This is a genomic window from Pseudomonas sp. NA-150, assembly GCF_044336365.1.
Classification (GTDB): domain Bacteria; phylum Pseudomonadota; class Gammaproteobacteria; order Pseudomonadales; family Pseudomonadaceae; genus Aquipseudomonas.
Genome location: NZ_CP172305.1, coordinates 5,702,501 through 5,933,186, shown reverse-complemented (window position 1 = coordinate 5,933,186; position 230,686 = coordinate 5,702,501). Strand labels below are relative to the sequence as shown.

The window sequence follows — 230,686 nt, the reverse complement described above, 5'->3', positions numbered from 1 at the left end:
CCTTTTAGACCGTGGAGACGTCCACTGCCCTGTTACGGCTAGCGTAAGGGGCTGATAAATCAGCATGTTAGCTTGACGAAGCTGCGCTCATGGCTTGTGTTTTCGCCGTTATTTTTTATTGCCGGCGATCCATCTGCTGCTCTTCGCGAACGTCTCGCCGGTTACCCGCAAGGGTCAGCCAACGGCCTGCGTTCGCCGACTGAAAAAGGAGTCCGCCCGTGGCGAATCGCTATGGCAAGGGGCTATTGGGAGGTGCGGTGATCATCGCGCTTCTGGCCCTGCTGATCCAGTGGATCGGCGTTGGTACTGTCCGGCAGTACCAGGATGATCTGTTGTTCTACCTGCAAGCGCACCTGATCCTGGTGTTGGTTTCAATGATGGCGGCCTTGGTGGTCGGGATTCCGGCGGGCATTGTGCTTAGCCGACCGAATCGTGTACATCGCGCCGAACGCTTCATGCAGTTGTTCAATATCGGTAACACCGTTCCTCCTCTCGCCGTGCTGGCCATTGCCCTGGGTGTTCTCGGGATTGGCAGCGGACCGGCTATCTTCGCGCTGTTCCTCGCCTCGTTGTTGCCCATCGTGCGCAACACCTACGAAGGCCTGAAAAACGTTCAAGGCTCACTCAAGGAAGCCGCCGTCGGCATCGGCATGACCCCGCGTCAGGTACTGTTGCGCGTCGAATTGCCCAACGCCGTGCCGATCATCATCGGTGGTGTACGGGTGGCGCTGGCGATCAACGTCGGCACCGCGCCACTGGCCTTCCTGATCGGCGCCAACAGCCTGGGCAGCCTGATTTTTCCCGGCATCGCCTTGAACAATCAGCCGCAACTATTGCTCGGCGCGGCCTGTACCGCTTTGCTCGCGCTGATCCTCGATGGCGTGGTGACACTCTCTAGTCGGATTTGGCTGGAACGCGGCCTGACTCGCTGAGTAAAGGAATTCCAATGAAAAAATTATGCTTATTTATAGGCTTTGCCTTGCTGTTCCCGCTATTTGCCCAGGCGGCTGAAAAGCCGGTCATTCGCATCGGCGCGCGAGTGTTTACCGAGCAGACAATCCTCGCCGAAATCACTGCTCAGTACCTCAAAACCAAGGGTTATGAGGTTCGGGTGACAGGTGGTCTGGGCAGCAACCTGGCCCGCAGTGCGCAGGAAAGCGGGCAGCTGGATTTGGTCTGGGAATACACCGGCGTGTCGCTGGTGGCCTACAACCATGTCGACGAAAAACTCGACAGTGCGCAGAGCTACCTACGGGTCAAAGCGCTGGATTTGAAGAAAGGTCTGGTGTGGCTGGCGCCGTCGAAGTTCAGCAACACCTACGCGCTGGCGCTGCCGAAAAACGTCGCTGACACTTACCCGCAGATCAATTCCATCAGCGACTTGAACAAAGTCCTGCAGGCTGAAGCGAAAGACAAACACCTCGTGGCGCTGGACACCGAATTCGCCAACCGCTCCGACGGTCTGGTGGGCATGGTCAAGGACTACGGCATGAACCTCAGCCGCGAAACCATACGCCAGATGGACGCCGGGCTGGTGTACACCGCGCTGCGCAATGGCCAGGTGTTTGCTGGCCTGGTCTACACCACCGACGGCCGGCTGAACGCGTTTCAGCTCAAGTTGCTGGCCGATGACAAACATTACTTCCCCGACTACACCGCCGCGCCGGTGATCCGCAAGGACTACCTCGACGCTCATCCCGAGTTGGCCGCCGATCTCAAGCCGCTGGCCGAGTTGCTGGATGACAAGACCATGCGTGCGCTGAATGCGCGGGTCGATGTCGATCACGACAGTCCTTCGGTGGTGGCCGCCGACTTTCTGCGTGAGCATCCACTCACAGCCCTCGAGGCAAGCCTATGACTATCCTCAGTGCTTTTTCCCACCTGGACTGGGCGCAAGTCCTGCACCTGACCTGGCAGCACATCACCCTGGTCGGCATCGCTGTGACCTTGGCGATTCTGATCGGCGTGCCGCTGGGCATCTTGATGACCCGCTTCCCGTCACTGGCCGGCCCGCTGCAAGCCAGCGCCACGGTGTTGTTGACCGTGCCGTCGATTGCGTTGTTCGGGTTGTTGCTGCCGTTTTACTCGAAGTTCGGCCAAGGGCTGGGACCGATGCCGGCGATCACCGCCGTGTTTCTGTACTCGCTGCTGCCGATCATGCGTAACACCTACCTCGCGTTGACTGGCGTCGAACCCGGTATTCGTGAGGCTGCAAGAGGCATCGGCATGACCTTCGGTCAGCGCCTGCGCATGGTCGAGCTGCCGATTGCAGTGCCGGTGATCCTCGCCGGCGTGCGAACTGCGGTGGTGATGAACATTGGTGTGATGACCATCGCCGCCACCATCGGTGCCGGTGGTCTGGGTGTACTTATTCTGGCTTCAATCAGCCGCAGCGATATGTCGATGCTGATCGTTGGTGCCGTGCTGGTCAGTCTTCTGGCCATCTTCGCCGACCTGCTTCTGCAATGGCTGCAACGCACGCTGACTCCAAAAGGGCTTTTGAAATGACTTCCAAGCAAATGATCGAACTGCAAGACCTGACCAAGACGTTCCAGAGCAATGGCAAGCAAGTGCGTGCCGTGGACTCGGTGAACCTGACCGTCAACGAAGGCGAGATCTGTGTGTTCCTCGGCCCTTCGGGTTGCGGCAAGAGCACCACGCTGAAGATGATCAATCGCCTGATTGTGCCGACCTCCGGCAAGGTGCTGATCAACGGCGAAGACACCACCGATCTCGATGAGGTGACCCTGCGTCGTAACATCGGCTACGTGATCCAGCAGATCGGTTTGTTCCCGAACATGACCATCGAAGAGAACATCACCGTGGTGCCGCGCTTGCTGGGCTGGGACAAACAGAAATGCCACGACCGCGCTCGCGAGTTGATGAGCATGATCAAGCTGGAACCCAAGCAGTATTTGCATCGTTACCCGCGCGAGCTTTCCGGTGGTCAGCAACAGCGTATTGGCGTCATCCGCGCGCTGGCGGCCGACGCGCCATTGCTGCTGATGGACGAACCTTTCGGCGCGGTCGACCCGATCAACCGCGAGATGATTCAGAACGAGTTCTTCGAGATGCAACGCGCGCTGAACAAGACCGTGATCATGGTCAGCCACGACATTGACGAAGCCATCAAGCTGGGCGACAAGATCGCGATCTTCCGCGCCGGCAAGCTGGTTCAAATCGACCATCCGGACACCTTGCTGGCGCACCCGGCGGACGATTTCGTCAGCAGCTTCGTCGGCCAGGACAGCACCCTCAAGCGCCTGTTGTTGGTCAAGGCCGAAGATGCGGCAGACAACGCCCCGTCGGTCAGCCCGCAGACCCCGGTCGCCGAAGCGTTGGAGTTGATGGACGAACATGACCGCCGTTCTGTGGTGGTCACCGATGGCGAGAACAGAGCGCTGGGCTATGTACGACGTCGCGACCTGCATCGTCAGCAGGGCAGTTGTTCCCAATACCTGCGCGAATTCAATGCCACGGCGGCGTATGACGAGCATCTGCGCATCCTGTTGTCGCGGATGTACGAGTTCAATAGCTCGTGGCTGCCGGTGATGGATGCCGAGCGGGTGTTTCTGGGCGAGGTGACGCAGGAGTCGATTGCGGCTTATTTGAGTTCCGGGCGTTCGCGTGGGATGAAGACCAATATTGTTTCGCCAGCGGAATTGGTGGCGGAGGTCTGATCCGGTGCCGCAATCGTCTGTAGGAGCCAACTTGTTGGCGAGGAAAATCATGTGGTATGTCTGGTACACCGCCTCGCGAACAAGTTCGCTCCTACAGGGGGCGGGCGACACGGAGAAATCACTGCGTAGGGAACATCACCCTGTCATGTAGGTCCGTTACTACAGGGTATGTAGGTCAATTCAGATGCCCGTTGGGCAAAAACGGGCAAAAACGCGACATTTTTTGTTGATCTCAAGCTCCTCAGGTCCTAAAGTTCGCGCCGAACGTCCATGCTGGAAACGATCCATCCGGCTCAAGTACTGACGACGAGACAGCAAGGCCACAGATTTCGGCCCCTACGGGCTGATTGTGGTCTTTTTGCTTTCGGCTGTTGGCCTTGGGAAGTAGGCGAACCAAAGTGGGGATACGGAGGACGTTCATTTGCACCCATTGATCATATTAGTTTGCCAGTAGGAGTTCCCAGCATGTCGATTCAGGTCGAAGACTATTTTGCGCGCGAAACTTTCGACAAAATGAAAGCGTTCGCCGACAAGAAAGAAACCCCGTTCGTGGTCATCGATACCGCGATGATCAGCAAGGCCTACGATGACCTGCGTGCAGGTTTCGAATTCGCCAAGGTCTACTACGCCGTCAAAGCCAACCCGGCGGTGGAAATCATCGACTTGCTCAAGGAAAAGGGCTCGAACTTCGACATCGCCTCGATCTATGAGCTGGACAAGGTGATGAACCAGGGCGTTGGCCCGGACCGTATCAGCTACGGTAACACCATCAAGAAATCCAAAGACATTCGCTACTTCTACGAGAAGGGCGTGCGTCTGTATGCCACCGACTCCGAAGCTGACCTGCGCAACATTGCCAAGGCTGCGCCGGGCTCGAAGGTCTACGTGCGTATCCTCACCGAAGGCTCGACCACTGCTGACTGGCCTCTGTCGCGCAAATTCGGCTGCCAGACCGACATGGCGATGGACCTGCTGATCCTTGCGCGTGAACTGGGTCTGGTGCCTTACGGCCTGTCGTTCCACGTCGGTTCGCAACAACGCGACATCAGCGTTTGGGACGCGGCGATCGCCAAGGTCAAAGTGATTTTCGAACGTCTGAAAGAAGAAGACGGTATTACCCTCAAGCTGATCAACATGGGTGGCGGCTTCCCGGCCAACTACATCACCCGTACCAACAGCCTGGAAACCTACGCTGAAGAAATCATTCGCTTCCTGAAAGAAGACTTCGGTGACGACCTGCCGGAAATCATTCTGGAGCCGGGCCGTTCGTTGATCGCCAACGCCGGTATTCTGGTCAGCGAAGTGGTGCTGGTCGCGCGTAAATCGCGTACCGCCGTCGAGCGTTGGGTGTACACCGATGTGGGCAAATTCTCCGGCCTGATCGAAACCATGGACGAAGCCATCAAGTTTCCGATCTGGACTGAAAAGACCGGTGAGATGGAAGAAGTGGTGATCGCCGGTCCTACTTGCGACAGCGCCGACATCATGTACGAAAACTACAAGTACGGCCTGCCACTGAACCTGGCCATCGGTGACCGCCTGTACTGGCTGTCCACCGGTGCCTACACCACCAGCTACAGCGCTGTTGAGTTCAACGGCTTCCCACCGCTGAAGTCTTACTACGTGTAAGCCCGGTGCCGTAACGCCAAAAGCCCGCGAGTGATTGCGGGCTTTTTATTGGCAGCGCTTTGTCGGTAACGTAGTTACTGCCTCGTTCTCAATGCCACTATTTCTTTACAGAAGCGTTGCGCCTGATTCAATCCGATCATCATCAGGCTTATGTGGGTGCGGAGTTTGGCCAGGGTCGCCAGCTCGTGCATTTGACCTATCTGATGGTTTTCGTCGCTGACGAGCGCACGTATTCGCTGATACTGGGTCAGGAAGTTGGCGAGCGCGCCCATGCCTGATCTATAACGATGGCGGGCGTTTGCTTCCAGCTGTTGCGCGGCAGCTAATTGTGCGGGGCGCGGGTTTTGCGCGCGGACGGTTTGCAGGTGAAATGACATGAAGTCATAAACCCTTGGCAACGCTTGAGAGACGGCTATGCGAAGGTTGTCGTATCCGGGCGCGGCGATGTCCAGCATCATCGACATGAACGTTAATCGCTGCTGATAATGTTTCAGCAGCTTGTAACAATCAGTGGGTGGCGACGTAGGGTAAGCAGGTATTAGATCGGGCGGCGGCGCCAAGCCGCTCAAGCGGGAGACAGGGTTTTTTTTCTCTATCGGTGATAACGCTGATAGGTAAGCAGTCAGGTAGTCGGTGAATATTGTCAGCTCATCGATGAGTTCAGACACTGATTGGTAAAAGGACGCGGCGCTTTTCAGTCTCCAGATTTTGATCTGGCTCTGCGCCATGCTCATCATGGCGTACGGAGAGCCTGGTCATGCCGTACCCCTTGCCACGGGGGGACAGTAATTCGGTGAAATGGGTGAACTGTACGACGTCGGTTTTGGGACTTTCCATAGAGGCCATACAGGCATCGATATCATCGAATTGACGTTGATCAATGAATGTTCCAGTCATGTTTTTTCCTGAAATGTTGTGTCGTGACGAGGACAACGGTTTAACCGTTGTCCTCGAAAGCGCCGACGCTGGAGCAAACGGATTGCCACGGCGTCGGAATGACCATTAAAAACTCAGCCGACAACTTTCAGATGATTGGCCAGCTCGCTGGCATCGATCACAAACTGGGAGACAGCCTCTTGGTCTTCGGCGTCAACAGAGCGATGGACGCTGAGGAACGAAAGGTTCGTTTCGATTATTTTTTCAAATTCGCTGATGTACAGATTTCGGTGATCATCAAAATCATGTGAGGCGGTAATCAGATTGCTTTTCATATCAACCAGACGCAACTCTGCGGTTTTGTCATGCGCCTTGGCCAGCAGGTCATCCATCTGTTTGCGAACAGTGTTGCGCGCGTCCATCAATCCAAAATAGTTGACCAGTTGTTCTAGCTTTTCCATGAGCTGTTGAGCCAGTTCGATGGCTGTTTCTACCACCGCCACTTCGGGGCCGGCCATTCCCAGTTTCGCCATCTCCTGAGCATTGAGCAGGGTCTCCTTACCCACCTCGGCAAAACCTTTTGCTTCAATCAGCGCCATTGCCTGTGTCAGAATTTTACGTTTCTCTGCCAAGTCGTCCATCCGGCTGTCTATTTCCAGCATTTCGGTGGGCAATCGGACCTTATCGGCGGCCAGTTGGTTCAGGTATTGGCTGGTGGCTATACGATCCACCGCTGCGGTCATCGGTGCGTGCAGTTTCTTGAGTGTGTTGTGTTCTTTGTTCACGACGTTAGAGACTTTGAGAATTTGCGCGGCAATATCCTCTAGGATTTCTTGCCTGTCCGAGTCTGGTGCACTGCTCAGTTCGGCCTGATAGGCCCTGAGTGTTTTTGTATTAATCGCCAGCTTGATGCCGATTGATTGCACAACTTCCCGAAGTTTGAAACTGGTCGCGCGTATAGCGTTGTCGACATCAGTCACGCGTGAGTGCAGGGTCGGCAGATACTCTGTTTGACTAAACAGCCTTTTGACTTCAATACCTGCGGTGCCTGCGCCGCGGCTGGCGTCGTGAAGTGCTTTGGCGTCCAGCTCTGGGTAATCAACAACCGAGGGAAATTGAGTGACATTATTCATTTTTGATCTCCATATTCTGCTCTGAATTCGCTATCTGCTTGAGCAAACACGTGCAGCAGCGCGTAAGCGTTTTTTTCAATGTTTTGCCATGGATTCACCACAGCCTCGAATTGAATCTTGAACCTGCGCAGGGTCAGGCCATCGTGAATGGCATCTACCTCACCGCTGGACGTCGCGATGAAATTACTCAGGCTGCCCCACATGTAGATGAGGTTTTTGGTGGCAATGTCGGCATCAAGGACCACCAGATCGAGGTCCTGAAAGTCCATCCGTACTCGGCTCAGAGAGGCCAGAATCCGGTTTTTTTTCTCCATGAGTGCGATATCAACTTCTTGTTGTTTACGCAACTTGTCACGTTCCTTGCGGATTTTTTCAGCCTGCACGCTCAAGTAAATGATCATGATCAAACCGCTAGTGATGCTTCCAACCGCCTCCTTTACCAGCTGTTTGTATTCTTTGTTTTTTTCGTCGATATCCTTGTCCCGTGTATCGATTTTTTCCTGCAATGCCTTGATTTCGGCGCCCAGGGAGTTGTTATCGATGGTGGCAAGTTTTAGCTTGATGGCGGGGCCGATTTTGGTCTCAAGCAGAAAGCCGAACGCATCGAGCCGAAACTTGATGGTATTCACGTCGGCTTCTTGTTGTTTGACATGCTTCAGGATCTGGTCCAGAAAATAACCGATGTCCTTTCGATTTGTTTCATCCTGTTTTGAAAACTCTATACCGGGAAACTCGTCTCCCAGTTCCCTCTCTACCCTGCGCAGATCTTCCAGCGTGGTGATATTGTATTTTTCGACGATCCCCAGGGCTTTGATATCATCAAATACCTCAGTTATGCCTTTGCCATATATTTGTATTTTTTGGGCGAACATGACGAGTTTGTCGCCTACGCTCAACAAGTCCGTGCGCAACGGACTCCACAGCCTGGCGTGGCCATTAATCAGTGTAAAGGTGCTTTGAAAATCAGTCGCCTCCAGCCCCTTGCCCGCGCCATTTTCGTAGCCCAGGTAAGCAATGACATCGGCTAATGCTGTCGGCAGCGCAAGACCGGCAAGTTCATACCGTTTGATATGTTTTATTTGTTCTTTGGTTAAAACAAGGCCTGTGGCCCGGGTGTCGTCATCCGAGTCTGCGACGGAGGCAGCCAGCAACTGCTCCGGAGCCCGTGCAGCCCCTTCGGCAAGGCTGAAAATTTGTTGGGTCATGATTATTAATCCTTTAATAATTCTGAGGGTGGTTCTCGGAAAATGTATGCAGTGTTTGTCATGTGCGATTAAACAATCCACTGCATGGAGAAAATAGTAAATTGCAGGGTTAGGGTCGTCAAAGGGGAATAGTGGTCTGTTGTTGTAGGATATTTCTAGCGCGAATTACCAAGTTTCGCCGAGGGTCAGTGATTGCGGGGGTTGGTCAGTCTAATGAAATATCAGGATATGTAATCCTGTCGTAAGATGTGCAGGTCTCTCTTCCAAAGAAGAGTCGCTAGTTTTAACTCAAGCACATTGCAACATTTAATCGTATTGAGTGACGTCATGCCCATCGCTCGGTTCTCCGGCTCACTCATGTAAATACATCGCTGGGTGGATCGGCAGCGGGTCACCGTCATTGTGAATCGACAAATAAGAATCAGACACAGATGAGAATTTATTCTGTTTATGCGGCATAATGCGCTGCAGCGGATTATTGAGGTCGTCAAGGTGTTCAAGAAAGTCCTGTTTCAGGTGCATTGGTTCTTCGGGATCAGTGCGGGTCTGGTCCTGGCGCTGATGGGCGTGACTGGAGCGATGACATCGTTTCAGGACGAACTGCTGGAACTGTTCAACCCTGAGGTGGTTCGGGTCGAGCCACGCGCTACCGGGATTTTGCCGCCCATTGAGTTGGCACACAGGCTGGAAGCGAATAGCGGCAAGACCGTTTCCATGCTGTGGGCCGACACCCAAGGCGACAGAGCCGCACGGGTGCTGTTCACGCCCAAACCCGGCGAACGCCGTGGCGAGTTGGTGTATTTCGATCCTTATACCGCGCAGTTGCAGGGCGATGTCAGCGGACAGGATTTCTTTGCGCTGAACCTGCAACTGCACCGTTATCTGGTCATGGGTGATGTCGGCAAGCAAATCACCAGCGCCTGTACCCTGATCCTGTTGTTCTTCTGCCTGTCGGGTCTTTATCTGCGCTGGCCTCGTCAGGCGTTGAACTGGCGTGCCTGGTTGACGCTGGATTGGGCGAAGAAAGGCCGAGCCTTCAAGTGGGACCTGCACTCGGTGTTCGGTACCTGGTGCCTGGTGGTTTATCTGGTATCGGCGCTGACCGGGTTGATGTGGTCCTACGATTGGTACAGCAACGGCATGACCAAGCTGCTCGGCGATTCGCCCTCGGGTGAGTTGCGCAAAGGCCCGCGTCCCGGCGCAAAAGGCATGGCGCCTGAGGGGCCACCGCCGACCGTGGATTATGGGGCGGTGTGGGACAGCATCCAGCGTGTCGCCGGGCCCGAGCTGGCCAGCTGGAACCTGCGTCTACCGGCGGTGGCGGGGCAGCCCGCGATGGTTTTTTATCTGTTGCGCAATGCCGAGCATCCACGCGCACTGAATCAGATCAGCCTCGATCCTGCCACCGGCAAGGTCAGTGCCCAGTCGCGTTATGCCGACAAGAGCCTCGGCGCCAAACTGCTGATCAGTAACTATGCGCTGCATGTGGGCAGTTATTTCGGTATCGCCGGGCGCTTGGTGATGACGTCTGCGGCGCTGATGATGCCATTGTTCTTTATCACCGGCTGGTTGCTGTACCTGGACCGTCGTCGCAAGAAGCGCCAGATCAAAGCGGCGCGGGTGGGTGTGTCGGACCTTGTCGACAGTGGTACTCCGTCGTGGTTGATTGGTTTTGCCAGTCAAAGCGGCTTCGCTGAACAACTGGCGTGGCAGACTGCCGGTCAATTGCAGGCAGCCGGCTTGCCGGTGCGGGTGCAGCGACTGGCCGACGTCACCGAACAGGATCTGCATCGAAGCCAGAATGCGTTGTTTGTGGTCAGCACCTTTGGTGATGGCGAGGCGCCGGACAGTGCGCGCGGTTTCGAGCGCAGCGTGCTGGGTCGACCGCTGTCCCTGAGTGGGCTGAATTATGCGGTGTTGGCGCTGGGTGATCGGCAGTATCAGCACTTCTGCGGTTTCGCCAAACGTCTGCATGACTGGCTCGCCGAACGCGGCGGCAGCACGCTGTTCGCACCGATTGAGGTCGACAGCGGAGATCAAACGGCGCTGCAGAATTGGCAGCGGCAACTGAGTCAGGTCACGGGTAACGAGTCGTTTGAAGCATTCCAGGCGCCGGAGTTTGTTGGCTGGACGCTGAGCCAGCGCGAGTGGCTGAACCCCGGCAGCAGCGGTTCAAAGGTCTATCTGCTGGGGCTGACCCCGCCTGAAGCGCAGAACTGGAGCGCGGGGGATCTGGTGGAAGTGCTGGCACCCGGCAGCGACACTCCACGGGAATACTCCATTGCCTCGATTCCGGCCGATGGCAGCCTGCAACTGATTGTGCGTCAGGAAGTACATGACGATGGTGGCGTAGGCCTGTGTTCGGGCTGGCTGACTGAGCAGGCGGTGCTGGGCGGGACGATTGGCATGCGGCTGCGGCGCAACAGCGGTTTCCACCTGCCCCATGAACCGGTACCGATGATTCTGCTGGGCAACGGCACAGGGCTGGCCGGGTTGCGCAGTCTGCTCAAGGCACGAATCGCCCGAGGGCAGCAGCGCAACTGGTTGCTGTTTGGTGAGCGCAACAGTGCTCACGACTTCCACTGCCGAGAAGAGCTGCAAGGTTGGTTGGCTGCGGGGGAATTGAAGCGGCTGGACCTGGCGTTTTCTCGTGATCAGGTTGAGAAGGTTTATGTGCAGGACCTGTTGCGTGAATCGGTTGATGAGTTGAAGGCATGGCTCAATCAAGGTGCGGCGATTTATATCTGCGGCAGCTTGCAAGGCATGGCAGCGGGGGTGGATGAGGTGTTGAGCGAGGTGCTGGGCGCTGAAGAAGTCGAGCACTTGATCGAGCAGGGGCGTTATCGGCGGGATGTGTATTGATTGAATACATTTCCCCTGTAGGAGCGAACTTGTTCGCGAGGCGTCCTACCTGACATACCGCGTCAAACAGCTCGCTAACAAGTTAGCTCCTACAGAGGTGTTGTATGCAGGACAGGCGGTGTGTCAGACACACCGCCTGTCCATTACTCGATGAACTGCTCGGCGTGGTGGCAGGCAACCTGGCGGTTGTCCAGTACACGCAGTGCAGGCTCTTCGGTGGTGCAGCGCTCGGTCGCATATGGGCAGCGCTTGTGGAAGGCGCAGCCGCTTGGCGGGTTGAGCGGGTTGGGCAGTTCGCCGACGATCTTGATCTTCGGCTTGGTTGGATCCGGGTGGATAGTCGGGGTCGCCGACAGCAGCGCACGGGTGTACGGGTGCAGAGGGCGGTTGTAGATTTCTTCCTTTGGCCCCATTTCCGCCGGACGACCCAGGTACATCACCAACACCGTGTCAGCGACGTGACGCACCACCGACAGGTTGTGCGAGATGAACACGTACGCGGTGTTGAACTCTTGCTGCAGGTCCATGAACAGGTTCAGCACCTGCGCCTGAATCGACACGTCCAGCGCCGAGGTCGGTTCGTCCGCCACCAGCACTTTCGGTTGCAGCATCATGGCGCGTGCCAGGGCGATACGCTGACGCTGACCACCGGAGAACATGTGCGGGTAGCGCTGATAGTGCTCAGGACGCAGACCGACCTGTTGCATCATCGCCTGCACTTTCTCACGGCGCTCGGCACGCGACAGGTTGGTGTTGATCAGCAGGGGTTCGCCCAGTTGATCACCGATTTTCTGCCGTGGGTTGAGCGAGGCGTACGGGCTTTGAAACACCATCTGCACGTCGCGACGCAATTGCTTGAGCTCGGACTTGCTGGCACCGGTGACTTCCTGGCCAGCGATTTTCAGCGAGCCTGAGGACGGTTCTTCGATCAGGGTCAGGGCGCGGGCCAGGGTGGACTTGCCACAACCCGACTCACCCACCACTGCCAGGGTCTTGCCGGCTTCCAGTTCGAAAGACACACCGTTGAGGGCGCGAACCAGCGCGTGGCCCTTGAACATGCCGCGGGATACTTCGTAGTGACGGGTAAGGTCGCGGGCGGTAAGTACGACGCTCATTACGCCACCTCCTGATTCAAGGGGTAGAAACAGCGCACAAGGCTGTGGGCTTTAGGGTCCAGGGTCGGACGCTGTTGCCGGCATTTGTCTTGTACGTACGGGCAGCGCGGTGACAGCAGGCAACCTTGCGGACGGTCATAGCGACCGGGAACGATGCCCGGCAGCGTGGCCAGACGCGCAGCGCCCATGCTGTGTTCCGGAATCGCCGCCAGCAGTGCTTCGCTGTACGGGTGTGCAGGAACGTCGAACAACCCCGGAACCTGACCGACTTCAACCGCCTGACCGGCGTACATGACGCACACGCGCTGGGCGGTTTCGGCAACGACCGCGAGGTCGTGGGTGATCAGGATCAGTGCCATGTCCTGCTCTTTCTGCAGGGCCAGCAACAGCTCCATGATCTGTGCCTGGATGGTCACGTCCAGTGCGGTGGTCGGTTCATCGGCGATCAGCAGCTTCGGCTCGCCGGCAATCGCCATAGCGATCGCGACACGCTGGCTCATGCCGCCCGACAGTTGGTGCGGGTAGGCATTCAGACGCGATTCGGCGCCTGGGATTTCTACCTTTTTCAGCAGTTCCAGCGCACGTTGGCGAGCCGCTTTACCGGACATGCCGAGGTGCTGACGCAGGACTTCTTCGATCTGAAAACCGACGGTGTAGCTCGGGTTCAGCGCGGTCATCGGGTCCTGAAACACCATGGACATGTCTTTGCCGATGATTTTGCGGCGTTGGCGCGCGTTGAGCTTGAGCAGTTCTTTGCCGTCGAAGTTCAGCGAGTCGGCGGTGATGATGCCGGGGGCGTCGATCAAACCCATCAGCGCCATCATGGTCACCGATTTACCGGAACCCGATTCGCCAACGATGGCCAGGACTTCGCCTCTTTCCACGCTGAGGGACAGACCGTCGACAACCGGCACGGCCTTGGCATCGCCGAAGCGGACGTTGAGATTCTTGATATCTAAAAGTGCCATGCGAATCTCCTCAGGCGGCGTTCTTGAGTTTCGGGTCCAGCGCATCGCGCAGACCGTCGCCCATCAAGTTGATTGCCAGCACGCTGAGCAAAATGGTCAGGCCCGGCAGGCTCACGACCCACCAGGCACGTTCGATGTAGTCACGGGCCGAGGCCAGCATGGTGCCCCACTCAGGCGTAGGCGGCTGTACACCCAGACCGAGGAAGCCCAATGCCGCAGCATCGAGAATCGCCGAGGAGAAACTCAGAGTCGCTTGTACGATCAACGGTGCCATGCAGTTCGGCAGCACGGTGATGAACATCAGGCGCGGCAAGGTAGCGCCGGCCAGACGGGCAGCGGTGACGTAGTCGCGGTTCAGTTCGACCATCACCGCAGCACGGGTCAGACGCACGTAGGACGGCAGCGAGACGATGGCGATAGCGATAATGGTGTTGATCAGGCCAGGGCCAAGGATCGCGACGATAGCCACTGCCAGCAGCAGCGATGGCAGGGCCAGCATGATGTCCATCAGACGCATGATGGTCGGACCCAGAACGCGCGGGAAAAACCCGGCGAGCAGGCCCATCAGGATCCCTGGAATCAACGACATGACCACCGAGGACAAGCCGATCAGCAGCGACAGGCGTGAGCCATTGATCAGGCGCGATAACAGGTCGCGCCCCAGTTCATCGGTACCGAGCAGGAACTGGATCTGACCACCTTCCAGCCAGGACGGCGGCGTCAACAGGAAGTCGCGGTATTGCTCGCTCGGGTCATGGGGGGAAACCCACGGGGCGAAGATCGCGCAGAAAATCACCAGCAGCATGAATGCCAGGCCGGCGACGGCGCCTTTGTTCTTGGCGAATGCTTGCCAGAACTCTTTATATACGGACGGATACAGCAGGCTTTGATCGACTGCTGCCGAAGGAGTAGGTGTGCTCATTAGGATGATCTCAGCGCTGGTGACGAATGCGTGGGTTGGCAAAACCGTAGAGGATGTCCACTACGAAGTTGACCAGAATCACCAGGCAGGCGATTAACAGGATGCCGTTCTGCACCACAGGGTAGTCCCGGGCGCCGATGGCTTCGATCAGCCACTTGCCGATACCCGGCCAGGAGAAGATCGTTTCGGTCAGAACTGCACCGGCCAGCAATGTGCCGACTTGCAGACCGAACACAGTCAGTACCGGGATCAGGGCGTTGCGCAGGCCGTGGACGAATACCACGCGAGCGGGCGACAGGCCTTTGGCCCGTGCGGTACGCACGTAGTCTTCACGCAGCACTTCGAGCATCGAGGAGCGGGTCATCCGGGCGATCACCGCCAGCGGGATGGTGCCCAGCACGATGGCCGGCAGAATCAGGTGGTGCAGGGCGTCGAGGAACGAACCCGCTTCATCGCTGAGCAGGGTGTCGATCAGCATGAAGCCGGTCTTGGGCGGAATGTCGTACAGCAAGTCGATACGTCCGGAGACGGGTGTCCAGCCGAGCGATACCGAGAAGAACATGATCAGAATCAGGCCCCACCAGAAGATCGGCATCGAATACCCCGCGAGGGAGATGCCCATCACCCCATGGTCGAACAGGGATCCTCGCTTGAGTGCCGCGATCACCCCGGCCAACAGGCCCAGGATGCCAGCGAAGATCAGAGCCGCCGTTGCCAGTTCCAGAGTGGCTGGAAACAGTGACGTGAACTCGGTCCAGACGCTTTCACGCGTACGTAACGATTCGCCGAGATCGCCATGGGCGAGCTTGCCGACGTAGTCGAGGTATTGCGCGTAAAGGGGTTTGTTCAGACCAAGGCGTTCCATGGCTTGGGCATGCATTTCCGGGTCGACCCGGCGCTCCCCCATCATCACTTCCACGGGGTCGCCCGGAATCAAACGAATCAGGGCGAAGGTCAGCAGGGTGATGCCGAAGAAGGTGGGTATCAATAACCCCACGCGGCGGGCAATAAAACTAAACATCTTCTCGTGTACCTCATCAGCCGGTTAGGCGTGCACCGGCGTCACTCGGGTTACGAGGGACGCCGGTATTTTTCTCTACTTCACCTGTGTGGTGGCGAAGTTATTAGTGGTCAGCGGGCTGATGTGATAGCCCTCGACATTGCTACGCATGGCAGTGAACAGCTTGGGGTGAGCCAGGCTGATCCACGGGTGCTCTTGGTGGAACACTTGCTGGGCTTGCTCGTAGAGTGCGGCACGTTTGGCCGGATCAGTCTCCTTGCGCGCCTCGGAAATCGCATCTTCAAATGGCTTGTTACACCAGCGGGCGTAATTCTCACCATTTTTAGCGGCATCGCAACTTAGATTTGGCGTAAGGAAGTTATCGGGGTCACCGTTATCACCTGCCCAACCTGCAAATACCATGTCATGTTCGCCGCTCTTGGCGCGTTTCAACATCTCGCCCCATTCCAGAACGCGGATATCGACCTTGATCCCCACTTTGGCCAAATCAGACTGCAACATCTGTGCCCCGACCAGTGGGTTCGGGTTGGTCACCGCGCCGCCGTTACGGCTGAACAGGGTAAACACCGTACCTTCAGGAACACCGGCTTCCTTGAGCAAGGCACGCGCCTTGTTCGGGTCGTGGGGTTCGTTCTGAATATCCTTGGCGAAGCCTAGCAGCGTTGGCGGATACGGGTTGATGCCTTCAGTTGCCTTGCCTTCGCCAAACAATGCCTTGAGGTAGGACTTTTTATCGAACGCCAGATTGATCGCTTCACGTACGCGCGGGTCGCTCAAGTACTTGTGCGAGGTGTTGATCGCGACGTAGCTGGTCATCATCGCTTCCATCTCGGTAATCTTGAGCTTGGGGTCGGCTTTGATGGCGGCGATGTCGTCCGGTTTCGGGTAAAGCGCGATCTGGCACTCGTTGGCTTTTAACTTCTGCAGACGCGTATTGTTATCGAGCGTGATGGCAAAAATCAGCGCCTCGCTCGGCGGTTTTCCCTTCCAGTAATCAGGGTTGGCTTTATAGCGGACTTGGGCGTCTTTGGCATAGCGGTCGAAGATGAACGGCCCCGTACCGATAGGTTTGCTGTTCAATTCGGCGGTTTTGCCCTCTTTGAGCAGTTTGTCGCCATATTCCGCGGAGTAGATCGAAGTAAAGGCCATTGCCAGGTCGCTCAGGAACGGCGACTCCGGCCGCGAGAGAGTGAACTTGACGGTGTAGTCGTCGAGTTTTTCCACGCCTTTAAGCAGGTCTTTGAAGCCCATGTCTTCGAAGTAAGGGAAGCCGATCAGCGATTTGTCGTGCCAAGGGTGCTTCGGGTCCAGCTGACGCTGGAAGCTCCACAGCACGTCGTCGGCGTTCATCGCGCGGGTCGGTTTGAAATAGTCGGTGGTCTGGAACTTCACGCCGTGGCGCAAATGGAAGGTGTAGGTCAGGCCGTCTGGACTGATGTCCCAGCTTTCCGCCAGGCTTGGCGCCAGGTCGGTAGTGCCGGGGGTGAATTCAATCAGGCGGTTGAAGATCGTTTCCGACGAGGCGTCGGCGGTCACGGCGGTGGTGTATTGCACGATGTCGAAGCCTTCAGGGCTCGCCTCGGTGCACACCACCAACGGTTTGGCGGAAACGCTGACGGCAACGCTGAACAAGGCCAACGCAATCGAATTACGTAGAGAAAGCAACTTCATATAAACCCTCCGCGGACACGTGAATAGTAGTGGTCTGTGCGACCCGGATTGGCCGCACAGACGTTATTGCCGGTATCAGAAGAACTTGAACGGAATCGTAGTCACGATGCGCAACTCACGCAGGCTGCCGTCAATCTGGTTGGTGGAAGCGCGGTGGGTGGTGTAGGTCGCTTTCATGCTGCTCGCTTTCAGCGGGCCGCTTTGCAGGGTGTAACTGGTGCCGAAGCCGTATTCCTGATGCTTCTCACCGTCCATAGTCAGCACGCTGTCATACGCGCCACCCTTGTAGTGGGTACCGTCGATGCCGAAGCCGCGCGCGGAGTAGAGGCTGAATTTCAGGCCTGGTACGCCGTACTCGGCCATGTTCAGGGCGTAAGCGATCTGGATCGACTTCTCGTTCGGGCCGTTGAAGTCCGAGAGCAAGGAGTTGGACAGGAAAATCGCGTTGGTTTCGTGGACGTAGTCGAAGTACTCGTCACCGTCGACTTTCTGGTACGCCAGGGTCAGGCTGTGAGCCTGGTGACTCAGGGTGAATGCCAGGCTGTAAGTATCGTTGTCGATACCACCGAGCTTGCTCTGACCTGTGTCTTTGGTTTTGTAGTAGTTGAAGTCGGTGTTCAACGCCAGGACCGAGCTATCACCCAAGTCGTGGGCGACGCGGAAGTAGTACTGATTCCAGAAGTCTTCAACCTTCGAAGCGTAGGCAGAAATGGTCAGCGCTTTGGACGGTGTCCAGTCGGCGCCAGCCATGCTGACGCGGTCAGAAGTTTCGTGGCGAGTGTCGCTGTACTCGGAAACGAACTTGGTCAGGCTTTGCTCGGTACGCGGCGAAACGCGATCGAAGGTGCCGGCCTGCAGCGACAGGTTGTCGAACTCATCACTCTTCAGGCCGAAACCCTGGAAGCTCGAAGGCAATGCACGGTTACCAATGTAGGCGATAACCGGAGTGTTCACGGATTGACGGCCAGCAGTCAAAACGGTGTTCGAAACACGTGCCTTGATATTCCCCAGACCCATTTTGCTCCACTGATCTACGGCGTCGCCGTCGCTGTCAGTGAGGGTGCGGTTGCCGCCGCCAGCGATAGCGCCATGGCCACGTTCCAGTGCAACTTCATTGTACAGCGCTGCTTCTGCCGCAAAACCGATGATGCCTTGGGTGTAACCCGAGGTGTAATCGACGATGGTGCCTTGGGTCCAGGTATCACGACGTGGAGTCGGTTCCTTTGTTCCGTCCTTTTGGTAGCTGAAAAGGTCCTGACGAGTGCTTTCTTCCTTGGCGAAGAAGTTCTTGGTGGATCCCCCCAGGGTCGACCCTTCAACGAGGCCTGTGGCTGCGCTTTGGGCGTTGGTAGTGCTCAAGCTTGTCGGGGTGAAATCCTGACTGACGCTTTCCGCGTGAGCCATGGCTGCTGCCGTGGAAATCGACAAGGCGAGTAATGCGGTACTAGCTTTTTTCACGTTTTGAAGCTCCCATACTGCTTTTTTTAAAGGCCAGACTCATGGTTGGTCTGGCTTGGTGGTGCTCTTGTTTTCCGCTCCGACGGGATGCCGTGTTGTACGCAAACATCAAATCGTCGGAACAGCTTTGCCGGGAAGCGAGGTGCTCCCCCCGGCGTTAAACGGGGTTATTCGGCGATACTGACGCCGGAAAAGCTGTTGCGCCCGAGTGGGCTGACCTGAAAGCCTTTGACGTCAGCGCGAAGTGGCTGATTGACCGTCGAGTGGGCAATCGGGGTGATCGGTACTTGTTGTTTGAGGTAGTGCTGCGCCTGTTTGTACAAATCGATGCGCTGTTCGCGATCCGAGGTGGCCACGGCGGCCTTGACCAAAGCGTCGTATTTCTCGTCGCACCACATGGAGTAATTGTTGCCGCCAATCGAGGCGCAGCTGTACAGCGTGCCGAGCCAGTTGTCCGGGTCACCGTTGTCACCGGTCCAGCCGATCAGCGAGATATCGTGTTCGCCGTTCTTGCTGCGCTTGAGGTATTCGCCCCACTCGTAGCTGACGATCCGCACCTTGATGCCGACCTTGGCCCAATCCGACTGCAGCATCTCGGCCATCAGCTTGGCGTTGGGGTTATACGGACGCTGGACCGGCATCGCCCACAGGGTCAGCTCGGTGCCTTCTTTGACGCCCGCGGCGCGCAGCAGCTCTTTGGCTTTTTCCGGGTTGTAAGGGGCGTCCTTGACGGTGTCGTCATAGCCCCACTGGGTCGGCGGCATGGCGTTCTGGGCCAATTGGCCGGCGCCCTGGTACACCGCTTTGATGATGGCCTGTTTGTTCACGGCCATGTCCAGCGCCTGGCGGACTTGCAGGTTGCCCAGCGGTGCATGACGAACGTTATAGGAGATGTAGCCCAGGTTATAACCGGGCTGTTCGATCACTTGCAGCTTGGGGTCTTTCTTCAAGGCCTCGATATCGGCCGGCCGCGGATTGAGCGTGACCTGACATTCGTTCTTCTTGAGTTTTTGTATGCGTGCCGAGGCGTCGGTATTAATCGCGAAAATCAGCTGATCCAGCTTGACCTTACTTGGGTCCCAATAGTCTTTGTTGCCCTTGAAACGAATCTGCGCGTCTTTCTGATAACGCTGGAAGATGAACGGGCCGGTGCCGATAGGCTGCATGTTGATATCGCGCATTTTGCCGGCGGCCAGTAACTGATCGGCGTATTCGGCCGACAAAACGGAAGCGAAGTTCATGGCCACGTTTTGGACAAATGCTGCATCAACTTTGTTAAGGGTGAAGACCACGGTCATCGCATCGGTTTTCTCGATCGACTTGATGTTTTTGTCCAGGCCCATGCTGCTGAAATAGGGGAACTCGGTCGGGTAAGCGACGCGGAACGGGTGATCCGGTTTGAGCATGCGATTGAACGTGAACAACACGTCGTCGGCATTGAAATCGCGGGTCGGGGTGAAGGCTTTGTTGCTATGGAATTTGACCCCGGGGCGCAGATGGAAGGTGTAGACCAGGCCATCTTCGGAGATATCCCAGCGGGTCGCCAGGGCAGGAACCACTGCGGTTCCGCCGGATTCGAATTCGGTAAGACGGTTATAGATCGGCTCGGAAGCGTCGTTATCGGTGCCTGAGGTGTACTGGGCAATGTCAAAACCCGCGGGGCTGCCTTCCGAGCAGAACACCAGGTTATTGGCATGAGCCGCAGACGCACCGGCCAACAGGCCGATACTCAGCATTGAGGTGATGACGAACGTCTTCTGCATGATCCATTTCCTTCAAGCGTGATTTTTGAGCAAACGATTGCGCAGAGCGCAGAAACCCCTGATCCAGACGTTTTCTCGGTTGCTCATTTATTTTGCGAATAGCAATACCGCAACGTCTCGAAGGTATGACCCTCGAGACGCACAGTAAATAGGTCGGGATGCTTCAGAGTTTGTAGGAAACGTCTACGCGTAACGTAGGCAGTTGCATAACAAGCAACTGCCGAGTGACGCTGAGAGGTTCTTTTGGACTCGGAATTAATGCAACTACGCTGACTATGCCAGCGCAGTTACACCGTCCTTACTTGCTGACGCTCACGCCGTAGAAAGAGTTCAAACCAAACGGGCTGATTTTGAAATCTTGCACGGTGGTACGCATAGGTTGATAGACGGTAGAGTGCGCGATTGGAGTAATCGGCACGGCGTCTTTGAGAAGGTGTTGCGCCTGTTTGTACAGTTCGATGCGCTTGGCTTGATCAGGTGTAGCTTTGGCCTGTTTGATGATGTCGTCGTACGGCTTGTCGCACCACTTCGAGAAGTTATTGCCGTTCATCGCATCGCAACCGAACAGGGTGCCCAACCAGTTGTCCGGGTCACCGTTGTCGCCGCTCCAGCCAATCAGCATCGCGCCGTTTTCACCCGCTTTGGCGCGCTTGATGTACTCGCCCCACTCGTAGGAAACGATCTTGGCGTTGATACCGATTTTCTTCCAGTCAGCCTGAAGCATCTCAGCCATCAACTTGGCGTTCGGGTTGTAAGGACGCTGAACCGGCATCGCCCACAGGGTGATTTCGGTGCCTTCCTTGATCCCGGCTTCCTTGAGCAGCGCTTTGGCTTTCTCAGGGTTGTAGCCTGCATCCTTGATGGTGGTGTCATACGACCATTGGGTCGGCGGCATGGCGTTGACGGCCAATTGGCCTGCGCCCTGGTAAACCGAGTCGATGATCTGCTGCTTGTTGACAGCCATGTCCAGTGCTTGACGCACTTTCAGCTGAGCCATCGGGTTCGGCTTGTCGTCGCCCTTGATTTGCGGCATGACGTTGTAAGCGATGTAGCCGAGGTTAAAGCCAGCCTGGTCAGGCATCTTCAGGTCTTTGTCGGCTTTGAGCACGGCAAGGTCTGCTGGACGCGGGTACAGGGTGATCTGGCATTCACCTTTCTTCAGCTTCTGCATACGCACCGACGGGTCGGTGGTGATAGCGAAGATCAGGTTGTCGACTTTGACGTCTTCAGGCTTCCAGTAATCCTTGTTGCCGGTGTAGCGGATGTTGGAGTCTTTCTGGTAGCTCTTGAATACAAACGGCCCCGTGCCGATTGGCTTCTGGTTGATGTCCTGAGCTTTGCCTTCGGCGAGCAATTTCGCAGCGTATTCAGCGGACTCAATCGAAGCGAAGCTCATCGCCAAGTCCTGGATGAACGCGGCGTCGACCGTTTTCAAGGTGAACTTGACGGTGTGGTCGTCGACTTTCTCAACCTTGGTGATGTTCTCGTCCATACCCATGTCGGTGAAGTACGGGAACTCGGTTGGGTAGGCTTTGCGGAACGGATCGTCTTTGTTCAGCATGCGATTGAACGTGAACAGCACGTCATCGGCATTGAAGGTGCGCGTCGGCTTGAAGTAGTCGGTGGTGTGGAACTTCACACCGTCACGCAGGTGGAATACGTAGGTCAGGCCGTCCGGGGAAATGTCCCAGGTGGTTGCCAGGCCTGGAACCACGGCGGTGCCGCCGCGCTCGAACTGGGTGAGACGGTTGAACATGGTCTCGGCCGCAGCGTCAAAGTCGGTTCCGGTTGTGTACTGGCCTGGATCGAAACCAGCCGGGCTGCCTTCGGAGCAAAACACCAGCGAAGACGCTGCTTGGGCGAACGGCGCACAGGCGATCAAACCTGCACTGAGTAAAAACGGAATGACCGCTTGTTTGAGCATGGTGGCCTCAGTTGTTGTCATTTTTTAGTAGAGGAGGAGGACCTTGTGGGTCGACCCCGCGGATACTTATGCAGGCGCCATACCCAAAGCAAGATGCTGGCGCCAACGAAGTGTCAAACAGTGGTACGAACGTACAAGAATGTCGCATAAGTGTAATTTCTGACGCATTTGACCGTTTGCGCGTCGCATTTTGAAACATATTACGCACCAGCGTCGCGCAGCCGAGCGTGTGGAATGCACCCGGTTAGAGCAAGAGTGTTACTGCTTGTTGGCGTCAAGGCTGACTCCATAGAGCGGAGTAAGACCAAACGGGCTGTTTAATCCGCACTTCCTTGCGTGCTGGCTGGAAGACCCTGGAGTTGGCAATCGGGGAGATCGGCACCTGCTCCTTAAGGATGCGCTGGGCCTGCTGGTAAAGCGTGATCCGTGTTTCCCGGTCGCTGGGCACCTTGGCTTGCTGGACTAACTTATCGTAGTCGGGATCGCACTATTTGGCGAAGTTGCTGCGGGTCACCGCCGCGCAGCTGCAGGGCAGCAGTGAGGCGCAGCGGTTTGAAGGCTGTGGTGTTGCCATAGGTCCCTCGACGGTGTGTGGTACACGCGCTGTCTTGATGCACGACAAACGATAGACCACACAGCACGGCGCACTGGCTGTTATTTCCCTATAAGAACGTAGAGTCGTTCAACTGTGAAAGTCTGAAATTTCTTCAGCGTCGGAAAGGAGATTTTGACTTAAGAAATGCTCGTTTTTTTCGTAGAAGTTAACGTAGTCACGAACGCTATTTTCAAACAGATCGATGGGTATCTCGATACCTTCAAGTTCTCTTTTCCCGGCCTCCAACTCGGTGAGATGTAACGTACTCATCCCGATGGCTCGGCTGATGCCCCTGGCTACCTGCTGCGGATCGTCCTGCGCCCACTGTCTGACAATCTCGTCCTGCCACGTACTGTCCTGGGGATGGACCAGCAGCGCGGTAGCAACCTCCACCGGGTTTTCGCTCAACGGATATCGACCTTGAGAATCTGGACGTAGAGGTCCGCTCCATGCATTTTTCATCGCCATCGCGACTTTCTTCACCGCTTCCTCCGCCAGCCTGGCGGCCAAGTCGTGGAATGGATGATCGTGGTGGTCTTTGGACAGTTGGGAGTGGGTTGGGTCGGTGGAGCCACTGGTGTTGGGATCGTCGATGAGGGTTTGCAGGACGACAACAATGCCAGCGAACCATTTTGCCAGGTGCTGAACCAGTGACCCCAAAGCGATGCTGAGGGCGCGCAAGGGTATATCAACCAGCCATTTTTGCAGTTGCAGGAAGGTGAAAACCGGGTTGTCGGCCAAATCGTCTCGCAACTGGAGGAGTGCGTTAAGAGCCTTGAGCGGTGTTGGGTCGCTCAATTCACCCAGCAAAACTACCAACATCAACTCGGTCTGCGAGCGCTCGCCGCGCCTTGTCGGGGTGAATGTCCAGTTTTTGATGGGGGCAAGCAATTGTGCGATGGGCAGCGCCAAACTGGCGATAGCATCGCTGGCGCTAAACCGACCCGTCACCAATGGCAAGTCCCACCGGCATAACGTTTTCGACGTCCATGGCCGTACGTCGTTGTAACCGAGCTTGATCAGGTTCAATTCGACGAAGTTCGAGTGGGCGTAGAAGTCCTCGAGAATGTGCAGGCCCGCGCCGAAATATCGAAAACCGTCCGCCGAAGGCCCCGCTTCCATGGCTGCACCCAGTTCTTCCTGCATGACGCCGATTGAGCGAAAGAGGTAGCGCTTCATGGCACTGGCGTATTCGACTTGCAGCCAAGGATGGCCTGGTTCTATCCAGGCTTCGAAGTCTTCATCGATTTTGCTCAGATCCTTCGGCGTTGGATTCTCGGTTTTCGGGTTGTCGATGTGTTGACTGGGGCGGTAGACCCCCAGCCGTTCACGCGTGACCTTGAACGCATCAGGGTAAACGACGCGGTCTTCGCTGAATGCGCGCGCGGCCAGGATGTCGACGACTGACGTTAGTGCCTCACGGGAAAATTTCTTGAAAAACGTTTTAGGCTCGTTGGCTGCGCGGACAATCTTCGGGTCGATCAATTGCGAGTGGTCGCGCAGCCAGTTGCCAAAGTAAATGGCATTGACTTCGGACTGTCGGAGGTTCATCAGGCTCAATGCTTTCGACAGTGAGCGATGTGTGGTTCCTTTTGCCTGATTGCCTCCTGCTTCGAAGCTCTCGGTATTACCTCCGATTTTTGGCGATGTTTGTCCGCTGCCGTCTTGTGACAGTCGAATGATATTCATGGCGTCACGAAGGTTAACGCTGAAGCGGGTTTGTGTTCCGTCGCTGGCAAAAAGGCAGGCGATCTCTTGAGGGGGCTGAGGTGGCTGGTCGGCGACACTCATGAAATAAGCGAATCGAGAGCCCTCCTCGGCAGGTGCATCGGTAGCAATGCTTGGTGAACCGTCAGGGTTTTTTTCCGTTAAGTCCTGACGCAGCACGTTGTCCAGGTGGTGTCCGAACTCGTGCAGGAGAACCGCCAACAATTTCCACGAGCTGTGGTGGTCGAGGCTGCAATGTTCCAACTTTGCAGCAGAGATACGTACTGTGCGATCGCGGTTGTCATATTCGGCGTCAGCGACACCTGCTGAAAACACCAGGTATTTCGGGGGCTTCAGTGTTCCGCCCAGCAAGGCCTCATGAAGTTTATAGTAGGCACTCGGTGGGGTATCAAGCCCGAAGATCGTCGCCATTTGCATGATGAAGTGTGGTGGCGCGGTGCTTTTGGCCATTGCTGTCAGTTGGTCGAGGACGAATGTGCTTCGTAGCTCACCTGTTACCGGCAGCGCTTCGCCTGGAAACTGCTGTTGCTGATTATAGGGGTTCATCCGTGATTCCAGTGATCAAGTCATAGCGTGCAAGGCACATCGGCCGGGCTGGATGGCCCGACTGATATGCCTTAAAGGAAAGGGGGGTGGTGTATTACGCCCAAGGTTTTATTTTGAAGGGGCCTTTGGCGAAATCGATCCACTTCTTGGGCACCTTGTCGATAAGCACGCCGAGGAACGAATCGCTGGTAATGAAGTTCAGGTAGTCCCTGCCTTCCTTTTCCAAGCGTTGTACCGAGGTTTTGGCTTCATCATGTAAGTGCGCTCGTATCTGATCCAGTTCGCTTTTGATCGTGCTGCGACGAACCTGATCACTATGGGTAATGGCCCAGTGCCTGACGGTGGAGTCTTGCCACGAGCTGTCCATGGGGTGGACAAAATAAGACGTTGCGACCGCAATCGGATCGGCCCCCGGTTTACCGTCCCAGTAGTCGAGCATCGTCTGTGTGACGTTTTTGACCGCCTCGGTTGCCAGCACACCAGCAAGCGCATGCAAGGGATGCTCTGCGTGGTCCTTGGCCAGTTGCGAGTGGGAGGGATCGGTGGAGCCACTGGTGTTGGGGTCTTCACCGATCGATGTCTGGACGTCGTCGATACTGTTACCGATCAAGCGCAGCACGCCCTGCATCATGGTGTTGTAGGCGTTACGCACGACTACCGTAGGCGCACTGGCAGTCCAGAACAGCTTTTCGACCTGCTCGGCAATCGGCAACTTGGCCCATGTGTCACGCGCGAGCAGATAGGCTTCGAAGCCCGTGAGCAGGTGTTGATCCTGATGCTCCGCCAACAGGATTAACATGAGCTGATCCCTCTCCGAGCGATGCCCGGCCTGGGTAGGTTGAAAGTCCGCAGGCTCGGTGGAAAAGAGTATTTTCCCAATAGGATCAGCCAGGCTGGCGAACACATCAGTGGCGCCGAACATGCCCGTGACCAATGGCAAGTGGTGCTTGCACGGGGCTATGGAGGTCCATGGCAATACGTCGAGATGACCTTCCTTGATCAAACTCAGTTCGACGAAATTCGAGTGGGCGAAAAAATCTTCGAGAATATGCAGCGCGGCGCCAAACATACGCAATCCGGCAGGTGTGCGCCGATCACGCATGACCGCACGGAGTTCGTCTTGCATGACGGCGACCGAGCGTTGGATATGGCGCTTCATCGACGTTGCCGGGTCGACTTCCAGTACGGGGTCGCCGGGCATTACCCAAGGTTCGAAGTCCGGGTCGCGGCTGGTGGGGTCGGCCGGTTGTGGGTCCACAACCTTTGGGTTATCGATATGTTGGCTGGGACGATAAACGCCGAGTTTGTCTTGGGTTACCTTGAAGTAGTCGGGCCGGACCTGATTCTGGTTCCAGAACTTTTTCACCGCCAACACGTCGACGATTTTAGTCAGCGCCTCGCGGGAAAAAACGTCCGGGAAGTTTTTGGGCATGGTGGTTGCGCGAACGATCTTGGGGTCAAGCAGTTGCGAGTAATCCCGCAGCCAGTTACCAAAGTAAATGCCGTTAACCTCTGCCTGATGAAAGCCCATCGAGCGTAATATCGCCTCGATGGACTCGTGGGTGAATTTGCCCGGGCCGCCACTTCCGGCCTCAAAGGCTTCAACGAAATCGTCGGCTGCATGTTGGTGTAGCGTCCCGCCTGCCTGGGTCTGGCGGATCAGGTGCATGGCCTTGGCATAGTCAGTGCGAATGACGATGGTGGGGGTGCCGGATGGCGTATAGCGGGCAATCTCCACTTCACGGACATCCAGTGAGTCGAACAGCGCCATGCGATAGGCATGTCTGGAGCCTTCTTCCAGGTGTGCGTCGCTCGCCAGGCTGGACGTGCCATCAGGATTTTTATCCGCCAGATCCTGCCGCAGTACGTTGTCCAGGTGATGGCCGAATTCATGCAGCAGAATAGCCATCAGTTCCCAAGTGGTTTCCGGGCTTTCAATGATGCACTCAAGTGCGATGGGGAAAATGCGCAGGGTGCGGGTTTGATTGTTGTAGTCGGCCGGAAAGACCCCCGTCGATTCCACCCGGTATTCCGGGTTCTTCACGTTCCCGTCGAGCAACGCTTCGTAGAGCTTGAGGTAGGTGTGTGCCGGAATGTCGAAGCCAAAGGTGGGTGCCATGAGCAACAAAAAATCTTTTTGGCTGTTGCGCTTGGCCAGTTCGGTCAGTTGATCCAGTGCGAAGTTGCTATGCAACTGGCCATCGGCATTGCCGAGATGCCTGAAGTTTGATTGACCTTGAACGGCTGGCGAGTGGTGTGGCTGTCGGGCGTTGAAAGCGTTGATGTGGGCGTAGTAACGGGGGTTCATCCGTGATTCCTTCTTGGCATTGGCGCGCGGTCGTGGAGTCTGATGTTCAGAACTGTCAGCGATGCGCAATAGCGGTATGGGCCTAGCAAGGGGAGTTTACGGATGGCGCGGCGGGGGGAAATCAGACAGCGTAGCGGGGCGTGTAGGGCGATGGTAACGCGGTAAAGCGGTATGTCAGCGAGTGGTAACAGAAACGGCGGTAACCCTTGATTACCGCCGTGTGCAGGTTATTGCATCGAGACTTCGATGGTGCCGTCTGCCGTGACGTTGACCTGGCTGGTGCCCGCTTCTACGTCTGGCGCAGGCGCGGCGTCGGCACGAGCGGCTTTCATCATCATCACAGGCCCACGCATGTAGGGTGGCGGGAAACCGGAGCTGTTGAGGTTCAGGTTGACCAGTTTGTAGCTTTTGCCGCCCAAGGCATCGGTGACCAGTTGGGCGCGGGTTTTGAAGGCGGCCACTGCATCTTTGAGCAAGGCGTCTTCGCTGTTTTTACGCGCGGGCGGGGAAATGGCGAAGTCCATACCGGCCATCTTCAAGTCCCCCAGCAACTCTGCGGTCAATTTTGACAGGGCGGCAAAATCCGCGCTTTCCAGGCGCAATTCGGCGTGTTCGCGCCAGCCGGTGATCTTTTGGCCTTTATCGTCGTAGATCGGCGAGCTGTTGCGCGCGCCCTGGCGGATGGTCACTTCCTTGACCTCGCGGGCCTGAGCGACGGCCTTGTTCAGCGACTCGGTGATCTGCGCGGCCAGTTTGGCCGGGTCGTTGTTCTGCGCTTCGCTATATAAAGTCACCATCATCAGATCGCGTGGGACTTCCTGGCTGACTTCGGCGCGCACGGAAACCTGGTTGTAGCGAGGTTCATCGGCCAAGGCGGGGAGGCTGACCAGCGTGGCTATTCCAAGGGCGAGGAGGGTGGCGCTGGGGCGAAAGTTGAACATGAAAACTCCTTGTTATCGAACCATCCGGGGCAAGAGGCCGCCAGGCGGAAAACCATCAGACTGTAGATGATCCTGTCCGGTTCCGTGTAGGCGCGGGCTTGCCCGCGATAAGGCCGGAACGACCTTCCTGCGAGTGTGGATGATTATGGCGCGAGGGCTTCACTCTCGATCGCGGGCAAGCCCGCTCCTACAAAGAATTTTCAGGCGTAGCTGCTGTGGCGTGTTGACGCAGTTTCGCTGTTTTCGCCCCGGCTTGGTTATACTCGCTGCGATTCGCCTGGAGCGCTCATCAGGAGAGCTCATGCTCGCCCCCGTACAACTGCTTTCAGCTACCCGCCAGAACCTCTGGCGCCTGACCCTCATTCGCACGCTGGTACTGGCCGCTCAAGCGGGTTCGGTGGGCGCTGCCTATCTGTTCGACCTGCTGCCCCTGCCGTGGATGCAGTTGGCGATCACCCTCGGTTTTTCCTTTGTATTGTGCGTGCTCACGGCTGTTCGCCTGCGCGCCTCGTGGCCAGTGACCGAGCTGGAGTACGCCGTGCAATTGGCGTTCGACATGCTGATCCACAGCGTGTTGCTGTATTACTCCGGGGGGTCGAGCAACCCGTTCGTCTCTTATTACCTGGTGCCGCTGACCATCGCTGCGGTGACGTTGCCGTGGTTGTACGCGCTGTCGCTTTCGGGGCTGGCGCTGGTCAGCTACACCTTGCTGCTGGTGCAGTTCTATCCCATGGGCACCTTCCCCATCGCTCGTGAAAACCTGCAGATCTACGGCATGTGGCTGAGTTTCGCCCTGTCGGCCTCGGTGATCACCTTCTTTGCCGCGCGGATGGCTGAAGAGTTGCGTCGACAGGAACAACTGCGTTCAGAGCGTCGGGAAGAAGGCTTGCGTGATCAGCAATTGCTGGCCGTCGCGACCCAGGCCGCGGGCGCCGCCCACGAGTTGGGTACACCCTTGGCCACCATGAGCGTGCTGATCAAGGAAATTCGCCAGGACCACAAGGATCCGCTGTTGCAAGAGGATCTGGCCGTGCTGCAAGAGCAGGTTCAGCAGTGCAAGCTGACCCTGCAACAATTGGTGCGTGCGTCTGAGGCCAATCGGCGACTGGCCGTGGAGGAGCGCGACGTGACCGACTGGCTGCACGAAGCGCTGAACCGTTGGCACCTGATGCGCCCCGAAGCCAGTTATCGTTTTCAACTGCTGGGACAGGACGTGGTGCCACGTCTGGCGCCGCCGCAGGATCTGACCCAGGCATTGCTCAACCTATTGAACAACGCGGCCGATGCCTGCCCGGAAGACCTGGCCGTGCAGCTGACTTGGGATGCCGAAGACGTGTGCATCAGCATCCGTGACCACGGCGCTGGCGTACCATTGGCCATCGCCGAACAGATCGGCAAACCGTTTTTTACCACCAAAGGCAAAGGCTTCGGCCTGGGTCTGTTTTTGAGCAAGGCCAGCGTTACCCGCGCCGGTGGCTCGGTAAAGCTCTACCCTCATGAAGAGGGCGGAACGTTGACCGAGCTGCGCCTGCCACGTGATGCCCGAGGAGACAAACATGAGTGATGAGATTCAAGTTGAAGGCGAAGACCTGCCGCATTTACTGCTGGTAGACGATGACGCCACCTTCACCCGCGTGATGGCGCGGGCCATGAGCCGTCGCGGTTTCCGCGTCAGCACCGCCAGCTCTGCCGAGGAAGGACTGGTGTTGGCGCAGCAGGACGTGCCCGAATACGCCGCGCTGGACCTGAAAATGAACGGCGATTCCGGTCTGGTGCTGTTGCCCAAACTGCTGGAAATCGATCCGGAAATGCGCGTGGTGATTCTCACCGGTTATTCGAGCATTGCTACCGCGGTCGAAGCGATCAAGCGCGGCGCCTGCAACTACCTGTGCAAACCGGCCGACGCCGACGACGTGCTGGCCGCCTTGCTCTCCGAGCACGCGGACCTCGACTCCCTGGTGCCAGACAACCCGATGTCGGTGGACCGTTTACAGTGGGAGCATATCCAGCGCGTGCTGACTGAACACGAAGGCAACATCTCGGCGACCGCCCGTGCGCTGGGCATGCATCGCCGGACCTTACAGCGTAAATTGCAGAAGCGTCCCGTACGGCGCTGAACAAGTGCTGAACGAATGTCTTTGGACTTCGCGACGAGTCGAGTCGATCCACTATGATCGGCTCGACGTGTTCTCTATCCCAAACGAGTCTGAACAATGAATCGCAACGCCGAGTATTCCGCGGTCAACGACGCCGTTCGTGGAGAGTTCTTCCGCCGGGTCTGGAAACTGGTCACGCCGTACTGGCGCAGTGAAGAAAAACGCATGGCGTGGGGGTTACTGCTGGCCGTGGTCGCATTGACGCTGTTTAGCGTCGGTGTCTCGGTGGTGATGAACACCTGGTACAAATATTTCTACAACGCGTTGCAGGAGAAAGACCTGGCAGCGTTTACCCAGCAGATTATGTATTTCTGCGGGATTGCCGTGATCGCGATCCTTGCCGGGGTTTACCGACTGTACCTGACGCAGATGCTGACCATTCGCTGGCGTCGTTGGTTGACCGAGCAGCACTTTGCCAAATGGCTCGCGCACAAGAATTACTATCAGCTCGAACAACAGGGTTACACCGATAACCCCGACCAACGGCTGACCGAAGACCTCGATAATTTCACCTCCAACACCTTGGGCCTGTCGCTGGGGTTGTTGCGCACCGTGGTCAGCATGGTGTCGTTCTCGATCATTCTGTGGGGCGTATCGGGCAGTATCGAGGTCATGGGAATCACCATTCCCGGCTATATGTTCTGGGCAGCTTTAATCTACGCGGCAGTTGGCAGCTGGTTGACGCACAAGGTCGGGCAACGCCTGATCGGCTTGAACAACCAACAGCAACGTTACGAAGCCGACCTGCGTTTCGCGCTGATTCGGGTGCGTGAAAACGCTGAAAGCATCGCGTTCTCTAACGGTGAGACCAACGAGAAACAGCGTCTAAGCAGCCGCTTCGGGATGATCTGGAGCAACTACTGGAACATCATGAAGGTCTCGAAACGCCTGACCTTCTTCACCAGTGGCTATTCCCAGATCGCTTCCATTTTCGGCATCGTGGTTGCTGCACCGCGCTACTTCTCCGGTGCCATTGAATTGGGCGGGCTGATGCAAATCAACTCGGCATTCGGCAGCGTGCAGGAGAACTTCAGCTGGTTCATCGATGCCTATACCTCGTTAGCCTCATGGCGTGCTACCAGTGATCGTCTGCTGAGCTTCCGTCAAGGCATGACCGAAAACGAAACCCATACCTCGACCATTAATGTAAGTCGCGAAGGCAAGGGCCTCAGCTTTGAAAATCTCGCGCTGAAGCTGGCAGATGGCCGCGACCTGTTGGTCAATGCCAATCTGGACATCGACCAAGGTGACCGAATCATGCTCAGTGGTCGGTCTGGCAGCGGTAAAAGCACCTTGCTGCGCGCATTGGGTGGCTTGTGGCAGAACGGCGATGGTCGCGTAAGGTTGCCTTCCGAGCGCTATTTGTTCCTGCCGCAACGGCCGTATTTGCCCATCGGCACGCTGCGCGAAGCGTTAAGTTATCCACAGGCGCCGGACGCTTATCCTGCCGAGCGCTTCGCTCAAGTGCTGGAAATCTGCCGTTTGGGTCACCTGGTTCCACGCCTGGATGAAAGCAATCACTGGCAACGCATGTTGTCGCCGGGTGAGCAGCAACGCGTCGCTTTCGCCCGTGCCTTGCTCTATGCGCCAAGCTGGCTGTACATGGACGAAGCGACTTCGGCCATGGACGAAGAAGACGAAGCGGTGCTTTATCAGGCGCTGATCGACGAATTGCCGGACGTAACCCTGATCAGCGTCGGCCATCGCAGCAGCCTCAAACGCTTCCATCGCCGGCATTTGCGCATCGACGGTGGGCATTTGCGTGAGCAACCGCACCCCGAGCCTGTGGTGTAAAGTGACGGCCTGAAAACGACCGGGTTTTTACGAATGTTATCGTACAACCCGGTTGCGCTATGATGTGTGCTTATTACCGCCTTGAGATAGATGTTCGATATGGATAACCAGAGCCCTGCGCCCCGTGTTCGCAGAAAGCACCGCAGCCTCGCCCAGGAGTTGGTCACCGAACTTTCCGAGCGGATTCGCGACGGGCAATTGAAACGCGGAGACAAGCTGCCAACCGAGTCGGCGATCATGCAAGAGCAGGGCGTCAGCCGTACTGTGGTGCGTGAAGCGATCTCGCGCCTGCAAGCTTCCGGCCTGGTGGAAACCCGCCATGGCATAGGTACTTTCGTGCTGGATACGCCGAGCCCGAGTGGTTTCCGTATCGATCCGGCGACCATCGTCACGTTGCGTGACGTACTGGCAATTCTCGAATTGCGCATCAGCCTGGAAGTGGAGTCCGCAGGACTGGCGGCGCAACGTCGTACGCCGGAACAACTGGCGGCGATGCGCTCGGCACTGGATGCGTTGGTTGAAAGCGCGTCCCGCTCGGGCGATGCCGTGGCGTCGGACTTCCAGTTCCACTTGCAGATTGCCCTGTCCACCGGCAACCGCTACTTCGTCGACATCATGACCCACCTGGGCACCAGCATCATTCCGCGTACCCGGCTGAACTCGGCGCGTCTGGCCCATGATGACCAGCAGCACTATATGAATCGCCTGAGCCGCGAGCACGAAGAAATTTTCGACGCCATCGCTCGCCAGGACTCCGACGCCGCCCGGGCGGCCATGCGCCTTCACCTGACCAACAGCCGCGAACGGTTGCGCCATGCGCATGAAGAGGCGGAGCAGCAGCAAGCCTGAGTTCCTGCCCAAACCTATCTTCTGTAGGAGCGGGCTTGCCCGCGATCAGCTTGACGCGGCGTGTCAGGCACGCCGCCATCGCGGCGGTGCGGCGATCCGACAAGCCCACTCCTACATTTTATGACCGCTGATCGCCGTTCACCCCCCACCGATAAAATTTCCTGCTCGTACCTATTGAGTCATCTTATTTTCAGTTGTACGATGACATACAACATCAGTTCAGCACTGGTGTGCTTCCTCCACATTTGGCTATCCAGGGTGTTCGAATAATGAATCCACAAGAACTGAAGTCCATCCTCTCTGAAGGTCTGCTGTCTTTCCCTGTCACCGACTTCAATGCCCAGGGCGACTTCCATCGCGCTGGTTACATCAAGCGTCTCGAGTGGTTGGCCCCGTACGGCGCCAGCGCTCTGTTTGCCGCAGGCGGCACCGGTGAGTTCTTCTCCCTGGCAGCCAGCGAATATTCCGAAGTCATCAAGACTGCCGTCGACACCTGCGCCACTAGCGTGCCAATCCTCGCCGGTGTCGGTGGTTCGACCCGCCAGGCGATCGAATACGCTCAAGAAGCCGAGCGTCTGGGCGCCAAAGGCCTGCTGTTGCTGCCGCACTACCTGACTGAAGCGAGCCAGGACGGTGTTGCCGCTCACGTAGAAGCAGTCTGCAAATCGGTCAAAATCGGCGTGATCGTCTACAACCGTAACGTGAGCCGCCTGACTGCTCCGCTGCTGGAAAAACTGGCTGATCGCTGCCCGAACCTGATCGGTTACAAAGACGGCCTGGGCGATATCGAATTGATGGTTTCGATCCGCCGCCGTCTGGGCGACCGTTTCAGCTACCTGGGTGGTTTGCCGACCGCTGAAGTCTACGCCGCGGCCTATAAGGCGTTGGGCGTTCCGGTCTACTCCTCGGCGGTGTTCAACTTCCTGCCGAAAATGGCCATGGACTTCTACCACGCCATCGCGCGTGACGATCACGCTACCGTTGGCAAGCTGATCGACGATTTCTTCCTGCCGTACCTGGACATCCGTAACCGTAAATCGGGCTACGCGGTGAGCATCGTTAAAGCCGGCGCGAAAATCGCTGGTTACGACGCCGGTCCAGTACGTACCCCGCTGACCGACCTGACGCCAGAAGAGATTGAAATGCTCGCAGCGCTGATGGACAAGCAGGGCGCGCAATAACAGATCAAGCAATTCAAGACCGCTGAGCAATCAGCGGTTTTTTGCCTTTAGATTCCCTGCCTTCAGGAGCGTATTCGTGTCTGATTCAAAGCGTTTTGATAACTACATCGGTGGCGAGTGGGTTGCCGGTGCGACCTATTCCGACAACATCAACCCGTCTGATCTGTCTGACGTTATCGGTCAGTACGCTCAAGCTGACGTGGCGCAAGTCAACGCTGCCATCGACGCTGCCCGTGCTGCATTCCCGGCCTGGTCGACCTCCGGCATTCAGTCGCGCAGCGACTCGCTGGACAAAGTCGGCAGCGAAATCCTCGCGCGTCGCGAAGAACTCGGCACCTTGCTGGCTCGTGAAGAAGGCAAAACCTTGCCGGAAGCGATTGGCGAAGTGACCCGCGCCGGTAACATCTTCAAATTCTTCGCTGGCGAATGCCTGCGTCTGGCGGGCGAATACATCCCGTCGGTACGTCCGGGTGTCAACGTTGAAGTGACTCGCGAAGCGCTGGGCGTGGTCGGTCTGATCACTCCATGGAACTTCCCGATTGCCATTCCGGCGTGGAAAATCGCGCCAGCGCTGGCTTACGGCAACTGCGTCGTGATCAAGCCGGCTGACCTGGTTCCGGGTTGCGCCTGGGCCATCGCCGAAATCATCTCCCGCGCGGGCTTCCCGGCTGGCGTGTTCAACCTGGTGATGGGCAGCGGCCGTGTGGTTGGCGACGTGATCGTCAAGAGCCGTAAGGTCGATGGCATCAGCTTCACCGGTTCGGTCGGTGTCGGTCGTCAGATCGCTTCCGATTGCATCGCGCGTCAAGCCAAAGTGCAGCTGGAAATGGGCGGCAAAAACCCACAGGTCATCCTCGACGACGCTGATCTCAAGCAAGCGGTCGAGCTGTCGGTACAGAGCGCGTTCTACTCCACGGGTCAGCGTTGCACGGCTTCCAGCCGCTTCATCGTTACTGCCGGTATCCACGACAAGTTCGTTGAAGCCATGGCCGAGCGCATGCGTTCGATCAAGGTCGGTCACGCCCTGCAGTCGGGTATCGACATTGGTCCAGTAGTGTCCAAGGCTCAGTTGCAGCAGGATCTGGACTACGTTGCGATCGCACAGAACGAAGGCGCACGCCTGGTGACTGGCGGTGACTTGGTTACGTGCGACACTGAAGGTTACTTCCTGGCGCCGACCCTGTTCTCGGACAGCACCGCCGAGATGCGCATCAGCAAAGAAGAAGTCTTCGGCCCGGTGGCGAACATCGTCCGCGTTGCTGATTACGAAGCTGCGCTGGCCATGGCCAACGACACCGAATTCGGTCTGTCGGCCGGTATCGCTACCACCTCGTTGAAGTATGCCAACCATTTCAAGCGTCACTCCCAGGCCGGGATGGTGATGGTCAACCTGCCAACCGCAGGTGTCGATTACCACGTGCCGTTTGGTGGTCGTAAAGGTTCGTCCTACGGTTCGCGCGAGCAGGGTCGCTATGCGCAAGAGTTCTACACCGTAGTGAAAACCAGCTACATCGGTTCGTAACAGCCAAAGCCGGGCTCTATGTAGGAGCTGCCGCAGGCTGCGATAAGGTCGGAACGACCTTCAGAAATTGCCATTTCAGCGACCGCTTCGCGGTCGATCGCAGCCTTCGGCAGCTCCTACTTGGCTACACGTAAAAATGCTTACCCGCGTAAAAAAATAAATAGTGGGAGTACATCTACATGCAACAAACCAAGCCGACCCACGTCCGCTATTTGATATTGCTCATGCTTTTCCTGGTGACCACGATCAACTATGCCGACCGTGCCACCATCGCTATCGCGGGCTCCAGCCTGCAAAAAAGTCTTGGCATTGACGCCGTCACCCTCGGTTTTATCTTCTCCGCTTTTGGCTGGGCCTATGTGGCCGGTCAGATTCCCGGCGGCTGGCTGCTCGACCGTTTCGGTTCGAAGAAAGTCTACGCCCTGAGCATTTTCACCTGGTCGCTGTTCACCGTGCTGCAAGGCTATGTCGGTGAGTTTGGCGTCTCGACCGCTATCGTCGCGCTGTTCATGTTGCGCTTCCTGGTGGGCCTGGCCGAAGCGCCGTCCTTCCCGGGCAACGCGCGCATCGTCGCCGCCTGGTTCCCCACCGCAGAACGCGGCACCGCCTCGGCAATTTTCAACTCTGCGCAATATTTCGCCACCGTGCTGTTCGCACCGCTGATGGGCTGGATCGTGTTTAGCTTCGGCTGGCAGCACGTGTTCGTGGTCATGGGCGGTGTCGGCCTGGTGTTCTCGGCGATCTGGCTGAAAGTTATCCACAGCCCGCGCAATCACCCCATGATCAACGATGCCGAGTTCCAGCACATCGCCAGCAACGGCGGCATGGTCGACATGGATCAGGACAAAGGCAAAGGCGCCAGCGGCGGTCCGAAATGGGACTACGTGCGTCAGTTGCTGACCAATCGCATGATGCTCGGCGTGTACCTGGGCCAATATTGCATCAACGGCATCACCTACTTCTTCCTCACCTGGTTCCCGGTGTACCTGGTGCAAGAACGTGGCATGACCATCCTCAAGGCTGGTTTCATTGCTTCGTTGCCGGCGATCTGCGGTTTCATCGGTGGTGTGCTGGGTGGGATCATATCCGACTACCTGCTGCGCAAAGGCCACTCGCTGACGTTCGCACGCAAGCTGCCGATCATCGGCGGTTTACTGCTCTCTACGACTATCGTGGCCTGTAACTACGTGGACATCGAATGGATAGTTGTCGGCGTAATGGCCCTCGCATTCTTCGGTAAAGGCGTGGGCGCGCTGGGTTGGGCCGTGGTCTCCGACACCTCGCCAAAGCAGATCGCCGGTTTGAGCGGTGGCCTGTTCAACATGTTCGGCAACATCGCGTCGATCACCACTCCGATCGTGATTGGCTACATCATCAGCTCCACCGGCTCGTTCAAATGGGCCCTGGTGTTCGTCGGCGCCAACGCGCTGGTGGCGGTGATCAGCTATGTGTTCATCGTGGGCGAGATCAAACGTGTGGAATTGAAAGAGCCTCCAATGAAGGGGCCAGCGCTCGGCGGCAATGCCGACAAGCTTTCTCAAGCAAAATCCTGAGGAAACCGTGATGAACCTGATTCAACATGCCGATTCGCCGCGTTACATCCAGCTCAATGAACTGGATAACGTGGTCGTCGTGGTCAACGACCAGGGCGTGCCTGCCGGCACCCGGTTCGACAACGGCCTGGTCACCCGCGATAACGTGCCGCAAAGCCACAAGGTCAGCCTGGTGGACATCGCTGAAGGCGCGCCAATCATTCGTTACGGGCAAACCATTGGTTACGCCTTGCAGGCCATCCCGGCCGGCAGTTGGGTCAGGGAAGATCAATTGCGCATGCCGACCGCGCCGCCGCTGGACAGCCTGCCGCTGTCCACCGACGTGCCGGAGCGCGGCGCGCCGCTGGAAGGCTTCACCTTCGAGGGCTATCGCAACGCTGACGGCACCGTCGGCACGCGCAACATCCTCGGCATCACCACCACCGTGCAGTGTGTGACCGGCGTGCTCGACCATGCGGTCAAGCGCATCCGCGATGAACTGCTGCCCAACTACCCGAACGTCGATGACGTGGTCGCCCTCACGCACAGCTACGGCTGCGGCGTGGCCATCACCGCCACCGACGCGTACATCCCGATCCGCACCGTGCGCAACCTGGCGCGCAACCCGAACCTGGGTGGCGAAGCGTTGGTGATCAGCCTGGGCTGCGAGAAATTGCAGGCCGGGCAAGTCATGCACGAAGACGATGCCTCGGTGGACCTCAGCGAGCCGTGGTTGTATCGCCTTCAGGATTCGAGCCACGGCTTCAACGAAATGATCGAACAGATCATGGAATTGGCCGAAACCCGCCTGAAAAAACTCGATCAGCGCCGTCGCGAAACGGTGCCGGCGTCCGAGCTGATTCTCGGCATGCAATGCGGCGGCAGCGACGCCTTCTCTGGCATCACCGCCAACCCGGCATTGGGCTTCGCCTCGGACCTGCTATTGCGCGCTGGCGCGACGGTGATGTTCTCCGAAGTGACCGAAGTGCGCGACGCGATCTATCTGCTGACCTCACGTGCGGAAACCAAGGAAGTCGCGCAAGAACTGGTCCGCGAAATGGACTGGTACGACCGCTACCTGGCCAAGGGCGAAGCCGACCGCAGCGCCAACACCACGCCGGGCAACAAGAAAGGCGGGTTGTCGAACATCGTCGAGAAGTCCCTGGGCTCTATCGTCAAATCCGGCCGCAGCGCGATCAACGGCGTGCTTGGCCCTGGCGAACGCGTGACGCGCAAAGGCCTGATCTTCTGCGCCACGCCAGCCAGCGACTTCGTCTGCGGCACCTTGCAGTTGGCGGCGGGCATGAACCTGCACGTGTTCACCACCGGTCGCGGCACACCGTACGGCTTGGCCATGGCACCTGTGGTCAAAGTCTCGACCCGTACAGAACTGGCGCAACGCTGGCCAGACCTGATCGACATCGACGCCGGCCGCATCGCGACAGGGCGTGCCAGCATTGAAGACCTGGGTTGGGAGTTGTTCCACTTCTACTTGGACGTCGCCAGCGGCAAGAAAAAAACCTGGACCGAACACTACCGCCTGCACAACGACATCACCCTGTTCAACCCGGCGCCGATTACCTGATAGTCCTGTGGCGCCTGACACCCCTGTGTCAGGCGCCAGCACTGTAGGAGTCGGGCTTGCCCGCGATAGCGGCCTGCCAGGCACTGAAGATTCTCTACCCAATCCAGAATCCTCCAGCGATTCACGTTCACATCCCGACACACCTCCCCGACATCTGTCGGATTGACTCATTTCCCCGCCTGCCCGATAGTGCCGCCCGAGCCTAAGAACTCATTAAACCCCGTTCTCCCGCCACGACAGACAGCGGTTTTTTTGCGCCCACCCTAAGCTCGCTTATCGGTAAAAGGGCCAACAAGGACAGACCGCATGGAACAGCGCTTCGAACCCCACGTCTTCACCCGCCACACACTCAAACTCCACGCCCTGATCATCGAACGCCAAGCCTGGTTCTGCGCTCGCGACATCGGGCGATTGATGGGGATGTTCTTCCACGACCGCATCACCCTAAAACTCGCCCCCGACCAACGCCGCAGCGTGATGTTGCGTTACTACGACGAGTACAAGGAAGTGCAGGTGATCAGCGAATCTGGCGTCTACGCGATGCTGATCTACCACCACCACCCGGAAAACCAGCCACTGGGGCAATGGCTGACCTATCACGTCCTGCCACTGCTACACGACGCCCGCACGCCTGAACGCCTGAACGCCTGAACGCAACAACGCACCCACGGCAGGTTTGCTGGAATGGCAAGGGGCAGAGATGAGCGTGCTGCATTGGCAGAATGAGCCATGGATTCGGTTACGGGATATGCCGAGTTTGTTGCCGGGGCGGGACATGGCACGTGCTAGTGGGTGGTGGGGGAGGGTTTGGCGGGGGAATTGGCTGAGGACTTAATAGTGTTCCGACAATGATAGGTTCGCCGGGATAGGAGCGTAGCGGGAGCATAGGTATGGGCCGTGCCTACACATTTGCATAGGCACGAACTTCATTGGGCAAAGAGCGCTGGAATCATGCGATTCTGAATATCCTATGCTCCAGAGCTCCCACTGGTTGCTTTACTGTGGAACCGGACAACTTTTGATCGCTGCATTCAAGGCTTTGTTGTGGTTGACATGGGTAACAGGATTATAGGGTTGGATGAGGAGACTTAAACTAGAGGTGCCTCTCTCAAAAAACTGCGTGACAATTATTATCCATTGGCGTTGCTCATGCGTGGAAATCATTTCGAAGATGTGGGCCATCAATTTGCTGTCTTCGCCAAGGGCTGAGACCCGATACTTTAGATTTTTGTACCAATCAGAAACACCAGTAGTAGTCTCCAAAGCTTTGGCGGCGGGTAACACATCGTCCTCATCCAATAATGGATTGATAATGGCCAGTTTCTCCGAACTCGTCAGGGCATTGATTGGAACTGGAATCGGCTCGCGACTGATCAATAATGAAGAGCTGCAGTCGAAGACCCATTTTCCGGTCTGTACATAGTGATCTGCATCAATAGTAACGCCATTACCAATATCCATTTTGAATGCACTTGAGGTGTCCCCAAAGCCATAACAGTTGGCCAACAGAAACAGCGAGGCAATAATTGAAATTGGTTTCATCAGCCGTTTACTTAGATAAAAATTCAACAAAACCTCCAAACCCCACTGGCATTTATCCGATATGAAAAAAACTGATCGATCCAATGATTAAACAGTTAAAACCACAACGAGGAAAGTATTTGCAAATGCCCTGCGCAGCCACCGGCCCAGGGCATTGAACGGTGAAGATCAACGCGCTAACCAGGCTATCCCACCGATTAAGGGCAGTTGCGCGTGTTGTAAAACCGGGCAAGTGGTGAGGGCGCTCATTAGAGCTTTGGGGTAATCCACATAGGTTTCGCGATCATAGGGTATAGCTCTTGCTTTGAAGTGGGACCCGTCATAGTGAATTGATTGATCAATTTCCACAGCCCACATTCGACCATTATGACGAGTAATCAAGTAAAAAGTATGCACACTCAATTCGCTGTTTTCACCCAAAGCCGAATAAAGATAGCTTAATTCCTGATACCAGTTTGACACTTCCGTCACTTTCCGAACGACTTCCTTGGCTAACACCTCATCACGTTCATCTAGAACATAGATATTGTGCACGGGTAGCTTTTCGGAATTTGCCAGCTCCGCTATCGGCACGGGCAGCGGCTTACGGCTGATCAATCGAGAATACTCACAGTCAAACACCCATAGCCCGGTTTTTACATAGTCATCCGCATAGATCACTAAGCCGTTACCAAAATCTGTTTTGTATACACTGGTCATTACTTTGACTCCATAGTTGACCCCAGCCAGCAGCAACGGGGCAAAAATTACACTAGCAATCCAGAATCCTTTACTTCGGTAGAAACTCATGATGACCTTCAGGTATCCCCATTGACGAACCACCTCAAATAACCGGACTGGTTACTCCCCATGATTAGATAGTTAACATCGCGACAACCTGTGCGCTCACAATGCCCTGCGCAGCCACCGGCCCAGGGCATTGAACGGTGAAGATCAACGCGCTAACCAGGCTATCCCACCGATTAAGGGCAGTTGCGCGTGTTGTAAAACAGGGCAAGTGGTGAGGGCGCTCATTAGAGCTTTGGGGTAGTCCACGTAGGTGTAGGGGTCATAGGGTCTAGCACTTGCACTGAAGTGGGATCTGCCATAGCGGATTTCTTGATCAATCTCAACAGCCCATAACCGGCCCTCATGGCGGGTAATCAAGTAGAAAGTATGCGAACTCAATTCACTGTTCTCGCCCAAAACCGAATAAAGATAGCTTAATTCCTGATACCAGTTGGACACTTCCGTCACTTTCCGAACGACTTCCTTGGCTAACACCTCATCACGTTTATCTAGAATATAGATACTTTGCACGGGTAGCTTTTCGGAATTTACCAGCTCCGCTATTGGCACGGGCAGCGGCTTACGGCTGATCAAGCGGCGATACTTGCAGTCAAACACCCATAGCCCGCTTTTTACATAATCATCCGCATAGATGACTACGCCGTTCCCCAAATCTTTTTTGAATACACTGGTCATCACTTTAACTCCATAGTTGACCCCGAGCAGCAGTAACGGGGCAAAAATTACACTAGCAATCCAGAATTCTTTACTTCGGTAGAAACTCATGATGACCTTCAGGCACAACGCGTGGAGAATTTCCGGAAACCACCGGATTCATGGCGCCCATTACCTGGTACGTGAAATCGAAAGCCCTGTCGGTTTCCCTTCGCTCTTTTGCCAGCTTTACCCACCTCTTGCACCATCCATCTCCGTGTGCGGTGTCATCACTGTCCCCACAAACAATCGCTAATTTGCGTTGTTCAAACGAACCCCAAGTATTTTTGTAATCCGAGCGCCGGATATAAGCACGCACCGTGATCCGCAAATGATTGGCCAGCAATTGTGCGAGGCTTTCATTGGTCTGCGGATAGAACTGAACGCCTTCTTCGACAGGCCAATCCGGGCGGTTGCCCATGCCGGTTCGGCAGGCGTAGCTGTCAAGCTGTGCCGTGGCGAGGAATGCCGAAGGCGATAGCTGGGTGTGATTGAGCACATTGAGGGACATCGCCTCATCTGCGGGCAACTCGTAGCCGAAGGCCACACGGTGCGGTACGCCATGGCTGTATAACGACAGGTGTTCAATCGGTAACTGTCGTCGGTCGTGTCCTGTGTTCAGGTAAGCAATCAACTCCTGAAAATTTGCCACGGTGACAAACGCCGCGCCGTAGCCTTCGGCGGATTTAAGGGCTTTTTCAAGCATCAGAGGGGTATAGGCGGGCGTAAATATCACCAGCGTACGCATCCGGTCCGGGCGGTAGCGCTTGAACATCGCCAACTCAAACACCGCCTGCCCTACGAACATCATCTTGTTGCCTGAGCCGTTGTCATGCTGGCTACCCGCGACCGCAATCAGCTCGGCGGTGAACGGCGTTTGGCTCGCCACGACAGGCGACGTGGACCTTTCTGGCGCTGATGGCTTCCTGGTCCCGACAGCGTTGGCGGCAGCGTTGGTGTAGTCATAATTGGCCCGTTGCTTTTGCACCAACCTGGCGAAATCGTCCCAGTTGAACGCTCGGGATCCACGTTTGAGCAGCACCCATTTACCCTGTCTGATCTGTTCCAGCACTTCGCTGTCCCGGTTTAGGGGCAACCACTGGCGCAGGTCTTTCAGGCCATTGATGTCCTGGCCGGTGGCAATGGCTCGCCCGACCAGCACCACGGCTTCTTCGGGTGGGTAGGCGAACGCGCGTTGATGGTCGGTCAGGTAGCGGTGACTGAGTAACAACATATCGATCTCCCAGTCAGCCCTGGTTCCACTCTTCCATGCCCAGCGTCCGGGCAGTTTCATGGGCCCAACTGATTTTTCGATAAGCGATATGGATGCGTTCCAGGTGAGTCAGCTGGGCACTGGCCGCATCTTGAGAGTGAGGCATCAGCACCTCGATGCCGACGATCACCGCACCCTCCAGTTCGGTGGTGAAGTAGTGCTCCATTCCCCCTTCGCCCACAGTGCGGTACCACTCGAGTCGGCATTGAATGAGTGCTTCGCTGTTACACATGGCGATATTGAGCAGAGGCGTGGATTTGTCGATGACTTTGGTAATGATCAGCGGCTCATGCCGGCGAGCGGCGTATTCACCGCGGCCTTGGACAAAAATGCTGTGGTTGATGGCTTGCACCAGAATTTTATCCTGGTGGTCTTCCTGATAGGCATTGCCCACCGATGCCTTGGAAGATGCACCGGCAGTGATCAAATCTTGGCGAGTACCTTTAATGGTCATGTACGCGGGATATGACATTTGATTGCTCCATCATGTAGGCTGGTCCTTGAGTCAGCGCAATATAATGAAGCGGGATACGGAAATGAGCGTCCTACATAGTAAATAGGAAATCCCTACATATTCGTAGGAGTTTTCATACGAGTCACGATGTCTATCTCCCCAACAACTCCTCAATCAAACTCAAACACTGCGTCACCCCCGGCGTCACATCACCAATCCTGCGGCTCAAAATAATCGGCGACGTCGCATTCGCTTCCAGCAAAGTCGTGTAGCCAATATCCACTCGATGCAGCAACTGCACCGAGGCTGGCACCAGCGTTACGCCAATTCCCGCCCCCACCAAACCTATCGCGGTCTGCATTTCGTTGGTCCATTGCGCGACTTTGATGCTCAGGCCGTGGGCGTCGAACAGGGCGAGGATGTGGTCGGCGTAGCTGGGGCGTGGATTACCGGGGTACAACACAAAAGGCTCGCGAGCCAGTTGCGCGAGGCTGGCGGGGCCGGCGAGCAGTGGGTGGCCGGCGGGGAGGGCGGCTACCAGGCGGTCTTCGATCAGAACGCGTTGGTGTATCGCTGGATCGTCGATGTGAATCCGGCCGAAGCCGATGTCGATGCGTCCGGCTTTCAGCGCCTGAACCTGTTGCAGGGTGGTCATCTCTGACAGGCCTAACTCAAGTTCCAGGTAGTCGTCGCTGCGCAGGCGGCGGATTAACTCCGGTAATACGCCGTACAAGGTCGATGGCGCAAAGCCGATGCCCATCCAGGTTTTTTCCCCGGCTCCGATGCGACGGGTGTTGTCGCAAAGGGTGCCCAACTGATCAAGCAGGGTATGGGAGTGCTCGTAGAAATATCGCCCGGCTTCGGTCAGGCGCAGCGGCCGTCCGCGCTCAAGCAACACCACTCCAAGCTCGTCTTCCAACTGCTGGATCTGTCGGCTCAATGGCGGCTGGGCGATGTGCAGGCGTTCAGCGGCGCGGGTGAAGTTCAGGGTCTCGGCGAGCACCTGGAAGTAGCGCAGATGACGAAGCTCCATGATGTCTCCCTCGGCAACCCCGCGAAATCGGAGTTGCATACCTTTTGAGTATCAAACCAGACCCATTCAATATTGGAAAGCGCGAAATGCTGGGTTCACTATCGAGTCCTGAAAACAAAAGAACCTGATGGGTATTGAAATGACTTCCACCGTGATTGAGTCGCTGCAGACGATCATCGTCGACTTGCCGACCATCCGCCCGCACAAGCTGGCGATGCATACCATGCAGAATCAGACGCTGGTGGTGATCCGCATCCGCTGTTCCGACGGCATTGAAGGTATCGGCGAATCGACCACCATCGGCGGTCTGAGCTACGGCTACGAAAGCCCTGACAGCATCAAGACCAATATCGACGCACATTTGGCGCCGCTGCTGATCGGTCAGGACGCAACCAACATCAATGCCGCAATGTTAAGTCTGGACCGAATCGCCAAGGGCAACACCTTCGCCAAGTCCGGGATCGAAAGCGCGTTGCTCGATGCCCAGGGCAAACGCCTGGGCTTGCCGGTCAGTGAGCTATTGGGCGGTCGAGTTCGTGATGCGCTGCCGGTGGCCTGGACCCTGGCCAGTGGTGATACCGCTCGGGACATCGCCGAGGCAGAAAAAATGCTCGATATCCGCCGCCATCGCATCTTCAAATTGAAGATCGGTGCCGGTGAAGTGAACTCGGATCTAGCCCACGTGATCGCGATCAAACGCGCCTTGGGCGATCGCGCCAGTGTGCGGGTCGACGTTAATCAGGCGTGGGACGAAGCGGTGGCGATTCGTGCCTGCCAGGTGTTGGGTGATAACGGCATCGACCTGATCGAACAACCGATTTCCCGCAACAACCGTTCCGGAATGGCGCGTCTGAATGCGCGCAGCCCGGCGCCGATCATGGCCGACGAGTCCATCGAGTGCGTTGAAGATGCGTTCAACCTGGCCCGCGAGGGCGCGGCGTCGGTATTCGCCCTGAAGATCGCCAAGAACGGCGGCCCCCGTGCTGTGTTGCGCACTGCCGCCATCGCCGAAGCAGCAGGCATTGGCCTGTACGGCGGCACTATGCTCGAAGGCAGCATCGGTACGCTGGCCTCGGCCCATGCGTTCCTGACCCTGGCCAAACTGACCTGGGACACCGAACTGTTCGGCCCGCTACTCCTGACCGAAGATGTGATCAGCGTGCCGTTGGTCTACCGCGATTTCCAGTTGCACATACCGCGCACCCCGGGCCTGGGTTTGAGCCTGGACGAAGAACGCCTGGCGTTCTTCCGCCGCGACAAAACGTCCACTGCCGTCAGTTTTGCCTGAGGAGGCCATCCGTATGTTGTTCCACGTAAAAATGACCGTGAATATTCCGCATGGCGAAGACCCGGAAAAGGTCGCGCGCCTCAAGGCCGAAGAAAAAGCCTTTTCGCAGAGCTTGCAGGACTCCGGCAAGTGGCGGCACCTGTGGCGCATCGCCGGGTTGTACGCCAACTACAGCGTGTTCGATGTCGACAGTGTTGAGGAATTACACGACCTGCTTATGCAGCTGCCGTTGTATCCGTACCTGTCCCTCGAAATAGCTCCGATGTGCCGTCACCCGTCATCGATCCGTGATAACGACCGCTAATTTGGCACCCTGTGCCCACTAATAACTACAAAAGATGAGGAATTAATCATGACTGTCAAAATCTCCCAGACTGAAAGTGTTCAACAGTTTCTCAAGGAAGCCAGCGGCCAACTGAACGACGCCGGCAGCCCACGGGTTAAAACCCTGATACATCGCATTCTGAAAGACACCGTCAAAATCATCGACGACCTGAACGTGACGCCGGAAGAGTTCTGGAAAGCGGTCAACTACTTCAACGAACTGGGCGCGCGCCAAGAAGCGGGCTTGCTGGTCGCCGGTGTGGGCCTGGAACATTACCTCGACCTGGTGATGGACGCGGAAGACGAAGAAGCCGGCAAGACCGGTGGCACCCCGCGCACCATCGAAGGCCCACTGTACGTGGCCGGCGCTCCGCTGAGCAAAAACGAAGCACGCCTGGATGACGGCGCCGATGCTGGCACCGTGTTGTTCATGAAGGGGCAGGTCAAGGACCTCGACGGCAAGCCCGTGGCCAATGCGATTGTCGATGTGTGGCATGCCAACACCGGCGGTACCTATTCGTACTTCGACCCGGCGCAATCCGAATTCAACCTGCGTCGTCGTATCGAAACCGACGCAGAAGGCAACTACCGTTTCCGCAGCATCGTGCCGTCGGGCTACGGCTGCCCACCGGATGGTCCAACCCAGAAGCTGCTCGACCAACTGGGTCGCCACGGCCAGCGTCCGGCGCACATCCACTTCTTTATCTCGGCGCCTGGCCATCGTCACCTGACGACCCAGATCAACCTGTCCGGCGAGCAGTACCTGTACGACGATTTTGCCTACGCCACCCGTGATGAGTTGGTCGCTGAAATTCGCTTCAGTGAAGACCAAGTGGTGGCTCGTTCTTACGGCGTGGAAGGGCGTTTCGCTGAGATCGACTTTGATTTCGCCGTCCAGTCGACTGCGCAGGCTGCAGAGCAAAGCCGTATGGAACGGGTGCGGGCGTTAGAAGATTGATGGTACACGCATCCCTGTAGGAGCTGCCGCAGGCTGCGATCGACTGCGCAGCAGTCGTGTTTTTAGAATGGCTGAAGGTCCTTCGGTCCTTATCGCAGCCTTCGGCAGCGCCTACAGAATCGGGGCCAGCCGCAGATTTTTAATCTGCGCATATCTCTAATGTGAGCCAACTTGTTGGCGAATTGCTTGATGCAGTCGTCAGGAATACGTGGACGAGTGATGCGGATAATCCTCAAGCCGTGCGCCGATCACCATCTCGCTGATCCAGTTGCTCAGCATCGTGCTGTAGGCATGCTGACTGGCGTCCTGGGTTAGCGCATGGTCGGCCCCGTCGACGATGCGGTAGGTCAGTGAATGTGCGGCATAGAACGCAGCGCGGTAACTCATCAATGTCGCGTGGGGCACGTAGTCGTCCTGCTCGGATTCGATCAGCAACACATCCCCCATAAACTCCTTGCAGGCCGCCAGCGCACGGTTATCCGCGGCGGTTACCGCCGAGCGGCGATAGTGCGCAAGTTTGTCGCGATCGAGTTCCTGTTTCGGCATGGTCCAGTCCGCATCCCAGTACAACGCCGGGACGCGTAACGCCAGCCACTTCACTGGACGCATACCGCTCAAGATGGTTGCCAGGTAACCGCCATAGCTGCTGCCGATCACTGCAATCGCGGCGGGGTCGACGGCCGGGTGGGTGACCAGTTGATCGTAGGCGGCGAGTAAGTCTTCGAGGTTATCTTCGCGGGAGGTCACGGCACGTAATTCATGGGTGCGCTCGTGCCCGCGCAGGTCGAAGGTCAGACACACGCAGCCCAGACCGGTAATGTTCTTCGCGCGCGCCAAGTCTCGCTGCTGGCTGCCGCCCCAACCGTGCACAAATAAAATCCCCGGCATTTTGGCGCTGGGTGTCAGCAACGTGCCGGAAATAAATTGGCCATCAACGGGGATTTCGATGTCGTCACTGCTGATGCTCATAGGGCTGGACTCTGGTGTATTTGGTAATGAAACCGACCTCGGGGTCGTTACCCGAATACAACACGCGGGCATCGGCCGGAACGCTGGTTTCGCCATAGACTTCGTGAGTGGAGCAGCGGATGCGCTGTAGCGCGGGATCGGCGGCGAAGGCCATCAGCGCCTCGATCTCTGCTGCACTGGCGCCACCAATCCGCCAGGATTGTTCCAGCACGCCGGAGCACGTCTGGCCCCCGGCGTTTTTGCCTTGGGCGATGTCGTAGTTGCGCCGCGAGGCAAGAAAACCGGGGAAGCAGGCGACGGTGGCCTTTTCGTAGGTGATGGCTTGATCAATCGCGCGTCGGATGGGGGCTTCGATTTCAAGCTTGAGCAACTCGGCGTAGCCACCACGTACCATCCATAACGCTGACCCGGCGTAGACCGTTTCATCGTGATTATCCAGCGTCAGGCGTTGAGTGCCGTAATAGCTGGCGGTGATTCCGGCGAGCTGCACCTGTCCGACACTGTAAGTCACGACATCCTGCAGGTCTTCCTCCAGCACCAGACCCCAGGTGGCGATTTCTCCGAGGTCTTGCCCGGAAATCGCCTCGTTCAGTTGCACCTCGGTGTTGACCACAATCTGCCCGCGTCCAGCGGTGGCCAACACCGGTTTGATCCGCACCGGCCCCTGTTCCAACAACAGGCAGCCCGCGCGCAGGGCATCGACCTGATTGAAGACGGTAAAGCCTTCCAGCACCGCATCGCCAGCCTGTTGGCTAAACGCCACACACCAGGTCTCGGGCCGGGCCGTGGCGTGCTTGAGCAACGGGTGGGAAATAGCCTTGGTGGCCATGAACGGCTGGTCGATCATCCCACCGAAAAAGTCGTTGATTGACTGAATGCCCAAGGCGTCGTTTTGCGCCTGACGGAACAGCGTGTCCGAGGGGATGAAATACAGGCCCGGACCGTGATGCAGCGCAGGGTCATACAGCCCGGCAAACTGTGCGCCCAGCAGATCGGCAATGTTCTTTGCCAGCGCCTGATGCACCGCGACTTCATGAACGGCGAGTTTTTTGTGGGTCGCCAGAAGAACGACTTGGGCCTTTTGGATACTCGTTTGCGCACTGCTCATCGGCACGCGTCCTGTCATGAACATTAGTCGTTTTCAAGCCGGCATTTGCGGTGCCCGGCACTCGCTTATTCATCTAGACGTCTCAGTAAGAGAAGGACGATATCGAAGAGTTCATCGGCATCAGATGAATGGTTTCAGTTAATACCCTTAGTTAGCTAACGGCTTCTTAATATGCAGGGCAGCTCGGGAGAATTCATGCACTTTGCACGGCAATCTATTGAGTAAATATTTTTATATCTTTGTTTTTAAACGAATTTTATTTGTTATTGGTTTAGGCATGGAAGATGCTGAGTCCCATTCGAAGGCTTCGTATGCCTTGCAGTTCACTCAATCCAGCCAAGGCAACGACCCTGGTGACCAGATCTTGTGGAGAACCGTGATGAATGCAATCGATATGCTTGAACAAGACCATGTACGCGTAAAAGACATACTGTCCCAACTCAGTGACTCTACGGAGCGGGCGTTGAAAAAACGCGTTGAGTTAGTGTCGAAGCTGGAAATGGAATTGGTCATCCATACCCGGCTTGAAGAGGAAATTCTCTATCCGGCCTTCAAGGAAGCGGGCAGCAAAGAGCAGGACATTATGTATTTCGAAGCCAAGGAAGAGCACCGCACGGTGGACTCGTTGGTGTTGCCGGATTTGAAGGTCACCGATCCGGGCACTCCTGAATTTGCCGGGCGGGTGAAGGTCGTCAAGGAGCTGCTTGAGCACCACATCGAGGAAGAAGAAACCGAGATGTTTCCACAGTGCAAAAAACTGCTGGGCAAGGAAAAACTCGATGAGTTGGGCAAGCAGATGGAAGCCTTAAAAGCGCAGATGAAAAAATCGCTGACGTCTGAGAATAAAGCGGCTTGACGAAAGGGGAGCCGGGCGCTCAATGAGCGCCCGGTTGTTTTATGCGGACGGTTCTTTCGGCACCGGCTCGTTGAGCGTTAGCGTCTCGCAATCGCCGAGTGCCTCGTATTCCTTGCGTAAGGCCTTGAGCTCTTTCTGGTCCATTTTGTCCAGGCTCAGCATGGCATTGCGGGCATCCTTGGTGGCCCTCAGCAGCTCGTCGATCTTGATGTGCAGCACATCGTTATCACGGTTCTGCGTATTTTGAATCACGAACACCATGAGGAAGGTAATGATGGTGGTCGAGGTGTTGATGATCAGCTGCCACGTGTCGTTGTAGTGAAAGAACGGCCCTGTGCAAGCCCAAACCAGGATCAGTAGCAAGGCGATAAAGAACGTCTTGGCGCTACCTGCCCACTTGGACAGCGCGTGAGAGAATTTTGAAAATTTCATGGCCGACGTCCTTCTTATTTGAATGGATGAAGTAATGACATCGGTCGGTGGCTGAAATTTCTTTTTACAAATCTTTTTATGCGCGTCGCGAGACGCATCGTTTGGCGGCAGTGCGACGCAAGATGTCGCGCCCTTGCGGACAATCCCAGTCAGACGCCTGAGGTGCTGGGCATATGAATACAAAGGAAACAGCCATGAGAGCAATGATGGGGTGTAAGACACAGGAGATCAGACATGGAGTGGAGCGCAGGCGGTCAATGCGCACCGACGTGTAAGGGAAATCGCCCATGCCCTTGCCACCTCGTGCTTCCAATTTCAACTGCCCGGCGTGTGGCTGGAAGAAGACAGTTGTGCCGTCGAGCGCTGCATCAAGCCCCACTGAAGGGTTCAGCCAGTGCCCGGAGTGCCCCAACGAACGCCTGCAAGTCACTCCGGCATCCGCTGCCGAAGTCTGGCGGATCAAGCTGGCGCGCCTGCTGGGGTTGCGTGGGTAGTCGGCGGGTGTGCGCTCAATGGGCGATTCGATTGAGCGCACCCGGCATCAGTTACTTTGCGCTTTCTGTAGCGCCTGATTGGTCAACGAGATGCACTCACGTGCGCCGTCATCACTATGCCGTTCAAGGGCTGCCTGGGCCCTGTTGATGAAGGAATCGAGTTCGCTCTTCACCTGCGCGGTCATGTTGGGGTTAGTCGCTTGGGCGTCTCTGATTTTCTGCAGGTTCATCTGGCACAAGTTGTCTTCGTTGTTAGCGAAGGCCGGGGAGGCTAACAGGGCGGCGGTCAGGAGCAAGCCAATACGGACGGCGTGATTCAACGGGTGACTCCTTGAGAGTATTTGACTCGGCGCCTATTGGATTTATTCAATGCCGAGACAGATGAAGGCCCTGATTCATAAGGGCTGTGGTTTGGATTATAGGGGATTGGGTTCAGTTCCCGATGGGGGAGTGGAAAATTCTGGAGGCCCTACACTGACCCAACCACCTGAGTCAGTGTTTCTCCGCATGCGTCATGCAATCTGCGCGAGCTGCTTTGCCGTCTCAGGAAACGCACTCAACAGCCGTATCAATACAGTCGCTTGAGGATTGGGTTTGGCGCGGTTTTGTTCCCAGTTCTTGATAGTGGCCGGTGTCGCGTGTAAGTGCTTGGCGAAAACTGGCTGAGACATGTTTAATTTCTTACGAACGGCAACGACTTCCTCTGCTGTGGCTGGCTCAAGTGGTTTGATGTCCACCTGGTGCGAGCGCAGGGTGACTTTTCCTTGGCGCTCGTCTGCCAGTGCGTCGAAACCTTCGATCAGTTCTGCAAAAATATCGCGTTTCTTGGTCATGGTTTCTCTCTCGCTTTAAGTTCTTCTTCGAGGCGATTTTTCAGGGTCTTACGCTGATCATTGCTGAGGTCATCCAATTCGTCCTTGTCATAAAGGGTGAGTAACCAGAATTGGGCACCACCGAGCCACCAGTAGTAAATAACCCGTAATCCTCCCCGCTTGCCTTTGCCTCGCGCTACGTCCCCAAATCGGACTTTGCGCAATCCGCCTGTATCCCTGATTACATCGCCGGCATCAGGGGTCTGCAGCAGCATCTGCTGAAAATCCTTGAATGCCTCATCGTCGAGATAGTCGCTTCGATTGCGCGCGAAAGCAGGTAGCTCTACGAATATGCCTTTCATATGATATGTGTGTAAGCTGCGTATAGTTTGTGGTCGGCTATCCTGCCTGTCAAGCGCATCGAACTCCAGTTACGCCTGGGTCATATTTGTTGGAAAACGTTACAGAATCCCCTCCTGATGGGAGCTTGACTATGCCTATCCCCTTGCTGGTCGTGATCGAATATCCACCTGCTAGCCTCGCTCGCATCGAAGCGGCGGGCTTCGAACTGCACATCGCCCTTACGCCGTCTGAACAGAAAAAGGTCATGGAAACTGTCGGCGCAGATATCCGCGCGGTGCTGACCAACGGTTCCACTGGCTTTACTGCCGATGACATCGCCGCGCTGCCCAAGCTGGGAATCATCTGCGCCCAGGGCGCTGGCTATGAGAAGGTGGATGTTGCCGCTGCTCGGGCGCGGGGGATTGTCGTCACCTATGGCCCTGGCACCAACGACGCTTCGGTTGCCGATCATGCGATGGCTTTACTGCTGGCCATCGCGCGGGGCATCCCGCAAGTCGACGCTGCTGTGCGTCGGGGGGAGTGGACGAAATCTCGTACGCCACGCCCGATGATTTCCGGCAAAAAGCTGGGCATTCTTGGGCTTGGCAACATTGGCCAGCAGATCGCCCAACGCGGTGCTCTGGGGTTCGGCATGCAGGTCGGGTATCACAATCGCCGACCGCGCGACGACTTGCCTTATCTCTATTGCCCGACGCCAGCCGCTTTGGCGCAATGGGCAGACTTCATGGTGATTGCCACACCGGGTGGCGCCGAGAGCCGATCGCTGGTCGACGCCGAGGTCCTCGATGCGCTTGGTACGGATGGTTTTCTGATCAATATTTCCCGAGGCAGTGTGGTGGATACCACCGCGTTGATCGAGGTGTTGCAGAACCAACGAATCGCTGGCGCTGCCTTGGACGTGCTCGATGGCGAACCCAATGTGCCGACCGACCTCGCAGCGCTCAGCAACGTGATTCTCACGCCACATATCGCCGGGCGCTCCCCGGAGGCTGTGGCAGCGACATTGCAGTTGGTGATTGATAATTTGCTGGCACATTTTGCCGGGCGTGGGGTGTTGACGGCGGTGCCTGCAGATTGATGTGAAAGCGGGTAAGCAGTGCTCCCGCGGAGGAATGCGATCTCTGTAGGAGCTGCCGAAGGCTGCGACCAATCTAAATCGCGAAGGCCGTGCCGGCCTTATCGCAGCCTTTGGCAGCTCCAAGATTCGGGCTCAACACAAATACAGTCAGGCCGCTTGCTCCCGCCCCCGCGTAGCCACCCAACACATCAACGATCCCACCGTCACCATCAGCGCCCCCTGCCAGAACTGCAGCGACAGTGCGGTCCCGAGCCAGACTGCGGCAAACGCCGACGACAGTACCGGCGCAAAGTACGAAACCGTGGCCAGCAACGTCATGTTGCCTTTGAGTATGCCGATATTCCACAGCGCGTAACCGCACGCCATGGCAGCGCCTGCGGCCAGCAACTCCAGCGAGTTGCCCAGCGTGAAGTGCGCTGGCGGTTCGCTGCTGAAGGCGTATCTGATCCACAGCATCAACGCCGTCAGGACGAAAAACAGGGTGACGCCGCTCTTGCCGGCCGCGTACTTGCGCGTGACGTTGCAATAAAACGCCCAGATAAATGCACCACTGACCGCCAGGGAATAACTAAGCGGGTTGGAGGACAGGTTATCCAGAATGTGCGACACCGACAGCCCATTGCCGCTGACAACCCAGCTGATGCCAAACAACGCGATGGCAGTGCCGGGCACAATGATCAGACGTGCGCGCTGGCCGTTCATCACCATGGCCAGCAACACGGTCAGGCACGGCCACAGGTAATTGACCACGCTGATCTCGATGGCCTGGGTACGATCATTGGCAAAGCCCAGTGAGATCACCATGCAGATTTCGTAGGAAACGAACAGCACACTGCCGACGATCAGGTAAACAGGGGGGAAAGATCTCAACCGAGGTCGCCCCAGAAAAGCGATCAACAGGCAGGCCCCGACGGTATAAATCAACGCCGCGCCACCCAGCGGGCCGAGGTTTTCCGTCACGCTGCGGATCAGCCCCGTCGCGGTACTCCACAGCAAAATCGCGCCAATGCCGCAGAGTGTCGCGGTGCGCGTTGTTATTGCACTCATTAGTAGCTCCAACCCTGAGACGACCTCGATTCGTCGCCCTCGAAAACGGTTCGCGAGTCTAGCGCAGTGGCCTTTAGCGGGTGAGCAAGACTTTCAGCGCTGCGAGCCTGAACGGCCATCCGTTAGAATTAATTAACGATGTCGTTTGATAATTTGCACGGTTATTGCAGAATAATTTACATTCAGCCTGATCTGTCACTCATCTACCCGGAGTTGTTGAACATGTCCTTACGCCTGAAGTTGGCCGTCAGCTACCTGCTGATCGGCTTGATCCCGGTTTTGGGCATGGCCTTTACCGCCTATCAGCAAGCCAGTAGCGCGTTGCGTGAGCAAACACTTAACGCTCTTGAGGCTGTTGCACATATTAAACAGCAGCAGTTGCTGGATAACTGGCAGGAGCGGCGTAATCAGATCAGTACGCTGGCCAGTAACCTTGCCAACAGCTATCAGGGCCTGGACGACAACGCGCTGATCAGTTCCGCCAACTACGACAGTCCGATGTTGCAAAATTTCATCAGTACGTTCGGCTACCGTGAGCTGAAACTGGTGATGCCCGACGGCACCATCATGCTCAGTCTGCTGCGTGGCAGCGACTATCAGCACAAGCTCGACGAAGACAGCCTGCGCGATACGCCACTGGCGCGCCTGGTCAAGCACAGCGTCGACAGCGGCAAACTGCTGATCAGCGACCTGCAATACAACCCGCAGAGCGGGGAACCCACGCAATACCTGGCCGCGCCGGTGATGTCGAACGGTACGCTGCGAATGACGCTGGTGCTGGAATTACCCATTGCGCCGCTCAACAGCGTGATGCAAACCCGCCAGGGGCTGGGTGAGAAAGGTGAGACCTATCTGGTCGGCAGCGATGCCAATTTGCGTTCGGACTCGGCGCGCTTTCCGCAGCGGCAGGTCAACCGTAGTGTCGGTGCGCAGAACGGCCTCAGCGGCAGCGCCGTCAGCGAGGCGCTGGCAGGTCGGCAGGGGCGAGTCGTCGAGCCGGGGCTGGACGGCAATAGCGCACTGAAAGTGTTTCTTCCGGTAGCCTTCAATGACAACCCTTGGGCGTTGGTCGCCGAAATGGACCAGTCCCAGGCACTGGCGCCGGTCAAGCAACTGATGTGGCAAATGTTGATGCTGGGCGTGTTGACCATCGTTGCCGTAGTCGTCGCTACGTGGCTGGTCAGTCGTAGCGTGATGCGCCCGCTGGGGGGTGAACCGAAAAACATGACGGTGCTGGCCCGTCAGTTGGCGGCCGGTGAGTTGGGGTTGCCATCGGATCAGCAGCAACAGGCTGGCTTGATGCTGGCTCTGCATGACATGGCCCGGGCCTGGCGCGATGTGGTGGAGCGTCTGCACCAATCGAGTCAAGACGTCGGCCACGCGAGTAGCGAAATTCTCAACGCCGCCGGGCAAACCAGCTCACTGCTCGACTTGCAGCAGGAGTCACTGGAAATGGTGGTCAGTGCGGTGGAGCAGATGTCGAGCACGGTGCAGGAGATTGCCCGCAATGCCGCGGCCAGTTCCACCAGCAGCACCGCTGCACGCGGTGTTTTTGGCGAAATGCATGGCACCCTGCAACAGATGATCGGCCAGCAGGGTCGCCTGCTCGACGACATCCGTCGCGGCGGCAGAGTGGTCGACACGCTGGCCACCGATGCCTTGCAAATCGGCACCGTGCTCGCGGTGATTCGCGGGATCGCCGAGCAGACCAACTTGCTGGCGCTCAACGCCGCAATCGAAGCCGCGCGTGCTGGCGAACAGGGCCGTGGGTTTGCCGTGGTCGCGGATGAAGTGCGCAACCTGGCGCAACGTACCAGCAGTGCCACCGAAGAAATCGTCGCCATCACTCAGGCCCTGCAAGGTTCATCCACCGAGGCGCTGCAAGCGATGCAGTCTTCGGCCGAGCAAGCGCGGGCGTTGGAGGGTGAAACTCAGATAGTGCTGACCTCACTCGGCCAACTGGATAACTCGCTGCAAGGCGTCCATGCGCTCGCGGTGCAGATTTCCGCCGCCGCGGATGAACAGGCCGGCACCACGCAAGAGGTGAATCAACACATGCACCGCCTGCACGACATGACCCGCGATAACCGGCAAGCCGCCGCACATACCCGCAGCAGTGGCGAGCATTTGCAACAGGTTGCCAGCAATCAACAGGATCTGGTGTTGCGCTTCAAGCTCTAGCGGCACGGTTCACCGCCCGGACATGCGCAAGGAGCGAGCAGGCGACGCTATGAGCCTTCTGACTACCCTTCGAAAACAGGCTCTGGCAGACCGTTGACTCCGGGCTGAATGGCGAACACACCGCCTGCCAGAGGTTGGTCACTCAGGTCCCCGGCTGGGCGGATCGAGGTGACATACAGGGTGTCCAGATTGCGCCCGCCGAACGCACACATGGTCGGTTTTTTCACCGGCACACGAAGGGAGCGATCGAGCCTGCCATCGGGGGTAAAGCGGTGAATCAAACCGGCATCATTTCCGCATATCCAATAGCAGCCTTCAGCGTCGATAGCGGCACCGTCGGGTCGGCCAGGGTGTTGCTTCATATCGACGAATACGCGGCGGTTATGCGGGGTGCCGCTTTCAATGTCGTAGTCGAAGGCCCAGATCATTTGTACTGACGGATGCGAATCGGACAGGTACATCGTCTTGCCGTCGGGGCTGAATGCCAGGCCGTTCGGGACAGTAAACCCGGTGAGTTGAGGGGCGAGTACCGCGCGCTGCCCGGCCACATAGCGATACAGCGCACCCACCGTCGAACCGGTCGCCATATCGAGCGACATGGTGCCTGCCCAGAAACGCCCCTGACGATCACAGCGACCGTCGTTGAAACGCATGCCTGGCTGTGCGTGGTTCACGTCTATCAGGCGGGTACTTTGCAGCGTTCCGTCAAGGCTGGCGGCCAGCCGGAACACACCGCTCTCCATTCCCGCGATCCAGTCGCCGCCGGGAGTGGCGGCGATGCACGCGAGCATCTCGACCGTTTCCCACTGGTGGGTCTGACCGGTCGCCGGGTCCCAGCGATGCAACTGCCGGGCTGGAATATCGACCCAATACAGGGCCTGTTCCCGAGTGTTCCACACCGGGCTTTCACCCGTAGCATTGCGTGCATCGAGAATCAGTTCAGCGTCCATGACGGTTCCAGTGGCGTGTTCGATGGGAGGGTTTGTTGGTGCGGGATTTCAGTCGTCGCCAAAGGGACCGGCAGCGACGAAGGCGCCGCCCTGGAACAGCATAAGCGGGTCGTCGGCAGCGGGCATGGGTTGAGCTTCGACCTGGCTGCGGAACCCTTCGGAAGTGTCCTGAGGGTTGAAACCCAGATGCGCAGCGTAACGGTTATCCCACCAAGCGTTTTGATTGTCGGAGACACCATAGACCACCGTGTGGCCAACATCGGCTGTGAACAGCGCGCGCTCCAGCAATTGAGTCAGATCGTTATAGCTCAACCACGTGCACAGCATTCTGCGGTTTTGCGGTTCTACGAACGAAGAGCCAATACGGATGCTGACGGTTTCTATGCCGTAGCGATCGAAGTAAAAGCTGGCCATGTCCTCACCATAAGACTTGGACAGGCCGTAGTAGCTGTCTGGGCGGCGCACGCTATGCGCGTCCAGGCGCTGCCCCTGTGGATAGAAGCCGATGACGTGATTGGAACTGGCAAAGATGACGCGTTTCACGCCATGCCGACGGGCCGCTTCGTAGATATGGAACACACCGCAAATATTGGCACCCAGGATGTCTTCGAACGAGCGCTCGGTCGACACGCCGCCAAAATGCAGAATCGCATCGACCCCTTGGACCAATTCGTCGACGGCTTTTTTATCAGCGAGATCGCAGTAATAAATTTCTTCGCTTTCATCCAGCGCTGGCGCGATGTCGGCAATGTCGGAGAGACGCAAAACACGGGTGAAGGGTTTCAGACGCTTGCGAAGCATTTTGCCGAGCTCACCGGCGGCACCTGTTAGCAGAAGTCGATTGAAAGGTGGGTGCGCGCGAGTTGTTGAGGTCGTCATGCAGGTCTGCTCTGATTTGTTTTTATGATATAGGTTGTCGTACAACTGATTAATTATCCGCATCCGCTCTTATGCTTGTCAACGCGTTACGACTGGCGGGTGCTCTAGCCCGCAGTTTAGTTCTGAATTTACCATTATCCATCTTGTGAATATCAGTGCATGGAAGGTGTTTGCGCAAAAAGTCGATTGACACGCGAACAGGGGAATGGCTATAAATTATATAGATGTACGACGACCTACAACATGTTGGTCGTCATTATAAAAATAAGACAGTGAGAGTTTTCCCAATATGGACGTTTCCCGCGTAGCCATTTTTCTAATCGCTTCCCCCTTTGTTGTCGATCTGATCGGCTCGCATCAGCGCATTGTCTTGTCCGCTGTTTGAGATCCTCTTGGGCGAAGACCTGATCCTGTTCGTCATACCTACGACGTACTGGGTGCACAGAAAGATGTCACACACTTGAAAACCAATAATAAACAAGGTGAAGGGATGAAAATCAAAGGCATCCGCTGGTGGATGGTCGGGCTGGTGACGGCTGGTTTGATTGTGAATTATCTGGCCCGAAACACCCTGTCAGTCGCTGCTCCCACGCTGATGAAAGACCTGAGCATTTCGACCGAGCAGTACTCTCACATCGTTGTCGCCTGGCAATTGGCTTACGCATTTATGCAGCCAGTGGCGGGTTACGTGATTGATGCCATCGGCACCAAAATGGGTTTTGCGGTTTTTGCCATTGCCTGGTCGGCGGCGTGTGCAGCGGCCGCGCTGGCGACTGGCTGGCAAAGCCTGGCATTTGTTCGCGCCTTGCTTGGGCTTACCGAGGCGGCGGGCTTGCCGGCAGGGGTCAAGACCACCACCGAATGGTTTCCGGCCAAGGAGCGCTCAGTCGCCATTGGTTGGTTCAATATCGGTTCGTCGTTTGGTGCACTGCTCGCGCCGCCATTGGTCGTCTGGGCCATTCTGCAAAGCGGCTGGCAACTGGCGTTTCTTATCGTTGGCGGGCTGGGGCTCGTCTGGAGTGTCATCTGGCTTGTGTTGTACAAACACCCGCGTGATCAACGGCTCCTGGGCGATACCGAACGCGATTACATCCTGTCTGGGCAGGAGTCTCACTTCAAGGATGCCACCACTAAAAAAGGCAACTGGAAGAAGATCATTGGCAGCCGTAACTTTTATGCAATTGCCTCGGCACGGATCCTCTCCGAGCCGGCCTGGCAGACGTTCAACGCCTGGATTCCGCTGTACCTGATGACCGAGCGGCACATGAACATCAAGGAAGTTGCCATGTTTGCCTGGCTGCCGTTTCTGGCGGCGGACATTGGCTGCGTACTGGGTGGTTACTTGAGCCCGCTGTTTCATCGTTACTGCAAGGTATCGCTGTTTACCTCACGCAAGATGGTTTTACTGTTCGGCTGTTCCTGCATGATCGGACCGGCTTGTATCGGTCTGGTGGACAGTGCCTACACCGCGATCGCTCTTCTGTGTGTTGGCGGTTTTGCCCATCAGACACTGTCGGGCGCGCTGTACTCGATCACCTCGGACTCATTCGGCAAAAACGAAGTGGCCACCGCTACCGGTATGGGCGGTATGTTCGGCTACCTGGGGGCTGCAGCATTCACAGCGGTGTTCGGCGTGCTGGTGACACAAATTGGCTACAGCCCGTTGTTCGTGGTGTTGGCGATTTTTGACATCGTCGCTGCGATTATCGTGTGGACAGTTGCCCGGGAAATAACTTCCGGATCCGGGCCTGAGGCACACAATGTAACGGGCTCCAATCAAGGCACGGCTTTACCGTCGGCTTGAGTTATTTGCTCGAGCCAACGTTGTTGGTTGGAGCATCTCATCGCTCTGTCCGATGGACAGTTGTTTAGGACAGGTTTGACTCACTTCAGTCAAATACCCGTTCAGGGATTCTACGAACACGTTCTCAACTGTTTCCCGTTAGCGGCAACGCACCGTGTTGCCAGCGGGGAAATAGTGTCAAACGTTTCAACCGCTTATGCACAGCTGATCCGTACATAGATACGGAAAGCAAAACTTTATAAAAAGAAATCAAAGGAGCGTTACATTGAAAAAGCAAACTCTCGCGGCAGCCATCGCGCTGGCCGCTGTGTCACTTCACGCTCAAGCGGATGATGTTGCGAAGTCACAAGGATTCCTGGCGGACAGCAAGCTCGCCCTCAGTTCCCGTACTTATTACTATGAAAACGACAACCACAACGCCAACGCTGCCAACCAGCAAGAAAGTGCTGAAGTTCTGAAACTTGACTACAGATCCGGCTTTACCCAAGGCATGATCGGGGTGGGTATCGATGCTCAGATGATCTACGGCCTGCACCTCGATGGCGGCCGAGGTCATCACCCAGCCACAGGCAACTCATTCTGGCCAAGCGACAGCGACGGCTCGGCAGTGGACGACTTTGCCCGTGGGGACGCCAACGTTAAATTCCGCCTGTCCAAAACTGAATTACACGTGGGGGGCGCGCTCTTTCCTCAGTTGCCGATCAATACGGCGAGCGACAGCCGCACAATGCCGCAAAACTTTGACGGTGGCATGATCACCTCCAAGGAAATCGACAACCTGACGCTGAGCGCGGGTCAATTGGAACACTCCACTGGACGTGCATCGACCAACAGCACTGCGCTGTCGGTTTCAGGCGCCACCAAAGGCAGCAATCAATTCCGTTACGCGGGTGGCGACTACAAGGTTACTAAAGACCTGACCGTGCAGTATTACTTCGCCAACCTGGATGATTTTTACAAGCAGCACTTCCTGGGATTGGTCCACGTTTTGCCATTGGGTGACGACCAGTCCTTCAAGACGGATCTGCGCTACTTCAACAGCAGCTCTGACGGCAAAAACGGTAGCGATGCTGCGGGCTATGCGTTCGATAACAACGGTGGCTACGCCAAGCACGCGGGTGAAGTTGATAACGTTACCTGGAGCAGCATGTTTACCTACCAGTTGGGCGGTAGCAAACTCCTCGTCGGCTATCAGAGCGTCAGTGATGACGGCGGCTTCGTCTCGCTGAACCAAGGTAACGTCACCAAAGACGGCAAGCCTCTGGCAAAAGATGGCTCCAACAGCGAAGACAACGGCGGTAACGGCTTCTACCTGTTCACTAACGCCGTGGTCGGCAGCTTCATTCGCGCAGGTGAAAACACAGCGTTCGCTCAATACAGCTACGACTTCACACGGGTTGGCGTGCCTGGCTTGAGCGCCTTCGTCAACTACCTGCGTGGCGATGACATCAAAGACAAGACACTCATTGGCGTGAAGCACTCGGAGTGGGAGCGTGACGCAGGCGTTGACTACGTGATTCAGAGCGGCTACCTGAAGGGCTTCGGTACCACTCTGCGCACGGGTAGCCTCCACACCGACGGCACCGGGGTCGCTAACCAGGACCAGACCCGTCTGATTTTCAACTACACCTACAACTTCCTGTAAGTGCGTTGATCGCAAAAAGAAAAACCCGCTCGGCGGGTTTTTTTATTTAAGACACGTGTTGAGATTAGTGCGGGAGACTCTATGTTCCCAGGCAACCCACAATCTCTGTAGGAGCTGCCGCAGGCTGCGAACAATAGCCATCGCGAAGGTCGTTCCGACCTTATCGCAGCCTGCAGCAGCTCCTACAAAATGGGGGCCTGCCGTAGACTTTTGTCCAACTTGTTGGCGAAGGCGACGTGTATGACACACCGCCCTTAGTTCGCCTCAATAAACCTGCGGCACGATCAGATCCGGCGGCGTCGGGCTGCGGCGATAGTCGTCCTGGCGCAACCGTTGCGGCAGTTCGATCGACGGATGCTCGACTTCCTCGTAAGGCATCTGCCCCAGCAGGTGACTGATGCAGTTGAGCCGCGCTTTTTTCTTGTCGTCCGCCTGCACCACCCACCATGGCGCTTCGGCGATGTGTGTGCGTTCGAGCATGATTTCCTTGGCCTTGGTGTAGGCCTCCCAGCGACGGCGGGACTCCAGGTCCATCGGGCTCAACTTCCATTGTTTGAGCGGGTCATGGATACGGGTCAGAAAGCGCAAATGCTGTTCTTCGTCAGAGATGGAGAACCAGTACTTGATCAACTGAATACCCGAGCGCGCGAGCATGCGCTCGAACTCCGGAACCGTGCGGAAGAACTCTTCGTACTGCTCGTCGTTGCAAAACCCCATGACCTTTTCCACGCCCGCGCGGTTATACCAACTGCGGTCAAACAGGACGATTTCGCCCGCGGCCGGCAGGTGCGAGACATAACGCTGGAAATACCACTGGGTGCGCTCGCGATCATTCGGCGCAGGCAAGGCGGCGACGCGACAGACGCGCGGGTTGAGGCGCTGGGTAATGCGTTTGATCACACCCCCTTTACCGGCGGCGTCGCGGCCTTCGAACAGAATGACCACTTTATGCCCGGTCTTGACCACCCAACTCTGCAATTTCACCAATTCACCCTGCAGACGAAACAGCTCGCGAAAATACAAGCGTCGCGCTTCTTTTTCCGGGCTGTCGGCGACCTGGTTGTCGAACAACTCGTCGATGCCGTAATCGTCATCCATCAGTTCGAGTTCAAGTTCTTCGTCGTTCTGGTCGAGCAGCTCGCTATGAATGCGGCGGATCAGGGGATTCTGCGCAGGCATGATGAAAACTCGTAGGGAATAGGCCGAATAACGACCGTAATCTTTCAGTATTACGAGTTGGTGACGATTGGTAACAAATTCAGCCGGGCGCAAAAAAAGAGGGATGTCACCGTAGTGTCATCGGTGGGATGGCAACATCTTGTGGCCAATGCCTCTTATTGGCTTTGCGGGCGCTTAGGCCCACGACGGATGAACTGCCACAGGGAACATCGCATGAAAGGTGACACTTCGTTATTTGCAGCCGTTGACCTCGGGTCTAATGCGTTTCGAATGATGATTGGCCAGCAGGTCAGAAGTGATCAGCAATGGCTGATCCATGAAGTGAAAACCATGCGTGAACCTGTTCGCTTGGCCGAAGGGTTTGAAGGCCGCTCGCTGGACGCGCTGGCGCTCAAACGTGGATGGCAAGCCCTGGAGCGCTTCGGTAAACGGCTACGCGGTTTTGAGGCCTGTCGTGTGCGTGCTGTCGCCACCAGCGCCGTGCGCGAGGCCGACAATGCTGCTGAATTCCTCGCCGGTGCCGAGCGGCGCCTGGGTTTCCAGATCGACGTTATTTCGGGTCACGAAGAGGCTCATCTGGTCTACGCGGGCATCGCGCATACCATGCCCAGCGCTCGCTCCAATCGGTTGGTGGTGGACATCGGCGGTGGCTCCACCGAACTGATCATTGGCCAGGGCGACCGCCCCTTGCTGACCGAAAGCCTTGCCATCGGCAGCGGTGTGTTCGGCACACGCTACTTCGCCGGCGGCCACGTCAGCGTTCAAGCCTTTCAACAAGCCGAACGGGCTGCTTGCCTGCCATTTGAAAAAATTGCCTATCGCTATCGAACCATGGGCTGGCAACAAGCCATTGGCTCTTCCGGCACCGCGCGGATGCTCGCGAGAATAATCAAGGCCAATCGCCTCAACGGCAATGGCCAGGCGGGTATTACCTATGCGGGCTTGCTGCGGTTGTCGATTCACCTGATGGACGCCGGTCACGTTAATCGACTGAAACTCGCCGGTATCCAAAGCCACCGCCTAAGTACGTTACCCGGTGGGCTGGCCGTGATGCTGGCGGCATTCAAGGTGCTGGGGATCGAGCGAATGATTCCGTCGGAACCGGGTTTGCGGGTGGGGTTGTTGCATGGGTTGATGAGGGAGGAAGCGTAGGAAACCCGATCGCTGCAGTACCTCTGGGGCCCAAATGGGAGCCATGAGTTTTCCACTCAATGCTTCCCTCTGACGCCTCGGTGTTTAGCCGGTTAATCGACCTCCGGCGGCTGGATGTCGTAGGAAATGCGTCCAGACGGCAAGAAGAAAAACGCGATCAGCGCGCCGCCCCTGGCCTCGGGATAATGGTGGCTATCAGGCGCCGGCGCCGTCCAGCCTGAATGCCTCTACCCGAGAGGCCCCATCAGTTGAACGTCGGGCTCTAGCGGCACCACAAGATTGAACGCCTCGCTCCACGGTTTCTAAAGCTTTGTTAGAGGCCACTACGCAGAGCCATTTGGCGCCAGAAACAAGAAAGCCCGCACTTGGCGGGCTTCTTGAAGTCAGTGGGTTTCGCCAATCAGGAAGTCTTTTCCAGGGTTTGCTTAGGCAACGACCGGATAACAAGCATCGCCCCACAGCGTGTCCGGGTTGTCCAGCATCAGCAGGATAATCACCGGCACTAGTTTGCGAAGGAGGTTTGAGCAATCACGCAGCTGATCCCGATTCACGCTGCTGTTCCACGTCGCGCCGCCGTGCATCACTTGGTTACGCAACGTATAGATCCGGTTGAACAGAACGCCAAGCACTGCCGGGGTATTACGGGCGGCCAAGGCTTGGTGTGCTGAGCGCCTCCCGCTGGCGAAACGCTCGGTCCACTGCTGCTCGCTGATCTTGCCATTTTGGTTATCCCAGAAGCTTTGGAATACGAATGGGTTGTCCAGCAACGCCCGAATGCTGCCAGAGAACTCAGACCAGACAAGGTTCTCGATCAGGTTGGAGGTGTCGAGCGCGCACAGCTTGTCGAGGAACGCCTTGAAAGTGGATTGCTCGGAAAGACGGTATTGATCGTCGATATCGGTAGCGTATGCAGAGTTGAAAGCGATCCACAGGAAGACAAATCGACCGTCGGTATCCTCAGCTTGCTCAGCACGATTTAGCCAGCTCAATGCGCGATGGACGCGCAAGGTGAGGTTGGGGTGGTGGCCGTCACGCTCCTGACGATGGCGTGTTTTGAGTGCTTGATAGTCCATGGGCTGCCGATCCTTGAGGTCTTAGGCGATGCGTAAACGTGTAACGTCTGTCTGAAAACTTTACATATCAGAAAGCTAAACGCTGGTTTGATAACAAAGCGTCTACCTCTGCCGACAGAACCTGCGCCATTTGTTTACCTGTATGGGCAATCACCGTGGACGTGGCCTGATCTTTTGCTTAGGGTATGGCCATTCGACACCACCCGCAAGGTTATCTGCATGAAGCGCAACCAGTTCCTGGCACAACCTGAAGTCGAGTCTTTTGTCGTTTGGCTGGTTGAGCATTTGCCGAAGCTGACTTTCTCGCTGAACTTCAAGCCCAGTAAATTCGTGCCTGGCGGTTTGAAGCGACAAGTGCAGGGTTTCGAGCATGTCATTGAGCACTATCGCTGGAAGGCCAGTTGGCAGGACAGCAATCACAGCTCGGTGGACTCGCAAACATGGGGTGAGACTCAACGCTCACTCGGGCAGTTGCGCGAATGGCTGACGAGTGCGGTCCGGGCCGGTGATGAGCAACAAGCCCTTCAAGCCTGTCTGCAGGTTCTTCGCTGGGGTGGGGTGCGAGGTGCCGTTGTGTTTTTGCGTCGGCTCGCGGAAAACGGCCGATTGACGGCCTACCTGCAAAAGATGGCGCTGCATATGTCGCTCGATGGCGACAACGACTTGAGCGATCTCGACGCCAACAGCGTCGAGCGTTTCGATGCTGGCCTGACCAAGATTCATGCGTTGCTTGATACCTCGGGATCGCCTATCTATGACAGCCGCGTTGGCGCTGCGATCGGCATGCTGTACTCGCGGTTCCGACAGCAATGGACGGGAACCCGCAAACCGTTGCTGGCGTTTCCATCCGGAGCGGCACGCGGTACGCAGATCCGTAACCCCGGAAAGATGCTGGGCGGTCTGGCGGCGCCGCAGTTCTCTGCAATCGCTTATGCCGAATGGGCGCGTTGGCAGGTTCGCCTTGGATGGATAATCCGGGCTGTTCTGGAGCGTACCGAGTGGTTCGCTGATCAAGGTGCGTTGCCTGCGCGTTGCCATGCGTTCGAGGCCAGTCTGTTTATGCTCGGCTACGATCTGCGTTGCTTTGACGTGACGCAGGCGCTTGATCCGTACAAGGCCCCGGCAGACATTGAGGCGCTGGCGCCAGAAATCAAAAGTACTGGATGGGTGCCTACAGGGCATCCCTTCAGTCGGGTTCTCAATGATTATCTGGCGTTTCGTAAAAGCGATTCTCTCGACAATAAAGCGAACTTCGTCGCATGGTTGTTGGCCAATCCGCGTAACGAGGAACCGGTCTCGCTCAATACCGCACGTGGCTACTGCTTCCCCTTTTCCATCCAGGAATTCGACCTGTTCGAACGACCATTTGTTGAGCTGGAGCGAATCGTGGCTGGCGGCAAAGACGGTCTTTGTGCGGCAATGATGACCGATGTTTTGGAGCCGTTCACGGTAAGCGATGAGCGCGAAAACGTCTGTCTGATGGATGTGTTGATAACGGGTAATGCCTACGCGCAGGCTGCGACTGAAAAAGAGCGTATCGACTATGTGTTGAGCGCTGGATATGCCGGTACCGAGAACTCGGCAAAAACGCTTATGGCGCTGGGGCGCAATGTGGGCAGGCACTTCGGCTTGCTCGATGCACAACATTTGCCGACGGCATTGTTCGAGCAGTTTTTTCGCGATTGTTCGCTCGACGTCTGATAACACCCAACTTTAAAGCAACGTGAATCGTCCCAGGACGTTCACTGGATTGGAAGTGAGCATGCAAGCCCGAAACGGAATTCAGTTGTACTCTGCCTCTGACATTTGCAACTTTCTTGAGTGCCAGCACCTCACGGCGCTGGACCTGCAGAACCTTGTTGTGCCGATGGAAAAATCGGTGGAGAGCGATCAGAACCGTCTGATCCAGGAAAAAGGCCTGGCCCATGAAGCGGCCTTTTTCGAACGACTGTCTCGTCCTGAATAAGGTTTACACCTTCTGACCTATCTTCAGGAGGATGTAATGGAATCAGGCAAAAGGCGGAGCCAGCGTGACTACACGCTAGCCTTTAAATTATCGGTCGTAGACCAAGTCGAAAAAGGCGAGTTGGGTTATAAAGAAGCCCAACGGCGCTATGGCATCCAAGGCCGGTCCACGGTGCTGGTCTGGTTACGCAAGCACGGTCGGCAGGACTGGAGCCTAGGCGCATCAATTCGAGAGCCGAGGAGCAGGTCCATGACCGAACCAAACCTCCCGTTGACGCCCGAGCAACGGATCAAAGAGCTTGAAGAACAGTTGGCGCTAAGCAACCAGAAAGCGCAGTTCTTTGAAGCTGTCGTGAACGTTCTGAAAAACGACTACGGTGTTTGCGTCGTAAAAAAGCGATCCGGCAAGTCCTCACCCAAGGGCAAATCAAAGACCTGAGCATTTCCAGGGCTTGCCAGTTCATGGGCATTTCCCGACAGGCATATTACAAACGTAACCGAGCGTTTGACGCGCGCGCGAAGAGCGCCCAAACCGTAATGGGCTTCGTTCTTGAGACGCGCCTTCAGTTGCCTCGGTTAGGTACTCGCAAGCTGCATAGTCTGATGCACTCAGAGCCCGACGAGGCCCTGAAGGTCGGTCGAGACCGGCTGTTTGATATCTTGCGTGACCGCCGTCAGCTGGTTCAGCGCAAGCGTGCCTATCACAAGACAACTGACAGCCATCATCGCTTTCGCCGACACCCCAACCTGCTCAAACCTGGCCCTAATCAGGCTGTGGCTACAGGTCCCGAGCAGGTTTGGGTCGCAGATATCACCTACTTGCCTACGCAGCAAAGTGTCGTTTATCTGAGCTTGGTGACGGACGCTTACTCTCGCAAGATTGTCGGCTATCACGTGCATGAAAGCCTGCACACGGCATCAGTCATCCAGGCAATGAGTAAAGCGCTGCGACAAAGGAAAACCGATCAGCTACTGGTTCATCACTCGGATAGAGGTGCCCAGTATTGCTCTGATCTTTACCAAAGGCTGCACGCCAAGCATGGCGTCAGGTGTTCGATGACCGATGGCTATGACTGCTATCAGAACGCGCTCGCAGAGCGTGTGAACGGCATTTTGAAAACAGAATTCTTGCTGCACCGCCCCAAGGACTTGGCTGATGCGACCCACATGGTTGGAGAGTCTGTAAGGATCTACAACGAGAAGCGGCCCCACCTAGCCTTGAAATACAAAACGCCCGATGCGGTGCATCGGGCGTTTTTGAAGTGAAACAGGTGTAAACCTATTTCAGGACTAGACAGACTCAAAAGCCAGTACGCCAACGTTGTCGACATCGCAGAGGGCAATCCAGGCTTTGCACGCAGGGTCGAACTTACCATCCAGGCCATGAAGGCTGGCGCCGATATCATCTTCCAGGCATCGTTGCAGGAAGGTGCCTTTATTGGCCATGCCGACTTCTTGCGTAAAGTCTCTCGCCCGTCGGTACTGGGCGACCACAGCTATGAAGTTATCGACACAAAGTTGGCGAAAGTCGCCAAGGCCAAATTCCTCGTGCAGGTTGCGCTTTACTCGCGAATGCTGATTTCGATCCAGGGGATACAGCCGCAATGCATGTACGTGGTGCTCGGTGATGCTGCACGTACCGAGCAGGCATTCCGGGTAGCTGACCATGCAGACTATCTGGAGCATGTACTGCAGCGGTTTGACGTGTTCGTGAACAATTCCAAGCAACCCGCTACCTACCCGGAGCCGTGTGGGCATTGCGGGTTTTGTGCTTGGCGTGATCGCTGCGGCGAACAGCGTCTGCAAGATGACCATCTCTCGCAAGTAGCCGGTATCAGCCGCTCGCAAACCAAAAAATTGCAGAGCGCCGGTGTGTTCACGTTGCGCCAGTTGGCGGACAGCACAGACGCATTGCGTATCCCCAAACTACACCCTGAATCATTGGGCAAGTTGCGGCATCAGGCGCGTTTGCAGTTTCAGGGACGCTCCAGCGATGAACCGCTGTTCGAGCTTTTGCCGGTATCGGGTGAGCGACGTGGTTTTCACCGGATGCCCAAAGCTGTCGAGGGTGATCTGTTCTTCGACATGGAAGGCAACCCGCTGGAGGAAGGCGGCTTGGAGTACCTCTTCGGCCTCTATATAGACGAGGGTGGCAAGCAAACCTTCAAGCCCTTCTGGGCGCATAGCCGGGATGAGGAAAAGATCGCCTTCGAGCAGTTTATTGACTGGGTCATTGCCCATCTCAAGCGTTACCCCGACGCCAATGTTTATCACTACGCCAGCTACGAAGAGACGGCGATCAAGCGTCTGATGAGCCAGCACGGGACACGTGAGGCGCAAGTGGACTGGCTGTTGCGCAACGGCAAACTGATCGATCTGTACAAGGTCGTGCGCGAAGCCATCCGGGTGTCCGAGCCCGGCTACTCGATCAAGAATATCGAGCACTTTTACATGGAGCAGCGCGTCGGCGATGTGACCAATGCCGGTGCGAGCATCGTTTTTTATGAGCGATGGAAGGAGACCCACGAGTGGGCGTTGCTTGAGCAGATCGAGCGTTACAACGAAGACGACGTGCTATCGACCTATCTGCTGCGCAACTGGCTGCTGAAAATAAGACCGTCAGAAACGGGGACTTTTCTCAAGCCTGAACCTATCAGCGAGAAAGCCGTAACTGAGCAAACGGAGCTCGAAGTTCGTCTGGAAAACTACCGTGCTCGTTTGCTGGGTGGTCTTCCATCGGATGAAAGTGTCATGAGCGGTGAAAATCAGGTCACCTTGTTGACCTTCCAATTACTCGACTTCCACCGCCGCGCAGAGAAGCCGGTGTGGTGGCAGTTGTTCAGCCGCCAAGACATGACGACCGAGGAGCTGCTGGAGGACATTGAGAGCCTGGCCGGTTTGCGACGCACTAAAACGCCCCCTGAGCGTGAAAGGCAGTCCTTCTTGTATGAGTACAGTTTCGAGCCCCAAGAAACCAAAATGCGCACAGATTCTCAGGGTGTCATCACCGAGTCCCTGAGTAACGTGAAGCTGTTTCACCTGGACAATGAAAAGCGTCTGGCAACCTTCAAGGCCACTGAAAATAAGGCGCCACCCCAATACTTCGACATGATTCCCGGCAGGCCGATTCCGTCTGCTTTGCTGAGCAAGGCACTGTTCCGTTATGCCGACAGTGTGTTGGCGGGCGAGCAGCGTTTCCAGGCTGTTACCGATTTCCTGCATCGACGCGCACCACGGGTGAAGGATATCGAGCCAGGAGCGTCACTGCTTGATTCGAGCCTGCCGGCGATTGATGCCATCAAGCAAGTGGTCAGCAATCTCGAGAGTAGCGTGCTGTTCATTCAGGGGCCGCCGGGTGCGGGCAAGACCTACACCGGCTCGCACGTCATCGTTGATCTGCTCAAAGCGGGCAAGCGCATCGGCGTGACATCCAACTCGCACCACGCGATTAATAACCTGCTGTCGGCTGTTGAGTCTCGTGCGCAAGAAGAGGGATTCACGTTCGCGGGTCTGAAAAAGTCCTCAGAGGGGGAAGGCACCGAGTTCACCGGCCGCTGCATTCGATCCATCGAGGGCAAAACCGAATTCCTCGATACCTGGGGGCCAGGTATTGCCTTGGTAGCCGGTACTGCCTGGCTGTTCGCCGATCCCGCCTTTACCGAGCAACTGGATTATTTGTTCATCGACGAAGCGGGCCAGGTCAGTGTGGCGAATCTGGTCACGATGGGCATGGCTGCGCGCAACATCGTCCTGATGGGCGACCAGATGCAGTTGTCGCAACCGATACAAGGCGTGCATCCGGGGCGCTCCGGGGATTCTATCCTCGACTACCTGCTGGACGGCACACCCACCATCGCAGCTGATCGTGGTGTGTTCCTGGCTCAAAGCTGGCGGATGCATCCGGATGTCTGCTCGTTCATTTCGCAAGCTGTGTACGAAGGGCAACTTTCTTCAGCGCCGGGGACTGAGCGGCAGGTGTTGTTGCTGGATGGCGAGAGACCGGAAATACCGAACACCGGACTGATGTTTTGTCCGGTAGAACATGATGGAAACAGCCAGAGTTCGGACGAAGAGGCGGCGAAAGTCAAAGAGCTTTATGAGTACTTTCTGCGTCAACGTTGCGTGGATAACAAAGGCGCAGAGCACTCCATCGGTATCGAAAATATTCTGGTGGTGGCGCCCTACAACGTGCAGGTGCAACTGTTGAAACAGGTGCTGCCATCGGGGGCTCGTGTCGGTACCGTCGACAAATTCCAGGGACAGGAGGCAGAAATTGTCATCGTCTCGATGGCGACCTCGAATGAAGATTACTTGCCCCGGGACATTGGATTCCTTTACTCAAAAAACCGGTTGAATGTGGCGGTCAGTCGCGCGAAGTCAATGGCCTGTATTGTCGCCAGCCCTGGTCTGACTGCCATTCGCTGCCGGACTCCACAAGACATGAGTCTGGTTAACGGTCTATGTATGGCGGTCAGGTACGGGACGGCTGCCGATACTATCGCCCGGTGTGTGTAGGCACGAAGGGGGGTGTCACACATCCCAAACAGGGGAAAAAGTAATGCCATTCGCACCCGCTCTGGTTCCTTTGCTGCAGAGGGTATTGGCTCCAACGAGCTACTGCGTTGACGATATGCTGGCTCTCGAAATGGGGGACTGGCAGGCGTCAGTGCTTCTCGACAACACGGAACATCTGTCGTCGTTTGATTTGCTAGCGTTGAGTGACCTCGATCTTGCGGGAAACACGCCACTGGACATTGCCTACCGGTTGAACCGAGTTGCCCTGATTGAGAAGCTAGAGGCGCTTGGTGCCGTGGGGAACAAAAAAATCCTGGAGTGGAGTGGCCTCGGCAGCTTCATTGCACATGATAAATACGTCCATCTACCCGGCAAGCAGGGAAAGGTCAGAACGCTTGAGCTGCGGTACAGGCAAGGCGGGAGTCTCAACGATCGTGATGTGGATGGGAATACGCCCATCCATTTGCTCGCATTGAATGGCCATGCCAAGGCAATCAAGTATTTTGCCGACAATTACTTGATGTTCAGTCTGGACCTGAATGCAAAGAACAACGAAGGGCATACCGCTCGTAACGTGGCTATGCTCGCAGGCCATCAAGACATAGCCGATCTGCTTTTGATTCGGGAGATTGATAACTGCATAGGCGCCGCTCGTATCTGGCACCAAATGTTCCCCAGGCGGAAGTAAATGTTGTCGAGATGAAAGGGCTGATAGTCAGCAAACGATTCGGGACAACACACCTCCAGCCAGGGGCTTGATCGTCAGTCATGCATAAGCCAAGGCCTCAATTCTTTGAGGTTGGTCACCACGATTTGCTGCGCCTCAGGACTTGTAGCCAGATTTTTGGGATCAATCTGATAACGCTGCAATACGTACTTCACCAGCGCCTTGCGGCTAGTTACGACCAACTGGCCGGCAACCATGCCGAAGTCAGCTTCGATGATCGCCTTCTGCGCCGCGTTCAATCGCCCATCGGGCGCAATGATGACCGGAATTTCTGAATTCCAGTCTTCATCCAGTTCACGGGTGTTATCCGACGCGTCGAGCAAATCCGGCTGGCCTCGTAGGCGGCTGAGCACAAAGTCGCGGTACTGGCCGTTCTTCTCGCAGTAAGCCCGCACATGCCAGCGCATTCCGGTGTAGACCAGCGTATGAGGGGCTATGAGGCGAATTTCCACGTTTGGGGTGTTGAGCGACACGTACTCGGTTTCCAGGCGCAGGCCGTCGCGGCAGGCCTTGAGCAACGGGCGCAGAATCTCGGGGTGAATCGGCCGGTCCGGTACTTCCAGAACCTTGGTATGGGCATAGGCCAGAGCGAGCCCGTCGATGTGCGGGGCGCGCTCGTTGTTCTGATAAAGCAGGTGCAGATAGGCACTGGCACTGTCGTCAATGAACCTGGGTTTGAAATGCTTGGTGGGCACATAGCCCTTTATTTGCTTGTCATATGTAAGGTTTTTGGGCGCATGTTCGTTGATGTAGGTGTTGATGTCCTTGGACGCCTGCTGGCGGCTAATGCCGAAGCTCTGGATCAGGTGCCCCGTGGTCAGCCGGCCTTCCCACCAGGCAACGGTCTCGATCAAACGATAGCGAAGTGCCAGGTCCCAGCGGACTTGCGTGATGTCTTGTTGGCGTTTCATGTCCCCTCCATGTGCGTGAATACTTTACCTGTATAAGTCTACATTATAGACCTGTCGCCTAACACTACATATCGTGTTCCTGTCTTCGAGATTACTCGAACTCACTAAGGAAGTAGATATGAGTGCGTTGGACGTCGTTTCTGCGGGTGCTCTGGTGCTGATGGGCGCGATTCTGTTGATGCTGCTGATGCAGGCGCAGCGGCTACGCGAGATCTGGCAAGTGATGCTCGACTGCCAAAAAAATGCACGCTGGGCGAGCATCTGGGAAATGGAGAATAAGGAGCTGCGTTCGGCGTTGCGGGCGGAGAAGGCGCATGTCGAACAGCTGAGAGGGAAGGTGGTGATTTTGCAGGCACTGGTACCTGTTGCGAGTGGGGAATGACATGACCCGACTTGAGCGAATCAGAGGTTGCTTGCTGGGTGGTGCGGTTGGCGATGCGTTGGGTGCTCCGGTGGAGTTCCTCGAGTGGTCGGACATCGAAGCAAAGTTCGGTGCCCGTGGCATTGTCGACTTCGCCCCCGCCTATGGCGTCACCGGCGCAATTACCGACGACACGCAGATGATGCTGTTCACTGCCGAGGGCCTGTTGCGGGCTTATGTCCGCGGCAGCCTGGGGCATAGTTGTCACGTACCCAGCGTTATTCATCACGCCTTGCTACGTTGGTTGATGACCCAGGATTACCCGCTCGCCATGCCCATCAGCGATGACGGTTGGCTGATCGCTGAGGCCGCCCTCTGGTCCCGTCGCGCCCCCGGTGCTACTTGTTTGAGCGCTCTCAAAGCCAGCACCCAATTGGGTGTGCCGGCAAAAAATGACAGTAAAGGTTGTGGCGCGGTCATGCGCGTCGCGCCATGCGCCTTCTTTGGCAATGCCTTCGAGTTTGCCGCCGACTCTGGCCGCCTGACCCACGGACATCCCACGGGGCATCTGGCAGCAGGCCTGTTCGCCGACATCCTGCAGCGCATGGCTGATCACCACGGCAGCCTCGAGCATGCACTCACCGAAAGCCTGGCCAAACATGGTCAGAAACCCGGCATGGGTGAAACCCTGCGACTACTGGAACGGGTGCTGTTTTTTTACTACGAAGGCTACCGCCCGACCCCCCAACGCATTGCCGATTTCGGTGGCGGATGGGTAGCAGAAGAAGCCCTGGCCATCGGGCTGTGGTGCGCACTCAGCGCCGAGTCCTTCGAACAAGGCGTGATCACCGCCGTAAACCACAGCGGCGACAGCGACAGTACCGGCCTGATCGCCGGACACCTGCTGGGCATCCAATATGGTCCGGCCGCCATCCCGGCGCGCTGGTATGAACGGCTGGAAATGCGCGACGTCATCGACCGCGTCGCCAAGGATATCGAGCGCGTCCCCCGGGAGTTTTGCGGTTGTGGTGGGGAGTTCGATCAGCAGATTGAACGAGAGTATCCCGGTTGTTAACAGGGATAATTTTAATGAGCGTGAACCCGTACTTCGGAGAGCCGAGATGCCAGTGAGACCCAGACCGTTTACGTTTGTGTGCAATGACTGTGGCTGGAAGAAAACTGTTGCTCCGCCGAGTGATTGCCTGGGGCCAGGGGAGTGGTTTGACCGGTGTCCGAAATGCGCTGGCAAGTCGCTCAAGGTGCGGTCGGCGGGGTGGTGGGAGAGGGTGTTGGTGGGGGAGTTTTTTCGACGTTAGGTGCATTGTTCAGCGCGCGAGATTCGGGAATGATGTCCTATTGATATTATCTCGGTCGACGTCTTCGGCCGGAGAGGCTTCTCTCGGAAGGGGGGAGCAAACAGGGAGAAAACAGGATGTTGATGTTTATTGGCCTAATTGCCGCACTGGGTGGATTCGCGGTGATGTCCAGGCCCTTCAAAATTGGCTTCGGCCTCTACGTTGGCTACCTCATCTACTACATCTATCTCTACGGTGGTCGGGCAGACCTGGCCCAGGCGTCCACAGGGTTGTCTCTGATATTCGGAGCAGTTGGTCTGCTGATCCTTGGTGCGGTACTGGGAACAATGCGTGCGGGTGCTGGTAGCGAGGCGGACTATCTGGTCAAGCGCAAACGCGTTCTGATGTTTCTTTTGAAGTTCGGTGGCGCTTACGTGCTGATGACTCAGGTTTTGACCGTGGGGTTGTTCCTTATAGGTGGTGGTCGCTCATGGGATGACTGGACGGGTGCAGGGCTCATGGTGAAATTGCTGCCTTATAAGTGGGTGGGTTATTTGCTAATGCTGGGTGGTTATTACTGGTTGAGGGGCAAGGTTGAGGCGCGTCGGAGTGTGGCGGATTCGTAGCGTTCGGGATTTTTTCCACGAAACGGCTGTGGCTCAAAGGTTATTTCAATGATTAGGAAGTACAACTCTTGAACGTAATGAACGTAATGCCTCAGCTATTTCTTTCCCCCCACTGGTCCAGTGACAGAGAGGGGAGATCATGTGCACTTTCGTCAAGGTGATCTTGATGGTGCCTGTGGTCCCTATAGCCTGGTTATGGCTCTAGTAGCCAATGGGATTATTGACCTCGCTGAGGCTTCTTACATGAGCCTCAGCGACGGTAGAACGCGCTTTGGTAAATTCAATAGCAGGTTGCTGAGCTTTGGTGGCCTCATCGGTGATGGCACTGATAGGTATGACTTGAGCTGGTTAAGTGCATGCTTCGGAAACGAAATCAGTGTTGAACCACTCAACGGAAATACTCGGACCATGGTCGAGAAATTGGTCTGCGCCGTTAAGGTTGGGCGCGCCAGTATTGTGGGTGTCGATTGGGTGGGAGGTGAGGGGCACTGGTTGCTTGTGGTGGGTTACCAAGGCAAATTGGTACGAGCAGGCACCCCTGAAGAAACTATTGAATGTACCCATCTCTTGTGTCTTGACCCGATGGTAGAGGCGCCGAAAGTCTCGCTGTGGAACTCAGTGATCGAGGTTCAGGACGAAGTCGGCTCGCTGGTGAATCAAGGGCCATTACCTTCTAATCACTGGTGTGTTGGAGAACCGACCAAGTGCAAAATCACCAATGCGTTATCGATTATCAAACGTAAGTAACTTTATGCCTTGTATTGGCGCTAGTGGGACGAAACGGGGATGTAGGCTCTGGCGACTGAAATTACGGACAGGCGCTTTGTGCTTCGCATTTTTCGATGTTGGTGCTTGACCCCGACACATTCTGTCGTGCCCGAACCGTACTCTGTCACCCACTAGTCGACGAGAAAAGGGGGGAGGAGATTAATAATCTTCAAGTTCGACGGCGCTTGTCCGATAGCTTCCTTATTGCGTCAAAGGGTCGTCCATCAGCTCAAGCACGCCACTGCCGTCAGACCCCGTCAAATACGCACCTTCTAGCAAGGTTGCATGGTGGAAAAACTTAACCCAATGGACTGGTGACAACAGTGTCCTCGAGAGACTATCTCTATCAAAAGTTACGGCCTGAATTGCTGGCGGCCGCCGAAGAACCCCCTGCCAAGGCTCTGGCCGTGCAGCGAAGCACATTGCCTCGCTTCACGCTGGAGCGGGATGTGGTGCTTTCTCCGGGGGTGAAGCAACAGCTCGATGAAGCTTTGGTGAAGATCCATCACCACCACACCATTTACGTCACTTGGGGGTTCGCTGAAGTCGACCCCTGCGGCAGCGGAACGATCTTGAACTTTCATGGTGCGCCGGGCACGGGAAAGACGCTCACGGCCGAGGCGTTTGCCGGCAGTATTGGCAAGCGCATTATCAGCGCCAGCATTGCCGATCTTGAAAGTAAGTTCATGGGCGACACGTCAAAGAATATCGCGCAGCTGTTCGATACGGCGCGTGCTGAAGAAGCCGTATTGTTCCTGGACGAGGCCGATACCCTGCTGGGTAAACGCTTGTCCTCGGTCACCCAGGGCATTGATAACGAGGTCAATGCCATGCGCTCCACGCTGCTGATCGAGTTGGAGAAGCACACAGGTGTGGTTATTTTTGCCACCAACTTTGCGCGCAACTACGACAGTGCCTTTGTCAGCCGCATTTCTCAGCACATCCGTTTCGAACTACCTGGCGAAAGTGAGCGGCGTGCGCTCTGGGCACGCATGCTGGTGCCGAGAATCCCTCTGGCAGAGGAGCGAGAAGGGGTGCTCGACGTCCTCGCCGCAGCTTCTGAAGGGCTGTCTGGTCGTGAAATTCGCACATGTTTGCGATTGGCTTTGCCCAAGCCCTTGCTGGCCGATGGAGCCGGGGTGTTGCGGCAGGCTCACCTTCAAGAAGCACTCGCTCAGCTGTTGGCTGCGCGTCAAGACATTCACGCTTCGCGACCCGAGGTTGACCTCGGCACCGTCGCGTCGACACGTAAAGCGTTGGGCATTCATCAAAGGAGCGATATCTAATGGGCTGGTTTGATTCTCTCGTAAGCACTGTTTCAAGCGCAGTGTCTTCGGCGTTCCGCGCCGTCAAACAAACTGTCGGCAAGGCCGTCAAATGGCTTGCCGACGAAGCTGAAACCTTCGTCGGAGAAGTCAAACGGCTCTACAAAGCAGCCAAGCCATACATTTCCAGCATGCGAGTAGGGCTTCGAGCCATGGCGAGTTATGTGCCGTGGCCATGGGTCAAGGCAGTGAGTCTAGGTCTGGAACGTGCTTTGGCCGTGCTGGAGCATCTGGATAGCCACCCGCTGGCCGCAAAGGTGCAGCAGGCCATCGATTGGGTGATCTCACGTGCCCGTGAATGGCAGAAAAAATTGCTGGATGAGCAGGAAATCGCCGACGCGCAGGCGCGGGAGCGAGATCTGAAGGCTGCCATGGCCAAAACCCAAGGAGCAGAGCGCGAAGCGCTCCAGGCGATCGCACTGACTAACCGTTATCACTTGGTCAAGGCATTGACCAATCGATTGATTGAGACAGAAGCGTTTGTAGATTTTGACCACTACCTGCGTGTTCGGGCCGTGCAGAAGCTGCTGCAGGTTTACGAAGAGCAAATGACCCAGCTTGAAGACGTTGTAGCGTTGGGCCAGGAGCCGCTTTTCATTATCGACGTTGCGGCTCAACTGATCGAAGCGCGGGCAGAGCTGAGCGATGCAAACGTACAGCGTCTGGACGATCTGACCGTCAAGCACTTTGGCAAGGCAGTGATTCCGTTTGTGTTCGAGGAAATGATCCTGGTGTGGGGCGTGGCTTTGCAAAACGCCCAGCAAGCGTGGGACGAGCTTAACAAACGAGTGGTCAAGGACCGAGTACTCAAAGGCCGCCTGGAACTGGAGGCGGCGTTGGAGCCATTGGTGCCGGAAGAGGCGTTGGTACTGGATGATCTTCGCAAGCTGTTGCCGCGTGACGAAGCTCAACTTGAAGCGCTGGGCAAAGAGAAGCGCGCCAAGCGAAACTATGTGTTCGCTGCGGAAGGGTTTCTGCAACTGCTTGAGAAAAGCGAGGAGCAGCTCGTTGCTGATGATCAGGAGTATTTGATCGACCACGGTGGCAAGGTCGGCGAGATTTTGGTGCGTTGTGCTCAAAACGGCGAAAAATGGGAAAGCCTGAGCCCAGAGGAACAGTCGCTGATTGTCAGCTTCGCCAATATTTTCGAGGCCGACTGCAAGAAGCGCACTGATGCCTTCATGGTGGTTGAGGTTGCGGCATGATTGGCGAGATCCTTCAGTTCTTGACGCCTTCGCTGAGCAACCCGCTGGAGGTGTTTTTTTTCAGCATCATCCTGTTTGGTCTGCTGTTGTCGCTGATTACGTCGCAGGTTTTCGGCCAATCGGCGAAGTGGGAAAAAAACTGGCGCGGCGGGGCTCGTATCAACGCGCTGGACATTGAACACGGTTCAATCGGCGAGTTGAGCCACGCTGTTGCGTCAGGGTGGGAGCGTTTTGCTTCCAACACGCCGGGGTTGTTGTTGATCGTTGGGTTGCTGGGCACTTTCCTGGGGCTGGGTCTGGCGTTGGACAAGGCATCGACCATCCTTCAGGGGCATGACGACTCGCTCAACGCCATGAGCGGCTCGCTTACCCAGCTCACCGGCATGATGAAAGACTTGGGCACCAAGTTCAAAACCTCCACATGGGGCATCATCGCGTTCATCGTGATCAAGTTGTGGGAAGCCGCGCCGTGGTCGGCGGAAAGCAAGCGCACCGACTGGTGCCTTGAGCACATGAAGGCAGAGATCGATCTGAGTCGAAAGTCCGCGCTGGCGCTGCAGGTCGAACGTGATCAAGTGAATCTGACGGCACTCGATACCGTCGGTACCCGACTGGTTGAAGCGTTCAACGCCCAAGGCCAGTTGCTGGCTACCGAGCTCAAGCAGCTAAAGGAAGTCGAACTCCTGAGCGGTAAACAATCCGAGAGGCAACTCACTGCACTGAATGAAAGGCTTGCCAGCCTGGCAGACGACATTGATCTGGGCCGTAAAGCCGCGCTCGAGTTGCACACTGAAACTGAGCGGGCAAACCAGGCAGCACTCGATACTGTCGGTACCCGATTGGTTGAAGCATCCAACGCCCAAGGCCTGCTGCTGGCTACCGAGCTCAAGCAGATGAAGGCAGTCGAGTTCCAGAACGGTAAACAATCCGAGAGGCAACTTACTGCACTGAATGAAAGGCTTGCCAGCCTGGCAGACGAGATTGATCTGGGCCGTAAAGCCACGATCGAGTTGCACACTGAAACCGAGCAGGCTAACCAGGCAGCGCTCGATACTGTCGGTACCCGGCTAGTTGAGGCGTTCAATGCGCAAGGGCTGCTGCTGTCTGCCGAGCTTGAACAGCTCAAGGCCGTTGAGTTGCAGAACAGCAAGCAGTCCGAGAGCCATTTCAACTCGCTGGATACCCGTCTCGCCGAGCACAACCATCAGCTTGGTCTGATCGTCGGGTTCAGTGAGAACCTGCCTCAGATCGCTGAGATGAGCGCACAGCTCACTCGCTTGGCCAGTGTCGAAGAAAGCCTCAAGGGTATCCAGACGCTGGAGACCCGATTGGTTGAAGTGGCGGATACCACCAAAGCCTCGACAGAGTGCCTCCAGAATTATGTGGAGGCAAAAACCAATAACCTGCAACGTCAGGAAGCCGCCGTACAGTCGATGGGTGAGTCCGCAACGTTACTGGCTGATTCCGCAGGGCTGCTTAAAGGCAGCGTGCAGATCATGCAGGAAAAACTCAGTGGAGCGATTCACTCGCTGAATGAGGATTTTGCTGGGCATCTGGTTGAGATGAAGGCGAGCATGGATGGCAACATTACCAGGCTGGGTACTGTCATGGAGAGTATCGAGGAGGGGCTGACCGGCACCATTACCACGATGAGCCAAGACTTCACGCAGAACACCCAGGACATGGCGGCCAACCTCAAAGGCGCGACTGACAATATTTCTAATGCGGTTCAGAACCTGTCTGAGCACGTAGGCACGGTGGTCAAGGAAGTGCAGGTCACCACTGAAAGCGCCAAGGACATGCAGAAGAAAACCAGCATCCAGTTCTCGCAGACCAGTTCCACGCTTAACGAAGCGATCATAAGCATGAGTTCAAACATGACTGAACTCGGTCAGAGCATTTCAGAAGGCCTGAAAGAGGCTTCCAAGGCAGGGCAGAAGATGGACGCAGTGGCCATCAAACTGATGAACTTCCCGCAACTCGCCGAGCAGTTCACAACCTTCAATGCTGAGTTCAAAACCATGACGGATCAAGGCGCTAAAACTCAGGCGTCGCTGGAATCCTTGCCGGACAGACTGGCGCCTCTGGGTGCGAGCGTCAAACTGCTCGAGCAGCTGTGTGAGTCAGCGCGACAGCTGCCTCCGGTTGTCCAAGAGGTGAAGGCACTGGCGGACTCGCATCGCCAGGGGCAACAAACCATGAGTGCTCTGCCTGAGCTACTGGCGGCCAATATCGACAAGCAGTTTGCCAATCGCCTGCAAGTACTCAGCCAGGCTGCAGAGTCGACAGTGACATTGCTTGGCCGACTCACGGCTGGCTATGAACCTGCGTCTGCGAGTGACTTGCAGGCCGACGAAGCGCAGCTGGCGTAACCGACCATGAGAGAAAAACCCAGCGAATGGATTTCCATCTCGGACCTCATGGCAGGTGTCATGGCGGTGGTGATGCTCATGCTTGTCGTTTCGGTGCTGCAGAACAAAGCGGCCGAGGCGGCAATGCGAGTCGAGAAGGAGCAGATGGAGGCAGCGCGTCAGGCTGAAAAAGCCCAAGGCGCGGTAACCCAACAAACGCGCCTGAGTGCTCTACTTGAAGCTATGCGCTCAGACCTTGCGCACAGCGGTGAAGGTGGTCTGATCGACGTCGATATCAAGAATCGTCGACTGACATTACCGGACAACGCCTTTGGTCGTGGCAGTGCTTGTATTACTGATGAGGCCAAGCGGGCGCTCACGCAATTGAGCGTTCGCGTCGCCACTTTTATTCAGGATTATGGGCAGGGCCAAGTGCTAGTTGAGGGGCATACAGACAACGTGCCGGTGAGTCGGCCGGTGACTGATTTCGCACGGTATTGCACGGTCTATGACGATAACTACACGCTCTCCGCTGCTCGGGCACGAGAGGCGCGCAAGTTGTTGGTGTTGGCACTGAACGGGCAACAAGCCCTGCGGGTGATCGTGGCCGGTTATGGTGATTCCAAGCCTAAGCCGGGTGTTGACCCAGCGAGTGCCGAGAACCGCCGGGTTGAAGTGCAGTTGGTTGTGTCCCAGGAGGATCGCTCGCTCGGGCGTTGATCATTATTAAAGGGCACGGCGTTGTACGGCGTGCCCTTGGACAGACAATTTAACGGCCCGCGCTGCTTGGGATCCGGTAATTGAAGCCTCAAAGGTCAGCCGTGCAACCTGGCGACACCAACACACTCATTTCCCTGCATCTTCAGTTCGAGGACGACATTGCGCGTGTCTAGTATTGCCTGGCCAATTTCACGCAGACGTCCGGTACTATCTGTCGTGAGTTTGAGTAGCCTTTTTTCTTGGGCCTTCAGCAAGGATTGCCGTCGCACATCAAGCTCTGCGTTGGATTCGGTAAGAGCTGACATCTTGTTCGCTTTTTCCTTGTAGGCACTGCGAAACTGCTCAACGATGCCCTGTTTACCCTCGAACGTGTCAGCAACCCTGCTGAGGTCGTCAAAGCGGACTTGCACCAGTTGCGCCTGCCCTGGAAAGGTATCGAGCAACCGGCAGGCGACCATTCGAGCAGCCAGGCAGAGATGAGACTGCTCGAGCGAATGACTAAACCTTTCTAGCGTGATCTCCAATGCCGCTTTCAACTTTTTAGTACCAAAGGTGGTTGAAATATTCAGCTTGTGGATACTCTGTGTTATGTCTTCAAGTTCGAGTTTCAGATGCTTCTGGATTTGCCCAAGCTGCACTTCTTGGGCTTCAAGCTGAATATGTACTGACTGGTTATGCTGTCCGTTCAAAAGAGTGGGTGCGATTTGACGCAGGTATTCAATGCTGCCGGTGATCTGGCCTTCTCGCTTGTTTTGCTGAAACTGCTCGAGGCGTTCTACACCGGCGAGGATGTCACTCAACTTGGCACTGATGTCTGCCAAATGCTGTTGAGCTACAACGGCGGACGCAATCTGAAACAGCGCAGCTGAACTGACAAGATTCGCCAGGTTGTTGTCCTGAAACAATCTTGCGTGTTCGGTAAACTTCCCGTCGGTAGATCTGGAGAAAGCACGCAGGCCGTTGCCATCCTTTGCTGCTGACAGAGGACCATTAATCTCGACTCGAAAATACTGATTTGTTTGCACAACGCCAGTCGTGATGAGGTTGGGAATTGTCTGCAGCAGGGGCAATAGGCGGCTCAACCCCAGCTTTGTTACGTCGTTGCTGTCACCGTGATCTGTAGCAGTTGGCAGTGACATTGCCTTTACCGCAAGCACAGGCTTGTTTTCGTCTGAGCCAACCAGCCATTGCTCTCCATCGTTTGGTTTGGTGAGCCCTTTGATACGGGTAATTTCTCCAGTCATGGTTTAGCTCCTGGTAAACGAGGCAGCATGCCTTTCTGTCGGATGTAAGCGATCTGAACGACGCAGGGCAAAGTGATTCGATAGGCCGGCGAGGCCAGAGAATAACCCGCTAGTGCTGCTCCGACAGCGATACCGATTGGACCAAATACTGCGCCAGCCATACGGCCCATAATCATCTCAGCACCCAATACCGCACCTGCTCCGAGCAGGTTGGCCCCGAGTGAAGCTGAAATAAACGACGTCACACTCAGCGTTGCCGCCTCTCCGAAGCCCAAGCGATTCAAGAAGTGGGCGAAAGAAAAAGGGCTGGCGGCGTCGGACTCACCAAACTTGTCTGCAAACTGCGCGCGTTCTTCTTCAGACATTTTGTCCCATGCTTTGCCCAGCAATCGACGCAAGACATCGAGCTCCCGGGCGGCGAGATCGTCAGTGTCGGTAGCCTTGCCGCCAACATGCGACAGCACGTCCGAGACGATCTCCTTGTAGGTGACACCGCCACGCCGGAACAGATTGGCAACACTGTTTCCGCCGAACATGCGCAATTCATGGATCAGCAACTTCAGCAGTTCTTCGTCGAAGACTTTTTCTTTACGGGCCTCGTGCAGGAAGTCCTTGACCGTGCTGGCAAGCGAGACCCGGCCTTTACCCGCGTCTGTTAAGTAATCCACCAATAAACAAACATCATCAGGCTCAGCTGCCAGCAACAATGCAAGCAACGGCTCGTCGCCGGCAATATCTATATCTGACATCTATTCATCCCTCAGTAAAACGAAACCCGTTAATAATATTTTATCGTCGCAGGTGTCCAGCTCAACGTGATCTTGGTTTTATCCCACCAAAACCTGCGTCCCCACATGTATTACCACCCCTACCAACCCGCCCACCAACGTCCCGTTGATCCGAATGAACTGCAGGTCCTTGCCCACATGCGCCTCTAGTTGCTCCACCAACTCCTCCTCATTCCACGCCTCGATCCGCTCGGCGATGTAGCTACCGATCTGCGCCCGGTAGCGCTCGACCATTGGCCCGGCGAGGGCGAGGATTTGTTCATTGATCCAACTTTGCATGGCTGTATCTTCGTTCAAGGCTTCGCCAAGTTTGAGCGCGCCAGCGTTCAAGTGCTGGCGCAGGGTGGAGGTGTCGCTGTTGATATCGGCTTCGAACCAGTCGACCACATCGTCGACCAGGCCGGTGAGGTAGCTGTGCAGCGCTGGGTGTTGGATTAGTTGGGCGCGGAGCTGGTTGGCGCGTAAGCGGAATGCCGGGTCGTCCTTGAGTTTGGCGACCAGAGCGAGCAGTTGCTCGTCGAATTCTTTCCGCAGTTCGTGCTCGGGGTCTTTGTTTATTTCACTGATCAGGTCGCAGATACGCTTGACCAGCCTTTCTGCTGTCCAGGTACCTGCTATTCCGGCGAAGGATATTTCCTTACCAAACAGGTTAACCGGCGAGTAACCCAGCTCGGCAGCGATCAGGTCGGCAATGCGTTTTTGCGTGGCTTCGCTTTGCATCATGAGGTCGACCTGGTCGAGTACGCCGTCGAGCACTTCTTGTGCCCTGTCATCGTCGGTAAGCACTTCAAGCAGTTGGCCGCTCATGCGCGCGAGGTTGATTTGTTCCAGTCGGGCGAAGGCGGTGCTCCGAACGAATTGGCGTACGCGTTCGTCGCGCAGGGCGCCGACGCCATGGCTGGCCAGGCGCACGGCGAGACCTGAGAGTGCGCTCGCGTTGGCGGGGTCCGAGAGCCATTGCGCGATGCGTTTGGCGGCATCGAATTCGCTAACTTTGGCGAGGACTTGTTCGCGAGAGAGGAAGTGCGTGCAGATGAAGTCGCCGAGATTGGCGCCGATGCGCGACTTGTTGCGCGGGATGATCGCGGTGTGCGGGATCGGCAGACCGAGTGGGCGGCGGAACAATGCGGTGACGGCGAACCAGTCGGCGATGGCGCCAACCATGGCGGCTTCGGAAAACGCCTTGAGGTAGCCGGCGAACACCGGTTGTGTGTGAGCCAGTTCAAGCGCCGTCACGTAGAGCGCAGCCGCCATCAACAACAGCCCGGAAGCAACTGCCTTCATCCGGGCCAGCGGCGTGTGAAGTCTCAACATCAACGAATCCTTGTACGGGTAGTGCGTCGGGGTGTGAGGTGTTCAGTCCTGGCCGCGCTGCGAGCACTGGACGATAGGGCGGTAACCCCCAATGGGCTCGCCTGAAAGTTCTAGAGCGCTTAGGGTTTTCTGCAAGGCAGTCAGTACGGGTTTATCGGCGGCACCGTTGAGCAGGCCGGGTAACGCTTCGAGCGGCGAGAGACTCACGGCCTGACTTTCCCAGCCCATAGTGGCCGGTGTGCCGCCGACGCGTTCGGCCAGGTAGAGGCGGGTCATTGTGGCGGTGCGTTTGAAGTCGCCTAGCACGCTATGGATTCGGATGCGCAGCCCGGCCTCTTCCCAGCATTCCTTGATGGCGGTGGCTTGCATCGACAGGCCAGGGTCTTGTCGGCCTTTTGGAAACGTCGCTTGATAGCCGCCGAACTGGTTGCTGGGGTGCACCACCCAGACGCGGCCATCGGGTTCGATGATGACGGCGCCAGCCGCTATATTTTTGTCCAGCGCGACCATGCTGGCTTCGGGGAAGTGTAGGTTGATGCCTGTATCCTGGTTCCAGTCTTCGCGGGTGTGCGGCGGGTTTAGCCAAGGCTGCAAGGCGATGCCGTTGAGGATGGGCGGCAGTTCACCGTCCGGCAGGCAGGTGGCAATGGCTTCATCATCGTGCCAAGTGCCCATCGCCGTGACAGTGCTGGGGTTGTGGAGGTGGACCGGTTTGCCGTGATCATCCTTGCGGGGGTGCAGGGGCATTTCGCGCTCCTTGGTGGGCGTCGACGAAGCTGCAACAAAATCTCATAGTTATCCACCTATGGATCCAAATCTTTAATGAGTGGTAGCTTATCGCCATGCGGTGGCAACGTGTGTCGTGTTCACCTGCTATTTCTTACAAATTTCGCTCCGGCACTGCTCCTCGCCGCCAGCCTCAAGGAACATTTTGGAATGGATTACCCGCTCAAGGCCCGCCATCGTCTCGAGCGCGATGCCCACCACCCGAACCTGGCTTTGCGTGTGCGCCGGGCTTTTAGGTGGCTGAACCGAGCCGAGCAGGTCGAAGATGTGGACGGGCGTTTTATCTTTTTATAGATTGCCTTTAACGCGGCCTATGACACGGACATTGATGAGTAGCATCGGTTGTCCGAGCATGAGTCGTTCAAGGATTTTTTTGCTCAAGCTATGCAGGTAGGACACCGGGTACCTAAGCGAGAAACTGGTGTGGTCAGAGTTCGCTAGCAGTATCCGTGCGCTGTTGGATAACGCCCTAGGCGTCCATGACCTTCTGGCGAAAGTTAGCCTAGCCGTAACTCGCTATCGCATAGAAACAACTTTCAGGCCTTTGGTTCCTTGAATTGCTGAAACTGACGGCTGCCAGTAGCGGCATTCTGAATGTGTTCGCTCCACCAGATCATCATGGGGCGTCTTCGTTCGATGTAATCCGCGCGATTATAGGCGCTGCGCACCTCATCTTTGTCCACGTGTGCAAGCGCGACCTCGATTAGCTGGGGTTCCATCTCTGCTCGTTCAGGAGGGTACTGGCCATAGAACGCATGCCGTGGCTCACCAACCGACCTTCAAAGCCCATACGTTTCAAGGCCATGTTTGCTGTCTGGCTATTGCAATGATCCCGTGGGTCTCTGTCCGCCGGAAACACGTACTCTCTGTGGCCGTTGTAGGGCTTGATCGTCTCTAGCAGAGCAGTGCGTGTTCGGTCAGCGGTATGACGTGAGCGCGTCGCTTCTTCATACGCTCCGCTGGGATTGTCCAGATTTTTTGTCGAGATCGATGTCAGTCCAGGAAGTCGTCGCGGCTTCCGCAGGGCGGGTCATGGTGTGGAGTTGCCATTCGATCAGGCAGGGGTTTGTTCTTTTTATGCTCGCATTGGCGATGGCGACCATCAGTTCTGGCAGTTCTTCAGGGCGTAGTCCTTGTCTTTCGGCGTTACCGCTTTGAGCTGACGGTCAGAGAGGTGGGTGGTATGGGCGCACATGAGGTGTTCCATGACATCAATTGGTATTCCAAAAATTACGACTGAAGGCCTTGGAATACCAGGTTACGTGGATTGTGCCGGACGTCCGTGGACGCTAATAGACCCTAAGGGTTTGATTTTTCTGAATTTGAGGCATAAAAAAAGACGTCCGGGGGACGTCTTTTTTTATGGATTTGGTGGGCCGGGGTAATCTGAATTGATTCTATAACATGTTGATTATTATAGATTATTTTCGGTTAAATTTTTTATTGGAATACCTTTTGGAATACCATTCGCGAATCTTCTTAAATTCCTACCTTTACGTCGATCAATGCTCAATTCCACAGCTGTTCGTCGGATCTCACTTTTGAGCGGAGCCAACGGCTTCTGATAGCCATTGCTGGCGATTGTGCATTCCTTCACTCGCTCTGGCGAGTCAGCACATGCCATATTGCCTTCGAGTACAGCAAATGGGCGGTCTCTATTACTTCCTGCTCCAACGCCCGGCGAATACCGCGTCGGCGGCTACTACAGTACTACCAAGGCTGACGATTTCTATCTTGCTGCGGACAGGGCACAGGAGCCGCTGAGCGATATAGGCTTCAAATCCCACAACAACAAACACGGCGCCTGGTGGGTGGTGCAGCATCAGGTCTACAAGGATGCGACCAACCCGGCCCGGGCGCTGACCTTGTTCAGCGACGCCACTGTGCATGACAAGGCCACCAACAAGATCGATCGCTACATCCAGGCCGGGATGTTCTACATCAGCCCATTCGATTCACGGCCCAATGACAAGATCGGTTTCGGTGTCGCCACCATCCACGTCAATAACCGCTTCAAGGATCTCGAACAGCTGGAAAACACCGTTTCCGGCGCTGACGACTACAACGCCCCGCTGTTCATCCCGCCTCAGCACTCGGAAACCAAAGTGGAGCTTTACTACGGCTTCCTGGTCAGCAAATGGCTGACTGCGCGGCCAAACATTCAATACGTGGTGAGTCCTGGCGGCGTCAACGATGTCGACAATGCGTGGATTGCCGGTTAGAAGTTTGAAACCACGTTGTAGTGCAAGAAGTGCCAGGTTTGGCGCGGGGCCCAGTTTCTTTACCTGCGTGAGTTATGAGAGCCCATAGTAGTTCAGTCGGGGAGGGCGGACCCAGGCCGTACAATATGCTCTGCATAACAGCTGCGTCACAGCGTGGCTTGGCACAATGTAAAGCAGGTAAATAGAGAGCAGCCATTGTATCGCTCTCTTGAGCTAGATCCTGCCGGGGCGGAAAATAATCCGAGAGTGAGGTCGGGTCTTGACCGGAGATCTATCAGGTATCTATTTCTGCAAAGTCCACTAATCTTGATTGAGTAGTTTGGAGTTTTTCAGTTTTTCAGCAATGTACGTAGCGTTTATCTCTTCTTGCGCTATGAGGATTTCTATTGCTCGAGCACGACTGATTTCATGTTGGTCGCATATTTTGTCTAAACTTCGTATGGCCTTGTCGGAAAGTATAAAGTTGTACTGAGACTTTCCTAATAGGTTGCTTCTGTATTTTTGCTGGCTCCATCGTGCTTTAATTTTAGTGAGGTAGAGCTCTCTTTGTTCGTTGATGATAAAGCTTTCGTCAAAATATATTAAAAGGTCTTCATAGTCTTCAAATGGGGGGCATGGGAGAGTGAGTTGAGTGTTCTTTGTAAGCCATTCCCACGCGAGCAAGATTTTTTGGTTGTCGTCTTTAAACCATCTGAAAGGTTTGTCAGTGTTTTTTTGTGATCTCCACAGTTCCTGTATGTTCTTCAGTTCAATACGCTTGTAGGTGATGTCGGCTTCCCAGCAGTCTGCGATGTAATACAGCCTGTCCATTCCATGTAGGTTTGTTGGGGTCATGAATGGAATAAGTCCTGAAGCGGTAAGTAATCGATTACTTACCCATGAGATTTGGCGTTTGCCCTCATCTATCCACTTGAAGTGATCCTGATGAAGTAGTTTTGCCGCTTCCTGTTGTTTCAAAGTCTCAGCGATGTGTGGGTTTAAGCTCAAGCACTCTGCGATTATGTTGCGCATCTCTCGCGGCGCTCTGTCGAGGGGGCCAATATTGAGCCCGTATTCTTGGAGGCGTTTCCATAGCCAAATATCCCTGCGGTCATTGACTAAATTGTCTCCCCAGAGCTGAGAAAGATGATCATTGATTCTGATGGACATTTTATAAGCCTTCTAGAAAAAATTCAGTAGCTTTATAGCACAAAAATAGAAAATTTGTATGAGCTTTATAGATTTTAACTAGAGCATTTATAGTAGATGAATTTTATTATAAGGCCGAAATTATGCGGTGTTTAAGACATCACGCTGCCGCCCATGGCAAGGGAGGGTGGCTTCTTACCATGCCCATTCTCTAGCCTCTGAGTGGTTCATTGACTCGTCGGTAGACAGGAGTTTCGTGGCCCTCAGTAAAGTTCTACTGACCTTGCCAATCCTCTGGACGAATACAGGAGATGCGTTCATGAGGATAATTCGATTGAAAGAGGTCATGGATCTCACTGGTCTTGCTAGATCCACTATCTACAAGTTTATTTCGGGAGACTCATTTCCTAAGCCTATTTCATTGGGTGACCGTTGCGTAGGTTGGCTGGAAAGTGAAGTCCACGAATGGATACTGGATAAAGTTAAAGAGCGGGATAAAGTTGTGAGCTAGAGTGCCTGAGATTTTGCTGTGGCTGGCTTTGGAAGTTTAATTGGATGGGTTCAATTAACACCACTAGGGATATGTTTCTTGGTGGTGATTTTCCGGAGCGGCTTTGACCTGTATGAAGTTGTATTTTAGCAAGGTTTGTGGGTAGTTTGTTTAGCGTTCTGCCGCCTGAGTGCTTCGGTATTGGTACTATGTTTATACAGTATCTCTATTGCGAGTTTGGTCTGTCTTTGCTGGTTAGGTATAGGGGAGTATCGGAGAGGCGGTAGGCCATCTAAGCAGAATGGTATTATGCTCTGCATTCTTGGTTGTAAGGTAAAAATGTACTAGGGAGCCTGACTATATGAAACTCAATACTCGGAGCTCCATTATGGCTAGACACTCAGGCAACACGAATTTAACCCTTCATTACGAAGGCTCCTATCAAGGCTTGACCGTGCAAGTGGATAAGGGGCCTTTCATTCAAGAGTACCTAAGTCGTCTTCATCAGACAGTGTCTCGAGCGCTTAATCAATACCCTCGTGTATTTGCACTCAGGTTTGATCTGCGGCTACCAGCTAACATTCAGCTACCCGATTACGCTTTCACGAACGAAGTTGTTGACCGCTTCATCGAATCCTTTAAAGCTAAGATCAAACACAATCGCCAAATGGCGAAACTTGTGAATAAGTACGCACACGACACCAGGGTTCGTTACGTCTGGGCCAGGGAGCAAGGGCAGCACGGGCGGCCACATCATCACTTTGCGATCTTGCTGAACTACGATGCCTTCAATGCGCTGGGTAAGCTCGAATCAGGCAGAGACAACATGTTTAATCGCTTGGAAGGAGCGTGGGCAAGCGCTTTAGGGTTATCAGTAGAGGCTGTCAGGGGATTGGTCGAGATTCCACAAAATCCTTACTATCACTTGTATCGCGACGAGATAGCCGGACAGGCAGCCTTCTTCCATCGTGCGAGCTACCTGTGTAAGTCGAGCACGAAGGTTTTTGGGGATGGTTCCCATGGTTTCGGGTGCAGCAGAACCTGAGCACAACGCTGAATCACGACAAAAAAAATAGAAGGACACCGTGCCGACGACCACCCTGGCAGTGCCAAAGGCGGTCCATCGGACGGTGTGTACATTGGAGTTAAAGGTAACCTCGTTCAGCCAGCGATACGCAGCCTTCATGACCTACAACGATGTGATCCAACGTCTGGGTGCCAATCATGCTAAGGGCGTTCTTGAGCGCCTGGGTTAGCGTGCGATCAGCTTGGCTGGGTTCAGGGTCGCCGGATGGATGGTTATGTACCAAAATCACCGCTGCCGCATTGTGCTCCAACGCAATCTTGACCACTTCTCGCGGGTAGACGCTGGCGCCATCCAGTGTGCCTCTGAATAGCTCCCTGAAGGCAATCACTCGATGTTTGCTGTCGAGCAGTAGTAGCGCAAAGACCTCGTGCTCGTGGTACTGCAGCAGTGTTTGCAGGTGGCTAAAAACCTGCTTTGGCTCCGTTAATGCCCGGCCTTTAGACAGACGGCTCATTGCCAATTGTTGTGCCATCTGCAGGATGTCAGCCTCGGTAACCGGGGATTCCATGACATAGGTACCGATTGTTTCACCGGCTATCAGCTTGTGATATTTCATTCGGGTATTCCTGAGCGAATAGGGAAGAACACAGAAGAGTTGATGGCTACTGAACCGAAGACCTGCTTTTGTGCTGCGAGGCTCGCGATTCCAGCTTCTGGGCAAGTGAGGGTTTGGCAGGCGCTGCCGGTGGAGGGGGGTTGAGTTCTATACGGCTGGGCTGATCTTCAATGACAGGGAAGAACTCCTCGACGATGGCACCGGTGTCCTCCACGGTGTCCTCAAAGGCCCCATTGTTAAAACCCTGCCGTGCCGCTTGATCCAAGGCGCTCTGGTCAAAGCCTGCGGCTTGACGGGTCTCCTCCAATTGCTTGGCTGCAAGTAAGGCATCCTCCATGCCCAGACCGCTGCGTACCGTGATGTCTACGTAGAAAATCGGTACACCGTGGCTTTGGCGAGTGGACTTACCGCGAAGACGCAACTCCAGCGGCAGGCAGGCCAGTCGATCGCCGGAGATGGCTTGCAGATAGTGCAGTCGCGCTGCCAGGGTGCGGATGCTGTTGTAGCCTGTGGTGCGAAAGACAAAACTACCCAGTGGATCGTCATCGCCAATCACCACGTTGAGCCGGCCGTAAGGTTTGCAGGCATTGCCTTGAGCCAGTGAACAGCCATCCGGTGAAGGGCAGGGCAACGACTGAATACCATCCTTGGTCAGACGCTTGCAGGTCTCACCATTGCCGACGCACAGCGGCCGGCCAGTATTACGGTCGAACAGGCTGTAGTCAGCCCGAAAGTTGAGGTCCGGCTCGTTGAACAGCAGCCGGATCGGAATGCTGCGCAGCTTGCCATCCTTACCATTGCGCAGTTCTTCGTTAAGGGGATGCAGCAACCAGCCGTCACGTACTTGGGAGGTGAGGGTAAATTGATCGTCCTTTTCTGGCAGACGCTTACCGTTCTTTTCGACGACTTTGCCGATGGAAATTCGGCCTAAAACCGGCGGTGTGATGGATAAACCTTTGAGCATGGGAGTTCTCCTGTCACTGAAATAAAAACGCCACCGAGACCGCACGAGCGACCAGGGTGGCATTGAAGGGAAAGGGCACGGGGATAAGGGAGGAGCGAACGATCGTTTAAGCCAGCAGAAAACGTCGACTACCGGCTTTGGTGGTCGAGTAGCGAACTTGCAGATGAGGCTTTTCTTTTAGCAGGCGGGGGATATCCAGAGCCAAGCTGTCTTTGGCTTTCTTCCACGTGATGCTGCCGGTCGCGAAGGTCGCCCGACTGGCATCGCCTATGGCCTGTTGCAGTGTTTGCTTAAGTTGAGCTTCCTGCGCCTCCTGCAGAGCAATCGACTTGCGCACGTTCTGCAGCTCGGTAAAGGCCGTGCAGAGCAGTGTGTTCTGGCTAAAGTCTAGGGTTTGTCCATTGTCTTGTGGATACAGACAGCGCAAAGCTTGCTCCGCTGAGGCCGAACTGTCTGCCGGCGGTGGGGTGTCACTGACAACGTAATCCCAGAAGAGCCGTTCCAGGTCGATCAGCCGAGCTATCAGTGACTCATCGCGCTCAATGCGATGGATTTCCAGGTGCTGACCTCCGAGCAGTACCGCCACATCCGCCGCCTGCTTGCCAGTCACGGCCAACTGGTGAATGACCTGCAACTGCACATACTCGGGCACGCCTTCTTTCCAGAGACGTGCGCCGTTTATGCCGGCGGTTTTGCATTCGAGAATCTGCACTTCTGACGCACCGATAACCTCACGGTCGATATTGGCCAGCATCCAGGCCAGTTTGGGATCAGGATGCTGCAGAACCGCATTGACCCGGCGGACCCGATGACCGCTGCGCCGGGTGTAATGGGATGCGACAATCGGCTCCAGGATGTTGCCCCAGTACGCGGGGCTTTCCTCATCCTGCGGATCGAGCATGGTTAGTAAGGTGTCACGCCCGGTTTTTTCCATCCACAGTTCCAGCTGTGATTTATAAGGGTTCAGGCCCACAGCGGCGGCGGCATCCGAACTGCCGATGCCTTGCTTGCGCACGGTCAACCAGTCCTCACGCGGCAGTTGTTTGGTGCCGACCAAGCGTAAGGCAGGACGGGGTTTAGTTCTGAGATGTAGTGGGGATTGAGTGCTCATAATCATTTCCTTGAGGCATAAAAAACGCCCAAGCAGCACGAAGCTGATCGATCAGGCGTTTAGGGAGTGGAAGAACAGAATGGGGAAGGGGTTGATGAGGACAGTGAAAACTAGGCCTAAGCTGCAAGTTGTAGCGCCGCCTCCAGCGCCCGTTGCTTGAGCTGTGCTCCTTGCCCGAACCAGGCAGAGTCCATGCGGTACTCGATGCTTCTCGCACGGCGTTCGTGGTCGACGTACTCCGTCACGGCGTTGAGCAGGCCCCAGGCGGTTCCTTGAGCTGACTCCAGGGTTGACCCGCGGCCCTGACCTTCATACAGGCATTGCACCTTGCGTAGCGCCCGCTCGTTGGGAAGTACTGCCGGTAGTGGCATGTTCGGATTGGCATCACACAGCACGTTCATGAAGAATCCCATGGCTTCATGCCGCTGAACTTTGCGTTCAGATAGCATTCGCATCCGGTGCATGAAGTTGTCCCATTGCGAGACGGCGATACCGAGTTGCTTTTTAACCGCCTGTGGATCGAAGCGCGTGCTATGCGGCACCTTGATCGCTTTGGCCGAACCGTCCAGCGCAATAGTCAACGTGTTATTGCAAACTACCCGCACAGTTGTAGGTGTGGCCGTGGTAGCCAAGGTACCGTCACAGGAGGTGGCCAGCAGGAGATAACCATTGACCTGATCGTTCTTTCAAGGTCGTATCTTGACCAGTGCGGGCCAGCGCCCAAAACTTGCGACCGCCTTTGAGTACGCCGGCCGTTTCCAGCTCGTAGCCCGATACTTCAGTGAGGTCCCGATAGAACTCCAAGACCTCGCGCGGCTGCACGACCTGGTAGCGCTGAGAAACCACGGACAACGGGGCCTTAGTATCGGAGCGGTAGAGAACCTTCTGGTCAGGGAAGGTGTGAATTGAGCCAAGTGCACCGATGCTATCGGATTTGAAATGCACCGGGCTGTCCTGGATCTTCCAGTCCATACCCGCTTCGCGCTGCCAGATTTCGATGGGTTGTTTTGGAGAAAGGCGACTACCCAGACCGTGCCAGGGAGTTGCGCCAACATAAGCCATTTGTTCAATGAGATGAGCCATGGGAATAGGTCCTTTGACAAAGGGGGAGCCCCTGTTTGCATGAGAAACAGGGGCTGACTCGATGAGTTAGCGATTAGCGCTGAAGCTGTAACCGCACTCTAGGCATTGATAGTTATTGAGTACCTTGTCATCGATCTGTTCACCGAGCGTGGCCCCGGCGATACCGCCAGCGACCCCTCCAAACAACCCCCCTAAAATCGCCCCAGCGACGCTCCCGATTGCGATACCTATTGGGCCTCCGGCGACACCTAAAACAGCTCCAGCTTCGGCGCCGGACAGAGCGCCAGCTGTACCACTGGCGGCGCCGCCTGCGGCACCGATCAAACCGCCTGCTTGTTTCCCAATATTTTTCGTGACGATGCGTCCAGAGTTACAACTTGGGCAAGGGCTATACATGCGCAGATCCTCTCAAATGATGAGCGTGCTAAGCGAAGTGCAGGCACGCCAAAATCCCAACTGCAGTCGATACAGGTGGGCGTTCATAGAGGTGATATAGGTCTGAAATATTTTTGATTATCCACGGGCGCATAGCCAATGGTCATGACACTCGAGCCGGAGGGAGTATGAGGCAAACCCGCCCTACAACTGACCGCCTATCGGGTCTCTCGGACCAGAAATCCATTGATAGCGCCCAGCTTTACGACAGTAAAGACTCAGGCTAAGGTGCTGGCATAAGGGCATGATTTTCTAGCATTTGTCCATGGGAAGTTCTTGGCTTCGCCGTAGTGAAACTACAGCGCTCCCATCCCGAATTTGTTGTGCCCCGAAAAATGCGCCGAGCGAGGTACTGTCATTGATCGCCAGCGGGATTGGCGATTGACGCATCAATGTGAGCGTGTCGGTCGTCCTGAAAATCCAAACCCATGGTTTGCGGGTATTTGGATTTTAGTTTACTGAGCTGAAACGACGACGGTACTCCGTCGGCGTCAGGCCAACGACCCTTCGGAACCGCGACCGGAAGGTCACCGCAGACCCGAATCCGGAAAGAAGTGCCGTTTGATCAATCGATGTATCGCTCTCCTCAAGCAATGCACGCGCTCGATCAATACGAGCGGTGAGAAGCCACTGTAAAGTTGTAGTACCGGTCTGTTCTTGAAATCGCCGAGCAAAGGTGCGAGAGCTCATGTTGGCACGAGCCGCAAGACTATCGACCGTATGCGAACTGTTCAAATTGTCTCGCATCCATTCGATCAAGGGCATTAAGCTCGTTGGAGAGCCTGGAAGCTCCTGACGAATAAACTGGGCCTGACCACCATCACGGTACAGTGGCGCGACCGCTAGACGGGCAGTGTTTGCCGCAACAGACTGGCCGTAATCGCGTCGCACGAGATGCAAACACATATCTAATCCTGCTGACGCGCCGGCCGAAGTCACGATGCTTCCTTCATCGACGAACAGAACATTAGGTTCTACTTGTATCTCTGGGTGAAGCTTGGCCAAGTCCTCGGCGAAACGCCAATGCGTAGTAGCGCGTTTTCCGTCAAGAAGACCGCTCGCGGCAAGGATAAAAGCCCCAGTGCAGATTGACGCCAATCGTGCACCACGAACATATGCCTCGCGGAGAGCGATTCTTACCGTCTCTGGAACCTCTCCAAACGGGTCTTCACACCCTGGAATGACAATAGTGTGGGCTAGCTCAAGACGGTCGAGGCCGTACCGCACATGCATATCAAAGCTAGCGGCCCGAATTGTCCGCTCGGGTGCGCACACCTCCACCTCGTATGCGTTCTTGTCATCGACCTGAGAAGCCAAGGCGAAAACCTGATAGGCGATACCAAAGTCCAACGGCACCACGTCATTCAATACCAGAACCGCAATCTTATGCACGGCGTTGACCCCCGCTCTCAAAATCAAATAACTGGCAGAAAACGATCGCTTGATGTCATTTAAGCCACTCACGTGTAGCGTCTAGCAGGAATACTCTTTAGTCAACTACGACGAGAGGAGACGGTAATGTCTGATGAGCTGAGCAATAAGATTCAAGACCGACAACTGCAGATTGGCATGGTAATTTTTCCTGGTTTCACTCTGCAGGACTTGGCTGGCCCACAGACGGCGTTCGGCCTTCATGCAAAAACTCACATAATCTGGAAGACCATGGAGCCCGTTCCCACGGATATGGGCGTCACCATGAACCCTACGATCACGATTGATGACGTTCCAGATAACCTAGACGTGCTGTTTGTCGCAGGTGGCGGAGGAACCCCTGAAATCATGAAGGACCGGGAGTTGCTCGATTTTATTGCTCGCGCAGGACAGACTGCCACCTATGTAACCGCCGTATGCACAGGCTCTGTACTTCTTGCCATGGCGGGACTATTGGAGGGCTACCGTGCAGCAACCTACTGGCCTTTCTACGAACCCCTCATAGCACTGGGTATCGAACCGAGCTACGAACGGGTATGCGTCGACAGGAACCGAATCACAGGTGGCGGTGTAACGGCAGGTATCGACTTTGCGCTGAAGGTCATCGCCGAGCTTAAAGGCCAGGATGCGGCAGAGTTTACGCAGCTCGTGCTCGAGTACGACCCGCAGCCGACAATGAACTCGGGGAATCCACGTACCGCGCGGCCGGAGATCGTCGCACAGATAAAGGGTCTGTGGGGGAGAACTGACGAGGCTGTGAGAGTCGCGAATGAGCATATGAAGCGTCGAGCGCAGTTATCAAAACTAGCTCCCGCGTGATCGTTGCTCTGTAACGTTGTTCTCGGCGGACCTTGGTCAGTCATTTCTGCGCCATGCCGCGGGGTCGCTCTAGGGGCAGTTCCTGAGCTGTAGTCATCGCCAAACAAAAAGCCCCTGCACTCCTACACGCAGGGGACTTGCCGTGGGAGTACCTGAAAATTGGGGGCTCGCGCAGCTAGGTCTGAATGCATCGATCCTACGCCAGGGAGCGAGCACTCGTTTTAATAACCATTGTGGTGATCGCAGTACGTGGTGCTGAGCGGCTCTAAAACTTGCACATTTCACTAAGTAGCTCTCGAGGATTCAACATGACTTCGCATATAAAACCAGTCGCCACGACTGAGTACGACGATGTAATTCAGGCAGCTCAAGCTTATATTGACGGTTATCGTTCTGGGGACATCGCTGGAATTGAGAAAGCCTTCCACGAAGACGCGATAATGTGGGGCTACACCGGCGATGAGCTGCTTCAAGGTCCAGCTGTTCCGGTATTTGCGAGTTTCTTCAAAGCACTGGGCGCTTCACCGAACACCCGCAGTCGCCTGGACATCTTGGCTATCGCACCCACAGCTGCAGTTGTCCGAGTGGACATGGAGAATGACGTTTTGGGCGCGAGCTTCCACGACTTTCTTTCGCTGCTCAAGATCGACGGTCAGTGGAAAATAATCTCGAAGATATTCCAACGATACGCCTAAGCAAGCGACGGAGCCGCATCGGATAAATTTAGCCCGTCAGATGCAAGATCCTCTTCCTCTAAGCCGATGCTAAAAGGCTTGAGCGCGCTAACCTGAGGTGCATCGCAACCAGACAAGGGTCGCGCGCGAGGTCACCTGAGATAAGCCAACAATTTTTTTGTGTTACACGCACGAAGGTAGCTAAGGCAAAAAAACTCTTTGCCTTAGCTTCATGCCGAATCTACTCGATAAACGCGGCCAGCGAATCCGACAACGTGGCTGGCGGCGTCGCCCAGTTTAAACGCTCGTCACGGTCAGCCACTTTCTTCTACTGGCGCTCATCGTTGAAACTATCGATTCATTTTGCGTCATCAGCCATATTTAAAGCTCGCGCGGTGGCCTCAACCTTGATCGATTCCTTCTCGCCCTTGGCGTTCTCTACCGTAAGATTCACAAGCACCTGGTCACCTTCTTTTACCTGTTTCATCAGGTCAATAAGCATAATGTGATAGCTGTGGGGATCCAGGATGACTGCTTTGCCAGCAGGCAAGGCGACGAACTCTACTGGTTGCATGCGCATCACGTCGTTCTTGATTGTCGACTGGTGAACTTGCACGAGTTTCGCCACCGGTGACTGGGCACTGAGCAGCTTGCTGTCGCTGCTTGCAGTTATCGTCATGAACGCACCAGTCGCTTGTTGTCCTGGCACTGTCGCGCGAACCCATGCGCCCTCTATCTGCGTTTGGGCTGAAACCTGGAAAGCCAGCCCTAGTAGAGAAAACCCAAGTACGATCTGTTTAACGTGTTGATTTATATTGGTCAAATTTGGACCTGAATACATTAGCAAATCTCCATGAGTGCAATCAGATCTTCTGCACATTGTTGTGCCGAAAGTGCTTGAGAAAATCCAAGGCGTAGCGTTCCTTGGTAGTCATACACATAGCTCGTCGATGAATGAGTAAGTGTATATGTTGACCCACTCGGTACTTTCTCGTAAAACACGCCAAACTCCTTGGCTGTAGCCGCCGTTTCTTCTAGCGTTCCGTAAAGCGCGATAAATGACGGATCAAAAGTTTTTACATAGGCGTCGAGGACGGCTGGTGAATCCCGTTCGGGATCAAGCGTAATAAAGATAACCTGAAGGAGGTAGCCATCCTTATCCATTATTTTTTTGATTTTAACTGCACGAGCCAAGGCGGTGGGGCAGACTGCCGGACATTGAGTGAATCCAAAAAAAATCATGGGCATCACGCCTCGATAACTTGAAAGCGTTCTTACCTCGCCGTCGGTGTCTTTTAGCCGGAATGTGCGCCCAAGAATTTTATTGCTTAAGTCTTTGCCGTATTTGTACGATAGCTCACCTCGGGTATCGCAGCCTGCCAGCATGCCGATACCTAGAAGTCCCATACCTGAAATCACCTTGCGGCGAGTCAACAAAACGCTCATTGATTCAAGCCTCTTTATACGAAAAAACCATAAATTGGATTAGCGTATCTTCTTTAAATTATTACTTCATGCATTGATCATGTGCTTGTCGATAGAAAAATACATCGGTTCAAGGTCGAGCTGATCACTAGTGCGATTGAGTTGAGGGTTTTGTCTCTAATACTTTTAACGGCGCCTCAACAACCGTAAAACGTGGGTCGCCTAACTAAGTATTCGCGCAAAGAAGATGTAAGTTCCCCAATCACCCTACTAGAATGACTGCTGGAAATCAGCCAGAACTACCAAGGTCTGTAGCCCCGGAATGGCGTTCAGTCTTACTATCAAGGTGCTTGGGGTAACTCGTCAGAGAGTCTGTAGGTAGATAAATCAGGACTACGCGTTTACGCCCCCGTCCACGCTCAACCCGGTACCGGTGATGTGTTTAGCGCCTGGGCTTGCGATGAACGCGACCGCCACTGCGACATCCTTCCCAGTACCGTATCGGCCTAATGCTGAATGAGCCCTCATCGCATCGGCGCCATCACCATCGGCAGGGTTCATATCAGTGTCCGTAGGTCCAGGATGCACCGTATTAACCGTGATACCGCGCGGTCCCAGCTCACGAGCAAGTCCTCGTGTAAAGGAAAGTAGGGAGGACTTGGACATGGAATAGACTGTGACCGATTCAAAGGCCACACGCTCCGCCAGACAGGAACCGATATTGATGATTCTTCCGCCCTCTCCAAGATAGGTAATAGCTGCTTGAGACGCCAAGATCACTGCTCTAATGTTTACGGCGATGATCTGGTCTATCTGATCCAGCGGCATTGTCTCTAGTTGGCAAATAAAAGCGACGCCCGCATTGTTTACTAGTATGTCCAACCCTCCTAAAAGCCTAGCTGCCTCATGTACAGAACGCGTAGCTGCTTGGGGATCCGCACTATCGGCCTGGATAGGGAAGGCTCTAACACCCAATCCCTCAATTTCTCTGGCCAGCTCCTCCGCCGCATCCCCAGAGCGAACATAGCTGGAAGCAATATCAGCTCCTTTTTCTGCCAACTCGATAGCGATAGCTGCGCCAATACCACGTGCAGCGCCAGTGATGAATGCACGTTTGCCTGAAAGTTCTTTCATGACTGTCCCATTAGTAGATTAGAGATTTACCGCGACCATTCGGGGTCACTAAGACCCAGAGGCTGAAGCTTAAGCGTCACTAGCGCTTTGCAAAACGACTTAGTCCCCTCGATTTACGCCACACGGTTTAGTCGGACTTGTTTCTCCTTCCGAAATTAGAATCTACTGATGAGGCGGCTTTACGAGGAATAGACTTTCGGTACAGCGCTGAAATACGCCGTTGCAACGAGGATTGCGCCGAGGGCAATAAACCCTGAGGGGGTAGTTAAGACACTTCAGCCTCAACCTTAACCTCATAAGCGCTAACACCCTGATGTGCGGCCAGCCGTCTGATGCTTTGAGGAGGGTGTCCAATAACTCTGATGAAGGCTCTGCGCATCCGCTCCGGATCCTTGAAACCGACCGAGTGTGCTATCAGTTCGATCGGTTCCGCCCCACGTTCAACGCGCAGCCTCGCGACCTCGACACGCAAACGCTCCACTGCTTTAGCCGGTGTTTCCCCCGTTTCCAGCAGAAAAGCTCGACCGAATTGACGCAAGCTGAGGCAAGCAATTGATGCCAAATGCTCTGTTGATAGCTGTTCGTTTAGATGCTCTCGCATGTAGGAAAGCACCTCCCTCATGCGATCCGTCGTCGGCTCCATATCGGCCATGGCCGAAAATTGTGATTGCCCTCCTGGCCGACGGTGATACACGACCATGGCGCGGGCGACCTCATGGGAAACAGCATTTCCCAGATCCTCCTCAATCATGGCCAGCGCCAGATCAATGCCCGCCGAGATGCCAGCAGACGTCCAGATGCCACCATCCTTGGTAAAGATATGATTGGGCTGGACCCGCACCTTCGGATAGTTGCGTTGCAGTCGTGCGGTTTGCCTCCAATGAGTAGTAGCTCGCCGACCATCTAACAGTCCCGCTGCAGCCAATAGAAAAGCCCCGGTGCAAACACTCGCAACTCGCCTAGTACCTTTCGCGGCCGCATTAGCGAGGTGGTCCGACACCATAGGAAGGTCATAGGGCTTGGAAAAAGCCTTACCGCCGACCACTATCAACGTGTCGTACGGGCTTGATCTGATCTTCTGACTCCTTACTTCTAGACCAGACGAACTCATCACAGGACCGCCCGACAATGAAACCACCGAACAGCAGTAAGGGTCTGGTACCCCAATCTCTTTAGCGATCTCAAAGGCGGCCAGCGGACCGCTAAGATCCAGAATCTGAAACTCGGGAAAGACCAGGAAAGCGATGTCACGCATGGAATTACCTTCTTAAAAAATCATAGATCCTGCTCGGAATTACTGTTCCCTGCCAGCGTCCTATTGGCCGATTTTCATACTGCTGGCCTCAAATCATCCTCCAAAAACTTTATGGCGAAAAGAGCAAAAAACCCTCAAAAAACGTCATCGTTCTTTCTCGCTTCTCAGTCCCGCTTCGCTATCACTCTTCCTGTTTGTGACACCTGCTCGCAATGCAGCTTGACGACCCAAAAGGAGGGAACTAAGTCCTTTCTCCCGCCATAAGTGACGTAGAGAATGCTCCAGTTTCTCAACAGGAGAGTCGTCATGGTTGTAAGGGCAGACAGCTCAAACCTTCTTGATTGGAGGCGGGCACAATGAGCACATCAAAATTATCGGAAGACATTTCAGCGCTAGAAAAGTCGTCAAGCCGATCGAATGTGGCGATACTGGCAATAGCTCAGGGTTTGTTCACGGCAGCCATCGCTATCGATCTCACATTGACCGGTTTGACGGGATATCAGCTCGCACCCGATAAATCGCTTGCGACTCTGCCCTTTGCACTGATCACCGTAGCAGGCGCGATTGCGACATATTTCGCATCCGCCCTCATGCAGAAGATAGGTAGACGGCGTGGATTTGTACTAGGTGCCCTCACTGGCGCGATAGGCGGATTGGTTTCCGTATGGGCAGTCTTCCTAAACTCTTTCTGGCTGTTTTGCATCGGGACAGCCGCCGTAGGTGTGTTCCAAGCATTCGCCCAGTATTACCGATTGGCGGCAACAGATTCGGAACCTGACAACCGCAAAGCACGCGCGATCTCGTTGGTGCTTGCGGGCGGAGTGATCGCCGCTTTTCTTGGGCCTTTGTTGGCGAGTTGGAGCGCGGATTTGTTCCCAGTCCTATTCGCCGGCTCGTACTTGATGGTATGCCTGCTGGGCCTTGCTTCTGCGGCATTACTTTGGCTGGGTTACCAAGATGCACTTCCAGAACCATTGGAATTGCACGACCACGAACAGCCGCCACGCAAATTACTCACTATATTCAGGCAACCTATTTCACTAGCGGCACTCTCGAATAATGTTATTGGCGGCGTGGTGATGATGTTCATCATGACCGCAACACCGCTGGCTGCTGTCGCCAGCAATCACTCCATAAATGATGGCGCCAGCATTATTCAATGGCATTTAGTGGGTATGTACGCGCCGTCACTATTCGCTGGGCGCCTGATTGCCCTATTCGGATTGCCGCCGATTTTATTCCTGGGAATGGCACTAAGTGCAGCTTGCGGATTGATTGCACAGTTTTCGGACAGCTTGATCGCGTTCTATATCGCGCTTCTTTTTTTAGGCGTCGGGTGGAATTTTATGTTTGTTGGTGGCACAACCTTATTGACTTCCTCCTACCATCCCTCCGAAAAGGCTAGGGTGCAGGGAGTGGCAGAGTTTATCCAATATACGTTCACTGCATTCGCCACTTTGGCCGCCGGCCCCATATTGCAATTACTTGGCTGGAAGGGCATGAATAATATTGTTTTTCCGCTAATCGCGGTATCCGCGGTTATTACCTTCAGGTGGATACGTGCCGACCGCAGAACAAAAATCGCCAATGGCGAACGCGTTCTAGACAATGAAAAGAGGTCGATGATGTGATTTTTCACGCATGCCGTGCACTGTAAAAAAACCGCGGTGTTGCTGGAGAAGCAAAAAACTTGGCTCCCAAGAAGCGCCATTTCATATTTCATGCGAATTAGCCATCGGAAGTTGGCATTCACACAACAGTCAAGCTAGAACAGGATTAACTTCGGAGTAACCATGAGCGCTAATTCCAAACCCCGCACCAGGCTGGCACTTTATTCGGCAGGCATACTTTTTATTTCGGGAGTCATTGCCTTTGGGGTGGTCGATAACTCAGAGAAAGCTGTAGCACAGGAAGGCCCGCTCCCAATCCAAGAGGTAGATGTCGCGGTCGTTAAAAGAGAAACCGTTACCGACTGGCAAATCTATTCTGGCCGATTAGCAGCGGTGGAAAAAGTTGAGATTAGGCCGCTGGTGGCAGGAACCATAACGGACGTCAACATACATGACGGCCAATTGGTTAAAAAAGGGGACACTCTGTTCATCATCGATCCACGTCCTTACCAAGCACAAGTCGAACGAGCTAAAGGGCAGGTTGCGGCAGCTCAGGCTCGCGCCGCGTACACGAAAAGCGACTGGGAGAGGGCACAGCGCCTAATTACCGAAAATGCGATCGCAAAACGTGACTACGATGAAAAAAACAACGCAGCATTGGAGGCCAGTGCCAATCTTAAAACTGCTGAAGCGGCGCTGGATGCAGCTAAAATTGATCTCGGCCATACCCAGATTACAGCTCCAATTTCTGGTCGCGTATCGCGGGCAGAAATAACGCGTGGAAACATTGTAAACGCCGGGGCAGGCGCCGCGCCTTTAACGATGCTTGTCTCTGTGAACCCCATTTATGCAGAGTTCAACGCTGATGAGCAGACTTATCTTAAGTACATCAACAGACTCGGCAATAAAGGGAATGTCCCGGTTGATCTAGGACTTGCAGATGAGACAGGGTATTCGCGCCGGGGAGTCATCCAATCCGTAGACAATGAACTCGACACTACCTCAGGCACTATCCGCATGCGTGCACGGTTTGACAACTCTGATGGCACCATGGTTCCGGGGCTTTATGCGCGTGTGAAAGTGGGCGGCAGTGAACCATACGCGGCCCTTCTTATTGATGATGCGGCAATTGGCACCGATCAAGATAAGCGATTTGTCTTGGTCGTGGGAAAGGATGACCATATTGTTTATCGCCCGGTAGCGCTGGGGAATCTACAAGGCAATGATCGAATTATCACGTCCGGACTCGAAGAGGGCGAGCGGGTGGTGGTAGGCGGTATTCAGCGAGTCCGTCCAGGGGAGCAGGTTCTAGGGAAGATAATTCCCCAAAGTGACGCTCAGGCTAGAAACGCTCACTGACCCACGACAGCACTAACTAGAATTCACTAATAAACAACGAATGCCCCTCAGGTACGTACGATTTATTGGTCCGCGCATTGATTATAAAACAGAGTGCATCCTTAAGCGTCCTGTTGTCTTTTTAACCTTCAAGCAGCGCTGAGAGTAAGTAGCCGCCTCACTTAAAGAGTCATTAATGAACATATCAAAGTTCTTCATTGATCGTCCGATCTTTGCGGGCGTACTATCCGTGGTGATCCTGCTTGCAGGGTTGATAGCAATATTTAAATTGCCGATTTCTGAGTATCCAGAGGTCGTTCCACCCTCGGTCACAATCAGCGCACAGTACCCTGGAGCGAACCCCAAAGTCATTGCCGAGACAGTTGCTGCGCCGCTTGAGGAAAAAATCAACGGCGTTGAGAATATGCTGTACATGCAGTCTCAAGCGAACAGTGACGGTAACCTGACCATCACTGTAACTTTCGCATTAGGAACTGACCCGGACTTGGCTACCCAGTTGGTACAGAACCGAGTCAATCAAGCATTGCCACGACTGCCCGAAGATGTACAACGATTGGGTGTTACTACGCTCAAAAGCTCTTCTTCATTAGTTCTTTTTCTGCACCTCGTTTCACCGAATGATCGGTACGACACAACGTATTTGAGAAACTACGGCCTACGGAACGTCAAAACGCGCTTTGAGCGGATACCTGGCGTTGGCCGTGTGGATATGTGGGGGGCAGGTGACTACGCAATGCGTGTGTGGCTCGATCCGCAGAAGGTGGCACAGCGTAATCTCACCGCCTCGGAGATTGTCACTTCCATCCAAGAACAGAACATCCAGGTTGCTGCGGGCGCCGTTGGTGCTGCGCCTTCTTCGCCGGGTACTGCAGTACAGCTGACAATCAATGCCCAGGGTCGCTTGAAGACCGTCGACGAGTTCCGCGACATCGTTCTCAAATCTAGCCCGAATGGCGCAGTTACTCATCTGCGGGATGTCGCCCGAGTCGAACTCTCTGCGGCTGAATACGGATTGCGTGCGCTGCTGGACAACAAACCCGCCGTCTCCCTCGCCATCTACCAATTGCCTGGCGCTAACGCGCTGGAGATCTCTGATCAAATCCGCGCTGCACTCAAAGATCTCAGCGCTGATTTCCCTCCAGGCCTGGATTACAGGCTTATCTACGACCCCACTCGCTTCGTGAAGTCGAGCATTCAGGCGGTTATAGAAACACTGCTCGAAGCCATCGCACTGGTGGTCGTGGTCGTCATTGTGTTCCTCCAATCATGGCGTACAGCAATCATCCCTTTGATCGCTGTACCGGTATCCATCATCGGTACCTTTGCGCTATTGCTGGCCTTCGGCTTCTCGATCAATGCCCTGTCGCTTTTCGGAATGGTGTTAGCCATTGGTATCGTCGTTGACGATGCCATCGTTGTGGTTGAAAACGTGGAGAGGAACATAGCCAGCGGTCTGACCCCGAGGGACGCCACGTATAAAGCCATGCGAGAGGTCAGCGGCCCCATCATTGCCATCGCACTCACGTTGGTTGCTGTGTTTGTACCGTTGGCATTTATGAGCGGTCTCACGGGCCAGTTCTACAAGCAGTTTGCGATGACAATTGCGATCTCTACAGTGATCTCTGCTTTCAACTCACTCACGCTCTCTCCAGCCCTCAGCGCACTACTTTTGCGTAGCCACGACGCTAAGCAAGACGCCTTAACACGGGTGATGAATAAGCTACTGGGCGGTTTTTTTCGAGCATTCAACAAGGTTTTTAATCGTGGCTCGGAGCAATACTCGAAAGGCGTAACAGGCATCCTTAAGCGCAAGGGCAGCATGCTGGTTGTTTATGTGGTTCTTCTGGGTCTCACGGCGGTTATGGGGAACGTTGTGCCTGCTGGGTTTATTCCCATGCAGGACAAGGAGTACTTGGTCACCATCGCCCAGCTTCCCAATGGCGCCTCTCTTGACCGTACGGAAGAAGTGATTCGCCAGATGAGCGAAATAGTCATGAAGCAGCCGGGCGCAGCTCACGCAGTCGGCTTCCCTGGCATGTCCGTTAACGGATTCATGAACAGTTCTAGCGCAGGGATTGTCTTTGTCCCCCTCAAGCCTCTCAGCGAGCGTACATCGAAAGATGAGTCCGCCGCGGCCATCGTCGCATCCCTTAACCAAAAGTTCGCCAGTATCAAAGGAGCCTATGTCGCAGCCTTTCCACCGCCTCCAATACTCGGGCTTGGCACACTGGGTGGCTTCAAAATGCAGCTGGAAGACCAAGGTAGCCTCGGGTATGAGGAGCTTAACAAGGCCGCTCAAGCATTCATGGCCAAGGCTGCAGTGACCCCGGAGCTTGGTGGGTCACTGACTAACTATCAGATCAACTTCCCGCAGCTAAACGTCGAGCTAGACCGTGTGAAAGCCAAACAGCTGGGCGTGTCTGTTACGGATGTATTCAAGACCATGCAGGTATACCTTGGCTCTTTGTATGTGAATGACTTCAACAGTTTTGGCCGTGTATACCAGGTACGAGTGCAGGCCGACGCACCGTTTCGTCAGCGAGCAGATGACATCCTTCAGCTGAAAACCAGAAACGACCGTGGAGAAATGGTGCCCCTATCGTCTCTGGTTCGTATCACCCCAACCTACGGTCCGGACATGGTGGTTCGGTATAACGGCTACACCGCAGCGGATATTAACGGCGGCCCAGCGCCGGGCTATTCGTCTGGCCAGGCCCAAGCAGCAGCAGAGCGCATTGCAGCCGAGGTGTTGCCTCAAGGCGTAAAATTCGAGTGGACTGAGCTGACTTACCAAAAGGTTTTGGCAGGTAATGCCGGTATGTGGGTCTTCCCTGTCAGCGTCCTGCTCGTATTCCTCGTACTGGCTGCACTGTACGAAAGCTTGACCCTCCCTTTAGCGGTAATCCTGATCGTTCCCATGAGCATCTTGTGCGCACTCACGGGGGTGTGGCTCACGCAGGGAGACAACAACATCTTTACCCAGATCGGGTTGATGGTATTGGTCGCATTGGCTTCCAAAAACGCCATCTTGATAGTCGAGTTCGCCAGAGAACTAGAGCACGACGGGTACACGCCGCTGACGGCAGCCATTGAAGCGAGCCGCTTGCGTCTCCGACCAATTCTCATGACTTCGATCGCCTTCATCATGGGCGTTGTTCCACTGGTGTTTTCCACTGGTGCGGGCTCAGAAATGCGCCAAGCCATGGGGATCTCGGTGTTTTTCGGCATGTTGGGCGTGACCCTGTTCGGTCTCGCACTGACACCTGTCTTCTACGTGGTCCTGCGTACGCTGGCAGGTGGCAAAGTACACGTGGCTCAAAAAGACGCGCCTCACCTGACAACGGAAGCATTGGACGCATGATCGGAGCCAAACGAATGATCCAATTACCCAAAAAGTCTATTTTTGGACTGCTAACTTCCTCAGCGCTGCTATCGCTTCTATCAGCATGCTCTGTGGAGCCGACATACAACCGCCCCGACGTCCCGACTCCGCAGGCGTTCAAGGAAGCTTCGGCTGAACAGAAGCAAGCATCATTGCCCAAAGATAGCGCCTGGAAAAACGCTGAACCGGCCGATGCCGAGCATCGTGGGGAATGGTGGCTAGTCTTTGGCGATCCGGTGCTAAACGACCTGGAGCGGCAAGCCGCAGAGGCTAATCAGAATCTGAAGGCGGCTGCCGCACGAGTCCAGCAATCGAGAGCCTTGACCCAATCAGCCCGAGCGGGATGGTTCCCGTCCCTAGATGCGGGATTTGGTCCTACGCGTGAACGCCTGTCTCCTGCCTCACAATTGTTGTCTGACGATGCGAGTGGGTCCACGCAGACTCTTTGGCGGGCGCAGGCGACGGCCTCTTACGAGGTAGACCTGTTCGGGAAGGTGGATTCACAAGTGAACACTGCGCTCGCTAATCAAGCACAGAACGAGGCGCTGTATCGTTCTGTGCTGTTAGCCCTCCAAGCTGATGTGGCTAAAAATTATTTCGAGCTGCGTGAGTACGACAACCAACTTCGACTATTTCGTCGCACGGTCACCCTGCGTGAAAACACCCTGAAATTAGTAGAGGGGCGATTCAAAGAAGGTGACATAAGCGAACTTGACCTCTCGCGAGCGCGCAACGAACTATCGACCGCGAGGGCGGACTCGGTAGGGATCGCACGGCTGCGTGCGACGTCAGAACATAGTCTTGCAGTGTTGTTGGGTAAGTCTCCTGCCGACTTCGACTTCCCTGACTCACCTATAGAGCCCATCGCGACCCAAGTGCCTATCGGGTTACCATCGGCCCTACTGGAGCGCCGTCCAGATATTGCTGCCGCCGAGAGAGCTATGGCCGCGGCTAATGCACAAATCGGATTGGCGAAATCAGCATTTTTCCCGCGGCTTAACATAAATGCCTCCGCCGGCTTCGAGTCGTCATCGCTGGGGAATCTGTTCGACTGGTCGACTCGGTCTTTTCTACTAGGCCCCCTTGCGGGAACGGCGCTGACGTTACCGATATTTGATGGTGGTCGGAGGAAAGCAGATCTCGCCTCTGCAAGGGCTCGATACGACGAGCAGGTTGCGAAGTATCGGGAGCAAGTATTGGTGGCCTTTAGAGAGGTAGAAGACAACCTTGCAGATCTGAGGTTGCTCGATGATCAGAAAGGTAATCAAAGCGAAGCTGTTGCAGCATCAATACGGACAGAGCGACTTTCTAAAACTCAGTATGAAGAGGGGCAAATTAGCTATTTGGAAGTTATCGATGCTCAGCGCCAGGTCTTACAAACCGAACTGCAACTGAGCCGTCTGACGGGCACTCAGGCCATTGCAACGGTGAGCCTGATTAGAGCCTTAGGTGGGGGATGGGACCGAGCCGACGCTAACATTGCCTCCAATGGGCGTAAGCGGTGATCACGCAGCCTGAACGGCTTTGAATTGCTCATAAAAAGCGGGTCAAGTTGACCCGCTTTTTATGCTTCAAACCCAACGGAAATTTCCCGGCCAGAGCCAAACCGTAGTAAGCGTCCGCTCAACACTTGCCTAATTAGACGGGTGCCTACCTGTCGCAAGGTTGCACTCCAGTTGACTACGCGTTTGCATTCGATTTGACCTTCATTGTGAGCGTCCGGCGACCTGACCTAGGTACTTGGCACCGATCGCCAGAATGCAGGAGTCTCGCAATCTGTTTTCCCGGAACGCTTACGCAAAAATCGCAACCCTACAGTTTACGTACCATCACCAAGTCTCGGTGGACATCATCGCCGCATTGAAAACTGGTTTCTCCTACTGTCAAAAATCCATTACGTTGGTAGAAGCTTATTGCGCGGGCATTCTGATCATTCACCGTGAGCCGGATACGATCTGAAATACCAACAAGCGTTGCAGTTAAGAGGAACTGTGCGGCACCGGTTCCATGGTGTTTTGAATCGACATAGCATCGCTTCAACTCAGGGATGCCATCCGCCAGTGGGATGTTTAATCGATCTGGTTTGTAGTCGACCAAACTGAAACCCACAATATCTCCGGCTTTCTCCAACACTCGCACCTCCTGGCTTGACGTATCCAGCGCGATCTGAAAACAACGCGCGGTCAGATTTTCGCTGATGTAGCGCTCCAATTCTTCTGCTGGAGTATCTGCTGGGCACGCCAGTGAAAAGGTAGCCTTTGCGATTCTACTCATGCCCTCAGAGTCACCCATTATCGCTGGACGCACACGCATTCATCGCTCCTTGGATTGGTAGATATTAGCGCGTACCGACGACTGAGGAGGCAGCTACGCAAATCAAGTGTTACGAAATGAGCCTATGGAATGCAAGCCTGTCGAGAGCCCATGAGCGCGAATAATGACCAAACAAGGAGCCTCGGCGGGACTACAACAGAGCTGTGAGGTCAGTTCGTATGCGTCCGCCGAAGTCACGTTGCATGACTAAGCAGATATGCGCCGCCGATCCTCATCGCTCATATCCCGGGCGAGTAGCTCAACTTCGTACAACCCGCCAATCGACTGCAGTGCCTAACAAACCGCAGCCAGCCGGGACCGGTCTTGGACCCTTCGCGAACTTACGATTCTGGGCTAAGGCCCCAGCTCCCCGAAGCAGCGATTCTTGACGGAAGAAACCTGCAGTTTGGTCCCGCCGTAAGTGGGCCATCCCGTGACCGGTAATGAGGGAAAAATGTCGTTTCCGCCTCCTGTAGTCAGACGTAGAGTCGAACGTTCGAACGGTAAGATTGACTCATCCTCATCCGGGAGAAGGACGCTCATCACCGTTCAGGCGCTTCAACGCAAGGAAACGAGAAATGGCCAAAAAGTGCTTGGGATCCCAGCGGACCACCCGACGTTTGCAGCGAACAAAAGCGGCTATCAGAGTCATGGCCACTCATGACGCCTGCCAAAAAGCAGCACATTGAAGCTCGCGATTTTTTGACCTAGACCGCTTAAAAACAAAGCGAAACTTTCTAATAGGTAAGTGCATGTATGAGCGAGAAGACATTGTTATTGACCGGTGCCAGTCGTGGCATAGGCCATGCCACCGTCAAACACTTTCAAGCCGCTGGATGGAGGATTTTCACTGCCTCTCGCCAGGACTGGGTCGCTGAATGCCCATGGGCCGAGGGTTTACTCAACCACATTCATCTTGATCTCGAAGATATTGATAGCGTCAGTGACAGCCTGGCGGCCATCAGGGAAAAATTGGGCGGACGCTTGGATGCATTGGTAAACAATGCAGGAGTTTCGCCTAAGGGGCCTGAGGGGACACGCCTTGGTGTTCTGGAGTCCGACTATGCAACCTGGATCAAGGTCTTCAATGTCAATCTGTTTTCTACGGCCCTCCTTGCGCGGGGGCTGTTTGATGAATTGAAAGCTGCAAAAGGCAGCATCATCAACGTTACCTCTATTGCAGGATCCAAGGTGCACCCGTTCGCAGGTGTCGCTTATTCCACATCCAAAGCCGCGCTCTCCGCCTTGACTCGGGAAATGGCCTTTGATTTTGGCCGACATGGCGTAAGGGTCAACGCTATCGCCCCCGGAGAAATCGAAACCTCAATACTATCCGCAGGCACTGCGGAGATCGTTGAACGGCTAGTGCCGATGAACCGGCTGGGCAAACCTGAAGAAGTTGCCTCGCTCGTCTACTTCCTTTGCACCGGTGGCGCTTCTTATGTAAACGGCGCAGAGATTCACGTTAACGGTGGCCAGCATGTCTAACGTTAATGGCCGGATTTGAGAATGTTAAGCCATAGTGAGAAAAAGTCCTGTAGCAGCAGTTTTCAATGTGGTGATTCGGCTTAGTGCATGGGCAGATGATAGTGCTCGAACTTATTGGTGGCGGTCAGTTTGCTCTGCATGCGTCAGCCATAATCCGGCACAGAACATGGACTTCACTGACCGTTCAACCCGTGGTTGGGCCGGTAGTCTTTGCTGCCTAAACTGCCCTACGGCGATGTTGAACATCGCCTTAACTTTTGCCTGACCTCGCTACTGCGAATCGGACAAAAGCCGCGCTCTAGTCTTGAGATGCACTGCAAGGCCCCCTGGATACTCCTGGCCCTCAGCCCATCCTCGAGCTTCCCTTCAGTTGACGCTTACAAGGGGGCCGGCTTGATTTGTCTGCCACCGCTCGTTTTTTGTCGTCCGTTTACGCTAGGTCGTCGCTGCAGCGACTGCCGGTGAGCGCCGTCCAATCGTCTTGTAGAGAAGGCAGTATGTCTCGCGTTATTAATCATTCCGGTTGCAGATCCAGTGCTTCCGAAGGTCTGACTTTCAGTTTTACTGCATTCAATATATCGAAAGCGGCGATGGCATGGAGGCTGGTATGCGCTCTGTAGTCATTCCTTCAGGCGTTTCGCGGCTGGTTAGCAAAACGTCGCGCATAAACAGTCGTGGCGACTTCCTATTGCCGTTTCCAGACTATCCCTGCAACGCACGCAGCTTTGTTCAACTGGATGCCAGATTGCTGCCTTACTGGCATACGTTGTTCGATGTGTGTCCGGGGCTGCTCAAGCTAGATCCACCAGACGGCTTGAACATATTTCGCAGTTTTATGACCTGGGCGTACCGGAATCATCCGTCGCTGAATTGGACTTACTACCTGAGTGTCTGCCGTTGGTTACTCACGTCGACCTATCAGGCGCACATCCACGAAGAACACATTGATGCCTTCATGACTGCGGCAGCGGCCCGGTGGATAAATACTGACGATAGCCAAGCACGAGGACTGGTATTGGCTTGGCAAGGCTCGCCGATGAGGGTGTTTGACTGGAAAGTAGCGCCTCGTTCTATCGCTGGCGTTGACCCTGAAAAAGAGGATTTCCCACCTGCACCCTGGGATTTTTCCTGGTGTCCTCTGACGGGGAAAGGGGGCGCCGGGTTTCGACGCTGGTTGCCTATCCCCGGATACGAGCGGCAGACACAGGTATCGAAGGCTGCGCGTGATGAGCAGAAGTCCTGCTAATGCGTAAGCGTCACATTATCGGAGCATGGCTGAGCCTGTTCGCCATGCTAATGATTTTTGCCGGCCCCCTGATCAGTCAGGGGATCAGCCTTGCCCATGGCAAAAGTCAAACAATGAGCATGGCTGGCATGGAGTGCCACGACATGCTTGGCACGAGCCAGATGTCACACCATGCATCTGCCGGTAAGAGCCATGATCTAGTCGTGTGGGAGAAATGCGGGTACTGCTCTTTGCTGTTCCAGCATCCTGCTCTCGCCGAGTCAAACCTGCCTAGCTTTCGGCTTAATGTTTCACCGTTACAGCTTTTTTCTACTCACTTAATTCCCCAGCAAGCAGCGCCACCGATATTTCTCGGTGCACGAAGCCGGGCACCACCGATTCGACCGTTGAACGTCACATCGACTTTTGGCTGAACGCGCATTGCCGACTCTGCATCGACCGGCTTTTGAGTCCGGTGATGCCGAATTCACCTGCGTATTCAGCTTCACATGACTTTCATCGGAATATCCCATGTCCTTGGACAAGAACGAGCCGCAGTTTTACATTGATCCGTCGCGTCTGCGTTGGCGCCATGCCTTTTGCATGTTTTTGGGGCTAGCATTACCAGTCATTGCCCACCCACAAGCCGGTGCCGTGGATGCACCCCCAACATCCGATCAATCACAGATTTGGACGTTGGAAACCATAAACGTTTCTGGGTCGCGTGAAGGCTACAGCGCACCATCTTCTGCGTCGGCCACGCGCACCGACACGCCCCTGGTCGAAGTCCCGCAATCCGTGCAAATTGTGACGCAAACGATGCTCAAGGAGCAGGAAAGTCATTCGCTTGCTGACGCGCTGGTTAACGTTTCGGGGGTAAGAGCAACCAAGCAGCAAGAGGTACTATTCGCTCAGCCAATCGTGCGCGGTTTTCCGGCGGAGATTTACATAAACGGCTTGCCTGCATTTGGCGGCACGGCAGCGAGCATCGACCCGACCAGTCTCATCGGCACCGAGCGCATCGAGGTACTCAAAGGCCCAACTTCAGCGCTATACGGCGGCGGTATCGGCGCACCACTGGGTGGCTTGATCAACGTGGTTTCCAAACGGCCCGAGGCCGAGCCAAGTGCATTGCTGTCGATGCGCACCGGTAGCTTCGGCACAGAGAATCCTTCGCTGGATCTCAACACACCCATCGGCGACAAGGTCGCCGCACGGATTACCGCCGACTATCAAGAAAACGACAGTTGGATTGATCATGTCAACGGCCATCAGTGGTCGATACAACCAAGCATCGCTTTCCAGCTATCGCCAGAGACTGAGTTGTTACTGCGCGGCCAATACGAGAATCGCAGCCAGGTCGAATATTCCGGCCTGCCAGCCGCTCCAGCATTGAGCGGGCACATTGATCGCAACGCCTTCCCAGGAGCGACCAACGGACAGCCTCACACCACCATCGAGAATCGAACAACCACCGCCGAGTTCACGCATGAGCTTAACGACGACACACTACTGACCGTTGCCGCTCAGTATTACGAGGGCAAAGTTCGTGACTATGGCAGCCTTGTATTTCCGGACCTTCTGGGACCGAATCCTACGACACCCACGGTTTACCCGATATTTAAGCTTTACCTGCCCACGAACATCCGGGAAAGCACGCTGGATACCAACCTAGGCTCCCGAGTCGAATCGCTGGGCGGAGATCATGAGTTGCTGGTTGGTATCAGTTACGACAATACTCACTTCAGCTCGGGGATGTCCGGCATTGAACTCATCGGCGAGCTTGACCTTGCCAATCCGGGATATGGGATTTCCTACGGCGCGACGCCCGAAACAATTGTGTCCCAGACTAACCGTTACGAGACGAAGGCTTTATACGTTCAGGATCAAGCGACCTATGGCCGTTTGCACTTGTTGGGGTCGTTGCGATTGACCCAGCTCGACATCAACCAACAAGAGCAAGGTGTAGATACTTCATATCATCGTGTGACACCACGTTTTGGCATCACTTATGACCTGACCGAAAGTCTTGCGCTCTACGCGGCGTATTCCACCGGTTTCAGGGGGGCGTTCAACTTTACTGGTAACGAGGCGCCCAAGCCTGAGCTGTCTCGCAATTATGAGGCGGGCGTCAAACTGGCGTTCAACGATCTGGGCATTTCTGGCACTCTCGCCATGTTCGAGCAGACGCGTCGTAATGTGTCTACCCCTGATCCTGACCCTACCTACGCGATTCTGGGTTATTCGGTGCAGAGCGGCGAACAACGCGCTCGCGGAGTAGAAGCTGATCTGGTTTGGGAACCGACCCCCGCTCTTTCATTGCTGGGCAACTACGCCTACACCCAGGCAGAAATCACAGAGGACAACTCGATTCCGGTCGGTGACGGACTGCCTCGCGTACCGCGGCACAGCGGTCGCCTCGCAGCCCGCTATCGGATACTTGACGGCGCCGCCAAGGGACTGGGCTTCGGTGCTGGTATTACAGCACTCAGCGCGCGTGAGTTAACCCTACCTAATACGGTATCCGTCCCAGGCTACGCACTGCTGGATGCGCAGACTTCCTACGATTTCGACCGCTACACGATCTCGGTTTCGGCGGTAAACCTGACAGGTCGCAAAGTCTTTGAGACCTATCAATATATGGGCTCTCCAGTGGTACTACCCACTCAACCACGTTCAGCTTACCTGACGCTAACGGCCCGCTTCTAAAGACACCATCATGATCGATATGCCGTCGTTCCGCGGCCGTAGATAAGAGCGGGTGGATGGCAGCAAGCTGCCATCCCTGCCGCAACCTTACTTAGACATCCAAGCAATCACGGCTTTGTAATCTTCTTCGCTACAGTCCATGCACAATCCCCGTGGCGGCATGGCCTTGAAGCCCTCGGTCACGTGCTTGACCAATGCGTCGGTGCCTTGCTCCAAGCGGGGTTTCCAAGCCACTTGATCACCTTTTTTTGGAGCCATGGGTGACTGGCCGTTATGGCACATAGTGCAGGAGCGGTTGAACACCGCTTCAGGCTCTTGGGCGGCATAAGCATTTGAGAGTACGAGTAAACAAACAGCTGCCAACACTTTTTTCACGGTGGACCTCGTTGGGCATTTTTATAATCACGCGATGCCTTTGCAAGGGCGGAGTCAGTCCGTTGCGGATGAGCATTGCCAGTGCATTCACCGCTTGGGAGAAAGCACATCATGAAGGCGTATTGAGTTTAATAAGAGTGTTTTGACACCCCAAGTGCGACAGGCCGCCGCACCAGACAGCCTAATCGTTGAATTGAGGTGCGCCTGAGAGCCAGGCGCGCTATCTGTGGCAGGTTGTCGCAGGTGAGCGCGGCTACGCTTGTGGCTGCGAGGGCACTGCAATGACATGGGGCGAACCTCTCCGGTGGTACGTCATTGCGATTAAGTAGGTCTGAGATTCTCTTAAATCGATCTCAGAATGTAAAATAAGGCGGAAAATCGATATCTTTTAGGCGTTACCAGTCGGCGCCGCATAGATGGCACCCGTTTGACCACGCAAGGTATGTAGGACGGCTACTCCGGCATTTGGCAGGTAGTCACTCCACCGAAAATCGCGCATAAAAATGTCAGATCTGCTATGGGGAATGGTCTGCATCTGTTGGCATAACGGTAGCTTCGAGTCCAGCCGTATGTACTGTATTGCATGGCTCTGCGTGTTGGGATGAGTACGTCTGTCATAACTCATTCGCCCAGTTCGGGGTTAAAAAGCTGGTAAAGTGCCACCCGCCGCATCGCTGTGGTGAAAATCTTAAAGCCGATTGCTCGGGGGCAATATGCGTTGTGTCCTATACCTCGTTATGCCCCTTTGGGTGACATAACTACCCACGCGACAGACGATTAATTCAATATCGATGGCAGTGCCGATCCGGGTAGGCCCATGTGGTGATTGCCTTCCGTTTTCCAGCGCTCGCTGCGCACCTAAAGCCCTGACAAGGATTGCACCATGCAACTGACCCAAGCCCCGGCCCCCGGTGCCCGTGCACTAATCCGCGATGAAGAGTGGATTATCCAGAATGCAGATCAATGTAATCTTGGCGGGTGGCAGCTTTCGTGTATTGGCGTTTCGGAAACCGTACGCAATCGTCATGCTCTTTTCCTCACTCAGCTCGAAGACGTTACCCTGATTGATCCAGCAAAAACTGAGCTGGTGTACGACGACTCGCCCACATTTATCGCTTCGCGCCTGTTTATCGAGGCGCGTCTGCGTCAATCGGCTCTGCAAAACGAATCTGTAGTCATTGGACAGCATGGAGTAATGGATGCGCTGCCGTTTCAGTTGCAGCCTGCTCATCAGGTCTTGCAGCAACTACGCCCGCGCTTGCTCATTGCGGACACAGTAGGCTTGGGTAAAACCCTTGAGGCCGGCATCCTTACCGCCGAGTTGATGCGCAGAGGTAAAGCTCGCCGCATTTTGGTGGTCACTACCAAAAGTATGATGCGCCAGTTTCAGCAGGAGTTCTGGAACCGATTTACTATCCCGCTCACCCGCCTGGACTCAGCAGGTATTCAGCACATTCGTCGTGATATTCCAGCCAATCACAATCCCTTTAACTACTACGACCGCACCATCATCTCGGTCGATACCTTGAAGCGCGACAGCGAGTACCGGCACTACCTGGAAAGCGCCTGGTGGGATCTGATCATCATCGACGAAGCCCACAACGTTTCCTACAAGGGCAATCGCACCCAGAGTAATCGCTTGGCCGAGTTACTCTCGCAACGCTCCGATGCACTGATCTTGCTCACCGCCACACCACACAACGGCAAAAAGGACAGCTTCGCCAGCCTCGTGCGCATGCTCGACCCCACTGTGCTTCCAGTAGGGGCCGATTACACCCGCGAGGATGTCGATCACCTTTTTGTTCGCCGTTTCAAGAAAGACGTGCGCGAGCAGATGAAGCAGGAGTTCCCAGAGCGAGAAGTGTTTCGTTTGGCCTGCGCCGCAACCCCGGCGGAAAACCTCGCCTTCGATGCCCTAGCCGAGCTCAAACTTAATAGCGACGGGACCGGTGCGCGCGACGGTGCCATGTTGTTCCGCACCGTGCTGGAAAAGGCGCTTTTCTCTTCCCCGGCAGCCTGCCTACAAACGCTGAAAGAGCGCATCCGAAAGCTCGAGGTAAAAGACGCACGTCATCCTGATCTTGAGGGGCTGCGTAATCTTCAAGTTTTGGTACAGGCCATCAGTGTCGACAAATTCAGCAAATTCCAGCACCTCATCAGCCAGCTCAAACAAGGTCAGCACTGGCGTTGGGATGGCAAAAATCCAAGTGACCGCCTGGTGATTTTCACCGAGCGGGTGGAAACACTGAAATTCCTCCAGCTAGAGCTACCCAAGGCCCTTGGTTTAAAAGATAACGCCGTAGCCATTCTGCACGGCCAATTGCCTGACCTGGACATCCAGCAAACAGTCGAAGATTTCGGCAAAACCCATTCGCCCCTGCGCCTGCTGATTGCTTCGGATGTAGCCTCCGAAGGTCTTAACTTGCACTACCAAGCTCATCGGCTGATCCACTTCGATATTTCCTGGTCGCTGATGGTGTTCCAGCAGCGCAATGGTCGTGTGGATCGCTATGGTCAACTGCATGCCCCGAAAATCGGCTACCTGCTGACCGAACCTCGCCACGAGAGAGTTCGCGGTGACTTGCGCTACCTGGAAATCCTGATCGACAAGGACGAGCAGGCGGCAAAGAATATCGGCGACCCATCAGCCTTTATGGGGCTATATGACGAGGAGCTGGAAATCGTCGAAGTGGCCAAGGCCATTGAAGGCAACCGCACTGTCGATGAATTCGCCGCGCTACTGGCTGGGGATGATATCGACCCTTTCGAAGCCCTGTGGGGCGCGAACGTGCCCAGCAATGATAGCGTTGCACCCGCCAGCACAGCAGCACTCATGGCGCCGACTGCTGAACTCACCAGTCTGTTTAACGACAGCTACATTTACCTTCGCGATGCCTTGCGTTGGCTGGCACAACAGTCGCCACGCGAACATGCTGCAATCAAAACGGATGATGCCAGCCGCACGCTAAGCTTCCAGCCCAGTCGCGACCTTGCCCAGGTGCTCAAGCGTGATCTGGCCAGCGAAATGTGGCCGACCGATAACACCTTTGCCTTGAGCGCCGATAAGGCTGTGGTTGAAGAGGCCATCAAGCAGGCACGCGACACCAATGCCTGGCCGCAGCTGCACTACCTCTGGGCGCTCAACCCCATTGCCCAGTGGCTCGACTACAAACTTATGGCTCTGTTCCGTCGCCAGCGCGCGCCGCTGCTGCGCGTCGCACAGGGGTTGACCGTAGGCGAAGCCATCGTGCTGGTGCTCGCCCAGGTGCCTAACCGTCGCGGCCAAGCCGTACTGGCCGAGTGGCTCGGTGTGCAGCTCAATGCTGCTGGGCAGGTAGAAGGCGTACTGAGCCTGGCGGAAACACTGCAGCGCACAGGGCTCACCAGCACCGCAAAAGCCCAGGCCAACAATGGCCAGGCGCCCGACAGCCGTGCCCTGCAAAGTGCGCTACCTGCGGTTATTCAGGCTGCTGAGAAACACATCAAACCGATCAAGCAGGCCTTCGATGCCAGCTGTCGCCAGCGTCTTGAGCGCGAGTTGGCTAAGCTGCAAACCTTGCAGCACAAACACAACGAACAGCTGGAAATCGATTTCGCCAAAGGTATCGAACAGGTCATCGCAGCCAAACGTAAACAGAAAGAAAGCGCCACCGCAGACCTGTTCAGCAACTACCAACAATGGATACGCGACACCCTGCAACTGGATGACCGCGCTCAGTTCACAGTTGTCGCCGCACTGATGGCTTAAGGAAGAATACAGCATGAGTTTTGCCATCACCGGCCTCACCAATGCCAACGAGTTTTACAGCCAGCACTACCTGGATGAGATCCTCGAAAAAGACCTCAAGACGCTGTTTGACCAGTGGAAAGAGCAGGGCGCGCAAAGCCCCGTCGCTCGTCTGCGCACTGCTGCGGGGGCTAATGGTTACTTCCGTGCCCGCGAGCGCTTTCTGAGTGAGCGCAAAACCAGCGAGCGCGCCAGCCTGTTTATTGACCTAGTGCAGCCACTTCTCGCCGCTCTGGGTTACGAGCTAGCGCCGCAGAGCCTGACGTTGGCCGAAGGCGAATTGCCGGTGTTCGCGGTGTATCGCGATGCCAAACATCAGCCGCTTTTGGTCATTGCGGCAGCTATTGCCAATGCGGAAGACGACGACAGCAGCCCGTTGCAATTGCTTGCGCCAGCGGCCAGTGAGCAAGGCAAAGGTAAATATGCCCACAGCGACTGGGAAGAAACCCTCAGCAAGCGCCTGTTTGCTGATGACCACCCGCCACGCTGGGTGTTGCTGCTGCACCATGAAGAGTGGCTGCTAATCGAGCGCAGCAAATGGGGGCGCAAGGCACTGCTGCGCTTCAACCTGCCGGACCTGTTCGGCCCGCGTGATGACAAGCAGTTCCGCGCTATGGCCGCTCTGCTGGGCAGCCAGTCGGTGCTGCCGGTGGAAGGCGGAGTGGCGCTGCTCGACAGCCTGGACGACAGCTCGCACAAGCATGCCTTTGAGGTATCCACTGATCTCAAATACGCCCTGCGTGAATGCATTGAGCTGATTGCCAACGAGGCCATCTGGTACAAACGCACTGTGGCCAAAGAGAAGGTGTTCGAGCGTAACGATACTGACTTGGCCGACCAGCTCAGCCGTGAAAGCCTGCGCTACATGTACCGCCTGCTGTTTATGTTCTATATCGAAGCACGGCCCGAGCTGGGCTATGCGCCCATCGATGCCGAGGCCTACCTCAAGGGCTACAGCATCGAGCACCTGCGCGAGCTGGAACAAACCCCGCTGACCACCAGCGAAGCCCAGGAAGGTTTCTATTTTCACGACAGCCTCAAGCAGCTCTTTGGCCTGATCTGGCAAGGCTATCCGCGCCGGGATGCCACAGCGAGTCAGCTCGACCTGAGTGGCAGCAATGATGGCTTGCTCGATAACGGCTTCACCATTGCGCCGCTGCAGGGCCACCTGTTTGACCCGACTCGCACGCCGCTGCTGGGTAGCGTCAAACTGCGTAACTCGGTGCTGCAGCAAGTCATTGAGCTAATGTCACTGTCCCGTGGTGGTGGCAAGAGTCGTCGTGGACGTATCAGTTATGGCACCCTCGGAATTAACCAGCTAGGTGCAGTGTACGAATCGTTGCTGTCCTTCCGTGGCTTTTTCGCCGAAGAAGATCTCTACGAAGTACGCCCTGACCCCAAGGGTAAGAAGGCAACTACGGGAGACGAGAGCGAAGAGGACGATTCGAGCGAGAGCGATACGGGCAGCGAGGATGGCCTCGATACCCCTAGCGCTGCCGAGAAGAAAAAAGAAGCCGAGGTCAACCCGCTGGATGCGGCCTACTTTGTACCTGCCAACAGCATCAGCCAGTACACCGACGCTGAACGCCTGTTTGGCGGCAATACCAAGATCCACCCCAAAGGCAGTTTTATCTATCGTCTGGCCGGTCGTGCCCGCGAGAAGTCAGCCAGCTATTACACCCCGGAAGTGTTGACCAAATGCCTGGTGGAACATGCGCTAAAGGAAATCTTGCCCGGTAAAGCAGCAGATGAAATTCTGAAACTCACCGTATGCGAGCCGGCTATGGGCAGCGCGGCGTTCTTGAACGAGGCAGTCAGCCAATTGGCCGAAGCCTATCTGCAAGCCAAACAGAAAGAGCTGGGCCGCACCATCCCGCACGAGCAGTACACCGAAGAAAAGCAGCGGGTGAAGATGTACATCGCCGACAGCAATGTCTTCGGTGTGGACCTTAACCCCATCGCGGTGGAGCTGGCCGAAGTCTCCTTGTGGCTTAACGCCATTTTCAAAGGCAGTCATGTGCCATGGTTTGGCTTGCAACTGTACAACGGTAACTCCCTGGTGGGGGCGCGGCGCGAGTTGTTTAGCACGGCCCAGCTCAGCCCAGGCAAAGGTGAAAACGGTCAGCCCGAACGCGACTGGCGCGCTGCCTCACCACGTGCTTTGCCACTCACACAAGTTCCAGCCGCTACCGATGTGTTCCACTTTTTGCTGCCTGCTGAAGGCATGGGCATGGTCAGCGATAAGGTGGTCAAGGCGCTTGAGCCAGCCGCCTTCGAGCAGTTCAAACAATGGCGCAAAGGTTTTACTGCGCCGCTGAGTCGCGATGAAATCAGACGGGTGCAGGCGCTGAGTGCCGCCACCGAGCAGCTCTGGCAGCAACACGCTCAGGAGCTGGCCCGTGTGCGCGCCGCTACCTGCGATGAACTGCATGTATGGCCCGACTTGGCCGCCAACCGCGCTCCGACTAGCACCGCGCAAAAAGACGCCGCCTATCAACGTGAAATGCTTAGCGAAGCACAGAAAAACGCCAGCCCCTACCGCCGTCTCAAACTGGTGATGGATGCCTGGTGTGCCCTGTGGTTCTGGCCGCTGGATAAAGGCAGCGAGTTGCCCAACCGTGAACACTGGTGGTTTGTGCTGGAAACGGTGCTGCTAGGCAACGCCAGTTTGAGCGGCGCGTCGGCCGATGATCTATTCCCTGAAACCCAGGCGCAGCATGGGCTGGACTTTGCTCCCGAGCGCGACCGTTACGGCCATGTCGATATCGCCGCGCTGATCAATGCTTTGCCGCAATTACAGGTGGCGCAGCAGGTGGCCGGCCAGCAGCACTTTATGCACTGGGCGCTGGAGTTCGCCGATGTGTTCAAGGCCCGTGGTGGCTTTGATGTGATCCTTGGTAATCCACCGTGGATCAAGATCGAGTGGAACGAACAGTCGCTGCTATCGGACTTCGATCCTCGCTTTGCAATCCGCAAGCTCAGTGCTTCAGATGCAGCCAAGCAGCGTGAGGTGGTGTTTACAGCGCTGCAGCAGGCGCGGGCGGATTATCTGGGCGAGTGCGCGGCGACTGAGGGTATGGGGGCATTTCTGAATGCCACGCAGAACTACCCTCTGCTCAAGGGCCAGCAGAGCAACCTGTTCAAGTGCTTTCTGCCGCTGGTATGGCAGATTGGCTGCGGTGTACAAGCGCTAGTGCATCCCGAGGGTGTGTACGACGACCCGAAAGCAGGTGCGCTGCGGGAGGCTATTTACCCAAGGCTACGGCAGCATTATCAATTTCAAAATGAATTTGCGTTATTTGAGGGTACTAACGATCACGGACGAATGCGTTTTGGCCTGCATATCTATGCAGCCCCCCAGCAGGCAGTGCATTTCAAATCGATGGCTAACCTTTTCTGGCCTGCAACGATTGGTGCCAGCCTTGTCCATGCAGGAGGCGGTGCAATTCCTGGAATCAAGCGCGACGAAGGTGGCTGGAGCACTGAAGGCCATGCCAGTCGCGTGATCGAAGTAGATGAAGCTCTGCTGGCAACCTTTGCGCAACTTTACGACGCACCCGGTACTCCAGCATTGCAAGCGCGCCTACCAGCGGTGCATAGCCGCGAGCTCGTAGCAGTGCTTGAGAAATTTGCGCAGACACCACAACGCCTTGGAAACCTGCAGAAAGACTACCTTCCCACAGAGATGTGGCATGAAAGTGGCCGACAAAGAGATGGTACCATTCGCCGCAGCACGGGTTTTGTCGAATCCCACGTCGACTTCGTACTGTCAGGCCCACATTTCTTCGTAGGCAATCCGCTTAACAAAACCCCACGTGCAGTATGCACCCAGAATAGCCATTACGATGTGCTCGACCTTGAAAACCTGCCAGACGATTATCTCCCTCGCAGCAACTATTTACCCGCCTGCGCCCCCGCAGATTACGCTCGCCGCGTGCCGCGAGTTAGCTGGGTGGAAGATGGTGAGCAGGATGCGAGGCCAGTAACGGCATACTGGAGAGTTGCATCGCGTCGAGGTGCGCATCCCGCTGACGAGCGATCAGTCAGGCCGATTCTTATGCCTCCTAAGGTGGCACATATCGACGGAGTGTTTTCTATTACCTTTCGCGATTCAAAGCATACCGTCTCTGCTGCAGGTTACTGGGCATCGCTACCATTCGATTTTTTTGTAAGAGTCTCGGGTAAGAAAGACTTTCGTGACGGCACCGCAAGCCTGATGCCTTTAATGCCGAGAGATTGCGCAATGACGATTCGGGTGTTGGCTCTAAACTGCCTCACCACTCACTACGCCGATCTCTGGCGCGACTGCTGGCAAACCGCATTCCAGCAGGGCTCCTGGGCCAGCAATGACCCACGCCTGCCGCCGCGCTTTTTCGCCGAACTCACTCCCGAATGGCAGCGCAACTGCACCGCGCGCGGCGACTTTACCCGTCGTCAGGCGCTGGTGGAAATTGACGTCCTCGCCGCGCGGGCCCTCGGCCTGACCCTGGACGAACTGCTGACCATCTACCGCGTGCAGTTCCCCGTCATGCGCCAATACGAGCGCGACACTTGGTACGATGCCAGCGGCCGCATCGTCTTCACCGCCAGTAAGGGCTTGGTTGGCGTCGGCCTACCGCGCAAGGCCGGTAAGCGCGATGCCGACTGCACAGTTCGCCTGCCCGATGGCGGTACCAAAACAGGTCGTCTCGGTTGGGAAGACGTGCAGCCTAAGGACGGCCACCCCCAAGTCCCCGACGGCACCCTCATCGAGCGCCCCATCCTCGACGACACTCAACCCGGCGGCCCGATACAACGCACAATCCAATACACCGCCCCTTTCACCCTGGCTGACCGCGAAGCTGACTATCGCGTAGCCTGGGCGCATTTTGCCAAGGAGGCGAATCATGGCTAACCCTGCAGAGAGACTCAGCAAGGCGGATATCGAACGTTTGTTGCCAGAGCTGGCTCAGCGATTTGTCCTCCGGGGGAAGGCTCCCATTGGTGAGCGCAGCGGTTTTGGCGCGGTATGGAAAGCGCTGGATAGCTGGCTAGACCGTGAGGTGGCAGTCAAGATTAGCCACGCCGATCTAAGTGATGAGATCGTGATGTGCCGCGATATTGAGGGGCAGACCGTACGTATCTTCGACTATTACCGGGGAGAGGATGGTTGGAATGGTTATGTCATGGAGTTGCTCGTTAAACCTTGGGTGACGCTGTCTGCCTTCATCAAACAACACAAGTACAAGGCCAACGACCTCCAGCATTACTTTGACTGCTTCGAGATTGTCTATGAAATCCTGCTCGGGCTGGCAGATATTCACGGGCGCCCCTATAGCCGGCAGGGGCGCTATGTGCATGCTGATGTCAAACCGGCCAATCTTTTCTTCCTCTGCCAGCCGAAGAAGCGCGCCAACACGGTGTTTCGCATGCCGACACATGAAGAGATGCTACGGATAATCGACTTGGGCATCAGCACCCCACGCGGCGAACTTAACTTCAGTGGCACTCCGGCGTACGACTATCCGAAGAAGCTGGAAGCCCGAGTTGGGCATGATCTTTATTCACTGGGTATCACCTTTCTGGAGCTGCTGACGGGAAAGCGCCCCGATCATTCGGTGATGGAGCACAAGGCGCGCATTCGCGCTTTTGTCGCCGAGCAATCCTCGGGTAGCCACTTCATTGATGAGCTAGCAATTGAATTGGTCTGCCAATGCGCACGCGCTGCAACACAGCTGCGGATTACGGCCCGTAGCCTGTTGAGCGGTCTAGACAGCCGAATATTCGAGATGAACCCGCTCTACTGGCTGACGCTGCGGGCGATCAACAAGACGCTGACAGACAGCATGAAAAAAGCAGATCTGGCAGTGCATCTGTTTCCGATCTTGGCGCCCTTTTACGGTTGGCAGAACAGGACCTCAGTTCGTATCGAACAGCTCAAAGGCCTGCTGACGGACATGTATGAGCAACAGATGTTGCTGCGTGATGGCGCGAGCCATCGTTATTTCGTGCGCTAGCCGGTAAAGCCTGGATACCAGCACACCGCTGAGCCACCACCATCAGGAAACGGATTTTGGCTACCCTATCCATCGAGCAGTTGTTCACTGGCAAAACCCTGGAAATTCCCGCTCACCAGCGTGACTACGCCTGGACGACCAGCAATATCGGTGACCTGTTCGAGGATATCAAGGAAGCAATGGAGCTGGGCGGTGGCCACCATCTGGGCACCTTTATTTTGTCGCAGACTGGAAAGATGACACCGTTGCAGGTGGTGGATAGTCAACAGCGGCTTACCACACTGACCATTCTGCTCAACGCTTTGGTTAATGCAGTCGATGAGTTGCCCATCAAGGAGCACTCCCACAATACCTACATCACGCATCCCGTAATCCAGGGGCTGGCGGCCAAGAATACTGATACCAACCTAGCCTTTTCCAAGGATGCGATCCTTGCCTGCAGCATGGAGCTCGCCGGGTTCTCAGTGAAAAAATGGTCCCTCACTGAAGCTGATCTTGCCGAGTAAAAAATATGCAGCCACTAATCGTTTCTCAGCAGGTCACTCAGGGCGTCGCAGACTTTCTGCGTACCGCATTCCCGTCCACTACTACTGGTTTTGAGGACTTGCTGGAGCGCTTTTTGGCTGAGCGCAGCAATATCTTCAAAGGGCCGTATCTGACGTTGCCCCTGCCATTTCGCAAGCAGCTGAGTGGCGGCCTACCGGCTTTCCCTTGGTTACCCACCAGCTTTGTGCCCCATGCACATCAGGCCAAGGCTTTTGCGCGGCTGGCGGGCTCAGAGGCTCAATCCACGTTGGTAGCAACGGGGACGGGGTCGGGTAAGACCGAGTGCTTTCTATATCCGATCCTTGAGCATTGTCGTGTGGCGCGTGCAGAGGGGCGGCGTGGCATCAAGGCGATCATCCTCTATCCGATGAATGCCTTGGCCAGCGACCAATCTGGGCGCGTGGCCAAGGAAATCGTTAAGGCCGCTGGCCTTATTGGGATTCGTGCAGGCTTGTATGTGGGGGATGCGCCGGCTGTCGAGTCGCAAACGGTCGCCCAATTGAGCGACGGCAGTTATTCGGTGGTTACAGACCGCAATGCCCTGCGTGAAAATCCGCCGGATATTCTGCTGACCAACTACAAAATGTTGGACTTTCTGCTGCTGCGTGCAGCTGATACCCCTTTGTGGGCGCATCAGCAGCCGGACACGCTGCGTTACATGGTGGTGGATGAGCTGCATACCTTTGATGGTGCGCAGGGTACTGATCTGGCTTGTCTGATTCGCCGCCTAAAGGGGCGGCTGAATGCGCCGCCGGGCCAGTTGGTGTGCGTCGGTACTTCGGCAACGCTGGGCGATGATGGCGTTAGCGATTTGCTGGCGTTTGCTGGTGATGTGTTTGGTGAAGTGTTGGATGACAGTGCGGTTATCGCCGAGGACCGCGAGTCGGTTGGGGATTATCTCGCTGAAGCACTGGTTGAGTTCACCCAAAGCCCGCATCCCAGTGACCTGGATGTCTTGGCACCCGAGAACTACAACGACCTGCATGCCTATCTGGCGGCCCAAGCACCGTTGTGGTTCGGTGAGCCTTGCTCGGTCATGCAGGCAGAGGATTTTGCTTGGCGCTGTGGCTTAGGTAAGCACCTGAAGAGCCATTTCGCCTTCCAGAATCTTTTGCGTGATCTGGAGCGTCTTGGGCCAAAGTCCGTGTTGCTGGATGACCTGTTGGTACTGCTCAAGCGCCGTTTGCCGAACTGCGATGATGAGCGCTTTGCGCTGCTTTGGTTGTCTAGCTTGCTGTCGTTGGTGGCGCATGCACGCCAGGATGCACATCAGAACTTTTTCTTGCAGGTTAAGGTGGAAATCTGGCTACGTGAGCTGCGCCGTATGGTAGCTGTGCTGGATGCTGAACCGCAGCTTCGGCATTACGATGACTTACGTAAAGCCGATATGGAGCGACTGCATCTTCCGGTGATCCATTGCCGCGAGTGCCACGCCACCGGCTGGGGTTCTACGCAGCAAAAGATCAGCCCCAATCAACTCACCCATGATTTGCAGGCGTTTTACAGCGCGTTCTTCGCCGAGGATGTGAGTACCCGTTTTATCTTTCCTTCCAGTGCGGGGGCGAACCCAGCGGTGTTCGAGCGCAAGCAGGTATGCCCTGCCTGCGGCTCCTTGCATCAGGCATCGCAAACCGAATGCTCACACTGTGAGGATCAGCCTTTGCTGGCTGTAGATATTGCCAGCAACCTGCGTGAAGGCACGCGCAATGGCGCGAAGTTCACCAAGTCGCACCATGATTGTCCTTTCTGTGCCGGTTATAAAACGCTGACGATTGTTGGTTCGCAAGCGGCCAGTCTGGCGGCGGTGATGGTGGGACAGTTGTTTGCAACGCGCTTCAACCCGGACAAAAAGCTGATTGCTTTCTCTGACTCGGTACAGGATGCGGCGCATCGTGCAGGGTTCCTTGCCGCGCGAACCTGGCGAATGAACTTACGCCCGGCGTTGGCGCAGGTAATTGCTGATGCCTACGCAGCTGGGCGACCTGTGACATTGGAAAATTTGCCAACAGCATTCGCGCAACGTTGGCGCACGGTGTTAGGTGATGGTCATTACATTGCTAACTTCCTGCCGCCGCAAATGCAGTGGCTACGTGATTACGAGACCCTGATGGAAGAGGGAGCGCTGCCTGAAAGCAGCAACCTACCTGGCGAGTTGGCGAGGGTGTTGCCTTGGGTGCTCAATGCAGAATTTGGCCAGGATGCTCATATTGGTCGCACTCTGGTAGCTACGGGAACTGCATGCGTAGTGCCACTTGCTGGCAAGTTAGACGAAGCCGCTCAATGGCTGTTGCCACGTCTACGTGACACGCTTGAACCGTTAGCCGCCGCGCAGCTGGACGAAGTTGTTGTTTTACTGCGCGGGCTACTGGAAAACATGCAGCGCATCGGGGCTTGGCGTGATCAGGAACTAGGGTTTTATGCGCGAATGGGTAGCAGCCCTTGGGGGTATAAGAAGAATTCAAGCCAGTTCAAGCTTCTAACCAGCCCGAGGCCACCGAGGTTTTTGACACTTGCAGAGTTTGGTCGCTGCGTCAGTATAACTAAGAGCCATGCCCGTTTGTTTAGCGACTGGGCGTTCAAGACATTGCCTGCTTTGCATGATCTGGCGCTGGGCACGGATGCCTTGATTGCGCCGCTTTATCGGCTTGCTCTTGAGGCATTGGAAAGCGTTGGCTTAGCAGGTTTTGAGGAGGCTACCGAGAAGCCGGATATCCGTGTATGGGGGCTGGAGCCCTCTGCTTTCCACGTTATCTTGGGTGGCAACGTGTGGCGGTGTGCTAGCTGCCACAACACAACACTCTCTGGCCCAGAGGATGATTTTTCTGAGCAAGCGTGTCGCCGCGTTGATTGCCGGGGCGAGTTGCAGGCACTTGAGTTGCCCGGTGATTTTTATCGCAAGCTTTACCTGAATGCGGACATTCAGCGGGTGGTAGCGCATGAGCATACCGGCTTGCTGCCACGCGAGACACGCGAGGCGGTGGAGCGTAACTTCAAGTCCAACAGTGATCGCCCTGGCGGCATCAATGTGCTCTCCGCAACACCCACACTCGAAATGGGCATCGACATCGGCGATTTATCCAGTGTGCTGCAATGTTCGATTCCTCCACAGCAGGCGAACTACATTCAGCGAGCAGGACGGGCAGGGCGTAGCACGGGTAATGCGTTGCTGATGAGCATGGCGACCAGCAAGTCGCATGACCTGTATTTCTGGGATGACCCGAAAACCATGATTGCAGGTTCCGTGCAGGCACCAGGGGTTTTCCTTAACGCCTCAGCGGTACTTGAACGTCAACTTACAGCGTTCACCTTGGATTGCTGGGTGCATGAGAACGGACGGGCGGCGCAGATCCCTCAGGAAATTCGTGGGGTGTTCACTGCGATCAATAATCAGACCAACAGCAAGTTTCCTTACCCTTGGTTGAGTTTTGTGGAACAGCACCAGGCGTCGCTTCTTGAACGGTTCTTGCGCCTGTTCAATCAGGGGGAGATGTGCCCTTTGAGCGACGGTACATGCCAATGGCTGGCTAATTTCATTCAGGGCAGCAACGGTGATAGCAGCCCGTTGGCGTACAAGATCGTCAACCGTTTGCAGGGCATTGCAAGTGATGTTGAAAGCATCAAGCGCAAGCGTGAGGCCGCAGTGAAGGAGATCGATAAGCTGCAGGCATTGACGGTGCGTGGTGAGGATCAGGATTTGGAGTTGGCACGACTGCTTCAAGATCGAACTGCGCTTTCGCGTTTGATTGGCAGCATTGAGGGTAAGGCTACGCTCAATGTGCTGACTGATGAGGGCTTGCTACCCAACTATGCGTTCCCGGAGCAAGGTGTGCTGTTGCGCTCGATCATTGTGCGCGATTCAAAGCCTGGAACATCCGCTCCTGATCCGCTGACCTTCGAATATGAGCGACCTGGATCTACGGCCATCACTGAGTTGGCACCGAACAACACCTTTTATGCCGAAGGCCGGCGGGTGGTGATCAACCAGATCGACGTATCGAAGATCAAGCCGGAACACTGGCGTTTTTGTAGGCAGTGTTCCTATACCGAACCGCTGTCGTCAGGTGATCAACACCCTTACTGCCCACGATGTGGCGATACGCTGTGGCGCGACAGTGGGCGCGTACATGAGATGCTGCGCTTGACCACGGTGTTTGCCCGAACGCTGGATCGCGATAGCCGTATTGCTGACGACTCAGACGAGCGTCAGCGCGGCTTTTATGTGCGCCAAGCTTTGGTGGATAGCCCGCCTGATGCCGTGCGTCAGGCCTTTGTGATTGACGAGCAGACATTTCCTTTCGGCTTCGAGTTTCTCGATCGGGTGACTTTTCGCGAGGTGAACTTTGGTGAGCAGTCAGCGGAAGGCATGCCGATGGAGATCGGCGGGAAGGAACTCAGCCGCCCTGGTTTTAGCATCTGCCCCGAGTGCGGCACCTTACAGCGCAAGCGCAAGGCCGAGGAGCTATATCGCAACCATTCGTCCTGGTGCGCGAAGCGCAAGAACCCCGAGGCGAGCACGCAGCAGTGCGTGTTCCTCTACCGAGAGTTCACTAGTGAGGGCATTCGTCTATTTTTGCCCGAGGTGGGTTTTGCCGATACCAACGAGGCCCTGCTGAGCTTTGTGTCGGCTCTGGAGTTGGGGTTGGCGCGGCGGTTTAGGGGAGCAGTGGACCATCTGCGTATTGCCCTAGATATGCGTATGGCTGCGGGCTCAGATACGCCGCGTTGTTATCTGGTGATCTACGACAGCGTGCCAGGTGGCACCGGCTATCTCAAGGAATTGATGCGCGCGCCCGAACCGCTGTTGGAAGTATTCGACATTGCACTCCAAGCCCTCAATACCTGTACTTGCAACCAGAATGCGGACACCGATGGCTGTTATCGCTGCGTGTACCGCTATCACAACAGCCATGATCGTAAGTCTATCTCGCGACGTACAGCACAGAAGTTGTTGGGTGAGGTGATGCAGTATAAGGGAGCACTGAAGCCTGTTACCCATCTGACCGAAGCCCAGCCAGCTAACCAGTTACTGGACAGCATGCTGGAGAAGCGGTTTGTCGAAGCGCTGCGCCGTGAGCATGAAGGTGAGAAGTTCAAGCTGAGTGAGCTGTTGTTCAAGGGCAAGGCGGGCTATCAGATACAGGCTGGCTCGCGTCGCTGGCGGATGGAGTTGCAGGTCAATCTGGGAGCCAGCGATGGTGTGTTGATTCCGTGCAAGCCTGACTTCGTGTTCTGGCCGGATGATGCAGCCGACGACATGCCCGTGGCGGTTTTTGTTGATGGTTGGCAGTACCACAAAGACATCATTACTACCGATCTGGCAAAACGTATGGCGGTGGCCAAGAGCGGGAAGTTCTCAGTCTGGACGCTGACCTGGGATGATGTCGAATGCGCCTTGCAAAGCCAGGTATTACCTACGCCATCGCCTTGGCCAACTTTGCTTAATGATGATCCGCAGCAGGTAGTGCAGAAGCTGTGCGCGGCACAGGGCATCGCAACACTCTCCAATTTCAAATCGCTGCCGTCCTTTACCCAGCTGCATCAGCGTTTAGCTCATGGGCAACACCAAGCGCTCCGCAAATTGGCCGTCTCCCTGGCTGCGGGAATGTTGATGCCGCCGGGGGACACTACTGCGCTTCAAGTCCTGCGCGAAGGAGCTTTCTGGCAGCGTTTGGATGAGCTGGGTCTGCTACCAGGCCTGCAACTGCATAGGTTGAGCCTGCGTCAGCTCGGTACAGCCTGGATGCTGGCCATTGCCATGCATCCGGAGCATCTGAAGCAAGTGATGACGGGAAATGGCTCTGCAGGCTCTGAGCCTGTTTTGGTTGGCGAGTGGAAAGAAGATGGCCTGCCCGAAAGCGAGCTTCAGTTACGCTGGCAGCAACTTTGGCAGGCACTGAACTTATTGTTGCCGCTGAGTCAGATTTGGGTTGGCAACGCTGAAATGCCAGGGTTACCTGCGCTGCAGGATTGTTCTGCGCTCAAAGCAAAATCCGGCGGGCTGTCTGAGGCCTGGCGGGAAGCGCTGAGTTTGGCTGCTCATGAAGTACAAACTTGGGGCTTGGCTCTGGCTGGTTTGGACGTAACCGCCCCAGAAGTGGGTTATGAGTTGATGGATGAAAAAGGTCGCGTAATAGCAGAAGCTGAATTGGCTTGGCCAGATGTTCGTACCGCGGTACTACTGCCAGATTCTGGATCAGAGGCTGCGCTTTTTGCTGGCCAAGGTTGGCATTCTTTTACCGCTGACGGCAGTGAGTTGCCTGATGAGCTGAGAACCCTTTTGATGGAGACACTGGCATGACGCTGGCACTCAAGATTGCAATGTCCGATGACTTCCTGAAGTCGTTTTCGGTAGTTCCACGTTCTCATCAGCAGGCGGTACTGGCCTTCGTTGCAAAGTTTCGTCAGAACCCAATGGCGACCGGCATCAATTATGAGCGCATTCATGATGCCGCCGATCCGAACATGCGCTCGGTTCGGATCAACGACAATATGCGTGGCATTGTACTCAAGCCGGATGTAGGCAATGTGTATTGCCTGCTATGGGTCGATCAGCATGACGATGCCTATCACTGGGCGCGTCGCCATCGAGTCGCTATCCACCCGGATGTTGGCAGTATTCAGGTTTATGCAGTGCAGGAGGCTGCTGACACGACGGCTGCTGACACACCGGCTGAAGTGCGAGTGGCAGGCTTGTTCGATGCACTCAAAGACCGCGAAATTCGCCGCCTGGGTGTACCTGATGACCGGCTGGAAGCTGTGCGCTCTATTACTAATGAGCGCGAGCTTGAGGTGTTGGAAGCGCAATTGCCCGATGAGGCATACGAAGCGTTGTATCTGTTTGCTGCCGGCGAGACTTTCGACAAGATTATCAGTGATCAATCCGCGCCGGCGGCGGTCGACCCTACAGACTTCGGTGCTGCGCTGGAGCGTGATAGCTCACGCCGTCATTTCGTGGTGCTTACTGACGACAGCGATCTAGAAGCTTTACTGGCGGCACCTCTAGACCATTGGAGGGTCTTCCTGCACCCAAGCCAGCGTAAGTTGGTTGAGCGTGACTGGAGTGGCCCTGTGAAGGTGACCGGTGGCGCAGGTACTGGTAAAACTGTTGTAGCCATGCATCGCGCTGCAAGACTTGCACGACAATACTCTGATTTGCCCGGTCGTCCGGTGTTGTTTACCACTTTCACCAAAACCTTGGCTGAGGACATTCGCCAGCATTTGGCTCTGCTGTGCACACCGCAGGAGTTGGAGAAAATTCAGGTGGTGAACCTGGATCAGTGGGCTTCCAGTCTTCTGCGTCGTTTTGGTTATCCACATAACCTGTTGTATAACGAAGGCGACCGTCGCCGTTTCTGGCAAGCAGCCTTATCGGCGATGCCCGCATCGGTTGATCTCAGCTTGCAGTTCATGCGTGCCGAATATGAGCGGGTGGTGCTTCCTCAAGCCTGCGAAACTGTTGAGGACTATATGCGTGCCAGTCGAGTAGGCCGCGGTGGTCAGCTTGGCCGTGCGATGCGTAAGTCTATCTGGCCGGTGTTTGCCGAATACCGGGCCCAACTGCAAGCTGCCAATTTGCGCGAGCCAGAAGAAGCTTTCCGTGAGGCCTCTCAGTTGTTAAGGAAGGAGCAGCCTGCACTGGGTATCCGCTCCATGGTGGTGGACGAAGCCCAGGACATTAGCAACGCGGGCTTTGAGCTAATTCGTACGGCAGTAAAGGTAGCCGAAAACGACCTGTTTATTGTTGGTGATGCCCACCAGCGTATCTACCGGCACAAAGTCGTGCTTAGTCGGGTGGGCATCGAGGTTCGCGGCCGTAGCCATAACCTGAAGGTGAATTACCGAACCACCGACGAAATCCGTCAATGGGCCTGCGCTCAACTCGAAGGATGTGCTGTCGATGACTTGGATGGCAACGTGGACTCTCTGCGCGGTTATCGGTCTCTGACGCATGGTGATGTGCCGGATATCATCGAGTCGTCTTCCGCACACGAAGATATGCCGCATATAAAGGCGATCCTTAAACAATTGCACGACGATGGGATGGAGCCTCGACAGGTTTGCATCACTGCGCGTACTAATGACGATCTGGATAATGTCGCTCGGGCTCTGCAGCAGGCAGGTATTGTTCACTTGAAACTGGACAACTCAACCTCTGACGATTCGGCACAGCCGGGCGTTCGCCTGGCCACCATGCATCGCATCAAAGGGCTTGAGTTTAGCGTAGTGATTGTTGCCGCCTACAGAGGAGCCGCTTCCTACGCCGACCAATTAAGCCGTGATGAGGATGCAGGGGTAACCGAAGATACTGAAATTTCTGAAAGATGCTTGCTGCACGTTGCTGCTACTCGAGCAAAGAGAAATTTGTTTCTCCTAGTGCGGCCCTCTGGTGACTGAATTCTCAGACTTATACAGCTAATTTTTAGCTGTATAAGTTGGTCCAGCATTACTGGCTAACATTGCGGCGCTCTGCCAGCTTAAGCTTTGCAAGCCTCCTAAGGCTTGGGCATAAACCTACGTTTTCGCATCCGATCACCTTTTCAATCCAGTCGAATTGGCTGTCTCGGACTTGCATTCTGGCGTGTTTCAGCGCTTGAAGCGTTGCATCGGCTAAGGCTTTATCTCCGATTGAAATACGCACGGGCTCGTAAGCAAGAATATCGACTGTTGTAATTAGTCTCAGTGTTCCAAAGCGTTGGGAGGAAATTTGAGTTGCTTTTTTTTCATCAATGACAGCTGTGAACCCGTTGCTATGTGCAAGCGCGAGTGTCGCGGCTTCTCCGTCTCCGAGCGAGGCCGCTGTGGATCCGGATACCAAGTCAAAGAAGTGCTCTAGTGCAATGCCAGAAAGCTCTTCTCTCTTTAAAGTTTGATTATGGATTAGCTCCGAAAGCTGTTTCGGCTCAGGCCGGCCGTTTACTGCTCCTTGCTCAATCTCCCGTATTACATTGTCGGTGACGACAATAGGAGCCGGAACTGCTTGCAGGATTGCGCCTGCATAGCCAGTCGCCAGCAAGTTTATGATGACACTGGCGTCTAGAACGAGAATGCTATCTCGATCAGTGAGACAGCTTGAAAAGGTCATCAACCTCATCCTCTTCTGCCTCATCAAGCAACTCGCGTACTTTTGCCCTATCGAGCTTAAGCAAATCCGACATTTGCCCTTCGCTGATTAGATCTTTCTTCCACGCATCGATAGCTAATAAAAAAAGCCTCGTTGATTGCGCGCCTTCCGTAGGCGTGGAATCGTGAGCTATCGGGCCTAGTACCTGCTGGGCTTGGTCGTCGGTTATACCGCCATTATCCATGAACCAATCCCAAGTACCCTTTTTGGTCAGGTCCAATTCTTCAAGCCTCAACATCATCGCCTGGCGTGAAACACCAAAGAAACTAGCGAGCAGGATGATGTGCCGACGAGTGAGGTGAGTTGATCCAATGGTCACTTCTTTGAACTTTTCCATGACAGTACGGGCTGGCGTTAGAAACGCGCTTCCGAAAGCGTTCGCGTAACGCTCTTCACGCGAGTTTTCATACTTTTCGGCTTGATAGATCTCGGGCTGACGCCGCGTCGCTATAAAGTGCCCGAGCTCGTGGGCGCCAGTCTGAGTTTGACGATCCTTCCGATGTACTGCATTTATTAGCATACAGGCGCCAACGGCGTCGTCATAGGCAAACAGCCCAGACACTTTCGATTCAAGTCTCCGGCTATAGACACGAATTCCAAGTTGCATCTCTATGAGTGAAAACAGATCTTGAATCGGGCTCTCGCCGAGCCCTAGCCAGCTTCGGAGGCTATGTGCATCGTGCTCTGCTTGTTTGCGTACATCGCCAGGCAAGATGCTTTTTTCGGTCGGATAATTTGAGGTTTTCCGAACACCTAAAATGTTCTCAAGTTCTACTTCTGCCCTGACGAGATCATTCAGCATCCGAGCAGCTTGGTCGATGCCTGCATCACCAGTGTCTGGGAGTGAGCGGAAGCGAGGAACAAGGTCCACATGGACCGCTTCTCGGCGTAGCAAAGAGTTAGCAGATACTCCATAACAGCGGCTAAGCATCTGGATCTCGTCAAGCTTTGCAGAGCGCTGTCCTTTTTCAATGGCCACAAGAGTGGTTCGAGCAAAGCCAACTGCTTTGGCCGCTGCGTCTTGGGTCATGGCCGCGGTTTCGCGCGCGACCTTCAGTCGTTCACCCAGTTCAGCTGGGTTCAGTTCAAAGTTTGGTTTGGTCATGATGCGCCATCTATCCACTTCCTCACGAACGACTCTGATCTCATATCGCTCGTGAACGCTGACCATTCCTTGGCATGTTGCTGCAAGAGCCTGTCAAGGTTCTGCGCCACGGCATGTGGCGACTCGGCCAGAGCTCGAGCCAGTTCGGTCGTTCTGCGGCGTTTGATCAGTTCGTACTGCGAAGATTCCCGAATCGAAGAAAGGTGTTCGAAATGAAGCACCCCTGCGATAGCGTATTGTCGCAAGGCTTTAGTACAACTGGTGAATTCTTTTGCTGCGCCTGTTTCCCAGGTCGGGCTGTCTAGGGATTCCCATACATAATTCGTTGGTGGCTCCTCTAATCCTGCAGCGTGGACGCTAAGGCGGCGAAGCATACACGCGGCGCATATACCGCACTGCCTTCTTGCGCCTGAAACGGCTACCTGTCGGGATTGCTGCCAGCACGACCTGGTCGTTATCCAATTCGCGTGAGGGCCGCAGGTTTCCACAAACTCACGCAGGGTCTCGCCTTTCGTCATCCAAAGCCTGGGGAAGGTGTACTGGAATCGATAACCAAGAAGGGCTTCGATAAAGCGTTCCATAAGCTTGGTGAACACGGGGTGATTTCGATAGTCCTCATACCCATGTGCAACAGGAAGGAGCACAGGTGCAAGGGCACCTTGTCCGCTTTCGGGGATGATGGCCATTGGAGCATCAATTAGATACGCCGCAATTGCGGATATGATGCTGAACTTGAACCCGCGGCTGCGCGCACTTCTCTCGGCGCTTCTTGCGTCATCAAGTTTGACTGAATATGGGATGGCCGTGAACGGAATCCTTTGTCGCTCCCTCTTTGAAATATCATGTTGTTTGCTCCCTATTCGAAGACGAATCAGGCGTTTGCCTAGGCGCTTGCTCTCAAGTTCAGAGACCGCACGGGAGTCCATTCCATCACTGAAAGCAATGACCGCCTCTGCATCGGAAGGAAAAGATATTTGGCCTTGTGGCGGTCTCTGTGCGGCTTGCTTTCGAGATCGAAAGTTGAAATTCCAGTCGTCGCCGGTCAGGAGGTTCAGCGCGTTGACGAGCGCTCGATCTACCTTGTTACTCGACCACCGTTCAACGTCGTGTACTGGAACATGCACGATGAACCGCCTGCCCCAGCTCATGGTGCTGCGGACAAGGATGCGATCACAGAACTCGACCGCAGCGGCTATGAGAAGTGCGTCATACGTTACGGGCTCCCATTTGTCATGGGATGAGAAGGATGCGAGAGCCTCAAGATTGAACTCGATGTTCTTCTCGATGTAACACGGGACCACACCGTTTCTTTTGCGGGCGCCAGGTTCAAGTATATCTACAGCTATTTCCTTAGGCGGCAAGGTGTTCATCACAACGATACCCCGTCATCAAGACCTTCCATCTTCCTAGAGGGGAGGATTCGATTGGGCTCTGGGCCCACAAGATCCAGACCGAGTTGGGTGCTCGATAGAGTAGAAATGGCATTCTGGAGTCTCTTACTCACGTGCTCTGCTCTGTGCTCATTCGAGTCGCGAAGGTAGTGTTCTTCGATCGACCGGATGTTTGCGTGGCAGCGGTCTTTAGCGGCAAGGCCTACCGCTTCATGGAATGCTTCAATTCCAAATTTGCCTTCATGGATGAGGGTGATGCTCCATTCCACAAGATTCGTTCCAAAAACGGAGGCTGCTGCTAGAGCTTTCGCATTTTCAAGTTGATCCAGCGCAAGTTCCGGCATTTCTAGGGAGTTATCACAACCGGTAAAGACTGCTTTCAGGGCTTCCATCAGATGCCACGAGACCTCCATTCTGAAGTCACTGGCCACTGCGTACGCCGTAGCCTCAGCTATCTGGGAGGCATCGTAGGTATCTTGGTCCGCACGCTTTGCCAGTTCTTTCCATGGCTTTCGCAGCTTCAAGCTTCTATGTGGCCCATCGCTCATTTCGTCTAGCCCCCAGTGAATACCGGTTTTGACATTGTCAGATATTAGTACTAAAAATCTGACAATGTCAAAGTCACAATCAGAAAGAATGGCGGTAAGCTATTGGGTATTCCGTCTGGCGAAACCAAGCCGGTCGCCAACGATGCGGCACCAGCTTCCCGATTTCACTCGCCGGCTGCGTGGGCGGGCGTGTGAGGACGCCCTTCAAGTAGGCATACGCATCATAGCTATTGGGTTTGGCCGACTAGATTGGGCTCATAAACGCTGTGGGGAGAGGGGCCTGAGATCCGCCGAAACCCCTGAAGGTTTTTCAAAAATGTCCGCATTTAGACAAGGTTGTGGCCTTAAACGTCGGAGAATACTCCGGTCTTATCCGTCGGCGGCATTGATTCGGGTCGTGCTATTGGAGTGGCCTTGCCAGGCCAGAACCTTGGCCATGTTGGCCTCATGCCAAGGCATTGGTCGCTGCCGTGGCCCTCAGCCCGTTTGCGCCAAGGCGGGTCGATGCTCGCGGCTTTGGCGTATTCGACGCTCAGCTACGTTCTTGACGGCCCCATAAACGCAGCTACCCGAAGAGCCGATTTTCTTTCCCTGAGTCGAACGGTCTTGCGTTGGCTTTAGGTGTTGAAGGAAGATTGGGCACCTAGGAAATGTGAGTCATAGGAAGGAGTCCAACATTAGCTCGATCAGACCTATTGACTTACGCTTCGTAGACGACCTCGTCGATTTCGTCCGTGGTGCTGGTTATGTCCTGGACTTTTCAGACGTCAGTTATGCGGCTTTTTTCGCGGCAGAGCTGAATGTTGATATCGACGATCCTAAATTTGCGGTGAATGGTCGTTCGAAGGGCAAGCGTTTAAAGTGCTTCCTACAGAGTTGCAACGACTCTGATGCTGTTCGGCTGCTCGCTGCCCTTTGGGAGCATCGGAGCGAGCATCTCATTCGGACTGAATCCCCAGACCCAATCGCCAATGCAGAGCAGAGGTATCACGCATTGTTAAGTCGGCTGTCGGGTCAACCGCAGGCCGCACCGACGGCAGCGAAACCGGTCGAGCCGGTAATTGAAGGGTGTAAATTCGCCACATTCAAAAATATCCTTTTAGAAGTCGGTACGCTCCTGCCTCACGCTCGTGGCTATGCTTTCGAGGCATTTCTCAAAAACCTCTTCGATGCATTTCAGCTGGCAGCCCGAGAACCATTTCGGCTTAGAGGTGAGCAAATAGACGGTAGTTTTGAGCTGGACAACGAGGTTTATCTGCTCGAAGCGAAATGGCACGGCCAACCCATTGGTGTCGCCGACTTGCATACGTTTCATGGGAAGATCGAGCAGAAGGCTGCTTGGACTCGAGGACTATTTGTAAGCAATAGCGGGTTCACAGAGGATGGTCTTGCCGCCTTCGGCCGAGGCAGGCGGGTGATTTGCATGGATGGATTAGATCTGTGTCTCGTCCTGAATAAGGTTTACACCTTCTGACCTATCTTCAGGAGGATGTAATGGAATCAGGCAAAAGGCGGAGCCAGCGTGACTACACGCTAGCCTTTAAATTATCGGTCGTAGACCAAGTCGAAAAAGGCGAGTTGGGTTATAAAGAAGCCCAACGGCGCTATGGCATCCAAGGCCGGTCCACGGTGCTGGTCTGGTTACGCAAGCATGGTCGGCAGGACTGGAGCCTAGGCGCATCAATTCGAGAGCCGAGGAACAGGTCCATGACCGAACCAAACCTCCCGTTGACGCCCGAGCAACGGATCAAAGAGCTTGAAGAACAGTTGGCGCTAAGCAACCAGAAAGCGCAGTTCTTTGAAGCTGTCGTGAACGTTCTGAAAAACGACTACGGTGTTTGCGTCGTAAAAAAGCGATCCGGCAAGTCCTCACCCAAGGGCAAATCAAAGACCTGAGCATTTCCAGGGCTTGCCAGTTCATGGGCATTTCCCGACAGGCATATTACAAACGTAACCGAGCGTTTGACGCGCGCGCGAAGAGCGCCCAAACCGTAATGGGCTTCGTTCTTGAGACGCGCCTTCAGTTGCCTCGGTTAGGTACTCGCAAGCTGCATAGTCTGATGCACTCAGAGCCCGACGAGGCCCTGAAGGTCGGTCGAGACCGGCTGTTTGATATCTTGCGTGACCGCCGTCAGCTGGTTCAGCGCAAGCGTGCCTATCACAAGACAACTGACAGCCATCATCGCTTTCGCCGACACCCCAACCTGCTCAAACCTGGCCCTAATCAGGCTGTGGCTACAGGTCCCGAGCAGGTTTGGGTCGCAGATATCACCTACTTGCCTACGCAGCAAAGTGTCGTTTATCTGAGCTTGGTGACGGACGCTTACTCTCGCAAGATTGTCGGCTATCACGTGCATGAAAGCCTGCACACGGCATCAGTCATCCAGGCAATGAGTAAAGCGCTGCGACAAAGGAAAACCGATCAGCTACTGGTTCATCACTCGGATAGAGGTGCCCAGTATTGCTCTGATCTTTACCAAAGGCTGCACGCCAAGCATGGCGTCAGGTGTTCGATGACCGATGGCTATGACTGCTATCAGAACGCGCTCGCAGAGCGTGTGAACGGCATTTTGAAAACAGAATTCTTGCTGCACCGCCCCAAGGACTTGGCTGATGCGACCCACATGGTTGGAGAGTCTGTAAGGATCTACAACGAGAAGCGGCCCCACCTAGCCTTGAAATACAAAACGCCCGATGCGGTGCATCGGGCGTTTTTGAAGTGAAACAGGTGTAAACCTATTTCAGGACTAGACACTGTACGAAATGTTAGATCGGGAGATTTCGCTATCCGAACTCCTCAAGATCAAAGTCCGCCGCGCGGCAGAGACCGGTTCCCCCTTCATTCGCGTTCGCGATCTGTACCCTAAGTGAATCATTCATTCGACGATAATTTTTCTGCAGATGATGGCGTATTGACCCGCCAAAATTGCTGCTCTACCGTCCCTCTTCGATGCCCTAGGCTAATGGCTGCGCTATCGTGCCCGACCTGAATTTTGAGTTTCAAGACAACTACACGAGCGTTCAAGTTAATTGTGCGCTTCGCCCCAGAGGTGGACTCAATCTATGCCTGCTGCAGCTGCCTGCGTCCATTGATGAGGCCTTAGGAGATCTAAGTCGGACGACTGCGTTGAATGTTCTGCGCAATCTGCTCGAGGCTGGGCCAGATGGGACGAGACCTGCCCTGTCCACGATAGCGCCAGGTGGTGACCCTGTGCTCATTGTTGCACCGGAGTGGGCATTGGGCTCAGTGGACTGGAACGCTGTTGACGCTCTTGTCAGAGGTGTCGATCGACCACTCGTTTTGGTCAGCGGATTTGGTGTCTCGTCGGGTGAAGCTGTACTCGAATGGTATGGGGCGCCCTCCGAAGACGGCACGGTTAGGCACCTCGCCTGGGAGCAGGCTCGTAATGGCATCAGCCCTGCGATGCGTGTGAATGGCGGTTGGTGTTGGATTCATGAGCCAAACGGTCAGACGCACTGCATCACTTATCTTAAAAATGTTCTCCAGCAAAGTTATGAGGCAATCGAGTTAGACGATGTGCAGGCCCATGACACACTTTTGCATCTGCGTTTCAACGACTTGGACCTATTTCCTCTGATCTGTGCTGATTTACTGATGCCTGCAGGGCAGAATGGGCGTTCACCCCAAGCACGTATCTACCGCAAACTCGAGAGCCTGAACAATGACCGTCCAGCGCTCATCGTAGGTTCCTTGCTCCAGACGGGATACAACCAGAATTGGGGAATCGCTATTGACTCCCTTTTGAACCACGTTCTTGCGGGTCGATGGGGAGTAGTCGCCCTATGCAACGTGTCTCACGATAGGCCCGTTGCAGATGAGGCGAACGATAAATGGAGAAGTCTCAGTGGTGTTTTTGCGTCATTTACTGAGATGCCTCACGGTCAGAAAAGTCTCACTGCGACGCGGGCGCTGAGTTCTCAGGGCATTGTGGGAGCGGTGGTACGAGCTACACACCCATCAGTCACTGCAGGTATTGTGTATTGGCCGCCATACACCCCTGTTAACAGCTTGCTGATTTGGAGAGGGAATATGGTTTGCCCTATTCAGAACACAGGGATGATGCTCCCGGTGCCGGCTGCTCCTAACAAGGTCACCTATGAGATTGAGCGCTTTTTACGTAGGTATCCGCCTGACATGAATGCAGCCCCGCGGCTAGATGCAGGCATCGCCGAAATCGGCGAACATTTGCGCACTATCCAATCAGCCGACTCGAGTTCCATGCTCAACACCATTTTGGAGGGCACAAGCTCCCTCAAACCGGTCGATCCTGACGCAGTTTATGATCCTGAAGTGATCAGCGCTCTTCGAGCCGGCCTTCACGCGCTAGCAACGCTGAAATCGATTGATGGAATAGATTGGCAAGACTCTCCTGGTGCCGCTGGTCAACTCATCGTCCGCGCTCAAAACCGGCATTTACTAATATGGCGTTCTCATAACGAGTCACCTAGGGCGCTAAAACGTTCTCTCGGAGAATGGCGGGATAGAGGTGGTCCACATCCGCCTTTAATCGTTCTAGGAGCGACTCGTTATGGCGACCTAGACAGCGGAGAGATCGCACCAGAGAGGCGCGATGACATCAGCACCACTCCAAGGGGCAATGCTGATCTTCGCGCTGGTGGGTCACTTGCACCCGTGACAGGGGACATAAGGGGTCTCAGAGGCATGCGCAGAGTAGCCGGTCTCGGATTGTCGAAAGCCGCCGCTGTCTACACAGAATACGTGGCATCAGAAGATGACGAGCGAGTCGCGGAATTGCTCGGTCAGATCGCCTCTTTTTTTAGGGAGTAAAGATGCATGAATGAAGACTCTGAGTTTTGGAACTCCGCCCGCGAGCAGCTTAATGAGCTGTGCGTCAAAGTAGGTCTCGACCAGACTCCAGAGCTTCCCTCACCGGGCATAATGATTTCCGCGCCTGCGGGAACAACGCTTTGGTCTTCGTCTTACGCGCTTGTCCTACTATGGCCCTGCAGTGGAAGTGACCATATTTCCATCGAGCGAGCAGCGGCGCAAGGCCAAGCCTGGTTTGATGAAGTTCTCGTCCGGAACGAAAGGCTGTCTCCTGGAAGCCCAATAGATGGCTATCTAGTGCTCGCCATCCCCGAGGCCCCTGAGGCATATGCCCGAGAGGAGATTCGCCGACTAGAGCTGTCGGCGCAGGTGTGCCGCAAGCACATGATTTGGCCTTCATCACCTGTAGATTACAATTATGAGCCGGGTCTGTGGCAACGAGTAGCCGACATAACAGTCTTGGGACTGCCAGATTCAGCTGCCCCCTCGGGTAATGAACTCCAATGGCCAGAGCTGGATTCTGAAGCTCAAGCATTGTGGGCCGAGCTTTCAACGCTTGGCGTCAATGGGACAATTTTACGTCATGAGGGGCCGCTGAATGCGCGGAATTAGACTTAACACTCTCAATGTGTCTCACTTTCGTGGGCTCAACGACTCTGTCCGCTTTGATTTCAGCTCACCTTTGACCGTGGTATACGCTCCAAACGGCACCGGCAAGACAACAATGTGCGAGGCTGCAGAATGGCTGCTTACAGGCCAAGTAGAAAGGTTGAAGGAAGGTAATGGATTCGACGCTCTAGTTCTGAGTCCGAAGTTTCCCAGCCAAAATGACGCCACTACCTCCGCCGCTGCGAGCCTTTATATTGATGGAACGGAACAATTTGTCCGAAGAGATGTTGATGGATCGCAGTCTTCTGCAGCATATGGTGCCGATGAAGGGGCAGCAGTTACCCTTCGTCCCAACGAACTTCTGGCCCTCTTGGCTCCGGTCGCAGCGGCAGACGAAGCACATGCTATAACTGCTATAAATTTACGGCAGCGGTGGCTTAAAGGAACGCGCTTTTTGAGTTCTGAAGCGCTGGCGGCCTTGGTCGATACCGACGAAGAAACTATCGAGCGACGAACTCAAGTCTTCGCGGATTTGCTCGGAATTCGGCATCTGCTTGATGCCGAGCGGCAGTGTGAAAAGTACATTGTTGAGATCGGTAGACGTCTGCGAAATCTTACAAAAATGACTGAGTCGAGATCAGCGGAAGTTACTGATCTGGAGCTCGCTCTTGGCCCTGATGAAGCGGCCGGGACTTCGCACTCGAGCTCGGCGCGTCTCGAGGCGGATACTGCCGCGAATCTCTTTGCGCCCGAGGATACTCAGTGGTTCGTAGAGCAGCCCAACCTCGACGATCAACTCGCCTCTCTCACCGCGTTGCACAGTCGTTACAAACACTTATTCGATGCACGCTCACACGCAGCTAAGCGTGTTGAGGCGAAGTGGAGCATTCGTAGCAGCCTAGAAATGGCTGTCACTGAAGGGATCAATCTTGAGGCTGCGTTGGCGCAGTCCTTAGCCCAGATTGAAAAGGATGGACGGCAAGCTGCAACTGAGCTCACTGATTTTAATTCTCGGCGGGAAGCCACCTATCTGCTGGCGCAAGAAGTCGCGAAGGCTAAGGATGAACTGACTCATCTGGGTGCGATGGTAGTCGCCACACTTCTGGATGGCGGTTTTGCCGATGATCTTTCTCTAAGCCTCATAGAACTTTCGCATAAATACTCTGAATACCAATGGCCGGCGAGCGCACGACAACAACGTCGTCATGAATTGAAAGGGCTTGAGTTATCTAGTGCCGGATCCAGCTATGAGACCAAGCGCTTAGCGGAACTGGACCTCGAGGTTAGTGCCGCTCGCTCAGATGCTCCCTCACGTGAGGAGCTGGAGCATTTGCAGGAAAAAGCCGCTGAGACCGTTTCTCACGCCAAAGCTGCCACCAAGCTGCTAGATGCTGTGGCGAGCCCTGTGGCTCGCTTACAAGCTGCTGCGAGGGAGCTTTTAGGTCATGACCATGGTGTGGACATTGGAAAATGCCCTCTTTGCTCTCATGACTGGAAGGATGCTGAAAATCTAAGATCAGCAATCAATGCGACGCTTTCCGCCGCCCCAGAGTTAGTTGTAGCCGCCAGGTCTGGGGTTGCCGCAGCCGATGATGCGGCCACGCTTGCACACTCCCAGCTCAATGCAGCTCTGCAAAAGCAAAAATATCTACACGGACTGGAAAAAGAGCAATCGGATCTGCAGTTGGCCAATGCTGTTCAGGGTCGCGAGCTGGAAAGGCTCGGTGTCAGCCAAGGTGCCACGGCAGAAGAGTTCAAGTCTCTTGCTGCGCATCTGGATGTAGCCGACGCTATTTCCGTGCTGCTGTCAGCCCGAGATGGGATTTTACCTACAGTTTTCGGTTCTGAATTTCGCATGCCCGCTTCCGGATTCCAGGTCGCAGACCTGCACCAACATTTGGATACCGTCTTCGAGGCAAGACATCGTGTGGTACAGCTCGAGCTTGCTGAGCTCGCGAAGTCTATCGAGGCTGCGATCAGTAATCGTGACGATCTACGCGCAAAGTATGCCGCGGCGCAGCAAAATTTGAAGGATTGCCGTCTGGGCTTAGAGCAAAAGTCAGCGGAACTCGCCTCTTTGCAATCGGCATGGCAAGAGGCTTCGCCAGATATTGAATGGTCGAACGCCGAGCTCGATACATTGATGTCTGAACTCACAAAAGAAAACGTTCGCCTTACTGTAATTGAAGGACACATTACGGCGGCTCGGGCAGCATGGGCAGCCGAATCTCGTCGCTCTCGTCTGTTGGAGCTTCAGCAGGCGACCCAACTTTTAATCGATGAATCAAGGGTGATGACGGGTAGGTTGGACGCCGCGAACCGCGCCCGTGCAGTGTTCTATGAGGCCTATACCACGATTAGCCGTCAAAAGGTTCAAGACCTGAGCCGAGTGGTAAACCCGCTCTTCGCGCGGATGCATGCTAATCGTGTTTTTGACCGGATCAATCTCGGTGCGGATACTGACTTTCTGCATTGGCTCGCTGACGCAGGGGACCAGCAGCTCGATCCGGGCAAAGATTTTAGCCAAGGCCAGCGGCAAGATCTTGCGCTCGCATTATTCTTGGCGCGGGCACGCAGCCTCGGCGGGACATTCTTTCTTGATGAGCCGATCGTCCATTTGGACGACTTGAATCGTGTCGGTCTTCTCGACATTTTGCGAGCGACTGTCTTAGAAAGCAGTAATACGCTTAACCTCGTCATTACCACCTCTAGTCGCGCATTGGCTCGACACCTCATAGAAAAGTTTGCTGGTGTAGGTTTGGTAGAGACACCAAGTGGGCGGCAGCCGCCTCTTCGAATACTGGAACTAGACGGTAATGGTCGAAGCGGGATCCGGCTGAGTACCGTCTATCCGTTGGAGGGACTTTCTACTGTGGCCGGTTTGGGGGATGAGATTGACTCGGATTGAGGAGAGAGGACTCATGTTAGGTCAACACGCAGTGCGTCGCTTCTGACACGATGTTCATTTCCGCACAAGCACCAACCAAGTAGGACGATTTGTCAGCTCACCCTGCGAAATACGATTCTAGAAGATTCCACATAACTGGCATTAGCTCCCCTATTTCGCGTGTCAGAACCGCCATAAAGTTAGATTAGGTAACCGTTTAATTTATGGAAGATAAAACGAGTTAGTAGGGAGGCTGAACTTATGTGCGGAACCCATATTGGGATTTGAGGGAAGGAGGGGGCGACCGGCCACCCCGAACGACTTTCGATCCTTGCTGGCTATTGCATCGAAACTATATTTAAGCCTCTAGCCCTTTGGATGGCTGAAACTGACAAGCTTCCGGTGGCGGCTTGTTGGATGTGCTCGCTCCACCAAGTCATCATTGGGCGTCTTCTCTCAATGTAATCTGCACGATTGTAGGCGCTACGCACCTCGTCTTTGTCCACGTGCGCAAGTGCGACTTCGATCAGCTCTGGGTCCCATCCTTGTTCGTTCAAGATGGTGCTGGCCATGGAGCGCATTCCATGGCTCACCAATCGACCTTCAAAGCCCATGCGCTTCAGGGCCATGTTTGCCGTCTGGCTGTTGCAGTGGGTCCGCGGGTCTCTATCAGCAGGGAACACGTACTCTCTGTGGCCGCTGTAGGGTTTGATCGTCTCTAGCAGGGCAAGCGCGTGCTCGGTCAGCGGAATGACATGAGCGCGTCGCTTCTTCATGCGCTCCGCTGGAATCGTCCAGGTTTTCTTGTCGAGGTCGATGTCAGCCCAGGACGTCGTAGCCGCTTCCGCAGGACGGGTCATGGTGTGGAGTTGCCATTCGATCAGGCAGCGTGTTGTTCTCTTTATGCTCGCATTGGCGATGGCGACCATTAGCTCTGGCAGTTCTTCTGGGCGGAGGGCAGCCATGTTTTGCTTTTTCGGTTTTTTGAAAACCGCCCGGATGCCACTGAGTGGATTGGCAAAGATCATTCCCGAGTTCACACCGTAGGTCATGATCTCGTTGAGTCGTTGGGTCAGTCGCTTCACTGTCTCCAGGCTGCCTTTGGTTTCCAAAGGGCGCAGCAGCTCGATGACCCTCGGGGCATTGATCTGCGAGATAGGTGTTGTTCCCAGCGATGGAAAGACATGCAGTGTGAGCGAGCGCCAGATGTCCTCGGCATAAGCTTGAGTCACAGAATCCTTTTTCAGTTCAAACCACGCAGACGCCACGTTCTCGAATGTGTGCTCGGTTGCCTGTCTTTTTGTCTGCTCCAGCTCGCTACGTTGTTCTTTCGGGTCGATGCCCTGAGCGAGAAGCTCTCTGGCTTCGACAGTTTTCTTCCTGGCTTGAGCGAGCGAGAGTTCTGGGTAGGTGCCGAGGCCCATATTGATGCGGTTTTTGGTAATCGGCTGCCGGTAGTTAAAGTTCCATAGCGTAGAGCCATTGATCCTCACGCGCAGCTGTAAGCCGTCTCCATCGCTGAGGACGTAGTCCTTGTCTTTCGGCTTTACCGCTTTGAGCTGGCGGTCAGAGAGGCGGGTGGCTTGGGCGCACATGAGGTGTTCCATGACATCAATTGGTATTCCAAAAATTACCACTGAAGGGCTTGGAATACCATCTGGAATACCAGGTTACGTGGATTGTGTCGGACGCCCATAGACGCTAATAGACGCTAAAGCCTTGATTTTGCTGGATTGCAGGCACAAAAAAAGACGTCCTTGAACGTCTTTAGATGTAAAGTTGGTGGAGCCGGGGGGATTTGAACCCCCGTCCGCCAGTACTCCGCTTTCGGGACTACATGCTTAGCCGTGTCAATTGAGTTAACCCTCAGCCGCCCGACGGGCAGGGTGCATTGGGCGAGTTGTGTAAGTTTTAGCCGATTCGTCCACAACGTACTGCACGGCGATTCTGTTCTATATGACAATCACTTCAGGTTTACAGACATCCCCTAGTGATTGCTGGAGCCGAAGCTACCAGAAGGGAAGGCTAAGGCTGCTTACGCAGCGAGAGCTTGTTCCCCGTAGGTTTCGTCATTGGCAACTATAAGAAGTTGCAACAGTGGATTTACGAGTTCTGTTACCAACTCGGCATGCCCCTAGAGTTTCATCACCGGCGTCGAATCCTAATCGGCCCCAAGATAACTGCTCTAGCAGTCAGGTGGCGGAGTGTACCCGAATGGGCGAGGTCCGTCGACCTTCTGTCTGGAGCTGGGGTGAATCAGGCCAGCCACAGGGCTGGCCTTCCTGCAAAATCTACTTGGAACCGCCGTCGCTATCGCCGCCGGAGTCTTCTTTATCGACGTCCTGCAGTGCTTTGCTGGTCAGTTCGATACATTTTTTATCGTCGCCCTTCGCATGGGCTGCCATAGCTGCCTTTTGCGTTTCCTTGAGTTCCATAGTGGTCTCGTCTGCCTGATCGCCACCTGCGATCTCATCTTTGATCGTCTGCAGGTTCGACGTGCAGAGGTCGTCAGCGGCGAATACCGGTGAAGCCAAGAGTGCTGCGGTCAGGAACAATCCAGTCAGTGCAGTGCGCTTCATGTCTATCTCCATAGCCTGTTGACTCGGCATGGCCAGTCGATACGGCCTGTCCGAGGTCTTCGGTAAGTCCAAGTCAAGTGTAGGACCTAAAGAGATGGACTGTAGGTCCGCTTAGGGGTTCTATTTTTTCTCGTGTCTCAGGTAAAAAAACCGACTCATACCTGCTTGGCCTGGGTGACCCGATCCACCAGATAGACCAACCCGTGGTAGTCAATGCCGCCGTGTTGTGTCAGACCAATCTCACAGGTGCGGCTGGTGGAAATCCCTTCTTCGCAGTGCTGCACGGCATCTTTCAAGGTGCGCAGTGCGTGGGCATTCAGCTCCGGCGTGGTGAAGCCTTTGTCGCCGGCAAAGCCGCAGCAATGGATGCCTTCGGGGATGACCACGTTTTGGCTGCACAGGCGCGCCAGTTCAATCAGCGCCTGACCTTCACCTAGGTGTTGGGTGCTGCAGGTGACATGGACGGCGATGGCTTCCGCTTGCGGGGTGAAGTGCAGTTTGTCCAGCAAGTGGGTGCGGATGAAACGCACCGGATCGTACAGGTCGAGGCGGGTGTCTTTGAGGTCCTGGACCAGGCGCAAGGTGCAGGGGCTGGTATCACAGTAGATCGGGTCGAGCCCGCCACGACTGGCTTTGATCAGGGCTGCGAGCAGTTCCTGGCGTTTTTCTTCAGCCTGATCGTTGTAGCCTTTTGAGGCGAACGGCTGGCCGCAGCACAAGCTGTCTTGATTGTCGGGAAATACCACTTGGTAACCGGCTTTTTCCAGCAGGCCGCGGGTCTTGTCCAACAGTGACATTTGCTCTCGATCACCGTGGGCCGGGCCCATGACTCGCGATACGCAGGCCGCCAGGTACACCACGCGCGGGCGTTGATCGTTCACCGGCGGGATGAAGCGAATCGCCCGTTCCGGTTGCGGCATGGCAGAGTTCCATTGTGGCACCTGACCTTTCGAGGCTTTGCTCAGGGCTGTGGATAACTTTGCCAGGCGTGGCGCCCCCAGCAACATGCGAGCGCCATTGGCGACGTGCAAGGTAAAGCGCGCACCTTGAACGGCAGTCTTGAAGTTGTGGGCCAGCCAGTCAGCAGTTTTGCCATGGGTGGCTTCACGGCTGCGCAGCTTTTTCACCAATTCGCCGGTATTGATGCCTACCGGGCAGCGTTGTGCGCACAGGCCGGTGGCGGCGCAGGTGTCGATCCCTTGATAGTGGTAATCGTGCTCGAGGTCAGTGGTGTCGATACCCGCGCGTTTCTTCGCCTGAATCTCACGCCAGATGACGATACGTTGCCGAGGGCTGAGGGTCAGGCCTTTTGACGGGCAAACCGGCTCACAAAAGCCGCATTCGATGCATTTGTCGACGATCTCGTCGGCGGCGGGCAGCGGTTTCAGGTGCTTCAAATGAATCTGCGGATCGGTACTGAGCACCACATCCGGATTGAGGATGCCGTTGGGGTCGAGCAGCCGCTTGAGTTGCCACATCAGTTGGTAAGCGTCCGAACCCCATTCCAGTTCGACAAAAGGCGCCATATTGCGACCAGTGCCGTGCTCGGCTTTCAACGAGCCACCAAACTCCACCGCCACCAACTGCGTGACATCGTCCATGAACGCCTGATAACGCGCGACTTCCACAGGGCTTTCGAAACCCTGGGTGAAGACGAAGTGCAGATTGCCCTCCAGCGCGTGGCCGAACAGGATCGCTTCGTCATAGTGATGTTTGTCGAACAGCGCGATCAGGCGTCGCACGCCAATCGCCAGTTGCTCAACCGGGAAGGTGACGTCTTCAATGATCACCGTGGTGCCGGTTTTACGCACGGCACCTACGGCGGGGAAGGTGTCTTTGCGGATCGCCCACAGACGCGCGTTCTCCACCGGGTCTTCGGTGAAGTCGACCTGCTTTTCCACGGCGAAAGACGATAATGAGCCCATGATCTGCGTGAGTTGTTCATGCAGCAGCGCTTGCGAGGCGGCGCGGGATTCGATCAGCAGTGCGCAGGCGTTTTCTGACAGTTCGCGAACGAAGTCGGGCATACCCGGTTTGTTCTGCACCGAGCGCATGCTGCGTCGGTCGAGCAATTCGACGGCAGAAACCGGTTGGCTTTTCAAAACGGTGACGGCGTTGCAGCAGGTTTCGACGTCGGGGAACACGATCAGTGCCGACGCTTTGTGTGGGTGATCGACCACCGTGTCGTAGGTCACCTCGCTGATGAAGCCGAGCGTGCCTTCGGAGCCAACCAACAAATGGCTGAGAATCTCTAGTGGTTCGTCGAAATCGACCAAGGCGTTGAGTGACAGGCCAGTGGTATTTTTCAGACGGTACTTGTGGCGGATCTTGGCCGCGAGGTCGCTGTTGGCGCGGGTTTCGCGACCGAGGCGGGCGAGTTCTTCCAACAGGTCTGCGTGGCTGTCGCGAAAGGCGGCGACGCTGCTGGCGTCTTCGGTGTCCACGCGGGTGCCGTCGGCCAATACCAGACGAATCCCCGCCAATGTGTAGTAGCTGTTTTGCGCAGTGCCGCAGCACATGCCGCTGGAGTTATTGGCGACGATGCCGCCGATTTTGCAGGCATTGATCGATGCCGGGTCAGGGCCGATCTTGCGGCCGAACGGTGCCAGCCAGGCATTGGCTTGCGCGCCGATCACCCCGGGTTGCAGGCGGATCTGCGTGCCTTGGCCGCGAATCTCGCGGCCGTTCCAGTTGTCACCGAGCACCAGCAATACCGAGTCGCTGATCGCTTGGCCCGACAGGCTGGTGCCGGCGGCGCGAAAGGTCACCGGGACTTTTTCAGCCTGGGCCAATTTGAGCAAGGCGACTACTTCGTCTTCGGATTCGACGCGGATCACCAGCTTGGGGATCAGTCGATAAAAGCTGGCGTCGGTGCCAAAGGCCAGGGTCGACAGCGGGTCGTCGAAGCGTCGGTTCTGCGGGATCAGGCGTATGGCTTCACGCAGAAAGGCGGCGGGTAGACTCATGCATCCTCCAGAATCAGCACCACCAGGTCTTTCGGACCGTGGGCGCCGTACGCCAGGACTTGCTCGATGTCAGCGGTTTTCGACGGGCCGGAAACCAGCAGTGCATTGGTCGGCATGCCAGCGGCCCAGTTATGACGCTGTTGGACCTCATAAAAGTTGTCGAGAATCTCACTGGCCCTGAGCAGGGCGAAATGCACCGGCGGCACCAGGCTCATCAAGCGCGGCTCTTCCCGGGTTGGCCACATGATCAGGCTGCCGGTGGCAGCAATCGCGCCGAGGGTGGTGGTGAAGCTGGCCGGGGTGTCATCGAACAACTCGGTTTTCCAGTCTTCGACGGGCCGGTCGTACGCCTTGAGTGGCGGCAGTTCGGGGTGCACGGTCCAGTGTTCGCTGACACGCCGACCATGTGGCGTGGCCGGGGCGATCAGCAGGCTTGGCAATTGCCGCTCACTGACCAGCTTGCCAAGCAGTTCAGGCCAGTCGCGCTCGGTGCTGAGGTGGATTTCGGTGTGCACCGCCTCCATCAGCTTGCGCAACTGTGCGACGCGTTGCTCCGGGGCGTAGGTCCAGGGCGTCGTCACCAGATCAATATCGAAGTCGTCGGCAATCGGTGTTGTGCCGGTCAGACTGTTGCGGAGTTTGTTCAGAATGTTCTGTCTGGCGCTCATTATTTATTCCCCGGTTGCTTGGCCAAATGCTCACGCGCCATGTCGTGCAACGAACGCGCAGCGGGTTTCGGGGCGCTGTGGTTTTGCGTCCAGGGGCCGACATTGCTCGGCGTCAGGTTGCGCAAGCGGGTGGCAAAGAAAGCGAACAGCCGATACAGCGTTGGTGAGCTGTTGAGTCGCGCCCAGGCATTCCAGATAAAGCGTTCCTTGCGCGAGTATTTGCTGCCTTGGCCGCGCATCACCTGATGAGGGCTGTCCGGGGCTTTGACGTTTTCTTCGCGCAGACGGCGTAACAGGCTCGGAATCGGGATCTTCACCGGACAGACTTCACCGCAAGCACCGCACAGCGACGACGCGCTCGGGTGGTCCGGGACATTCTTCAAACCGACCATGTGCGGGGTGATGATTTTGCCGATCGGGCCGGGGTAGACCTCGCCATAGGCATGGCCGCCGATGCGGGTGTAGACCGGGCAGTGGTTCATGCATGCGCCACAGCGGATGCAGTTCAAGGTCTGGCGCAGTTCGCTGTCGGCAAATGCCTGGCTGCGGCCGTTGTCGAGCAGCACCAGATGCACTTCTTGCGGGCCGTCGAGTTCGTCGGCCTTGCGCGGGCTGGAAATCATGTTGACGTAGGTGGTGATGGGAATGCCCAGCGCCGAGCGGGTCAGCAGGGACAACAGCGGGACCACGTCGCGCAGGTTTTCCACGACTTTTTCGATGCCGGTGACGGCGATATGCACCGGTGGCACGCTGGTGCACATGCGCCCGTTGCCTTCGTTTTCCACCAGCAACAGAGTGCCGGTCTCGGCGATGGCGAAGTTGACGCCGGAGACACCGATGTCCGCTTCGAAGAATTTCTGTCGCAGGACTTTTCGCCCGACCTGGATCAGTTGGTCGACATCGTGGGTGTAGTCCACGCCGAGCTTGTCGTGGAACAACGCCCCCACTTGCTTCGCGTTTTTGTGGATCGCCGGCATGATGATGTGGGACGGTTTCTCGTGATCGAGCTGGACAATGTACTCGCCCATATCGGCTTCCAGGCACTCGACGCCGCGCGCACCGAGGAAGTCGTTCATCTCCATTTCTTCACTGACCATCGACTTGCCTTTGATCACCTGCTTGGCTTCGTGGGCCTGGACGATGGACAGGACAATGGCGTTAGCCTCGTCGACGGTTTCCGCCCAGTGCACCTTCACCCCGTTGCGGGTCAGATTGGCTTCCAGTTGCTCCAGCAGATCAGGCAACTTGGACAGGGCGCGGGCTTTGATCGCATTGCCCAGCGTGCGCAGGCGTTCACGTTCGTCCGCATCGCTGAAGGCCACGGCGCGCTTGGTCATCAGCGAGTCCATGGCGGTGCGAAAATTCTTGCGCAGTTGTGGGTCGGCCAAGGCTTTGTGCGCGCGTTCGCGGAAGTCTTCGTGAAGTTCCAGTGCGGGAATTCGCGTTTGCGTGTTCATTGGCCACCTCCGGTGCGTTGCCAGAGGAAGCTGGCCAGGTGTTGGCCGCGCAGGGATTCCCGTTGCTTTTCCAGCGAGCCATTGATGTTCATCAGGCAACCGCAGTCGGCGGTGACCACTTGATGCGCGCCGGACTCTTTCAGCGAGCGGGTTTTGTCGGCCACCATGGCCCCGGAAATATCCGGCATGCGCACGCTGAACGTCCCACCGAAACCACAGCATTCGCTTTCATGGTCGTGTTCGACGCGTTCGACGTTATTCATCTGCGTCAGCAATGAGCGTACGTGCAGATGGGTGTTCATTTCCCGGCGTGCCGAGCATGAAGTGTGCAGGGCGACTTTGATCGGCGCGCCGCTGTCCTTAAGTTGGACTTTGCACACAAACAACAGGAATTCGGCCAGTTCGTAGGTTCTGGCGGCCAACGCCTGGACTTGTTTAAATGTTTCCGGCTCGTCCTCGAACAGGTGCGGATAATGTTCGCGAAACATGCCGGCGCAGGAGCCGGAAGGCACGACCACCGGGTAATCCCCGGCGAACAGCGCCAGTTGTGAGCGTGCGACTTCACGGGCCTGCTCGGTGTAGCCCGAGGTGTAGGCCGGTTGCCCGCAGCAGCTTTGTCCTTGGGGGAACTCGACCTGAATGCCTTCGCGCTCCAGCAGGTGAATCGCGTCCATGCCGGCTTCGGGATAAAACAGATCGACCACACAGGTCCCAAACAGATAGACGCGTGCGGGTTTGCTGTCGGGGTAGGTTCTTGGTTCGGCGCGTGGTGGAGCGACGCGGGTCGCGTTGGGCACGGCGTTGTAATAAAGCTCGCTCATCAGGCGTTACTCCGGGTGGTCCCGGTTATCCATTTAGCGCAGCGACGGAAAGCATGAATCGCTGAAACTTTCAGCCGCGTTGCAGACCAGGGTATGAATGGTTGGCGCCGGTGGTTAGCCCGGCGCCAGGTAGCAGCAGGTGTTACGCCGATCAGTGAACCAGCATGCCGGTGAACCAATAGGCTTGCGCCAGTGTGATACAGCCGACGATGGTGGCGAAGAACAGGCTGTGTTTCAGGGTGAAGCGGAACAGATCGGACTCTTTGCCCACCAGGCCGGTCGCTGCACAGGCCACGGCAATCGACTGTGGCGAAATCATCTTGCCGGTGACGCCACCCGAAGAGTTGGCGGCCACGGTCAGGACGTCACTGATGCCAAGTTGGTGTGCGGTGGTGGCTTGCAGCGAACCAAACAGGGCGTTGGACGAAGTATCTGAACCGGTGAGGAACACCCCGAGCCAGCCCAGGAACGGCGAGAAGAACGGGAATGCCGCGCCCGTGGACGCCAGAACCAGTGCCAGGGTGGTGGACATACCGGAGTAGTTCATGACGAAGGCGAAGGACAACACCATGCCGATCGAGACAATCGCCCAGCGCAATTCGTACAGCGTTTCTTTGAAAGTGGTCAGACCAGTTTTAACGCTAATCCGCAGCACAATCATCGAGAGCAGCGCGGAGAACAGAATGGCGGTACCGGACGCAGCGATGATGTCGAACTTATACACCGCAGGCAGTACGGTCGGGTTGACGACGATCGGCGCGACCTTAAACACCAGTTGGTCCAGGTGCGGAATAGGGACGCTGATGGTCCAGGCTTGCAATGCACCGCCAGCGGCAAACAGCGCCTTGAACGGTTTCAGCGTCCAGACCGTCACCACCAGGGTCAGAATCAGGAACGGTGACCAGGCTTTGAAAATCTGCCCGCCGTTGTATTCCGATGCAGTGGAGGTGCGTGGCTGACCGAAGCCACCCGGACTGGCGACCACGGCGGCGGACAACGAAGCACCGGCCATTTTTGCGTCGGCGGTGCGTTGTGGTTGCCAGACTTTCAGGAACAGGGTCAGGGAGACCAGGCTGACCAGCGCCGAAACGATGTCCGGCAATTCCGGGCCGATGAAGTTCGAAGTCAGGAACTGGCAGACTGCGAAGCTGAGCCCGGCGACCAGTGCGGCAGGCCAGGTTTCTTTCAGGCCACGTTTGCCGTCCATGATGAACATCAGCCAGAACGGCACGAATACCGACAGCAGCGGTAGTTGACGACCGGCCATTGCGCCGACCTTGAACGCGTCGATGCCGGAGACTTGACCCGCGACAATGATCGGGATACCCAGGGCGCCGAACGCCACGGGTGCAGTGTTGGCGATCAGGCACAGGCCTGCTGCGTAGAGTGGGTTGAAGCCCAATCCTACGAGCAACGCAGCGGTAATCGCTACGGGTGCACCGAAACCTGCCGCACCTTCAAGGAAGGCGCCAAAGCAGAAGGCAATCAGTAGCACTTGCAGGCGCTGATCGTCGGTGATGGTCAGTACTGAACTGCGGATGATCTCGAACTGTCCGCTCTTGACGGTCAGTTTGTAGAGGAATACCGCCGCGATGATGATCCAGGCGATAGGCCAAATACCGTAGCCAAAGCCATAAACCGCGGAAGCAATCGCCATGTCAGCGGGCATGTGAAAAGCAAAGATTGCGATCACAACCGAAAGAAGCATGGTGACAGTGCCTGCAACATGCCCCTTAAGCCGAAAGACGGCCAGTGCCATGAAGAAAAACACGATTGGAATAACTGCCGCGATGGCGGACCAGCCGAGGCTTCCGAGTGGGGTGTAGAACTGTTGCCAGGTTTGCATATGGGGTGGCCCCTAATTTTATTGTTGGTCAGGCCCGATGTCCGTGATTTGCGGAACACCAGTTCAAGCCCCTGCTTTGGCGAGAGGTCTTGCAGCGTCGTGATTGGTGGTCACGGAGCGCCGGCATTGGATAAATTGGTAATACCAATTTACAATGTCTAGGCGCTAGGTTAGAAGCCTTGCTATTGCTGTGTCAATTTACCTTCTGAAACTTTAGTCGCTTTGCCGGAAAAATCGCAGTGAACGGGTGTTTTCAGTTGAATCTGAAAGGTGCCTGCGGTGGGGCAATCGGCGAGAATGGGCGGTCCCGATAAGTGTTCGGGGGTGCGGAGTGAGTTATGGGGTTTGATCAGGTGCGTCAGCGTCGTTTGTCTGACGATATTGTCGAGCAGCTCGAAGGAATGATTCTCGAAGGAACATTGAAGTCTGGGGAGCGTCTTCCGGCCGAGCGCGCGCTGGCTGAGCAATTCGGCGTGTCGCGTCCGTCGTTGCGCGAAGCCATCCAGAAATTGACGGCCAAGGGTTTGTTGGTCAGCCGCCAGGGCGGCGGTAATTACGTGGTCGAAAATCTCGGGTCGACCTTCAGTGATCCGTTGTTGCTCTTGCTGGAAAGCAATCCGGATGCCCAGCGCGATCTGCTGGAGTTCCGCCACACACTTGAAGCGTCCTGTGCCTATTACGCCGCCATGCGCGCTACCGATGTCGACCGTGATCGACTGCGGGTAGCCTTTGACCTATTGCAGGATTGTTATACGCGGGTTGGCGAAGTCAGCCGGGCCGAGGAGGGCGCCGCCGATGCGAACTTCCACTTGGCCATCGCTGAAGCCAGCCACAACGCGGTGTTGCTGCACACCATCCGTGGGCTGTTCGACCTGCTCAAGCGCAACGTGGTGACCAACATCGGTGGCATGTATAAGCAGCGCACGGAAACCCGTGACATGCTGATCAGTCAGCATCGAGAGTTGTATCTGGCGATTGTCGAGGGGCGTGCAGACGATGCGCGCGAGGTGTCGAGCCGGCATCTTTTGTACGTACAGGAAGTGCTGGAGGAAGTGCGTCAGCAGGTTCAACGCACGGCACGGGCTGAGCGGCGCAATGGCGTCTGAGGCATCGCGCGCGCCCTCTGTGGGAGCCCACTTGTTGGCGAAGCGATTTGCCTGACGCGCCGCGTCAAGCCATTCGCCAACAAGTTGGCTCCTTGAGGTCGGCGGCGACTGCTAGTCTTCTTTGCCTTTTGTACGCACGGCGCGCTGCAGCTCGCGGTCGGAATCGCGTTCACGCTCGGTATGGCGCTTGTCGTATTCCTTCTTGCCCTTGCCCAGTGCAATTTCACACTTGATCAGGTGCCCCTTCCAGTACATGGCAAGAGCAACGCAGGCATAGCCTTTTTGCTGAACCGAGGTCGTGATCTTTTCGATCTCGCGCTGGTTGAGCAATAGTTTACGGGTGCGTGTAGGGTCGGCGATGACGTGCGTGCTGGCTGTCGTCAGCGGCGAAATATGGCTGCCCATCAGCCACGCTTCGCCATCCTTGAGCAGCACATAACTGTCAACCAACTGCAGCTTGTTAGCACGCAGACTCTTTACTTCCCAGCCAGCCAGGACCAGACCGGCCTCGAACTTGTGTTCGATGAAGTAATCGTGACGCGCCTTTTTATTTTGCGCGATGGTCCCTGTGGGGTGTTTCTTGAGCTTAGCCATAGGGGACGCATTATAGGGAGTCGGTGCGCTGTCGGCTACGGTCAACCTGCGTGCTTGAGCCGCTTGATTGAATCCCGGACAATGCGCGCACTTTTTACTGGCTTGATGTTCGTCACCTTGCGCATCATGCTGCCGCTCGGCATCCCTTTTACGTATGCCGATACGCTTTGGAAATGACGCTGACATGACTACGCATATTCAACGCTCGGCCCTGTTGCCTTACCCGGCGCAGGCGCTTTACGACCTGGTGAACGATGTTCCTCGCTATTCGGAATTCCTGCCGTGGTGTTCCTCGGGCGTGGTGCTGGAATCGAGTGACACGTCCATGCGCGCTCGGGTAGACATCGCCAAGGGCGGTCTCAGTCAGCATTTCGTGACGCGCAATAACCTGGTGCCGGGGCAAAAAATCGAGATGAACCTGGAAGAGGGGCCGTTCAGCCAATTGCACGGCATCTGGACCTTCAAGGCTTTGGGCGAGAAAGCCTGCAAGATCAGCCTTGATCTGTCTTTCGATTATTCCGGCTCAATCGTGCGCGCCACCCTGGGGCCGCTGTTCAATCAGGCGGCCAACACCTTGGTCGATGCGTTCTGTCAGCGGGCCAAGCAACTGCATGGCTGATCAATTGATCGAGGTCGAAGTGGTGTATGCCGCTGTCGACCGGCAGTTGTTGCTCTCCTTCGCTGTGCCCGTCGGCACCCATGTGCGTGATGCGCTGCGGGTTTCGGGCATTGCCGAGCACTTTCCTGAACTGGATCTGGCGCATTGCGCCGTCGGTATTTTCGGAAAATCGCTAAACAACGCCGAGGTTCATCAGTTGTTGGCAGGGGATCGGATAGAAATTTATCGACCGCTGCTCGCCGATCCAAAAGAAGTCCGGCGTTTGCGTGCTGCCAAAGCGGCGCAGGCGAAGAGTCAGGGCGACGTGTAGCTGGTTTTTTGTATCAGCAGATTTAACAGGCGTAAAAAAGCCCGGCATGCCGGGCTTTTTTGATGCTGCTATCAGCGGGTGTCGAATTATTGCGGGTTGGTTCGCAGAGGTTCCTGCGTGGGTACCGGTGCAGTTTCGACCTTGTCCACGTCATTCTGGATCTGCTCAAGCAGCGAGCCAGGCTTCGGCTTCGGCTCGGCTTTGGCCGGAGCAGCTTGTTCGCCTTCAGCTTTTGCTGGCGCAACGGACGTGCCGCTGTCCTTGCCCAGAATCGCTTCATCACGGCTGACGCCCGGCATGAAGTCACCGTTCAGGCTGACCAGCTTATCGTCGCCGCTGAAGATCAGCGTCATGCGTTCTTGTTGGCGTTCACCGCCCCCAGGTTGCAAGCTGTACAGATAATCCCAGCGATTGGTATGGAATGTATCGGTCAGCAAAGGGTTACCCATGATAAACCGTACTTGCCGACGGGACATTCCGGGGCGTAACTGGTCTATCATGTCTTGCGTGACGACATTGCCTTGCTGGATGTCGATTTTGTAAACCCCGGGGAATGAACAACCGGCGAGTGCGAGCAGTCCCACGAGAGTGAAACTGGTTAGCAGGAGCTTGGTGTTTTGCATCGGTGGGCGACTTCCACTATCTTGGCTGGGGACAACAAAACCCCGATCATACCCGCATTAAGAGAAGCTGCGAAGCAGCATCCGCGAGAAAGCTGACCATGGTTGAAAATAGCGAACTACGTAAAGCCGGACTTAAAGTGACCCTGCCACGGGTCAAAATTCTACAGATGCTCGATTCTGCCGAGCAACGCCACATGAGCGCGGAGGATGTTTACAAGGCGCTGATGGAAGCGAGCGAGGATGTCGGTCTGGCCACGGTTTACCGTGTTCTGACTCAGTTCGAAGCTGCCGGATTGGTGGTTCGCCACAATTTCGACGGCGGTCATGCGGTATTCGAACTGGCTGACGGCGGCCACCACGACCATATGGTCAACGTGGAATCCGGTGAAGTGATCGAATTCTTCGAAGAAGAAATCGAGAAGCTTCAGAAGGCGATTGTAGAAAAGCACGGTTACGAATTGGTAGACCACAATTTGGTGCTCTACGTGCGCCGTAAGAAGGTGTAAGCCTTCCGACGGCCGTATCAAAGGCGACCCCAGGGTCGCCTTTGTGTTTTCTATTGTCCGCGATTTGTCTGATCAGACCTTGGTCGCCACCACCATCTTCTTCGCATGAGCCAAGGACTCCTTGGTCAGGTCGATCCCGCCGAGCATGCGTGCCACTTCCTCGATACGCTCGGTTTTGCTGAGTTTGGACACGGCTGTGCGCGTGGCCTCGCTATCGCGCACCTTATGCACAAATAAATGCTGATGCCCCTGCGCTGCGACTTGCGGCAAGTGGGTCACGGTCATCACCTGGCCACGTTCGCCGAGGCGTCTCAGTAGCTGACCGACAATCTCCGCCGTCGGCCCGCCGATCCCGACGTCGACTTCGTCGAACACCAGGGTCGGTACACGCGAGGTCTGCGCGGTGATGACCTGGATCGCCAGGCTGATGCGCGACAGCTCACCACCGGACGCGACCTTGGCCAGTGCCTTCAGGGGTTGCCCGGGGTTGGCGCTGACCAGCAATTCGACCAGTTCCAGCCCGTTTGGCGACAGTTCCTTGTTGGCGTTCTCGCGCAACTCAATACTGAAGCGTCCACCGGGCATGCCTAGACGCTGGATTTCCTGCTCGACGGCACTGGCCAGATTCGGTGCGGAACGCTGACGCAAATCACTGAGGTCGCGGGCTTTTTCCTGATAATGACGGGCATAGGACGCCAGTTCGTTTTCGAGTCGCTCGATGGATTCATCGTTGGCGTTGAGGGTTTCAATCTCATCCAGCAGCTTTTGATGGAGTGCAGCGACTTCAGTAGGTTGTACCCGGTGCTTGCGCGCCAGGGTATAGATCGCGTCGAGGCGTTCTTCGATTTGTTGCAGGCGCTGGGGGTCGGCATCGAAGTGATCGAGAAAACGATTCAGCTCGCCGACGGCCTCTTCGACCTGGATCTGCGCACTGGCCAGCAGGTTAGCCGCTTCGCTCATGGCGGTCGGTGAACTGTTGACGCCGCTCAGGCGATTGAGACTGGCGGTCAGGGCGTTCAGCACATTGCCTGAATCGTTTTCACTGCACTGCTCGACGACCTGACGGCAAATGCTCAACAGGGTTTCGGCATTGGTCAGGGTTTTGTGTTCCTGCTCCAGTTCGTCGAGTTCCTTCTCACCGAGGCTGAGGTTTTCCAGCTCTTCGAGCTGATAGCTGAGCAGTTGATGGCGCGAGCGCTGTTCGTCGCCCGAGTTGGCCAGTCGCTCCAGCTCCTGGCGGGTCTGGCGCCACCTTTGCGCAGCAAGCTGCACTTGGCGGGCGAGATCGGTCGCCCCGGCGTATTCGTCGAGCAGCCGGCGGTGGGTGTCGGTCTTCAGCAGCGACTGGTGCTCGTGCTGGCTGTGGATGTCGATCAGAAACTCGCCGAGAGCCTTCAGGTCGCCTTGCGGGCATGGCGTGCCGTTGATGTAGGCGCGGGATCGGCCTTCGGCGGTAATCACCCGACGCAGGATGCAGGGACCGTCGATATCCAGGTCGCGCTCCTTGAGCCAGGCCTGGGCTTCCGGGATGTCGGCGATGTCAAAGGTGGCGAGAATGTCGGCTTTGTCCGCGCCAGGACGCACCACGCCACTGTCGGCGCGATCACCGAGCGTCAGGCCGAGGGCGTCGAGCATGATCGATTTGCCAGCACCGGTTTCGCCGGTGATGACGCTCATGCCTCGGTCCAGCTCGAGATCGAGATGTTCGACGATGGCATAGTTGTGTACGGACAGGTGCACCAGCATAAAAGCGGCTCCCAAGCGATTTGTCTGGTTATTTATACAGTGTTTTGTTTCGGGCTGACAATGCCTGTGCTTAGCTCGATTTGGTTGCTTTGAGGCATTTTTTAGTTCGCTGAGTGATCAGCCCTGACGTGCCGGGTGTGTGAAACCCGCTCGTCCGGCAAGTAAAAACAGTACGTTTGTGCAGGTTAATACCCTTGAAGCTGAAAATTAAGGCCCCATATACCGGGGCAGAAGCGCGAGTTGAGCTCGCGGACGTTATCGAAAGGAGAAAACTATGGCTGACGAACAGAATCTGGATTCGCAGACTCAAGATCAAGCCGCTGATGCGGTGTCGGGTGATGACATGGTTGCGCGTGTGCAAGTGCTTGAAGAGCAACTGGCTGCCGCGCAGGACCAATCCCTGCGAGTGGCTGCGGATCTGCAGAATGTCCGCCGCCGTGCAGAGCAAGATGTAGAAAAAGCGCACAAGTTCGCGCTGGAAAAGTTCGCCGGAGACTTGCTGCCGATCATCGATAGCCTGGAGCGCGGTCTGGACCTGTCCAACCCGGACGACGAAAGCATTCGTCCGATGCGCGAAGGCATCGAGCTGACCCTGAAAATGTTCCAGGACACCCTGAAGCGTTTTCAGCTGGAGGCGATCGATCCGCACGGCGAACCGTTCAACGCTGAGCACCACCAAGCGATGGCGATGCAAGAAAGCGCCGATGTCGAGCCGAACAGCGTGCTCAAGGTGTTCCAGAAGGGTTATCAGCTCAACGGTCGCCTGCTGCGCCCGGCGATGGTCGTGGTCAGCAAGGCAGTTGCGCCGGTTCGACCTTCGATTGATGAGCAGGCTTGAAATTAGTCTTCAGGCCCCCATTTAGAAGTCATGCGTTTAAGTGCTACCGCAATTTGTAAACGCAGTTGCGGCAACCAAATCCAAGTTTCGGGAGAAAGTTAACATGGGCAGAATCATCGGTATCGACCTGGGGACCACCAACTCGTGCGTCTCCATTCTGGAAAACGGCAGCGTAAAAGTTATTGAAAACGCTGAAGGCGCGCGTACCACGCCGTCGATCATCGCTTACGCCAACGATGGCGAAATTCTGGTTGGCCAATCGGCCAAGCGTCAGGCAGTGACCAATCCGCACAACACGCTGTATGCGGTGAAGCGTTTGATCGGTCGTCGCTTTGACGAAGAAGTTGTACAGAAAGACATTCAGATGGTGCCTTACAAGATTGCCAAAGCTGATAACGGCGACGCGTGGGTTGAAGTAAACGGCCAGAAGATGTCGCCGCCTCAGATTTCCGCTGAAATCCTGAAGAAGATGAAGAAAACCGCCGAAGACTACCTCGGCGAGCCAGTAACTGAAGCGGTTATTACTGTTCCTGCTTACTTCAACGACAGCCAGCGTCAGGCAACTAAAGACGCCGGCCGTATTGCGGGTCTGGACGTAAAACGCATCATCAACGAACCTACTGCGGCCGCTCTGGCTTACGGTATGGACAAAGCCAAAGGCGATCACACTGTGATCGTTTACGACCTGGGCGGCGGTACCTTCGACGTTTCGGTTATCGAAATCGCTGAAGTCGATGGCGAGCACCAGTTTGAAGTTCTGGCCACCAACGGTGACACGTTCCTCGGTGGTGAAGACTTCGACATCCGTCTGATCGACTACCTCGTTGACGAATTCAAGAAAGAAAGCGGCATGAACCTCAAGGGTGACCCGCTGGCGATGCAGCGCCTGAAAGAAGCCGCTGAAAAAGCCAAGATCGAGCTGTCTTCGAGCAATTCGACCGACGTTAACCTGCCGTACATCACAGCAGACGCAACCGGTCCTAAGCACTTGAACGTGAAGATCTCCCGCGCCAAGCTGGAATCGCTGGTTGAAGACCTGGTTCAGCGCACTATCGAACCTTGCCGCATCGCGCTGAAAGACTCCGGTATCGACATCGGCAAAATCGACGACGTGATCCTGGTCGGTGGCCAGACCCGTATGCCGCTGGTGCAGAAGCTGGTAACCGATTTCTTCGGTAAAGAAGCGCGTAAAGACGTTAACCCGGACGAAGCGGTTGCCATGGGTGCTGCTATCCAGGGCGCGGTATTGGCTGGCGACGTTAAAGACGTTCTGCTGCTGGACGTTAGCCCGCTGACTCTGGGTATCGAAACCATGGGTGGCGTGATGACTGCGCTGATCGAGAAAAACACCACGATTCCTACCAAGAAATCGCAAGTGTTCTCGACTGCCGATGACAACCAGGGTGCTGTGACCATTCACGTTCTGCAGGGCGAGCGTAAGCAAGCTGCACAGAACAAGTCGCTGGGCAAGTTCGACCTGGCCGAGATTCCACCGGCTCCACGCGGTGTGCCACAAATCGAAGTGACCTTCGACATCGATGCCAACGGTATCCTGCACGTCGGCGCGAAAGACAAGGCGACTGGCAAGACTCAGTCGATCGTGATCAAGGCCAACTCGGGCCTGTCGGATGAAGAAATCCAGCAGATGATCCGTGACGCTGAAACCAACGCGGATGCAGACAAAAAGTTCGAAGAGCTGGCTGTTGCCCGCAACCAGGGCGATGCACTGGTTCACTCGACGCGCAAAATGGTCAGCGACGCTGGCGACAAAGTAACTGCCGAAGAGAAGACGGCTGTCGAAGCTGCTGTTGTTGCCCTGGAAGCCGCTGTCAAAGGCGACGACAAGGCTGCCATCGACGCCAAGGTTGAAGAACTGTCCAAGGTGTCTGCACCGATTGCTCAGAAAATGTACGCCGAAGCGGCTGAGAAGCCACAAGGCGCCGGCGAACAGCACGCTGAAGAACATGCAAAAGACGACACCGTCGTCGATGCAGAGTTCGAAGAAGTGAAAGACCACAAGTAAGCGCAAGCCCACTTGTAAGCCGGTTGACCGTTTTTGAGCGGTCGCTGGTAGGATGTCGCCGCGCGGGAGCTTGCTCCCGCGTTGGCGTGTCTGGAATAGACGAATTTTTTCAGAATTTTTCAGGCTGGCGGATTTCGGTCCGAAAGCTTCGCGGCAAAGCCGGGGTGCTCCTGCATCCGGCTTGTTGTACCGCTGCTCTTCAGTGAAGGGCCGGTCAGTCGACTGACCGTTGAACCAAGACCAGGATCGTTGAATTGACGTGAGTTGGGTCCGGGCCTGTATCGGGCTCAACGAGTTTGGCAGAGCTCAGGAGGGTTATGCCGAACGTCCTCAAGAGTGCAGAAGACCTATGGCAAAGCGTGACTATTACGAAATATTGGGTGTGGAGCGTGGCTCCAGCGAAGCGGACCTGAAAAAGGCTTACCGCCGCCTGGCGATGAAACATCACCCGGATCGCAATCCTGACGATAAAGCGTCGGAAGACATGTTCAAAGAGGCCAACGAGGCCTATGAAGTGTTGTCCGACACCAACAAACGTGCGGCCTACGATCAATATGGTCATGCCGGTGTCGACCCGAGCATGGGTGGCGGCGGTGGTGGTTTCGGTGCGGGTGCCGGTGGCGCGAACTTCTCCGACATCTTCGGCGACGTGTTCAGCGATTTCTTCGGTGGCGGTCGTGGCGGCTCGCGCGGCGGTGCTCAGCGCGGCAGCGACTTGCGCTACACCCTGGAGCTGAACCTCGAAGAAGCGGTGCGTGGCACGAGCGTGAATATTCGTGTGCCGACGCTGGTCAACTGCAAGCCGTGCGACGGTTCGGGGGCGAAGAAAGGTTCGTCGCCGATTACCTGTACGACTTGTGGTGGTATCGGTCAGGTCCGCATGCAGCAAGGCTTCTTCTCGGTGCAGCAAACCTGCCCGCGCTGTCAGGGCCAAGGCAAGGTCATTTCCGATCCGTGCGATTCGTGCAAAGGCGATGGCCGCGTCGAAGAGTACAAGACCCTGGCGGTGAAAGTGCCGGCTGGCGTCGATACCGGTGATCGCATTCGTTTGTCTGGCGAAGGCGAGGCGGGTACTCAAGGTGGTCCTACTGGCGACCTGTACGTAGTGATTAATGTTCGCGAACACGCAATTTTCCAGCGCGACGGCAGCCATTTGTACTGCGAAGTGCCGATCAGTTTTGCCGACGCGGCGTTGGGCGGCGAGCTGGAAGTACCGACCCTTGATGGCCGGGTCAAGCTGAAGATTCCTGAAGGCACTCAGACCGGCAAGCAGTTCCGCTTGCGTGGCAAGGGTGTTGCGCCGGTACGCGGTGGCGGTGCAGGCGATTTGATGTGCCGCGTTGCGGTGGAAACGCCGGTTAACCTGGATCGTCGTCAGCGTGAATTGCTTGAAGAGTTCCGTACCTCGCTCGAAGGCGACAACTCGCATTCTCCGAAAGCCAGTGGCTGGTTCGAGGGTGTGAAGCGTTTTTTTGGCGACCTGTAAAGTAAGGGGCGAGTCATGCGACGTATAGCTGTGATGGGCGCTGCCGGGCGCATGGGCAAGATTCTGGTCGAGGCCGTGCAGCAGCAGGTGCCGTTGACCGGGCTGACGGCGGCCATTGTGCGTCCAGGCAGCTCGCTGATCGGCGCGGACGCTGGTGAGTTGGCGTCGCTGGGGCGTATTGGCGTGACCTTGACCGACGGCCTGGAGAAGGTGGCGGAAGAGTTCGACGTGCTGATCGACTTCACATTGCCGGAGGTGATGCTGAAGAACCTGGCGTTCTGTCGTAAGGCTGGCAAGGCCATGGTGATCGGCACTACGGGCTTGAGCGTTGCCGAGAAGCATCTACTGGTCGAAGCGGGCAAGGATATTCCAATCGTCTTCGCCGCCAATTTCAGTGTTGGGGTCAACCTGTCGCTGAAACTGCTGGAGTTGACCGCTCGCGTGCTGGGTGATGACGCGGACATCGAGATTATCGAGACGCACCATCGGCACAAGGTCGACTCTCCGTCGGGTACCGCAGTGCGCATGGGTGAAGTGATTGCCGATACCCTGGGGCGTGATCTGCAGAAGGTTGCGGTTTACGGTCGTGAAGGGCATGTCGGTGCGCGCCCTCGTGACACCATTGGTTTCGCCACCGTGCGTGGCGGCGATGTGGTGGGTGATCACACCGTATTGTTCGCCACCGAAGGCGAACGTCTGGAAATCACCCACAAGGCATCGAGCCGTATGACCTTTGCCAAGGGTGCGGTGCGTGCAGCGCTGTGGCTTGATGGCAAAGAGCCGGGTCTTTATGACATGCAAGACGTGCTGGACCTGCATTGATCGCATGATCGTGTAGTACACTGCGTGGGTTGAAGTCCATCTTCTGCATGGATTTCAACCCTGTTTCAACCCGCCTCGCGATGTCCTGTCGCATTCCCCGGCCTTTTCGGCTCATTGGCGGTAGACCAAAACACCCTTTTTCTGTAAGCTACAGCTTTAGTGTGTCCACTAAAAGCGCGCAGATAATTTCGACGAAGAAGCGGGGTGACGTGTCTATACGTCATTCCGCTTTTTTGCAACCTGCGATCGCCCTTTCAGGCTTTATTTACGGGAGGTCTTCTTGACTAAGCCAGCCATACTCGCCCTTGCTGATGGCAGCATTTTTCGCGGCGAAGCCATTGGAGCCGACGGTCAAACCGTTGGTGAGGTGGTGTTTAACACCGCAATGACCGGCTATCAGGAAATCCTTACCGATCCTTCCTATGCCCAACAGATCGTTACCCTGACCTACCCGCACATTGGTAACACCGGCACTACACCGGAAGATGCCGAGTCGAACCGTGTCTGGTCCGCTGGCCTGGTCATTCGTGACCTGCCGCTGGTAGCGAGCAACTGGCGCAACAAGATGTCGTTGGCCGATTATCTGAAAGCCAACAACGTTGTTGCCATCGCTGGCATCGACACCCGCCGCCTGACCCGCATCCTGCGTGAGAAAGGCTCGCAAAATGGCTGCATCATGGCCGGCGACAACATTTCCGAAGAAGCGGCACTGGCTGCTGCTCGCGGCTTCCCGGGCCTGAAAGGCATGGACCTGGCGAAAGTCGTCAGCACCACCGAGCGCTATGAGTGGCGTTCGGGCGTCTGGAGCCTGAAAACCGACAGCCATCCTGAGATCGCTGCCGCCGACCTGCCATACCACGTCGTGGCTTACGACTACGGCGTCAAGGTCAACATCCTGCGCATGCTGGTGGATCGTGGTTGCCGCGTGACGGTTGTCCCGGCGCAAACCCCGGCTGCCGACGTTCTGGCGCTCAATCCTGATGGCGTGTTCCTGTCCAACGGCCCTGGCGATCCGGAGCCTTGTGACTACGCGATCAAAGCGATTCAGGACGTATTGGAAACCGAGACGCCGATCTTCGGCATTTGTCTCGGTCACCAGTTGCTGGCCCTCGCTTCCGGCGCCAAGACTCTGAAAATGGGTCACGGCCACCATGGTGCCAACCACCCGGTTCAGGATCTGGACACCGGCGTAGTGATGATCACCAGCCAGAACCACGGTTTTGCGGTAGACGAAACCACGCTGCCAAGCAATGTTCGGGCGATTCACAAATCGCTGTTTGACGGCAGCCTGCAAGGCATCGAGCGTACCGACAAGAGCGCGTTCAGCTTCCAGGGTCACCCTGAAGCCAGCCCGGGCCCTACCGACGTTGCGCCATTGTTTGACCGTTTTATCGAAGCCATGGCCAAGCGCCGCTGAGCGTCGCCTTGAGATTGTAGCGAGCAGGGGTTGAGCAGGGCCCGGACGAAAGACTGTCCGGCTGATCCGCTCAACCCCCTCAGAAAATTGTTCAAGACGGCTTGCCGACTGACCTGCGGATTTGAGTGACAACCCATGCCAAAACGTACAGATATTAAAAGCATCCTGATTCTCGGCGCCGGCCCCATCGTGATCGGCCAGGCCTGTGAATTCGACTACTCCGGCGCCCAGGCCTGTAAAGCCCTGCGCGAAGAGGGTTACCGCGTCATCCTGGTGAACTCCAACCCGGCCACCATCATGACCGACCCGTCGATGGCCGACGCGACCTACATCGAGCCGATCAAATGGCAGACCGTTGCCAAGATCATCGAAAAAGAGCGTCCAGACGCTCTGTTGCCGACCATGGGTGGCCAGACTGCACTGAACTGCGCACTGGACCTGGAGCGCGAAGGCGTTCTGGAAAAATTCGGTGTTGAAATGATCGGCGCCAATGCCGACACCATCGACAAGGCTGAAGACCGTTCGCGTTTCGACAAGGCGATGAAATCCATCGGTCTCGACTGCCCGCGTTCGGGTATCGCGCACTCGATGGAAGAGGCGAATACCGTACTGGAGAAGCTGGGCTTCCCGTGCATCATCCGTCCGTCCTTCACCATGGGCGGCACCGGTGGCGGTATTGCTTACAACCGTGAAGAATTCGAAGAAATCTGCACCCGTGGTCTGGACCTGTCGCCGACCAAGGAACTGCTGATCGACGAATCGCTGATCGGCTGGAAAGAGTACGAGATGGAAGTGGTCCGCGACAAAAAGGACAACTGCATCATCGTTTGCTCCATCGAAAACTTCGACCCGATGGGCGTCCACACCGGCGACTCGATCACTGTTGCGCCAGCACAAACGCTGACCGACAAGGAATACCAGATCATGCGAAACGCCTCGCTGGCGGTACTGCGTGAAATCGGCGTCGAGACCGGCGGCTCCAACGTTCAGTTTGGCATTTGCCCGGAAACTGGCCGTATGGTCGTGATCGAGATGAACCCACGGGTTTCTCGTTCCTCGGCACTGGCGTCGAAAGCCACTGGCTTCCCGATTGCCCGCGTCGCGGCCAAACTGGCGATCGGCTACACCCTCGACGAATTGCAGAACGAAATCACCGGCGGCAAGACCCCGGCTTCCTTCGAGCCTTCGATCGACTACGTGGTGACCAAGCTGCCACGTTTCGCCTTCGAAAAATTCCCGAAAGCCGACGCACGCCTGACGACTCAGATGAAGTCGGTCGGCGAAGTCATGGCGATCGGCCGCACCTTCCAGGAATCCCTGCAGAAAGCGCTGCGCGGTCTGGAAGTGGGCGTCGCTGGCCTGGATCCGAAGCTGGACCTGAGCAACCCGGAAAGCATGAGCGTGCTCAAGCGCGAACTGACTGTGCCGGGCGCCGAGCGTATCTGGTACGTGGCAGACGCCTTCCGTGCCGGCATGTCGGTCGACGAAATCTACAGCATGAACATGATCGATCACTGGTTCCTGGTGCAGATCGAAGACCTGATCAAGGAAGAAGAGCGGATCAAGACCCTGGGTCTGGCCACCATCGACCGCGACATGATGTTCCGCCTGAAGCGCAAAGGCTTCTCCGATGTGCGTCTGGCCAAGCTGCTGGGCATTACCGAAAAAGCCCTGCGCCGTCATCGCCACAAGCTTGAGGTGTACCCGGTCTACAAGCGCGTTGACACTTGCGCGGCCGAGTTCGCCACCGACACCGCTTACATGTACTCCACCTACGAGGAAGAGTGCGAAGCGAACCCGTCGACCCGCGACAAGATCATGATCCTCGGCGGCGGTCCTAACCGTATCGGCCAGGGCATCGAGTTCGACTACTGCTGCGTACACGCGGCCCTGGCGCTGCGCGAAGACGGGTACGAGACCATCATGGTCAACTGCAACCCGGAAACCGTCTCCACCGACTACGACACTTCCGATCGCCTGTACTTCGAACCAGTGACCCTGGAAGACGTGCTGGAAATCGTCCGCGTCGAGAAGCCAAAAGGTGTGATCGTTCAGTACGGCGGCCAAACCCCGCTGAAGCTGGCGCGTGCACTTGAAGAAGCCGGCGTACCGATCATCGGCACCAGCCCGGATGCCATCGACCGTGCGGAAGACCGTGAACGCTTCCAGCAAATGGTTGAACGCCTGAACCTGCGTCAGCCGCCAAACGCCACCGTGCGCAGCGAAGACGAAGCGATTCGTGCCGCTGGCAAGATCGGTTACCCGCTGGTGGTGCGTCCGTCCTACGTGTTGGGCGGTCGTGCGATGGAAATCGTGTACGAAGAAGAAGAGCTCAAGCGCTACCTGCGTGACGCGGTCAAAGTGTCCAACGACAGCCCGGTATTGCTCGATCACTTCCTCAACTGCGCCATCGAAATGGACGTGGATGCGGTCTGCGACGGCACCGACGTGGTGATCGGCGCAATCATGCAGCACATCGAGCAGGCAGGCGTTCACTCCGGTGACTCCGCGTGCTCGCTGCCTCCGTACTCGCTGCCTGCGCACATCCAGGACGAGATGCGTGAGCAGGTCAAGAAAATGGCCCTGGAACTGGGTGTGGTCGGCTTGATGAACGTCCAGTTGGCGCTGCAAGGCGAAGACATCTACGTCATCGAAGTCAACCCGCGCGCCTCGCGTACCGTGCCGTTCGTGTCCAAGTGCATCGGTGTTTCCCTGGCAATGATCGCGGCTCGCGTCATGGCTGGCAAAACCCTGAAGGAAATTGGTTTCACCAAGGAAATCATTCCGAACTTCTACAGCGTCAAAGAAGCGGTGTTCCCGTTCGCCAAGTTCCCGGGTGTTGACCCGATCCTCGGCCCAGAGATGAAGTCCACCGGTGAAGTCATGGGTGTGGGCGACAGCTTCGGTGAAGCCTTTGCCAAGGCCCAGATGGGCGCCAGCGAAGTACTGCCGACTGGCGGCACTGCGTTCATCAGCGTGCGTGACGACGACAAGCCACTGGTGGCGGGCGTTGCACGTGACCTGATCAACCTTGGCTTCGAGATCGTCGCCACTGCGGGAACGGCCAAGCTGATCGAAGCGGCCGGCTTGAAAGTGCGCCGTGTGAACAAGGTGACCGAAGGTCGTCCGCACGTTGTCGACATGATCAAAAATGACGAAGTCACGCTGATCATCAACACCACCGAAGGTCGTCAGTCGATCGCTGACTCGTACTCCATCCGTCGTAATGCTCTGCAGCACAAGATTTACTGCACCACCACCATTGCTGCGGGCGAGGCCATCTGTGAAGCGCTTAAGTTTGGTCCCGAGAAGACCGTGCGCCGCTTGCAGGATCTACATGCAGGGTTGAAAGCATGATCAAGTATCCAATGACCGTCGAGGGCGCTCGCGCCCTCGAAGAAGAACACGCTCACCTGACCAAGGTAATTCGCCCCAAGCTCAGCCAGGACATCGGAACTGCGCGTGAGCTGGGCGACCTCAAGGAAAACGCTGAATACCATGCTGCTCGTGAGCAGCAAGGTATGGTTGAGGCGCGTATCCGTGATATCGAAGGTCGCATGCAGAATGCGGTGATCATCGATGTCACTACGATCCCGCACACCGGCAAGGTGATTTTCGGCACTACGGTTGAAATCGTTAACGTTGAAACCGACGAGAGCGTCACCTACAAAATCGTGGGTGAGGACGAGGCGGACTTCAAGCAAGGCAAGATTTCGGTGGGTTCGCCCATTGCCCGAGCCCTGATTGCCAAGGAAGAGGGTGATACGGTGGCCGTTAAAACGCCAAGCGGCGTGATCGAGTACGAGATTGTCGAAGTCAGCCACGTTTAATCAGCGTCGCCCGTCTCGTGCGGGCGCCATTATCTGGCAGGTTTCCCAGACATTATGGGTGGGAGGCCTGGTACTGCTACACATTGCGATGTTGACCGTGCTCGAACAGACAGGCCTTGCGCCGTTGCTGATCGACGAAGTGGCCAGTTTATCGGGTGCGTTGCTGGTAGGGTTTGCGTCGTTTTGCGCGGCGCTACAGATGGTGGTGCTGGTACAGGCAGAGCGCCTGTCGAGTCTTTGGCTCGATATGCGTGGGCAGTTGTTGATGATTGCGATGTTGGCGTCAGCCAGTCATTACGTGCTGTATCGATGGTTGCCAGGTGCGGCTCGCTGGCAATTGTTGAGCTATCTGGTGCTGGCGTTGGCTGGCTTGTTGCTGGTCATTCAGCCTGTACCGGGTAGAAACGGCAGGGCGCGCGATGCGCGCCCCTGACCGATTTTGTTAACCGTGTGCGCGATGGACGTTGGACAGTAGCTTGTTTACCTTGAGATTCTTGCGGTAAATCAATGCCATTTTGCCAATGACCTGGACCAAATCCGCTTTGCCGACCTTGCACAATTCTGCAATGGTCGCCAGACGGCTTTCGCGATCGAGGATGTTGAGCTTGATTTTAATCAGCTCGTGATCGCCCAATGCGCGTTCGAATTCGGCTAACACACCTTCAGTCAAACCATTATCAGCCACAATCAATACCGGTTTCAGATGGTGGCCAATGGATTTGTACTGTTTCTTCTGCTCCTGAGTGAGCGGCATAATCTGACCCCTGCGTCTGATCTTGTAAAAAGCGGCGGCCAGTTTACCCGAGCGAGTCCGGGACCGCCCAGTTAATCGCGACTCGTTTATTTTTGAGGTGCCCTGTGGCCCGTTCCAAAACAAGCCATAACTGGTTGAAAGAACACTTCGATGACCCGTACGTCAAAATGGCGCAAAAAGACGGGTATCGCTCACGTGCCAGCTACAAGCTGCTGGAGATTCAGGAAAAGGACAAATTGATCCGTCCTGGGATGACCGTTATCGACCTTGGCGCTGCGCCAGGTGGCTGGTCGCAAGTGACCAGTCGTCTGATTGGTGGTCAGGGTCGCCTGATCGCGTCGGACATCCTCGAAATGGACAGCATCCCTGACGTCACCTTTATTCAAGGCGATTTCACCGAGGACGCGGTACTGACACAAATCCTCCAGGCTGTCGGTAATACTCAAGTAGACCTTGTGATTTCCGACATGGCCCCCAATATGAGTGGATTGAGCGCTGTCGATATGCCGCGCGCGATGTTCCTCTGCGAATTGGCGCTTGATCTGGCTGGCCGGGTACTACGTCCGGGTGGCGATTTTCTGATCAAGGTCTTTCAGGGCGAAGGCTTCGATGTGTTCCACAAGGACATCCGCAAGCTGTTCGACAAGGTACAGATGCGAAAGCCGTCGGCTTCCCGTGACCGCTCCCGTGAGCAATATCTCCTGGGTCGTGGTTTCCGTGGTGTCGAAGGTTCTGCAAGCGATGAGCGGCTTTGAGGCAAGTCGATAGCTTTTTTTAAATAGCCTTGTCAATGAAGCATAAACGACCATCATGTAGTCAAAGTTTCACAAAGGGTTACAGACGACGCCTGCCACACCTAGTAGGTAATGTAGTAAGTTAGGCCGGTGAATATCATGCGAGGCACGCTCCATGCGTGGAGCTTGCTTCAGAGGGTAGCTAATTGAACGATATGGCAAAGAATTTGATCCTGTGGTTGATCATCGCCGCTGTCCTGGTGACAGTGATGAACAACTTCTCCAGCCCAAACGAGCCGCAAACCCTCAACTACTCCGAGTTCATCCAGCAGGTTAAGGATGGCAAGGTAGAGAAGGTTGCCGTCGATGGTTTCGTCATCACCGGCAAGCGCGCGGACGGCGATACGTTCAAGACCGTTCGTCCGGCCATCCCGGATAACGGCCTGATCGGTGATCTGGTCGACAACAACGTGGTCATCGAAGGCAAGCAGCCAGAGCAGCAGAGCATCTGGACTCAACTGCTGGTCGCCAGCTTCCCGATCCTGGTCATCATCGCTGTCTTCATGTTCTTCATGCGACAGATGCAAGGTGGTGCCGGTGGTAAAGGCGGGCCCATGAGCTTTGGCAAGAGCAAAGCGCGCCTGCTGTCTGAAGATCAGGTCAAGACTACGCTTGGCGACGTTGCCGGTTGCGATGAAGCCAAGGAAGAAGTGGGCGAGCTGGTCGAGTTCCTGCGTGATCCGGGCAAATTCCAGCGGCTGGGTGGGCGAATTCCGCGCGGTGTGCTGATGGTCGGCCCTCCAGGTACTGGTAAAACCTTGCTGGCCAAGGCCATCGCGGGCGAAGCCAAGGTTCCGTTCTTCACGATTTCCGGTTCTGACTTCGTTGAGATGTTCGTGGGTGTTGGTGCAAGCCGCGTCCGTGACATGTTCGAACAAGCCAAGAAACACGCTCCATGCATCATCTTCATCGACGAAATCGACGCCGTCGGTCGCCATCGTGGCGCTGGCATGGGTGGCGGTCACGACGAACGCGAGCAGACGCTCAACCAGTTGCTGGTAGAGATGGACGGCTTCGAAATGAATGACGGCATCATCGTCATCGCTGCAACTAACCGGCCTGACGTTCTCGACCCTGCGCTGTTGCGTCCGGGCCGTTTCGACCGTCAGGTGGTGGTTGGCTTGCCGGATATTCGTGGTCGGGAGCAGATTCTCAAAGTTCATATGCGCAAAGTGCCGATGGGCGAAGACGTTGCTCCGGCAGTGATCGCTCGTGGCACACCTGGTTTCTCCGGTGCTGACCTGGCTAACCTGGTCAACGAAGCTTCGTTGTTCGCTGCTCGTACCGGCAAGCGCATCGTTGAAATGAAAGAGTTCGAACTGGCGAAAGACAAGATCATGATGGGCGCCGAGCGCAAATCCATGGTCATGTCCGAGAAAGAGAAGCAGAACACCGCTTATCACGAAGCCGGTCACGCCATTGTCGGTCGCGTCGTGCCTGAACATGACCCGGTTTATAAGGTATCGATCATCCCGCGCGGTCGTGCGCTGGGTGTGACCATGTTCTTGCCTGAAGAAGATCGTTACAGCCTGTCCAAGCGTGCATTGATCAGTCAGATCTGCTCGCTGTACGGTGGCCGTATCGCTGAAGAGATGACCCTTGGTTTCGACGGTGTCACCACGGGCGCTTCCAACGACATCATGCGTGCAAGTCAGATTGCCCGGAACATGGTGACCAAATGGGGCTTGTCGGAAAAACTCGGTCCGTTGCTGTACTCGGAAGACGAGGATGGCGGGTTCCTCGGTGGTCGCGGCGGCAGCCAGAACACCAGTTTCTCCGGTGAGACTGCCAAACTGATCGACTCGGAAGTACGCAGCATCATTGACCAGTGCTACGGTACGGCCAAGCAGATCCTGACCGACAACCGTGACAAGCTCGATGCCATGGCAGACGCGCTGATGAAGTATGAAACCATCGATGCCGAACAGATCGATGACATCATGGCTGGTCGCACTCCTCGCGAGCCGCGTGATTGGGGGCAAGGTGGTTCGGGGACTGGTACTCCGGTAGCACCTCTGGATCCACGTCCAGAAGCCCCTATCGGCGGACCAGCTGCTGAAATCTAAGGCCTGACATGACTTCTGTGTTGTACCCAACCCGGTTGCCTTGCGGCAGCCGGGTTCTTGATTTGGCCCATACGCACGTCATGGGCATCCTCAATATCACTCCAGACTCCTTTTCGGACGGTGGCCGCTTCAGCCAGCGTGATGCAGCCTTGCGTCACGCCGAGGCAATGGTGGCCGCGGGTGCGACCCTGATCGACGTCGGGGGCGAATCGACGCGTCCTGGCGCTCGTGTGGTCACCCCTCTCGAAGAGCTCGAGCGTGTGGCGCCTGTGGTTGAGGCGCTGAATCGGGAACTCGATGTCGTGATTTCGGTCGATACCTCCACGCCAGCGGTCATTCGCGAGACGGCGCGTCTCGGCGCTGGCCTGATCAACGATGTCCGCTCGTTACGTCGTGAGGGGGCTCTGGAAGCCGCTGCGGCTACCGGTTTGCCGGTGTGCCTGATGCATATGCTCGGCGAGCCGGGTGATATGCAGGACAATCCACATTACGACGATCTGGTTGGTGAGGTCGGTGCGTTCCTGCTTCAGCGTATGGAGCAGTGCGAGTCGGTCGGCATTCCTCGGGAGCGGATTATTCTCGATCCCGGATTTGGCTTTGCCAAAAACCTTCAGCACAACCTGAGTCTGTTCAAGCATATGGAAGCGCTTCATGTGTTTGGCAGGCCGCTATTGGTAGGCGTTTCGCGCAAGAGCATGGTTGGTCTGGCGCTGGGGCGACCGGTGAGTGAGCGTTTGTCCGGCGGCCTGGCGCTGGCTGCCATGGCCATGCTCAAAGGCGCACGAATTTTACGCGTGCACGATGTAGCCGAAACCGTCGACGTGGTGCGGATGATTGCCGCTGTCGAATCGGCCGAATAAGAATGAAGGAGCATCTATGACTAAAAAATATTTCGGTACTGACGGCATTCGTGGCCGGGTGGGCCAATTCCCGATTACTCCCGAGTTCATGCTCAGGCTGGGTTGGGCCGCCGGGATGGCGTTTCGTCGCCTGGGTGCCTGCCGGATTCTGGTCGGCAAAGATACGCGGATCTCCGGCTACATGTTTGAGTCGGCTCTGGAAGCCGGGCTTTCGGCCGCGGGCGCTGACGTCATGCTGCTGGGCCCGATGCCGACTCCGGCGATTGCTTACCTGACGCGGACCTTTCATGCTGAAGCCGGCATTGTGATCAGCGCTTCGCATAACCCGCATCACGACAATGGCATCAAATTTTTCTCGGGGCAGGGCACCAAGCTCCCGGATGACCTGGAAGCGATGATCGAGGAGTTGCTCGATACGCCGATGACCGTGGTCGAGTCGGAGAAGCTCGGCAAAGTGTCGCGGATCAACGACGCGGCCGGCCGTTACATCGAGTTTTGCAAAAGCAGCGTTCCTACCAGCACCAATTTTGCCGGGCTGCACGTGGTCATCGACTGCGCGCACGGGGCGACCTACAAAGTTGCGCCGAACGTTTTCCGTGAGTTGGGCGCGAAGGTCACTGTGCTGTCGGCTCAGCCGAATGGCCTGAACATCAACGAGGACTGCGGTTCTACCCATATGGGCAACCTGCAGGCCACGGTCCTGGCGGAGCATGCCGATCTTGGCATTGGTTTCGACGGCGACGGCGATCGCGTGCTGATGGTCGACCACACCGGGACAATCGTTGATGGTGATGAGTTGTTGTTCATCATCGCGCGTGATCTGCAGGAGCGTGGCAAGCTTCAGGGGGGTGTCGTCGGTACGCTGATGACCAACCTGGGTGTCGAACTGGCGCTCGCTGATTTGAATATTCCGTTCGTGCGGGCCAATGTCGGTGACCGCTACGTGACAGCAGAGCTGCTTGAGCGTAATTGGCAGCTTGGTGGTGAGGGGTCGGGCCATCTGGTCTGCTTCCAGCACACCACGACGGGCGATGCGATCATTGCGGCGTTGCAGGTCATTCTGGCGCTTCGGCGTCGTGACGAGAGCCTGGCACAGTCGCGGCAAACCTTGCGCAAATGCCCTCAAGTACTGGTGAATGTACGGTTTGCCGGCGGCGTCGACCCGGTCGAGCACCCAGCGGTAAAAGAAGCGTGCGCGCGTGTTACGGCCGCCATGGCGGGTCGTGGTCGCGTGCTGTTGCGCAAATCCGGCACAGAGCCGTTGGTGCGGGTCATGGTCGAAGGTGACGATGAAGCACAGGTTCGCAGCTACGCCGATGAGCTGGCAAAAGTGGTTACTGAAGTTTGCGTCTGATTTCGGCTTGCCAGTGTTGTTGCGGTTGGGTAACATCTGCGCCCACTTTGACCGACGAGGTACAGCATGCGTCGCCTGATGGTAGCTGGTAACTGGAAGATGCACGGTACCCGCGCCAGCGTCGCTGAGCTGATAGAGGGCCTTCGTAATCAGGCCCTGCCGAGCGGAGTTGAAGTCGCGGTATTTCCGCCTTGCTTGTACACCAGTCAGGTTGTTGACGGGCTCAAGGGCAAGGCGATTGCAGTAGGTGCGCAGAATTCTGCGGTAGAGCCATTGCAAGGCGCGTTGACCGGTGAGATTGCACCGAGTCAGCTGGTCGATGCAGGTTGTACCCTGGTGCTGGTAGGTCACTCCGAGCGTCGCCAGATCATGGGCGAAAGCGACGAGTTCCTGAATCGCAAGTTTGCAGCAGCTCAGGCGTGTGGTTTGACGCCGGTGTTGTGTATAGGGGAAACCCTGGAGCAGCGCGAAGCAGGCAAGACGCTTGAGGTTGTAGGGCGTCAGCTTGGCAGCATCATCGACGAGCTGGGTGTCGGTGCTTTTGTAAATGCAGTCATCGCTTATGAGCCGGTCTGGGCCATTGGCACCGGATTGACTGCATCGCCCCAACAGGCGCAGGAAGTGCACGCAGCGATTCGTGCGCAGTTGGCGGCAGAGAATGCTGAGGTCGCACAAGGCGTGCGACTTCTTTATGGCGGCAGCGTGAAGGCGGCCAATGCGGCTGAACTGTTCGGCATGCCGGATATCGATGGGGGGCTCATTGGTGGAGCTTCCCTGAATGCAGATGAGTTCGGTGCGATTTGTCGCGCCGCGGGAAACTGAAAAAATGCTGGAAACAGTCGTAGTCGTTTTTCATCTGTTGAGCGCTCTGGGCGTTATTGTTCTGGTATTGCTGCAGCAGGGTAAAGGTGCGGATGCAGGTGCGTCTTTCGGTGCAGGTGCTTCAAATACTGTATTCGGAAGCCAAGGTTCTGCTACCTTTCTTAGTAAGTTTACTGCTATACTTGCCGCAGGTTTTTTCATAACCAGCTTGGGGTTAGGTTACTTTGCTAAAGAGAAAGCTCACCAGCTGACTCAAGTAGGTTTGCCTAATCCAGCAGTTCTGGAAGCACCAAAGCAAGCTCCGGCAGCAAGTGATGTGCCGGTCCTCGAAGCGCAAAAGCCAGCGGTTAATCCTGCTGACGTACCTCAAGCGCCAGAGAAGAAGTAATACGGGATTGAGCGGTTGAAGTTAGACCGCTAAAAAGTTGTATTGCCGAGGTGGTGGAATTGGTAGACACGCAACCTTGAGGTGGTTGTGCCCATAGGGTGTAGGGGTTCGAGTCCCCTTCTCGGTACCAATTAGTCAGGAAAGCCCGCAGTAGCGGGCTTTCTTGTCGGTGGAGGTTTGATTGACCCTGAAAGGGATCAGTCGTATACTTCCGCCCCAGCTTTGTCGCGGGGTGGAGCAGTCTGGTAGCTCGTCGGGCTCATAACCCGAAGGTCGTTGGTTCAAATCCAGCCCCCGCAACCAGTTTTAGCGGAGCCCCTTTTTAGGGGCTTTTTGTTAGCTGGACAGTTTATAACGCCGCTATTCAACGGCGTTTTCAGGGATGGGCGCTTCGCCCATTTTTTATTTGCATAGCATGCACGAGGGGGTTCAGGTGTCGAGCAAGCTAGAACAGTTGCAGGCCTTGTTGGCCCCGGTGGTCGTGGCCCTTGGCTATGAATGCTGGGGTATTGAGTTTTCGGCTCAGGGTCGCCATTCACTGTTGCGTATTTATATCGATAAAGAAGGCGGTGTTTTGGTGGATGACTGCGCCATCGTCAGCCGTCAGATCAGCGGAGTTCTGGATGTTGAAGATCCGATCTCGGTTGAATACACCCTTGAAGTTTCTTCTCCTGGCATGGAACGCCCGCTGTTCACGCTCGAACAGTTTGCCTTGCACGTCGGCGACCAAGTGAAAATCAAGCTGCGTTCGCCCTTCGATGGTCGTCGCAACTTTCAGGGCCTTCTCCGCGGGGTGGAGGAGCAAGACATCGTGGTGCAGGTGGATGATCACGAATACTTGTTGCCGATCGACTTGATCGACAAAGCCAACATTATTCCCAGTTTTGACTGAGACGCGGATCCCGCGGATCCAATGGCTTGCGAAAGGCGAGGCGTACGATGAGCAAAGAAGTACTGCTGGTTGTTGAGTCGGTGTCCAATGAAAAGGGCGTTCCGGCCGGTGTCATTTTTGAAGCGCTGGAGCTGGCTCTTGCCACCGCTACCAAAAAGCGTTTTGAAGATGAAGTTGAATTGCGTGTGGAAATTAACCGCCACACCGGTAATTACGAGACTTTCCGTCGCTGGACAGTCGTCGAGGAAGCCGATCTTGATGATCCGGCTATCGAAACCTGGCCGAGCAAGGTCGCGGAAACTCATCCTGGCGCTAAAGTCGGCGATGTTGTCGAAGATAAAATCGACTCGATCGAATTCGGTCGTATCGCGGCTCAGACTGCCAAGCAAGTCATCGTGCAGAAAGTTCGCGAAGCCGAGCGCGCTCAAGTTGTCGACGCTTATCGCGAGCGCTTGGGTGAAATCATTTCCGGCACTGTTAAAAAGGTTACGCGTGACAATGTCATCGTCGACCTGGGTAACAACGCCGAAGCGCTGCTGGCGCGTGAAGACATCATTTCGCGGGAGACTTTCCGCGTCGGTGTCCGCGTTCGCGCACTGCTGAAAGAAATTCGCACTGAGAACCGTGGCCCTCAGTTGATCCTGTCGCGTACTGCGCCAGAGATGCTGATCGAGCTGTTCCGGATCGAAGTGCCAGAGATCGCCGAAGGTCTGATCGAGGTGATGGCTGCCTCTCGTGACCCGGGTTCCCGTGCAAAGATCGCTGTTCGCTCCAAGGACAAACGAATCGACCCGCAAGGCGCGTGCATCGGCATGCGTGGTTCGCGCGTCCAGGCCGTTTCCGGCGAGTTGGGCGGCGAGCGTGTTGACATCGTGCTGTGGGATGACAACCCGGCGCAGTTCGTGATCAACGCCATGTCGCCTGCTGAAGTGGCGGCAATTATCGTCGACGAAGATGCCCATGCAATGGACATCGCCGTTGGCGCAGACAATCTGGCTCAGGCCATTGGTCGTGGTGGTCAGAACGTGCGTCTGGCTAGCCAATTGACTGGCTGGACCCTGAACGTGATGACCGAATCGGACATCCAGGCTAAGCAGCAAGCAGAAACCGGCGACATCCTGCGCAACTTCATCGACGAGCTGGAAGTCGACGAAGATCTGGCTCAGGTGCTGGTCGATGAAGGCTTCACCAGCCTGGAAGAGATTGCCTACGTACCGGTGGAAGAAATGCTCAACATCGACGGCTTTGACGAAGATACCGTCAACGAGCTTCGCGCTCGGGCCAAGGATCGCCTGTTGACTAAAGCCATCGCTACTGAGGAAAAGCTGGCAGACGCCCATCCGGCCGAAGACCTGCTCTCGCTTGAGGGTATGGACAAGGATTTGGCGATGGAACTGGCGGTGCGCGGCGTAATTACCCGCGAAGACCTGGCCGAGCAGTCTATTGACGACCTGCTCGACATCGACGGCATTGACGATGATCGTGCCGGCAAGTTGATCATGGCCGCCCGAGCCCACTGGTTCGAGTAATTAGGCGCGGCCTGAGGAGAGAAGTGCATGACGCAAGTCACGGTGAAAGAACTGGCCACAGTGGTCGACACACCGGTAGAGCGCCTGTTACAGCAGATGCGTGAGGCAGGTCTGCCGCACACCGCCGCCGAGCAAGTTGTGACCGATATCGAGAAACAAGCCCTGTTGACGCATTTGAAAAGCGGTCACAAGGCCAAGGTGGAAGAGCCGCGCAAGATCACTTTGCAGCGTAAAACCACCAGTACTTTGCGTGTTGCTGGCAGCAAGAGCATCAGCGTTGAAGTACGCAAGAAAAAAGTGTTTGTACAACGCAGCCCAGAAGAAATCGAAGCCGAGCGCAAGCGCGAGCTGGATGAGCGTCGCGCTGTAGAAAATGCTGCACGTCAGAAGACTGATGAAGAAGCCAAGCGTCGCGCTGAAGAAGAAGCACGCAATCAACCTGCCGTTGCTGCTTCGCAGTCGGCAGCGAATGATGCGCCTGCTACTGCTCCAGCATCGACTCCGGCTCCTGTTGCTGAAGTTGTGCGCGAAGCTGCGCCAGTGTTGGCCGCAGCACCGTCTGCTGACGCACGCAAGAAAGACGAACAGCGTCGTCCGGACAAACCACGCAGCGATGACAACAGTCGTCGTAGCGGCGGTGGCGGTGATGGCGAGCGCAAAAACGCTCCGCATCGCGCCTCGGTTAAAGAGAAAGCGCCGGCTCCACGCGTGGCACCTCGCACCACCGACGAAGAAAGCGATGGCTTCCGTCGTGGCGGTCGTGGCAAGGCCAAGCTGAAGAAGCGTAACGCTCACGGTTTCCAGAGCCCAACCGGTCCTTTGGTTCGTGACGTGAAAATCGGCGAAACCATCAGCGTGGGCGATTTGGCCCAGCAGATGTCGGTTAAAGCGGCTGAAATCATCAAGTTCATGTTCAAGCTGGGTACTCCGGCGACCATCAACCAGGTACTTGATCAGGAAACTGCTCAACTGGTTGCTGAAGAACTGGGCCACAAGGTGACTCTGGTCAGCGATACCGCTCTGGAAGATTCCCTGGCTGAGTCGCTGAAGTTCGAAGGCGAGACGTTCTCCCGTGCACCAGTCGTGACCGTAATGGGCCACGTTGACCACGGTAAAACTTCCCTGCTCGACTACATCCGTCGTGCCAAGGTTGCTGCAGGCGAAGCTGGCGGTATCACCCAGCACATCGGCGCATACCACGTTGAAACCGATCGTGGCATGGTGACGTTCCTCGACACCCCTGGTCACGCCGCGTTTACCGCCATGCGTGCCCGTGGTGCCAAGGCTACCGACATCGTGATCCTGGTCGTTGCAGCGGACGACGGCGTTATGCCGCAGACCATTGAAGCGGTTCAACACGCAGCGGCTGCCGGTGTTCCACTGGTTGTTGCAGTGAACAAGATAGACAAGCCAGGTGCTGATCTCGATCGCATCCGTAGCGAGTTGTCGATTCACGGCGTGACGTCGGAAGAGTGGGGCGGTGACACCCCGTTCGTTTCGGTTTCCGCGAAAGTGGGTACCGGCGTAGACGAACTGCTGGAAGCGGTCTTGCTGCAAGCCGAAGTTCTGGAATTGAAAGCGACCCCGTCGGCCCCAGGCCGTGGTGTTGTAGTTGAATCGCGTCTCGACAAAGGTCGTGGTCCGGTTGCAACGGTTCTCGTACAAGACGGTACTCTGCGCCAAGGCGACATGGTCCTGGTCGGTTCGAACTATGGCCGCATCCGCGCCATGCTCGACGAGAACGGCAAGTCGATCAAGGAAGCCGGTCCTTCCATCCCTGTCGAGATTCTCGGCCTGGACGGTACCCCGGACGCTGGCGACGAGATGAGCGTACTGGCTGACGAGAAGAAAGCCCGTGAAGTTGCCCTGTTCCGTCAAGGCAAGTTCCGCGAAGTCAAACTGGCTCGCGCTCACGCCGGCAAGCTGGAAAATATCTTCGAAAACATGGGTCAGGAAGAGAAGAAGACGCTCAACATCGTCCTCAAATCCGACGTCCGTGGTTCGCTGGAAGCATTGAATGGCGCATTGAATGGCCTGGGTAACGATGAAGTGCAAGTGCGCGTAGTCGGTGGCGGTGTCGGTGGTATCACCGAGAGCGACGCCAACCTGGCACTGGCCTCCAACGCTGTACTGTTCGGCTTTAACGTGCGTGCCGATGCTGGCGCGCGCAAGATCGTCGAGCAGGAAGGTCTGGATATGCGTTACTACAACGTGATCTACGACATCATCGAAGACGTCAAGAAAGCCCTCACCGGTATGCTTGGCAGCGACGTCCGGGAGAACATCCTGGGTATCGCCGAAGTTCGCGATGTGTTCCGTTCGCCGAAGTTTGGTGCGATTGCCGGTTGCATGGTTCTCGAAGGTAACGTTCACCGTAACCGTCCGATCCGTGTACTGCGTGAAGACATCGTTATCTTCGAAGGCGAGCTGGAATCTCTGCGCCGCTTCAAAGACGACGCTTCCGAAGTACGTGCCGGCATGGAATGCGGTATCGGCGTCAAGAGCTACAACGACGTCAAAGTCGGTGACAAGATCGAAGTCTTCGAGAAGGTCCAAGTGGCTCGCAGCCTCTAAGTCGCGAGCTTCAAGAGCCATGGCGGGTCGCCGCATGCAAATGCACCGCGATCTGTCATGGGCTCTAAACGCAACGCCCGGTCCGGCTTTTGTCTGGCCGGGCGTTTGCCGCTTTCAGACCGAGAGGGTTTCACCCCGGGTCAGTGACAGGTAGTAGACATGGCAAAAGAATATAGCCGTACCCAACGTATTGGCGATCAGATGCAGCGCGAGCTGGCACAGCTGATCCGCCGCGAAATCAAAGACCCGCGTGTCGGTCTGGTCACTATCACGGCAGTCGACGTCAGCCGTGACGTGGGCCACGCAAAGATTTTCATGACCGTCATGGGCCAGGACAGCGCCGAAGAAATCGCGCAGACCATCAAGGTGCTCAACTCGGCAGCCGGTTTCCTGCGCATGCAGTTGGCCCGTGAAATGAAGCTGCGCAGTGTTCCGCAGTTGCACTTCCACTACGACGAAAGCGTCGTTCGCGGTGCTCATCTCTCGGCGTTGATCGAACGTGCCGTTGCAGAAGATGGTCAGCATCCGGAAGAAGCTCCATCGCAAGGCAGTGCGCCAGCAAGCGACAAGGAGTAACGCCCATGGCTCAGGTCAAGCGTATACGCCGCAATGTCAGCGGGATCATCCTGCTCGACAAACCGCTGGGTTTTACCTCCAACGCCGCTTTGCAGAAGGTTCGTTGGTTGCTTAATGCAGAGAAGGCCGGGCACACCGGCAGTCTCGATCCGCTGGCGACCGGTGTGTTGCCTCTGTGCTTCGGTGAAGCCACCAAGTTTTCCCAGTACCTGCTGGATTCGGACAAAGCGTACGAAACCAGGATGCAATTGGGCAAAACCACCACCACAGCAGACGCCGAAGGCGATGTTTTACAAATTCGTCCGGTGACCGTTGGTCGTACCGATATCGAGTCGGTTTTGCCGGGTTTTCGCGGTGAAATCAGTCAGATACCGCCAATGTACTCGGCGCTCAAGCGTGATGGCCAGCCACTCTACAAGTTGGCCCGGGCCGGTGAAGTGGTGGAGCGCGAACCGCGTTCTGTTACTATTGCGCGCCTGGAATTGCTGGAGTGTGATGCGGATACCGCGCGCCTTGCCGTCGATTGCAGCAAAGGCACCTATATTCGTACGCTGGTCGAGGATATTGGTGAGAAGCTCGGTTGTGGTGCTTACGTTGCCGAACTGCGCCGCACCCAGGCTGGACCGTTCACCCTTGCCCAGACTGTAACGCTGGAAGAGCTTGAACAGGTACACGCCGACGGTGGTCATGAAGCAGTCGATCGCTTCCTGATGCCTTCGGACAGCGGTTTGCTGCATTGGCCGTTGTTGCAGTTCTCGGAACACAGTTCATTCTACTGGTTGCATGGTCAGCCAGTCAGAGTCCCGGACGCGCCGAAATTCGGTATGGTCCGTGTGCAAGATCATGAAGGTCGCTTCATCGGTATCGGTGAAGTGAGTGAAGACGGGCGGATCGCGCCACGTCGATTGATTCGGTCAGAATGACCGGACGAGGGTGGCTGTTAATAGGCACGGTCACTACTCATTTTAAAATACGAGGTTTTGGCCTCGGCCTATTGAAATCGCTCCCTGGAGTGGTTTCCTGATAAAAGGATTGCCCACATGGCACTCAGCGTTGAAGAAAAAGCACAAATCGTAACCGACTACCAGCAAGCTGTTGGTGATACTGGTTCTCCAGAAGTGCAAGTTGCACTGCTGACCCACAACATCAACAAACTGCAAGGCCACTTCAAGGCCAACGGTAAAGATCACCACTCGCGTCGTGGTCTGATCCGTATGGTAAACCAGCGTCGCAAGCTGCTGGATTACCTGAAAGGTAAGGACGTTAGCCGTTACAGCGCTCTGATCGCTCGTCTGGGTCTGCGTCGCTAATAACGCGTTGCTAGAGGTTGGTTGTTTGTCACGATTTGTCGGGTTTACTCGACGGCTCGTGGCAGGCTCCCAGCCTCAAGTTTTATCTGGACGGTCGATGGGTCCGAATCCCCTTGCTGCCCAAGAATTCGTAAGAAACCAGTTCCCCAAGAGCCACAAAAGAAGGTAGGAAACCGTGAACCCGGTAATCAAGAAATTCCAGTTCGGTCAATCGACCGTCACCCTCGAGACAGGCCGTATCGCCCGTCAAGCTTCCGGTGCTGTATTGGTCACTGTTGACGACGACGTCAGCGTATTGGTGACTGTGGTTGGCGCCAAGCAAGCGGACGCAGGCAAAGGCTTCTTCCCTCTTTCGGTTCACTACCAGGAAAAAACCTACGCCAGCGGGCAAGATCCCCGGCGGTTTTTTCAAGCGTGAAGGCCGTCCTTCCGAAAAAGAAACCCTGACTTCGCGTCTGATCGACCGTCCGATCCGTCCGCTGTTCCCGGAAGGCTTCATGAACGAAGTGCAGGTTGTCTGCACCGTGGTTTCCACCAGCAAGAAGACTGATCCGGACATCGCTGCGATGATCGGTACGTCGGCAGCCCTGGCAATTTCCGGCATTCCTTTCGACGGCCCTATCGGCGCCGCGCGCGTTGCTTTCCACGAAAGCACCGGCTACCTGTTGAACCCGACTTACGAACAACAGAAGGCTTCGAGCCTGGACATGGTTGTTGCCGGTACGTCGGAAGCTGTATTGATGGTTGAATCGGAAGCCAAAGAGCTGACCGAAGACCAGATGCTGGGCGCCGTATTGTTCGCCCACGACGAATTCCAGGTGGTGATCAACGCCGTCAAGGAACTCGCCGCTGAAGCCGCCAAACCAACGTGGACCTGGGCGCCTAAGCCAGAAGCCACTGAACTGCTGGGCGCTATCCGCTCCGAGTTCGGCGACGCGATCTCCCAGGCCTACACCATCACCGTCAAGCACGAGCGTTATGCGCGCTTGGACGAGCTGCGTGACCAGATCGTTGCCAAGCTGTCGGGTGAAGAAGGCCAGCCTTCTTCCAGCGACGTCAAAGCAGCTTTCGGCGAAATCGAATACCGCACCGTTCGCGAAAACATCGTTAACGGCAAGCCACGTATCGACGGTCGCGATACCAAGACTGTACGTCCGCTGAACATCGAAGTCGGTGTTCTGCCGAAGACTCACGGTTCGGCGCTGTTCACCCGTGGCGAGACTCAGGCACTGGTTGTTGCCACCCTGGGTACCGCTCGTGACGCACAGTTGCTCGACACCCTTGAAGGCGAAAGAAAAGACCCGTTCATGCTGCACTACAACTTCCCTCCGTTCTCGGTAGGTGAGTGTGGTCGCATGGGTGGCGCTGGTCGCCGCGAAATCGGACACGGCCGTCTGGCCCGTCGTTCGATTGCAGCCATGCTGCCTGCTGCCGACGTGTTCCCGTACACCATCCGTGTTGTGTCGGAAATCACTGAGTCCAACGGTTCCAGCTCCATGGCTTCGGTCTGCGGTGCCTCCCTGGCGCTGATGGACGCTGGTGTGCCGATGAAGGCGCCGGTTGCCGGTATCGCCATGGGTCTGGTTAAAGAAGGCGAGAAGTTCGCCATCCTGACCGACATCCTGGGTGACGAAGATCACCTCGGCGACATGGACTTCAAAGTAGCCGGTACCGCCAAAGGTGTTACCGCGCTGCAGATGGACATCAAGATCAAAGGCATCACCGAAGAAATCATGGAAATCGCTCTGGGCCAAGCCCTGGAAGCGCGCCTGAACATCCTCGGTCAGATGAACCAGATCATTGGCCAGTCGCGTACCGAACTGTCGGAAAACGCTCCGACCATGATCGCGATGAAAATCGACACCGACAAAATCCGTGATGTTATCGGTAAAGGCGGCGCGACCATTCGTGCGATCTGTGAAGAGACCAAGGCTTCGATCGACATCGAAGACGACGGCTCGATCAAGATCTTCGGCGAAACCAAAGAAGCCGCTGAAGCAGCTCGTCAGCGCGTTCTGGGTATCACCGCTGAGGCCGAGATCGGCAAGATCTACATCGGTAAAGTTGAACGCATCGTAGACTTCGGCGCATTCGTCAACATCCTGCCTGGCAAAGACGGCCTGGTTCACATCTCCATGCTGAGCGACGCTCGCGTCGAGAAAGTGACCGACGTTCTGCAAGAAGGTCAGGAAGTTGAAGTTCTGGTTCTGGACGTGGACAACCGCGGCCGTATCAAGCTGTCGATCAAAGACGTAGCAGCAGCCAAGGCATCGGGCGTGTAATTTACCCCCCGCTGTCAGACGCTGAACAAAAGGACCCTTCGGGGTCCTTTTTTTATGAGCGCATTTAAGGGCTTGCGTGTTCAGCCAATAATTCAGCTGTGAAAACATGCAGATTGCATGTGCGATCGAGGATCAAACGTGCAATCTGCACGATTGTGGAAATTTTCTGTTTATATAACTATATGATTTTAAACGAATTATTCATATTTAACGGAGTGGCACAGCGCTTGCGATAGTACTGTTAACCCTGCAGCCATTGACACGGTTGCAGAATTTGAGAAAAACAGGAGTGACTCGTATGAATATGAATAAGTTCGCTATTGCCGCTGCTGCTGCCACTGTAATGACCTTCACCATGGCTAACGCGGCATTCGCTCAACAGACCACTCAAGCACCCATGGTTGTTGCAGCGGGCGAAATGACCAAAGTAGAAAAAGCAGGCACTGATACCTGGATTACCACCAAGGTCAAAGCCAATCTGCTGACTGAGAAAGGCATTCCAAGCAATGACATCAAAGTAGAAACCACCCAAGGTGTTGTTTCCCTGTCCTCTGAAGTGCCAGTCACTGCAGCGCAGAAAACAACGGCTGTGAACATTGCGAAACATACCAAATACGTTAAAGGTGTCACCGCCGAAGCGCTGAAAACTGAATAACGTATGACCGCTCGCTGTAACCGTTGATAAAAGGTCGGCCGGTCACCAGGGAGGTACCGGCTGACCACCATTGAGGGTTCATGCGAGACCATACGGAAGTGGTCATTACAGGCCTCGGCGTTCGCGTCGGGGCCTGTTCTATTTGGGGAAGGTTAACTCAGTCACCGCGCTTGCTGTCGATACGGATCAGTCGTCCGCCTTCGAAACGCAGGTATTGATACATGCCGTTATTGGGGCCATAGATCCATTCATCGACGGCCACTTCTTCCCGCCGATTGGCACTGCGTTTGTAACCAATCTGATTGCGCGATACAGGCTCACCGCATTTCTGCTGCACCTCGAACTCCCGATCTCCCGCACTGATTAGCTGACTGCCGCAACGCAGGGTATCGGCGTGGGCCTCGAAGCTGAAGCCCGCCAACATCAGAATGACTAAACCGCTCCTACGCATATGCTATTCGCTGTCCAGATGCAGGGGAGTGATGACGCGACCATCAGTTTCCGCCTGACCCAGGTTGGCATCAATGAAAAACACGCGGTCATCAGCCAGTTGGCCTTTTTGCACCAGATAGTCCTTGATGCTGCTGGCCCGTGCCTGACCCAATTGGCGCAGCAATACTGTGTTGGAACTCCAGGACTTGATCACGGCGTCGCGCATTTTCGCCGCGCGGTCTTCCTTGCCTTGATCGGCCCACTCGGCAGGCGGCTGCTGTTTCAGGCGGTCACGGTAAATCCCTTCAAGCATCGGCGCCTTTTCGGCTTCCGGTACCTGCAACATCGTGGCTTGTGCGGGAACCTTGTCGCCGCGACGCTGGAGGATCTTGTAGTAGGTGGCCTGGTATTCGCGTTCAAGACGTTGCTGGGCGATCAATGGCCCATCGCTGCTCTCCGCGCTGGTACCTTCGACTTCCAGACGCAGTGTCGGACGAGCCTTGAGGGCGCCTGAGAGCTTGTTCAGGGACGATTGCGCTTCAGCATTCAACTCTGTAGAGCCTGGGGTGAAGGCCACGCTACCGAGGTCCTGGGAGTCTCCGCCGCTGATCAAGCCGCCGATAAACTTGAAGGGGGCCTGTGCCGCGCGCAATACCAGATTGCGCAGGGTCTGCCAGACAATCGGCATGACGCTGAATTGTGGGCTGTTTAAGTCGCCCGAGATAGGCAGCTCGATGGAAATATTGCCGTCGGTGTCCTTGAGCAAGGCAATGGCCAGACGGATCGGCAGGTCCACCGCATTCGGGCTGTCGACCTTTTCACCGAGTTGCAGTTGCTCGATCAACACCTTGTTCTCGGCCTTGAGCTGCCCCTTGGTCACCAGATAATGCAGATCAAGGTTCAGCCGGCCTTTGCGGATACGGAAACCCGCAAACTTGCCGGAGTAGGGCGTCAAGGTGGTCAGTTCGACCCGCTTGAAGCTGGTGGCGATGTCGAGGCTGGCAAGCGGATTGAACGGGTTGACGCTGCCCTTGATAGTCACCGGCGCGTAGCGGTCGACCTTGCCGTTGATATCCACCGTCGCCGGTTTCGGTTGGCGGTTATCCAGCGTGCCGATTTTACCGTTGAGCTGTTGGATGGCCGTGGCGAAGTTCGGTGTCAGGCTCAAGTCGGCGAAGTTGGCCGAACCATCATTGATATTGACCTCGCCGATACGAATGCCCATCGGCTTCTGCGCGCTGGCCGCCGTTTTGTCGCTGACGGCCTTGGGCGCTGCTGCGGCGGGGCCGGCGGGCTGCGGAATCAGCAGGTCATCGATATTGGTGGTGTGGTCATCGTTGATGATGAAGCGCGCGTACGGCTGCGTCAGATTGACCTTGGCGATGGTCAGACTGTCGCCCAGCTGGAAGTCCAGACCTTCAAGGTTCAGACGCTCCCACTTGAGGAAATCGCGCTGTTTCAAGGTATCGAGCGTGTGCAGTTGATCGACTTGTACCTTGCCGGTGATGCCCAGCGCCAGCGGTTCTGTGCTCTTCAAGTTGACCGCCAGATCACTGCCGAGCATACCGCTGCGCAGTTCGAGACGAATGAAGGGCGTGATGTACGACTGGGCGACTCGCAGGTCGATGTCCTGGGTGGTGACCTGCAATTTGGCGCTGACCGGGCTCAGGTTGACGTCGCCTGCTGCAGTGATCTTGCCTTGTTTGCCGAGACCGGTGTCCAGCTTCAGGCTGAAGGGCGATTGATTGAGGCTGTCGAAATTCTGCAGGTCCAGGTTGAGCGGACCGACTTCAAGGGCGACCGGCTCTTTCGGTACGCGGTCAGCCAGATGGATTTTATAGTCGCGCAGTTGCACGTCTTTGAGCAGGACCTGCCAAGGCTTGCTCGGGGTGACGGGTTGCGCGGCGACTTCCGGTTTGCTGCCTTCGGCTGCGGCAGGCGCTTTCACTTGAGCGGCGGCTGGTTTCTTCGGCTGGCTGGCGAACAGTTTCTGCCAGTCGAGCTGGCCATCCGACTCGCGTGCGGCCCAGGTTTCCAGTTTGTTGCTGCGGATTTTGCCGACATTGACCCGCTGTTTCGCCAGATCGATGGAGGTTTCGCTGACGTCCAGCCGTTCAAGGCGCACCAGTGGTTTGCCATCCGGGGTATTGATCGCGAACGGGGCAACGCTCAGCGCGATGTTGCTCAGTTCCAGCTCGGTTTCCTTGGCCAGGCTAAATTTATAGTCGGTACTGAGGTTGAGCACGCCCTCTTGCAGCGCCAACGGCAACGCATCGCGCACGTAGGGCCAAAAGGTTTTCATCTGACCGTCGGTGATCTTGAGCTTACCCTCGGACGCAATTGGCACGAGGCTGATACGCCCACTCCAGTCGATCTGCCCGCCCGCAGGGCCGATGGCGACCAAGGTCATGTCGGCATTGTCTTCAGGCAGGGTGCTGAGGTTTTTCAGCTCGAAATTGAGCTTGTCGTACAAAAACGCGATGGGCTCGCTGGGACGCTGATCCTCGAAGTGAAGGTAGCCGTCGACCAGTTTGATTTCATCGACCCGCAGCGGGAAGGTCTTGGTGGGAGGCGCGTCTTTGACCGGCTCGCTGGCTGGCGGCAGCTTGAACAACTGCGCGAGATTCAGCGTGCCGTCTTTGGCGAACAGTAACTCGGTCTTGGGTGTGTCCAGCTCGACGGCGGCCAGGTGCAGGGCGCCGGTCCACAGGCTGTCGATTTGCAGGTTGGTGTACAACCGTTCAAAGCCGATCTGCTCTTCACCCGGGGCCCCGATGTTAAGGCCCCATAGGGTAACTTCGAGGCTATAGGGGTTGAGTTCCAGCCGGTCCAGTTTTGCCGGAACCGTGGAGTAATTAGCCAGTTGTTGGTTGATGATTCGCAGTGCTACGCCCGGCAGGATCAGAAATCCCAACACGCTGTACAGTGCAATGACGGTCAACAAGGCGCCAATGGCGCGCTTCAATCCTTTGGGCATGTGAGGCGTCGTCTCTCGATCGGAGGTCCTTGGAGTATGGCATGCGAATCTGGTTCAGAAGAAATCGCCTCGGAGCTTGTAAGAACTTTCCTTATTTTTTGCGGGGCATCAGGCGTGCTGCGCCGGTAAAGTTAAAATTGAAGCATCAGGGTTTTTAACGGCGGTTGCTGATCCATCGATGGGAAGTCCACTGCCGGCGTGATGACCTGCCACTCGCGCACCGGACGTCCAGCTTTGGTCGCACAGCGCAAAACCTGCTCGCGCCAGTCATCCATGGCGACTTTCGCCAGATTGTTGCAGCAGATCAGCACGCCATCGTTGGCGGTGGTCAGTACAGCGGGTTTGAGCAGGCTTTGGTAGTCGCGCAGCAAATCCACAGTGCCAAACGCACTTTTCGCCCAGGCTGGTGGGTCGAGGAACACCAGGTCGTATTGCCGCTGTTCCATGCGCGGGTAGTCTGGCAGTTTGCTGCCGCGACGCGGCGCGATGGGCAGGCCGGCCAGTTGGCGGATCGCCGGAAAGTAATCGGACTGCACGAACTTCATCGGTTTCAGTTGCGGGTTGAGTGCGCCATTTTCGCGACCGACTGCCAGATTGCCCTCGGCGAAGTCCAGGTTGCACACCTCGCTGGCGCCGCCTGCAGCGGCACTCAGGCCGACGCCACAGGTGTAGGAAAACAGGTTCAATACGCTTTTACCGGCGCTGTGTTGCTTGATCCAGCCGCGGGTGTTGCGCAGGTCGAGGAACAACAGCGGGTCTTGCCCGGCATGGCGACCGCGCACTCGGTAGTTCAGGCCCCATTCGTGACCGATCATGTCTTGTAGCGCCGCATCTTCGGGCTTGTACACGGCGTCGTTGCGATCGATGCGCGAGTTGCCCTGGGAGCGGTCGTTGTAGACCAGCAAGGTGTCGACCCCCAAGCGGACGTTGACGGCCGCGTGCAGTTCCAGCAGGGCGTCGCGTTCCAACCCGTTGTGAAAACTCTGCACCAGCAATTGCGGGCCATAGCGGTCGATGGTCAAACCGCTGGCGCCTTCCTGGCTGCCATGGAACAGGCGATAGCAATCGGTGCCCTGCGTATGCAACTCGGCAAGCAAGGATTGACGGTTATCGAGGGCGACGCTTAGCGCCTGAATGAGGGAGGACATGCACAGCGCCTTGGGTTGGAAATGGGCGCGGCAGTTTAACAGTTAAGAAGGAACACGCGGCGGACATCATCTGTAGGAGCTAGCTTGCTCGCGATCGGCTGCGCAGCAGTCGTCAATTCGGGGTGTCAATTGTGTCTGACACTCCATGTTGACTGGCTTTACTGCCGCTTCGCACCAGATCGCGAGCAAGCTCGCTCCTACAGGTAAGGGTTTAGATCAAACGCTGCCGATTAGCGAGACAGCGCCAACGCCACGCCCTGACCACCGCCAATGCACAGGGTCGCGAGGCCTTTTTTCGCATCACGCTTGATCATTTCGTGCAGCAGGGTCACCAGTACGCGGCAGCCCGATGCACCGATCGGGTGACCGAGGGCGATGGCGCCGCCGTTGACGTTGACCTTGCTGGCGTCCCAACCCAACTCCTTGCCAACCGACAAAGACTGCGCGGCGAAGGCTTCGTTGGCTTCGATCAGGTCCAGTTGGTCCAGGGTCCAGCCGGCCTTGTCCAGGCAGCGGCGGGTGGCGCTGACCGGGCCGATGCCCATGATTGCGGGGTCGACGCCAGCATTCGCGTAACCGGCGATGCGCGCCAGCACCGGCAGGCCCAGTTGCTCGGCCTTGGCAGCGCTCATCAGGATTACGGCCGCGGCGCCATCGTTCAGCGACGAGGCGTTGCCTGCGGTGACGGTGCCGTCTTTCTTGAACGCAGGTTTGAGCTTGGCCAAGGATTCAGCCGTGGTGCCGGCACGCGGCTGTTCGTCAGTTGCGAACGACAGCGGGTCGCCCTTGCGCTGTGGAATCAGGATCGGGGTGATTTCATCGACAAAACGCCCGGCTTCAATCGCCGCCACGGCTTTCTGTTGCGAGGCAGCGGCGAAGGCGTCTTGAGCTTCACGGCTGATGTCGTATTTTTCCGACAGGTTCTCGGCCGTAATACCCATGTGGTAGTCGTTGAACGCATCCCACAGGCCATCGCTGATCATGGTGTCGATCAGCGTGCTGTGGCCCATGCGCAGACCGGTCCGCGCGCCGGGCATCACGTAATTGGCCAGGCTCATGTTTTCCTGGCCGCCCGCGATGATCACGTCAGCGTCGCCGCAACGAATCGCCTGAGTGGCCAGGTGCAAGGCTTTCAAGCCAGAACCGCAGACCTTGTTCAGGGTCATGGCGGGCACGGCGAATGGCAAGCCAGCCTTGATCGAGGCCTGGCGAGCGGGGTTCTGCCCTGCGCCAGCGGTCAACACCTGGCCCATGATCACTTCGTCGACTTCAGCAGGATTCAAGCCGGTCTGCGCCAGCAATTGGCGAATGACGGCGGCGCCCAGGTCAACGGCGGAAATATTCGCCAGGGCACCCTGGAATGCACCGACTGCGGTACGGGTAGCGGCAACGATTACGACGTCTTGCATGGCAGGGTCCTCATGTTGATTGAGTGTGTCATCGGGTCAAGTGGCCGGCCCGATTTGCTGTGGCAATGACAAAGGCGCACATGGTGTCACAGTTCGCGTCGCCGGTTCCATGGCGACTAGTCGTACGCCAGGCCCATGCGCCGATGAGCGCGATGCACCGAGCCGTCACGCATCGCCCAACGCAGCAGGGGTGCACTGCGGGCAATGCTGGCGCGAATCAGCCGACGCTGCATCGGTGTCTGCCTGACGCCGAACAGTCCGCTGGCCCACACAGGTAACAGCTCGATGCCGGCCTTCATCATCAAGCTGCCGAAGGGCTTGGCCAGCGCGCTCGGTGCTGGCGCATTGAGCAGCAGTCGCAGCACTTCCTGACTGCGCTCGTCGCACAGCAACTGTGGGCGCATGGCTTCCAGGTAATCGCTGATTGCCTGCCGCGACCGAGGCACATTCTGAGCGCCGAGGCGCTCGGCGATGATCGCGACCTCGTTGTAGTAGGTGTCCTGCGCCGCGCCGGACAAATGCGGATTGCGATAACGCAAATGCGCGGCGAGAAAGCTGCTGACTTCCGCAACATGGACCCAGGTCAGCAAGTCCGGATCACTCGCCGCGTATGGCCGACCGTCCGGCCCGGTCCCGGTGACTTGCAGGTGAATGGTGCGGACTTTTTCGATCAGCCAGTTAGCGTCCTGAGTCGAGCCGAAGGTGGTGCCGGCAATGAACTGCCCAGTCCGTCGCAGGCGGCCGAGCATGTCCTGACGAAAGGTCGAGTGATCCCAGACCCCGGCCAATGCCAGCGGGTGCAAACATTGCAACATCAGCGCACTGATACCGCCAATCAACATACTGCTGAAGTCCGCATGCACTTGCCAGCAGATGGCTTGCGGGCCGAACAGGCCGGGGTCGCCCTTGGGGTTCTCCAGATCCAGCTGGCCCAACGACAAACCGGTCAGGCTCATGACCTGGGTTTCGATACGGGTACGAATGAATTCCATGATTTCTCAGACACACGTCAGCGATTGGCGTAAGGGTGCGCTCAGCCGGTGAAGGCTTCAAGTGCACAAAACCCGCCGCCTCTTGCGAGGGGGCGGGTTCGGGTGCTGCCAACGGCACATCAGCCGCGGTGACGGCCACGGAAGTAGTTGATCAGGCCTTGGGTCGACGGATCGTCTGCCGGCTCTTCGGTGCTGCCGGTCAGGCGGTTGTAGACGCCTTTGCCCAGCTCCTTGCCCAGCTCCACGCCCCATTGGTCAAAGGCGTTGATGCCCCAGATGACGCTCTGAACGAAGACTTTGTGCTCGTACATGGCCACCAGTGCGCCCAGGCGACGAGGGCTGATGCGCTCGACGACCAAGGTGTTGCTTGGACGGTTGCCCGGGATGACTTTGTGCGGCGCCAGTTTCTGCACCTCGGCTTCATCCATCCCTTTGTCGCGTAACTCGGTTTCGGCTTCAGCGCGAGTCTTGCCCAGCATCAGCGCCTGGCTCTGCGACAGGCAGTTGGCGTACAGCCACTGATGGTGGTCAGAGACTGGGTTGAAGCTGACGATCGGCACGATGAAGTCAGCCGGAATCAGTTGGGTGCCTTGGTGCAGCAACTGGTGGTAAGCGTGTTGACCGTTGCAACCAACGCCACCCCAGATAACCGGGCCGGTGTCGGTGGAAACCGGGGTGCCGTCCTGACGCACGCTCTTGCCGTTGGATTCCATGTCCAACTGTTGCAAGTGCTTGGTGATGTTGCGCAGGTAGTGGTCGTACGGCAGGATCGCGTGGCTCTGCGCACCCCAGAAGTTGCCGTACCAGACGCCCAGCAGGGCCAGCAATACCGGCATGTTCTGTTCGAACGGCGCGGTCTGGAAATGCTGGTCCATGGTGTAGGCACCGGACAGCAGTTCCTTGAAGTTGGACATACCGATCGCCAGCGCGATGGGCAGACCGATGGCCGACCACAGCGAGTAACGACCGCCGACCCAGTCCCACATCGGGAAGATGTTTTCTTCGCGGATACCGAAGGCCACGGCCGCTGCGTTGTTGCTGGAAACGGCGATGAAGTGGCGATGCAGCTCAGCCTCGGAGCCGCCCTGCGCCAGGTACCAGGCGCGTGCGGCCTGGGCGTTCTTCAGAGTTTCCAGGGTATTGAAGGATTTCGACGAGACGATGAACAGCGTGGTCTCGGCGCGCAGCTTCATGGTCAGTTCGTGGAATTCACTGCCGTCGATGTTCGCCAGATAATGGCAGCGCACGCCTTTCTGGGCGTAGGACAACAGCGCTTCGGACACCAGCTCAGGGCCGAGGAACGAACCACCGATACCGATGTTCACCACGTCGGTGATCGGCTTCTCGGTGTAGCCACGCCACAGACCGTCGTGGATACGGCCGACCAGGTCGGTCATCTGGTTCAGCACTTTGTGCACTTCAGGCATCACATTGACGCCGTTCACCGACAGCTTGTCGCCCACAGGACGGCGTAGCGCGGTGTGCAGAGCCGGACGGCCCTCGGAAGCATTGATGATTTCGCCGGAGAACAGCGCTTTGATCGCGTCCTGCAAGCCCGCTTCGTTCGCCAGGTTGACCAGCAAGTTGCGGGTCTCAGGGGTGATCAGGTTTTTCGAGTAGTCGAGGAACAGCCCGCAACTGCTGAGCGTGAATTGGTGGAAGCGCTGCGGGTCTGCATTGAACGCCTCGCGCATGCTGAAGTTCTGCATGGCTTCGCGGTGTTGGTTCAAAGCCTGCCAGGCGGGCAGGGTCGTCACGTCGAGAGGTGTGCGGTAGTACGCCATCGCTGCGGGTTTCCTTGTACTTGAACTGCCTTTTGGGGCACTAAAAAAGCCCGGTCGGTGTGTGATTCATTCAACGCAGCCAGGCCACCAGACACTAACCCCAGTCTGCGGGCCTGTCTGCGCCTTGTTTGACCTGCGCTCGGTACTATTTATCACAAATCGCTATCACACATCGGTTCACACACCCGCGGCCGGGTTGTTCAGTGAGTCGGTATTTTCATCGGTTGCGGGAAACGTCAGGCTACCTGTACCGGTATGGCATTGCTGGTGTGGCTAAGTTCATTGCCTGGTGCCATGTACAGCATGCTCGGCTTGAAATTGAGCAATTCTGCCTCGCTGTAATGAGCATAGGCGCAGATGATGACACGATCACCTACTTTGGCTTTATGCGCGGCGGCGCCGTTGACCGAGATCATCCGCGAGCCTTCTTCGCCACGGATAGCGTAGGTGGTAAAGCGCTCGCCGTTGTCGACGTTGTAGATCTGGATTTGTTCGTATTCGCGAATCCCGGCAAGGTCCAGCCATTCGCCGTCGATGGCGCAAGAGCCTTCGTAGTCGAGTACAGCGTGAGTTACCTCGGCACGGTGCAGCTTGGCCTTGAGCATGATTGCGTGCATGTTTATTCCTTGGTCAGGTGCAGATTGTCGATCAAACGGGTAGTGCCCATGAAGGCTGCGGCGAGGATGGCAATGTCCAGATCATCCGGGGTGGCCGGGCGCAGGGTGGTCGCGTCGCGGATTTCCAGGTAGTCGGGGCGGAACCCGGCGGCCTTGATCTGATCCATCCCGGCAGTGAGCAGGCGGCTGAAATCGCGCTCACCGTTCTGAATCGCTTCGGCGATCTGGCTGATGGCCGCATACAGTGCCGGTGCTGCCGTGCGTTGTTCTTCGCTGAGGTACATATTGCGCGATGACAGCGCCAGGCCATCGGCAGCACGCACGGTCGGTTCGCCGATGATCTGGATTGGCATGTTCAGGTCACGCACCAGTGCGCGAATCACCGCCAGTTGCTGGAAGTCTTTCTGGCCAAAAATAGCCAGGTCAGGCTGGACCATGTTGAACAGCTTGCTGACGACCGTCGCCACGCCTTCGAAATGGCCTGGACGGCTGGCGCCACACAAGCCTTCGGACAGATGCGGGACGCTGACGCGGGTCTGGTCGTCCATGCCGTGGGGGTACATTTCGTCCACGGTGGGGGCGAACAGCAGGTGGCAGCCGGACTGCAGCAGGGTTTCCTGATCTGCAGCCAGCGTGCGCGGGTAGGTCGCCAGGTCTTCGGAGGGGCCGAATTGCAGCGGGTTGACGAAAATCGTCGCCACCACAAAGTCCGCGCGCTGAGCCGCCTTGACCACCAACGCCGCATGCCCGCTGTGCAGATTGCCCATGGTCGGAACCAGGGCGATACGTTTACCTTCGCTGCGTGCGCGGGCGACGGCCGCGCGCAACTCGCGGACGGTTTTTACTGTGTTCATGCCGAAAATCCGTGTTCAATTGCCGGGAAGCTCACTGCTTTGACCGCCGTTACATACGCCTGGAAAGCCGACTGAATATCCGGCTGGCCCATCATGAAGTTCTTCACGAACTTCGGCACGCGGCCACTGATGGAGAGACCGAGCATGTCGTGCATGACCAATACCTGACCGTCGCAAGCGCTGCCGGCGCCGATGCCGATGACCGGAATCTTCACTGCCTGGGTGATTTCCAGGGCCAGCTCGCTGGGAACGCATTCCAGCAGAATCATCGCCGCACCCGATTGCTCGAGCGTAATGGCGTCGGCACGCATCTGACGCGCCTGGGCTTCCTGACGACCTTGTACTTTATAACCGCCGAGGATGTTGACCGACTGTGGCGTCAGGCCCAGGTGCGCGCACACCGGAATCCCGCGTTCAGCCAGTTGGCGGATAGGGTCGGCCAGCCATGCCGCACCTTCGACCTTGACCATGTGCGCACCGGCCTGCATCAACTGGGCGCTGTTGGCGAAGGTTTGTTCGAGGGTGGCGTAAGCCATGAACGGCAGGTCGGCGAGAATCAACGCACCCTGGTTGCCGCGTTTAACGCAGGCAACGTGGTAGGCCATCTCGGCATTGGTCACGGGCAACGTGCTGTCATGGCCCTGAAGCACCATGCCCAGCGAGTCGCCGACCAGCAGGATTTCAACACCGGCCTGGCTGGCTGCGTGGGCGAACGTGGCGTCATAGCAGGTCAGCATGGTGATTTTTTCACCTTTCTGCTTGAGGCTCTGCAGGGTCGTCAGGGTAATGTCTGGCATGAAAAAATCCTCATTCAGGCGCTGTGAAAACAACTGCGAACAACGCGTGAGATCATCTGAAAAAACAGGCACATCCTCTTTGGGGATGTTTATCCATGGCCTGATTTACGCCCTTTTACCCGGTAGGGATCTGCGGGACGCCTATCTTCGTGAGGAGGGGGCGTGAAGTCAATTGCGGGTGTTACCGTTCTGTGTAGCCTGTTACCGCCTCGGTGTTACGAGCTAGCGCTATCTGTAGGAGCTGGCTTGCCTGCGATCGGCTTGATGCGTTGTGTCAGACATACCGCTATCGCGGGCAAGCCCGACGCCTACAGGCCGGGTGTCAGAGGCGTTCGAGGCCGACGAACGGGCATTCTGCCAGCAGCTGGTTCAGGCTGCGGCCGTCCGCCAACTGCAGGTTGGGCACCAGTTCGGCCAGCGGATACAGGACAAACGGTCGGGCGTGCAGATGGTAATGCGGGACTTTCAGGCGCGGCTCGTCGATCACACGATCGCCGAACAGAATAATGTCGAGGTCCAGTGTGCGCGGGCCCCAGCGTTCATGGCGTTCGCGGCCCTGGTCCAGCTCAATGGCTTGCAAGGCATCCAGCAGGGCCAGCGGCTCAAGCGCGCTGTCGAGTGCCGCGACGGCATTGGTGTAGCGCGGCTGGCCCGGCAGCAGTGAGTCGCTGACATAAAAGGACGACACGCCAGCCAACTCGCTGTGGGAAAGCTGTGCCAGCGCGGTCAACGCATTACGCAGTTGCTCGGCCGGGTCAGCGAGGTTGCTGCCCAGGCCGATATAGACACGTTCCATCTCTATTCCGACGCGCTGGAGGCATCTTCGGAGCGCTTGCGTTTGGCGCCACTGCTGCGGCGACGTTTGCGCGGACCGGTGCCTTCGCCGTCAGCCTTGCTGCCGAGGTTGCGGATCATGTCGCGGCGTTCGCTGTCGTTGCTGTCCTGGTAATCAGTCCACCATTCGCCGAGGCCGTCGGTTTCTTCGCCAGCGGATTCACGCAGCAGCAGGAAGTCGTAACCGGCGCGGAAGCGTGGGTTGTCCAGCAACAGATCGGCACGTTTGCCGGAGCGACGTGGCAGACGCTCCTGCATGTCCCAGATCTCGCGGATCGGCATGGTGAAGCGCTTGGGAATCGCGATGCGCTGACACTGTTCGACGATCAACTCGTGCGCCGCTTCCTGCATGGCTGGAATCGGCGGCATGCCGCGATCCTGCAGACGAATCACTTTGGCCGGCAGGGCGGGCCAGAGCAGGGCGGCGAACAGGAAGGCGGGGGTAACCGGCTTGTTCTGCGAAATGCGCAGGTCGGTATTGGCCAGCGCTTCACTGATCAGCGTGTGGGTGTAGGTCGGGTTCAGTTCCAGTGCGCGGGCGCTGGCAGGGAACAACGGCTCGAACAGCTCAAGGTCGACCAGCATTTCGAAGGTGGACTCAGCGTATCCGGACAGGAACAGCTTCAGCACTTCTTCGAACAGGCGCGCAGACGGGATATCGCGCAACATCGGCGCCAGATTGCGAATCGGCAGCGCACTGTGTTTCTCGATGCCGAAATCCAGCTTGGCGGCGAAACGCACGGCACGCAGCATGCGCACCGGGTCTTCTTTGTAGCGTTGTTCCGGATCGCCGATCAGGCGGATCAGGCGATTGCGGATGTCGTGTACGCCATTGGCGTAATCGAGGATGCGTTCGCTGACCGGGTCGTAATACAGGGCATTGATGGTGAAGTCGCGGCGTTGCGCGTCCTCTTCCAGGGTGCCGTACACGTTGTCGCGCAGGATGCGTCCGCTTTCGTTGCGGGAAGACTGATTGCTGTCTTCTTCCTCATCGTCTTGCGGATGGTTGGCGCGAAAGGTTGCGACTTCAATGATTTCACGACCGAAATGGACGTGGACCAGTTTGAAGCGACGGCCGATGACCCGGGCGTTACGGAATTCGGCACGCACTTGCTCCGGCGTGGCGCTGGTGGCGACGTCGAAGTCCTTGGGCTCGATATGCAGCATCAGGTCGCGCACGCAGCCACCGACCAGATAGGCCTGATAACCGGCGTTTTGCAGACGCTCGACAATGCTTACAGCGTAACGGCTGAACTGGTTGCGCTGCAGCGAATGTTGGCTGCTGCTGAGCACTTCAGGCGTACTGCGAATGTGTTGCGTAGGTTGTGGCCGGCGCAGCGGTGAACGGAATGACGAGAACAGCTTCTTCAGCATGGGATGCACTGTTTGAAGGAATATTCGGCCAAATATAAGGAATGACCGCACGATGGGCGGGGATTCTAGCATTTAGTCGGGGGATGGTGTAGGAAGCTGCGAACAGTGGCGATGTGATACGAAGGTTTTTGCGCTAAAGCGGGGGTTTCCAGCAGAAGCTACTGGGGGAGCCGAAGCTCCCCCAAAGTGTTTGCGCTTTATTTTTATTATTCAGTCGGGCTTTTTATTTTTGTTGAGTGCCCACTCCACAGGTCTACCCTGTGAAACCTCCCAATCGGGAGTCAAGAGCAAACGGATTGCTTTGGTCGCTGCGTTGCTATGATCATTCGATCCAACCAGTTCAGGCGTTCTACCTTAGGGTAGCGTTTTATTATTCTCGGCCTGGTCGTGGGGCAAGCCCCAAAAACAACTCCTCTCCAAAAGAATCAGTTAGCTGCGCCTCCGCCGTGTTGTTCTTGTTATGCGTGAGTCGATACGTCTTATTTTTATTGTCGTTTTGTTAACACTGGTTTTTATTGTTCTTGTACTAAGCATATAGCAGAACCCATGCCAACTTTTGAGATCCCTGTAAAACCGGGGCTTTGCGGGCATCAGGCATTTTTTGTGAGACAAAAAAAGCCGGGGTTTCGTTACCGTAAACCCCGGCTCTTGTTACGCAACACGTTGAAGGTAACAGTTGTGTAAAGACGGGGGAGGCCCTGTGCCAGAGCCTCCCGCGTTACTTTTTACTCAGCTCTCGCTGGCGACACTGGTTTTGCGTCGAGGAATACCCAGGCGCTGACGGCGTTCCCACAGGCACTTGCGACTGACGCCGAGTTTGCGCGCCAACTCGGTTTCGGTCATGTGGTCCTGATGCTCAAGGACGAAATGCTGAAAATAGTCCTCCAGCGACAGGTCTTCAGTCGGCTCGTGGCTGGCGGCACTGCCAGTCGGGTTCTGCTGGGGTGCCAGGCCGATGAAGTCATCATCGTCGAGGTCACCCAGTTCGATATCGATGCCCAGCAGTTCTGCAGAAATTTCCGAGCTTTCACTCAGAATCACCGAGCGCTCGACCGCGTTTTCCAGTTCGCGAACGTTACCCGGCCAGCTGTAATGACGAATCGCCTGTTCCGCGTCGGCGGCAAACTTGAGGTCGGTGCGCCCGATCTTCGCGCTCTGGCGGGCGAGGAAGGCGTGGGCAATTTCGTTGACATCGGCACCACGCTCGCGCAGCGCAGGCAATTTCAGCGCGATCACGTGCAGGCGGTAGTACAAGTCCTCGCGGAACTGACCGACCTTGGCCAGGCTCTTGAGGTCGCGGTGGGTCGCGGCGATCAGGCGCACATCAACCTTTTGCGATTGCACCGAACCCACGCGGCGGATTTCGCCTTCCTGCAACACGCGCAGCAAACGCGCCTGTGCTTCCAGTGGCAGCTCGCCGATTTCGTCGAGGAACAGGGTGCCGCCGTCAGCCGCTTCAACCAGACCGGCGCGACCAGCGCTGGCACCGGTAAACGCGCCTTTCTCGTGGCCGAACAGTTCGGACTCGATCAAGGATTCAGGGATCGCGGCGCAGTTCACCGAAATCATCGGTGCCTTGGCCCGCTTGGACAGGTTGTGCAGGGCGCGGGCGACCAGCTCTTTACCGGTACCGGACTCGCCTTGAATCAACACGTTGGAATCGGTCGGCGCCACTTTGCGGATCTTGACGTACAGATCCTGCATCGGCGGGCACGAACCAATGATGCCGATTTCGCCATTGCTGTTATCCACAGCGCCTTTGTCGGCACCGCCGGATTTGGCAGGGTTGGCGGCACGTTCGGCTTGCAGGCTTTGAATCGACTGCCGATCACGCAGGATCCGCGCGACGGCCTGGAGCATTTCATCGTGATCGAAAGGCTTGGCGATGTAGTCCACCGCGCCCATCTTCATCGAGTCCACGGCGGAGCGCAGGCTGGCGTAGCTGGTCATGATCAGGACGGGTTTACCCTGACCCAGTTTGATCAGCTCAGTGCCGGGCGCGCCAGGCAGGCGCAAGTCACTGACGATCAAATCAAACGATGAAATGGTGAAACGTTCCTGAGCTTCCTGCACTGAACCGGCTTCGCTGACCTGATACTGATTACGTTCCAGTAGGCGTCGCAGGGCCGAGCGGATAATTGTTTCGTCTTCGACGATCAGAATGTGCGGCATTGATTCGATACTCTCGACGGTCTCAGTTCACAGCGGACGTCGCTTCGACATGACGCGGTAGTGTCACCCGAATTCGGGTACCGCGTTGGCGCTCGGCGTCAGCCGGGCTGTCGATGGTGATTTGTCCATAATGCTCTTCAACGATGGAATAGACTAGTGCGAGGCCCAGTCCGGTGCCTTCTCCGGGGTCCTTGGTGGTGAAGAATGGTTCGAACAATCGGTCCATGATTGCCTTGGGTATCCCACTGCCTTCGTCTTCTACGATCAGATCGACAGTGTGTTCGGACACTTCACTTTTGACCCGTACCGCGCTGCCTGCAGGGGAGGCGTCACGGGCGTTGGTAAGCAGGTTTATCAAGACTTGCGCCAGTCTTTGCGGGTCGCCGTCTACCCAGTGTTCGGGGTTGCACAGGTTGAAGAATTGCACCTCGTAATTGCGCCGATTCAGTGCAAGCAAACCAATGGCATCCTGCGCCACTTCGGCCAGGCATACCGCTTCGTCGGAATGTTGATGGCTGCCGGCGTGGGCGAAGCTCATCAGCGACTGAACGATGCGCGAAACCCGCTTGGTCTGTTCAAGAATCTGGCTGCTGATTTCAGTCAATTCGCTATCGTCTTCACGCTCTTCGCGCAGGTTTTGCGCGAGGCAGGCGATGCCGGTGATCGGGTTGCCGATTTCGTGAGCCACGCCTGCCGCCAGGCGACCGATGCTGGCCAGCCGCTCGGAGTGCACCAGCTTGTCTTCGAGCATCTGTGTATCGGTCAAGTCTTCGACCAGCAGCACCAGGCCGCTGTTTCCGGGGGCGAGGGGCTCGTCGATGGCCGCTTTGTGCAGGTTCAGCCAACGGGTTTGACCGTCCAGACCCAGGCGCTGCTTGTGCAAGTGCTCATCGGGAAGATCGATAAAGCCTTGAAGCAGCTCCCGCCACGGGTCGACGATGGTTTCCAGGCGCGAACCGACCACCCGCTGTGCGGCGATCCCGGTCAGCTCTTCCATGGCCTTGTTCCACATCAAGATCTCTTGGTCCTTGGCCAGCGAGCACACGCCCATCGGCAGTTCTTGCAAGGTCTGACGGTGATAGCGGCGCAGAGCATCAAGCTCAGCCGCGAGGCCGGTGAGTCGCGAGTGGTAGTCCTCAAGGCGACTCTCGATGAAGTGGATGTCTTCGGTGACGTAATTTTCGCTGCCGGATTTATACGGCAGGAAAGTCTCGACCATGTCCTGGGCGACGCTCGGACCCATCAGGCCCGAGAGGTTGGCTTCAATCCGGTCACGCAAGCGGCGCAGTGCATAAGGGCGGCGCTCGTCGAACGGCAGATAGAGGTCGCGTAGCGCTTGTTCGACCTCTTTCTGCGCTGCCTTGGCGCCCAACGGCTTGGCCAGTTGCGTGGCGAACTCCTGCGGCGAGGCCGCATGCAGTTCACGGCGCTGCGGGCGACGCACGTTGTCGACGGCGCACGCTTCGGCGGCGCTGGCTTCTTCCGGGCTGGCGTTACTGAACAACGAGATCAGAGTGAACATCAGCACGTTGACGGCCAGCGAGGCGATGGCTGCCATGTGCCAGCTGGTGTCGTCGAGCACGTAAATCATGTTCAGTACGGGGATGTAAAAGCCCTGGAAGTTGCCGACCAGTGGCAGCAGCATGCTGACCATCCACACGATGATCCCGGCCAGCAGTCCCGCAATAAAGCCGCGTCGGTTGGCGGCGGGCCAGTACAGGACCGACAATACGCCCGGCAGGAACTGCAAGGTGGCGACGAACGCGACAATGCCGAGGTTGGCCAGGTCCTGTTGTTTGCCAAGTAGCAGGTAGAAACCGTAACCGGCCATGATGATCGCGACGATCAGGGCGCGGCGTGTCCATTTCAGCCAGCGATAGATGTTGCCCTCGGCTGGCGGCTGATACAGCGGCAGCACCAGGTGGTTGAGGGCCATCCCGGACAACGCCAGGGTGGTGACAATAATTAACCCACTGGCGGCGGATAAGCCGCCGACATAGGCCATCAACGCCAAGGCTTTATTGTTGGCCGCGATGCCGATGCCGAGGGTGAAGTATTCAGGGCTGGTGTTGGCGCCCAGTTTCAGGCCAGCCCAGAGAATCAGCGGCACCGCCAGGCTCATCAGCAGCAGGAACAGTGGCAAACCCCAACTGGCGCTGACCAGCGAGCGCGGGTTGAGGTTTTCGGTGAAGGTCATGTGGTACATGTGCGGCATCACGATCGCCGAAGCGAAGAACACCAGCAGCAGCGTGCGCCACGGTCCTTCTTGCAGCGGTGTGTGCAGCGCGGCGAGGGCGGTCTGGTTTTGCAGCAGCCATTGTTCCAGTGCTTGCGGGCCGTCGAATACACCGTACAAGGCATAGAGCCCGACACCGCCCATGGCCACCAGTTTGATCACCGATTCGAAGGCGATGGCGAACACCAGCCCTTCGTGTTTCTCACGGGTGGCGATATGACGCGAGCCGAAGAAAATGGTGAACAGGGTGATCAGGGCGCAGAACGCCAGAGCCACGCGGTTCTGAATCGGCTCGCGGGTCAGAATGCCGATGGAGTCCGCCACCGCCTGGATCTGCAGCGCGAGCAAGGGCAGCACGCCGATCAGCATGAAAATAGTGGTCAGCGCGCCGGCCCAGGTGCTGCGAAAGCGAAAGGCGAACAAGTCGGCCAGCGAGGACAGCTGGTAAGTGCGGGTGATCTTGAGAATCGGGTACAGCAACACCGGCGCCAGCAGGAAGGCGCCGGACACACCGAGATAGCTGGACAGGAAACCATAGCCGTACTGATAGGCCAGGCCTACGGTGCCGTAGAACGCCCAAGCGCTGGCGTACACCCCGAGTGACAGGGTGTAGGTCAGTGGGTGACGAATGATCCAGCGCGGAATCAGGCCACGTTCACTGATCCAGGCAACGCTGAACAGCACCAGCAAGTAGGCGGCGCTGACCAGAATCATCTGGGTCAGGCTAAAGCTCATCGGCATCTCGTTGACTCTGCAAAATAAAGGTCACGACGATCAGAATCAGCCAGAGCAAATACGGGCGATACCATGCGCCAGTTGGATCAATCCACCAGTCCATGATGGCTGGGGAGAACAAATAGATGCCCACTACCAGGAGCAGGACCAATCGATAGATGTACATGCTGGCCTCCTCAAGCGCACCTTCAAGGTGCGCGATGGTACTGGATGGCGGCCAACCTGCAAGAGGCGTTTTGATCTCAGTTGAGACTTGTGCCGTGCGACCGCTCTAACTCAGCTTAACTCAGCTTCGGCCAGGCTTCGCGTGCGGGGTACCAAGGTCGCATCCCAGTGGCGAATTCCCCAGTCGAGGACTTCTCGCGAGCTGGCGTAGGACAATTCATCACCCGCCTTCTGACCCAGCGCACGCAGGGCGCGCAACAACAAGGGAGTCACTTGATCTGCCGGAAGTGGTGGAGAGCGGTAGGACTTGCCCAGTTTGTTGCCGTCGGGCTGGGTGATCAGCGGTAGATGCAGGTAACGCGGTTGCGGGAAGCCGAGCAACTCCTGCAGGTAGAGCTGGCGAGGCGTGGAGTCGAGCAAGTCGGCGCCGCGGACGATATCAGTCACCCCCTGCCAGGCATCGTCGATCACTACGGCTAGTTGATAGGCGTACAAACCATCACGGCGACGAATTACGAAGTCACCGACATCACGCCCCAGATGCTGCGAATACAGACCCTGGACCCGATCTTCGAAGCGGTATTCCAGTTCGGGGACGCGGATGCGGATCGCGGCGCTATCGGGGTCGTGCCCAAGGTTGCGGCACAGGCCCGGGTAAATGCCCTGAAAATCTTCCAGTTGTTTGCGCGAGCACGTGCAGGCATACGCCAGGCCGTGGCTGAACCAGCGCTGGACAATCTGTTCGTAGGCGTCGTGGCGCTGGCTTTGCTTGATCAGTTCGCCGTCCCACTCGAAACCGTAGTGCTCCAGGGCATGCAGGATCGCTGCTTGCGCCCCGGCGACTTCGCGTGTCGGGTCGAGGTCTTCCATGCGCATCAGCCACAGCCCGTTGACCGAGCGCGCATCGAGGTACGAGGCCAGTGCTGCGACCAGTGAGCCGAAATGCAGATAGCCGCTGGGGGTCGGCGCAAAGCGCCCGATGTAGGAGGGGGATTTCATGGGCGTTGATACTACTGGAATTCAGTAACGCCAGAAACAACAAGGGGCGCCTGAGCACCCCTTCGTATTTTACTTACCAACTTCCTGCTTTTCCTTGATCTCTGCCAAGGTCTTACAGTCAATGCACATGTCAGCGGTAGGGCGGGCTTCGAGTCGGCGGATACCGATTTCGATACCGCACGAGTCACACCAGCCGTACTCTTCGTCTTCAATCAATTGCAGGGTCTTGTCGATCTTCTTGATCAGCTTGCGCTCGCGGTCACGCGCGCGCAGTTCCAGGTTGAATTCCTCTTCCTGGCTGGCACGGTCTGCTGGATCAGGAAAGTTGGCCGCTTCGTCCTTCATATGATCCACGGTGCGATCAACTTCCTGCATCAACTGCTGCTTCCATTTATGCAGGATCTTGGTGAAGTGGGCGCGCATTGGAGCGCCCATGTACTCCTCACCTTTACTTTCAACGTAAGGTTCGAAGCCCGGAGCGACTGCTTTGCTTTGCTGCTTTTCTAGGGTGGACATGAAGGGACCGCCTCTCGCTTTTCTATCCATATGCGCAGGAAAAAAACGTCACCGACACCTGCCGGCCCTGCGGCTGCAAGCGGGCGAACTTACCAGATCAAATCGGAGTGCGCTACTCCCGGTTGTCGAGCCCGCCAGCGTCTGTTTAGCTTATCAAGTCAGTAGTGCTTGAGCCTCGCGTTTAAAACACGGTACTGGAAGATGATTTTAGTCTTCGCGCCCGCGTGTGTTCGGTTTTTTTGACCTCAGGGTGGGTTCGTTAGTGCCCGAATTTTTATTAAGCGGGCTGTTGCCCGGTCGGTTTGGTAGGATCAGTCGAACAGCATTCAGACTTCCCCTCTTTTAAGGATGGCTCATGGCTCACTCCTACAGTGCGCGCAGTCGCGCTATCGAACCCTTTCATGTGATGGCGCTGCTGGCGCGGGCCAATGAACTGCAGGCGGCCGGTCACGATGTCATCCATCTGGAGATCGGTGAGCCGGACTTCACCACGGCGGCACCGATCATCGCGGCCGGTCAGGCGGCATTGGCCGACGGCAAAACCCGCTATACCGCCGCACGGGGTATTCCCGAATTGCGCGAAGCCATCTCGGGTTTTTACCAGCAACGCTACAACATCAATGTCGATCCCCGGCGAATTCTGATTACCCCTGGTGGCTCAGGCGCCTTGTTACTGGCCACCAGTCTGCTGGTCGATCCGGGCAAACATTGGTTGCTGGCCGATCCCGGCTACCCGTGTAACCGCCATTTCTTGCGTCTTGTCGAAGGCGCGGCGCAGTTGGTGCCGGTTGGCCCCGACGTGCGTTATCAACTGACGCCGGACCTGATTGCCCGGCATTGGGATCAGGACAGTGTCGGTGCTTTGGTGGCCTCGCCTGCCAACCCTACCGGGACCTTGTTGCAGCGTGATGAACTGGCGGCACTGTCGGCAGCCCTGAAAGTGCGTCATGGCCATCTGGTGGTGGACGAGATCTACCACGGGCTGACTTATGGTTGCGAGGCCGCCAGTGTGCTGGAAGTCGACAACGACGCGTTCGTCCTCAACAGTTTCTCGAAGTACTTCGGCATGACCGGCTGGCGTCTGGGCTGGCTGGTGGCACCGGACGACGCGGTGGCCGATCTGGAGAAACTGGCGCAGAACCTTTATATCAGTGCCCCGAGCATGGCTCAGCACGCCGCGCTGGCGTGCTTCCAACCAGAAACCATCGCGATTTTCGAGGAGCGTCGCGCCGAGTTTGGGCGCCGTCGCGACTTTCTGCTGCCGGCCTTGCGTGAGTTGGGCTTCGGAATCGCGGTCGAACCGGAAGGGGCGTTCTACCTATATGCCGACATCAATGCGTTCGGCGGCGATGCGTTTGCCTTCTGTCGGCACTTTCTGGAAACCGAGCACGTGGCGATCACGCCGGGCGTGGATTTCGGGCGTTACCAGGCCAGCCACCACGTTCGTTTCGCCTACACCCAGAGCCTGCCGCGTTTGCAGGAAGCGGTCGAACGGATTGCCCGTGGTTTGCGGAGTTGGCAGGGCTGATGCGTTTTTCTCCAGAGCTTGAACACGGTCGTCTGCTGGTTCGTTACAAACGCTTTCTCGCTGACATCGAAACCGACAGCGGCGAGAAGCTGACCATTCACTGCCCGAACACCGGCTCGATGTTCAATTGCATGGCGCCGGGCGGGCGGGTTTGGTTCAGCCGCTCCAATGACCCGAAGCGCAAGCTACCGGGCACCTGGGAAATCAGCGAAACCCCGCAAGGGCGCTTTGCCTGCGTGAACACCGGGCGCGCCAACAAGCTGGTCGAGGAAGCGCTGCTGGCGGGGGTGATCAGCGAATTGAACGGCTTTACTGCGCTCAAGCGCGAGGTGGCCTACGGGCAGGAAAACAGTCGGGTCGATTTCCGCCTGGATTATCCAGACGGTCCGGTTTTTCTGGAAGTCAAAAGCGTGACCCTGGGTTTTGACGACTCACCGATCGCCGCCTTCCCCGATGCCGTGACCCAGCGCGGCGCGCGGCACCTGCGCGAATTGGCGACGCTGGCGCGGGAGGGCATTCGTGCCGTGCTGTTGTACTGCGTCAACCTGACCGGCATCGAAGCTGTTCGTCCGGCCGAAGAAATCGACCTGGCCTACGCGCTCGCATTACGGGAGGCAGTGGCAGCCGGGGTCGAGGTATTGGCTTACGGTGTCAGCCTGACCCCCGAAGAGGTGCGCGTCGACCGTAAGCTGGTGGTGCATCTGGGGGGTGATCGCTAGTCTTCGGACGCTGGCTCGATCCAGATGCCTCGGGCATCTTCGCGACAGGCAACGCTGTTCAGCGACGCTCCTGCACAAGGCCCGGCCACGCATTCACCACTCTCGATCAGAAACAATGCGCCATGAGTGGCGCACTGGATCAGGCTGCCGCTGGTGTCGAGAAACTCGTCTGTTTGCCACTCCAGCGGCACACCACGGTGTGGGCAGCGATTGCGGTAGACGAAGACTTGCCCTTCGCGGCGAACCGCCAGCAGATTGCGTCCATTTATGTCAAAGCCTCGGCTTCTGGATTCAGGCAAATGGTCTGAAGTGCAGAGAAACTCCATGTTTGGCTCCTGACGCGCGTAGGACATTTCGTAAATGGGTTTCCATCCGGAAATAATCGGCCTTGACGCGCGAATGCAAATAATTATCAACTAGTGCGCTTTTTACAACGCAGTCTACCGTAGGAGCTGCCGCAAGCTGCGATCGGCACTATAACGCGATGAATGTTACGGCGTGATCGCAGCCTGCGGCAGCTCCTACAGTGTGTGCATACCTCAAAAAGGAACCTCGTTATGCGTCGTCAGGCCTGTTTGATTGCCCTTTGTGTCGGGCTGCTTATCAATCAATTCGCTCTGGCGGCCGAGTTGCCGACGCGTTGGGTCAGTGCCGGTGGCGCGATGTCGGAGTGGGTCGTGGCGTTGGGCGGCGAATCGAAACTGGTTGGTGTCGATACCACCAGCTTGCATCCGGACACGCTCAAAGCGCTGCCCAGTATTGGTTACCAGCGCCAATTGTCTGCCGAGGGCATCCTCAGTCTGCGCCCGAATATTCTGATAGGCACCGAAGAAATGGGCCCGCCGCCAGTGCTCGAGCAGCTCAAGGCAGCCGGCGTTCGAGTGGAAGTGCTGTCGGCTGATGCGCAGTTGCCCGCAATGAAAGACAACGTACAACGCCTGGGGCAATTGCTCGGTGCCGAGGCCAAGGCCGGGCAGTTGGTCGATGCGTTCCAGCAGCAGTTGCAACGCCAGCAGGCGTGGGTCGCAACGGCTCAGCAGCAACACACGGCGCCGGGGGTGTTGCTGCTGGTGGGGCATGCCGGGTCCAAGCCGATGGTTGCCGGCACCGGCACGGTCGGCGACTGGGTAATCAAACAAGCGGGCGGACGTAACCTCGCCACGCACAGCGGCTACAAGGTGTTCTCCGTGGAAGCCATGGCCGGGCTCAATCCCGAAGTGCTGATATTTTCAGACCGCGCGCTGCACGGTGAAGCGGCGCAGCAGGCACTGCTCAAGGAGAATCCGTTGCTGGCCGCGACCAAGGCGGCGCGGGACGGACGTTTAGTGGAGATGGACCCGACCCTGTTGGTCGGTGGACTCGGGCCCCGCTTGCCGCAAAGCCTGCAACAGCTGTCCAGCGCGTTGTACCCCGATAAAGAACCGATGAACGCCAAGGCTCAGCCACAACCATGAAAGTGCTTGTACAGCCGCGCGCGTTATTCATCGGGCTGAGTGTGCTGTGCTTTATCGCCTTTTGGCTGTCACTGGCGTTGGGGCCGGTCAGCTTGCCACTGGTTGATATCGCCAAGGCCGGATTGCGTCTGTCAGGGCTGCCGGTAGCGGGCGCGGGGCTGGAGCAGGCGGAATTGATTCTCGGCCAGATCCGTATGCCGCGCACGCTGCTGGGGCTGGCGGTGGGCGCGGTGTTAGCGGTGTCGGGCGTGGCCATGCAGGGTTTGTTTCGCAACCCATTGGCCGATCCGGGGTTGGTCGGCGTGTCCAGCGGTGCCGCATTGGGTGCGGCAGTGGCAATTGTTGGCGGTGCGGCGTTTGGTGGGTTGCCGGAGGTGTTTGCGCCGTACCTGTTATCCGCGTGTGCGTTCATTGGCGGTCTGGGCGTGACCGCGATGGTCTATCGGCTAGGGCGTCGCGACGGGCAAACCAGCGTTGCCATCATGCTATTGGCGGGGATTGCCTTGACGGCGTTGGCCAGTTCGACCATCGGCCTGTTCACGTATCTGGCGGATGACGCCACCTTGCGCACGCTGACCTTCTGGAACCTCGGCAGCCTGAATGGCGCCAGTTATGCCCGGCTGTGGCCATTGTTGCTGGTGTGTGTGCTGATCATCGGTTGGCTGCCGCGTCGGACCAAGGCGCTGAATGCGCTGCTGTTGGGCGAGTCGGAAGCCCGGCATTTGGGCGTTGACGTGGAAAGTCTCAAGCGCGAGCTGATTTTCTGCACCGCTCTAGGCGTCGGCGCGGCGGTTGCAGCGGCTGGGATGATTGGCTTCATTGGCCTGATCGTGCCGCATTTGGTGCGATTGCTGGCGGGGCCCGATCACCGGGTGCTGTTGCCGGCGTCGGCATTGGCCGGTGCCAGTCTGTTGCTGTTCGCCGATCTTTTTGCGCGTCTGGTGCTGGCGCCGGCAGAGCTGCCGATCGGTATCGTGACCGCTTTCCTCGGGGGGCCGTTCTTCCTGTATTTGCTCGTGAAGGGGCGCACCTGATGCTGCGCACGGAAAAGCTGCAGATTCAGCGCGGCACCGACACGGTATTGACCGACATCACGCTGGACTTGCATCCAGGCGAGGTGCTCGGTGTGCTCGGCCCCAATGGTGCAGGCAAAAGTACATTGCTCGGCGCCCTGTGCGGCGAGTTGAAGCCGACGCAAGGTCAGGTCTGGCTTGATCAGCAGCCGTTGGCGGACTGGAGCGGCCCCGAGCGAGCGCGACGTTTGGCGGTGTTGCCACAAAGCTCGACGCTGGGTTTCTCTTTCAGGGTCGAGGAAGTGGTGGCAATGGGGCGCTTGCCCCACGACAGCGGACGGGTTCGGGATACCGAAGTCATTCGTGCCGCGTTGACTGCTGCCGATGCCGCGCACCTTGAAGGGCGTAGTTACCTGGCATTGTCGGGTGGTGAGCGTCAGCGCGTGCATCTGGCGCGTGTGCTGGCGCAACTGTGGCCGGGAGAAAGTGGCCAGACGCTGTTACTCGATGAGCCGACTTCGATGCTCGATCCCTTGCATCAACACACCACCTTACAGGCCGTTCGCGAGTTTGCCGACCGTGGGGCCGCGGTGCTGGTCATCCTGCACGATCTCAACCTGGCGGCACGCTACTGTGATCGTCTATTGTTATTGGCTGGCGGGCGAGCATATGCACAGGGGCGTCCGGCGGTCGTTCTGCAGCCGGAACCGCTCAAGGCGGTTTTTGGGCTGGAGGTACTGGTGCAGTCGCACCCGGAGCGTGGCCATCCCCTGATCATTGCCCGTTAAGAGGCGCAGACCATGCATCGTTTTCTCACGCGGGTGGTAGTGACTGCGACAGTTGTCGCCCTGAGCGCTTGCCAAGCAACCCCTCCGTTGCGGAATATACCGGCTTGGCAAAGCCCCATCGGGCATGAGCATGTGGACTTGGGCATGATTCGTGATCTAAACAGCGGGGAGCAACTGACGGCGCAGCAACTGGCTGACCGTCTGGCGCGAGCGCCCCGGGTGCTGGTAGGCGAACAGCATGACAACCCCGACCATCACGCATTGCAGCTGTGGCTGTTGCAGGTGCTGAGCGACCGGCGCGCGCAAGGCAGCCTGTTGCTAGAGATGCTCAATCCAAATCAACAGGCCCGCGTTGACGCCTTGCAGGTCAATTACCGCCAATCGAAAGTGTCTGCCGATCTGCCAACCGACCTGGCGTGGCAACCGGGCTGGGATTGGGCGTTATACGGGCCGATCCTGCGCTATGCCTTGGGCCAACCGTATCCGCTGCTGGCAGCCAACCTCGACCCTGATGAAATCAAGCACCTCTACTCGAACCCTCCGACGTTGACCGGCCAGCATTCGACGGCATCGACCGTGCGTGAGCCGTTGCTCGAGCAGATTCGCGCGTCCCATTGTGGGCAACTGCCGGAAGAGCATTTACCCGCCATGCTGGCCGTTCAGCAGCAACGCGACCGACGCATGGCGCAACGATTACTGGCGGCGCCAACACCGGCCATGTTGTTCGCGGGTACTTACCACGCGCGCAAGGACATTGGTGTGCCCACGCATTTGCTGGATCTGGGCGCCAACCAAGGCACGGTGGTGCTGTTGCTGACGCAAGTCGGCGATGAGGTGAAACCGGGCTCGGCGGATTACGTCTGGTTCACTGCCGCATTGCCGGATCAGGATTACTGCGCGCAATGGCGTGATCAGTCGAAAAAGCCCTGACCGGATCGCTACCGCCCTTTCTTATTCGGATCCGTCTCTTAGTTCTGTAGTCCTGTTCCTTGTTCGCCGATCGAGCAAATTTGCCGTGCCGCTCTCGTTTATTGTCCCGCGTGTCGCAGAAGGGGACTGAACAGGATGAAACATCTAACTTCGCAGGACGAACAAATGGCCCGACAAATGATCGGGCTACTGGACCTGACGTCACTCAACGCCAAGGGCAACGAGCAACGTATCATCGAAATCTGCCAGCGTGCGGTCACTCCCGTGGGTCTGGTGGCGGCGGTATGCGTCTATCCAAATGCCGTGCAACTGGCGCGCCGCACCCTGAATAAGTTGCACGGTGAGACGGTTCGGGTCGCCGCTGTCGTCAACCACCCGTATTGCAAAGCGGATATCGAGACGGCGGTAACCGATACACGCATCGGGCTGGTCTGGGGGGCGGACGAGATCGAATTGATGTACCCACATCGCCAATTGCTGACTGGCGACCGGCAGAACGGCAAGGACATGGTCAGTGCTTGTCGGAGCGCGTGCGGAGATCGCGCAGTGCTGAAGGTGGTGTTGGACACCGGTCATTTGAAAGATCCGCAGCTGATCCGCAAAGCCTGCGAGGACATCATTGCGGCGGGCGCGGACTTTATCGACACCCACTCCGATAAGGCGATCATCGGCGCTTCATCCCAGGCCGCGCGGATCATTCTCGAAGTCATCGCCGAAATAGGTGGGCAGGGGGGGCTGAAAGTCACGGCAGGGATGCGCACCTTTGAGGAGGCGCGGGTTTATCTCGAGCTGGCACGGTCACGCTTTGGTCCGCATTGGGTCAATGCTAATCACGTGCGATTTGGTGGCGCCAGCCTGCGGGATGATCTGTTGATGGGCCTGGGCGTATTGGCGCCGGGCGGTTGATCGACGTTGGGCAGAGCTTTTTTATCAGCGTTTTTCATGCAAAAAAAGACCCGGCAAAACTGCCGGGTCAATAACCGTGATTAGCCTGATGAGGAGATAATCTGAGATTCCGAACCACTGGTATTTCAAATCATCGACCAGTCTCGCGACCAGTTGAGTTAATAATAACAATTCTCATTACGATGTCAACGACTGTTTCCAAACTCTTTTTGCGCCTTGCAAGTCAGATGACACTAATGTCGTCGGCGCGACGAAAGGGCATCCAGTTGCCTGTTGAGCGCATCTTTACGCTCGTCGGAAATGTCATTCCAGTGGATATCCAGTAACGCTCCTTCAATGGCGTAGAGCAGTACCTTGGAAGCGCGAAAGCCTCGGGTCCTAACTGCCCGGTAAGCGTCTACGGCGCCCAGCCGGCGCAAATCGGAAGCGCTGTGTATACCCGCGGCATGCAACCACTGTGCGGAGGTTTTGCCGAGATTTTTCAAGTCTTGCAGTTCATCGTTCATCATGCCTCCTTGCGATGCTGAGCACTGCACTGCGTTTGCTTTATTAGCAAATCTGAAAGGAGTGTAGCGGGCAGTAGAGAAAGCGTCGGGTGCCCTTTGGGCTAATGAATACGGATGCGGGGAGGGGTTACGCCAGGGCAATCAGCGTAATCGGGAAGGCAGGTTTTGGCGTGTGTATCGAGAGGGACAACATCCAATGATCAAGCCCGCACGATCGTGCGTGCGAGCCGAGTCAGTTTTCGTTGTTTAGCGGTGCTTACTTGGTTCTGTAGCGCAGGCGTGTACCGAAGTTGACCGACATCAGGATTTCGTCCGCAGTCAGCTCAGGCGGGAAGAACGCCCCGGAGATTTGTGCGTGGCCAAGGCTGGCGCCTTCCATGGCGGTGTGACGCAAGTCCAGGCCGCGAAGGTCGGCAGCACGGAAATAGGCATCGGTGAAATCCACACCCGTGGCATCCAGCTCACGCAGGTCCAGGCCGCGAAAATCACCGCCGACCAAATCGATAGTGCCGGTCTTGGGCTTCTGCTGATTGAAGCCCGTAACGTTTTCGTGATGCAGAAGAGCATAGAGCGGGGAGTCAAGCTGCTTGGGCTGGCTCATGGGTCGCCTCCTGATGTAATTATGACGCCATTATAGTGCCACTATTTTTGAGCCGTGAAGCGATAACTGCTTCACGGTTCAAAAATTTACTTACAGGCCCGGAAAGTGCTGACGGATGTTGCTGATCAGGCTATCCATGTCGCCGCTGATGTTGGTTTCCACGCGCTTGCTGCGCAGGATTTCATCGGCATCCAGCGCCTCGCGAGAAGCTTGCTGAGCGTCGATCACGTCCATGGTTGCGTCGGAAGGATCGACATTCTGTGCCTGACGCTGAGCCAGCCACTGAGCGATAACGGCTTTGGGCGCGTTGCAGTCGAGGATCAGGAACGGCACGCCGCAGGCTTCGGCAACACGGGCAGCAGCGTCGCGTTGATCGCGCTTGAGGTAAGTAGCATCAATCACCACCGGAAAACCGGCACGCAGCGCACTGTCGGCCAATTGATGCAGGCGGGCGTACGTCGCGGCGCTGGCTTCGGCACCGTAGAGTTCACCGTCGGTGGCGAACAAGCGTTTGCGTTCCACGTCCGAGCGCAGGCGAATGGCACCCAGTGCTTCCACCAGACGCATGGCGACGTGGCTTTTGCCAACGGCAGAAACACCGTGGGTGATGGCCATGAAGCGGGAAGGGATGGCGCTGTAGCTTTCTGCCAGGTTGGCATAATTGCGGTACTGCTTCAGGGTACTGGCGCGTTGCAGGGCATCGGCGTTGGCGGGCTGGCTGAACAGCGCGACTTTAGCGCGAACCAGGGCGCGATAAGCCTTGTAGAAATTCAGCAGGTCGAGGCCCTGATAATCGCCGGTCAATTCCAGGTACTGGCTGATCAGGCGACGGGCCAGGCATTTCAGGCCGCGATCTTCCAGGTCCATGACCAGGAAGCTGATGTCCGCATAAACATCGGTAAAGCGGAACGGCTCGTTGAACTCGATGCAGTCGAAAATAACGACCTTGCCATCGATGACCGTGGCGTTGCCCAAATGGATGTCGCCGTGGCATTCGCGGATGAAACCATCAGCCTTGCGCTGAGCGAACAGTCCCTTGAGGCGTTCGAAGCTGGTTTCTGCCCAGGCTTGTAACGCATCCAGTTGCAGCAGGTCGGCTTTGTCGCTGATCAACGGACGAATCTGCTCGAAATTCTGCAGCACCGGCGCCATGACCGCATCCGGCGTGCCTTGAGCGTGCGCCGTCGGTACCTGAGGCGTACTCAGGTGGAATTCGGCGATCTGTTTGGCCATGTCATCGATCTGCGCGGTGGTCAGTTCGCCATTGGCCTGCAAGGTGCTGAGCAATTGGCTGTTCGGGAACTGACGCATTTTCAGCGCGTATTCGATGACTGGGCCATCGCCACCCATTTGCGGGGCTTCAGCGCTGCCGGTAATCGGCAAGACTTCCAGATACAGGCCTTCGGTCAGGCGTTGGTTAAGGCGCAGCTCTTCGCCGCAAAAAAATTCGCGGGACGGCAGCGAGGTGAAATCGAGGAAGCCGAAGTTGACGGGCTTCTTGATTTTGTAAGCGTATGTGCCCGTGAGCAGCACCCAGGAGATGTGCGTTTCAATGAGCTGGAAACTGTCGACCGGGTGCGGATACAGGGCCGGGTTTTGCAGTGCGGCAATCAGGGACTGGCTCACAGGCGATCCTTTGGAGGGTTAAAATTCTAGTCGGCCATTATGGCGTCTCGTCGGCGTGCTGCAAACCGTCAGAAGCGCGTCTGTTGATGATCCATAAAGTGCGTATAATCCGCCGCCATGACACGTACCCGTACTCCTCGCACTCCCCCAAAACGCGCCTCTGGCGGTCTTCGTACCTGGTTAGGCTGGGCTCTGAAGCTCGGGCTGGTCGGGCTCGTGGTGCTGGCTGGCTTTGCTGTTTATCTCGACGCGATTGTTCAGGAGAAGTTTTCCGGCAAGCGCTGGACGATTCCGGCCAAGGTTTATGCGCGCCCGCTGGAGCTGTTCGTCGGGCAAAAGCTGTCGCAGGTCGACTTTTTGACCGAGCTGGATGCCTTGGGCTATCGCCGTGAAAGTGTGGCCAATGGCCCAGGCGCGGCCTCGGTCAGCGGTACGTCCGTCGACTTGAACACCCGTGGTTTCCAGTTTTATGAAGGCACCGACGCGGCGCAGAAAGTCCATGTGCGTTTTTCCGGTGATTCCGTCGCTGAACTGTCGGCGCCCAATGGTTCGAAACTGTCGGTTGCGCGGCTTGAACCCCTGCTGATTGGCGGGCTGTACCCGGCAAACCTTGAAGACCGGATCCTGATCAAGCTCGATCAGGCGCCGCCGTTCCTGCTCGACACGCTGGTCACCGTCGAAGACCGCGATTTCTATCACCACTTTGGTGTGTCGCCCAAATCGATTGCCCGTGCCTTCTGGGTCAACGCCTCGGCCGGGCAGATGCGCCAGGGTGGCAGTACGCTGACGCAACAATTGGTCAAGAACTTCTACCTGACCAACGAGCGCAGCCTGAGTCGCAAGCTGACCGAAGCCATGATGGCGATGCTGCTGGAAGTGCACTACAGCAAGAAGGAAATCCTGGAGGCCTACCTCAATGAGGTGTTCCTCGGGCAGGACGGCCAGCGTGCCGTGCATGGTTTCGGTCTTGCCAGTCAGTACTTCTTCAGTCAGCCGCTCTCCGAGTTGAAGCTGCATCAGGTGGCGTTGTTGGTCGGCATGGTCAAAGGACCTTCGTATTACAACCCGCGCCGCAATCCTGATCGTGCATTGGAACGCCGTAACCTGGTGCTTGATCTGCTGGAGCAGCAAGGCGTGGCGACCCCGGAAGCGGTTGCCGCAGCGAAGAAAATGCCGCTGGGCGTATCCAAGGTCGGCAGTCTGGCGGACAGCTCATTCCCGGGCTTCCTTGATCTGGTCAAGCGTCAGTTGCGTCAGGACTACCGCGAGGAAGACTTGACCGAAGAAGGCTTGCGGATATTCACCAGTTTTGACCCGATCCTGCAAACCAAGGCCGAGGCGTCGGTTAACGATACGTTCAAGCGTTTCGCCGGGCGCAAAGGGATCGACGATGTGGAAACGGCGATGGTCGTGACCAATCCCGAGACTGGCGAAGTCCAGGCGTTGGTGGGCAGTCGTCAGGCAGGCTTCGCCGGCTTCAACCGCGCGATCGATGCTGTGCGTCCGATTGGTTCGTTGGTCAAGCCGGCTATTTATCTCACGGCACTTGAGCGCCCAAGCCAGTACACGCTGACCAGTTGGGTGTCGGATGAGCCGTTCTCGGTCAAAGGCGCGGATGGTCAGGAATGGCGTCCGCAGAACTACGACCGCAAATCCCACGGCAATATCTTCCTGTATCAGGGCCTGGCGCATTCCTACAACTTGTCCACCGCCAAGCTCGGTCTCGCCCTGGGCGTGCCGAACGTGTTCACAACCCTGAAGAAACTGGGCGTGACCCGCGAATGGCCGGCGTATCCGTCGATGTTGCTGGGGGCCGGTGGTCTCAGCCCGATGGAAGTGGCGACCATGTACCAGACCATCGCCAACGGTGGCTTCAACACGCCGATGCGCGGTATTCGCAGTGTGTTGACCGCCGAGGGTGAGCCGCTCAAGCGTTATCCGTTCCAGATCCAGCAACGGTTTGATCCGGGTTCGATCTACCTGGTCCAGAACGCCATGCAGCGAGTGATGCGCGAGGGTACCGGCCAGTCGGTTTACACCCAGTTGCCGCGTTCGCTGAATCTGGCGGGCAAGACCGGTACCAGTAACGATTCTCGCGACAGTTGGTTCGCCGGCTTCAGTCAGGATTTGCTGGCAGTGGTGTGGGTCGGGCGCGACGATAACGGCAAGACGCCGTTCACCGGGGCCACCGGTGCGCTGCAAATCTGGACCAATTTCATGCGCAAGGCCGATCCACTTCCGTTGGATACGCCGCAGCCGGATAATGTGGTTCAGGCCTGGATCAACTCCAGTACTGGGCAAGGTTCCGATTCAACCTGCCCGAATGCGGTCCAGATGCCGTATATTCGCGGCAGCGAACCGGCACCTGGCACAGCCTGTGGCGGCACCCCGGCCCCGGCTGACTCCGTGATGGATTGGGTCAAGGGTTGGTTGAACTAAGCGAATGAGCGAAGAGGAAATGAAGTGAATAAGTGGTGGATTCCTGCTGTAACGGCTCTGGCTTTGCTGAACGGCTGCGCGAGCACGCAGCGCAGCGCAATTCCGGTGGTGGACTCCAGTAGCAAGGTCTCCAACAGCGAGCGCGTCCAGGGCAATCGTACCAATAATTACCGGCCTAACACTGCCCAGCAACCGCAGGCTGTTCCGCAGGATTCCGGTGTGACGGTGATGGTCCCGGGCGACGTCAACTCGGCGCCGATCCAAAGCTTCGCGGCACCTACTGGCGCGCCGCAGTTCAATTCGGCGCCGATCGATACTTCGGGCAATCAGGCGCCGATCAACGCCGCGCCGATGGACAATGCGCCGATCAATTCGGCACCGATCAACACCAGTAGCTACAACGCCCCGGCGCCGGTGATGCCAACAGGTATTCCGAGCAATGGCGGAGGGTTGTCGGCAGACGAAGAGCTGGACGGTCCGGTGTTGTCGTTGCTGACAACCGCGCAACAGCAACAAGCCGCCGGCGATCTCAATGGCGCGTCTTCAAGTCTGGAGCGCGCTCAGCGCGTGGCGCCGCGTGAACCGCAGGTGCTGTATCGTCTGGCTCAGGTTCGCCTGGCTCAAGGCGATGCGCCACAAGCGGAACAGTTGGCTCGCCGTGGCCTGACGTACGCCAATGGTCGTCCAAGCCTGCAGGCCAGCCTGTGGGGTTTGATCGCCCAGTCGCGCGAGAAACAAGGTGACACCGCTGGCGCCGCGACGGCGCGGCAGAAGTCCGGGGCAAGCTCCTGATGGATTCACGCTTTCTGCAAGTGGCAGATCAACTGCTGCTGATCGAGCGTGAATTGAGAAGACTGGGCTGGTGGAGTGATTCGCCACCCAGTGAACAAGCCTTGGCCAGTCACGAACCGTTTTGTGTCGATACGCTGGAGTTCGAGCAGTGGCTGCAGTGGATCTTTTTGCCACGGATGAAGGCCATCCTCGAACAGGATCTGCCGCTGCCCAATGCGTCGGGCATTCTGGAAATGGCGGAGATGGTCTACGCCACTCGCCAGAGTGAGGTGCTTGCTCTTCAGCAGCTATTGGCTGAGTTCGATCGCCTGATCACTGAAGCCCGCTAACGCCGCTGGCGTCCGACGTGTTCACTGACAGTTGTCGGCAATGCCCTTTTCCGCTTCAGCAATGCGTGCCTGACGTTCTTCCTCGGTCAGGCGCTTCATTTTCCCGTCCACTTGCGCATGAATCCGCGGCGTGTTGCGCAGTTCGGACAAATTAGTCCGCACTTCTTCGCAATAGCTCGCCCGCTTGGCTTCCTGGACGGCTGCCTGTTTTTTGACCTTGGCGTCTATCGCCGCTTGCTCTTCATGACCCTTCGCGCCGGGCACCGGTGGCATCGCCGCAGGTGGGGGCGGAGTAGGGGGTTGCTTGATATTTATCTGCTGAGCCGGCTGCCCGGCAGGGGGCTGGGCGTCAAAGTGAGTCTGACCCTGGGCATCGACCCATTTGTAGATTTGGGCAGCCTGGCTGACGCTGCTCAGCGAGAACAACAGGGCGGCCGCTAAAATCATGCAACGCATGGTGCTTCCTTAGGTGGCTATGCACGCGGCAACCTACCATATGTACACCGCCGAGAGCCTCATTGAGTGACTTTTCATGCCCTTAGACTTAAGAAAGCGCACGGATGACTTGACTTGGAGAGGGCGAATCACAACAATCCAAAGTTCGCTGTAGACGGACTGCCAGAAGCAGACCCTCTCGGTAGATCATGAGACGCACATCCGCGTCGACCTGTTACACCCGCAACGCGTTACCTCGCGCTGGGTGGGAATGCCCCGCAACACTTTGGGGACATCCCAATACTTGCTCAGTCAGTGCTGACGTAGTCGGCGACCACCGTCGCTCATGCTCTGCTAGCAGTAAACCTATTAAGACCCGTCCCCGCTTGTGGACGGTATTCTGGCGTTTTAGAGGTGAATAACGTGGAGCTTTTATCTGGCGCTGAAATGATCGTCCGCTTTTTGCGTGACGAAGGCGTTGAGAATATCTACGGCTACCCTGGTGGTGCCGTTCTGCATATCTACGACGCGCTGTTCAAAGAACCTGCTTTGAATCACGTCCTGGTCCGTCACGAGCAGGCTGCGGCCCACATGGCTGACGGCTACGCCCGCGCGACCGGTAAACCCGGTGTCGTGCTGGTAACCTCCGGCCCGGGCGCTACCAACACCGTCACCGGTATCGCGACCGCTTATATGGACTCGATCCCGATGGTGATCCTGTCCGGTCAGGTCCCGAGTAACATGGTCGGTACCGACGCGTTCCAGGAAACCGACATGATCGGTGTCTCCCGCCCGATCGTGAAGCACAGCTTCATGATCAAGAGTGCCCAGGAGATTCCCGAGGTCCTGAAGAAAGCCTTCTACCTGGCGCAGTCCGGCCGTCCTGGTCCGGTGGTGGTCGATATTCCGAAAGACTTGACCAACCCGGCCGAGAAGTTCGAATACGTCTTCCCGAAAAAAGCCAAGCTGCGCTCCTACAGCCCGGCCGTTCGCGGTCACTCGGGGCAGATCCGCAAAGCAGTGGAAATGCTGCTGGCGGCCAAGCGGCCGATCATCTATGCCGGCGGTGGCGTGATTCTGGGCCATGGCTCTGCGCCGTTGACCGAACTGGCGAAGCTGCTGAACGTACCCGTGACTAACACCCTGATGGGCCTTGGCTCGTTTCCGGGTACCGATCGCCAGTTCGTCGGCATGCTCGGTATGCATGGCAGCTACACCGCCAACATGGCGATGCACCATGCAGACGTGATTCTGGCCGTCGGTTCGCGTTTTGATGACCGCGTCATCAACGGTCCGGCGAAGTTCTGCCCGAACGCCAAGATCATCCACATTGACATCGACCCGGCTTCGATCTCCAAGACGATCAAGGCAGACGTGCCTATCGTGGGCCCGGTCGACAGCGTATTGACCGAAATGGTCGCCACGCTGAAGGAAATCGGCGAAACCCCTAACAAGGATTCGGTTGCCAGCTGGTGGAAGCAGATTGATGAATGGCGTGGCGATGGCGACCTGTTCCCTTACAACAAGGGCGACGGCAGCGTCATCAAGCCGCAGACCGTGATCGAGACCTTGAGCGAAGTCACGCATGGCGACGCTTACGTGACCTCGGACGTGGGTCAGCACCAGATGTTCGCGGCGCAGTACTACCGCTTCGACAAGCCAAACCGCTGGATCAACTCCGGTGGCCTGGGCACGATGGGCTTTGGCTTCCCGGCCGCCATGGGCGTCAAGCTCAGCTTCCCTGATGCCGACGTCGCCTGTGTGACCGGTGAAGGCAGTATCCAGATGAACATCCAGGAACTGTCCACCTGCTTGCAGCACGGTCTGCCGGTGAAGATCATCCTCCTCAACAATGGCGTGCTGGGTATGGTTCGCCAGTGGCAGGACATGAGCTACGGCGCTCGTCACTCGCATTCCTACATGGAGTCGTTGCCGGACTTCGTCAAGCTGGCCGAAGCGTATGGTCATGTGGGCATGCGCGTCACCGACTTGAAAGATCTGAAGCCGATGATGGAGGAAGCCTTCGCCATGAAAGATCGTCTGGTGTTCCTCGACATCAAGGTTGATGCCAACGAGCACGTTTACCCGATGCAGATCAGAGACGGCTCCATGCGCGATATGTGGCTGAGCAAGACGGAGCGGACTTAATCATGCGGCACATCATTTCCCTTTTGCTGGAAAACGAACCGGGTGCACTGTCGCGGGTCGTGGGTCTGTTCTCGCAACGCAACTACAACATCGAAAGCCTGACGGTGGCGCCGACCGAAGACCCGACGTTGTCGCGTCTGACGCTGACCACCGTGGGCCACGACGAAGTCATCGAGCAGATCACCAAAAATCTCAATAAACTGATTGAGGTGGTCAAACTGGTCGATCTGTCCGAAAGCGCCCACATCGAGCGTGAGCTGATGCTGGTCAAGGTCAAGGCCACAGGTGCACAACGCGCCGAGATCAAGCGCACCACAGACATATTCCGTGGTCAGATCGTCGATGTGACCAGCAGCGTCTATACGGTGCAGCTGGCAGGGACGAGCGACAAACTGGACAGCTTCATTCAGGCAATTGGCACCACTGCCATCCTGGAAACGGTACGCAGCGGCGTGACGGGCATTGCCCGTGGCGACAAAGTACTCAGCATCTAACTCATTTTGACAGATGGCCTGAACGGCCAAGATAACAGGGGAATTTCATGAAAGTTTATTACGACAAAGACTGCGACCTTTCGATCATCCAGGGCAAAAAAGTTGCCATCATCGGTTACGGTTCCCAAGGCCACGCTCAAGCGTGCAACCTGAAAGACTCCGGCGTAGATGTCACTGTTGGCCTGCGTAAAGGTTCGGCTACTGTCGCCAAGGCTGAAGCTCATGGCTTGAAAGTAACTGACGTTGCTTCCGCTGTGGCCGCTGCTGACCTGGTCATGATCCTGACCCCGGACGAGTTCCAGTCCGCGCTGTACAAGAACGAAGTCGAGCCAAACCTGAAGAAGGGCGCAACACTGGCCTTCTCCCACGGTTTCGCAATCCACTACAACCAGGTAGTTCCTCGCGCTGACCTCGACGTGATCATGATCGCGCCGAAAGCACCGGGCCACACTGTCCGTACCGAATTCGTCAAAGGCGGCGGTATCCCTGACCTGATCGCTATCTACCAGGATGCTTCGGGCAACGCCAAAAACGTCGCACTGTCCTACGCTTCGGGCGTTGGTGGCGGCCGTACCGGTATCATCGAGACCACGTTCAAAGACGAAACCGAAACTGACCTGTTTGGCGAACAAGCCGTACTGTGCGGCGGTACCGTTGAACTGGTTAAAGCCGGCTTCGAAACCCTGGTTGAAGCTGGCTACGCGCCAGAAATGGCTTACTTCGAATGCTTGCACGAACTGAAGCTGATCGTTGACCTCATGTACGAAGGCGGTATCGCCAACATGAACTACTCGATCTCGAACAACGCTGAATACGGCGAGTACGTGACCGGTCCGGAAGTCATCAACGCCGAATCCCGTCAGGCCATGCGCAACGCTCTGAAGCGCATCCAGGACGGCGAATACGCGAAGATGTTCATCAGCGAAGGCGCTACCGGCTATCCTTCGATGACCGCCAAGCGTCGCAACAACGCTGCCCACGGCATCGAAATCATCGGCGAGCAACTGCGCTCGATGATGCCTTGGATCGCAGCTAACAAGATCGTCGACAAAGCCAAGAACTGATTTCAGCTCTCAGGTTTTTGTTGTAGGAAAACGCGGCTTCGGCCGCGTTTTTTCGTTATGGTGGCGGGCTTCTGGTATAAAGCTGCTTCGTTTGATGACGAACCCTCGTTGCAAACATCTGTCGAAACTCTCCACCCTGTTGCAAGGTATTGTCCATGAGCGAACGTCCCGAAGAGCCACATCAGGCCTCTGACGCCGAAAGCCTTCTACCCATCGATGAACATATTGAAGAAGGGCATGATGCCGAAGGGCGTAAAGTCCGGCATCGCGGGATCTACCTGCTGCCTAATCTGTTTACCACCGCCAATCTGTTTGCCGGCTTCTACTCCATCATCAACTCGATGAGCGCCGAGAGCGCGTTGAGTGCGGGTGATCCGGTAGCGGCGAGCAAATATTTTGCTTTCGCTGCCATCGCTATTTTCGTCGCCATGGTGCTTGACGGTCTTGATGGTCGCGTCGCGCGCATGACCAACACTCAGAGCGCATTCGGCGCCGAGTATGATTCCCTGTCCGACATGGTCGCCTTTGGCGTCGCGCCGGCGTTGTTGGCGTTCGGTTGGGCCTTGGGCGATATGGGCAAGGTCGGCTGGATGGTCGCCTTCATCTATGTGGCCGGCGCGGCGTTGCGTCTGGCACGCTTCAACACGCAGGTCGGCACCGCTGATAAACGCTACTTCATCGGCCTGGCCAGTCCGGCTGCTGCGGGCGTTGTCGCCGGCATCGTGTGGGCGTTCAGCGACTACGGCATCCAGGGCTCGAAAATGTCGTTCCTGGTTGCCTTGATGGTGGCTGCGGCGGGCATGTTGATGGTCAGCAACATCAAGTACAACAGCTTCAAAGAGTTGGACCTCAAGGGGCGCGTGCCGTTTGTGGCGATTCTTGCGGTGGTGTTGGTGTTTGCCGTGGTGTTCAGTGATCCGCCGCGTATTCTGCTGTTGGTTTTCCTCGCCTATGCAGCGTCTGGTCCGGTGCAATATTTGCTACGTCTGCGTCGTCACAAATCTGGTCAGTGATGTAATTTCCCGCATACTCCGCAGTCTATTGGGCTACTTGTCCTCTACAGCTGCGGAGTTCTCATGCTTATCAAGCTGCCTTCGGCATCCGACTGCAAAGAATCGGATGTCACACCCGAGTCGTTTTACCTCTCTCGTCGGGCTTTGCTCGGTGCTTCCGTTGCCGGTCTCGCCGCCAGTGCGCTTCCACGTTGGGCCGATGCGGCCGATTCCTCTGCTTATAGTGACGTCGAACAAGGTTCCGCACCTGCGTGGTTCAAGGAAAAGCTGCCTGATACGAAATGGCAGGCTGTCACCGTGAAGGGCGAGGCCATCACGCCGTTCAAGGACGCCACGCATTACAACAACTTCTATGAGTTCGGCACGGATAAAGGCGATCCAGCGAAAAACGCTGGTCCTTTGAAAACTGAACCTTGGACGGTGGTGATCGACGGTGAGGTTGGCAAGCCTGGGCGTTACGCGCTGGAAGACTTCATGAAGCCTTATCAGCTTGAGGAGCGCATCTACCGCCTTCGTTGTGTAGAGGCGTGGTCGATGGTGATTCCGTGGATGGGTTTTCCCATCTCTGAATTGCTAAAGCGAGTCGAGCCCACGGCCAATGCCAAATACATTCGTTTTGAAACGCTACAGGACTCGAAGATGATGCCGGGGCAGCGCTCGAGTTTTGCCTTGATCGATTGGCCGTACGTTGAAGGTTTGCGTCTGGATGAGGCCATGAATCCATTGGCGATCCTTGCGGTTGGGATGTATGGGCGCGAACTGCCTAATCAGAACGGTGCGCCGCTGCGTTTGGTGGTGCCGTGGAAGTACGGCTTCAAAAGCGCGAAGTCGATTGTGCGGATCAGTTTGGTGAGTGAGCAGCCAAAAACCACCTGGCAGAGCATTGCCGCGAATGAGTATGGGTTTTACGCCAACGTGAATCCGACCGTGGACCATCCGCGCTGGACGCAAGCGCATGAGCGGCGCTTGCCCAGCGGGCTGTTCAGTCCGAATATTCGCCAGACAGAAATGTTCAATGGCTACGGGGAGGAGGTTGCCTCCTTATATAAAGACCTGGATCTTCGGAAAAACTACTGATGCGTTATCCGTTATGGCGCATCGGCGTCTTTCTTGCGGCCTGCGTTGCACCTGTGTGGTGGGTGTACCAGGCTTGGTTGTTAGCGCTGGGGCCGGATCCCGGTAAGGCGCTGGTCGATCTTTTCGGTCAGGGCACTCTGGTGTTGCTGCTAATCACGCTGGCAATGACCCCGATGCAGAAACTCAGCGGCTGGCCGGGCTGGATTGCAGTGCGTCGCCAGTTAGGGTTGTGGTGCTTTGCCTATGTAGTACTGCATATGAGTGCGTATGCGGTGTTTATCCTCGGGCTGGATTGGTCGCAGCTGGGTGTCGAGCTGGCGAAGCGGCCCTACATCATTGTTGGTAGCCTGGCGT

At 56.4% G+C, this 230,686-nt stretch carries 188 protein-coding genes, 2 tRNA genes, 1 other RNA gene and 6 pseudogenes (1 of these 197 only partly in view); 107 read left to right on the top strand and 90 right to left on the bottom strand.

Translation table 11 applies throughout. From position 1 onward, the window contains the following. The first annotated feature begins 218 nt into the window (after positions 1–218). The 5 genes from ACF0H7_RS27800 to ACF0H7_RS27780 all read left to right on the top strand — a co-directional run bounded on the left by ACF0H7_RS27800 (position 219) and on the right by ACF0H7_RS27780 (position 5,309). Positions 219–932: an ABC transporter permease gene (locus ACF0H7_RS27800; protein ID WP_397450015.1), complete on the top strand. Its 714-nt coding sequence runs from the start codon at positions 219–221 to the stop codon at positions 930–932. A 14-nt stretch (positions 933–946) separates the two neighbouring features. Beyond that, complete coding sequence (locus ACF0H7_RS27795) at positions 947–1,858, top strand: glycine betaine ABC transporter substrate-binding protein (RefSeq protein WP_397450014.1); 912 nt, start codon at positions 947–949, stop codon at positions 1,856–1,858. Beyond that, on the top strand, positions 1,855–2,508 hold the full coding sequence (locus tag ACF0H7_RS27790; RefSeq protein ID WP_397450013.1) for an ABC transporter permease: 654 nt from the start codon (positions 1,855–1,857) through the stop codon (positions 2,506–2,508). The genes ACF0H7_RS27795 and ACF0H7_RS27790 overlap by 4 nt, the downstream gene beginning before the upstream one ends. Before the next feature lie 11 nt (positions 2,509–2,519). After that, the gene (locus ACF0H7_RS27785; RefSeq protein WP_397454041.1) at positions 2,520–3,680 is read left to right on the top strand and encodes a betaine/proline/choline family ABC transporter ATP-binding protein; all 1,161 of its coding nucleotides are present in this window, start codon (positions 2,520–2,522) and stop codon (positions 3,678–3,680) included. Between the two features lie 465 nt (positions 3,681–4,145). After that, entirely contained in the window at positions 4,146–5,309 is a 1,164-nt protein-coding gene (locus ACF0H7_RS27780; RefSeq protein ID WP_397450012.1) for a type III PLP-dependent enzyme, read from the top strand. A gap of 74 nt (positions 5,310–5,383) precedes the next feature. Here the strand turns inward: ACF0H7_RS27780 and ACF0H7_RS27775 are convergent, their stop codons facing one another. The 4 genes from ACF0H7_RS27775 to ACF0H7_RS27760 all read right to left on the bottom strand — a co-directional run bounded on the left by ACF0H7_RS27775 (position 5,384) and on the right by ACF0H7_RS27760 (position 8,523). Continuing rightward, a complete protein-coding gene (locus ACF0H7_RS27775; RefSeq protein ID WP_397450011.1) occupies positions 5,384–5,977 on the bottom strand; it encodes a hypothetical protein in 594 nt (197 codons plus the stop codon). Next, positions 5,970–6,206 carry a hypothetical protein gene (locus ACF0H7_RS27770; protein WP_397450010.1) on the bottom strand — a complete coding sequence of 79 codons (237 nt, stop codon included), beginning with the start codon at positions 6,204–6,206 and terminating at the stop codon, positions 5,970–5,972. The genes ACF0H7_RS27775 and ACF0H7_RS27770 overlap by 8 nt, the downstream gene beginning before the upstream one ends. A 113-nt stretch (positions 6,207–6,319) precedes the next feature. After that, complete coding sequence (locus ACF0H7_RS27765) at positions 6,320–7,318, bottom strand: alpha-xenorhabdolysin family binary toxin subunit B (protein ID WP_397450009.1); 999 nt, start codon at positions 7,316–7,318, stop codon at positions 6,320–6,322. After that, entirely contained in the window at positions 7,315–8,523 is a 1,209-nt protein-coding gene (locus tag ACF0H7_RS27760) for an alpha-xenorhabdolysin family binary toxin subunit A (RefSeq protein ID WP_397450008.1), read from the bottom strand. The genes ACF0H7_RS27765 and ACF0H7_RS27760 overlap by 4 nt, the downstream gene beginning before the upstream one ends. A 450-nt stretch (positions 8,524–8,973) precedes the next feature. Between ACF0H7_RS27760 and ACF0H7_RS27755 the strand changes: the two genes are divergently transcribed. Then, the gene (locus ACF0H7_RS27755) at positions 8,974–11,385 is read left to right on the top strand and encodes a PepSY domain-containing protein (RefSeq protein ID WP_397450007.1); all 2,412 of its coding nucleotides are present in this window, start codon (positions 8,974–8,976) and stop codon (positions 11,383–11,385) included. Positions 11,386–11,528: 143 nt separating this feature from the next. Here the strand turns inward: ACF0H7_RS27755 and ACF0H7_RS27750 are convergent, their stop codons facing one another. The 12 genes and pseudogenes from ACF0H7_RS27750 to ACF0H7_RS27695 form a co-directional block, all read right to left on the bottom strand. Further along, the gene (locus ACF0H7_RS27750; protein ID WP_397450006.1) at positions 11,529–12,500 is read right to left on the bottom strand and encodes a peptide ABC transporter ATP-binding protein; all 972 of its coding nucleotides are present in this window, start codon (positions 12,498–12,500) and stop codon (positions 11,529–11,531) included. Further along, the gene (locus ACF0H7_RS27745) at positions 12,500–13,468 is read right to left on the bottom strand and encodes an ABC transporter ATP-binding protein (RefSeq protein WP_397450005.1); all 969 of its coding nucleotides are present in this window, start codon (positions 13,466–13,468) and stop codon (positions 12,500–12,502) included. Before ACF0H7_RS27745 ends, ACF0H7_RS27750 begins: the two co-directional genes overlap by 1 nt. A gap of 10 nt (positions 13,469–13,478) precedes the next feature. Next, positions 13,479–14,390: an ABC transporter permease subunit gene (locus ACF0H7_RS27740; RefSeq protein WP_397450004.1), complete on the bottom strand. Its 912-nt coding sequence runs from the start codon at positions 14,388–14,390 to the stop codon at positions 13,479–13,481. Between the two features lie 10 nt (positions 14,391–14,400). Further along, positions 14,401–15,411, bottom strand: coding sequence for an ABC transporter permease subunit (locus ACF0H7_RS27735; RefSeq protein ID WP_397450003.1), 1,011 nt, complete (start codon positions 15,409–15,411; stop codon positions 14,401–14,403). A 75-nt stretch (positions 15,412–15,486) separates the two neighbouring features. Continuing rightward, positions 15,487–17,082, bottom strand: a complete 1,596-nt coding sequence (locus tag ACF0H7_RS27730) for an ABC transporter substrate-binding protein (protein ID WP_397450002.1) — start codon at positions 17,080–17,082, stop codon at positions 15,487–15,489. 75 nt (positions 17,083–17,157) lie between these two features. Continuing rightward, entirely contained in the window at positions 17,158–18,540 is a 1,383-nt protein-coding gene (locus ACF0H7_RS27725; RefSeq protein ID WP_397450001.1) for an OprD family porin, read from the bottom strand. Positions 18,541–18,707: 167 nt separating this feature from the next. Next, the gene (locus ACF0H7_RS27720) at positions 18,708–20,303 is read right to left on the bottom strand and encodes an ABC transporter substrate-binding protein (protein WP_397450000.1); all 1,596 of its coding nucleotides are present in this window, start codon (positions 20,301–20,303) and stop codon (positions 18,708–18,710) included. 298 nt (positions 20,304–20,601) lie between these two features. Next, entirely contained in the window at positions 20,602–22,227 is a 1,626-nt protein-coding gene (locus ACF0H7_RS27715) for an ABC transporter substrate-binding protein (protein WP_397449999.1), read from the bottom strand. Positions 22,228–22,485: 258 nt separating this feature from the next. After that, a pseudogene (locus ACF0H7_RS27710) lies at positions 22,486–22,753 on the bottom strand (ABC transporter substrate-binding protein); the annotation flags it as partial. 156 nt (positions 22,754–22,909) lie between these two features. Then, on the bottom strand, positions 22,910–25,096 hold the full coding sequence (locus ACF0H7_RS27705) for an HET-C-related protein (protein WP_397449998.1): 2,187 nt from the start codon (positions 25,094–25,096) through the stop codon (positions 22,910–22,912). Positions 25,097–25,190: 94 nt separating this feature from the next. Then, on the bottom strand, positions 25,191–27,404 hold the full coding sequence (locus ACF0H7_RS27700; RefSeq protein ID WP_397449997.1) for an HET-C-related protein: 2,214 nt from the start codon (positions 27,402–27,404) through the stop codon (positions 25,191–25,193). Between the two features lie 227 nt (positions 27,405–27,631). Further along, on the bottom strand, positions 27,632–28,345 hold the full coding sequence (locus ACF0H7_RS27695; protein ID WP_397449996.1) for an SIMPL domain-containing protein: 714 nt from the start codon (positions 28,343–28,345) through the stop codon (positions 27,632–27,634). Positions 28,346–28,646: 301 nt separating this feature from the next. On the opposite strand from ACF0H7_RS27695, the gene ACF0H7_RS27690 reads away from it, so the two are divergent. The 9 genes from ACF0H7_RS27690 (at position 28,647) to ACF0H7_RS27650 (ending at position 39,615) form a co-directional block, all read left to right on the top strand. Further along, positions 28,647–29,909, top strand: a complete 1,263-nt coding sequence (locus ACF0H7_RS27690) for an ATP-binding protein (RefSeq protein WP_397449995.1) — start codon at positions 28,647–28,649, stop codon at positions 29,907–29,909. Beyond that, positions 29,902–30,462, top strand: coding sequence for a response regulator transcription factor (locus ACF0H7_RS27685; protein WP_397449994.1), 561 nt, complete (start codon positions 29,902–29,904; stop codon positions 30,460–30,462). Before ACF0H7_RS27690 ends, ACF0H7_RS27685 begins: the two co-directional genes overlap by 8 nt. A 96-nt stretch (positions 30,463–30,558) precedes the next feature. Further along, positions 30,559–32,295, top strand: a complete 1,737-nt coding sequence (locus ACF0H7_RS27680; RefSeq protein ID WP_397449993.1) for an ABC transporter ATP-binding protein/permease — start codon at positions 30,559–30,561, stop codon at positions 32,293–32,295. Positions 32,296–32,394: 99 nt separating this feature from the next. Next, entirely contained in the window at positions 32,395–33,144 is a 750-nt protein-coding gene (locus ACF0H7_RS27675) for a FadR/GntR family transcriptional regulator (protein ID WP_397454039.1), read from the top strand. 269 nt (positions 33,145–33,413) lie between these two features. Further along, the gene (kdgD, locus tag ACF0H7_RS27670; RefSeq protein WP_397449992.1) at positions 33,414–34,325 is read left to right on the top strand and encodes a 5-dehydro-4-deoxyglucarate dehydratase; all 912 of its coding nucleotides are present in this window, start codon (positions 33,414–33,416) and stop codon (positions 34,323–34,325) included. A 76-nt stretch (positions 34,326–34,401) separates the two neighbouring features. Next, positions 34,402–35,847 (top strand): aldehyde dehydrogenase family protein, encoded by a 1,446-nt coding sequence (locus tag ACF0H7_RS27665; protein WP_397449991.1) that lies wholly within the window; start codon positions 34,402–34,404, stop codon positions 35,845–35,847. A gap of 179 nt (positions 35,848–36,026) precedes the next feature. Beyond that, positions 36,027–37,400: an MFS transporter gene (locus tag ACF0H7_RS27660; protein WP_397449990.1), complete on the top strand. Its 1,374-nt coding sequence runs from the start codon at positions 36,027–36,029 to the stop codon at positions 37,398–37,400. Between the two features lie 10 nt (positions 37,401–37,410). Beyond that, positions 37,411–38,964, top strand: a complete 1,554-nt coding sequence (gene garD / locus ACF0H7_RS27655) for a galactarate dehydratase (RefSeq protein ID WP_397449989.1) — start codon at positions 37,411–37,413, stop codon at positions 38,962–38,964. A 306-nt stretch (positions 38,965–39,270) separates the two neighbouring features. Continuing rightward, positions 39,271–39,615, top strand: a complete 345-nt coding sequence (locus tag ACF0H7_RS27650; protein WP_397449988.1) for a Bro-N domain-containing protein — start codon at positions 39,271–39,273, stop codon at positions 39,613–39,615. A 345-nt stretch (positions 39,616–39,960) separates the two neighbouring features. Here the strand turns inward: ACF0H7_RS27650 and ACF0H7_RS27645 are convergent, their stop codons facing one another. The 6 genes from ACF0H7_RS27645 to ACF0H7_RS27620 all read right to left on the bottom strand — a co-directional run bounded on the left by ACF0H7_RS27645 (position 39,961) and on the right by ACF0H7_RS27620 (position 44,748). After that, on the bottom strand, positions 39,961–40,533 hold the full coding sequence (locus tag ACF0H7_RS27645) for a hypothetical protein (protein ID WP_397449987.1): 573 nt from the start codon (positions 40,531–40,533) through the stop codon (positions 39,961–39,963). 141 nt (positions 40,534–40,674) lie between these two features. Beyond that, positions 40,675–41,295 carry a hypothetical protein gene (locus ACF0H7_RS27640; RefSeq protein WP_397449986.1) on the bottom strand — a complete coding sequence of 207 codons (621 nt, stop codon included), beginning with the start codon at positions 41,293–41,295 and terminating at the stop codon, positions 40,675–40,677. A 144-nt stretch (positions 41,296–41,439) separates the two neighbouring features. Continuing rightward, positions 41,440–42,060 (bottom strand): hypothetical protein, encoded by a 621-nt coding sequence (locus tag ACF0H7_RS27635; RefSeq protein ID WP_397449985.1) that lies wholly within the window; start codon positions 42,058–42,060, stop codon positions 41,440–41,442. After that, a complete protein-coding gene (locus ACF0H7_RS27630) occupies positions 42,041–43,222 on the bottom strand; it encodes a hypothetical protein (RefSeq protein ID WP_397449984.1) in 1,182 nt (393 codons plus the stop codon). The genes ACF0H7_RS27635 and ACF0H7_RS27630 overlap by 20 nt, the downstream gene beginning before the upstream one ends. 13 nt (positions 43,223–43,235) lie before the next feature. Continuing rightward, positions 43,236–43,733: an Hcp family type VI secretion system effector gene (locus ACF0H7_RS27625; RefSeq protein WP_397449983.1), complete on the bottom strand. Its 498-nt coding sequence runs from the start codon at positions 43,731–43,733 to the stop codon at positions 43,236–43,238. A gap of 133 nt (positions 43,734–43,866) precedes the next feature. Next, the gene (locus tag ACF0H7_RS27620; RefSeq protein ID WP_397449982.1) at positions 43,867–44,748 is read right to left on the bottom strand and encodes a LysR family transcriptional regulator; all 882 of its coding nucleotides are present in this window, start codon (positions 44,746–44,748) and stop codon (positions 43,867–43,869) included. Positions 44,749–44,887: 139 nt separating this feature from the next. Here ACF0H7_RS27620 and ACF0H7_RS27615 point away from each other — a divergent pair, with 139 nt between their 5' ends. From ACF0H7_RS27615 to catA, 3 genes are read left to right on the top strand one after another with little or no spacing between them, the layout of a single operon-like run. After that, entirely contained in the window at positions 44,888–46,036 is a 1,149-nt protein-coding gene (locus tag ACF0H7_RS27615) for a muconate cycloisomerase family protein (RefSeq protein ID WP_397449981.1), read from the top strand. A 13-nt stretch (positions 46,037–46,049) separates the two neighbouring features. Further along, positions 46,050–46,340: a muconolactone Delta-isomerase gene (gene catC, locus ACF0H7_RS27610; protein ID WP_397449980.1), complete on the top strand. Its 291-nt coding sequence runs from the start codon at positions 46,050–46,052 to the stop codon at positions 46,338–46,340. Between the two features lie 48 nt (positions 46,341–46,388). Beyond that, positions 46,389–47,318, top strand: coding sequence for a catechol 1,2-dioxygenase (gene catA / locus ACF0H7_RS27605; RefSeq protein ID WP_397449979.1), 930 nt, complete (start codon positions 46,389–46,391; stop codon positions 47,316–47,318). Between the two features lie 198 nt (positions 47,319–47,516). On the opposite strand, the gene ACF0H7_RS27600 is transcribed toward catA, so the two are convergent. Both ACF0H7_RS27600 and ACF0H7_RS27595 read right to left on the bottom strand, forming a co-directional pair. Next, entirely contained in the window at positions 47,517–48,287 is a 771-nt protein-coding gene (locus ACF0H7_RS27600) for an alpha/beta hydrolase family protein (RefSeq protein ID WP_397449978.1), read from the bottom strand. Further along, a complete protein-coding gene (locus ACF0H7_RS27595) occupies positions 48,271–49,395 on the bottom strand; it encodes a DUF3182 family protein (protein ID WP_397449977.1) in 1,125 nt (374 codons plus the stop codon). The genes ACF0H7_RS27600 and ACF0H7_RS27595 overlap by 17 nt, the downstream gene beginning before the upstream one ends. A 379-nt stretch (positions 49,396–49,774) precedes the next feature. Here ACF0H7_RS27595 and ACF0H7_RS27590 point away from each other — a divergent pair, with 379 nt between their 5' ends. Then, entirely contained in the window at positions 49,775–50,251 is a 477-nt protein-coding gene (locus ACF0H7_RS27590; protein WP_397454038.1) for a hemerythrin domain-containing protein, read from the top strand. 39 nt (positions 50,252–50,290) lie between these two features. Here the strand turns inward: ACF0H7_RS27590 and ACF0H7_RS27585 are convergent, their stop codons facing one another. Further along, positions 50,291–50,683, bottom strand: coding sequence for a low affinity iron permease family protein (locus ACF0H7_RS27585; RefSeq protein WP_397449976.1), 393 nt, complete (start codon positions 50,681–50,683; stop codon positions 50,291–50,293). 287 nt (positions 50,684–50,970) lie between these two features. Here ACF0H7_RS27585 and ACF0H7_RS27580 point away from each other — a divergent pair, with 287 nt between their 5' ends. Further along, positions 50,971–51,177 (top strand): hypothetical protein, encoded by a 207-nt coding sequence (locus ACF0H7_RS27580; RefSeq protein ID WP_397449975.1) that lies wholly within the window; start codon positions 50,971–50,973, stop codon positions 51,175–51,177. Between the two features lie 47 nt (positions 51,178–51,224). Here ACF0H7_RS27580 and ACF0H7_RS27575 read toward each other — a convergent pair whose 3' ends face one another. From ACF0H7_RS27575 to ACF0H7_RS27565, 3 genes are all read right to left on the bottom strand, one after another. Continuing rightward, positions 51,225–51,497 carry a hypothetical protein gene (locus tag ACF0H7_RS27575; protein ID WP_397449974.1) on the bottom strand — a complete coding sequence of 91 codons (273 nt, stop codon included), beginning with the start codon at positions 51,495–51,497 and terminating at the stop codon, positions 51,225–51,227. A gap of 192 nt (positions 51,498–51,689) precedes the next feature. Further along, entirely contained in the window at positions 51,690–52,010 is a 321-nt protein-coding gene (locus tag ACF0H7_RS27570) for a helix-turn-helix domain-containing protein (protein WP_397449973.1), read from the bottom strand. After that, positions 52,007–52,264 carry a toxin gene (locus tag ACF0H7_RS27565; protein WP_397449972.1) on the bottom strand — a complete coding sequence of 86 codons (258 nt, stop codon included), beginning with the start codon at positions 52,262–52,264 and terminating at the stop codon, positions 52,007–52,009. The genes ACF0H7_RS27570 and ACF0H7_RS27565 overlap by 4 nt, the downstream gene beginning before the upstream one ends. 218 nt (positions 52,265–52,482) lie before the next feature. Here ACF0H7_RS27565 and ACF0H7_RS27560 point away from each other — a divergent pair, with 218 nt between their 5' ends. Further along, positions 52,483–53,430, top strand: coding sequence for a 2-hydroxyacid dehydrogenase (locus ACF0H7_RS27560; protein WP_397449971.1), 948 nt, complete (start codon positions 52,483–52,485; stop codon positions 53,428–53,430). Between the two features lie 147 nt (positions 53,431–53,577). Here the strand turns inward: ACF0H7_RS27560 and yddG are convergent, their stop codons facing one another. Further along, positions 53,578–54,477 (bottom strand): aromatic amino acid DMT transporter YddG, encoded by a 900-nt coding sequence (gene yddG, locus ACF0H7_RS27555; protein ID WP_397449970.1) that lies wholly within the window; start codon positions 54,475–54,477, stop codon positions 53,578–53,580. A 222-nt stretch (positions 54,478–54,699) separates the two neighbouring features. Between yddG and ACF0H7_RS27550 the strand changes: the two genes are divergently transcribed. Further along, a complete protein-coding gene (locus ACF0H7_RS27550) occupies positions 54,700–56,658 on the top strand; it encodes a methyl-accepting chemotaxis protein (RefSeq protein WP_397449969.1) in 1,959 nt (652 codons plus the stop codon). 62 nt (positions 56,659–56,720) lie between these two features. On the opposite strand, the gene ACF0H7_RS27545 is transcribed toward ACF0H7_RS27550, so the two are convergent. Next, on the bottom strand, positions 56,721–57,608 hold the full coding sequence (locus ACF0H7_RS27545) for an SMP-30/gluconolactonase/LRE family protein (RefSeq protein WP_397449968.1): 888 nt from the start codon (positions 57,606–57,608) through the stop codon (positions 56,721–56,723). Between the two features lie 48 nt (positions 57,609–57,656). Next, positions 57,657–58,487 carry an NAD-dependent epimerase/dehydratase family protein gene (locus ACF0H7_RS27540; protein ID WP_397449967.1) on the bottom strand — a complete coding sequence of 277 codons (831 nt, stop codon included), beginning with the start codon at positions 58,485–58,487 and terminating at the stop codon, positions 57,657–57,659. Positions 58,488–58,977: 490 nt separating this feature from the next. Here ACF0H7_RS27540 and ACF0H7_RS27535 point away from each other — a divergent pair, with 490 nt between their 5' ends. Then, complete coding sequence (locus ACF0H7_RS27535; protein ID WP_397449966.1) at positions 58,978–60,291, top strand: MFS transporter; 1,314 nt, start codon at positions 58,978–58,980, stop codon at positions 60,289–60,291. A 265-nt stretch (positions 60,292–60,556) separates the two neighbouring features. Continuing rightward, positions 60,557–61,936, top strand: coding sequence for an OprD family outer membrane porin (locus ACF0H7_RS27530; protein ID WP_397449965.1), 1,380 nt, complete (start codon positions 60,557–60,559; stop codon positions 61,934–61,936). Positions 61,937–62,200: 264 nt separating this feature from the next. On the opposite strand, the gene ppk2 is transcribed toward ACF0H7_RS27530, so the two are convergent. Then, the gene (ppk2, locus tag ACF0H7_RS27525) at positions 62,201–63,115 is read right to left on the bottom strand and encodes a polyphosphate kinase 2 (protein ID WP_397449964.1); all 915 of its coding nucleotides are present in this window, start codon (positions 63,113–63,115) and stop codon (positions 62,201–62,203) included. A 213-nt stretch (positions 63,116–63,328) separates the two neighbouring features. Here ppk2 and ACF0H7_RS27520 point away from each other — a divergent pair, with 213 nt between their 5' ends. Further along, complete coding sequence (locus tag ACF0H7_RS27520) at positions 63,329–64,267, top strand: Ppx/GppA family phosphatase (RefSeq protein ID WP_397449963.1); 939 nt, start codon at positions 63,329–63,331, stop codon at positions 64,265–64,267. Between the two features lie 92 nt (positions 64,268–64,359). Here the strand turns inward: ACF0H7_RS27520 and ACF0H7_RS27515 are convergent. Together ACF0H7_RS27515 and ACF0H7_RS27510 are read right to left on the bottom strand one after the other, a co-directional pair. Continuing rightward, a pseudogene (locus ACF0H7_RS27515) lies at positions 64,360–64,479 on the bottom strand (DUF4863 family protein); the annotation flags it as partial. 213 nt (positions 64,480–64,692) lie between these two features. Then, positions 64,693–65,340: a hypothetical protein gene (locus ACF0H7_RS27510; RefSeq protein ID WP_397449962.1), complete on the bottom strand. Its 648-nt coding sequence runs from the start codon at positions 65,338–65,340 to the stop codon at positions 64,693–64,695. 219 nt (positions 65,341–65,559) lie between these two features. Here ACF0H7_RS27510 and ACF0H7_RS27505 point away from each other — a divergent pair, with 219 nt between their 5' ends. From ACF0H7_RS27505 to ACF0H7_RS27485, 5 genes are all read left to right on the top strand, one after another. Next, entirely contained in the window at positions 65,560–67,041 is a 1,482-nt protein-coding gene (locus ACF0H7_RS27505; RefSeq protein WP_397449961.1) for a hypothetical protein, read from the top strand. 61 nt (positions 67,042–67,102) lie between these two features. Then, complete coding sequence (locus tag ACF0H7_RS27500) at positions 67,103–67,306, top strand: hypothetical protein (protein WP_397449960.1); 204 nt, start codon at positions 67,103–67,105, stop codon at positions 67,304–67,306. Positions 67,307–67,342: 36 nt separating this feature from the next. Beyond that, a protein-coding gene (locus tag ACF0H7_RS27495; RefSeq protein ID WP_397449392.1) for an IS3 family transposase occupies positions 67,343–68,571 on the top strand; the annotation gives its coding sequence in 2 pieces (ribosomal slippage) (positions 67,343–67,694 and positions 67,694–68,571; 1,230 coding nt in all). A 15-nt stretch (positions 68,572–68,586) separates the two neighbouring features. Continuing rightward, positions 68,587–71,820 (top strand): TM0106 family RecB-like putative nuclease, encoded by a 3,234-nt coding sequence (locus ACF0H7_RS27490; protein ID WP_397454037.1) that lies wholly within the window; start codon positions 68,587–68,589, stop codon positions 71,818–71,820. A 43-nt stretch (positions 71,821–71,863) separates the two neighbouring features. Beyond that, the gene (locus ACF0H7_RS27485; protein WP_397449959.1) at positions 71,864–72,508 is read left to right on the top strand and encodes an ankyrin repeat domain-containing protein; all 645 of its coding nucleotides are present in this window, start codon (positions 71,864–71,866) and stop codon (positions 72,506–72,508) included. A 74-nt stretch (positions 72,509–72,582) separates the two neighbouring features. Here ACF0H7_RS27485 and ACF0H7_RS27480 read toward each other — a convergent pair whose 3' ends face one another. Further along, a complete protein-coding gene (locus ACF0H7_RS27480) occupies positions 72,583–73,458 on the bottom strand; it encodes a WYL domain-containing protein (protein ID WP_397449958.1) in 876 nt (291 codons plus the stop codon). Between the two features lie 118 nt (positions 73,459–73,576). On the opposite strand from ACF0H7_RS27480, the gene ACF0H7_RS27475 reads away from it, so the two are divergent. The 8 genes from ACF0H7_RS27475 (at position 73,577) to ACF0H7_RS27440 (ending at position 82,109) form a co-directional block, all read left to right on the top strand. Beyond that, complete coding sequence (locus tag ACF0H7_RS27475) at positions 73,577–73,840, top strand: hypothetical protein (protein WP_397449957.1); 264 nt, start codon at positions 73,577–73,579, stop codon at positions 73,838–73,840. Between the two features lies 1 nt (position 73,841). Continuing rightward, positions 73,842–74,894 carry an ADP-ribosylglycohydrolase family protein gene (locus tag ACF0H7_RS27470; protein WP_397449956.1) on the top strand — a complete coding sequence of 351 codons (1,053 nt, stop codon included), beginning with the start codon at positions 73,842–73,844 and terminating at the stop codon, positions 74,892–74,894. Between the two features lie 357 nt (positions 74,895–75,251). Continuing rightward, entirely contained in the window at positions 75,252–75,740 is a 489-nt protein-coding gene (locus ACF0H7_RS27465) for a hypothetical protein (protein ID WP_397449955.1), read from the top strand. 141 nt (positions 75,741–75,881) lie between these two features. Further along, positions 75,882–76,487, top strand: coding sequence for a hypothetical protein (locus ACF0H7_RS27460; protein WP_397449954.1), 606 nt, complete (start codon positions 75,882–75,884; stop codon positions 76,485–76,487). A 344-nt stretch (positions 76,488–76,831) separates the two neighbouring features. Then, the gene (locus tag ACF0H7_RS27455) at positions 76,832–77,794 is read left to right on the top strand and encodes an ATP-binding protein (protein WP_397449953.1); all 963 of its coding nucleotides are present in this window, start codon (positions 76,832–76,834) and stop codon (positions 77,792–77,794) included. Further along, positions 77,794–79,038, top strand: a complete 1,245-nt coding sequence (locus ACF0H7_RS27450) for a hypothetical protein (protein ID WP_397449952.1) — start codon at positions 77,794–77,796, stop codon at positions 79,036–79,038. The genes ACF0H7_RS27455 and ACF0H7_RS27450 overlap by 1 nt, the downstream gene beginning before the upstream one ends. Further along, a complete protein-coding gene (locus ACF0H7_RS27445) occupies positions 79,035–81,410 on the top strand; it encodes a hypothetical protein (protein ID WP_397449951.1) in 2,376 nt (791 codons plus the stop codon). The genes ACF0H7_RS27450 and ACF0H7_RS27445 overlap by 4 nt, the downstream gene beginning before the upstream one ends. Before the next feature lie 6 nt (positions 81,411–81,416). Further along, on the top strand, positions 81,417–82,109 hold the full coding sequence (locus tag ACF0H7_RS27440; protein ID WP_397449950.1) for a flagellar motor protein MotB: 693 nt from the start codon (positions 81,417–81,419) through the stop codon (positions 82,107–82,109). Between the two features lie 95 nt (positions 82,110–82,204). Here ACF0H7_RS27440 and ACF0H7_RS27435 read toward each other — a convergent pair whose 3' ends face one another. From ACF0H7_RS27435 to ACF0H7_RS27420, 4 genes are all read right to left on the bottom strand, one after another. Continuing rightward, positions 82,205–83,353, bottom strand: coding sequence for a hypothetical protein (locus ACF0H7_RS27435; protein ID WP_397449949.1), 1,149 nt, complete (start codon positions 83,351–83,353; stop codon positions 82,205–82,207). Next, positions 83,350–84,102: a hypothetical protein gene (locus ACF0H7_RS27430; RefSeq protein WP_397449948.1), complete on the bottom strand. Its 753-nt coding sequence runs from the start codon at positions 84,100–84,102 to the stop codon at positions 83,350–83,352. The genes ACF0H7_RS27435 and ACF0H7_RS27430 overlap by 4 nt, the downstream gene beginning before the upstream one ends. Before the next feature lie 78 nt (positions 84,103–84,180). Next, positions 84,181–85,455 carry a DUF445 domain-containing protein gene (locus tag ACF0H7_RS27425; protein WP_397449947.1) on the bottom strand — a complete coding sequence of 425 codons (1,275 nt, stop codon included), beginning with the start codon at positions 85,453–85,455 and terminating at the stop codon, positions 84,181–84,183. Between the two features lie 42 nt (positions 85,456–85,497). Next, positions 85,498–86,202: an NUDIX hydrolase gene (locus ACF0H7_RS27420; protein ID WP_397449946.1), complete on the bottom strand. Its 705-nt coding sequence runs from the start codon at positions 86,200–86,202 to the stop codon at positions 85,498–85,500. 189 nt (positions 86,203–86,391) lie between these two features. Here ACF0H7_RS27420 and ACF0H7_RS27415 point away from each other — a divergent pair. Continuing rightward, positions 86,392–86,707, top strand: a pseudogene (locus ACF0H7_RS27415) (hypothetical protein); the annotation flags it as partial. 50 nt (positions 86,708–86,757) lie between these two features. Here ACF0H7_RS27415 and ACF0H7_RS27410 read toward each other — a convergent pair. Next, positions 86,758–87,371 (bottom strand): annotated as a pseudogene (locus ACF0H7_RS27410) (tyrosine-type recombinase/integrase); the annotation flags it as partial. A 495-nt stretch (positions 87,372–87,866) separates the two neighbouring features. On the opposite strand from ACF0H7_RS27410, the gene ACF0H7_RS27405 reads away from it, so the two are divergent. Then, positions 87,867–88,463, top strand: coding sequence for a carbohydrate porin (locus ACF0H7_RS27405; protein ID WP_397449945.1), 597 nt, complete (start codon positions 87,867–87,869; stop codon positions 88,461–88,463). A gap of 300 nt (positions 88,464–88,763) precedes the next feature. Here ACF0H7_RS27405 and ACF0H7_RS27400 read toward each other — a convergent pair whose 3' ends face one another. Beyond that, positions 88,764–89,612 (bottom strand): hypothetical protein, encoded by an 849-nt coding sequence (locus ACF0H7_RS27400; protein ID WP_397449944.1) that lies wholly within the window; start codon positions 89,610–89,612, stop codon positions 88,764–88,766. Positions 89,613–89,910: 298 nt separating this feature from the next. On the opposite strand from ACF0H7_RS27400, the gene ACF0H7_RS27395 reads away from it, so the two are divergent. Together ACF0H7_RS27395 and ACF0H7_RS27390 are read left to right on the top strand one after the other, a co-directional pair. Further along, the gene (locus ACF0H7_RS27395) at positions 89,911–90,102 is read left to right on the top strand and encodes a helix-turn-helix transcriptional regulator (protein WP_397454035.1); all 192 of its coding nucleotides are present in this window, start codon (positions 89,911–89,913) and stop codon (positions 90,100–90,102) included. A 367-nt stretch (positions 90,103–90,469) separates the two neighbouring features. Then, positions 90,470–91,126, top strand: coding sequence for an inovirus Gp2 family protein (locus ACF0H7_RS27390; protein WP_397454034.1), 657 nt, complete (start codon positions 90,470–90,472; stop codon positions 91,124–91,126). Between the two features lie 100 nt (positions 91,127–91,226). Here ACF0H7_RS27390 and radC read toward each other — a convergent pair whose 3' ends face one another. The 6 genes and pseudogenes from radC to ACF0H7_RS27360 all read right to left on the bottom strand — a co-directional run bounded on the left by radC (position 91,227) and on the right by ACF0H7_RS27360 (position 96,781). Next, positions 91,227–91,724: a DNA repair protein RadC gene (gene radC / locus ACF0H7_RS27385; RefSeq protein WP_080520279.1), complete on the bottom strand. Its 498-nt coding sequence runs from the start codon at positions 91,722–91,724 to the stop codon at positions 91,227–91,229. Positions 91,725–91,770: 46 nt separating this feature from the next. Continuing rightward, on the bottom strand, positions 91,771–92,688 hold the full coding sequence (locus ACF0H7_RS27380; RefSeq protein WP_397449943.1) for a hydrolase or metal-binding protein: 918 nt from the start codon (positions 92,686–92,688) through the stop codon (positions 91,771–91,773). 106 nt (positions 92,689–92,794) lie between these two features. Then, complete coding sequence (locus ACF0H7_RS27375) at positions 92,795–93,799, bottom strand: YqaJ viral recombinase family protein (RefSeq protein ID WP_397449942.1); 1,005 nt, start codon at positions 93,797–93,799, stop codon at positions 92,795–92,797. 116 nt (positions 93,800–93,915) lie between these two features. Next, positions 93,916–94,882, bottom strand: a pseudogene (locus ACF0H7_RS27370) (DUF932 domain-containing protein). A 66-nt stretch (positions 94,883–94,948) separates the two neighbouring features. Next, a complete protein-coding gene (locus ACF0H7_RS27365) occupies positions 94,949–95,278 on the bottom strand; it encodes a hypothetical protein (RefSeq protein WP_008436736.1) in 330 nt (109 codons plus the stop codon). A 489-nt stretch (positions 95,279–95,767) separates the two neighbouring features. Beyond that, on the bottom strand, positions 95,768–96,781 hold the full coding sequence (locus ACF0H7_RS27360; protein WP_397449941.1) for a GlxA family transcriptional regulator: 1,014 nt from the start codon (positions 96,779–96,781) through the stop codon (positions 95,768–95,770). Positions 96,782–96,835: 54 nt separating this feature from the next. Between ACF0H7_RS27360 and ACF0H7_RS27355 the strand changes: the two genes are divergently transcribed. Together ACF0H7_RS27355 and ACF0H7_RS27350 are read left to right on the top strand one after the other, a co-directional pair. Next, positions 96,836–97,567: a DJ-1/PfpI family protein gene (locus ACF0H7_RS27355; protein ID WP_397449940.1), complete on the top strand. Its 732-nt coding sequence runs from the start codon at positions 96,836–96,838 to the stop codon at positions 97,565–97,567. A gap of 308 nt (positions 97,568–97,875) precedes the next feature. Then, entirely contained in the window at positions 97,876–98,262 is a 387-nt protein-coding gene (locus tag ACF0H7_RS27350; protein ID WP_025110502.1) for a nuclear transport factor 2 family protein, read from the top strand. 337 nt (positions 98,263–98,599) lie between these two features. Here the strand turns inward: ACF0H7_RS27350 and ACF0H7_RS27345 are convergent, their stop codons facing one another. From ACF0H7_RS27345 to ACF0H7_RS27330, 4 genes are all read right to left on the bottom strand, one after another. Beyond that, entirely contained in the window at positions 98,600–99,082 is a 483-nt protein-coding gene (locus ACF0H7_RS27345) for a copper chaperone PCu(A)C (protein ID WP_397449939.1), read from the bottom strand. Further along, positions 99,082–99,687 (bottom strand): SCO family protein, encoded by a 606-nt coding sequence (locus ACF0H7_RS27340; RefSeq protein ID WP_397449938.1) that lies wholly within the window; start codon positions 99,685–99,687, stop codon positions 99,082–99,084. The genes ACF0H7_RS27345 and ACF0H7_RS27340 overlap by 1 nt, the downstream gene beginning before the upstream one ends. Before the next feature lie 372 nt (positions 99,688–100,059). Further along, positions 100,060–100,800, bottom strand: coding sequence for an SDR family oxidoreductase (locus tag ACF0H7_RS27335; protein ID WP_397449937.1), 741 nt, complete (start codon positions 100,798–100,800; stop codon positions 100,060–100,062). 265 nt (positions 100,801–101,065) lie between these two features. Next, positions 101,066–102,055, bottom strand: a complete 990-nt coding sequence (locus ACF0H7_RS27330) for a GlxA family transcriptional regulator (RefSeq protein ID WP_397449936.1) — start codon at positions 102,053–102,055, stop codon at positions 101,066–101,068. Positions 102,056–102,411: 356 nt separating this feature from the next. Here ACF0H7_RS27330 and ACF0H7_RS27325 point away from each other — a divergent pair, with 356 nt between their 5' ends. The 4 genes from ACF0H7_RS27325 (at position 102,412) to ACF0H7_RS27310 (ending at position 109,911) form a co-directional block, all read left to right on the top strand. Then, positions 102,412–103,686 carry an MFS transporter gene (locus ACF0H7_RS27325; RefSeq protein WP_397449935.1) on the top strand — a complete coding sequence of 425 codons (1,275 nt, stop codon included), beginning with the start codon at positions 102,412–102,414 and terminating at the stop codon, positions 103,684–103,686. Positions 103,687–103,848: 162 nt separating this feature from the next. After that, positions 103,849–105,024 (top strand): efflux RND transporter periplasmic adaptor subunit, encoded by a 1,176-nt coding sequence (locus ACF0H7_RS27320; RefSeq protein WP_397449934.1) that lies wholly within the window; start codon positions 103,849–103,851, stop codon positions 105,022–105,024. A 175-nt stretch (positions 105,025–105,199) separates the two neighbouring features. After that, positions 105,200–108,385, top strand: coding sequence for an efflux RND transporter permease subunit (locus tag ACF0H7_RS27315; protein ID WP_397449933.1), 3,186 nt, complete (start codon positions 105,200–105,202; stop codon positions 108,383–108,385). A gap of 14 nt (positions 108,386–108,399) precedes the next feature. Continuing rightward, entirely contained in the window at positions 108,400–109,911 is a 1,512-nt protein-coding gene (locus tag ACF0H7_RS27310; RefSeq protein WP_397449932.1) for an efflux transporter outer membrane subunit, read from the top strand. 307 nt (positions 109,912–110,218) lie between these two features. On the opposite strand, the gene ACF0H7_RS27305 is transcribed toward ACF0H7_RS27310, so the two are convergent. After that, positions 110,219–110,719, bottom strand: coding sequence for a GNAT family N-acetyltransferase (locus ACF0H7_RS27305; protein WP_177021586.1), 501 nt, complete (start codon positions 110,717–110,719; stop codon positions 110,219–110,221). Positions 110,720–111,475: 756 nt separating this feature from the next. On the opposite strand from ACF0H7_RS27305, the gene ACF0H7_RS27300 reads away from it, so the two are divergent. The 4 genes from ACF0H7_RS27300 (at position 111,476) to ACF0H7_RS27285 (ending at position 116,141) form a co-directional block, all read left to right on the top strand. Continuing rightward, complete coding sequence (locus ACF0H7_RS27300; RefSeq protein ID WP_025110493.1) at positions 111,476–112,207, top strand: SDR family NAD(P)-dependent oxidoreductase; 732 nt, start codon at positions 111,476–111,478, stop codon at positions 112,205–112,207. 607 nt (positions 112,208–112,814) lie between these two features. After that, positions 112,815–113,453 (top strand): putative natural product biosynthesis protein, encoded by a 639-nt coding sequence (locus tag ACF0H7_RS27295; RefSeq protein WP_397449931.1) that lies wholly within the window; start codon positions 112,815–112,817, stop codon positions 113,451–113,453. Continuing rightward, a complete protein-coding gene (locus tag ACF0H7_RS27290) occupies positions 113,453–113,866 on the top strand; it encodes a DUF2946 domain-containing protein (protein WP_397449930.1) in 414 nt (137 codons plus the stop codon). The genes ACF0H7_RS27295 and ACF0H7_RS27290 overlap by 1 nt, the downstream gene beginning before the upstream one ends. A 97-nt stretch (positions 113,867–113,963) precedes the next feature. Further along, the gene (locus tag ACF0H7_RS27285) at positions 113,964–116,141 is read left to right on the top strand and encodes a TonB-dependent siderophore receptor (RefSeq protein WP_397449929.1); all 2,178 of its coding nucleotides are present in this window, start codon (positions 113,964–113,966) and stop codon (positions 116,139–116,141) included. Positions 116,142–116,228: 87 nt separating this feature from the next. On the opposite strand, the gene ACF0H7_RS27280 is transcribed toward ACF0H7_RS27285, so the two are convergent. Then, entirely contained in the window at positions 116,229–116,516 is a 288-nt protein-coding gene (locus tag ACF0H7_RS27280; RefSeq protein ID WP_047335651.1) for a cytochrome c5 family protein, read from the bottom strand. Between the two features lie 883 nt (positions 116,517–117,399). On the opposite strand from ACF0H7_RS27280, the gene ACF0H7_RS27275 reads away from it, so the two are divergent. The 6 genes from ACF0H7_RS27275 to ACF0H7_RS27250 are packed head-to-tail and all read left to right on the top strand — an operon-like array spanning position 117,400 to position 135,239. Further along, positions 117,400–120,264 (top strand): DEAD/DEAH box helicase, encoded by a 2,865-nt coding sequence (locus tag ACF0H7_RS27275; protein WP_397449928.1) that lies wholly within the window; start codon positions 117,400–117,402, stop codon positions 120,262–120,264. A 13-nt stretch (positions 120,265–120,277) separates the two neighbouring features. Then, on the top strand, positions 120,278–125,197 hold the full coding sequence (locus ACF0H7_RS27270) for an Eco57I restriction-modification methylase domain-containing protein (RefSeq protein ID WP_397449927.1): 4,920 nt from the start codon (positions 120,278–120,280) through the stop codon (positions 125,195–125,197). After that, positions 125,190–126,299: a hypothetical protein gene (locus ACF0H7_RS27265; protein ID WP_397449926.1), complete on the top strand. Its 1,110-nt coding sequence runs from the start codon at positions 125,190–125,192 to the stop codon at positions 126,297–126,299. The genes ACF0H7_RS27270 and ACF0H7_RS27265 overlap by 8 nt, the downstream gene beginning before the upstream one ends. Before the next feature lie 56 nt (positions 126,300–126,355). After that, positions 126,356–126,805, top strand: a complete 450-nt coding sequence (locus tag ACF0H7_RS27260) for a DUF262 domain-containing protein (protein ID WP_397449925.1) — start codon at positions 126,356–126,358, stop codon at positions 126,803–126,805. 5 nt (positions 126,806–126,810) lie between these two features. Then, complete coding sequence (locus ACF0H7_RS27255) at positions 126,811–133,143, top strand: DEAD/DEAH box helicase (protein ID WP_397449924.1); 6,333 nt, start codon at positions 126,811–126,813, stop codon at positions 133,141–133,143. Continuing rightward, the gene (locus tag ACF0H7_RS27250) at positions 133,140–135,239 is read left to right on the top strand and encodes a UvrD-helicase domain-containing protein (protein ID WP_397449923.1); all 2,100 of its coding nucleotides are present in this window, start codon (positions 133,140–133,142) and stop codon (positions 135,237–135,239) included. The genes ACF0H7_RS27255 and ACF0H7_RS27250 overlap by 4 nt, the downstream gene beginning before the upstream one ends. 49 nt (positions 135,240–135,288) lie before the next feature. On the opposite strand, the gene ACF0H7_RS27245 is transcribed toward ACF0H7_RS27250, so the two are convergent. The 4 genes from ACF0H7_RS27245 to ACF0H7_RS27230 are packed head-to-tail and all read right to left on the bottom strand — an operon-like array spanning position 135,289 to position 138,854. After that, on the bottom strand, positions 135,289–135,927 hold the full coding sequence (locus ACF0H7_RS27245) for a hypothetical protein (protein WP_397449922.1): 639 nt from the start codon (positions 135,925–135,927) through the stop codon (positions 135,289–135,291). Next, the gene (locus tag ACF0H7_RS27240; protein WP_397449921.1) at positions 135,902–137,071 is read right to left on the bottom strand and encodes an ImmA/IrrE family metallo-endopeptidase; all 1,170 of its coding nucleotides are present in this window, start codon (positions 137,069–137,071) and stop codon (positions 135,902–135,904) included. The genes ACF0H7_RS27245 and ACF0H7_RS27240 overlap by 26 nt, the downstream gene beginning before the upstream one ends. Further along, positions 137,068–138,441: a 7-cyano-7-deazaguanine synthase gene (locus ACF0H7_RS27235; RefSeq protein WP_397449920.1), complete on the bottom strand. Its 1,374-nt coding sequence runs from the start codon at positions 138,439–138,441 to the stop codon at positions 137,068–137,070. Before ACF0H7_RS27235 ends, ACF0H7_RS27240 begins: the two co-directional genes overlap by 4 nt. Next, the gene (locus tag ACF0H7_RS27230) at positions 138,441–138,854 is read right to left on the bottom strand and encodes a hypothetical protein (protein ID WP_256344199.1); all 414 of its coding nucleotides are present in this window, start codon (positions 138,852–138,854) and stop codon (positions 138,441–138,443) included. The genes ACF0H7_RS27235 and ACF0H7_RS27230 overlap by 1 nt, the downstream gene beginning before the upstream one ends. A gap of 808 nt (positions 138,855–139,662) precedes the next feature. Between ACF0H7_RS27230 and ACF0H7_RS27225 the strand changes: the two genes are divergently transcribed. From ACF0H7_RS27225 to ACF0H7_RS27205, 5 genes are all read left to right on the top strand, one after another. Beyond that, on the top strand, positions 139,663–140,484 hold the full coding sequence (locus tag ACF0H7_RS27225) for a restriction endonuclease (protein WP_397449919.1): 822 nt from the start codon (positions 139,663–139,665) through the stop codon (positions 140,482–140,484). A gap of 20 nt (positions 140,485–140,504) precedes the next feature. Beyond that, positions 140,505–141,733, top strand: a protein-coding gene (locus tag ACF0H7_RS27220) for an IS3 family transposase (protein ID WP_397448421.1) whose coding sequence is annotated in 2 segments (ribosomal slippage) — positions 140,505–140,856 and positions 140,856–141,733 — 1,230 coding nt in all. Because the reading frame shifts where the segments join, the coding sequence is not laid out codon by codon here. Positions 141,734–142,221: 488 nt separating this feature from the next. Continuing rightward, a complete protein-coding gene (locus ACF0H7_RS27215; protein WP_397449918.1) occupies positions 142,222–143,820 on the top strand; it encodes an ABC-three component system protein in 1,599 nt (532 codons plus the stop codon). A 6-nt stretch (positions 143,821–143,826) separates the two neighbouring features. Next, positions 143,827–144,432 carry a hypothetical protein gene (locus ACF0H7_RS27210; protein ID WP_397449917.1) on the top strand — a complete coding sequence of 202 codons (606 nt, stop codon included), beginning with the start codon at positions 143,827–143,829 and terminating at the stop codon, positions 144,430–144,432. Continuing rightward, positions 144,419–147,337 (top strand): AAA family ATPase, encoded by a 2,919-nt coding sequence (locus tag ACF0H7_RS27205; protein ID WP_397449916.1) that lies wholly within the window; start codon positions 144,419–144,421, stop codon positions 147,335–147,337. Before ACF0H7_RS27210 ends, ACF0H7_RS27205 begins: the two co-directional genes overlap by 14 nt. Before the next feature lie 317 nt (positions 147,338–147,654). Here ACF0H7_RS27205 and ACF0H7_RS27200 read toward each other — a convergent pair whose 3' ends face one another. The 8 genes from ACF0H7_RS27200 to ACF0H7_RS27165 all read right to left on the bottom strand — a co-directional run bounded on the left by ACF0H7_RS27200 (position 147,655) and on the right by ACF0H7_RS27165 (position 157,653). After that, a complete protein-coding gene (locus ACF0H7_RS27200; RefSeq protein ID WP_397449915.1) occupies positions 147,655–148,911 on the bottom strand; it encodes an integrase domain-containing protein in 1,257 nt (418 codons plus the stop codon). A gap of 185 nt (positions 148,912–149,096) precedes the next feature. Further along, positions 149,097–149,489: a transfer-messenger RNA gene (gene ssrA, locus ACF0H7_RS27195) on the bottom strand. Between the two features lie 118 nt (positions 149,490–149,607). Continuing rightward, positions 149,608–149,895: a hypothetical protein gene (locus ACF0H7_RS27190; protein ID WP_397449914.1), complete on the bottom strand. Its 288-nt coding sequence runs from the start codon at positions 149,893–149,895 to the stop codon at positions 149,608–149,610. Between the two features lie 155 nt (positions 149,896–150,050). Beyond that, positions 150,051–152,861: an FAD-binding and (Fe-S)-binding domain-containing protein gene (locus ACF0H7_RS27185; protein ID WP_397449913.1), complete on the bottom strand. Its 2,811-nt coding sequence runs from the start codon at positions 152,859–152,861 to the stop codon at positions 150,051–150,053. After that, positions 152,858–153,529: a lactate utilization protein C gene (locus ACF0H7_RS27180; RefSeq protein WP_397449912.1), complete on the bottom strand. Its 672-nt coding sequence runs from the start codon at positions 153,527–153,529 to the stop codon at positions 152,858–152,860. Before ACF0H7_RS27180 ends, ACF0H7_RS27185 begins: the two co-directional genes overlap by 4 nt. Then, a complete protein-coding gene (locus ACF0H7_RS27175) occupies positions 153,529–154,986 on the bottom strand; it encodes a LutB/LldF family L-lactate oxidation iron-sulfur protein (protein WP_397449911.1) in 1,458 nt (485 codons plus the stop codon). Before ACF0H7_RS27175 ends, ACF0H7_RS27180 begins: the two co-directional genes overlap by 1 nt. After that, positions 154,983–155,807, bottom strand: a complete 825-nt coding sequence (locus ACF0H7_RS27170) for a (Fe-S)-binding protein (RefSeq protein WP_397449910.1) — start codon at positions 155,805–155,807, stop codon at positions 154,983–154,985. The genes ACF0H7_RS27175 and ACF0H7_RS27170 overlap by 4 nt, the downstream gene beginning before the upstream one ends. Positions 155,808–155,958: 151 nt before the next feature. Next, positions 155,959–157,653 carry a lactate permease LctP family transporter gene (locus ACF0H7_RS27165; protein WP_397449909.1) on the bottom strand — a complete coding sequence of 565 codons (1,695 nt, stop codon included), beginning with the start codon at positions 157,651–157,653 and terminating at the stop codon, positions 155,959–155,961. Positions 157,654–157,991: 338 nt separating this feature from the next. Between ACF0H7_RS27165 and ACF0H7_RS27160 the strand changes: the two genes are divergently transcribed. Next, positions 157,992–158,759 (top strand): GntR family transcriptional regulator, encoded by a 768-nt coding sequence (locus ACF0H7_RS27160; RefSeq protein WP_397449908.1) that lies wholly within the window; start codon positions 157,992–157,994, stop codon positions 158,757–158,759. A 111-nt stretch (positions 158,760–158,870) separates the two neighbouring features. Here ACF0H7_RS27160 and smpB read toward each other — a convergent pair whose 3' ends face one another. Beyond that, entirely contained in the window at positions 158,871–159,353 is a 483-nt protein-coding gene (gene smpB, locus ACF0H7_RS27155; protein WP_397449907.1) for an SsrA-binding protein SmpB, read from the bottom strand. Between the two features lie 184 nt (positions 159,354–159,537). Here smpB and ACF0H7_RS27150 point away from each other — a divergent pair, with 184 nt between their 5' ends. Together ACF0H7_RS27150 and ACF0H7_RS27145 are read left to right on the top strand one after the other, a co-directional pair. Continuing rightward, positions 159,538–159,972, top strand: coding sequence for a type II toxin-antitoxin system RatA family toxin (locus ACF0H7_RS27150; RefSeq protein ID WP_397449906.1), 435 nt, complete (start codon positions 159,538–159,540; stop codon positions 159,970–159,972). Beyond that, entirely contained in the window at positions 159,965–160,282 is a 318-nt protein-coding gene (locus ACF0H7_RS27145; protein ID WP_397449905.1) for an RnfH family protein, read from the top strand. The genes ACF0H7_RS27150 and ACF0H7_RS27145 overlap by 8 nt, the downstream gene beginning before the upstream one ends. 86 nt (positions 160,283–160,368) lie before the next feature. Here the strand turns inward: ACF0H7_RS27145 and ACF0H7_RS27140 are convergent, their stop codons facing one another. Continuing rightward, positions 160,369–160,905 carry an outer membrane protein assembly factor BamE gene (locus ACF0H7_RS27140; protein ID WP_397449904.1) on the bottom strand — a complete coding sequence of 179 codons (537 nt, stop codon included), beginning with the start codon at positions 160,903–160,905 and terminating at the stop codon, positions 160,369–160,371. A 98-nt stretch (positions 160,906–161,003) separates the two neighbouring features. Between ACF0H7_RS27140 and fur the strand changes: the two genes are divergently transcribed. Next, positions 161,004–161,411 carry a ferric iron uptake transcriptional regulator gene (fur, locus tag ACF0H7_RS27135; RefSeq protein WP_397454033.1) on the top strand — a complete coding sequence of 136 codons (408 nt, stop codon included), beginning with the start codon at positions 161,004–161,006 and terminating at the stop codon, positions 161,409–161,411. A 72-nt stretch (positions 161,412–161,483) separates the two neighbouring features. Here fur and recN read toward each other — a convergent pair whose 3' ends face one another. Next, entirely contained in the window at positions 161,484–163,157 is a 1,674-nt protein-coding gene (gene recN / locus ACF0H7_RS27130; protein ID WP_397449903.1) for a DNA repair protein RecN, read from the bottom strand. Between the two features lie 274 nt (positions 163,158–163,431). Between recN and grpE the strand changes: the two genes are divergently transcribed. From grpE to ACF0H7_RS27090, 8 genes are all read left to right on the top strand, one after another. Then, positions 163,432–163,995: a nucleotide exchange factor GrpE gene (grpE, locus tag ACF0H7_RS27125; protein WP_397449902.1), complete on the top strand. Its 564-nt coding sequence runs from the start codon at positions 163,432–163,434 to the stop codon at positions 163,993–163,995. Positions 163,996–164,098: 103 nt separating this feature from the next. Continuing rightward, entirely contained in the window at positions 164,099–166,018 is a 1,920-nt protein-coding gene (dnaK, locus tag ACF0H7_RS27120; protein WP_397449901.1) for a molecular chaperone DnaK, read from the top strand. A 349-nt stretch (positions 166,019–166,367) separates the two neighbouring features. Next, positions 166,368–167,504, top strand: coding sequence for a molecular chaperone DnaJ (dnaJ, locus tag ACF0H7_RS27115; RefSeq protein ID WP_397449900.1), 1,137 nt, complete (start codon positions 166,368–166,370; stop codon positions 167,502–167,504). A 15-nt stretch (positions 167,505–167,519) separates the two neighbouring features. Beyond that, positions 167,520–168,326, top strand: coding sequence for a 4-hydroxy-tetrahydrodipicolinate reductase (gene dapB / locus ACF0H7_RS27110; protein WP_397449899.1), 807 nt, complete (start codon positions 167,520–167,522; stop codon positions 168,324–168,326). A 280-nt stretch (positions 168,327–168,606) separates the two neighbouring features. Next, positions 168,607–169,743 carry a glutamine-hydrolyzing carbamoyl-phosphate synthase small subunit gene (gene carA / locus ACF0H7_RS27105; RefSeq protein WP_397449898.1) on the top strand — a complete coding sequence of 379 codons (1,137 nt, stop codon included), beginning with the start codon at positions 168,607–168,609 and terminating at the stop codon, positions 169,741–169,743. A 135-nt stretch (positions 169,744–169,878) separates the two neighbouring features. Next, complete coding sequence (gene carB, locus ACF0H7_RS27100; RefSeq protein WP_397449897.1) at positions 169,879–173,100, top strand: carbamoyl-phosphate synthase large subunit; 3,222 nt, start codon at positions 169,879–169,881, stop codon at positions 173,098–173,100. After that, positions 173,097–173,573, top strand: a complete 477-nt coding sequence (greA, locus tag ACF0H7_RS27095; protein ID WP_397449896.1) for a transcription elongation factor GreA — start codon at positions 173,097–173,099, stop codon at positions 173,571–173,573. The genes carB and greA overlap by 4 nt, the downstream gene beginning before the upstream one ends. A 28-nt stretch (positions 173,574–173,601) precedes the next feature. After that, a complete protein-coding gene (locus tag ACF0H7_RS27090; RefSeq protein ID WP_397454032.1) occupies positions 173,602–174,006 on the top strand; it encodes an MFS transporter in 405 nt (134 codons plus the stop codon). Positions 174,007–174,015: 9 nt separating this feature from the next. On the opposite strand, the gene ACF0H7_RS27085 is transcribed toward ACF0H7_RS27090, so the two are convergent. Next, positions 174,016–174,327, bottom strand: a complete 312-nt coding sequence (locus tag ACF0H7_RS27085) for a YhbY family RNA-binding protein (protein WP_397449895.1) — start codon at positions 174,325–174,327, stop codon at positions 174,016–174,018. A gap of 104 nt (positions 174,328–174,431) precedes the next feature. On the opposite strand from ACF0H7_RS27085, the gene rlmE reads away from it, so the two are divergent. From rlmE to ACF0H7_RS27005, 16 genes and pseudogenes are all read left to right on the top strand, one after another. After that, positions 174,432–175,082, top strand: coding sequence for a 23S rRNA (uridine(2552)-2'-O)-methyltransferase RlmE (gene rlmE / locus ACF0H7_RS27080; RefSeq protein WP_397449894.1), 651 nt, complete (start codon positions 174,432–174,434; stop codon positions 175,080–175,082). Positions 175,083–175,276: 194 nt separating this feature from the next. Beyond that, on the top strand, positions 175,277–177,187 hold the full coding sequence (gene ftsH, locus ACF0H7_RS27075; RefSeq protein WP_397449893.1) for an ATP-dependent zinc metalloprotease FtsH: 1,911 nt from the start codon (positions 175,277–175,279) through the stop codon (positions 177,185–177,187). An 8-nt stretch (positions 177,188–177,195) separates the two neighbouring features. Next, positions 177,196–178,047: a dihydropteroate synthase gene (gene folP / locus ACF0H7_RS27070; RefSeq protein ID WP_397449892.1), complete on the top strand. Its 852-nt coding sequence runs from the start codon at positions 177,196–177,198 to the stop codon at positions 178,045–178,047. A 16-nt stretch (positions 178,048–178,063) separates the two neighbouring features. Further along, complete coding sequence (gene glmM / locus ACF0H7_RS27065; protein ID WP_397449891.1) at positions 178,064–179,401, top strand: phosphoglucosamine mutase; 1,338 nt, start codon at positions 178,064–178,066, stop codon at positions 179,399–179,401. Positions 179,402–179,467: 66 nt separating this feature from the next. Beyond that, positions 179,468–180,223 carry a triose-phosphate isomerase gene (gene tpiA / locus ACF0H7_RS27060; protein ID WP_397449890.1) on the top strand — a complete coding sequence of 252 codons (756 nt, stop codon included), beginning with the start codon at positions 179,468–179,470 and terminating at the stop codon, positions 180,221–180,223. A 4-nt stretch (positions 180,224–180,227) separates the two neighbouring features. Then, positions 180,228–180,611: a preprotein translocase subunit SecG gene (gene secG / locus ACF0H7_RS27055; protein WP_397454031.1), complete on the top strand. Its 384-nt coding sequence runs from the start codon at positions 180,228–180,230 to the stop codon at positions 180,609–180,611. Between the two features lie 44 nt (positions 180,612–180,655). Further along, positions 180,656–180,741: transfer RNA gene (locus ACF0H7_RS27050), tRNA-Leu, on the top strand. A 96-nt stretch (positions 180,742–180,837) separates the two neighbouring features. Further along, positions 180,838–180,914, top strand: a tRNA-Met gene (locus ACF0H7_RS27045). A gap of 130 nt (positions 180,915–181,044) precedes the next feature. Beyond that, entirely contained in the window at positions 181,045–181,503 is a 459-nt protein-coding gene (gene rimP / locus ACF0H7_RS27040; protein WP_397449889.1) for a ribosome maturation factor RimP, read from the top strand. A 47-nt stretch (positions 181,504–181,550) separates the two neighbouring features. Then, positions 181,551–183,032 carry a transcription termination factor NusA gene (nusA, locus tag ACF0H7_RS27035; protein ID WP_397449888.1) on the top strand — a complete coding sequence of 494 codons (1,482 nt, stop codon included), beginning with the start codon at positions 181,551–181,553 and terminating at the stop codon, positions 183,030–183,032. A 27-nt stretch (positions 183,033–183,059) separates the two neighbouring features. Continuing rightward, entirely contained in the window at positions 183,060–185,606 is a 2,547-nt protein-coding gene (infB, locus tag ACF0H7_RS27030) for a translation initiation factor IF-2 (protein ID WP_397449887.1), read from the top strand. Between the two features lie 159 nt (positions 185,607–185,765). Next, positions 185,766–186,182 (top strand): 30S ribosome-binding factor RbfA, encoded by a 417-nt coding sequence (gene rbfA, locus ACF0H7_RS27025; RefSeq protein ID WP_397449886.1) that lies wholly within the window; start codon positions 185,766–185,768, stop codon positions 186,180–186,182. A gap of 5 nt (positions 186,183–186,187) precedes the next feature. Beyond that, positions 186,188–187,105 (top strand): tRNA pseudouridine(55) synthase TruB, encoded by a 918-nt coding sequence (gene truB / locus ACF0H7_RS27020; RefSeq protein ID WP_397449885.1) that lies wholly within the window; start codon positions 186,188–186,190, stop codon positions 187,103–187,105. A 117-nt stretch (positions 187,106–187,222) separates the two neighbouring features. Further along, complete coding sequence (rpsO, locus tag ACF0H7_RS27015; RefSeq protein WP_397449884.1) at positions 187,223–187,492, top strand: 30S ribosomal protein S15; 270 nt, start codon at positions 187,223–187,225, stop codon at positions 187,490–187,492. A 175-nt stretch (positions 187,493–187,667) separates the two neighbouring features. Continuing rightward, a pseudogene (pnp, locus tag ACF0H7_RS27010) lies at positions 187,668–189,774 on the top strand (polyribonucleotide nucleotidyltransferase). Between the two features lie 304 nt (positions 189,775–190,078). After that, positions 190,079–190,429, top strand: coding sequence for a BON domain-containing protein (locus ACF0H7_RS27005; RefSeq protein WP_397454030.1), 351 nt, complete (start codon positions 190,079–190,081; stop codon positions 190,427–190,429). Positions 190,430–190,586: 157 nt separating this feature from the next. Here the strand turns inward: ACF0H7_RS27005 and ACF0H7_RS27000 are convergent, their stop codons facing one another. From ACF0H7_RS27000 to dksA, 16 genes are all read right to left on the bottom strand, one after another. Beyond that, on the bottom strand, positions 190,587–190,880 hold the full coding sequence (locus tag ACF0H7_RS27000) for a DUF2845 domain-containing protein (RefSeq protein WP_397449883.1): 294 nt from the start codon (positions 190,878–190,880) through the stop codon (positions 190,587–190,589). Positions 190,881–190,883: 3 nt separating this feature from the next. Further along, positions 190,884–193,838, bottom strand: a complete 2,955-nt coding sequence (locus ACF0H7_RS26995; protein WP_397449882.1) for a DUF748 domain-containing protein — start codon at positions 193,836–193,838, stop codon at positions 190,884–190,886. 131 nt (positions 193,839–193,969) lie between these two features. Beyond that, positions 193,970–194,986, bottom strand: a complete 1,017-nt coding sequence (locus tag ACF0H7_RS26990; RefSeq protein WP_397449881.1) for a class I SAM-dependent rRNA methyltransferase — start codon at positions 194,984–194,986, stop codon at positions 193,970–193,972. Positions 194,987–195,216: 230 nt separating this feature from the next. After that, a complete protein-coding gene (locus tag ACF0H7_RS26985) occupies positions 195,217–196,395 on the bottom strand; it encodes an acetyl-CoA C-acetyltransferase (RefSeq protein ID WP_397449880.1) in 1,179 nt (392 codons plus the stop codon). Between the two features lie 116 nt (positions 196,396–196,511). Further along, positions 196,512–197,387: an oxygenase MpaB family protein gene (locus tag ACF0H7_RS26980; RefSeq protein ID WP_397449879.1), complete on the bottom strand. Its 876-nt coding sequence runs from the start codon at positions 197,385–197,387 to the stop codon at positions 196,512–196,514. Positions 197,388–197,506: 119 nt separating this feature from the next. After that, positions 197,507–199,171, bottom strand: a complete 1,665-nt coding sequence (gene pgi, locus ACF0H7_RS26975; protein ID WP_397449878.1) for a glucose-6-phosphate isomerase — start codon at positions 199,169–199,171, stop codon at positions 197,507–197,509. A 236-nt stretch (positions 199,172–199,407) separates the two neighbouring features. Beyond that, positions 199,408–199,788, bottom strand: a complete 381-nt coding sequence (gene panD, locus ACF0H7_RS26970; RefSeq protein ID WP_397449877.1) for an aspartate 1-decarboxylase — start codon at positions 199,786–199,788, stop codon at positions 199,408–199,410. Between the two features lie 2 nt (positions 199,789–199,790). Beyond that, complete coding sequence (gene panC, locus ACF0H7_RS26965; RefSeq protein ID WP_397449876.1) at positions 199,791–200,642, bottom strand: pantoate--beta-alanine ligase; 852 nt, start codon at positions 200,640–200,642, stop codon at positions 199,791–199,793. Next, positions 200,639–201,439 (bottom strand): 3-methyl-2-oxobutanoate hydroxymethyltransferase, encoded by an 801-nt coding sequence (gene panB, locus ACF0H7_RS26960; RefSeq protein WP_397449875.1) that lies wholly within the window; start codon positions 201,437–201,439, stop codon positions 200,639–200,641. Before panB ends, panC begins: the two co-directional genes overlap by 4 nt. A gap of 322 nt (positions 201,440–201,761) precedes the next feature. After that, entirely contained in the window at positions 201,762–202,235 is a 474-nt protein-coding gene (gene folK, locus ACF0H7_RS26955; RefSeq protein ID WP_397449874.1) for a 2-amino-4-hydroxy-6-hydroxymethyldihydropteridine diphosphokinase, read from the bottom strand. 2 nt (positions 202,236–202,237) lie between these two features. Then, positions 202,238–203,647, bottom strand: coding sequence for a polynucleotide adenylyltransferase PcnB (locus ACF0H7_RS26950; RefSeq protein WP_397449873.1), 1,410 nt, complete (start codon positions 203,645–203,647; stop codon positions 202,238–202,240). A gap of 729 nt (positions 203,648–204,376) precedes the next feature. Further along, complete coding sequence (locus ACF0H7_RS26945) at positions 204,377–205,819, bottom strand: sigma-54-dependent transcriptional regulator (protein ID WP_397449872.1); 1,443 nt, start codon at positions 205,817–205,819, stop codon at positions 204,377–204,379. Between the two features lie 22 nt (positions 205,820–205,841). Then, positions 205,842–208,796 (bottom strand): sensor histidine kinase, encoded by a 2,955-nt coding sequence (locus ACF0H7_RS26940; RefSeq protein WP_397449871.1) that lies wholly within the window; start codon positions 208,794–208,796, stop codon positions 205,842–205,844. Then, positions 208,780–208,956 (bottom strand): hypothetical protein, encoded by a 177-nt coding sequence (locus tag ACF0H7_RS26935; RefSeq protein WP_010796831.1) that lies wholly within the window; start codon positions 208,954–208,956, stop codon positions 208,780–208,782. The genes ACF0H7_RS26940 and ACF0H7_RS26935 overlap by 17 nt, the downstream gene beginning before the upstream one ends. 110 nt (positions 208,957–209,066) lie before the next feature. Further along, complete coding sequence (gene gluQRS, locus ACF0H7_RS26930; protein ID WP_397449870.1) at positions 209,067–209,954, bottom strand: tRNA glutamyl-Q(34) synthetase GluQRS; 888 nt, start codon at positions 209,952–209,954, stop codon at positions 209,067–209,069. A gap of 69 nt (positions 209,955–210,023) precedes the next feature. Continuing rightward, positions 210,024–210,470, bottom strand: a complete 447-nt coding sequence (dksA, locus tag ACF0H7_RS26925) for an RNA polymerase-binding protein DksA (RefSeq protein WP_397449869.1) — start codon at positions 210,468–210,470, stop codon at positions 210,024–210,026. A 355-nt stretch (positions 210,471–210,825) separates the two neighbouring features. On the opposite strand from dksA, the gene ACF0H7_RS26920 reads away from it, so the two are divergent. Together ACF0H7_RS26920 and sfsA are read left to right on the top strand one after the other, a co-directional pair. Then, positions 210,826–211,998 (top strand): pyridoxal phosphate-dependent aminotransferase, encoded by a 1,173-nt coding sequence (locus tag ACF0H7_RS26920; RefSeq protein WP_397449868.1) that lies wholly within the window; start codon positions 210,826–210,828, stop codon positions 211,996–211,998. Further along, positions 211,998–212,717, top strand: a complete 720-nt coding sequence (sfsA, locus tag ACF0H7_RS26915; protein WP_397449867.1) for a DNA/RNA nuclease SfsA — start codon at positions 211,998–212,000, stop codon at positions 212,715–212,717. The genes ACF0H7_RS26920 and sfsA overlap by 1 nt, the downstream gene beginning before the upstream one ends. On the opposite strand, the gene ACF0H7_RS26910 is transcribed toward sfsA, so the two are convergent. Beyond that, complete coding sequence (locus ACF0H7_RS26910) at positions 212,714–213,043, bottom strand: Rieske (2Fe-2S) protein (protein WP_397449866.1); 330 nt, start codon at positions 213,041–213,043, stop codon at positions 212,714–212,716. The two genes, sfsA and ACF0H7_RS26910, sit on opposite strands and share 4 nt — an antisense overlap. A gap of 231 nt (positions 213,044–213,274) precedes the next feature. On the opposite strand from ACF0H7_RS26910, the gene ACF0H7_RS26905 reads away from it, so the two are divergent. The 5 genes from ACF0H7_RS26905 to deoC all read left to right on the top strand — a co-directional run bounded on the left by ACF0H7_RS26905 (position 213,275) and on the right by deoC (position 217,808). After that, positions 213,275–214,171 carry a hemin ABC transporter substrate-binding protein gene (locus ACF0H7_RS26905; protein ID WP_397449865.1) on the top strand — a complete coding sequence of 299 codons (897 nt, stop codon included), beginning with the start codon at positions 213,275–213,277 and terminating at the stop codon, positions 214,169–214,171. Continuing rightward, positions 214,168–215,205 (top strand): FecCD family ABC transporter permease, encoded by a 1,038-nt coding sequence (locus ACF0H7_RS26900; protein WP_397449864.1) that lies wholly within the window; start codon positions 214,168–214,170, stop codon positions 215,203–215,205. Before ACF0H7_RS26905 ends, ACF0H7_RS26900 begins: the two co-directional genes overlap by 4 nt. After that, positions 215,205–215,972 (top strand): heme ABC transporter ATP-binding protein, encoded by a 768-nt coding sequence (locus ACF0H7_RS26895; protein ID WP_397449863.1) that lies wholly within the window; start codon positions 215,205–215,207, stop codon positions 215,970–215,972. The genes ACF0H7_RS26900 and ACF0H7_RS26895 overlap by 1 nt, the downstream gene beginning before the upstream one ends. Positions 215,973–215,984: 12 nt before the next feature. Beyond that, a complete protein-coding gene (locus ACF0H7_RS26890) occupies positions 215,985–216,902 on the top strand; it encodes a ChaN family lipoprotein (RefSeq protein WP_397449862.1) in 918 nt (305 codons plus the stop codon). Positions 216,903–217,037: 135 nt separating this feature from the next. After that, on the top strand, positions 217,038–217,808 hold the full coding sequence (deoC, locus tag ACF0H7_RS26885; protein ID WP_397449861.1) for a deoxyribose-phosphate aldolase: 771 nt from the start codon (positions 217,038–217,040) through the stop codon (positions 217,806–217,808). Positions 217,809–218,041: 233 nt separating this feature from the next. Here deoC and ACF0H7_RS26880 read toward each other — a convergent pair whose 3' ends face one another. The 3 genes from ACF0H7_RS26880 to ACF0H7_RS26870 all read right to left on the bottom strand — a co-directional run bounded on the left by ACF0H7_RS26880 (position 218,042) and on the right by ACF0H7_RS26870 (position 220,541). Next, positions 218,042–218,314 (bottom strand): TfoX/Sxy family protein, encoded by a 273-nt coding sequence (locus tag ACF0H7_RS26880; RefSeq protein ID WP_397449860.1) that lies wholly within the window; start codon positions 218,312–218,314, stop codon positions 218,042–218,044. A gap of 256 nt (positions 218,315–218,570) precedes the next feature. Continuing rightward, positions 218,571–218,915 carry a pentapeptide repeat-containing protein gene (locus ACF0H7_RS26875; protein ID WP_397449859.1) on the bottom strand — a complete coding sequence of 115 codons (345 nt, stop codon included), beginning with the start codon at positions 218,913–218,915 and terminating at the stop codon, positions 218,571–218,573. Positions 218,916–219,005: 90 nt separating this feature from the next. Next, positions 219,006–220,541 (bottom strand): bifunctional aminoglycoside phosphotransferase/ATP-binding protein, encoded by a 1,536-nt coding sequence (locus tag ACF0H7_RS26870; RefSeq protein ID WP_397449858.1) that lies wholly within the window; start codon positions 220,539–220,541, stop codon positions 219,006–219,008. 117 nt (positions 220,542–220,658) lie between these two features. On the opposite strand from ACF0H7_RS26870, the gene mrcB reads away from it, so the two are divergent. Genes mrcB through ACF0H7_RS26855 form a run of 3 tightly spaced genes read left to right on the top strand, consistent with a single transcriptional unit; the run spans position 220,659 to position 224,101 of the window. Beyond that, positions 220,659–222,980 carry a penicillin-binding protein 1B gene (gene mrcB, locus ACF0H7_RS26865; RefSeq protein ID WP_397449857.1) on the top strand — a complete coding sequence of 774 codons (2,322 nt, stop codon included), beginning with the start codon at positions 220,659–220,661 and terminating at the stop codon, positions 222,978–222,980. Between the two features lie 24 nt (positions 222,981–223,004). Continuing rightward, positions 223,005–223,772, top strand: a complete 768-nt coding sequence (locus ACF0H7_RS26860) for a tetratricopeptide repeat protein (RefSeq protein WP_397449856.1) — start codon at positions 223,005–223,007, stop codon at positions 223,770–223,772. Further along, positions 223,772–224,101, top strand: a complete 330-nt coding sequence (locus ACF0H7_RS26855) for a YqcC family protein (protein WP_397449855.1) — start codon at positions 223,772–223,774, stop codon at positions 224,099–224,101. Before ACF0H7_RS26860 ends, ACF0H7_RS26855 begins: the two co-directional genes overlap by 1 nt. 21 nt (positions 224,102–224,122) lie before the next feature. Here ACF0H7_RS26855 and ACF0H7_RS26850 read toward each other — a convergent pair whose 3' ends face one another. Further along, on the bottom strand, positions 224,123–224,557 hold the full coding sequence (locus ACF0H7_RS26850) for a DUF4124 domain-containing protein (RefSeq protein WP_397449854.1): 435 nt from the start codon (positions 224,555–224,557) through the stop codon (positions 224,123–224,125). 402 nt (positions 224,558–224,959) lie between these two features. Between ACF0H7_RS26850 and ACF0H7_RS26845 the strand changes: the two genes are divergently transcribed. The 6 genes from ACF0H7_RS26845 to msrQ all read left to right on the top strand — a co-directional run. Beyond that, positions 224,960–226,684, top strand: coding sequence for an acetolactate synthase 3 large subunit (locus ACF0H7_RS26845; protein ID WP_397449853.1), 1,725 nt, complete (start codon positions 224,960–224,962; stop codon positions 226,682–226,684). 2 nt (positions 226,685–226,686) lie between these two features. Then, a complete protein-coding gene (ilvN, locus tag ACF0H7_RS26840) occupies positions 226,687–227,178 on the top strand; it encodes an acetolactate synthase small subunit (RefSeq protein ID WP_397449852.1) in 492 nt (163 codons plus the stop codon). A 47-nt stretch (positions 227,179–227,225) separates the two neighbouring features. After that, positions 227,226–228,242 (top strand): ketol-acid reductoisomerase, encoded by a 1,017-nt coding sequence (gene ilvC, locus ACF0H7_RS26835; protein ID WP_397449851.1) that lies wholly within the window; start codon positions 227,226–227,228, stop codon positions 228,240–228,242. A 155-nt stretch (positions 228,243–228,397) separates the two neighbouring features. Then, positions 228,398–229,255, top strand: coding sequence for a CDP-diacylglycerol--serine O-phosphatidyltransferase (gene pssA, locus ACF0H7_RS26830; RefSeq protein ID WP_397449850.1), 858 nt, complete (start codon positions 228,398–228,400; stop codon positions 229,253–229,255). A gap of 63 nt (positions 229,256–229,318) precedes the next feature. Then, a complete protein-coding gene (msrP, locus tag ACF0H7_RS26825) occupies positions 229,319–230,332 on the top strand; it encodes a protein-methionine-sulfoxide reductase catalytic subunit MsrP (protein ID WP_397449849.1) in 1,014 nt (337 codons plus the stop codon). Beyond that, a protein-coding gene (gene msrQ / locus ACF0H7_RS26820) for a protein-methionine-sulfoxide reductase heme-binding subunit MsrQ (protein ID WP_397449848.1) crosses the window boundary here: on the top strand, positions 230,332–230,686 show its 5' portion. 266 nt of this gene lie beyond the right edge of the window; only the first 355 of its 621 coding nucleotides appear in the window; its start codon is at positions 230,332–230,334; the stop codon falls past the right edge of the window. The genes msrP and msrQ overlap by 1 nt, the downstream gene beginning before the upstream one ends.

Coding starts and splice junctions, on each gene's coding strand:
- ACF0H7_RS26985 (WP_397449880.1), bottom strand. CDS start 196,395: ATGCAAGACGTCGTAATCGTTGCCGCTACCCGTACCGCAGTCGGTGCA.
- ACF0H7_RS27380 (WP_397449943.1), bottom strand. CDS start 92,688: ATGCTCAAAGGTTTATCCATCACACCGCCGGTTTTAGGCCGAATTTCC.
- ACF0H7_RS27435 (WP_397449949.1), bottom strand. CDS start 83,353: ATGACTGGAGAAATTACCCGTATCAAAGGGCTCACCAAACCAAACGAT.
- ACF0H7_RS27315 (WP_397449933.1), top strand. CDS start 105,200: ATGAACATATCAAAGTTCTTCATTGATCGTCCGATCTTTGCGGGCGTA.
- ACF0H7_RS27760 (WP_397450008.1), bottom strand. CDS start 8,523: ATGACCCAACAAATTTTCAGCCTTGCCGAAGGGGCTGCACGGGCTCCG.
- dapB (WP_397449899.1), top strand. CDS start 167,520: ATGCGACGTATAGCTGTGATGGGCGCTGCCGGGCGCATGGGCAAGATT.
- ACF0H7_RS26950 (WP_397449873.1), bottom strand. CDS start 203,647: ATGCTGAAGAAGCTGTTCTCGTCATTCCGTTCACCGCTGCGCCGGCCA.
- msrP (WP_397449849.1), top strand. CDS start 229,319: ATGCTTATCAAGCTGCCTTCGGCATCCGACTGCAAAGAATCGGATGTC.
- ACF0H7_RS26935 (WP_010796831.1), bottom strand. CDS start 208,956: ATGTACATCTATCGATTGGTCCTGCTCCTGGTAGTGGGCATCTATTTG.
- ACF0H7_RS27570 (WP_397449973.1), bottom strand. CDS start 52,010: ATGACCAAGAAACGCGATATTTTTGCAGAACTGATCGAAGGTTTCGAC.
- rpsO (WP_397449884.1), top strand. CDS start 187,223: ATGGCACTCAGCGTTGAAGAAAAAGCACAAATCGTAACCGACTACCAG.
- carB (WP_397449897.1), top strand. CDS start 169,879: ATGCCAAAACGTACAGATATTAAAAGCATCCTGATTCTCGGCGCCGGC.
- ACF0H7_RS27165 (WP_397449909.1), bottom strand. CDS start 157,653: ATGCAAACCTGGCAACAGTTCTACACCCCACTCGGAAGCCTCGGCTGG.
- ACF0H7_RS27770 (WP_397450010.1), bottom strand. CDS start 6,206: ATGACTGGAACATTCATTGATCAACGTCAATTCGATGATATCGATGCC.
- ACF0H7_RS27340 (WP_397449938.1), bottom strand. CDS start 99,687: ATGAGCGTTTTGTTGACTCGCCGCAAGGTGATTTCAGGTATGGGACTT.
- ACF0H7_RS27240 (WP_397449921.1), bottom strand. CDS start 137,071: ATGACCAAACCAAACTTTGAACTGAACCCAGCTGAACTGGGTGAACGA.
- ACF0H7_RS26995 (WP_397449882.1), bottom strand. CDS start 193,838: ATGCCCAAAGGATTGAAGCGCGCCATTGGCGCCTTGTTGACCGTCATT.
- mrcB (WP_397449857.1), top strand. CDS start 220,659: ATGACACGTACCCGTACTCCTCGCACTCCCCCAAAACGCGCCTCTGGC.
- ACF0H7_RS26880 (WP_397449860.1), bottom strand. CDS start 218,314: ATGAACGATGAACTGCAAGACTTGAAAAATCTCGGCAAAACCTCCGCA.
- ACF0H7_RS27790 (WP_397450013.1), top strand. CDS start 1,855: ATGACTATCCTCAGTGCTTTTTCCCACCTGGACTGGGCGCAAGTCCTG.
- dksA (WP_397449869.1), bottom strand. CDS start 210,470: ATGTCCACCCTAGAAAAGCAGCAAAGCAAAGCAGTCGCTCCGGGCTTC.
- ACF0H7_RS26990 (WP_397449881.1), bottom strand. CDS start 194,986: ATGTCCTCCCTCATTCAGGCGCTAAGCGTCGCCCTCGATAACCGTCAA.
- ACF0H7_RS27675 (WP_397454039.1), top strand. CDS start 32,395: ATGGATAACCAGAGCCCTGCGCCCCGTGTTCGCAGAAAGCACCGCAGC.
- ACF0H7_RS27700 (WP_397449997.1), bottom strand. CDS start 27,404: ATGAACCCCCGTTACTACGCCCACATCAACGCTTTCAACGCCCGACAG.
- folK (WP_397449874.1), bottom strand. CDS start 202,235: ATGGAACGTGTCTATATCGGCCTGGGCAGCAACCTCGCTGACCCGGCC.
- catA (WP_397449979.1), top strand. CDS start 46,389: ATGACTGTCAAAATCTCCCAGACTGAAAGTGTTCAACAGTTTCTCAAG.
- sfsA (WP_397449867.1), top strand. CDS start 211,998: ATGCGTTTTTCTCCAGAGCTTGAACACGGTCGTCTGCTGGTTCGTTAC.
- ACF0H7_RS27445 (WP_397449951.1), top strand. CDS start 79,035: ATGATTGGCGAGATCCTTCAGTTCTTGACGCCTTCGCTGAGCAACCCG.
- ACF0H7_RS27180 (WP_397449912.1), bottom strand. CDS start 153,529: ATGAGCGCCAGACAGAACATTCTGAACAAACTCCGCAACAGTCTGACC.
- ACF0H7_RS27310 (WP_397449932.1), top strand. CDS start 108,400: ATGATCCAATTACCCAAAAAGTCTATTTTTGGACTGCTAACTTCCTCA.
- ACF0H7_RS27715 (WP_397449999.1), bottom strand. CDS start 22,227: ATGCTCAAACAAGCGGTCATTCCGTTTTTACTCAGTGCAGGTTTGATC.
- ftsH (WP_397449893.1), top strand. CDS start 175,277: ATGGCAAAGAATTTGATCCTGTGGTTGATCATCGCCGCTGTCCTGGTG.
- ACF0H7_RS27785 (WP_397454041.1), top strand. CDS start 2,520: ATGATCGAACTGCAAGACCTGACCAAGACGTTCCAGAGCAATGGCAAG.
- ACF0H7_RS27420 (WP_397449946.1), bottom strand. CDS start 86,202: ATGCCCCTGCACCCCCGCAAGGATGATCACGGCAAACCGGTCCACCTC.
- pgi (WP_397449878.1), bottom strand. CDS start 199,171: ATGGCGTACTACCGCACACCTCTCGACGTGACGACCCTGCCCGCCTGG.
- glmM (WP_397449891.1), top strand. CDS start 178,064: ATGACTAAAAAATATTTCGGTACTGACGGCATTCGTGGCCGGGTGGGC.
- ACF0H7_RS27390 (WP_397454034.1), top strand. CDS start 90,470: ATGGCTAGACACTCAGGCAACACGAATTTAACCCTTCATTACGAAGGC.
- ACF0H7_RS27335 (WP_397449937.1), bottom strand. CDS start 100,800: ATGAAAGAACTTTCAGGCAAACGTGCATTCATCACTGGCGCTGCACGT.
- ACF0H7_RS27320 (WP_397449934.1), top strand. CDS start 103,849: ATGAGCGCTAATTCCAAACCCCGCACCAGGCTGGCACTTTATTCGGCA.
- ACF0H7_RS26900 (WP_397449864.1), top strand. CDS start 214,168: ATGAAAGTGCTTGTACAGCCGCGCGCGTTATTCATCGGGCTGAGTGTG.
- ACF0H7_RS27635 (WP_397449985.1), bottom strand. CDS start 42,060: ATGAGTTTCTACCGAAGTAAAGAATTCTGGATTGCTAGTGTAATTTTT.
- ACF0H7_RS27720 (WP_397450000.1), bottom strand. CDS start 20,303: ATGCAGAAGACGTTCGTCATCACCTCAATGCTGAGTATCGGCCTGTTG.
- dnaK (WP_397449901.1), top strand. CDS start 164,099: ATGGGCAGAATCATCGGTATCGACCTGGGGACCACCAACTCGTGCGTC.
- ACF0H7_RS27585 (WP_397449976.1), bottom strand. CDS start 50,683: ATGAAATTTTCAAAATTCTCTCACGCGCTGTCCAAGTGGGCAGGTAGC.
- rbfA (WP_397449886.1), top strand. CDS start 185,766: ATGGCAAAAGAATATAGCCGTACCCAACGTATTGGCGATCAGATGCAG.
- dnaJ (WP_397449900.1), top strand. CDS start 166,368: ATGGCAAAGCGTGACTATTACGAAATATTGGGTGTGGAGCGTGGCTCC.
- ACF0H7_RS27330 (WP_397449936.1), bottom strand. CDS start 102,055: ATGCGTGACATCGCTTTCCTGGTCTTTCCCGAGTTTCAGATTCTGGAT.
- ACF0H7_RS27470 (WP_397449956.1), top strand. CDS start 73,842: ATGACCCGACTTGAGCGAATCAGAGGTTGCTTGCTGGGTGGTGCGGTT.
- ACF0H7_RS26875 (WP_397449859.1), bottom strand. CDS start 218,915: ATGAGCCAGCCCAAGCAGCTTGACTCCCCGCTCTATGCTCTTCTGCAT.
- ACF0H7_RS27680 (WP_397449993.1), top strand. CDS start 30,559: ATGAATCGCAACGCCGAGTATTCCGCGGTCAACGACGCCGTTCGTGGA.
- ACF0H7_RS27780 (WP_397450012.1), top strand. CDS start 4,146: ATGTCGATTCAGGTCGAAGACTATTTTGCGCGCGAAACTTTCGACAAA.
- pssA (WP_397449850.1), top strand. CDS start 228,398: ATGAGCGAACGTCCCGAAGAGCCACATCAGGCCTCTGACGCCGAAAGC.
- ACF0H7_RS27695 (WP_397449996.1), bottom strand. CDS start 28,345: ATGTTCAACTTTCGCCCCAGCGCCACCCTCCTCGCCCTTGGAATAGCC.
- ACF0H7_RS27740 (WP_397450004.1), bottom strand. CDS start 14,390: ATGAGCACACCTACTCCTTCGGCAGCAGTCGATCAAAGCCTGCTGTAT.
- ACF0H7_RS27500 (WP_397449960.1), top strand. CDS start 67,103: ATGCAAGCCCGAAACGGAATTCAGTTGTACTCTGCCTCTGACATTTGC.
- ACF0H7_RS27295 (WP_397449931.1), top strand. CDS start 112,815: ATGCGCTCTGTAGTCATTCCTTCAGGCGTTTCGCGGCTGGTTAGCAAA.
- ACF0H7_RS27305 (WP_177021586.1), bottom strand. CDS start 110,719: ATGCGTGTGCGTCCAGCGATAATGGGTGACTCTGAGGGCATGAGTAGA.
- truB (WP_397449885.1), top strand. CDS start 186,188: ATGGCTCAGGTCAAGCGTATACGCCGCAATGTCAGCGGGATCATCCTG.
- ACF0H7_RS27545 (WP_397449968.1), bottom strand. CDS start 57,608: ATGGACGCTGAACTGATTCTCGATGCACGCAATGCTACGGGTGAAAGC.
- ACF0H7_RS27755 (WP_397450007.1), top strand. CDS start 8,974: ATGCGGCATAATGCGCTGCAGCGGATTATTGAGGTCGTCAAGGTGTTC.
- ACF0H7_RS27230 (WP_256344199.1), bottom strand. CDS start 138,854: ATGGAAGCCCTGAAAGCAGTCTTTACCGGTTGTGATAACTCCCTAGAA.
- garD (WP_397449989.1), top strand. CDS start 37,411: ATGAACCTGATTCAACATGCCGATTCGCCGCGTTACATCCAGCTCAAT.
- ACF0H7_RS27300 (WP_025110493.1), top strand. CDS start 111,476: ATGAGCGAGAAGACATTGTTATTGACCGGTGCCAGTCGTGGCATAGGC.
- infB (WP_397449887.1), top strand. CDS start 183,060: ATGACGCAAGTCACGGTGAAAGAACTGGCCACAGTGGTCGACACACCG.
- ACF0H7_RS26850 (WP_397449854.1), bottom strand. CDS start 224,557: ATGCGTTGCATGATTTTAGCGGCCGCCCTGTTGTTCTCGCTGAGCAGC.
- ACF0H7_RS27355 (WP_397449940.1), top strand. CDS start 96,836: ATGTCTGATGAGCTGAGCAATAAGATTCAAGACCGACAACTGCAGATT.
- ACF0H7_RS27185 (WP_397449913.1), bottom strand. CDS start 152,861: ATGAGTCTACCCGCCGCCTTTCTGCGTGAAGCCATACGCCTGATCCCG.
- ACF0H7_RS26905 (WP_397449865.1), top strand. CDS start 213,275: ATGCGTCGTCAGGCCTGTTTGATTGCCCTTTGTGTCGGGCTGCTTATC.
- ACF0H7_RS27630 (WP_397449984.1), bottom strand. CDS start 43,222: ATGTTGTTACTCAGTCACCGCTACCTGACCGACCATCAACGCGCGTTC.
- ACF0H7_RS27190 (WP_397449914.1), bottom strand. CDS start 149,895: ATGAAGCGCACTGCACTGACTGGATTGTTCCTGACCGCAGCACTCTTG.
- ACF0H7_RS27615 (WP_397449981.1), top strand. CDS start 44,888: ATGACTTCCACCGTGATTGAGTCGCTGCAGACGATCATCGTCGACTTG.
- ACF0H7_RS27660 (WP_397449990.1), top strand. CDS start 36,027: ATGCAACAAACCAAGCCGACCCACGTCCGCTATTTGATATTGCTCATG.
- ACF0H7_RS27640 (WP_397449986.1), bottom strand. CDS start 41,295: ATGAGTTTCTACCGAAGTAAAGGATTCTGGATTGCTAGTGTAATTTTT.
- ilvN (WP_397449852.1), top strand. CDS start 226,687: ATGCGGCACATCATTTCCCTTTTGCTGGAAAACGAACCGGGTGCACTG.
- radC (WP_080520279.1), bottom strand. CDS start 91,724: ATGAAATATCACAAGCTGATAGCCGGTGAAACAATCGGTACCTATGTC.
- secG (WP_397454031.1), top strand. CDS start 180,228: ATGCTGGAAACAGTCGTAGTCGTTTTTCATCTGTTGAGCGCTCTGGGC.
- ACF0H7_RS27600 (WP_397449978.1), bottom strand. CDS start 48,287: ATGAGCATCAGCAGTGACGACATCGAAATCCCCGTTGATGGCCAATTT.
- ACF0H7_RS27375 (WP_397449942.1), bottom strand. CDS start 93,799: ATGAGCACTCAATCCCCACTACATCTCAGAACTAAACCCCGTCCTGCC.
- ACF0H7_RS26920 (WP_397449868.1), top strand. CDS start 210,826: ATGGCTCACTCCTACAGTGCGCGCAGTCGCGCTATCGAACCCTTTCAT.
- smpB (WP_397449907.1), bottom strand. CDS start 159,353: ATGGCTAAGCTCAAGAAACACCCCACAGGGACCATCGCGCAAAATAAA.
- ACF0H7_RS27345 (WP_397449939.1), bottom strand. CDS start 99,082: ATGTATTCAGGTCCAAATTTGACCAATATAAATCAACACGTTAAACAG.
- ACF0H7_RS26945 (WP_397449872.1), bottom strand. CDS start 205,819: ATGCCGCACATTCTGATCGTCGAAGACGAAACAATTATCCGCTCGGCC.
- ACF0H7_RS27565 (WP_397449972.1), bottom strand. CDS start 52,264: ATGCTGCTGCAGACCCCTGATGCCGGCGATGTAATCAGGGATACAGGC.
- ACF0H7_RS27285 (WP_397449929.1), top strand. CDS start 113,964: ATGTCCTTGGACAAGAACGAGCCGCAGTTTTACATTGATCCGTCGCGT.
- ACF0H7_RS27235 (WP_397449920.1), bottom strand. CDS start 138,441: ATGAACACCTTGCCGCCTAAGGAAATAGCTGTAGATATACTTGAACCT.
- ACF0H7_RS27245 (WP_397449922.1), bottom strand. CDS start 135,927: ATGACCTTTTCAAGCTGTCTCACTGATCGAGATAGCATTCTCGTTCTA.
- ACF0H7_RS26940 (WP_397449871.1), bottom strand. CDS start 208,796: ATGCCGATGAGCTTTAGCCTGACCCAGATGATTCTGGTCAGCGCCGCC.
- ACF0H7_RS27170 (WP_397449910.1), bottom strand. CDS start 155,807: ATGAGCGAGCTTTATTACAACGCCGTGCCCAACGCGACCCGCGTCGCT.
- folP (WP_397449892.1), top strand. CDS start 177,196: ATGACTTCTGTGTTGTACCCAACCCGGTTGCCTTGCGGCAGCCGGGTT.
- ACF0H7_RS27735 (WP_397450003.1), bottom strand. CDS start 15,411: ATGTTTAGTTTTATTGCCCGCCGCGTGGGGTTATTGATACCCACCTTC.
- ACF0H7_RS27210 (WP_397449917.1), top strand. CDS start 143,827: ATGAATGAAGACTCTGAGTTTTGGAACTCCGCCCGCGAGCAGCTTAAT.
- recN (WP_397449903.1), bottom strand. CDS start 163,157: ATGCTGGTGCACCTGTCCGTACACAACTATGCCATCGTCGAACATCTC.
- ACF0H7_RS27650 (WP_397449988.1), top strand. CDS start 39,271: ATGGAACAGCGCTTCGAACCCCACGTCTTCACCCGCCACACACTCAAA.
- ACF0H7_RS27365 (WP_008436736.1), bottom strand. CDS start 95,278: ATGTATAGCCCTTGCCCAAGTTGTAACTCTGGACGCATCGTCACGAAA.
- ACF0H7_RS27535 (WP_397449966.1), top strand. CDS start 58,978: ATGAAAATCAAAGGCATCCGCTGGTGGATGGTCGGGCTGGTGACGGCT.
- ACF0H7_RS27400 (WP_397449944.1), bottom strand. CDS start 89,612: ATGTCCATCAGAATCAATGATCATCTTTCTCAGCTCTGGGGAGACAAT.
- ACF0H7_RS27275 (WP_397449928.1), top strand. CDS start 117,400: ATGCAACTGACCCAAGCCCCGGCCCCCGGTGCCCGTGCACTAATCCGC.
- ACF0H7_RS27705 (WP_397449998.1), bottom strand. CDS start 25,096: ATGAACCCCTATAATCAGCAACAGCAGTTTCCAGGCGAAGCGCTGCCG.
- ACF0H7_RS27795 (WP_397450014.1), top strand. CDS start 947: ATGAAAAAATTATGCTTATTTATAGGCTTTGCCTTGCTGTTCCCGCTA.
- ACF0H7_RS27265 (WP_397449926.1), top strand. CDS start 125,190: ATGGCTAACCCTGCAGAGAGACTCAGCAAGGCGGATATCGAACGTTTG.
- ACF0H7_RS27325 (WP_397449935.1), top strand. CDS start 102,412: ATGAGCACATCAAAATTATCGGAAGACATTTCAGCGCTAGAAAAGTCG.
- ACF0H7_RS27255 (WP_397449924.1), top strand. CDS start 126,811: ATGCAGCCACTAATCGTTTCTCAGCAGGTCACTCAGGGCGTCGCAGAC.
- ACF0H7_RS27595 (WP_397449977.1), bottom strand. CDS start 49,395: ATGAGCAGTGCGCAAACGAGTATCCAAAAGGCCCAAGTCGTTCTTCTG.
- ACF0H7_RS27205 (WP_397449916.1), top strand. CDS start 144,419: ATGCGCGGAATTAGACTTAACACTCTCAATGTGTCTCACTTTCGTGGG.
- ACF0H7_RS27200 (WP_397449915.1), bottom strand. CDS start 148,911: ATGTGCGCCCAAGCCACCCGCCTCTCTGACCGCCAGCTCAAAGCGGTA.
- ACF0H7_RS27520 (WP_397449963.1), top strand. CDS start 63,329: ATGAAAGGTGACACTTCGTTATTTGCAGCCGTTGACCTCGGGTCTAAT.
- ACF0H7_RS27750 (WP_397450006.1), bottom strand. CDS start 12,500: ATGAGCGTCGTACTTACCGCCCGCGACCTTACCCGTCACTACGAAGTA.
- ACF0H7_RS27765 (WP_397450009.1), bottom strand. CDS start 7,318: ATGAATAATGTCACTCAATTTCCCTCGGTTGTTGATTACCCAGAGCTG.
- yddG (WP_397449970.1), bottom strand. CDS start 54,477: ATGAGTGCAATAACAACGCGCACCGCGACACTCTGCGGCATTGGCGCG.
- ACF0H7_RS27395 (WP_397454035.1), top strand. CDS start 89,911: ATGAGGATAATTCGATTGAAAGAGGTCATGGATCTCACTGGTCTTGCT.
- ACF0H7_RS27450 (WP_397449952.1), top strand. CDS start 77,794: ATGGGCTGGTTTGATTCTCTCGTAAGCACTGTTTCAAGCGCAGTGTCT.
- ilvC (WP_397449851.1), top strand. CDS start 227,226: ATGAAAGTTTATTACGACAAAGACTGCGACCTTTCGATCATCCAGGGC.
- ACF0H7_RS27625 (WP_397449983.1), bottom strand. CDS start 43,733: ATGTCATATCCCGCGTACATGACCATTAAAGGTACTCGCCAAGATTTG.
- ACF0H7_RS27745 (WP_397450005.1), bottom strand. CDS start 13,468: ATGGCACTTTTAGATATCAAGAATCTCAACGTCCGCTTCGGCGATGCC.
- ACF0H7_RS27480 (WP_397449958.1), bottom strand. CDS start 73,458: ATGAAACGCCAACAAGACATCACGCAAGTCCGCTGGGACCTGGCACTT.
- ACF0H7_RS27140 (WP_397449904.1), bottom strand. CDS start 160,905: ATGCAAAACACCAAGCTCCTGCTAACCAGTTTCACTCTCGTGGGACTG.
- ACF0H7_RS27550 (WP_397449969.1), top strand. CDS start 54,700: ATGTCCTTACGCCTGAAGTTGGCCGTCAGCTACCTGCTGATCGGCTTG.
- ACF0H7_RS27000 (WP_397449883.1), bottom strand. CDS start 190,880: ATGCGTAGGAGCGGTTTAGTCATTCTGATGTTGGCGGGCTTCAGCTTC.
- ACF0H7_RS27485 (WP_397449959.1), top strand. CDS start 71,864: ATGCCATTCGCACCCGCTCTGGTTCCTTTGCTGCAGAGGGTATTGGCT.
- panD (WP_397449877.1), bottom strand. CDS start 199,788: ATGCACGCAATCATGCTCAAGGCCAAGCTGCACCGTGCCGAGGTAACT.
- deoC (WP_397449861.1), top strand. CDS start 217,038: ATGAAACATCTAACTTCGCAGGACGAACAAATGGCCCGACAAATGATC.
- ACF0H7_RS27440 (WP_397449950.1), top strand. CDS start 81,417: ATGAGAGAAAAACCCAGCGAATGGATTTCCATCTCGGACCTCATGGCA.
- ppk2 (WP_397449964.1), bottom strand. CDS start 63,115: ATGCCTGCGCAGAATCCCCTGATCCGCCGCATTCATAGCGAGCTGCTC.
- ACF0H7_RS27730 (WP_397450002.1), bottom strand. CDS start 17,082: ATGAAGTTGCTTTCTCTACGTAATTCGATTGCGTTGGCCTTGTTCAGC.
- ACF0H7_RS27085 (WP_397449895.1), bottom strand. CDS start 174,327: ATGCCGCTCACTCAGGAGCAGAAGAAACAGTACAAATCCATTGGCCAC.
- ACF0H7_RS27685 (WP_397449994.1), top strand. CDS start 29,902: ATGAGTGATGAGATTCAAGTTGAAGGCGAAGACCTGCCGCATTTACTG.
- ACF0H7_RS27350 (WP_025110502.1), top strand. CDS start 97,876: ATGACTTCGCATATAAAACCAGTCGCCACGACTGAGTACGACGATGTA.
- nusA (WP_397449888.1), top strand. CDS start 181,551: ATGAGCAAAGAAGTACTGCTGGTTGTTGAGTCGGTGTCCAATGAAAAG.
- ACF0H7_RS27560 (WP_397449971.1), top strand. CDS start 52,483: ATGCCTATCCCCTTGCTGGTCGTGATCGAATATCCACCTGCTAGCCTC.
- ACF0H7_RS27250 (WP_397449923.1), top strand. CDS start 133,140: ATGACGCTGGCACTCAAGATTGCAATGTCCGATGACTTCCTGAAGTCG.
- ACF0H7_RS27160 (WP_397449908.1), top strand. CDS start 157,992: ATGGGGTTTGATCAGGTGCGTCAGCGTCGTTTGTCTGACGATATTGTC.
- gluQRS (WP_397449870.1), bottom strand. CDS start 209,954: ATGAAATCCCCCTCCTACATCGGGCGCTTTGCGCCGACCCCCAGCGGC.
- grpE (WP_397449902.1), top strand. CDS start 163,432: ATGGCTGACGAACAGAATCTGGATTCGCAGACTCAAGATCAAGCCGCT.
- ACF0H7_RS27465 (WP_397449955.1), top strand. CDS start 75,252: ATGTTGATGTTTATTGGCCTAATTGCCGCACTGGGTGGATTCGCGGTG.
- ACF0H7_RS27540 (WP_397449967.1), bottom strand. CDS start 58,487: ATGACGACCTCAACAACTCGCGCGCACCCACCTTTCAATCGACTTCTG.
- ACF0H7_RS26980 (WP_397449879.1), bottom strand. CDS start 197,387: ATGGAATTCATTCGTACCCGTATCGAAACCCAGGTCATGAGCCTGACC.
- ACF0H7_RS27150 (WP_397449906.1), top strand. CDS start 159,538: ATGACTACGCATATTCAACGCTCGGCCCTGTTGCCTTACCCGGCGCAG.
- ACF0H7_RS27005 (WP_397454030.1), top strand. CDS start 190,079: ATGAATAAGTTCGCTATTGCCGCTGCTGCTGCCACTGTAATGACCTTC.
- ACF0H7_RS27425 (WP_397449947.1), bottom strand. CDS start 85,455: ATGTTGAGACTTCACACGCCGCTGGCCCGGATGAAGGCAGTTGCTTCC.
- ACF0H7_RS26890 (WP_397449862.1), top strand. CDS start 215,985: ATGCATCGTTTTCTCACGCGGGTGGTAGTGACTGCGACAGTTGTCGCC.
- ACF0H7_RS27175 (WP_397449911.1), bottom strand. CDS start 154,986: ATGAACACGCAAACGCGAATTCCCGCACTGGAACTTCACGAAGACTTC.
- ACF0H7_RS27430 (WP_397449948.1), bottom strand. CDS start 84,102: ATGTCAGATATAGATATTGCCGGCGACGAGCCGTTGCTTGCATTGTTG.
- ACF0H7_RS27690 (WP_397449995.1), top strand. CDS start 28,647: ATGCTCGCCCCCGTACAACTGCTTTCAGCTACCCGCCAGAACCTCTGG.
- panC (WP_397449876.1), bottom strand. CDS start 200,642: ATGAACACAGTAAAAACCGTCCGCGAGTTGCGCGCGGCCGTCGCCCGC.
- ACF0H7_RS27505 (WP_397449961.1), top strand. CDS start 65,560: ATGAAGCGCAACCAGTTCCTGGCACAACCTGAAGTCGAGTCTTTTGTC.
- ACF0H7_RS27620 (WP_397449982.1), bottom strand. CDS start 44,748: ATGGAGCTTCGTCATCTGCGCTACTTCCAGGTGCTCGCCGAGACCCTG.
- ACF0H7_RS27590 (WP_397454038.1), top strand. CDS start 49,775: ATGAATGCAATCGATATGCTTGAACAAGACCATGTACGCGTAAAAGAC.
- ACF0H7_RS27145 (WP_397449905.1), top strand. CDS start 159,965: ATGGCTGATCAATTGATCGAGGTCGAAGTGGTGTATGCCGCTGTCGAC.
- ACF0H7_RS26910 (WP_397449866.1), bottom strand. CDS start 213,043: ATGGAGTTTCTCTGCACTTCAGACCATTTGCCTGAATCCAGAAGCCGA.
- ACF0H7_RS27270 (WP_397449927.1), top strand. CDS start 120,278: ATGAGTTTTGCCATCACCGGCCTCACCAATGCCAACGAGTTTTACAGC.
- kdgD (WP_397449992.1), top strand. CDS start 33,414: ATGAATCCACAAGAACTGAAGTCCATCCTCTCTGAAGGTCTGCTGTCT.
- catC (WP_397449980.1), top strand. CDS start 46,050: ATGTTGTTCCACGTAAAAATGACCGTGAATATTCCGCATGGCGAAGAC.
- ACF0H7_RS27580 (WP_397449975.1), top strand. CDS start 50,971: ATGCCCTTGCCACCTCGTGCTTCCAATTTCAACTGCCCGGCGTGTGGC.
- greA (WP_397449896.1), top strand. CDS start 173,097: ATGATCAAGTATCCAATGACCGTCGAGGGCGCTCGCGCCCTCGAAGAA.
- panB (WP_397449875.1), bottom strand. CDS start 201,439: ATGCCAGACATTACCCTGACGACCCTGCAGAGCCTCAAGCAGAAAGGT.
- ACF0H7_RS27290 (WP_397449930.1), top strand. CDS start 113,453: ATGCGTAAGCGTCACATTATCGGAGCATGGCTGAGCCTGTTCGCCATG.
- ACF0H7_RS27510 (WP_397449962.1), bottom strand. CDS start 65,340: ATGGACTATCAAGCACTCAAAACACGCCATCGTCAGGAGCGTGACGGC.
- ACF0H7_RS27475 (WP_397449957.1), top strand. CDS start 73,577: ATGAGTGCGTTGGACGTCGTTTCTGCGGGTGCTCTGGTGCTGATGGGC.
- ACF0H7_RS26895 (WP_397449863.1), top strand. CDS start 215,205: ATGCTGCGCACGGAAAAGCTGCAGATTCAGCGCGGCACCGACACGGTA.
- fur (WP_397454033.1), top strand. CDS start 161,004: ATGGTTGAAAATAGCGAACTACGTAAAGCCGGACTTAAAGTGACCCTG.
- ACF0H7_RS26855 (WP_397449855.1), top strand. CDS start 223,772: ATGGATTCACGCTTTCTGCAAGTGGCAGATCAACTGCTGCTGATCGAG.
- tpiA (WP_397449890.1), top strand. CDS start 179,468: ATGCGTCGCCTGATGGTAGCTGGTAACTGGAAGATGCACGGTACCCGC.